This is a genomic window from Burkholderia sp. IT-111MI5, assembly GCF_949752865.1.
GTDB classification, from domain to species: Bacteria; Pseudomonadota; Gammaproteobacteria; order Burkholderiales; family Burkholderiaceae; genus Burkholderia; species Burkholderia pyrrocinia_C.
The window spans coordinates 1-222,188 of the sequence record NZ_CATKIF010000022.1 but is presented as its reverse complement, the minus strand read 5'-3'; the positions used below and the strand labels follow the sequence as shown (position 1 = coordinate 222,188).

At 67.5% G+C, this 222,188-nt stretch carries 205 protein-coding genes and 6 pseudogenes (1 of these 211 running past the window's edge); 105 read left to right on the top strand and 106 right to left on the bottom strand.

Annotation, left to right across the window (positions count from 1 at the left end):
* On the top strand, positions 1-1,239 hold the 3' portion of the coding sequence (locus tag ACM6JT_RS19340) for a thioredoxin family protein (RefSeq protein ID WP_175749620.1). The gene continues 357 nt to the left of window position 1, outside the view; the window shows 1,239 of its 1,596 coding nt (coding positions 358-1,596); its start codon lies off the left edge, out of view; it ends in the stop codon at positions 1,237-1,239.
* A 39-nt stretch (positions 1,240-1,278) separates the two neighbouring features.
* Here ACM6JT_RS19340 and ACM6JT_RS19335 read toward each other — a convergent pair whose 3' ends face one another.
* Positions 1,279-1,530 (bottom strand): DUF4148 domain-containing protein, encoded by a 252-nt coding sequence (locus ACM6JT_RS19335; RefSeq protein ID WP_105390566.1) that lies wholly within the window; start codon positions 1,528-1,530, stop codon positions 1,279-1,281.
* A 397-nt stretch (positions 1,531-1,927) separates the two neighbouring features.
* The gene (locus tag ACM6JT_RS19330; protein ID WP_034181616.1) at positions 1,928-3,331 is read right to left on the bottom strand and encodes a GntP family permease; all 1,404 of its coding nucleotides are present in this window, start codon (positions 3,329-3,331) and stop codon (positions 1,928-1,930) included.
* Positions 3,332-3,648: 317 nt separating this feature from the next.
* Here ACM6JT_RS19330 and ACM6JT_RS19325 point away from each other — a divergent pair, with 317 nt between their 5' ends.
* The 4 genes from ACM6JT_RS19325 (at position 3,649) to ACM6JT_RS19310 (ending at position 6,449) form a co-directional block, all read left to right on the top strand.
* Positions 3,649-5,127 carry a sigma-54 interaction domain-containing protein gene (locus ACM6JT_RS19325; protein WP_034181617.1) on the top strand — a complete coding sequence of 493 codons (1,479 nt, stop codon included), beginning with the start codon at positions 3,649-3,651 and terminating at the stop codon, positions 5,125-5,127.
* A 54-nt stretch (positions 5,128-5,181) separates the two neighbouring features.
* Complete coding sequence (locus tag ACM6JT_RS19320; RefSeq protein ID WP_034181618.1) at positions 5,182-5,709, top strand: BON domain-containing protein; 528 nt, start codon at positions 5,182-5,184, stop codon at positions 5,707-5,709.
* Positions 5,710-5,770: 61 nt separating this feature from the next.
* Positions 5,771-6,043 (top strand): hypothetical protein, encoded by a 273-nt coding sequence (locus ACM6JT_RS19315; protein WP_081938468.1) that lies wholly within the window; start codon positions 5,771-5,773, stop codon positions 6,041-6,043.
* A 103-nt stretch (positions 6,044-6,146) separates the two neighbouring features.
* On the top strand, positions 6,147-6,449 hold the full coding sequence (locus tag ACM6JT_RS19310; RefSeq protein WP_034181619.1) for an H-NS family nucleoid-associated regulatory protein: 303 nt from the start codon (positions 6,147-6,149) through the stop codon (positions 6,447-6,449).
* Between the two features lie 314 nt (positions 6,450-6,763).
* On the opposite strand, the gene ACM6JT_RS19305 is transcribed toward ACM6JT_RS19310, so the two are convergent.
* Positions 6,764-6,925, bottom strand: a complete 162-nt coding sequence (locus ACM6JT_RS19305) for a hypothetical protein (protein ID WP_181152217.1) — start codon at positions 6,923-6,925, stop codon at positions 6,764-6,766.
* Between the two features lie 96 nt (positions 6,926-7,021).
* Here ACM6JT_RS19305 and ACM6JT_RS19300 point away from each other — a divergent pair, with 96 nt between their 5' ends.
* Positions 7,022-9,379, top strand: coding sequence for a GNAT family N-acetyltransferase (locus ACM6JT_RS19300; protein WP_414857075.1), 2,358 nt, complete (start codon positions 7,022-7,024; stop codon positions 9,377-9,379).
* A gap of 652 nt (positions 9,380-10,031) precedes the next feature.
* Here ACM6JT_RS19300 and ACM6JT_RS19295 read toward each other — a convergent pair.
* Positions 10,032-10,583, bottom strand: coding sequence for a hypothetical protein (locus tag ACM6JT_RS19295; protein WP_034181621.1), 552 nt, complete (start codon positions 10,581-10,583; stop codon positions 10,032-10,034).
* Between the two features lie 171 nt (positions 10,584-10,754).
* Positions 10,755-11,576, bottom strand: coding sequence for an IclR family transcriptional regulator (locus ACM6JT_RS19290; RefSeq protein ID WP_105390563.1), 822 nt, complete (start codon positions 11,574-11,576; stop codon positions 10,755-10,757).
* A 664-nt stretch (positions 11,577-12,240) separates the two neighbouring features.
* On the opposite strand from ACM6JT_RS19290, the gene ACM6JT_RS19285 reads away from it, so the two are divergent.
* Positions 12,241-13,089, top strand: coding sequence for an ureidoglycolate lyase (locus ACM6JT_RS19285; protein WP_407971856.1), 849 nt, complete (start codon positions 12,241-12,243; stop codon positions 13,087-13,089).
* A 146-nt stretch (positions 13,090-13,235) separates the two neighbouring features.
* Here the strand turns inward: ACM6JT_RS19285 and ACM6JT_RS19280 are convergent, their stop codons facing one another.
* Positions 13,236-13,619, bottom strand: coding sequence for a VOC family protein (locus ACM6JT_RS19280; RefSeq protein WP_034181624.1), 384 nt, complete (start codon positions 13,617-13,619; stop codon positions 13,236-13,238).
* A 253-nt stretch (positions 13,620-13,872) separates the two neighbouring features.
* Between ACM6JT_RS19280 and ACM6JT_RS19275 the strand changes: the two genes are divergently transcribed.
* A complete protein-coding gene (locus ACM6JT_RS19275) occupies positions 13,873-14,517 on the top strand; it encodes a CGNR zinc finger domain-containing protein (RefSeq protein ID WP_131947975.1) in 645 nt (214 codons plus the stop codon).
* Between the two features lie 48 nt (positions 14,518-14,565).
* Here ACM6JT_RS19275 and prpR read toward each other — a convergent pair whose 3' ends face one another.
* A complete protein-coding gene (gene prpR, locus ACM6JT_RS19270) occupies positions 14,566-16,548 on the bottom strand; it encodes a propionate catabolism operon regulatory protein PrpR (protein ID WP_105390561.1) in 1,983 nt (660 codons plus the stop codon).
* Positions 16,549-16,718: 170 nt separating this feature from the next.
* Between prpR and prpB the strand changes: the two genes are divergently transcribed.
* The 4 genes from prpB (at position 16,719) to prpF (ending at position 23,038) form a co-directional block, all read left to right on the top strand.
* Positions 16,719-17,612 carry a methylisocitrate lyase gene (prpB, locus tag ACM6JT_RS19265; RefSeq protein ID WP_105390560.1) on the top strand — a complete coding sequence of 298 codons (894 nt, stop codon included), beginning with the start codon at positions 16,719-16,721 and terminating at the stop codon, positions 17,610-17,612.
* A gap of 205 nt (positions 17,613-17,817) precedes the next feature.
* Entirely contained in the window at positions 17,818-18,990 is a 1,173-nt protein-coding gene (prpC, locus tag ACM6JT_RS19260) for a 2-methylcitrate synthase (RefSeq protein ID WP_034181628.1), read from the top strand.
* A 65-nt stretch (positions 18,991-19,055) separates the two neighbouring features.
* On the top strand, positions 19,056-21,650 hold the full coding sequence (gene acnD, locus ACM6JT_RS19255) for a Fe/S-dependent 2-methylisocitrate dehydratase AcnD (RefSeq protein ID WP_414857074.1): 2,595 nt from the start codon (positions 19,056-19,058) through the stop codon (positions 21,648-21,650).
* Between the two features lie 194 nt (positions 21,651-21,844).
* On the top strand, positions 21,845-23,038 hold the full coding sequence (gene prpF / locus ACM6JT_RS19250) for a 2-methylaconitate cis-trans isomerase PrpF (protein WP_105390635.1): 1,194 nt from the start codon (positions 21,845-21,847) through the stop codon (positions 23,036-23,038).
* A 58-nt stretch (positions 23,039-23,096) separates the two neighbouring features.
* Here the strand turns inward: prpF and ACM6JT_RS19245 are convergent, their stop codons facing one another.
* The 7 genes from ACM6JT_RS19245 to ACM6JT_RS19215 all read right to left on the bottom strand — a co-directional run bounded on the left by ACM6JT_RS19245 (position 23,097) and on the right by ACM6JT_RS19215 (position 30,842).
* Complete coding sequence (locus ACM6JT_RS19245) at positions 23,097-24,035, bottom strand: alpha/beta hydrolase (protein WP_414857073.1); 939 nt, start codon at positions 24,033-24,035, stop codon at positions 23,097-23,099.
* 255 nt (positions 24,036-24,290) lie between these two features.
* The gene (locus ACM6JT_RS19240; RefSeq protein WP_414857072.1) at positions 24,291-25,445 is read right to left on the bottom strand and encodes an acyl-CoA dehydrogenase family protein; all 1,155 of its coding nucleotides are present in this window, start codon (positions 25,443-25,445) and stop codon (positions 24,291-24,293) included.
* Positions 25,446-25,482: 37 nt separating this feature from the next.
* Complete coding sequence (locus ACM6JT_RS19235) at positions 25,483-26,805, bottom strand: MFS transporter (protein ID WP_258284650.1); 1,323 nt, start codon at positions 26,803-26,805, stop codon at positions 25,483-25,485.
* Between the two features lie 10 nt (positions 26,806-26,815).
* Positions 26,816-27,868, bottom strand: a complete 1,053-nt coding sequence (locus ACM6JT_RS19230; RefSeq protein ID WP_414857071.1) for a porin — start codon at positions 27,866-27,868, stop codon at positions 26,816-26,818.
* A 91-nt stretch (positions 27,869-27,959) separates the two neighbouring features.
* Positions 27,960-28,760, bottom strand: a complete 801-nt coding sequence (locus ACM6JT_RS19225) for an enoyl-CoA hydratase/isomerase family protein (RefSeq protein ID WP_414857070.1) — start codon at positions 28,758-28,760, stop codon at positions 27,960-27,962.
* On the bottom strand, positions 28,757-29,977 hold the full coding sequence (locus ACM6JT_RS19220; RefSeq protein WP_034181635.1) for a CaiB/BaiF CoA transferase family protein: 1,221 nt from the start codon (positions 29,975-29,977) through the stop codon (positions 28,757-28,759). The genes ACM6JT_RS19225 and ACM6JT_RS19220 overlap by 4 nt, the downstream gene beginning before the upstream one ends.
* Positions 29,978-30,059: 82 nt before the next feature.
* Positions 30,060-30,842, bottom strand: a complete 783-nt coding sequence (locus ACM6JT_RS19215; protein ID WP_034181636.1) for a crotonase/enoyl-CoA hydratase family protein — start codon at positions 30,840-30,842, stop codon at positions 30,060-30,062.
* A gap of 135 nt (positions 30,843-30,977) precedes the next feature.
* On the opposite strand from ACM6JT_RS19215, the gene ACM6JT_RS19210 reads away from it, so the two are divergent.
* Both ACM6JT_RS19210 and ACM6JT_RS19205 read left to right on the top strand, forming a co-directional pair.
* Positions 30,978-31,742 carry an IclR family transcriptional regulator gene (locus tag ACM6JT_RS19210; RefSeq protein ID WP_414857069.1) on the top strand — a complete coding sequence of 255 codons (765 nt, stop codon included), beginning with the start codon at positions 30,978-30,980 and terminating at the stop codon, positions 31,740-31,742.
* A 210-nt stretch (positions 31,743-31,952) separates the two neighbouring features.
* Positions 31,953-33,005, top strand: a complete 1,053-nt coding sequence (locus ACM6JT_RS19205) for a CaiB/BaiF CoA transferase family protein (protein WP_034181822.1) — start codon at positions 31,953-31,955, stop codon at positions 33,003-33,005.
* A gap of 67 nt (positions 33,006-33,072) precedes the next feature.
* Here the strand turns inward: ACM6JT_RS19205 and ACM6JT_RS19200 are convergent, their stop codons facing one another.
* The gene (locus ACM6JT_RS19200; protein WP_034181638.1) at positions 33,073-33,516 is read right to left on the bottom strand and encodes a PaaI family thioesterase; all 444 of its coding nucleotides are present in this window, start codon (positions 33,514-33,516) and stop codon (positions 33,073-33,075) included.
* A 319-nt stretch (positions 33,517-33,835) separates the two neighbouring features.
* On the opposite strand from ACM6JT_RS19200, the gene ACM6JT_RS19195 reads away from it, so the two are divergent.
* Positions 33,836-35,446 carry a methyl-accepting chemotaxis protein gene (locus ACM6JT_RS19195; protein WP_414857068.1) on the top strand — a complete coding sequence of 537 codons (1,611 nt, stop codon included), beginning with the start codon at positions 33,836-33,838 and terminating at the stop codon, positions 35,444-35,446.
* Here the strand turns inward: ACM6JT_RS19195 and ACM6JT_RS19190 are convergent.
* Complete coding sequence (locus ACM6JT_RS19190; protein WP_414857067.1) at positions 35,419-36,528, bottom strand: AGE family epimerase/isomerase; 1,110 nt, start codon at positions 36,526-36,528, stop codon at positions 35,419-35,421. The two genes, ACM6JT_RS19195 and ACM6JT_RS19190, sit on opposite strands and share 28 nt — an antisense overlap.
* Before the next feature lie 112 nt (positions 36,529-36,640).
* Here ACM6JT_RS19190 and ACM6JT_RS19185 point away from each other — a divergent pair, with 112 nt between their 5' ends.
* From ACM6JT_RS19185 to ACM6JT_RS19170, 4 genes are all read left to right on the top strand, one after another.
* Entirely contained in the window at positions 36,641-37,339 is a 699-nt protein-coding gene (locus ACM6JT_RS19185) for an MgtC/SapB family protein (RefSeq protein ID WP_414857066.1), read from the top strand.
* A 92-nt stretch (positions 37,340-37,431) separates the two neighbouring features.
* Positions 37,432-38,859, top strand: a complete 1,428-nt coding sequence (locus ACM6JT_RS19180; RefSeq protein ID WP_414857065.1) for a flagellar hook-length control protein FliK — start codon at positions 37,432-37,434, stop codon at positions 38,857-38,859.
* A gap of 175 nt (positions 38,860-39,034) precedes the next feature.
* Positions 39,035-39,190 (top strand): hypothetical protein, encoded by a 156-nt coding sequence (locus ACM6JT_RS19175; RefSeq protein ID WP_165948122.1) that lies wholly within the window; start codon positions 39,035-39,037, stop codon positions 39,188-39,190.
* Between the two features lie 199 nt (positions 39,191-39,389).
* Positions 39,390-39,869, top strand: a complete 480-nt coding sequence (locus tag ACM6JT_RS19170) for a GNAT family N-acetyltransferase (protein ID WP_105390546.1) — start codon at positions 39,390-39,392, stop codon at positions 39,867-39,869.
* A gap of 197 nt (positions 39,870-40,066) precedes the next feature.
* Here the strand turns inward: ACM6JT_RS19170 and ACM6JT_RS19165 are convergent, their stop codons facing one another.
* Together ACM6JT_RS19165 and ACM6JT_RS19160 are read right to left on the bottom strand one after the other, a co-directional pair.
* The gene (locus ACM6JT_RS19165; protein ID WP_414857064.1) at positions 40,067-42,895 is read right to left on the bottom strand and encodes a heavy metal translocating P-type ATPase; all 2,829 of its coding nucleotides are present in this window, start codon (positions 42,893-42,895) and stop codon (positions 40,067-40,069) included.
* A 179-nt stretch (positions 42,896-43,074) separates the two neighbouring features.
* The gene (locus tag ACM6JT_RS19160) at positions 43,075-43,398 is read right to left on the bottom strand and encodes a type II toxin-antitoxin system HicB family antitoxin (RefSeq protein ID WP_414857063.1); all 324 of its coding nucleotides are present in this window, start codon (positions 43,396-43,398) and stop codon (positions 43,075-43,077) included.
* 517 nt (positions 43,399-43,915) lie between these two features.
* Here ACM6JT_RS19160 and ACM6JT_RS19155 point away from each other — a divergent pair.
* Complete coding sequence (locus ACM6JT_RS19155; RefSeq protein ID WP_414857062.1) at positions 43,916-45,352, top strand: DUF1254 domain-containing protein; 1,437 nt, start codon at positions 43,916-43,918, stop codon at positions 45,350-45,352.
* A 151-nt stretch (positions 45,353-45,503) separates the two neighbouring features.
* Complete coding sequence (locus ACM6JT_RS19150; RefSeq protein WP_414857061.1) at positions 45,504-49,331, top strand: DUF748 domain-containing protein; 3,828 nt, start codon at positions 45,504-45,506, stop codon at positions 49,329-49,331.
* Between the two features lie 57 nt (positions 49,332-49,388).
* Here ACM6JT_RS19150 and ACM6JT_RS19145 read toward each other — a convergent pair whose 3' ends face one another.
* Positions 49,389-49,610, bottom strand: a complete 222-nt coding sequence (locus ACM6JT_RS19145) for a hypothetical protein (protein WP_034181647.1) — start codon at positions 49,608-49,610, stop codon at positions 49,389-49,391.
* 271 nt (positions 49,611-49,881) lie between these two features.
* Between ACM6JT_RS19145 and ACM6JT_RS19140 the strand changes: the two genes are divergently transcribed.
* Complete coding sequence (locus ACM6JT_RS19140) at positions 49,882-51,558, top strand: alkaline phosphatase family protein (RefSeq protein ID WP_034181648.1); 1,677 nt, start codon at positions 49,882-49,884, stop codon at positions 51,556-51,558.
* A 216-nt stretch (positions 51,559-51,774) separates the two neighbouring features.
* Here ACM6JT_RS19140 and ACM6JT_RS19135 read toward each other — a convergent pair whose 3' ends face one another.
* Positions 51,775-52,671: a LysR family transcriptional regulator gene (locus ACM6JT_RS19135; protein ID WP_217590281.1), complete on the bottom strand. Its 897-nt coding sequence runs from the start codon at positions 52,669-52,671 to the stop codon at positions 51,775-51,777.
* Between the two features lie 162 nt (positions 52,672-52,833).
* Here ACM6JT_RS19135 and ACM6JT_RS19130 point away from each other — a divergent pair, with 162 nt between their 5' ends.
* From ACM6JT_RS19130 to ACM6JT_RS19090, 9 genes are all read left to right on the top strand, one after another.
* Positions 52,834-53,685 (top strand): ABC transporter permease, encoded by an 852-nt coding sequence (locus ACM6JT_RS19130; protein ID WP_034181650.1) that lies wholly within the window; start codon positions 52,834-52,836, stop codon positions 53,683-53,685.
* 7 nt (positions 53,686-53,692) lie between these two features.
* A complete protein-coding gene (locus ACM6JT_RS19125; RefSeq protein ID WP_414857060.1) occupies positions 53,693-54,724 on the top strand; it encodes an ABC transporter ATP-binding protein in 1,032 nt (343 codons plus the stop codon).
* Positions 54,725-54,760: 36 nt separating this feature from the next.
* Positions 54,761-55,849 (top strand): extracellular solute-binding protein, encoded by a 1,089-nt coding sequence (locus ACM6JT_RS19120; protein ID WP_414857059.1) that lies wholly within the window; start codon positions 54,761-54,763, stop codon positions 55,847-55,849.
* Between the two features lie 10 nt (positions 55,850-55,859).
* Entirely contained in the window at positions 55,860-56,690 is an 831-nt protein-coding gene (locus ACM6JT_RS19115; protein ID WP_414857058.1) for an ABC transporter permease, read from the top strand.
* Positions 56,668-57,216: a TIGR00725 family protein gene (locus ACM6JT_RS19110; protein WP_165948121.1), complete on the top strand. Its 549-nt coding sequence runs from the start codon at positions 56,668-56,670 to the stop codon at positions 57,214-57,216. The genes ACM6JT_RS19115 and ACM6JT_RS19110 overlap by 23 nt, the downstream gene beginning before the upstream one ends.
* 68 nt (positions 57,217-57,284) lie before the next feature.
* Entirely contained in the window at positions 57,285-58,484 is a 1,200-nt protein-coding gene (locus tag ACM6JT_RS19105; protein ID WP_414857057.1) for a porin, read from the top strand.
* A 169-nt stretch (positions 58,485-58,653) separates the two neighbouring features.
* Positions 58,654-58,848, top strand: coding sequence for a YqaE/Pmp3 family membrane protein (locus tag ACM6JT_RS19100; protein WP_105390536.1), 195 nt, complete (start codon positions 58,654-58,656; stop codon positions 58,846-58,848).
* Between the two features lie 154 nt (positions 58,849-59,002).
* A complete protein-coding gene (locus ACM6JT_RS19095) occupies positions 59,003-59,125 on the top strand; it encodes a hypothetical protein (protein ID WP_258170513.1) in 123 nt (40 codons plus the stop codon).
* 3 nt (positions 59,126-59,128) lie between these two features.
* Positions 59,129-59,290 (top strand): helix-turn-helix domain-containing protein, encoded by a 162-nt coding sequence (locus ACM6JT_RS19090; RefSeq protein WP_279512519.1) that lies wholly within the window; start codon positions 59,129-59,131, stop codon positions 59,288-59,290.
* A gap of 104 nt (positions 59,291-59,394) precedes the next feature.
* Here the strand turns inward: ACM6JT_RS19090 and ACM6JT_RS19085 are convergent, their stop codons facing one another.
* From ACM6JT_RS19085 to ACM6JT_RS19075, 3 genes are read right to left on the bottom strand one after another with little or no spacing between them, the layout of a single operon-like run.
* On the bottom strand, positions 59,395-59,574 hold the full coding sequence (locus tag ACM6JT_RS19085) for a hypothetical protein (protein WP_034181658.1): 180 nt from the start codon (positions 59,572-59,574) through the stop codon (positions 59,395-59,397).
* Positions 59,546-60,553 carry a cytochrome d ubiquinol oxidase subunit II gene (cydB, locus tag ACM6JT_RS19080; RefSeq protein ID WP_034181659.1) on the bottom strand — a complete coding sequence of 336 codons (1,008 nt, stop codon included), beginning with the start codon at positions 60,551-60,553 and terminating at the stop codon, positions 59,546-59,548. Before cydB ends, ACM6JT_RS19085 begins: the two co-directional genes overlap by 29 nt.
* Positions 60,554-60,582: 29 nt before the next feature.
* Positions 60,583-61,995: a cytochrome ubiquinol oxidase subunit I gene (locus tag ACM6JT_RS19075; RefSeq protein WP_414857056.1), complete on the bottom strand. Its 1,413-nt coding sequence runs from the start codon at positions 61,993-61,995 to the stop codon at positions 60,583-60,585.
* Between the two features lie 484 nt (positions 61,996-62,479).
* Between ACM6JT_RS19075 and ltaE the strand changes: the two genes are divergently transcribed.
* The gene (gene ltaE / locus ACM6JT_RS19070; protein WP_414857055.1) at positions 62,480-63,493 is read left to right on the top strand and encodes a low-specificity L-threonine aldolase; all 1,014 of its coding nucleotides are present in this window, start codon (positions 62,480-62,482) and stop codon (positions 63,491-63,493) included.
* 31 nt (positions 63,494-63,524) lie between these two features.
* Here ltaE and ACM6JT_RS19065 read toward each other — a convergent pair whose 3' ends face one another.
* The 7 genes from ACM6JT_RS19065 to ACM6JT_RS19035 all read right to left on the bottom strand — a co-directional run bounded on the left by ACM6JT_RS19065 (position 63,525) and on the right by ACM6JT_RS19035 (position 67,668).
* Positions 63,525-64,433, bottom strand: coding sequence for an HTH-type transcriptional regulator ArgP (locus ACM6JT_RS19065; protein ID WP_105390533.1), 909 nt, complete (start codon positions 64,431-64,433; stop codon positions 63,525-63,527).
* 254 nt (positions 64,434-64,687) lie between these two features.
* Positions 64,688-65,422 carry an immunity 52 family protein gene (locus ACM6JT_RS19060; RefSeq protein WP_414857202.1) on the bottom strand — a complete coding sequence of 245 codons (735 nt, stop codon included), beginning with the start codon at positions 65,420-65,422 and terminating at the stop codon, positions 64,688-64,690.
* Between the two features lie 5 nt (positions 65,423-65,427).
* The gene (locus ACM6JT_RS19055) at positions 65,428-66,006 is read right to left on the bottom strand and encodes a restriction endonuclease fold toxin 5 domain-containing protein (RefSeq protein WP_243566824.1); all 579 of its coding nucleotides are present in this window, start codon (positions 66,004-66,006) and stop codon (positions 65,428-65,430) included.
* Positions 65,891-66,370 carry a hypothetical protein gene (locus tag ACM6JT_RS19050; RefSeq protein ID WP_414857054.1) on the bottom strand — a complete coding sequence of 160 codons (480 nt, stop codon included), beginning with the start codon at positions 66,368-66,370 and terminating at the stop codon, positions 65,891-65,893. Before ACM6JT_RS19050 ends, ACM6JT_RS19055 begins: the two co-directional genes overlap by 116 nt.
* Positions 66,363-66,866: a DUF4123 domain-containing protein gene (locus tag ACM6JT_RS19045; protein ID WP_414857053.1), complete on the bottom strand. Its 504-nt coding sequence runs from the start codon at positions 66,864-66,866 to the stop codon at positions 66,363-66,365. The genes ACM6JT_RS19050 and ACM6JT_RS19045 overlap by 8 nt, the downstream gene beginning before the upstream one ends.
* A gap of 3 nt (positions 66,867-66,869) precedes the next feature.
* On the bottom strand, positions 66,870-67,286 hold the full coding sequence (locus ACM6JT_RS19040) for a PAAR domain-containing protein (protein WP_414857052.1): 417 nt from the start codon (positions 67,284-67,286) through the stop codon (positions 66,870-66,872).
* A 91-nt stretch (positions 67,287-67,377) separates the two neighbouring features.
* A complete protein-coding gene (locus ACM6JT_RS19035; protein WP_243565782.1) occupies positions 67,378-67,668 on the bottom strand; it encodes a hypothetical protein in 291 nt (96 codons plus the stop codon).
* Positions 67,669-68,081: 413 nt separating this feature from the next.
* On the opposite strand from ACM6JT_RS19035, the gene ACM6JT_RS19030 reads away from it, so the two are divergent.
* Together ACM6JT_RS19030 and ACM6JT_RS19025 are read left to right on the top strand one after the other, a co-directional pair.
* Positions 68,082-69,152, top strand: coding sequence for a rhodanese-like domain-containing protein (locus ACM6JT_RS19030; protein ID WP_105391115.1), 1,071 nt, complete (start codon positions 68,082-68,084; stop codon positions 69,150-69,152).
* Positions 69,153-69,278: 126 nt separating this feature from the next.
* The gene (locus ACM6JT_RS19025; protein WP_175749588.1) at positions 69,279-69,938 is read left to right on the top strand and encodes a glutathione S-transferase family protein; all 660 of its coding nucleotides are present in this window, start codon (positions 69,279-69,281) and stop codon (positions 69,936-69,938) included.
* A 100-nt stretch (positions 69,939-70,038) separates the two neighbouring features.
* Here ACM6JT_RS19025 and ACM6JT_RS19020 read toward each other — a convergent pair whose 3' ends face one another.
* From ACM6JT_RS19020 to ACM6JT_RS19010, 3 genes are all read right to left on the bottom strand, one after another.
* On the bottom strand, positions 70,039-70,731 hold the full coding sequence (locus ACM6JT_RS19020) for a phosphatase PAP2 family protein (protein WP_034181667.1): 693 nt from the start codon (positions 70,729-70,731) through the stop codon (positions 70,039-70,041).
* Between the two features lie 508 nt (positions 70,732-71,239).
* Positions 71,240-71,878: a 2-hydroxychromene-2-carboxylate isomerase gene (locus ACM6JT_RS19015; protein ID WP_105391099.1), complete on the bottom strand. Its 639-nt coding sequence runs from the start codon at positions 71,876-71,878 to the stop codon at positions 71,240-71,242.
* Positions 71,879-72,061: 183 nt separating this feature from the next.
* Positions 72,062-72,892, bottom strand: coding sequence for an IclR family transcriptional regulator (locus ACM6JT_RS19010; RefSeq protein WP_414857051.1), 831 nt, complete (start codon positions 72,890-72,892; stop codon positions 72,062-72,064).
* A gap of 172 nt (positions 72,893-73,064) precedes the next feature.
* On the opposite strand from ACM6JT_RS19010, the gene ACM6JT_RS19005 reads away from it, so the two are divergent.
* The 4 genes from ACM6JT_RS19005 (at position 73,065) to ACM6JT_RS18990 (ending at position 77,862) form a co-directional block, all read left to right on the top strand.
* A complete protein-coding gene (locus tag ACM6JT_RS19005; RefSeq protein WP_175749586.1) occupies positions 73,065-74,051 on the top strand; it encodes a hydroxymethylglutaryl-CoA lyase in 987 nt (328 codons plus the stop codon).
* Positions 74,048-75,340: a CaiB/BaiF CoA transferase family protein gene (locus ACM6JT_RS19000; protein ID WP_414857050.1), complete on the top strand. Its 1,293-nt coding sequence runs from the start codon at positions 74,048-74,050 to the stop codon at positions 75,338-75,340. Before ACM6JT_RS19005 ends, ACM6JT_RS19000 begins: the two co-directional genes overlap by 4 nt.
* A gap of 82 nt (positions 75,341-75,422) precedes the next feature.
* Entirely contained in the window at positions 75,423-76,730 is a 1,308-nt protein-coding gene (locus ACM6JT_RS18995; RefSeq protein WP_105391095.1) for an MFS transporter, read from the top strand.
* 1 nt (position 76,731) lies between these two features.
* Positions 76,732-77,862 carry an amidohydrolase family protein gene (locus tag ACM6JT_RS18990; RefSeq protein ID WP_414857049.1) on the top strand — a complete coding sequence of 377 codons (1,131 nt, stop codon included), beginning with the start codon at positions 76,732-76,734 and terminating at the stop codon, positions 77,860-77,862.
* 27 nt (positions 77,863-77,889) lie between these two features.
* On the opposite strand, the gene ACM6JT_RS18985 is transcribed toward ACM6JT_RS18990, so the two are convergent.
* The 5 genes and pseudogenes from ACM6JT_RS18985 to ACM6JT_RS18965 all read right to left on the bottom strand — a co-directional run bounded on the left by ACM6JT_RS18985 (position 77,890) and on the right by ACM6JT_RS18965 (position 79,778).
* Entirely contained in the window at positions 77,890-78,366 is a 477-nt protein-coding gene (locus ACM6JT_RS18985) for an SRPBCC family protein (protein WP_034181826.1), read from the bottom strand.
* A gap of 127 nt (positions 78,367-78,493) precedes the next feature.
* Positions 78,494-78,979, bottom strand: a complete 486-nt coding sequence (locus ACM6JT_RS18980) for an SRPBCC family protein (RefSeq protein ID WP_414857048.1) — start codon at positions 78,977-78,979, stop codon at positions 78,494-78,496.
* Positions 78,951-79,169: pseudogene (locus tag ACM6JT_RS18975) on the bottom strand (transcriptional regulator); the annotation flags it as partial. The gene ACM6JT_RS18980 and the pseudogene ACM6JT_RS18975, both read right to left, overlap by 29 nt.
* A gap of 18 nt (positions 79,170-79,187) precedes the next feature.
* A pseudogene (locus tag ACM6JT_RS18970) lies at positions 79,188-79,280 on the bottom strand (hypothetical protein); the annotation flags it as partial.
* Positions 79,281-79,406: 126 nt separating this feature from the next.
* Entirely contained in the window at positions 79,407-79,778 is a 372-nt protein-coding gene (locus ACM6JT_RS18965; protein WP_414857047.1) for an ArsR/SmtB family transcription factor, read from the bottom strand.
* Here ACM6JT_RS18965 and ACM6JT_RS18960 point away from each other — a divergent pair.
* From ACM6JT_RS18960 to ACM6JT_RS18950, 3 genes are all read left to right on the top strand, one after another.
* Positions 79,777-80,307, top strand: coding sequence for a GNAT family N-acetyltransferase (locus ACM6JT_RS18960; RefSeq protein WP_105391093.1), 531 nt, complete (start codon positions 79,777-79,779; stop codon positions 80,305-80,307). The genes ACM6JT_RS18965 and ACM6JT_RS18960 overlap by 2 nt on opposite strands.
* Before the next feature lie 34 nt (positions 80,308-80,341).
* Positions 80,342-81,127, top strand: a complete 786-nt coding sequence (locus tag ACM6JT_RS18955) for a YhfC family intramembrane metalloprotease (RefSeq protein WP_414857046.1) — start codon at positions 80,342-80,344, stop codon at positions 81,125-81,127.
* Positions 81,128-81,400: 273 nt separating this feature from the next.
* Positions 81,401-81,979, top strand: coding sequence for a hypothetical protein (locus ACM6JT_RS18950; protein ID WP_105391092.1), 579 nt, complete (start codon positions 81,401-81,403; stop codon positions 81,977-81,979).
* A gap of 50 nt (positions 81,980-82,029) precedes the next feature.
* Here ACM6JT_RS18950 and ACM6JT_RS18945 read toward each other — a convergent pair whose 3' ends face one another.
* Positions 82,030-82,614, bottom strand: a complete 585-nt coding sequence (locus ACM6JT_RS18945; protein WP_414857045.1) for a TetR/AcrR family transcriptional regulator — start codon at positions 82,612-82,614, stop codon at positions 82,030-82,032.
* Between the two features lie 340 nt (positions 82,615-82,954).
* On the opposite strand from ACM6JT_RS18945, the gene ACM6JT_RS18940 reads away from it, so the two are divergent.
* On the top strand, positions 82,955-83,659 hold the full coding sequence (locus tag ACM6JT_RS18940) for an SDR family oxidoreductase (protein ID WP_217590832.1): 705 nt from the start codon (positions 82,955-82,957) through the stop codon (positions 83,657-83,659).
* A 46-nt stretch (positions 83,660-83,705) separates the two neighbouring features.
* Here ACM6JT_RS18940 and fabV read toward each other — a convergent pair whose 3' ends face one another.
* Entirely contained in the window at positions 83,706-84,908 is a 1,203-nt protein-coding gene (gene fabV, locus ACM6JT_RS18935) for an enoyl-ACP reductase FabV (protein ID WP_414857044.1), read from the bottom strand.
* A gap of 160 nt (positions 84,909-85,068) precedes the next feature.
* On the opposite strand from fabV, the gene ACM6JT_RS18930 reads away from it, so the two are divergent.
* The 6 genes and pseudogenes from ACM6JT_RS18930 to ACM6JT_RS18905 all read left to right on the top strand — a co-directional run bounded on the left by ACM6JT_RS18930 (position 85,069) and on the right by ACM6JT_RS18905 (position 90,236).
* On the top strand, positions 85,069-85,602 hold the full coding sequence (locus ACM6JT_RS18930) for a GbsR/MarR family transcriptional regulator (RefSeq protein WP_414857201.1): 534 nt from the start codon (positions 85,069-85,071) through the stop codon (positions 85,600-85,602).
* An 88-nt stretch (positions 85,603-85,690) separates the two neighbouring features.
* On the top strand, positions 85,691-87,010 hold the full coding sequence (locus ACM6JT_RS18925) for an SDR family oxidoreductase (protein ID WP_414857043.1): 1,320 nt from the start codon (positions 85,691-85,693) through the stop codon (positions 87,008-87,010).
* Entirely contained in the window at positions 87,007-87,477 is a 471-nt protein-coding gene (locus ACM6JT_RS18920; RefSeq protein WP_243565768.1) for a DUF2269 family protein, read from the top strand. Before ACM6JT_RS18925 ends, ACM6JT_RS18920 begins: the two co-directional genes overlap by 4 nt.
* A gap of 81 nt (positions 87,478-87,558) precedes the next feature.
* A pseudogene (locus tag ACM6JT_RS18915) lies at positions 87,559-88,044 on the top strand (DUF393 domain-containing protein); the annotation flags it as partial.
* A complete protein-coding gene (locus ACM6JT_RS18910; RefSeq protein WP_414857042.1) occupies positions 88,041-89,540 on the top strand; it encodes a TIGR01777 family oxidoreductase in 1,500 nt (499 codons plus the stop codon). The pseudogene ACM6JT_RS18915 and the gene ACM6JT_RS18910, both read left to right, overlap by 4 nt.
* Positions 89,541-89,612: 72 nt before the next feature.
* On the top strand, positions 89,613-90,236 hold the full coding sequence (locus ACM6JT_RS18905; protein WP_034181690.1) for a glutathione S-transferase family protein: 624 nt from the start codon (positions 89,613-89,615) through the stop codon (positions 90,234-90,236).
* A gap of 93 nt (positions 90,237-90,329) precedes the next feature.
* On the opposite strand, the gene ACM6JT_RS18900 is transcribed toward ACM6JT_RS18905, so the two are convergent.
* Positions 90,330-91,730 (bottom strand): serine hydrolase domain-containing protein, encoded by a 1,401-nt coding sequence (locus ACM6JT_RS18900; protein ID WP_414857041.1) that lies wholly within the window; start codon positions 91,728-91,730, stop codon positions 90,330-90,332.
* A 191-nt stretch (positions 91,731-91,921) separates the two neighbouring features.
* Positions 91,922-93,103, bottom strand: a complete 1,182-nt coding sequence (locus ACM6JT_RS18895) for a hypothetical protein (RefSeq protein WP_414857040.1) — start codon at positions 93,101-93,103, stop codon at positions 91,922-91,924.
* 285 nt (positions 93,104-93,388) lie between these two features.
* Between ACM6JT_RS18895 and ACM6JT_RS18890 the strand changes: the two genes are divergently transcribed.
* The 5 genes from ACM6JT_RS18890 to ACM6JT_RS18870 all read left to right on the top strand — a co-directional run bounded on the left by ACM6JT_RS18890 (position 93,389) and on the right by ACM6JT_RS18870 (position 97,589).
* Positions 93,389-93,808 carry an HIT family protein gene (locus tag ACM6JT_RS18890; RefSeq protein WP_034181692.1) on the top strand — a complete coding sequence of 140 codons (420 nt, stop codon included), beginning with the start codon at positions 93,389-93,391 and terminating at the stop codon, positions 93,806-93,808.
* A 258-nt stretch (positions 93,809-94,066) separates the two neighbouring features.
* Entirely contained in the window at positions 94,067-94,231 is a 165-nt protein-coding gene (locus tag ACM6JT_RS18885) for a hypothetical protein (protein WP_162836114.1), read from the top strand.
* A 150-nt stretch (positions 94,232-94,381) separates the two neighbouring features.
* Positions 94,382-95,041: a methyltransferase family protein gene (locus tag ACM6JT_RS18880; RefSeq protein ID WP_034181693.1), complete on the top strand. Its 660-nt coding sequence runs from the start codon at positions 94,382-94,384 to the stop codon at positions 95,039-95,041.
* A gap of 378 nt (positions 95,042-95,419) precedes the next feature.
* Positions 95,420-95,875 carry a hypothetical protein gene (locus ACM6JT_RS18875; RefSeq protein ID WP_034181694.1) on the top strand — a complete coding sequence of 152 codons (456 nt, stop codon included), beginning with the start codon at positions 95,420-95,422 and terminating at the stop codon, positions 95,873-95,875.
* An 877-nt stretch (positions 95,876-96,752) separates the two neighbouring features.
* Positions 96,753-97,589, top strand: coding sequence for a bifunctional allantoicase/(S)-ureidoglycine aminohydrolase (locus ACM6JT_RS18870; RefSeq protein WP_034181695.1), 837 nt, complete (start codon positions 96,753-96,755; stop codon positions 97,587-97,589).
* A gap of 86 nt (positions 97,590-97,675) precedes the next feature.
* Here ACM6JT_RS18870 and ACM6JT_RS18865 read toward each other — a convergent pair whose 3' ends face one another.
* The gene (locus ACM6JT_RS18865) at positions 97,676-98,470 is read right to left on the bottom strand and encodes an aminoglycoside phosphotransferase family protein (protein WP_414857039.1); all 795 of its coding nucleotides are present in this window, start codon (positions 98,468-98,470) and stop codon (positions 97,676-97,678) included.
* 238 nt (positions 98,471-98,708) lie between these two features.
* Between ACM6JT_RS18865 and ACM6JT_RS18860 the strand changes: the two genes are divergently transcribed.
* A complete protein-coding gene (locus tag ACM6JT_RS18860; RefSeq protein WP_414857038.1) occupies positions 98,709-100,823 on the top strand; it encodes a penicillin-binding protein 1A in 2,115 nt (704 codons plus the stop codon).
* 8 nt (positions 100,824-100,831) lie between these two features.
* A complete protein-coding gene (locus ACM6JT_RS18855) occupies positions 100,832-101,443 on the top strand; it encodes a trimeric intracellular cation channel family protein (RefSeq protein WP_414857037.1) in 612 nt (203 codons plus the stop codon).
* Positions 101,444-101,464: 21 nt separating this feature from the next.
* Here the strand turns inward: ACM6JT_RS18855 and ACM6JT_RS18850 are convergent.
* The 10 genes and pseudogenes from ACM6JT_RS18850 to ACM6JT_RS18805 all read right to left on the bottom strand — a co-directional run bounded on the left by ACM6JT_RS18850 (position 101,465) and on the right by ACM6JT_RS18805 (position 111,053).
* Positions 101,465-101,849, bottom strand: a pseudogene (locus ACM6JT_RS18850) (VOC family protein).
* A gap of 105 nt (positions 101,850-101,954) precedes the next feature.
* Entirely contained in the window at positions 101,955-102,785 is an 831-nt protein-coding gene (locus ACM6JT_RS18845) for a heme ABC transporter ATP-binding protein (RefSeq protein WP_414857036.1), read from the bottom strand.
* A 19-nt stretch (positions 102,786-102,804) separates the two neighbouring features.
* A complete protein-coding gene (locus ACM6JT_RS18840; protein ID WP_414857035.1) occupies positions 102,805-103,893 on the bottom strand; it encodes a FecCD family ABC transporter permease in 1,089 nt (362 codons plus the stop codon).
* A gap of 15 nt (positions 103,894-103,908) precedes the next feature.
* Positions 103,909-104,841 (bottom strand): heme/hemin ABC transporter substrate-binding protein, encoded by a 933-nt coding sequence (locus ACM6JT_RS18835; RefSeq protein WP_414857034.1) that lies wholly within the window; start codon positions 104,839-104,841, stop codon positions 103,909-103,911.
* Positions 104,823-105,914, bottom strand: a complete 1,092-nt coding sequence (locus tag ACM6JT_RS18830) for a hemin-degrading factor (RefSeq protein ID WP_414857033.1) — start codon at positions 105,912-105,914, stop codon at positions 104,823-104,825. Before ACM6JT_RS18830 ends, ACM6JT_RS18835 begins: the two co-directional genes overlap by 19 nt.
* 49 nt (positions 105,915-105,963) lie before the next feature.
* Positions 105,964-108,234, bottom strand: a complete 2,271-nt coding sequence (locus ACM6JT_RS18825; RefSeq protein WP_414857032.1) for a TonB-dependent hemoglobin/transferrin/lactoferrin family receptor — start codon at positions 108,232-108,234, stop codon at positions 105,964-105,966.
* A 244-nt stretch (positions 108,235-108,478) separates the two neighbouring features.
* Positions 108,479-108,706, bottom strand: coding sequence for a hypothetical protein (locus ACM6JT_RS18820; RefSeq protein WP_034181704.1), 228 nt, complete (start codon positions 108,704-108,706; stop codon positions 108,479-108,481).
* A 210-nt stretch (positions 108,707-108,916) separates the two neighbouring features.
* The gene (locus tag ACM6JT_RS18815) at positions 108,917-109,300 is read right to left on the bottom strand and encodes a DUF6232 family protein (protein ID WP_131949150.1); all 384 of its coding nucleotides are present in this window, start codon (positions 109,298-109,300) and stop codon (positions 108,917-108,919) included.
* 124 nt (positions 109,301-109,424) lie between these two features.
* Entirely contained in the window at positions 109,425-109,685 is a 261-nt protein-coding gene (locus tag ACM6JT_RS18810; RefSeq protein ID WP_011548992.1) for a DUF2866 domain-containing protein, read from the bottom strand.
* Between the two features lie 207 nt (positions 109,686-109,892).
* On the bottom strand, positions 109,893-111,053 hold the full coding sequence (locus ACM6JT_RS18805) for a porin (RefSeq protein WP_034181707.1): 1,161 nt from the start codon (positions 111,051-111,053) through the stop codon (positions 109,893-109,895).
* 307 nt (positions 111,054-111,360) lie between these two features.
* Between ACM6JT_RS18805 and ACM6JT_RS18800 the strand changes: the two genes are divergently transcribed.
* Positions 111,361-112,167 (top strand): MetQ/NlpA family ABC transporter substrate-binding protein, encoded by an 807-nt coding sequence (locus tag ACM6JT_RS18800; RefSeq protein ID WP_034181708.1) that lies wholly within the window; start codon positions 111,361-111,363, stop codon positions 112,165-112,167.
* A gap of 143 nt (positions 112,168-112,310) precedes the next feature.
* On the opposite strand, the gene ACM6JT_RS18795 is transcribed toward ACM6JT_RS18800, so the two are convergent.
* From ACM6JT_RS18795 to ACM6JT_RS18780, 4 genes are all read right to left on the bottom strand, one after another.
* On the bottom strand, positions 112,311-113,426 hold the full coding sequence (locus tag ACM6JT_RS18795; RefSeq protein ID WP_072440205.1) for a succinylglutamate desuccinylase/aspartoacylase family protein: 1,116 nt from the start codon (positions 113,424-113,426) through the stop codon (positions 112,311-112,313).
* A gap of 197 nt (positions 113,427-113,623) precedes the next feature.
* The gene (locus ACM6JT_RS18790; RefSeq protein ID WP_111019021.1) at positions 113,624-114,406 is read right to left on the bottom strand and encodes an ABC transporter substrate-binding protein; all 783 of its coding nucleotides are present in this window, start codon (positions 114,404-114,406) and stop codon (positions 113,624-113,626) included.
* 226 nt (positions 114,407-114,632) lie between these two features.
* The gene (locus tag ACM6JT_RS18785) at positions 114,633-115,553 is read right to left on the bottom strand and encodes a LysR substrate-binding domain-containing protein (protein WP_034181711.1); all 921 of its coding nucleotides are present in this window, start codon (positions 115,551-115,553) and stop codon (positions 114,633-114,635) included.
* 139 nt (positions 115,554-115,692) lie between these two features.
* A complete protein-coding gene (locus tag ACM6JT_RS18780; protein WP_414857031.1) occupies positions 115,693-116,640 on the bottom strand; it encodes a GlxA family transcriptional regulator in 948 nt (315 codons plus the stop codon).
* Between the two features lie 108 nt (positions 116,641-116,748).
* Here ACM6JT_RS18780 and ACM6JT_RS18775 point away from each other — a divergent pair, with 108 nt between their 5' ends.
* Together ACM6JT_RS18775 and ACM6JT_RS18770 are read left to right on the top strand one after the other, a co-directional pair.
* On the top strand, positions 116,749-117,057 hold the full coding sequence (locus ACM6JT_RS18775; protein ID WP_414857030.1) for a DUF3817 domain-containing protein: 309 nt from the start codon (positions 116,749-116,751) through the stop codon (positions 117,055-117,057).
* Positions 117,054-117,455, top strand: a complete 402-nt coding sequence (locus ACM6JT_RS18770; RefSeq protein WP_034181829.1) for a CopD family protein — start codon at positions 117,054-117,056, stop codon at positions 117,453-117,455. The genes ACM6JT_RS18775 and ACM6JT_RS18770 overlap by 4 nt, the downstream gene beginning before the upstream one ends.
* A 9-nt stretch (positions 117,456-117,464) precedes the next feature.
* On the opposite strand, the gene ACM6JT_RS18765 is transcribed toward ACM6JT_RS18770, so the two are convergent.
* The 3 genes from ACM6JT_RS18765 to ACM6JT_RS18755 all read right to left on the bottom strand — a co-directional run bounded on the left by ACM6JT_RS18765 (position 117,465) and on the right by ACM6JT_RS18755 (position 120,867).
* Positions 117,465-118,058: a hypothetical protein gene (locus tag ACM6JT_RS18765; RefSeq protein ID WP_034181714.1), complete on the bottom strand. Its 594-nt coding sequence runs from the start codon at positions 118,056-118,058 to the stop codon at positions 117,465-117,467.
* A 213-nt stretch (positions 118,059-118,271) separates the two neighbouring features.
* Positions 118,272-119,660: an NCS2 family permease gene (locus tag ACM6JT_RS18760; RefSeq protein ID WP_414857029.1), complete on the bottom strand. Its 1,389-nt coding sequence runs from the start codon at positions 119,658-119,660 to the stop codon at positions 118,272-118,274.
* A 529-nt stretch (positions 119,661-120,189) separates the two neighbouring features.
* Positions 120,190-120,867 carry a TetR family transcriptional regulator gene (locus ACM6JT_RS18755; protein ID WP_131949154.1) on the bottom strand — a complete coding sequence of 226 codons (678 nt, stop codon included), beginning with the start codon at positions 120,865-120,867 and terminating at the stop codon, positions 120,190-120,192.
* A gap of 48 nt (positions 120,868-120,915) precedes the next feature.
* Between ACM6JT_RS18755 and ACM6JT_RS18750 the strand changes: the two genes are divergently transcribed.
* Positions 120,916-121,581, top strand: a complete 666-nt coding sequence (locus ACM6JT_RS18750; protein ID WP_175749559.1) for an O-methyltransferase — start codon at positions 120,916-120,918, stop codon at positions 121,579-121,581.
* A gap of 129 nt (positions 121,582-121,710) precedes the next feature.
* On the opposite strand, the gene ACM6JT_RS18745 is transcribed toward ACM6JT_RS18750, so the two are convergent.
* From ACM6JT_RS18745 to ACM6JT_RS18715, 7 genes are all read right to left on the bottom strand, one after another.
* Positions 121,711-122,229 carry a DUF3455 domain-containing protein gene (locus tag ACM6JT_RS18745; RefSeq protein WP_414857028.1) on the bottom strand — a complete coding sequence of 173 codons (519 nt, stop codon included), beginning with the start codon at positions 122,227-122,229 and terminating at the stop codon, positions 121,711-121,713.
* A gap of 171 nt (positions 122,230-122,400) precedes the next feature.
* The gene (locus ACM6JT_RS18740; protein ID WP_105391065.1) at positions 122,401-123,405 is read right to left on the bottom strand and encodes an aldo/keto reductase; all 1,005 of its coding nucleotides are present in this window, start codon (positions 123,403-123,405) and stop codon (positions 122,401-122,403) included.
* A gap of 20 nt (positions 123,406-123,425) precedes the next feature.
* On the bottom strand, positions 123,426-124,541 hold the full coding sequence (locus tag ACM6JT_RS18735; protein WP_414857027.1) for an alkene reductase: 1,116 nt from the start codon (positions 124,539-124,541) through the stop codon (positions 123,426-123,428).
* 64 nt (positions 124,542-124,605) lie between these two features.
* Positions 124,606-125,412, bottom strand: a complete 807-nt coding sequence (dkgB, locus tag ACM6JT_RS18730; RefSeq protein WP_407971899.1) for a 2,5-didehydrogluconate reductase DkgB — start codon at positions 125,410-125,412, stop codon at positions 124,606-124,608.
* Between the two features lie 150 nt (positions 125,413-125,562).
* Positions 125,563-126,531 carry an LLM class oxidoreductase gene (locus ACM6JT_RS18725; protein ID WP_414857026.1) on the bottom strand — a complete coding sequence of 323 codons (969 nt, stop codon included), beginning with the start codon at positions 126,529-126,531 and terminating at the stop codon, positions 125,563-125,565.
* 13 nt (positions 126,532-126,544) lie between these two features.
* The gene (locus ACM6JT_RS18720) at positions 126,545-126,868 is read right to left on the bottom strand and encodes a MoaF-related domain-containing protein (protein WP_414857025.1); all 324 of its coding nucleotides are present in this window, start codon (positions 126,866-126,868) and stop codon (positions 126,545-126,547) included.
* 32 nt (positions 126,869-126,900) lie between these two features.
* On the bottom strand, positions 126,901-128,103 hold the full coding sequence (locus ACM6JT_RS18715) for an MFS transporter (protein ID WP_034181723.1): 1,203 nt from the start codon (positions 128,101-128,103) through the stop codon (positions 126,901-126,903).
* A 101-nt stretch (positions 128,104-128,204) separates the two neighbouring features.
* Here ACM6JT_RS18715 and ACM6JT_RS18710 point away from each other — a divergent pair, with 101 nt between their 5' ends.
* Complete coding sequence (locus tag ACM6JT_RS18710) at positions 128,205-129,149, top strand: LysR substrate-binding domain-containing protein (RefSeq protein ID WP_414857024.1); 945 nt, start codon at positions 128,205-128,207, stop codon at positions 129,147-129,149.
* Between the two features lie 99 nt (positions 129,150-129,248).
* Here the strand turns inward: ACM6JT_RS18710 and zwf are convergent, their stop codons facing one another.
* A complete protein-coding gene (gene zwf / locus ACM6JT_RS18705; protein ID WP_034181725.1) occupies positions 129,249-130,724 on the bottom strand; it encodes a glucose-6-phosphate dehydrogenase in 1,476 nt (491 codons plus the stop codon).
* Between the two features lie 202 nt (positions 130,725-130,926).
* Between zwf and ACM6JT_RS18700 the strand changes: the two genes are divergently transcribed.
* Together ACM6JT_RS18700 and ACM6JT_RS18695 are read left to right on the top strand one after the other, a co-directional pair.
* The gene (locus ACM6JT_RS18700) at positions 130,927-131,505 is read left to right on the top strand and encodes a TetR/AcrR family transcriptional regulator (RefSeq protein WP_105391060.1); all 579 of its coding nucleotides are present in this window, start codon (positions 130,927-130,929) and stop codon (positions 131,503-131,505) included.
* Positions 131,506-131,693: 188 nt separating this feature from the next.
* Entirely contained in the window at positions 131,694-132,569 is an 876-nt protein-coding gene (locus ACM6JT_RS18695) for an SDR family NAD(P)-dependent oxidoreductase (protein ID WP_414857023.1), read from the top strand.
* Between the two features lie 36 nt (positions 132,570-132,605).
* Here the strand turns inward: ACM6JT_RS18695 and ACM6JT_RS18690 are convergent.
* From ACM6JT_RS18690 to ACM6JT_RS18675, 4 genes and pseudogenes are all read right to left on the bottom strand, one after another.
* Positions 132,606-132,722, bottom strand: a pseudogene (locus ACM6JT_RS18690) (alkylhydroperoxidase); the annotation flags it as partial.
* Between the two features lie 142 nt (positions 132,723-132,864).
* Positions 132,865-133,734 (bottom strand): NmrA/HSCARG family protein, encoded by an 870-nt coding sequence (locus ACM6JT_RS18685; RefSeq protein ID WP_034181728.1) that lies wholly within the window; start codon positions 133,732-133,734, stop codon positions 132,865-132,867.
* Between the two features lie 45 nt (positions 133,735-133,779).
* Complete coding sequence (locus ACM6JT_RS18680; RefSeq protein WP_034181729.1) at positions 133,780-133,983, bottom strand: hypothetical protein; 204 nt, start codon at positions 133,981-133,983, stop codon at positions 133,780-133,782.
* Positions 133,984-134,050: 67 nt separating this feature from the next.
* On the bottom strand, positions 134,051-134,956 hold the full coding sequence (locus tag ACM6JT_RS18675; RefSeq protein WP_414857022.1) for an alpha/beta hydrolase family protein: 906 nt from the start codon (positions 134,954-134,956) through the stop codon (positions 134,051-134,053).
* 104 nt (positions 134,957-135,060) lie between these two features.
* Here ACM6JT_RS18675 and ACM6JT_RS18670 point away from each other — a divergent pair, with 104 nt between their 5' ends.
* From ACM6JT_RS18670 to ACM6JT_RS18660, 3 genes are all read left to right on the top strand, one after another.
* Entirely contained in the window at positions 135,061-135,981 is a 921-nt protein-coding gene (locus ACM6JT_RS18670) for a LysR family transcriptional regulator (protein ID WP_081938472.1), read from the top strand.
* 314 nt (positions 135,982-136,295) lie between these two features.
* Complete coding sequence (locus ACM6JT_RS18665; protein ID WP_034181731.1) at positions 136,296-137,486, top strand: M20 aminoacylase family protein; 1,191 nt, start codon at positions 136,296-136,298, stop codon at positions 137,484-137,486.
* A gap of 54 nt (positions 137,487-137,540) precedes the next feature.
* Positions 137,541-138,863, top strand: a complete 1,323-nt coding sequence (locus ACM6JT_RS18660; protein WP_131949208.1) for an MFS transporter — start codon at positions 137,541-137,543, stop codon at positions 138,861-138,863.
* Between the two features lie 353 nt (positions 138,864-139,216).
* On the opposite strand, the gene ACM6JT_RS18655 is transcribed toward ACM6JT_RS18660, so the two are convergent.
* Positions 139,217-140,002: an IclR family transcriptional regulator gene (locus tag ACM6JT_RS18655; protein WP_034181732.1), complete on the bottom strand. Its 786-nt coding sequence runs from the start codon at positions 140,000-140,002 to the stop codon at positions 139,217-139,219.
* Positions 140,003-140,539: 537 nt separating this feature from the next.
* On the opposite strand from ACM6JT_RS18655, the gene pcaF reads away from it, so the two are divergent.
* Positions 140,540-141,742 (top strand): 3-oxoadipyl-CoA thiolase, encoded by a 1,203-nt coding sequence (gene pcaF / locus ACM6JT_RS18650; RefSeq protein ID WP_131949166.1) that lies wholly within the window; start codon positions 140,540-140,542, stop codon positions 141,740-141,742.
* A 92-nt stretch (positions 141,743-141,834) separates the two neighbouring features.
* Here pcaF and ACM6JT_RS18645 read toward each other — a convergent pair whose 3' ends face one another.
* From ACM6JT_RS18645 to ACM6JT_RS18635, 3 genes and pseudogenes are all read right to left on the bottom strand, one after another.
* A complete protein-coding gene (locus ACM6JT_RS18645; protein ID WP_243565743.1) occupies positions 141,835-142,362 on the bottom strand; it encodes a DUF523 domain-containing protein in 528 nt (175 codons plus the stop codon).
* A 74-nt stretch (positions 142,363-142,436) separates the two neighbouring features.
* Positions 142,437-142,997 carry a GNAT family N-acetyltransferase gene (locus tag ACM6JT_RS18640; RefSeq protein ID WP_131949168.1) on the bottom strand — a complete coding sequence of 187 codons (561 nt, stop codon included), beginning with the start codon at positions 142,995-142,997 and terminating at the stop codon, positions 142,437-142,439.
* Positions 142,998-143,014: 17 nt separating this feature from the next.
* Positions 143,015-143,377: pseudogene (locus ACM6JT_RS18635) on the bottom strand (class I SAM-dependent methyltransferase); the annotation flags it as partial.
* 312 nt (positions 143,378-143,689) lie between these two features.
* On the opposite strand from ACM6JT_RS18635, the gene ACM6JT_RS18630 reads away from it, so the two are divergent.
* Positions 143,690-145,234: a PAS domain-containing methyl-accepting chemotaxis protein gene (locus ACM6JT_RS18630; protein WP_175749549.1), complete on the top strand. Its 1,545-nt coding sequence runs from the start codon at positions 143,690-143,692 to the stop codon at positions 145,232-145,234.
* A 412-nt stretch (positions 145,235-145,646) separates the two neighbouring features.
* Positions 145,647-147,191 carry a PAS domain-containing methyl-accepting chemotaxis protein gene (locus tag ACM6JT_RS18625; RefSeq protein ID WP_034181737.1) on the top strand — a complete coding sequence of 515 codons (1,545 nt, stop codon included), beginning with the start codon at positions 145,647-145,649 and terminating at the stop codon, positions 147,189-147,191.
* Between the two features lie 115 nt (positions 147,192-147,306).
* On the opposite strand, the gene gabD is transcribed toward ACM6JT_RS18625, so the two are convergent.
* Positions 147,307-148,776 carry an NADP-dependent succinate-semialdehyde dehydrogenase gene (gene gabD / locus ACM6JT_RS18620; RefSeq protein ID WP_034181738.1) on the bottom strand — a complete coding sequence of 490 codons (1,470 nt, stop codon included), beginning with the start codon at positions 148,774-148,776 and terminating at the stop codon, positions 147,307-147,309.
* Between the two features lie 85 nt (positions 148,777-148,861).
* Entirely contained in the window at positions 148,862-150,145 is a 1,284-nt protein-coding gene (locus ACM6JT_RS18615; RefSeq protein ID WP_105391109.1) for a 4-aminobutyrate--2-oxoglutarate transaminase, read from the bottom strand.
* Between the two features lie 126 nt (positions 150,146-150,271).
* Between ACM6JT_RS18615 and ACM6JT_RS18610 the strand changes: the two genes are divergently transcribed.
* The gene (locus tag ACM6JT_RS18610) at positions 150,272-151,780 is read left to right on the top strand and encodes a PLP-dependent aminotransferase family protein (protein ID WP_175749548.1); all 1,509 of its coding nucleotides are present in this window, start codon (positions 150,272-150,274) and stop codon (positions 151,778-151,780) included.
* A gap of 176 nt (positions 151,781-151,956) precedes the next feature.
* On the opposite strand, the gene ACM6JT_RS18605 is transcribed toward ACM6JT_RS18610, so the two are convergent.
* A complete protein-coding gene (locus ACM6JT_RS18605; protein WP_414857021.1) occupies positions 151,957-152,793 on the bottom strand; it encodes an EamA family transporter in 837 nt (278 codons plus the stop codon).
* Between the two features lie 105 nt (positions 152,794-152,898).
* On the opposite strand from ACM6JT_RS18605, the gene selD reads away from it, so the two are divergent.
* The 3 genes from selD to ACM6JT_RS18590 all read left to right on the top strand — a co-directional run bounded on the left by selD (position 152,899) and on the right by ACM6JT_RS18590 (position 155,986).
* A complete protein-coding gene (gene selD, locus ACM6JT_RS18600) occupies positions 152,899-153,963 on the top strand; it encodes a selenide, water dikinase SelD (protein ID WP_105391049.1) in 1,065 nt (354 codons plus the stop codon).
* A 70-nt stretch (positions 153,964-154,033) separates the two neighbouring features.
* A complete protein-coding gene (locus tag ACM6JT_RS18595) occupies positions 154,034-154,624 on the top strand; it encodes a LysE family translocator (protein WP_414857020.1) in 591 nt (196 codons plus the stop codon).
* Between the two features lie 282 nt (positions 154,625-154,906).
* The gene (locus ACM6JT_RS18590; protein ID WP_034181744.1) at positions 154,907-155,986 is read left to right on the top strand and encodes a purine-nucleoside phosphorylase; all 1,080 of its coding nucleotides are present in this window, start codon (positions 154,907-154,909) and stop codon (positions 155,984-155,986) included.
* 114 nt (positions 155,987-156,100) lie between these two features.
* Here the strand turns inward: ACM6JT_RS18590 and ACM6JT_RS18585 are convergent, their stop codons facing one another.
* From ACM6JT_RS18585 to ACM6JT_RS18570, 4 genes are all read right to left on the bottom strand, one after another.
* Complete coding sequence (locus tag ACM6JT_RS18585) at positions 156,101-156,859, bottom strand: hypothetical protein (RefSeq protein ID WP_034181745.1); 759 nt, start codon at positions 156,857-156,859, stop codon at positions 156,101-156,103.
* A gap of 13 nt (positions 156,860-156,872) precedes the next feature.
* Positions 156,873-157,484 carry a M35 family metallo-endopeptidase gene (locus ACM6JT_RS18580; protein ID WP_235212503.1) on the bottom strand — a complete coding sequence of 204 codons (612 nt, stop codon included), beginning with the start codon at positions 157,482-157,484 and terminating at the stop codon, positions 156,873-156,875.
* A gap of 715 nt (positions 157,485-158,199) precedes the next feature.
* On the bottom strand, positions 158,200-158,493 hold the full coding sequence (locus ACM6JT_RS18575; protein WP_105391046.1) for a DUF4148 domain-containing protein: 294 nt from the start codon (positions 158,491-158,493) through the stop codon (positions 158,200-158,202).
* A 419-nt stretch (positions 158,494-158,912) separates the two neighbouring features.
* Positions 158,913-159,599 (bottom strand): response regulator transcription factor, encoded by a 687-nt coding sequence (locus ACM6JT_RS18570; protein WP_034181747.1) that lies wholly within the window; start codon positions 159,597-159,599, stop codon positions 158,913-158,915.
* Between the two features lie 348 nt (positions 159,600-159,947).
* Here ACM6JT_RS18570 and ACM6JT_RS18565 point away from each other — a divergent pair, with 348 nt between their 5' ends.
* On the top strand, positions 159,948-160,235 hold the full coding sequence (locus ACM6JT_RS18565) for an H-NS family nucleoid-associated regulatory protein (RefSeq protein WP_235212504.1): 288 nt from the start codon (positions 159,948-159,950) through the stop codon (positions 160,233-160,235).
* 60 nt (positions 160,236-160,295) lie between these two features.
* Here ACM6JT_RS18565 and ACM6JT_RS18560 read toward each other — a convergent pair whose 3' ends face one another.
* Together ACM6JT_RS18560 and ceoR are read right to left on the bottom strand one after the other, a co-directional pair.
* Complete coding sequence (locus ACM6JT_RS18560) at positions 160,296-160,859, bottom strand: hypothetical protein (protein WP_414857019.1); 564 nt, start codon at positions 160,857-160,859, stop codon at positions 160,296-160,298.
* Positions 160,860-161,185: 326 nt separating this feature from the next.
* Positions 161,186-162,190 (bottom strand): putative multidrug efflux transcriptional regulator CeoR, encoded by a 1,005-nt coding sequence (gene ceoR, locus ACM6JT_RS18555; RefSeq protein ID WP_131949176.1) that lies wholly within the window; start codon positions 162,188-162,190, stop codon positions 161,186-161,188.
* 457 nt (positions 162,191-162,647) lie between these two features.
* Between ceoR and ACM6JT_RS18550 the strand changes: the two genes are divergently transcribed.
* Genes ACM6JT_RS18550 through opcM form a run of 4 tightly spaced genes read left to right on the top strand, consistent with a single transcriptional unit; the run spans position 162,648 to position 169,550 of the window.
* A complete protein-coding gene (locus ACM6JT_RS18550; protein WP_034181749.1) occupies positions 162,648-163,508 on the top strand; it encodes an alpha/beta hydrolase in 861 nt (286 codons plus the stop codon).
* A 32-nt stretch (positions 163,509-163,540) separates the two neighbouring features.
* On the top strand, positions 163,541-164,758 hold the full coding sequence (gene ceoA / locus ACM6JT_RS18545; protein WP_034181750.1) for a multidrug efflux RND transporter periplasmic adaptor subunit CeoA: 1,218 nt from the start codon (positions 163,541-163,543) through the stop codon (positions 164,756-164,758).
* Positions 164,759-164,803: 45 nt separating this feature from the next.
* The gene (gene ceoB / locus ACM6JT_RS18540) at positions 164,804-168,004 is read left to right on the top strand and encodes a multidrug efflux RND transporter permease subunit CeoB (RefSeq protein WP_034181751.1); all 3,201 of its coding nucleotides are present in this window, start codon (positions 164,804-164,806) and stop codon (positions 168,002-168,004) included.
* A 10-nt stretch (positions 168,005-168,014) separates the two neighbouring features.
* Positions 168,015-169,550 carry a multidrug efflux transporter outer membrane subunit OpcM gene (opcM, locus tag ACM6JT_RS18535; RefSeq protein ID WP_034181752.1) on the top strand — a complete coding sequence of 512 codons (1,536 nt, stop codon included), beginning with the start codon at positions 168,015-168,017 and terminating at the stop codon, positions 169,548-169,550.
* Positions 169,551-169,643: 93 nt separating this feature from the next.
* Here the strand turns inward: opcM and ACM6JT_RS18530 are convergent, their stop codons facing one another.
* The 3 genes from ACM6JT_RS18530 to ACM6JT_RS18520 are packed head-to-tail and all read right to left on the bottom strand — an operon-like array spanning position 169,644 to position 172,462.
* Complete coding sequence (locus ACM6JT_RS18530; protein ID WP_414857018.1) at positions 169,644-170,639, bottom strand: NAD(P)H-quinone oxidoreductase; 996 nt, start codon at positions 170,637-170,639, stop codon at positions 169,644-169,646.
* A complete protein-coding gene (locus tag ACM6JT_RS18525; protein WP_034181754.1) occupies positions 170,636-171,013 on the bottom strand; it encodes a carboxymuconolactone decarboxylase family protein in 378 nt (125 codons plus the stop codon). Before ACM6JT_RS18525 ends, ACM6JT_RS18530 begins: the two co-directional genes overlap by 4 nt.
* A 12-nt stretch (positions 171,014-171,025) precedes the next feature.
* A complete protein-coding gene (locus ACM6JT_RS18520) occupies positions 171,026-172,462 on the bottom strand; it encodes an NAD-dependent succinate-semialdehyde dehydrogenase (RefSeq protein WP_059695390.1) in 1,437 nt (478 codons plus the stop codon).
* 378 nt (positions 172,463-172,840) lie between these two features.
* Here ACM6JT_RS18520 and ACM6JT_RS18515 point away from each other — a divergent pair, with 378 nt between their 5' ends.
* On the top strand, positions 172,841-173,776 hold the full coding sequence (locus tag ACM6JT_RS18515) for a LysR family transcriptional regulator (RefSeq protein ID WP_034181756.1): 936 nt from the start codon (positions 172,841-172,843) through the stop codon (positions 173,774-173,776).
* 153 nt (positions 173,777-173,929) lie between these two features.
* Here ACM6JT_RS18515 and ACM6JT_RS18510 read toward each other — a convergent pair whose 3' ends face one another.
* The gene (locus ACM6JT_RS18510) at positions 173,930-174,820 is read right to left on the bottom strand and encodes a LysR family transcriptional regulator (protein WP_175749541.1); all 891 of its coding nucleotides are present in this window, start codon (positions 174,818-174,820) and stop codon (positions 173,930-173,932) included.
* Between the two features lie 98 nt (positions 174,821-174,918).
* Between ACM6JT_RS18510 and ACM6JT_RS18505 the strand changes: the two genes are divergently transcribed.
* On the top strand, positions 174,919-175,359 hold the full coding sequence (locus ACM6JT_RS18505) for a PACE efflux transporter (RefSeq protein ID WP_034181836.1): 441 nt from the start codon (positions 174,919-174,921) through the stop codon (positions 175,357-175,359).
* Positions 175,360-175,536: 177 nt separating this feature from the next.
* On the opposite strand, the gene ACM6JT_RS18500 is transcribed toward ACM6JT_RS18505, so the two are convergent.
* The 5 genes from ACM6JT_RS18500 to ACM6JT_RS18480 all read right to left on the bottom strand — a co-directional run bounded on the left by ACM6JT_RS18500 (position 175,537) and on the right by ACM6JT_RS18480 (position 181,746).
* Complete coding sequence (locus tag ACM6JT_RS18500) at positions 175,537-176,388, bottom strand: alpha/beta fold hydrolase (protein WP_414857017.1); 852 nt, start codon at positions 176,386-176,388, stop codon at positions 175,537-175,539.
* Positions 176,389-176,634: 246 nt separating this feature from the next.
* Positions 176,635-176,976: a DUF3579 domain-containing protein gene (locus ACM6JT_RS18495; RefSeq protein ID WP_105391037.1), complete on the bottom strand. Its 342-nt coding sequence runs from the start codon at positions 176,974-176,976 to the stop codon at positions 176,635-176,637.
* Positions 176,977-177,001: 25 nt separating this feature from the next.
* On the bottom strand, positions 177,002-178,363 hold the full coding sequence (locus ACM6JT_RS18490) for a sigma-54-dependent transcriptional regulator (protein WP_175749538.1): 1,362 nt from the start codon (positions 178,361-178,363) through the stop codon (positions 177,002-177,004).
* Positions 178,353-180,236: a sensor histidine kinase gene (locus ACM6JT_RS18485; protein ID WP_414857016.1), complete on the bottom strand. Its 1,884-nt coding sequence runs from the start codon at positions 180,234-180,236 to the stop codon at positions 178,353-178,355. Before ACM6JT_RS18485 ends, ACM6JT_RS18490 begins: the two co-directional genes overlap by 11 nt.
* Before the next feature lie 145 nt (positions 180,237-180,381).
* Positions 180,382-181,746 carry a 2-hydroxycarboxylate transporter family protein gene (locus ACM6JT_RS18480; RefSeq protein ID WP_034181762.1) on the bottom strand — a complete coding sequence of 455 codons (1,365 nt, stop codon included), beginning with the start codon at positions 181,744-181,746 and terminating at the stop codon, positions 180,382-180,384.
* Between the two features lie 433 nt (positions 181,747-182,179).
* On the opposite strand from ACM6JT_RS18480, the gene ACM6JT_RS18475 reads away from it, so the two are divergent.
* From ACM6JT_RS18475 to ACM6JT_RS18445, 7 genes are read left to right on the top strand one after another with little or no spacing between them, the layout of a single operon-like run.
* The gene (locus ACM6JT_RS18475) at positions 182,180-183,031 is read left to right on the top strand and encodes a MetQ/NlpA family ABC transporter substrate-binding protein (protein WP_105391035.1); all 852 of its coding nucleotides are present in this window, start codon (positions 182,180-182,182) and stop codon (positions 183,029-183,031) included.
* Positions 183,032-183,042: 11 nt separating this feature from the next.
* Positions 183,043-184,455, top strand: coding sequence for an LLM class flavin-dependent oxidoreductase (locus ACM6JT_RS18470; protein ID WP_414857015.1), 1,413 nt, complete (start codon positions 183,043-183,045; stop codon positions 184,453-184,455).
* 18 nt (positions 184,456-184,473) lie between these two features.
* Positions 184,474-185,652: a methionine ABC transporter ATP-binding protein gene (locus ACM6JT_RS18465; protein ID WP_414857014.1), complete on the top strand. Its 1,179-nt coding sequence runs from the start codon at positions 184,474-184,476 to the stop codon at positions 185,650-185,652.
* Positions 185,645-186,301 (top strand): methionine ABC transporter permease, encoded by a 657-nt coding sequence (locus ACM6JT_RS18460; RefSeq protein ID WP_027781522.1) that lies wholly within the window; start codon positions 185,645-185,647, stop codon positions 186,299-186,301. Before ACM6JT_RS18465 ends, ACM6JT_RS18460 begins: the two co-directional genes overlap by 8 nt.
* Positions 186,302-186,355: 54 nt before the next feature.
* Positions 186,356-187,207 carry a hypothetical protein gene (locus tag ACM6JT_RS18455; RefSeq protein ID WP_131949186.1) on the top strand — a complete coding sequence of 284 codons (852 nt, stop codon included), beginning with the start codon at positions 186,356-186,358 and terminating at the stop codon, positions 187,205-187,207.
* Positions 187,204-188,415, top strand: a complete 1,212-nt coding sequence (locus tag ACM6JT_RS18450) for an acyl-CoA dehydrogenase family protein (RefSeq protein WP_243565725.1) — start codon at positions 187,204-187,206, stop codon at positions 188,413-188,415. The genes ACM6JT_RS18455 and ACM6JT_RS18450 overlap by 4 nt, the downstream gene beginning before the upstream one ends.
* Before the next feature lie 44 nt (positions 188,416-188,459).
* Entirely contained in the window at positions 188,460-188,651 is a 192-nt protein-coding gene (locus tag ACM6JT_RS18445; RefSeq protein ID WP_034181767.1) for a hypothetical protein, read from the top strand.
* 125 nt (positions 188,652-188,776) lie between these two features.
* Here ACM6JT_RS18445 and ACM6JT_RS18440 read toward each other — a convergent pair whose 3' ends face one another.
* Both ACM6JT_RS18440 and ACM6JT_RS18435 read right to left on the bottom strand, forming a co-directional pair.
* Positions 188,777-190,462 (bottom strand): YadA family autotransporter adhesin, encoded by a 1,686-nt coding sequence (locus ACM6JT_RS18440; RefSeq protein WP_131949188.1) that lies wholly within the window; start codon positions 190,460-190,462, stop codon positions 188,777-188,779.
* Between the two features lie 420 nt (positions 190,463-190,882).
* The gene (locus tag ACM6JT_RS18435; protein WP_131949189.1) at positions 190,883-191,728 is read right to left on the bottom strand and encodes a helix-turn-helix domain-containing protein; all 846 of its coding nucleotides are present in this window, start codon (positions 191,726-191,728) and stop codon (positions 190,883-190,885) included.
* Between the two features lie 202 nt (positions 191,729-191,930).
* On the opposite strand from ACM6JT_RS18435, the gene ACM6JT_RS18430 reads away from it, so the two are divergent.
* Positions 191,931-192,884 (top strand): DUF2167 domain-containing protein, encoded by a 954-nt coding sequence (locus ACM6JT_RS18430; protein ID WP_243566823.1) that lies wholly within the window; start codon positions 191,931-191,933, stop codon positions 192,882-192,884.
* Positions 192,881-193,606, top strand: a complete 726-nt coding sequence (locus ACM6JT_RS18425; protein WP_414857013.1) for a site-2 protease family protein — start codon at positions 192,881-192,883, stop codon at positions 193,604-193,606. Before ACM6JT_RS18430 ends, ACM6JT_RS18425 begins: the two co-directional genes overlap by 4 nt.
* 74 nt (positions 193,607-193,680) lie before the next feature.
* Here the strand turns inward: ACM6JT_RS18425 and ACM6JT_RS18420 are convergent, their stop codons facing one another.
* Entirely contained in the window at positions 193,681-195,057 is a 1,377-nt protein-coding gene (locus tag ACM6JT_RS18420; protein WP_034181771.1) for an MFS transporter, read from the bottom strand.
* Positions 195,058-195,308: 251 nt separating this feature from the next.
* On the opposite strand from ACM6JT_RS18420, the gene ACM6JT_RS18415 reads away from it, so the two are divergent.
* The gene (locus ACM6JT_RS18415; protein WP_414857012.1) at positions 195,309-196,886 is read left to right on the top strand and encodes an aldehyde dehydrogenase (NADP(+)); all 1,578 of its coding nucleotides are present in this window, start codon (positions 195,309-195,311) and stop codon (positions 196,884-196,886) included.
* A gap of 132 nt (positions 196,887-197,018) precedes the next feature.
* On the opposite strand, the gene ACM6JT_RS18410 is transcribed toward ACM6JT_RS18415, so the two are convergent.
* Positions 197,019-197,390 (bottom strand): type II toxin-antitoxin system VapC family toxin, encoded by a 372-nt coding sequence (locus ACM6JT_RS18410; RefSeq protein ID WP_175917054.1) that lies wholly within the window; start codon positions 197,388-197,390, stop codon positions 197,019-197,021.
* Positions 197,387-197,584: a type II toxin-antitoxin system VapB family antitoxin gene (locus tag ACM6JT_RS18405; protein WP_072444647.1), complete on the bottom strand. Its 198-nt coding sequence runs from the start codon at positions 197,582-197,584 to the stop codon at positions 197,387-197,389. Before ACM6JT_RS18405 ends, ACM6JT_RS18410 begins: the two co-directional genes overlap by 4 nt.
* Positions 197,585-197,846: 262 nt before the next feature.
* On the opposite strand from ACM6JT_RS18405, the gene ACM6JT_RS18400 reads away from it, so the two are divergent.
* Positions 197,847-198,398 carry a hypothetical protein gene (locus tag ACM6JT_RS18400; RefSeq protein WP_034181774.1) on the top strand — a complete coding sequence of 184 codons (552 nt, stop codon included), beginning with the start codon at positions 197,847-197,849 and terminating at the stop codon, positions 198,396-198,398.
* Between the two features lie 199 nt (positions 198,399-198,597).
* Here the strand turns inward: ACM6JT_RS18400 and kdgD are convergent, their stop codons facing one another.
* On the bottom strand, positions 198,598-199,512 hold the full coding sequence (kdgD, locus tag ACM6JT_RS18395; RefSeq protein ID WP_174421613.1) for a 5-dehydro-4-deoxyglucarate dehydratase: 915 nt from the start codon (positions 199,510-199,512) through the stop codon (positions 198,598-198,600).
* Positions 199,513-199,741: 229 nt separating this feature from the next.
* Here kdgD and garD point away from each other — a divergent pair, with 229 nt between their 5' ends.
* The 4 genes from garD to ACM6JT_RS18375 all read left to right on the top strand — a co-directional run bounded on the left by garD (position 199,742) and on the right by ACM6JT_RS18375 (position 203,072).
* Entirely contained in the window at positions 199,742-201,295 is a 1,554-nt protein-coding gene (gene garD / locus ACM6JT_RS18390; RefSeq protein ID WP_414857011.1) for a galactarate dehydratase, read from the top strand.
* Positions 201,296-201,513: 218 nt separating this feature from the next.
* Entirely contained in the window at positions 201,514-201,906 is a 393-nt protein-coding gene (locus ACM6JT_RS18385) for a nuclear transport factor 2 family protein (protein ID WP_105391026.1), read from the top strand.
* Positions 201,907-201,983: 77 nt separating this feature from the next.
* Positions 201,984-202,439, top strand: a complete 456-nt coding sequence (locus ACM6JT_RS18380; protein WP_034181777.1) for an RbsD/FucU family protein — start codon at positions 201,984-201,986, stop codon at positions 202,437-202,439.
* 195 nt (positions 202,440-202,634) lie between these two features.
* Complete coding sequence (locus tag ACM6JT_RS18375) at positions 202,635-203,072, top strand: DoxX family protein (RefSeq protein WP_034181778.1); 438 nt, start codon at positions 202,635-202,637, stop codon at positions 203,070-203,072.
* Positions 203,073-203,165: 93 nt separating this feature from the next.
* Here the strand turns inward: ACM6JT_RS18375 and ACM6JT_RS18370 are convergent, their stop codons facing one another.
* Positions 203,166-204,476 carry an MFS transporter gene (locus tag ACM6JT_RS18370; RefSeq protein ID WP_034181779.1) on the bottom strand — a complete coding sequence of 437 codons (1,311 nt, stop codon included), beginning with the start codon at positions 204,474-204,476 and terminating at the stop codon, positions 203,166-203,168.
* Between the two features lie 478 nt (positions 204,477-204,954).
* Positions 204,955-206,091 (bottom strand): branched-chain amino acid ABC transporter substrate-binding protein, encoded by a 1,137-nt coding sequence (locus ACM6JT_RS18365; RefSeq protein ID WP_081938475.1) that lies wholly within the window; start codon positions 206,089-206,091, stop codon positions 204,955-204,957.
* Positions 206,092-206,740: 649 nt separating this feature from the next.
* Between ACM6JT_RS18365 and ACM6JT_RS18360 the strand changes: the two genes are divergently transcribed.
* Positions 206,741-207,535: an AraC family transcriptional regulator gene (locus tag ACM6JT_RS18360; protein WP_034181780.1), complete on the top strand. Its 795-nt coding sequence runs from the start codon at positions 206,741-206,743 to the stop codon at positions 207,533-207,535.
* Between the two features lie 69 nt (positions 207,536-207,604).
* On the opposite strand, the gene ACM6JT_RS18355 is transcribed toward ACM6JT_RS18360, so the two are convergent.
* Together ACM6JT_RS18355 and ACM6JT_RS18350 are read right to left on the bottom strand one after the other, a co-directional pair.
* On the bottom strand, positions 207,605-207,868 hold the full coding sequence (locus tag ACM6JT_RS18355) for a hypothetical protein (protein ID WP_034181781.1): 264 nt from the start codon (positions 207,866-207,868) through the stop codon (positions 207,605-207,607).
* A gap of 288 nt (positions 207,869-208,156) precedes the next feature.
* Positions 208,157-210,049: a bifunctional sugar phosphate isomerase/epimerase/4-hydroxyphenylpyruvate dioxygenase family protein gene (locus ACM6JT_RS18350; protein ID WP_414857010.1), complete on the bottom strand. Its 1,893-nt coding sequence runs from the start codon at positions 210,047-210,049 to the stop codon at positions 208,157-208,159.
* 257 nt (positions 210,050-210,306) lie between these two features.
* On the opposite strand from ACM6JT_RS18350, the gene aroQ reads away from it, so the two are divergent.
* The 3 genes from aroQ to ACM6JT_RS18335 are packed head-to-tail and all read left to right on the top strand — an operon-like array spanning position 210,307 to position 213,005.
* A complete protein-coding gene (gene aroQ / locus ACM6JT_RS18345) occupies positions 210,307-210,762 on the top strand; it encodes a type II 3-dehydroquinate dehydratase (protein ID WP_034181783.1) in 456 nt (151 codons plus the stop codon).
* The gene (locus ACM6JT_RS18340; protein ID WP_414857009.1) at positions 210,759-211,628 is read left to right on the top strand and encodes a shikimate dehydrogenase; all 870 of its coding nucleotides are present in this window, start codon (positions 210,759-210,761) and stop codon (positions 211,626-211,628) included. Before aroQ ends, ACM6JT_RS18340 begins: the two co-directional genes overlap by 4 nt.
* A gap of 33 nt (positions 211,629-211,661) precedes the next feature.
* Positions 211,662-213,005: an MFS transporter gene (locus ACM6JT_RS18335; protein WP_175749525.1), complete on the top strand. Its 1,344-nt coding sequence runs from the start codon at positions 211,662-211,664 to the stop codon at positions 213,003-213,005.
* Between the two features lie 112 nt (positions 213,006-213,117).
* On the opposite strand, the gene ACM6JT_RS18330 is transcribed toward ACM6JT_RS18335, so the two are convergent.
* Positions 213,118-214,227: a 2-aminoethylphosphonate--pyruvate transaminase gene (locus ACM6JT_RS18330; protein ID WP_414857008.1), complete on the bottom strand. Its 1,110-nt coding sequence runs from the start codon at positions 214,225-214,227 to the stop codon at positions 213,118-213,120.
* Positions 214,228-214,580: 353 nt separating this feature from the next.
* Here ACM6JT_RS18330 and phnS point away from each other — a divergent pair, with 353 nt between their 5' ends.
* From phnS to ACM6JT_RS18295, 7 genes are read left to right on the top strand one after another with little or no spacing between them, the layout of a single operon-like run.
* Entirely contained in the window at positions 214,581-215,672 is a 1,092-nt protein-coding gene (phnS, locus tag ACM6JT_RS18325) for a 2-aminoethylphosphonate ABC transporter substrate-binding protein (protein WP_105393619.1), read from the top strand.
* Positions 215,673-215,706: 34 nt separating this feature from the next.
* Entirely contained in the window at positions 215,707-216,810 is a 1,104-nt protein-coding gene (phnT, locus tag ACM6JT_RS18320; protein ID WP_414857007.1) for a 2-aminoethylphosphonate ABC transport system ATP-binding subunit PhnT, read from the top strand.
* Positions 216,788-217,708, top strand: coding sequence for a 2-aminoethylphosphonate ABC transporter permease subunit (gene phnU / locus ACM6JT_RS18315; RefSeq protein WP_034181789.1), 921 nt, complete (start codon positions 216,788-216,790; stop codon positions 217,706-217,708). Before phnT ends, phnU begins: the two co-directional genes overlap by 23 nt.
* Positions 217,698-218,558 (top strand): 2-aminoethylphosphonate ABC transport system, membrane component PhnV, encoded by an 861-nt coding sequence (gene phnV, locus ACM6JT_RS18310; RefSeq protein ID WP_131949211.1) that lies wholly within the window; start codon positions 217,698-217,700, stop codon positions 218,556-218,558. The genes phnU and phnV overlap by 11 nt, the downstream gene beginning before the upstream one ends.
* Positions 218,555-219,862: a phosphonoacetate hydrolase gene (gene phnA, locus ACM6JT_RS18305; RefSeq protein WP_414857006.1), complete on the top strand. Its 1,308-nt coding sequence runs from the start codon at positions 218,555-218,557 to the stop codon at positions 219,860-219,862. The genes phnV and phnA overlap by 4 nt, the downstream gene beginning before the upstream one ends.
* Positions 219,859-221,313 carry a phosphonoacetaldehyde dehydrogenase gene (phnY, locus tag ACM6JT_RS18300; protein WP_414857005.1) on the top strand — a complete coding sequence of 485 codons (1,455 nt, stop codon included), beginning with the start codon at positions 219,859-219,861 and terminating at the stop codon, positions 221,311-221,313. Before phnA ends, phnY begins: the two co-directional genes overlap by 4 nt.
* A 4-nt stretch (positions 221,314-221,317) precedes the next feature.
* Positions 221,318-221,869: a phosphonate degradation HD-domain oxygenase gene (locus ACM6JT_RS18295; protein ID WP_414857004.1), complete on the top strand. Its 552-nt coding sequence runs from the start codon at positions 221,318-221,320 to the stop codon at positions 221,867-221,869.
* Positions 221,870-221,968: 99 nt separating this feature from the next.
* Here the strand turns inward: ACM6JT_RS18295 and ACM6JT_RS18290 are convergent.
* Positions 221,969-222,188: hypothetical protein (locus ACM6JT_RS18290; RefSeq protein WP_414857003.1), on the bottom strand; the 220-nt coding region annotated here is incomplete at its 5' end.

Sequence of the window (222,188 nt, the reverse complement as noted above, 5' to 3'; positions counted from 1 at the left end):
CACGGCTATCCGACGATGATCCTGTTCCGCCCCGACGGCACCGAAGTGACGCGGCTGCCGGGCGAGGCCGATCTCGACCGCTACATGCAGGCGCTGTCGCTCGGGATGACGGCCGCGCATCCGGTGCGGCAGACGCTCGCGACTGCGCTGAAGAACGGCGCGTCGCTGACGCCGGACGAATGGCGCCTGCTGGCCGACTATTCGTGGGACACCGACGGCGCACTGCCGGTGCCGGCCGATCGTGTCGCCGAGACGCTGCAGTCGCTCGCGCAACGCGCGCGGGCGGCCGGCGCGAAGGCCGAATCGGCGCGTTTCGCGCTGAAGTCGGCGGTGGTCGCCGCGTCGGACGATCCGGCGCAGGCCGGCGCGCTCGACAAGGCGGCGCTCGCCGATTCGCTGCGCGCGGTGCTGCACGATCCCGCGCTGGCGCGGGCCGATTCCGACGTGCTGGTCGCGGCGCCTGCACGCGTGGTCGCGTATCTCGGCGGCGACGACGCGCAGCGCGCGAAATTGCGCGGCGCGTACGACACGGCGCTCGCGCGCTTGTCGACCGACACCACGCTGTCGTCGATCGACAAGCTGATGGCGCTGCACGGCCGCGTGCTGCTTGCGCGCGGCGACGCGCGCAAGGGCGCGCCGCTCGCTGCGCCGGCGCTGGCCGACACCGCGCGCAAGCAGATTGCCGCGTCGGTGCAGGGCGCCGCGAATGCGTATGAACGGCAGGCACTCGTCAGCGAAGGCGCGGACACGCTGACCGACGCGGGGCTGTACGACGAGTCGGATGCATTGCTGAAGGCCGAGTTGCCGCGTTCGTCGACGCCGTATTACTTCATGTCGGGGCTGGCCGCGAATGCGAAGGCACGCGGCGACAAGGCCGCGGCGCTCGACTGGTATCGCAAGGCATACGACTCGGCGAGCGGGCCGGCGACGAAGCTGCGCTGGGGCGCGACCTATTTTGCGAATGCGGTCGAACTGGCGCCGGACGATTCGGCGCGTATCGAAGGGATTGCCGCGAGTGTGCTCGCGCAGGCCGACAAGACCCGGGACGCGTTCTATGGCGCGAACCTGCGCGCATTGACGAAGGTCGTCACGCAATTGAACCGCTGGCGCAGCGGCGGCGCGCACGATGCGTCGGTCCGGTCGGTCGTGAAGCAGTTCGACGGCGTATGCGGGAAACTGCCCGCGGGCGATCCGCAGGCAGCGGCGTGCGCGAAGCTGATCCAGCCCGTGAAGGCGTAACGACGCACGCGCACATCGTCGAGCGGGCCGGACGATAGATTACCGGCCCGACTCCGACGACGCGCCGCGATCGCTGCCGTATCCGGCGTCGTGCTCGCGGGCAATCTTCGCTTCGGCGGAAACGATGCTGGCCGGATAGAACCAGTCGCTCGACTGGAAGCCGGCCTGCTTGAGCGCCTTCACTTCGGCGTGAACCTGTGCGCGCGTCAGCGGCTGGTTCGACTGCGCTTGCGCGGCGAGCGGGGCCGATACGGCCAGGGCAAGGGCAACGGCTTGGATCAGGCGCTTCATGATCGGGACCTCCAGGATTTCGATGATTCGCCGCGCTTCGTTCGTCGAAGCGCCGGGCGACGTTGGAACCAGTGTAGGCCGGGGCGGGCGTGCGAAAAATGCGATCGCGCCCAACGCAGTGTTTTGCTGCGGGTAACAATGGGCAGGCGGTGGCGGGCGATGCCGGATGTCGACTTGACGGGAGTGACGGGCGAGGGGCGCCACGCGAGCCGCGCGGCGGTGCGGAGCCGACCGGTTCCGGTGAGCGGGGAAATGAAATCGGACCGGATGCGAACTCCGGAATCCATTCCGGTTCGCATGCGGTCCGATCGTGACAGGCCAGTCGGGCTTGCGGAGGCCTGCACGGCGATGCGGCAGGCCGGAAGGCGGCGTACGGAACGCCGCCTCATGCAGGCACTTACACGAGCCCCGTCGTGTAGTACACCGCGATCACGAAGAACACCGCGAGCGTCTTGATGACGGTGACCGCGAAGATGTCGCGATACGACTCGCGGTGCGTGAGGCCCGTGACTGCGAGCAGCGTGATGACCGCGCCGTTGTGCGGCAGCGTGTCCATGCCGCCGCTCGCCATTGCGACGACCCGGTGCAGCACGTCCATCGGAATGTTGGCTGCCTGCGCGCCCTTGATGAACAGGTCCGACATCGCGGCGAGCGCGATGCTCATGCCGCCCGACGCCGAGCCCGTGATGCCGGCGAGCGAGCTGACCGACACGGCCGCGTTGACGAGCGGGTTCGGGATGCTCTTCAGCGCATCGCCGACGACCAGGAAGCCCGGCAGTGCGGCGATCACGCCGCCGAAGCCGTATTCCGACGCGGTGTTCATCGCGGCGAGCAGTGCGCCGCCGACGGCGGCTTTCGAGCCGGCCGCGAAGCGGTCGCTGACGCGATTGAACGCGGTCAGCACGACCAGCACGATGCCGAGCAGCAGCGCCGCCTCGACCGACCAGATCGCGACGACGGTCTTGATCGACGTCGTCACCGGCGTGTGCACGCCCGGCAGCACGTCCGGCGCGACCGTGTACGACGCGGCGCCGTACCACTGCGGGATCAGCTTTGTGAACAGGAAGTTCGACACGCCGACGAGGATCAGCGGCAGGATCGCGAGCGCCGGGTGCGGCAGCGACGTCGCCTCGACGCGTTCCGGCTCGTTGACGAGCGACGTGCCGTAGCCTTCGCCCTTCGCCATCGCCGAGCGGCGGCGCCATTCCAGATAAGAGAGGCCGACGACGACGATGAACAGCGAGCCGATCGTGCCGAGTGCCGGTGCGGCCCACGCGGTCGTCTTGAAGAACGTGGTCGGGATGATGTTCTGGATCTGCGGCGTGCCGGGCAGCGAATCCATCGTGAACGAGAACGCGCCGAGCGCGATCGCGCCGGGCATCAGCCGCTTCGGAATGTTGCTCTGGCGATAGAGTTCGGCCGCGAACGGATAGACCGCGAACACCACGACGAACAGCGACACGCCGCCATAGGTGAGCAGCGCGCACACCGCGACGATCACCGCATTCGCGCGCGAGCGGCCGATGTAGCGGATCGCCGCATGGACGATCGACTCGGAGAACCCGGACAGTTCGATCACCTTGCCGAACACCGCGCCGAGCATGAACACCGGGAAATACAGTTTGACGAAGCCGACCATCTTCTCCATGAAGATGCCGGAGAAGACCGGTGCGACGGCGGCGGGTTCGGTCAGGAGCACCGCGCCGAGCGCGGCGATCGGCGCGAACAGGATCACGCTGTAGCCGCGATACGCGGCATACATCAGGAACGCCAGCGCGGCGAGGACGATCACGAAAGACAAGGGGAGTCTCCTAATGGCTTTGGTTGTTGTTCGATCGCGCGACGCGCCGCGGACCGGCTCAGGTTCGTGCAGGTTTCGTGCCATCGGCCGGATTGCGCCGCCGGACATGGGTCCGGCGGAGACCGGCGGGCCCGCGCCGGTCCATGTCTGACGATTCTACAGAAAACGTCTCCATCCGGAGACGATCTGGCCATCCGGCCAGCCCGTGAAACCGGGCAGGGCTTTCCCGGACAAGCCGTTGTGGCGTGTCTCCGGAGTGAGATAATCCGTCTCGTTTTGGAGACATCCGGTCGAAAATACATGGAGACGAAGACACGATGATGAACGACTGGGCCCGCCTGCCCGTCAACTACGGCGACGTGCTGCGGCGCGCCGCCGAGTCGCTGTTCCGGACCTTCGAGGATTCGAGTGCGGGCACGGTGGTCGTCGATCGCGACGCGCGCGTCGTGTGGATGAACGAGCGTTACGCGGCGCGCTTCGGTTTCGCCGATCCGCAGCAGGCCGTCGGCCTCGACTGCGAGGCCGTGATCCCGAACAGCCTGATGCGCGAGGTCGTGTCGACCGGGCAGCCGATCCTGCTCGACATCATGGAGACGGGCCGCGAGCCGCTCGTCGTCACGCGCCTGCCGCTGAAGAACGAGGCCGGCGAGACGGTCGGCGCGATCGGCTTCGCGCTGTTCGACCAGTTGAAGACGCTTACGCCGATCTTTTCCCGCTACGTGCAGCTTCAGCAGCAACTGATCGCGACGCAGCGCTCGCTCGCACAGGCGCGCCGCGCGAAATACACGTTCGCGAGCTTCGTCGGCACGAGTGCCGCGAGCCTCGAAACCAAGCGCCAGGCGCGGCGGGCCGCGCAGGTCGATTCGCCGGTGCTGCTGCTCGGCGAGACGGGCACCGGCAAGGAGCTGCTCGCGCACGCGATCCACGCGGCTTCGGCGCGTGCGCTCCAGCCGCTCGTGACCGTCAACGTCGCCGCGATTCCCGACACGCTGCTCGAAACCGAATTCTTCGGCGCGGCGCCCGGTGCGTACACGGGCGCCGACCGCAAGGGGCGCGTCGGCAAGTTCGAGCTGGCCGATCGCGGCACGCTGTTTCTCGACGAGATCGGCGACATGCCGCTGCCGTTGCAGGGCAAGCTGCTGCGCGTGCTGCAGGACAAGGAGTTCGAGCCGGTCGGCTCGAACCGGATCGTGCGCGCGGACGTCCGGATCATCGCCGCGACGTCGGCCGACCTGCCGGCGCTCGTGGAGGCCGGGCGTTTTCGCGCGGATCTCTACTACCGGCTCAACGTGCTGACGATCCACGCACCGCCGCTGCGCGAGCGGGCGTCCGACATCGCGGCGCTCGTGTACGCGACGCTCGAGGAACTGGCCGCGCAGCACGGACGCGCCGCGCACTGCGAGCTGACCGACGACGCGCTGCGGATGCTGTGTGCGTATCCGTGGCCGGGCAACGTGCGCGAGTTGCGCAATACGCTCGAACGCGCACTGATGCTGTCGGACCGTTCGGTGATCGATGCGCGTGCGCTCGCGCCGTTCCTCGGGCCGGTACGCATATCGGCGGACGGCGCATCGCCGGCGCAGCGTGTTGCCGCAGCGCCGGTCGAGCGGGGCGCGGGTGGCGCATCCGGTGCGCCGGTCGCTTCGTATGCCGATGCATTGGCGGCGTGGGAGCGCCAGTTCCTGATCGATGCGCTGGCGGCCTGTGACGGCAAGGTCGTGGAAGCCGCCGCGCGCATCGGGATCGGCCGCGCGACGCTGTACAAGAAGCTGGCGGCGCTGGGCATCGACCGGTAGGCCGATCGGCGGCGCCGATGCGGCGGGAGTTGAAGCATCGAACAGGAGAGCACGATGAAGCGGATCGGTATCGCAGGTTGGCTGACCCTGTTGCTGGCAACCTCCGCGCTCGCGCAGTCCGGCGACGCGGACGCGCCCGAGGCGCGACGCAACTGGTACAACGACCCGTTCGTCGCGCTGTCGCAGGACCTGGCCGAATGCCCGCTGCCGCTCGGCCCGTGGATGACCCGCGCCGAGATGACGGACGACGCGCATTACCGCGCCGAGCGCGGTACCACCTGCTGGCTCGCGCATCGCTGCACGAAACCGAATTCGTATATGTATGACGCGCCGATCGCCGATGCCGCGAAGGCGCACTTCGCAGGCTCCGATCGCCTGCACGGTACGAGCCTGTGGATCACCGTGCAGCGGCGTTTCATCTATGTCGAAGGATGCGCGGATACGGCGTTCGATCGGCAGGCGCTGCAACGCGAACTCGAGGCGCTTCCGGACGTCGAGCAGGTGTTCGTTCGCATCACCGACGATCCGCGCCGGAGCTTGCCGTACAAGGCGCGCGGGCAGCCGGGCCGCACGCCGAACTGACGACGGAAGGGCCGCGCATGGCATACTCGCGACATTCAAAAAATGGTTGACGGGAAGAATAATGAAACACATGCTTGCGTCGGTCTGTCGGTGGCCTCGGGTGGCCGGGTTGTTGGCTCTGGTTGCAGGGCTCGGCGGGTGCGGTGGCAGCGCGCCGCTGTTCACTTCGGACGGGCGCCCGACCACGCAGGTGCAATGCACCGGCAGCGGCTGGAGCAATTGCACGGACAATGCCCGGGCCATGTGCAACGGGGATTTCGAAGTGATCCAGCAATCGACTGATGACACCGTGCGAAATCTTCTCTTCGCATGCAAGAAGAAAAGCGGTTATTGATCCCGAAATGACCGGCCGAGGAGACCGCGATCGGGCGAAGCGCTTTTCTGTTTGCTTGGAGTCGTCTATTTTTCACGAATAACACTCACGGAGTCCCATCCATATGGCGACCTACAGGCAACTGACCGCGCAGCTCGAACGACTTCAGCAAAAGATCGACAAGGAACGCGAAAAGGCGATTGCCGACGCGATTGCCGATATCCGCGCGAAAATCGACGAATACGACATCACGCCGGAAGAGCTCGGTTTTCGCCCGGTAGGTACCGGCGCCGCCGCTACCTCGAAGCCGAAGCGCACGTTGCCGCCGAAATACCTGAATCCGAAGACGGGCGAAACCTGGAGTGGCCGCGGGCGCGCGCCGGCGTGGCTCGGCAAGAATCGCGCACGTTTCCTGATCAAGGACTGACTCCCGAAAATCCTCACCTTTCGTGCGTTGACCGACGGTGCGAACGGCCATGCGGCCGTCGCACCGTTTTGTTTTTGTGCCGTCGCCGTGCGATTCCCGCTGACGAATTGCAGTGCAATGCCGCACGATTAACGGATCACGTTTTGCGAATTCGCCGCGATTCGGCTGCTTATCGCGGTGAATTCCGGTAAACAACCGCGCAATTGCGCAGTGCATGCGCATTGGCATTCGCCATTTCCGCGGTGCCCGCCTGCCGCGGACTTCCATCACCTTTCGCGTGTTTGCGCGTTGTGCCGTGCAATTCCCGAAGATACTCACCATGGCTCCTGTAAATCCTCACCTTTGAGGAAGCGGCAGCGTTGCGCCATGTTGCTTGCGGCTTGCAGCGATGTCGCGTCGCGCTTGTGTTGCAGATCGATGGTGCGAGCGTTGACGTTCGTCGGGTAGTCGGCCGTTCGGCATATAGGCAGCCGCATGCGCTTCGCCTATGCTTGGGGTTCGCGTCGAGCGGCGCGCGGCCTGTCCGTGCCGCATGCCGCTCGGGCCGTCTTTCGTTACCGCAGGGAGCCGATGTGACCGTTCGCCATCTCGATGCGTTGTTCCAGCCCAAGTCCGTTGCGGTCGTCGGCGCGTCGTCGCGCGCGGGCAGTATCGGCGCGATGGTGTGGTCGCGCGTGCTCGACGGTGCGTTCGACGGGCCCGTGTGGCCCGTCAATCCGAAATATCGCGATCTGAACGGGCATACGGTCGTCTCCGACGTCGACCGGCTGCCCGCGCCGCCGTCGGTAGCCGTGATCTGCACGCCGCCCGCGACCTGGGCCGGCATCGTGCGCAAGCTCGGCGAACTCGGCACGCGCGTCGCGGTGATCGTCGGTGAGGCGCGCACGGATGCCGATCGCACCGCACTCGATCGCACGCTGAAGGCGGCGAAGCCGTTCGTGCTCCGTATCGTCGGGCCGGGCAGCCTCGGCGTGCTGTCGCCCGCGCGGCATGCGCATTTCGGCGCGCCGGCCTATACGGCGCGCTCGGGCGGCGTCGCGTGGGTGTCGCAATCGAATGCGTTGACGAACGCGGCGCTCGGCTGGGCCGATGCGCGAGGCCTCGGCTTTTCGCATGTCGTCGCGCTCGGCAGCGAGTCCGACGTCGATGCGGGCGACGTGCTCGACTATCTGGCGAGCGATCCCGGCACGCGCGCGATCCTGCTCGAACTCGATACCGTGCGCGCCGCGCGCAAGTTCATGTCGGCCGCACGTGCGGCCGCACGCAACAAGCCGGTGCTCGCGTTGCGCACCGGGCGCGCCGATCCCGGCGACGCGCTCTATACGGCGGCGTTCCAGCGCGCGGGGATGGTGCGCGTCGATGCGCTCGACGATCTGCTCGACGAGATCGAGACGCTCGGCGTCGGCCGTGTCACGGCGCGCGGCGCGGCGACGCTCGTGACGAGCGATGCGGGCGTCGCGAAACTGGCGGTCGATGCGGTCGCCGAGGTGCGCGACGTGCTGTCCGACTGGTCGCCGGCTGCAACCTCGGCCGTGTCGGCCGCGCTGCCGCATCTGGCTGCGCCCGGCAATCCGCTGACGCTGGGCGACGACGCGCGCCCCGAGCACTTCGCCGCGGCGATCAAGGCGCTCGCGCCGTTCCCGCAAACGGGCACGCTGTTCGTCGTCCATTCGACGTCCCACAGCGCGCCGGCCGATTCGGTTGCGCGCACGCTGATCGAATCGCGGCAGTATGCGCATCGCGGCATCCTCGCGTGTTTTTTCGGCGCGGTCGACGCGGCGACGCGCGATGCGCTGCACGCGAACGGCATTCCCGTACACACGACACCGCAGCGGCTCGCGCGCGCGTATGCGCGTCTCGTCGACTACAACCTCGGGCGGCAACTGCTGATGCAGACGCCCGAGGGCACGCCGCTGCAGCCGGCCGAGTGCGTTGCGTCCGCACAGGCCGACGCGCGCCGGATGGTCGAAGCCGGCCAGCATGAACTGGCCGGCGAAGCCGCGCTGCGCTGGCTGTCCCATTTCGGCCTGCAAGGCGAGCAGGCGGGCGAGCCGGCCGGTGCGAGAGTCGTCGATGTCACGGTCGACATGTACGACGATTCGAACTTCGGTCCGGTGTTTCGCTATGCCGTGCCGCCTGCGGACGGCGTGTCGGCGCCATTCGTCGTCTACGGCCTGCCGCCGCTGAACACCGTGCTCGCCCGCGCGGTGATGGAGCGCTCGCCGTATGCGCGCCGCACGCCCGTCGAGCCGACGCTCGACGCGTTGACGGCGCTGTCGCAGGTCGTCTGCGACGTGCGCGAAGTCGTCGCGATGTCCGTCACGCTGCGTGTGTTGCCCGATCGCGCGCAGGTGATCGCGCCGCGCATCACGCTGGCCACGGGGCGCAGCCGGCTTGCGATCATGCCGTATCCGCGCCACCTCGAGCAGACGCTCGAGTGGCGCGGCGAGACGGTGACGATCCGTCCGATCCGTCCGGAAGACGAGGCCGCGCATAACGAACTGCTCGGCGCGATGACGCCGGACGATCTGCGAATGCGTTTCTTCGGCGCGGTGCGCGGCTTCGATCATTCGCAGGTGGCGCGCATGACGCAGATCGACTACGACCGTGAGATGGCCCTCATCGTGTCGTACACCGATGTGTCGGGGCGCGACCATACGCTCGCGGTCGTGCGCGCGGTCGCCGATCCCGACAACGAGACGGCGGAGTTCGCGATCGCGGTGCGGCCCGATCAGAAGGGCAAGGGGCTCGGCCGGCTGCTGATGAACCGCATCATCGACTACGCACGCTCGCGCGGAACCGCATGGATGATCGGCGAGGCGCTGCGCGAGAACTCGGCGATGATCTCGCTCGCGAAGTCGTGCGGTTTTGAGGTGTCGACGACGGAGGAGCCGGGCGTCGTGGGTTTCAGGATGAAGTTGCAGCCGTAGCGTTCGTCGGCTGCGTGAAGCGCGGCGCGATCGCATGCAGTCGATGGCGCCAATCCTTCACCGTGTTGCGCCTGTTTTCATTCAGAGGTGCAAAACATTCGAGCCGGCATCTTGTACGAAACGCCCAAACGTATCGGGCTCGTTCGCTACGTCGATATCGACGCACGCATGGCGCCCGGAGGCGTTTGCTGTGTGCCGCATTATCGGCTCCGCACAGCCGTTTCACCCGATGCGTTCACGCACATTCGCAGCCGCGTTCCGGCCTCGCCAGTTCGGAATCACCGCAAAGGTGAGACTTTTCGGGAGCCGCGAGTGAGCTTTTCCGGGGAAGCGTGGTGAGCCGATACGGGGGCGTTCGGTGAGCCTTCCCGGGAACGGCCGGTGAGCACCTGCGGGAGACGCTGGTGAGCCTTTCCGGGACGCGTTGGTGAGGGTCTGCGGGAGATGTCGGTGAGGACATTCGGGAGACTTTGGTGAGGGTCTCCAGGAGCCTTGGGTGAGCTTTTTCGGGAGGTGTTGGTGAGCGTTTGCAGGACACCAGGGTGAGACTTTTCGGGAGCGTGCGGATGCACGGCACCCGCGAGCGCGGCGCCGGCCAATGCCGGCGTCACATACGGGTGCGGGCACGCATGAACCGTGCCCGCGATCAGATTCAGGCAGCGAGTTTCGACGCCGCGTCGTTCACCTGGTCGCGCGAAATCGCGAGTTCCTCGAGGTGCGGATCGGCATAGACGGCACCGGTTTCGCGCTCGAGGCGGGCGATCGTCAGCGCGCAACGCGCGGTGTCCTTCGGCATCGCGATGAAGCGCTTGACCGACTCGCCGGACGTGAATGCTTCGAACAGCGCGCCGCGCACGTCGTCCGGAAGCGTCTTGGTCCACTGGTACGGCTTGCCGTTGAACGTGATCGACGGCGGCAGCGTGCGTTCCTTCTTGGTCGCCGTGATGAGCCCGTAGGTGCGGGCCGCGTCGCCGATCTGCTCGGGCGAGAAGAGCTCGTCGGGCGTGATGTCGAACTGCTCGATGTAGTTCTCGATCGCCTGCATCGCGGCGGCACGATCGTCGCGCTTCTTCTGCGCGCGCGCGACGATATCGCGCAGCTCGTCCGCCTCCTCGGGCGTGATCGTGAAGCTTGCCTGCTTCTGCTGAAGTTCGGAGAAACGCTGGAATTCTTGATCGTTCAGAAGTTTGGCCATGACATCCATCGGACACGACGGCCGCGACAACCGGCCGCCGTAGTTTTTGAGAGGGCCGCTATTCTAGCGTAGCGCCGTGAGCGCACGATATGGCGCCGTGGATCGTGCACTGCACTGGTGTCGCGCGCGACCGGGCCGGCGCAACTGCGCCGGCCCCGTGCGCTTCGTTGAACCCGCGCGTCAGCAGGCCTCGATGCGCCCCATCGACAGGTGGGCGGCCGTGTCGCGCAGCCCTTCGACGGCGACGTCGACGGACGGCGCCGTGTGCGCATCGATCCGGCGCATGTACGGGCAGGTCAGTACCGCGATCGCATGGCCGGACGGCCCGAGGATCGGTGCGGTCAGGTCGGTCACGCCGTACGCCTGGCGGCTGTCCTGGCGCAGATAGCCGGACTGCCGGATGGACTGGCACGCATGCGCGAGTTCCTGCTCGTTCAGCGGCGCTTCGCCCCTGACCTTGCGATGCTCGGCCAGCATGTGCGCGCGCTGCTCGGCGCCCTGGAACGACAGCATTACGCGCCCCGACGCCGTATCGGCGAGCCCGACGCGCGAGCCGAGCCGGACCGACACGCCCCACGGGCCGGGCCCGTCGACCTGCGCGATCACGAGCAGGTTGCCGCGATCGTAGACCGACAGGTGGCACGACTGTTCGGTGGCATCGGCGAAGCGCTGCATCGGCGGCAATGCCTCGGCGATCAGCCGGTTCATCGGCGGATGCCGGTGCGCGAGCGCAAACAGCTTGAGGCTGAGCGTGTAGCGGTCGCCGCCGCTCGAGCGCATCACGTAGCGGCGTGCGACGAGGCGTTCGAGCATCCGGTAGATTTCGCTCGCGTTGCGGCCGAGTTCCTTCGTGATTTCGGTGCGGGTGAGTCCTTCTTTTTGCTCCGACAGGAGTTCGAGAATGTCGAGGCCTTTGTCGAGCGCGGGCGCGCGATAGCGGTCGCTTGCGGCCATCGATTCCCGTGCGTCGCAGCCGGGAAGCAGGTCGTTGGTTGTTTGCATTTTTAGTGTGAGGTTGGGGGATTACCGTCGATCGGTTGGCGACGCACGCTGGCCGGTTCTGCACGCGCATAAGTCGGCCCCGCGTATGGCGATGAAAACCATTTATACGAGCTTAGCAATAAACATACAGTGTGCAATGCAGCGTCCATTTACCGATCATTACCTGACAAGAACGGATTGGCAAACGTTTCCGATGACAGGGGCACCCCGAATAGCCAGTATTCATGTGCCGATGGCTGGCAACGGCGACATGCGCGGCGGATCGCTTTGCGTTGGCGCGTCCGATGTTGCGCCGCAGTGTCTGCAGGCGCACCAATAGTCGGTATCCGTCGCGCGTCATTTCACGGTGCGCGGCCGATGGTACAAAGGCTTGCGGGCCAGCGACGGTGCGGCCGCGCGTGAAGTCGGCCGGCATCGGCCGGCACGCGTCGCGGGTGCCGGGCCGTCGTCGCCGATGCGCAGACCGGCGGCCGCCCGTTCGATGCGCGCCGTGCTTTTCGTGCGGCGCCGCGATCGCTGCGCCCGCGCGACCCTCGCGCGTCGACGGCAGGCCGGATGCGGCGCCGACGCGCGCAATCGACGATCGACAATCAGTCCGGCGCGCGGCCGCGAATGGCCGCGTCGGCCGGTATCCTGTCCCATTCGACAACAGAGGTTGACCACGATGAAACTGCTTCGCTATGGCCCGTCCGGCCAGGAAAAGCCCGGTATTCTCGACGCGGACGGCCGGATTCGCGACCTGTCTGCGCACGCGCCGGATCTTGCCGGCGATGTGCTGTCCGACGCGGGTCTCGCGCGGCTGCGCGCGATCGATCCGGCCACGCTGCCGCTCGTGTCCGGCGAGCCGCGCATCGGCGCGTGCGTCGGGCACGTCGGCAAGTTCATCGGCATCGGCCTGAACTATGCCGATCACGCGGCCGAAGCCGGCATGCCGGTGCCGAAGGAACCGGTCGTGTTCGGCAAGTGGACGAGTTCGATCTGCGGCCCGAACGACGGCATCGACATCCCGAAGGGTTCGGTCAAGACCGACTGGGAAGTCGAGCTGGGCGTCGTGATCGGCGCGCGGTGCAAGGACGTCGACGAAGCGAGTGCGCTCGATTACGTCGCGGGCTACTGCGTCGTCAACGACGTGTCCGAGCGCGAGTGGCAGATCGAGCGCGGCGGCCAGTGGGACAAGGGCAAGGGCTTCGACACGTTCGGCCCGATCGGTCCGTGGCTCGTGACGCGCGACGAGGTGCCCGATCCGCAGCGTCTCGACCTGTGGCTCGAAGTCGACGGCCACCGTTATCAGAACGGCAACACGCGCACGATGGTGTTCACCGTCGCGCAGTTGATTGCCTATCTGTCGCGCTGCATGACGCTGCAGCCGGGCGACGTGATCACGACCGGCACGCCGCCGGGCGTCGGCATGGGCATCAAGCCGTCGCCGATCTTCCTGAAGGCCGGCCAGATGGTGCGCCTGGGGATCGAAGGGCTCGGCGAGCAGTTGCAGCACACGCGCGGCGCGCAGTAACCGCGCGAGCCGAGATCCCGTCGAGCGACCGCTGCAGGCGGTCGCCGGAAACCGGACGCCGACGTTGGCGCGTCAAAGCCCAGGGCCCGATTCCGCGCAATGCGGAATCGGGCCCTTGCCGTTTGTACGCGGTGTACGCGGGCGGGTCACACGACGTTGTCGAGTTCGCAATGCGCTTCCAGCCGATACCCGTCGGGATCGACGACGAACGCCGCGTAGTAGCCGGGGCCGTAGTGTTCGCGCTTGCCGGGCCCGCCGTTGTCCTGGCCGCCGTGCTCGAGCGCGGCGCGGTAGAACGCGTCGACCTCGACGGGCGAAGCGGCCTTGAACGACAGGTGCAGCCCCGATTCGGGATCGGCGGCGACGGGGCGGGCAGCGTGCTGCAGCCACAGCTCCGGTTCGGTCGTGCCGTACCCGATGGATCCGTCGTCGCTGTACAGCCGCTTGTAGCCGAGCGCGCCGAGCGTGCTGTCGTAGAACGCGCGGCTGCGGCCGATGTGGGCAACGCCGAAGGAAAGGTGATCGATCATCTGTGGCTCCTTGAACTGAAGGGACGTCAGTGCAGCAAACCCGCTTACAAGCACCATGCCAGCCGCTTGTAGCGGAGCGCGCCGAGCGTGCTGTCGGAGAACGCGCGGCTGCGGTCGTTGTGGATAACTCCGCAGGAAAGGCGATCGATCATCTGTGGCTCCTCGAACTGAAGGGGGGGTGTCAGTGCAGCAAACCTTTTCGTAACCACCATGCTGGTTATGTTAGAAAGCGTCCGGACGCTTGTCAACCGGCATGGTGGTTAGATACGATGGCGCCATGAGCGATACGCAACCTTCCGTCACGATGGACTGCCTGATTCCGGCGCCGCCCGAAACCCTGAGCATCGATTTCGCGAACACGCTGTACTGGCGTGGCAGCGAGGCGCCGACGGAAACCTTCGGAACGATGGACGACCTGCTGTCGTGGTGCCGCGAGCAGGCCGGCGTGCCGGCCGGCCTGGCCGACCGGTGCTGTGTGCGCGGCGTGGAGGAAGGCGAGCCGGCGATGCTCGCGCGTGCGCTCGCGTTGCGCGAGGCGTTGTACCGGCTCTTTCATGCACAGGCCGAGCGGCACGAGCCGCAGGCCGACGATCTTGCGCTGCTCGGCGGCTTCCTGGCTGAAGCGTCGCCGCGCGTCGCGCTGACGCGTGTCGACGGCGGTTATGCGTGGCGGATCGGGGATGCTGGAGCAACGCTCGCGGGGCTGCTGAGCCCGGTGCTGTGGTCGGCGATCGACCTGCTCGGCGGCGCGCGGCTTGCGAAGGTCAAGCGATGCGCGAACGACGCGTGCCAGTGGCTGTTCATCGACGACAGCAAGAACGGCAGCCGCCGCTGGTGCTCGATGTCGTCGTGCGGCAATCGCGCGAAGGCGTATCGCCACTACCACAAGGCCGACTGACGAGCCCGTTCTGGCACGCGCCTGCGAGCGCGCCGAACCCGAACCTTTTTATTTCGCCGACAACTTCCGCCACAGCGTCGTCTTGCTGATGCCGAGCATCGCGCATGCGCGGTCGCGGTCGCCGCCGCACGCGTCGAGCACCGCGCGGATCTCGTCGGCTTCCGCGCGGCGGCGGCGCGCGTGCAGCGTCTGCGCATCGTCGGTGTCGATGGCGTCGGGCGGCGCCGCGAACAGCTCGGGCGCGATCGCCTGCAGCGCGTCGGGATCGAGCGCGGCGCACGCGGCGGCCGGATCGTTTTCATCGGCTTCCTCGGCGAGTTCCACCGCGATCCGCTCGATCACGTTCTGCAGTTCGCGCACGTTGCCGGGCCACCGGTAGCGCGCCAGCGTTGCCTGCGTCGCGCCGAGCACGCGCGCGGCATCGCCGGCGTCGCGCAGGCGTTCGGCGAGGCGCGGCTCGCGCCGCGCGGCCTGCACGAGCAGCGTCGCCGCGAGCGCGGGAATGTCGGCCGCGCGCTCGCGCAGCGGCGGCAGGCCGACGTTCAGGATGTTGAGCCGGTAATAGAGATCCGCGCGGAACGTGCCGGCCTCGACGGCCGCGAGCAGCGGACGATGCGTCGCGGCGATCACGCGCACGTCGATGCGGATCGGCTCGGTCGAGCCGAGGCGGATCACCTCGCGCTCCTGCAGCACGCGCAGCAGCCGGCTCTGCAGCGACGGCGGCATTTCGCCGATCTCGTCGAGAAACAGCGTGCCGCGGTGCGCGGCCTCGAACAGGCCGGTCTTGCCGCCGCGCCGCGCGCCGGTGAACGCGCCTTCCTCATAGCCGAACAGCTCGCTCTCGAGCAGCGCTTCCGGAAACGCGCCGCAATTGACCGCGACGAACGGGTAGCTGCGCCGCGCGGACAGCGCGTGCAGGCTTTGCGCGATCATTTCCTTGCCGGTGCCGCTTTCGCCGAGTACGAGCACGGTCGCGTCGGATTTCGCGTAGCGGCGCACGAGGTCGCGCACGCGTGCCATCGGCGCCGATGCGCCGATCACGTCGTCGAGCGCATAGCGCGCCGCGAACTGCTGCGTGGTCGGCTGCGAACGCAGCGCGCGATCGAGCCGTTCGACCGCGCGCGATTCCTGGAACGTCAGCACGCTGCCCGACGTGACGCCGCGATCGACGAGCGGCCCGCGATGCACGACGTAGCGCACGCCGCGCACGGTCGCGAGCGCGTCGCCGTCCTCGCCGCGCAGCGTGCGCAGCTCGGGCCTCAGGTCGACGAGCGCGCGGCCGACGGCCGCCGCGGGTTCGACCCCGAGCGCCGACGCGAGCCGCTCGTTGATCGCCTCGACGCGGCCGCGCGCGTCGAGCGCGACCACGCCGTCGCGCAGGTGCTGCAGCAGGTTGTCGAGCCGCTGGCGGCGGAATGCCTCGGCGTGCGTCGCATACGCGACTTCGAGCGCCGTATCGACGGCCTTGCGCACCGACGCATGCGAATACAGGAACACCGCGCCCATGCCGGCACTGGCCGCGAGGTCGGTGACGAGGCCGGGGCCGACGATCGTCTCGATGCCGCGGTCGCGCAGGTCGTGCACGCAGGCTTCCGCTTCCTGCGCGGACTGATATGACGCAAACTGCACGTCGAGGCCGTACGCGGCGACGAAGCGGCGCACTTCGGGCGGCGTTTCCCCGGCGCTGACGAGCGCGATCCGCGACGCGTCGCGCCGGGCGCGCGCGAGCGCCTGCATCACGTCGAAGCCGGTCGGCGACACGACCACGACCGGCACCTGCGCACGCGTCTTCAGGAAGGCGCCGTTCGAGCCGGCCGCGACGATCACGTCGGGCCGCGCGGCGCCGGCCTCGGCGATCGCGCTGAGCGCATCCTCATACGCGCGCGTCACGATGCGCACGTCGGCGCGTTCGTCGAATTCGCCGGCGATCTCGCGAAAGAAGTCGCGCAGGCGGCTGATGCCCATCGCCCAGATGCGCGGGCGCGCCGCGCGCTCGGCCGGGTCGACGGGCTTGGTCGAGGAGAGGTCCATGACGGTCGATTATGCGCGCGGGATTTCATTTTTGAAACATGAAATTGCCGAATTGAAATCGCCGGGCGCTGCATCGCCCGCGCCGGTTGCTTAAGAATCAGTGGGTTAGCGACGTTTCGCGAGCTGGCCCGGTCCTTGCTGTTATCGGGCATTCCTTCAGGAGGCCGTTCATGAGCAACACGCATCTTCAGAGCGCCGGCGCGAAATTCCGCGCGGCAGTCGCGGCCGAGCAGCCGCTGCAGGTGGTCGGCGCGATCACCGCGTACGCGGCCAAGATGGCGCAGGCCGTCGGCTTCAAGGCCGTGTACCTGTCGGGCGGCGGCGTTGCCGCGAACTCGCTCGGGATCCCCGACCTCGGCATCAGCACGATGGAAGACGTGCTGATCGACGCGAACCGGATCACCAACGCAACCGACCTGCCGCTGCTCGTCGACATCGATACGGGCTGGGGCGGCGCATTCAACATCGCGCGCACGGTCCGCTCGTTCATCAAGGCCGGCGTTGCTGCCGTGCACATGGAAGACCAGGTCGGCCAGAAGCGCTGCGGCCATCGTCCGGGCAAGGAAGTCGTGCCGGCCGACGAAATGGTCGATCGCATCAAGGCCGCGGTCGACGCGCGCACCGATGACCAGTTCGTGATCATGGCGCGTACCGATGCGGCCGCTGCCGAAGGGATCGATTCGGCGATCGAGCGCGCGGTCGCGTACGTCGAAGCCGGCGCCGACATGATCTTTCCGGAAGCGATGAAGACGCTCGACGACTACCGCCGCTTCAAGGCGGCCGTGAAGGTGCCGATCCTCGCGAACCTGACCGAGTTCGGCTCGACGCCGCTGTTCACGCTCGACGAACTTCGCGAGGCGAACGTCGACATCGCGCTGTACTGCTGCGGCGCGTATCGCGCGATGAACAAGGCCGCGCTGAACTTCTACGAGACGCTGCGCCGCGACGGCACGCAGAAGGCGGCCGTGCCGACGATGCAGACGCGCGCCGAGCTGTACGACTTCCTCGGCTATCACGAATACGAGCGCAAGCTCGACGAACTGTTCGCGCAGGGCAAGAAGTAACGCGGCCCGCGCGCCGGGGCATGGTTCCCGGGAAGCTTTGCATGGGACCGCACCAGGCGCTGAAGCGCCGAGTCCGGTCGACAGCTTTGCATGGGACCGCACTAGGCGCTAAAGCGCCAAGTCCGGTCGACAGCTTTGCATGGGACCGGACTAAGCGCTAAAGCGCCAAGTCCGGTCGACACGATACATATTGGAGAACGGAAACATGAGCGAGACGAAAGACGCAGCAGCACCGGCCGCCGCAGGCGCATTCAAGCCGAAGAAGTCGGTGGCGCTGTCGGGCGTGACGGCCGGCAACACGGCGCTGTGCACGGTCGGCAAGACCGGCAACGACCTGCACTACCGCGGCTACGACATTCTCGATGTGGCCGAGTCGTGCGAATTCGAGGAAATCGCGCACCTGCTCGTGCACGGCACGCTGCCTAACCTGACCGAACTGGCTGCGTACAAGACCAAGCTGCGCGCACTGCGCGGCCTGCCGAGCGCGCTGAAGGCGGCGCTCGAGCAGATCCCGGCGTCCGCGCACCCGATGGACGTGATGCGCACGGGCGTGTCGGTGCTCGGCACCGTGCTGCCGGAGAAGGACGATCACAACCTGCCGGGCGCGCGCGACATCGCCGACCGCCTGATGGCGTCGCTCGGCTCGATGCTGCTGTACTGGTATCACTTCTCGCACAACGGCAAGCGCATCGAGACGGAAACCGACGACGATTCGATCGGCGGCCACTTCCTGCACCTGCTGCACGGCAAGACGCCGTCGAAGTCGTGGGTCGAGGCGATGCACACGTCGCTGATCCTGTACGCGGAGCACGAATTCAACGCGTCGACGTTCACCGGCCGCGTGATCGCGGGCACGGGCTCGGACATCTACTCGGCGATCACCGGCGCGATCGGCGCGCTGCGCGGGCCGAAGCACGGCGGCGCAAACGAAGTCGCCTATGAAATCCAGAGCCGCTACAGCTCGCCGGACGACGCCGAAGCGGACATCCGCCGCCGCGTCGAGAACAAGGAAGTCGTGATCGGCTTCGGCCACCCGGTCTACACGATCTCCGATCCGCGCAACAAGGTGATCAAGGGCGTCGCGCACAAGCTGTCGAAGGAAGCGGGCGACACGAAGCTGTACAACATCGCCGAGCGCCTCGAATCGGTGATGTGGGAAGCGAAGAAGATGTTCCCGAACCTCGACTGGTTCAGCGCGGTGTCGTATCACATGATGGGCGTGCCGACCGCGATGTTCACGCCGCTGTTCGTGATCTCGCGCACGTCCGGCTGGAGCGCGCACATCATCGAGCAGCGCATCGACAACAAGATCATCCGCCCGAGCGCGAACTACACGGGCCCGGAAGACCTGCAGTTCGTGCCGATCGAGAAGCGCTGATCGGGCGCCCGAGGGGAGGCCGGTCGGCTTCCCCCGCTCATGAATTCCCAGCTTTCCCCCACATCATGAATACCGCCAACCGCAAACCCCTGCCCGGCACGTCGCTGGACTATTTCGACGCGCGCGCCGCGGTCGAAGCGATCGCGCCCGGCGCTTACGACACGCTGCCGTACACGTCGCGCGTGCTCGCCGAAAACCTCGTGCGCCGCTGCGATCCGGCAATCCTCGCCGATTCGCTGAAGCAGATCATCGAGCGCAAGCGCGAGCGCGACTTCCCGTGGTTCCCGGCGCGCGTCGTGTGCCACGATATCCTCGGGCAGACGGCGCTCGTCGATCTCGCCGGCCTGCGCGACGCGATCGCGGACGGCGGCGGCGACCCGGCGAAGGTGAACCCGGTCGTGCCCGTGCAACTGATCGTCGACCACTCGCTCGCCGTCGAATGCGGCGGCTTCGATCCGGACGCATTCGCGAAGAACCGCGCGATCGAGGATCGCCGCAACGAGGATCGCTTCCACTTCATCGAGTGGACGAAGAAGGCGTTCGAGAACGTCGACGTGATCCCGCCGGGCAACGGCATCATGCACCAGATCAACCTCGAGAAGATGTCGCCGGTGATCCAGGCGCAGGATGGCGTCGCGTATCCGGACACCTGCGTCGGCACCGACAGCCACACGCCGCACGTCGACGCGCTCGGCGTGATCGCGATCGGCGTCGGCGGGCTCGAAGCCGAGAACGTGATGCTCGGCCGCGCGTCGTGGATGCGCCTGCCCGACATCGTCGGCGTCGAGCTGACCGGCAAGCGCCAGCCCGGCATCACCGCGACCGACATCGTGCTTGCGCTGACCGAGTTCCTGCGCAAGGAAAAGGTGGTCGGCGCGTACCTGGAATTCCGCGGTGCGGGAGCCGCGAGCCTCACGCTCGGCGATCGCGCGACGATCTCGAACATGGCGCCCGAATACGGCGCGACGGCCGCGATGTTCTTCATCGACGGCCAGACGACCGACTACCTGCGCCTCACCGGCCGCAGCGACGAGCAGGTGAAACTCGTCGAGACCTATGCGAAGGCGGCGGGCCTGTGGGCCGATACGCTGGACAACGCGCAATACGAGCGCACGCTGACGTTCGACCTGTCGAGCGTCGTGCGCAACATGGCCGGCCCGTCGAACCCGCACAAGCGGCTGCCGACGTCGGACCTCGCCGCGCGCGGGATCGCCGGCCAGTGGGAAGAGAAGGCGGGCGAGATGCCCGACGGCGCGGTGATCATCGCCGCGATCACGAGCTGCACGAACACCAGCAACCCGCGCAACGTGATTGCCGCGGCGCTGCTCGCACGCAACGCGAACGCGCGCGGCCTCGTGCGCAAGCCGTGGGTGAAGAGCTCGCTCGCGCCGGGCTCGAAGGCGGTCGAGCTGTATCTGGAAGAAGCGAACCTGCTGCCGGAACTCGAGAAGCTCGGCTTCGGCATCGTCGCGTTCGCGTGCACGACCTGCAACGGGATGTCGGGCGCGCTCGACCCGAAGATCCAGCAGGAGATCGTCGATCGCGACCTGTACGCGACGGCCGTGCTGTCCGGCAACCGCAACTTCGACGGCCGCATCCATCCGTATGCGAAGCAGGCGTTCCTCGCGTCGCCGCCGCTCGTCGTCGCGTATGCGATCGCCGGCACGATCCGCTTCGACATCGAGAAGGACGTGCTCGGCCACGACCAGGACGGCAAGCCCGTCACGCTGAAGGACATCTGGCCGACCGACGAGGAGATCGATGCGATCGTCGCGTCGAGCGTGAAGCCCGAGCAGTTCCGCAAGGTCTACGAGCCGATGTTCGCGCGCAGCGCCGATGCGGGCGAGCGCGCGGCGCCGCTGTACGACTGGCGGCCGCAGAGCACGTACATCCGCCGTCCGCCGTACTGGGAAGGCGCGCTGGCCGGCGAACGCACGCTGCAGGGCATGCGCCCGCTCGCGGTGCTCGGCGACAACATCACGACCGACCACCTGTCGCCGTCGAACGCGATCCTCGCGAACAGCGCGGCCGGCGAATACCTCGCGAAGATGGGCTTGCCCGAAGAAGACTTCAACTCGTACGCGACGCACCGGGGAGACCACCTGACCGCACAGCGCGCGACCTTCGCGAACCCGACGCTGATCAACGAGATGGCGGTGGTCGACGGCGCGGTGAAGAAGGGCTCGCTCGCGCGCGTCGAGCCGGAAGGCAAGGTCATGCGGATGTGGGAAGCGATCGAGACGTACATGAATCGCAAGCAGCCGCTGATCGTCGTCGCCGGTGCCGACTACGGCCAGGGCTCGTCGCGCGACTGGGCCGCGAAGGGCGTGCGGCTCGCGGGCGTCGAGGCGATTGCCGCCGAAGGCTTCGAGCGGATCCACCGCACCAACCTGATCGGGATGGGCGTGCTGCCGCTCGAGTTCAAGCCCGGCACGAACCGGACGACGCTCGGCATCGACGGCACCGAGACCTTCGACGTGATCGGCGAGCGCAAGCCGCGCGCCGACCTGACGCTGGTGATTCACCGCAAGAACGGCGAGCATGTCGGGGTGCCGATGACGTGCCGGCTCGATACGGCCGAGGAAGTGTCGATCTACGAAGCCGGCGGCGTGCTGCAGCGCTTCGCGCAGGACTTCCTCGAATCGTCGCAGGCGGCGTGACGGGAGGGCGGTAAAGGCGGTTTCGCGCGCCGTGGCGGCGCGCGGAACGAAGGGGCCGGTTGTCGCGGCGGCGCAGGGGCGCCGGTCGCGCGGCCGGCCCGATTCGGTTTGCTGCGCATGGCTTCGGCGTGCGAAGCATCGGGCGGGAAGCGGCGCCGACGCGCCGGTTCCGGCCGACCTGGGATAAAACGGACATGGCTCACATTCCTCAAATCAGGATTCCCGCGACCTATATCCGCGGCGGCACCAGCAAGGGCGTGTTCTTCCGGCTGCAGGACCTGCCCGATGCGGCGCAGGCGCCGGGCGCCGCGCGCGACGCGCTGCTGCTGCGCGTGATCGGCAGCCCCGATCCGTACGGCAAGCAGATCGACGGGATGGGCGGCGCGACGTCGTCCACCAGCAAGACGGTGATCGTGTCGAAGAGCACGCGCCCCGGCCACGACGTCGACTACCTGTTCGGGCAGGTCGCGATCGACAAGGCGTTCGTCGACTGGACCGGCAACTGCGGCAACCTGTCGGCGGCGGTCGGCCCGTTCGCGATCAGCGGCGGGCTCGTCGATCCCGCGCGCGTGCCGCGCGACGGCATCGCGACCGTGCGGATCTGGCAGGCGAACATCGGCAAGACGATCGTCGCGCACGTGCCGGTCACGAACGGCGCGGTGCAGGAGACGGGCGACTTCGAGCTGGACGGCGTCACGTTCCCGGCCGCCGAAGTGCAGCTCGAATTCATGGATCCGGCCGCCGAGGAAGAGGGTGCGGGCGGGTCGATGTTCCCGACCGGCAACCTCGTCGACGATCTCGCGGTGCCGGGCGTCGGCACGCTGAAGGCGACGATGATCAATGCGGGGATCCCGACGATCTTCGTCGAGGCGGAGGCGATCGGCTATACGGGCACCGAGCTGCAGGACGCGATCAACGGCGACGCGAAGGCGCTCGAGAAGTTCGAGACGATCCGCGCGCACGGCGCGCTGCGCATGGGCCTGATCGATACGCTCGACGAAATCGCGACGCGGCAGCACACGCCGAAGATCGCGTTCGTCGCGAAGCCCGCCGACTACGTCGCATCGAGCGGCAAGCGCGTGAACGCGGGCGACGTCGACTTGCTGGTGCGCGCGATGTCGATGGGCAAGCTGCATCACGCGATGATGGGCACGGCGGCGGTCGCGATCGGCACGGCCGCGGCGATCCCCGGCACGCTCGTCAATCTGGCGGCGGGCGGCGGCGAACGCAACGCGGTGCGCTTCGGGCATCCTTCGGGCACGCTGCGCGTCGGCGCGGAAGCGCAGCAGCAGGAGAATGGCGAGTGGACCGTCACGAAGGCGATCATGAGCCGCAGCGCGCGCGTGCTGATGGAAGGCTGGGTGCGGGTGCCGGGCGACGCGTTCTGATCGTTGCCGGTTGTATCGGTGGAAATGCGGGCGGCTTCGGCCGCCCGCGTCGTTTGGGCTAGCCGTGCAGGAAGCGGCGCAGCGCGTCGTGGCTGAGGCGGCGTGCTGTTTCGGAGAGTCGCGCGTCGGGCACGATGTCGAAACCGTGCACACCGCCGGGGAGCACGTGCAGTTCGGTCGGCACGCCGGCGCGGAGCAGCCGCCGCGCATAGTCGAGGTTTTCTTCGAGGAACAGGTCGAGCGAGCCGATCGACAGGAACGTCGGCGGCAGGCCGTCGAGCTTTTCCGCGCGCGCAGCGGCGGCATATGGCGACACGCCGTCGAGGCCCGGCGCGTGGCCGAGCAGCGACGTCCAGCCGAACCGGTTGTTGGCCGCGTGCCAGACGAACTCGCCGGCATGCGGATGCGGCGTACGCGTACAGGTGCGGTCGTCGAGCATCGGATAGATCAGGTGCTGGAACGCGAGCCGGTATTCGCCGCGGTCGCGCGCCAGCAGCGCCAGCGCGGCGGCGAGCCCGCCGCCCGCGCTTTCTCCCATGACGCCGATGCGTGCCGGGTCGATGCCGAGCGTTTCGGCATGGCGGAAGGTCCATGCGAGGCCCGCGTAGCAATCCTCGATCGCGCCGGGGAACACCGTTTCCGGCGCGAGACGGTAGTCGATCGAGATCAGCACGCAGCCGAGCTGTCTGACTGCCTGGCGATGAATGGCCTCCAGGTCCTTCGCCGCGCCGCGCACGTAGCCGCCGCCGTGCATGTGGACGATCGCCGGGAGCGGTCGCGCGGCGTCGTCTGGCGTGTAGATGTGGAGCGGGACGTCCGGCGCGCCCGCGGGGCCCGGGACGGTGCGGCGCTCGAGCGTGCTGCCGGCCGGGTCCGGCGGCGGCAGCGGCAACACGCGTTCGCGCGCCTGCGCGAGGTTGTCGGCGCTGAGCGTGACGGTCGGCCACACGTCGAGCAGCGGGCGGATTTCGGGATCGACGAGATGCAGGGTGTCCAAGCGGTTGCTCCGTGATTGGGTGGCGGCGATAACGGACGAACCGGCGTCGCCGCAGCGGGGCTCGGGGGCCGGCATGCCGCCGCGATCATGTCCTTCCGGCAGGCCGCAGCAGACGGGCGGTGCCGCCGGATGCATGTGATGTGCGGCACGACAGTGGGCTGACATTGCCGCCGACGCGCAAGTTCCCGCGGCGGCGCCGACCGGCGCGACATCGTCGTCGTGATGCGTCGTGCGCGGCCCGCGCGGCGCGGATGCCTACAGCACGCTGCGTGCAACGACCCAGCGGTGCACCTCGCTCGGGCCCTCGAAGATGCGCATCAGCCGCGCTTCGCTCGCCATCTGCTGCAACGGCAGTTCCTTCGTCATGCCCATCGCGCCGAGCGTCTGCATCGCGTGATCGATGACGGTCCACGCCATTTCGGTCGCGAACACCTTGACCATCGAGATCTGCGTGCGCGCATCCTGCCCGGCATCCACCCGTGCAGCCGCTTCATAGGTCATCAGGCGGCACGCGTGGATGCGGGTCAGCGCATCGGCCACCCACCACTGGACGGCCTGGCGCTCCGCGAGCAGCACGCCGAACGTCGTGCGCTGCTTCGCGTATTCGCACAGCAGCGCGACCGCGCGCTCGGCGCGGCCGATGCACCAGGCCGCCATCTCCAGCCGCCGGTTCGACAGCCGCCCCTGCATCGGCACGAAGCCTTCGCCTTCGCGGCCGAGCAGTTGCGTGGCGGGAAGGCGGCAGTTTTCCAGCACGATCTCGTAGGTGGACAGCCCGCCGATCATCGGAATCCGGCGCTCGATGATGAAGCCCGGCGTATCGCGCTCGACGATGAAGGCCGAGATGCCGCCGCGCTTGCCCTTGCTGCGGTCCGTCAGCGCCATCACGATCGTCCAGTCGGCTTCGCTCGCGTGGCTGATCCAGATCTTGCGCCCGTTCAGCACCCAGCCGTCGCCGTCGCGCTCGGCAGTCGTCGACAGCGTGCTCGGGTCCGAGCCGGCACCTGGTTCGGAGATGGCCATCGCGGAGCGTGTGACGCCGCGCGCATAAGGGTCGAGATAGCGGGCGCGCTGCGCGTCGTCGGCGGAGTCGCACAGCATCCTCAGGTTCGGTGAATCGGGCGGCAGCACGTACGGCGTCACGGTCGTGCCGATCGCTTCGTTCACGCCGACCATCGCGACTGCCGACAGGTCCGAGCCGCCGGCGTCGAGCGGTGCATCGAGCCCCCACAGGCCGAGCTGCCGCGAGCGTTCGTCGAGCCGCGCGCGCTCGTCGGCGAGCAGCACGAAGCGCTGGCCGTCCGCCTCGCGCGCCATCACGGCCGTTTCGAGCGGAATCAGCTCGTCGTTCACGAAGCGCGCGACGAGGTCCTTGATCATCCGGTGTTCGAGTTCGAGTTCGAAATTCATGTGCGGATCAATGAGTGAGTGAAGGAAACCGGCGCGGTCAGCGCGCGGCTGGAAGCGGCGCCGCCCGCGCGCGCAGCGTGCCGAGCAGCGCCACGCAGCCGGCCGCGAGCAGCGCCGCGTTGAAATAGAGTCCGCCGCGCATCGACCCGGTGACCGTGTTGAGCACGCCCATCAGGAACGGGCTCGCGAACCCGCCGATCGCGCCGGACATCGTGATCGCCGCGATCGCGACCGCCATCGAGCGCTTGGGCAGCGCGAGCCCCGGCAGCACCCAGAACGCGGGCAGCGCCGCGGCGTGCGCGGCGACCGCGATGCAGAGCGCGATCATCAGGTGCGGCGTGCCGTCGACGCTCGCCAGCCCGGCGAGTGCCGCCGCGCAGGCGAGCATCGCGACCGCGCCGTGCCCGCGCCATTCGCGCCGGCGCTCGGTGCGCCAGCCCATTCCGAGCATGCCGACGATGCCGCACAGATAGGGCAGCGCGGACAGCAGCCCGATCTGCATCGCGCCATGCAGGCCGCCGCGATGCAGGATCACGGGCATCCAGAACACGAGCGCGTAGCCGGCGGCCGCGATCGCAAAATTGGCCGCGCACAGCAGCCAGAAATCGCGGTGCGCGAGCAGCGGCCGCGCCGCGTCCGCATCCGGCGTGCCGGCTTCGGCATGCGCGTGTGCGGCGCGCAGTGCGGCCTTGTCGGCATCCGACAGCCAGCGTGCGTCGTCCGGCCGGTCGTCGAGAAACCGCAGCGCGACGATGCCGATCGCGCTGCTCGGCAGCCCTTCCACGAGGAACAGCCATTGCCAGCCGCTCAGGCCGGCTGCGCCGTCGAAGAACGTGAGGATCGCGCCCGACACGGGCCCGGCGATGAGCCCCGCGAGGTACAGCGCCGTCATGAAGAGCGCGAACGCCTTCGCGCGCTGCTTCGGCGGATACCACGCGCCGAGATAGAACAGGATGCCGGGGAAGAAGCCGGCCTCGAACACGCCCAGCAGGAACCGGCACGCATAGAACTGCGCGGGCGTCGTGACGAACATCGTCGCGGCCGAGCCGAGCCCCCACAGCACCATGATTCGTGCGATCGTCCTGCGCGCGCCGATCCGCACGAGCAACGCGTTGCTCGGAATCTCGAATGCCATGTAGCCGATGAAGAAGATGCCCGCGCCGAGCCCATAGACGGCGTCGGAGAAGTGCAGTTCGGCGGCCATCTGCGCGTGCGCGAAGCCGATGTTGATCCGGTCGATGAACGACAGCGTGTAGCAGAGGATCAGGAACGGCAGCAGCCGGCGCGAGATCCGGCGGTAGAGCGCCCGCGTCGCGCCATCTTCGACGGCGGTCGGGTGGGTGGAAAGGGTCGGGGTCATGGGCACTCCGTCAGAAGCGGTGAACGATGCCGAGCGCGAACACCTGCTCGGTGCCGCCCGGTTGCGGCTGCAGGCCGGCGACGACCGTGTTGCGTGCGTTGCCGCCGTTCTTCAGGTAGAGATAGCGCGCGTAGAGCGAAGTCCGCTTCGACAGCGGATGGTCGTACCCGACGCCGAGCGCGGTCGCGTCGTTCGCCGAGCCTTTCACGTCGCGGCGCACGACCGACACGAGCACGCGATCGAGCGCGCCGACGTTGATCGATGCGCCGACGCTCGCGGTCGAGAACGCGGGCAGGTTCGGCGCCGTGCTGACGCCATGGAGAAACGCGGCGTACAGCTTGACGCGCGCGAACGCGTAGTTGGCCGCGAACACGTAATGGCGGGTCGTCGACGGGTAGACAGCGGGCGACAGGTTGCCGGCCGACACGTCGCCCTGGAAGCCCGCGCCGAGATAGAGCCCGCCGATCCGGTACTGAAGCCCGGCGCCATAGTTGCGTCCGGCCTGCGTGGACAGCGCGTTCGGCGTCGGAAAGCCGTACGTGGCCATCACGCGCAGGCCGTTCCGGTCGGGGCCGAGATACGACGCCGCCTGGTTGAAGCGCGGAATCGGCGGCGTCGTGTTGCTCGTGATCGTGTCCGTCGACGTCGCGAGCAGCGCGAGCGGCGACATTCGCTCGTTGAGTCCGAACGGATCGCCGTCGTACACGACGTAGAACGCAGGCGTGTATTGCCGGCCGAGCCGGAGGTCGCCGTAGCGGGTGCTCTGCAGCGACACGTATGCCTGCCGGTAGAACAGCGTGCCGCCCTGGAACGATCCGTCGGCAGGCGAGAAGCCGCTTTCCAGCACGAACTTCGTCGACGTGCCGCCGCCGAGATCCTCGACGCCCGTCAGCCCGATGCGGCTGGTCGCCGATCCGCCGCCGCTCTGCCGCACGCTCGACAGGCTGCCGATGCGATCGAATTCGACGTAGCTGTCGACGATCCCGTACAGCGTGACCGACGACGCTTGCGCCGGCGACGCGCACAGCACGCAGGCGCCGACCAGGAATGCTTTCCGTTGCATGAAGGTGTCTCCGTTCCATGTCTTTTTTTTTGCGCGCCCGCGTTCTGGGAGCGGTTGCGCGCGTCGTGTCGCCCGTTGTGCCGCGTCGGGCTCAGCGGCCCTTGAATACCGGCTTGCGCTTCTCGAGAAACGCGCGGGCGCCTTCGATCCGGTCCTCGCTCGCATAGACGTCGGGGCCGACGTCCAGCCGCAGCGCCGCGGCAACCGGCAAGCCCTGGCTGCGTGTCGCGGTTTCCTTGATGCGGCGGATCGTGAGCGGCGCGTTCGCGGCGATCGTCAGCGCCAGTTCGCGCACCGTGTCGTCGAGCGCGGCGCCGGGTACGACGCGGTTCAGCAACCCGGCGCGCTGCGCTTCGTCCGCGTCGAAGCGGCGGCCCGTGAACAGCAGCTCCATCGCGACGGCGCGCGGCAGCATGCGCGGCAGCAGCACGCTCGCGAAGTTCGCGCCCATGCCGACCCGCGCTTCGGGCAGCGCGAAATACGCGTGATCGGCGGCGATCCGCAGATCGCAGGCGAGCGCGATTTCAAAGCCGCCGCCGACGGCGAAGCCGTTGATGGCCGCGATGGTCGGCTTGCGCAGCTCCAGGATCAGCTCGTGCACGTTGCGTGCGAGCCCGCGCATCGGCCGCATCCCGCGCATCTCGGGATCGCCGAGATCGATGCCCGCGCTGAAGGCGCGTTCGCCGGCACCGCGGATGACGATGACGCGAATCGCCGGGTTGTCGTCGAGCGTGACCAGTTCGTCGCACAGGCGCCGGATCGCTTCGGCGGACAATGCGTTGGCGACGTGCGGGCGATGGATCGTCAACCATGCGATGCCGTCGTCGTCGTTGCGCAGGATCGACGGGGCGTCGTCGCCCGTCAGCGAAGAAAACGTGCTCGACGTGGTCATGACGTGCTCCCGGTCGCGGTTGCGCGCGTGTCGTGGAGCACGCCCGCCTGCCGCAACGCATCCCGACGGGCCGCGTCGATGCCGAACGCATCGAGCACGGCGTCGGTGTCGGCGGCGAACGGCCGGGGCGGCCGGCGTATCGATCCGGGTGTGCGGGAGAGTTTGGCCGGGATGCCCGCGCCGGTGTACGCATCGGTATTGACGAACATCGCGTTGCGCGCCGCCTGCGGATGACCGAATGCATCGGCCACGGTGTTGACCGGCCCCGTCGCGACGCCCGCGTGCAGCAGCCGTTCGACGACGTCGTCGGCGCTCAGTTCGGCGGTCAGTTGCCCGAGCAGCGTATCGAGCGCGTCGCGATGCGCGACGCGCTGCGCGTTGGTCGCGAACCGCGGATCGCGCGCAAGTTCGGGCACGCCGAGCGCTTCGACGAGCCGCGCGAACGTGCGGTTGTTGCCGGCGCCCGTCGCCACCGGCTTGTCCTTGCACGGATAGACGCCGTACGGTGCGATCGCGCCATACACGTTGCCGGTCGCGACGGGAACGTCACCGGTTGCCATCCAGCTCGTGCTGACCGGGTGCAGCATCGACAGTGCGGTGCTGAACAGGTCGATGTCGACGTGCTGCCCGAGACCGGAGCGCGTCCGTTCGACCAGCGCGAGCAGGATGCTCGACACGGCGCTCAGGCCGGCCGCGAAATCGACGACCGGAAACGGCACCTTGAGCGGCATGCCGCCCGGTTCGCCGTTGATCGACATGAAGCCGGCCAGCCCTTGCGCGACGGCGTCGTAGCCCGGAAACCGCGCGAGCGGGCCGTCGGTGCCGTATCCGGAGATCGAACAATGCACGAGGCGCGGGAAGCGTTCGCGCAGGCAGTCCTCGTATCCGATGCCCCAGCGTTCGAGCGTGCCCTGCTTGAAGTTGTCGACCAGCACGTCGGCCGTCTCGAGCAGGCGGAACAGCACGTCGCGTCCGTCGGGATGCGACAGGTCGAGCGCGAGATTGCGCTTGTTGCGGTTGAGCCCCCAGTAGTAGCTGGAGATGCCGCCCGGCATCGCGGGCCCCCAGTCGCGCGTCTCGTCGCCTTGCGGCGGTTCGATCTTGATGACGTCCGCGCCGTGGTCCGCGAGCGTCTGCGCGCAGAACGGCCCCGCATAAACGCGGCTCAGGTCCACCACGCGCACGCCCGCGAGCGCGCCTTCGTTGTTGCTGGTCATGACGATGTTTCCTTCGATGTGGGATTCGATGGTCCGGCATGCCGGCACGCGCCGGCCGCACGGCGTTCGACGTGCCGCCGGTTCAGCCGCGCGCGGCGAACAGCGCGTTCACCGCCGCGCGATGTTCGGGTGTGGCGTGCGCGAACGCCTGGTACGAGGCCGACAGGTCGAGCAGCGTGTCGAGGCTCGCGTGCCGGCCTTCGCGCAGCAGCCGCTTGGTCAGGCGCAACGCGGTGCCCGAGTGGCGGGCGATGCGGCCGGCCAGTTCGTGCGCGTGCGCGAGGAGGTCGCCGTCGGGAACGACGCGCGACACGAGCCCGCAGCGCAGCGCCGCCTGTGCGTCCAGCGCGTCGCCCGTGAACGACATTTCCGCGGCGACGGCGGCGCCGACGATCTGCGGCAGGAACCACGCGCCGCCGTCGCCCGGCACGAGGCCGAGCGTGATGAAGCTCTCGGCGAAGCGTGCGCTGTCGGCGGCAATGCGGATGTCGCACATGCATGCGAGATCGGTGCCGGCGCCGATGGCCGGGCCGTTGACCGCCGCGATGGCCGGCACTTCGAGCTGCTGGAACGCGTGCGCCACGCGCTGTATGCCGCGGCGATAGCTCGTCCGGATCGCCGCGAGATCGTGCGGGTCCGATTCGATGAACGCGCGCATCGTCTTCACGTTGCCGCCCGACGAAAACGCCGCGCCGGCGCCGGTCAGGATCAGCACGCGGATCGATTCGTCGCGGTTCGCGTCGTCGCAGCATTCGGTCAGCGCGTCGATCGCATCGGTGTCCGAAATGGCGTTGCGGGTTTCGGGACGGTTCATCGTGACGGTCAGGATCGGTCCCTGCCGTTCGCGGATCAGAAAGGCTGCCATGGTGTCTCCGTGAGTTCTGTGCCGCGGGACTTCACGCCGCGGGTCGAAGCCTAGTATCGTCACGACGGTTGGCGGCGGGAAATTCCATTCCACATATGTGGAAGGCCCCGTCCCGGTTGCGTGCGGAGAGGCGGGATGAGCGGAAACGTGGTCAAGAGCGCGGCGCGCGTGTTCGAGGTGCTGGAACTCTTCAGCACATTGCAGCGGCCGCTGAGCGTGCGCGAGATCGCCACGCGCTGCGGCTATCCGGGGTCGAGCGCGGCGGCGCTGCTGACCAGCATGAAGGCGCTCGGCTATCTCGCGTACGACGACGCGACGCACGCCTATGCGCCCACCGCGCGGCTCGTCAATCTCGGCGAAGCGCTCGTCGATTCGGCGGCAGGCAGCCGGCGACACTGGCACGCCGTCGCGATGCGACTGGCGGCCCGCACGCACGAGGCGGTCGTGATCGCGGTGCAGAGCGATCTGTACGTGCAGTACATCGACGCGGTCGCGGGCTCCCATAGGATTCCGATCCAGTTCTATGCGCCGATCGGCACGCGCCGCGAGATCTGCATGTCGAGCCTCGGCTGGGCGCTGCTGAGCATCCAGCCGGACAGCACGATCCGCCGGCTCGTGGCGCGCAGCATCCGGCGGTTCGGGAAGTCGGGCAGGACGATCGACGAGGACATCGTGCTGGACAAGGTCGAGCAGACGCGCCGGATCGGCTATTCATATTCGGCGCATACGGTGACGCAGGGCGCCGCGATGGTCTCGATGGTGATCGCGGACGGCTGGAACGGTCTGCCGCTGGCGATGGGCGTGGCCGGGCCCGTCGAGCGGATCGACGCGCATCGCGACGCGATCGTGCGGGCGATGCGGGAAGCGCTGGCCGAGCGCGCCGACGAGGCGGCCGGCTAGCCGCGCGAGGCCGGCCCGTGCGCCGGGCCTTGCCGGCATCGGGCGAGTGCCGGTGCCTGACGGCGATCGAGGGCGAGCGATGGCGATGCGGCCGGGACATCGATCCGTGTATCGGCCCGGCCATCGTTCGTGCCGTGCCCGTTGCACGCATTCGCATAGAATCGATGCGTTTCCTTGCCCCTGTCCCGGTTGCATTTCAGCGAGGTCGCAATGCCATTGAACGCGCCGCTTGCCGGCATCCACATCGTCGAATTCGAAGGTCTCGGCCCCGGCCCGCTCGCGGGCTGGATGCTCGCCGGGATGGGCGCGCGGATCACGCTGATCGCGCGGCCATCCGGCCGCACGAGCGCGCCGGACGCGCTGCGGGGCCGCGACGGCGACCTGCTGCGCGAAGGCAAGGCGATCGTCGAGCTCGATTTGAAGGCGGCGGCCGGCCGCGACGCCGCGCTCGAACTGATCGCGCAGGCCGATGCGCTGATCGAGGGGCTGCGGCCCGGCGTGATGGAGCGGCTCGGCCTCGGGCCCGAAGATTGCGCACGCCGCAACCCGAAGCTCGTGTACGGGCGGATGACCGGCTGGGGCCAGCACGGCCCGCTCGCGGCCGCGGCCGGGCACGACCTGAACTATGTCGCGCTGACGGGGCTGCTGTCGCTATCGGCACCGAACGACGGCAGGCCGGGCCTGCCGCCGACCGTCGTCGGCGATGCGGGCGGCGCGCTCGGGCTCGCGTTCGGGATCGTCTGCGCGCTGTTCGACGTGCGCGGCGGCGGGCCGGGGCGCGTGGTCGACGGCGCGATCGTCGACATCGTGTCGATGCTCGGTTCGCTCGCGCTGTGGGCGCGTGCGAACGGGCAGCTCGACGGCGCGCAGCCGAGCCTCTTTCATGACGCGCCGTTCTACGACGTGTATCGCTGCGCGGACGGCGAATGCGTGACGATCGGCGCGCTCGAGCCGCCGTTCTATGCGCTGCTGGTCGAACGGCTCGGGCTGACCGACGTCGATCCGGCGTCGCAGTACGACCGCGCGCGCTGGCCCGCGCTGAAGGCGCGTTTCGCCGACGTGTTCGCGCAGCAGCCGTCCGCGCACTGGCGCGCGCTGCTGGAGGGCACCGACGCGTGTTTCGCGCCGGTATTGAGCGTGGCCGACGCGGCGCGGCATCCGCACAACGCGGCGCGCGGGATCTATCGGACCGACGAGAACGGCAACGTGCGGGCGCGCGTGGCGCCGCGGTTTCTGCCGCTGACGGCAGACGACGCGGGTTAGCGGCGCGGAGGCGCGCCGTTGCGCGGTATCGGATGCCGACCGCTCGGGCCGTGTTCAGGCGGTTTCATCAGGCCGTTTCTTCAGGCGTATCCGGCATCTTGCCGTCGCCGACGCGGTTGATCGTGCCTTGCGCGATCGCGACGAGCCGCTCGTGATCGCCGTCGATGACGAACACATGACACTGGCAGGTTGCCTGGTGCCGGCCCGCGTAGACGAGCTTCGCGCGGGCGACGAGCGTGCCGTTCACGGCCGGCCGCAGGTAGTTGATCTTGTATTCGGCCGTGATCACGCGCGGGCCGAGCACGAGCGCGCCGGCGAACGTCAGCGCGTTGTCGGCGAGATAGCTGATGACGCCGCCGTGCACGAAACCGTGCTGCTGCCGCAGCTCGTCGCGCACGTGCAGGCACAGCGACACCTCGTTGTCGCCGATATGCATCAGCTCCGTGCCCAGCAGCATGCTGAACGGTTGCGCACGCAATGCGCCGCGCGCGTGGTCCGTGATGTCGGTCATCGCCTTCCCTCGAAATGAGTGCCCGCTTGCGCTGAACTCTAGGAAGGGGGCTGAGGATAAGCAAGGAAATTCGTCCGCGATTCCTGCAATTGCCGGCGCGATGTGACGCGATTATTGCGTCGAATGCAGGAGATGTTCTTGTTTGCGGGCGATTCGACGGGAATGCGCGAGCGAAGCGCGTCACTGGCTCGCGTTGCTGGCCGCACCTTGCCGGCCGCACCTTGCCGGCCGCACCTGAGTACCCGCTCCTAAAGTCCGACGAAGAAATGCCGCTAATGCCGGGGCATTGCCTCATCGTCCGCTCTCCAGGAATCTCCCCATGTTCGGAAAAATCAAGCTCGCGTCGGGTCTGCTCGGCGTGTTGACCGTGTTTTGCCTCTTCCTGTTCGCGATCGAAGCGCTCGGCTTCCGGGCGCTCGCGTCGACGCGCAGCGGCGTCGACGATCTGTCGAACGTCGCGATCGCGCAGGTCAACGCGGCCAACCAGGCGACCGAGCACCTGCTCGACGCGCGCATCAACCTGTCGCGCGCCGGCACGCGGATGGTGCGCGGCGGCCCGAAGCCGGAGGACATCATCCGCCATGCCGGCGCTTCGCTTGCCGACGCGGACAAGGCGTTCGCCGCGCTGACGGCCGCGCAGCCGGTCGACGACACGAACCGCACGCGCGTCGCGGCGCTCGCGGAGCGCTATCGCGCGCTGCGCGGCGCGCTTGGCGAACTCGTGCAGTTCCTCGACGCCGACAACATCCAGGCCTTCCTCGACCAGCCGACGCAAGGCATCCAGGATGCCTACATCGCCGAACTGCATCGCTTCGCCGAATACGGCAGCGCATCGAGCCGCACGGCGCTCGACACGATCGACGGCGGCATACTCTGGTTCAAGTCGGTCGGCATCGCGCTGCTGGTGGCGATGCTCGCGGCGAGCGCGGCGATCTACGCAGCCGCGCGGCGCGCGGTCGTCGCGCCGCTGGATGAAGCGGGCCGCCATTTCGAGCGGATCGCGCAGGGCCGGCTGGACGAAGCCGTGCGGGCGGGCGGCGTATTCGAGATCGACCGGATGCTGCGCGGCCTCGCCGCGATGCAGACGAGCATCGCGGGCACCGTGCGCACGGTGCGCCACGCGTCCGATGCGATCCACCTCGGCGCGGGCGAGATCGCGGGGGGCAACGCCGACCTGTCGGCGCGCACGGGCACGCAGGCCGCATCGCTCGAGGAAACGGCCGCGAGCATGGAGGAATTGACGGCGACCGTCCGGCAGAACACCGACAGCGCACGCGCGGCCAGCGCGCTGGCCGACGCGGCGCTCGAAGCGACGAGCCACGGCGGCGGCGTGGTCGACAGCGTGATCGACCGGATGCGCGGCATCGCGCAGAGTTCGGGGCGGATCGCGGAGATCATCTCGGTGATCGACGGCATCGCATTCCAGACCAACATCCTCGCGCTGAACGCCGCGGTCGAGGCCGCGCGGGCCGGCGAACAGGGGCGCGGCTTCGCGGTCGTCGCGGGCGAAGTGCGCTCGCTCGCGCAGCGCAGCGCGCAATCGGCGAAGGAGATCAAGGTGCTGATCGAGGATTCGGTCGCGCAGATCAACGGCGGCGCGGAACTCGTCGAGCGCGCCGGCGATGCGATGCGGACGGTGTCGGCATCGATCACGCGCGTCGTGCAGACGATGTCCGAGATCACGGCCGCGTCGGTCGAGCAGAGCGTCGGGATCGAGCAGGTGAACCAGGCCGTCACGCAGATGGATCAGCTAACGCAGCAGAACGCGGCGCTGGTGGAGCAAGTCGCGGCGGCGGCCGCGTCGCTGAACGACCAGACCGCGCACCTGATGCAGGCGGTGTCGGTGTTCGAACTCGGCGATGCGCGCGGCGAACGCGCGGCGCCGTCGTTTGCCGACGCGGGTTACGAACCGGCCGGCAGCGCCGCGTAGGCGGTCGCGAGATGGTAGGGCGTCGTCGACGGCATGTCGGCGCGCGACACCTGCCCGTCCGCCGTCTTGCACTCGAACCAGCCGCGCGGATGCAGGAAGCGCGCGGCGAAGCGCTCGATCTGCCGCGCGAGCGGCGCGGACGCCGGCGTGCCGCCGTGCGTCGCGAGCGCGCGCAGGTACTCGGTCTGCGCCCAGATCCGCTGCGTGCCGTCGATGCACGCGCCTTGCGCGTCGAGCGCCGCGCAGACGCCGCCCGTCTGCGCATCGACGCCGTATTGCTCCGCGAACGTGAACGCGCGCGACAGCGCGTCGGGGAGCCCGGTCTGCGCGAGCCGTGCGCCGGCCGCATCGACCAGATAGAACCACTCGAATTGATGGCCGGGCTCGAAACGGTTGTCGGCCGCCCCGAGCGGCAGCTCGGCCACGCAGCCGGTTGTCACGTCGACGAACGTGCGCTCGACGGCCTGCGCGGTGCGTGCGAGCGCATCGTCGAACGCCGCGTCGCCGAAGGCGTCGGCGGCCGCGAGCCACGCTTCGGTCAGGTGCATCAGCGGATTCTGCAGCGCGCCGCTGCCGGATGACGAGAAATCGGCGTGGCGCGCCGCATCGAGCAGCGCGTCGCCGTGGCGCGGCGGGAAGCGGTCCTGGATCAGCGCAGCGGTTTCTTCGGCCACCGCGCGCGCGGCGGCGTCGCCCGACGCCGCATGCCATGCGGCGCACGCGAACACGATGAACGCATGCGTATAGAGATCCTTGGTGGTATCGAGCGGCGCGCCCTGTGCGTCGACGCTGTAGATCCAGCCGCCGTGGCGCGTGTCGCGGAAGCGGCTGCACAGCGCGTCGAACAGCGTGGCCGCGTGTGCTGTGTCGCCGGCCTGCGCGAACACGAACAGTTGCCGCGCGCAGGCCATTGCGCGATAACGGGTGACGGGCAGCGGCGCGTGGGTGGCCGGATCGACGGCCTCGAACGGCAGCCGCAACGTGTGGTCGAACCCGGAACCCCGCCAGATCGGCAAGACGACGTGCGCGAAATGGTGGCGCAGCTGGGCGGCCTGGGCGGAAGCGGAGTCGGAAACGGACATGACGGGGTTGAGCGCTTGGTTCGAAACGTGTCGGCGCGGCCCGGATCGGCGCGGCCGGGGCCAAGGATAAAACATTCCGCGCGGCCGGCACCAGAAAAAGGAGATAAATCGGATGCTCAGCAACCTGGAACTCGTGATGCGGCTCGTTCTCGCGGCGGCGCTCGGCAGCGTCATCGGCTTCGAGCGCGAGCGCCTGTCGTGGGCGGCCGGCCTGCGCACGCACATGCTCGTGTGCGTTGGCTCGACGCTGATCATGATCGTGTCGGCGTTCGGTTTCGCCGACGTGCTCGGCAGCAGCGAGCACATCGTGCTCGATCCGTCGCGGATCGCCGCGCAGGTCGTGTCGGGTATCGGCTTCCTCGGCGCGGGCTCGATCCTGCTGCGCGGCGAGATCGTGCGCGGGCTGACGACGGCCGCGAGCCTGTGGTCGGTCGCCGCGATCGGCCTCGCGGTGGGCGGCGGGCTCTATGTCGCGTCGATTTCGGCGACGATCATCATCCTGATCATCCTGGCCGGCATCAAGCCGCTGGAGCGGCGCTATTTCACGGTGCGCCAGCGGCGCCAGCTTGCGCTGACGGTGGTGAGCGGCGCGCTGACATTCGATTCGCTGCACGCGGCGCTCGGCCCCGACAGCGCGCGCGTGAAGCAGTTCATCGTGCAGCGCGCCGACGACACGGGCGAGCACGACGAGGTGCGCATCGCGCTCGCGCGGGTGTCGGAACTCGAATACCGGGCGATCTGCGACAAGCTGCGCGCGATGCGGGGCGTCACGCGTTTCGAAGAAGGGAACGGGTTGTCGGGCGACGAATAGGCTGAATCGGTTGCGGGGCGTGCGACAATGGCCGGCCACCGATTCCGTTCGACTTCCGGTTCCGCGCTCGCGGGCCCCGCAATCCGATCTCCATGACCGAATCCGTTTCCACGCCTCGCTCCCGTTCCCGTTCCAATCGTTCGTCGGCCCGTTCCCGCCTGCGCTCGGCGGCTGCCGCGGGCAGCGCGTCCGCGAGGGCGACGTCGCGGCCCGGCAGCGCGCCGACCGGCGATGCGTCGCGGGACGAACTGACGCTCGACCTGTTCGGCGATCCGGTGCTCGAGCCGGGCGAGCGGGTGCCGGTCACGGCGCGCGACGAAGCGGCTGCGGAAGCCGAAGCGGCGGCCGGTGTCGCGGACGATGCGGCCGCCGGGCGGCAGGCCTCGCTGGACGGGTTCAGCGCGCCGGAGGCTGCGAGTGCGGCGGGACATGCGGAAGCTGACGGCGCGGTGAAGCCGGAAGTCGCGGTGGCGGTTGACGGTGTTTCGGCGCCTGAAGGCGGCGCTACTGTGAAAGCGGACGGTGTGACTGCGGCTGATGGCGTTGCGATGAAGGTCGACGATGTGCCTGCGGCCGATGGCGTTGCAGCGAAGGCAGCCGATGTGCATGCGGCCGATGGCGTTGCAACGAAGGCGGCCGATTTGTCTGTGGCCGATGGCGCAACAGTGACGGCAACCGGACTGCAAGCGGCAGATGTCGCCGCGGCAAAGACGGCCGATCGGCAAGCGGCTGATGGCGAAGGCGCGAAAGCTGCTGTCGAAGCGGCGGCCAGCGTCGCGGCCGTCAAATCCCGCGAAGGGCGATCTTCCGGTGACGCAGTGAAGGAGCGCCGCTCGTCGTCGGGCGGCAAACGCCGGGCGGCTGCCGGCGCAAGCGACGCGACGCCGGTGCAATCCGCGCCGGTTGCGACGAGCGTCGACAAGGCGCCGGACGCGACCGGATCGAACCCGGCGCCGGACGCCGCTTCGACAGTCGAGCCGCAGACGCCGGCGCAACCGGTCGAGCCGGCGACCCCCGCGACCCCCGCGAACATCCGTGACGCTGCCCCGACCCACGCCTCGCCGTTGCCGGTCACGCAGCCTGTCGCTTCGGCCGCGTCCTTCGTGACGAAGCCGTCGTCGGAACGCACGCAGCCGGCAGCGCCGGCCTTCGATCCTGACACGCACCTGCGTCCGCTGACCGACCGGCTCGCCGCGTTGCAGGCCGACATGGACGGTTTGACGCGCGCGGCCGATCGCGAGATGCGCCGCGTCAACCGCCTGTTGCTGGCGCTGGCCGTCGTCGTGCTGGCGGGGCTCGTCGCGCTGATGCTGCAAACGCGGCAGATCGCGCACCTGAAGCAGGACGCGGCCGCCAAGCAGCAGCGGATCGATCGCCTGGCGGCCGATCTGTCGACGCAGCAGGCGACGTTGTTGACGCTCGAGGAGCACCACGAAGCGCTCCTGTCGCAGGTCGACCGGCTTCAGCGCAATGCGAACCGCGACGCGGCCGTCGCGAAGCGTGCCCGCCGCACGCGCTGATCGTTCCGACCCTATCCTGGAAGCCCGACGGGGCAAGGATCGCCGTTCCGCGCCTGCGATCGGTGGCGGCGCGCGTGCGGCAAACTGATGCGGTGTACTGGCAGAGTTCAGGGAAAACCCTTAGAATGGAGTCCGTCTAAGGGAAAACCCTAGACACAACCGTCAGGAGTCTCACATGAGCTTCATCCTTGCCCTGCTGCAAAAGATCGACGACCTGTTCGTATCGCCGCACCTGCCGCTCGACGCGGAATACTCGTACGCTGCACGTCATGTCGAAGCCGAGCGCGTGCGCCGTGCGCATCTCGTGCCGATCGTCCTGTATCGTCGCTGATTCGCTGATTCGCTGATTCGCTGATTCGCTGATTCGCTGATTCGCTGATTCGCTGATTCGCTGATTCGCTGATTCGCTGATTCGCTGATTCAGCGCGGCGCCTGCCGTACCTGCCTGCCCGCTTTCCGCCGCCGCATCGCGCGCCGGCGCGACGGTCCCGCTACACTGGAAGTCTGATTCCCTTCACGGCGACCGGGCCATGCTGCAGATGCGGCCGATGACGGCCGGCGAATTCCACGCGTACCGCACGCGAGCCATCGACGGCTACGCGCGCGATCTCGTTTCATCCGGACAAAATGCTGTCGAAGACGCGGCCGATCGTGCGCGCGCCTGTTTCGACACGCTGCTGCCGGACGGCCTGCGGACATCCGGCCAGACACTCGTCATGCTCATCGACGGCGCCACCGGCGACGCGGTGGGCGACCTCTGGTACGCGATCGTGCCCGAAGGGCCGAACCGAACGCTGTTCATCTACGATCTCGACATCGTCCCGTCCCGGCGCCGCCAGGGCTGGGCCACGCGCGCGCTCGATGCGCTCGATGCCGAGGCGCGCCGGTACGGCATCACCGAGATCGGGCTGTCGGTGTTCAATCACAACACGGCGGCCCGCGCGTTGTATCGTGCGTGCGGCTTTGCGCCGATCACGACGACATTGATCAAGCCGGTTATCCCGGGCTGAATCCGCTGGCCCGCGCTGCGTCGTCACGTGCGACCGATTCCACACACGCCGCTGACGGCCGACGCAAACCGCCCTCCCGATCCTTTCTGTTCGCCAAACGCCAAACGCCAAACGCCAAACGCCAAACGCCAAACGCCAAACGCCAAACGCCAAACGCCAAACGCCAAACGCCCATTCGGCTAGTTCACCAGCACGCCTCAGCGCGCCCGCCCTTTCCATCTCCGCAGCAGCAGTGCGTTGGTCACGACGCTGACGCTGGAAAACGCCATCGCCGCGCCCGCGATCACGGGGTTCAGCAAGCCGAGCGCCGCGAGCGGCACGCCGACCAGGTTGTAGACGAACGCCCAGAAGAGGTTCTGCTGGATCTTCCGGTACGTGCGTTTGGAGATGTCGATCGCGTCGGCGACGAGCGCCGGATCGCCGCGCATCAGCGTGATGCCGGCCGTGTGCATCGCGACGTCCGTGCCGGTCGCCATCGCGATGCCGACATCGGCCGCGGCGAGCGCGGGCGCATCGTTGATCCCGTCGCCGACCATCGCGACGATCCCGCCGTGCGTGCGCTTCAGTTCGGCGACGACGCGCGCCTTGTCGTCGGGCAGCACCTGCGCATGCACTTCGCCGATGCCGAGCGCCGCCGCGACGGCCGCCGCGCTGCCGCGGTTGTCGCCCGTCACGAGCACGCTCGCGACGCCTCGCGCCGACAGCGCCGCGATCGCGGCGCGGGCGCCCGGCTTCACGGTGTCGCCGAACGCGATCAGCGCGAGCAGCGCGCGCGGCGCATCGGTGCGCATCAGCCACGAGATCGTGTTGCCCGCGCGTTCGAGCTCGGCCGCGCGAGCGTCGAGCGCCGGCGGCACTGCCAGGCCGAGCTCGTCGCGCCAGCGCGTGCTGCCGAGCGCGAGCAACTGCCCGCCGACACGCGCTTCCACGCCGCGTCCGGCCACCGCGCGCGCATCGGCTGCGACGGCCGACGGCGCTGCAGCACCGTGCGAGGCCACGTCCGCATCGTGCGCGGCGACCACGGCGCGAGCGAGCGGATGGTCGCTCTGGCGCTGCACCGCCGCCGCGAGCGCGAGCGCTTCGTCGCGCGGCATGCCGACGGCTTCGAACGCCGTCACGGACGGCTTGCCTTCGGTCAGCGTGCCGGTCTTGTCGAACGCGATCACGGTGGCGCGCTGCGCGAGCTCGAGCGCCTGCGCGTCCTTGATCAGCACGCCGTGCCGGGCCGCGACGCCCGTGCCGGCCATGATCGCGGCGGGCGTCGCGAGGCCGAGCGCGCACGGGCACGCGATGACGAGCACCGCGACCGCGTTGAGGATCGCGGTTTCCGTCCCGGCGCCGGCGATCAGCCAGCCGACCAGCGTCAGCAGCGCGATACCGAGGATTGCCGGTACGAACACTTCGCTGACGCGATCGACGAGCCGCTGGATCGGCGCCTTCTCGGCCTGCGCGGATTCGACGAGGCGGATGATGCGTGCGAGCGTCGTCTCTGCGCCGATCGCGGTGGTTTCGACGACGAGCGCGCCTTCGCCGTTGATCGAGCCGGCCGTGACGGCGTCGCCGTCGTCCTTCGGCACGGGCAGGCTTTCGCCGGTGATCAGCGATTCGTCGATATGCGAGCGGCCCGACACGATCCGGCCGTCGACCGGCACGCGTTCGCCGGGGCGGATGCTGACGTTCGTGCCGACGCGCACCTGCGACAGCGGCACGTCGCGTTCGACACCGTGCTCGACGACGCGCGCACGGTCGGGACGCAGCGCGTTCAGTGCGCGGATCGCCTCGGTGGTCTGGCGCTTCGCGCGCGATTCGAGCCATTTGCCGAAGCGCACGAGCGTGACGATGACGGCCGACGCCTCGAAATACAGGTGGCCGGGATGCGCGGGATCGCGCAGCAGCATCCACAGGCTCAGCCCGTACGCGGCCGACGTGCCGAGCGCGACGAGCAGGTCCATGTTGCCGGCGCGCGCCTTCACCGCATGCCAGGCCGCGCGGTAGAAGCGCGCGCCGAAGCCGAACTGCACGATCGACGCGAGCGCGAGCTGGAGCCAGCCGGGCAGCATCAGGTCGATGCCGAACGGCGCGACGAGCATCGGCGCGACGAGCGGCGCGCTCAGCACGGCCGACCAGATCACGAGGTTGCGTTCGCGAACCGCTTCGCGGCGCTTGCGGGCGTCGGGATCTTGCGCGGGGCTGGCCGGTTGCGCGTCTGCGCCGGGCGTTGCATCGGCCGACGGCGCGGCGGCGAGCGATGCGCGGTAGCCGGCCGTCGTGACCGCCGCGATCAGCGTGGCGGCGTCGAGTGCGCCGGCGCCGTGCACCGACGCGCGCTCGGTTGCAAGGTTGACCGATGCGCGTGCGACGCCCGGCACGGCGGCCAGCGCCTTTTCGACGTGGCCGGCGCAGGATGCGCAGGTCATGCCGCCGATGTCGAGTTCGAGATCGGTGGAGGCGGCGGATTCTGCCGGCCGGACGGCGATGGCGGCGGCGCCGGCGACCGGCGTCGCGCCATAGCCGGCCTGTTTTACGGCTTCGACGAGCCGCGCGGCGGAAACGTCGGTCGCGGCATCGACCGTGGCGCGTTCGGTCGCCAGGTTGACCGACGCCCGCGTGACACCCGGCACCTTCGCCAGTGCCTTTTCGACGCGCGACACGCACGACGCGCAGGTCATCCCGTCTATTTCGAGTTCGATCGTGGCCGCAGCCGCAGGAAGCACAGCCGCCGAAACGGGCGGCGTTTCGTCGCGCAGCCCATGCGCCGCAGGCGCGGTCGCGACGGCTTCGACCGCCGCTTCACGCACGGCCGCGCGGTAGCCGGCCTCACCGACCGCGTCGACGAGCCGGCCGGGTTCGACCGATTCCTGCGCGGTCACCGTCGCCGTATGCGCGTCGAGATCGACCGCCGCATCGACGACGCCCGGCACGGCGGCCAGCGCGCGCTGCACGCGGCCCGTGCAGCCGCCGCAATGCATGCCGTCGACGCTCAGTTCGATGGTTTGCAGCGCTGCGGAGGCAAGTGGTTCAGTCATGTCGGATTCCCCAAAAGCGCGGTTCGTGCCGCGAATGATCCCAGTATCAACATTCCCATGATGGGAAGGTCAAGGGGGCGACGCTTTCGATGCGCACCGGTTGTTACGGCCCGGAAAAGCCAACGCCCGGTTTCCAGACGGGCAGCCGGGCGGTCATGCATTTGCGCTCGATTGCGCGATCAGGCGCAGAGCTTGGCGCTAGCGAGACGATTCAGGCTGACGCCTTGTTCGGCGGCCTGGATCACCAGCGCGCGGTGCGCCTGCGGAGGGATGCGAACTTTGAATTCACCGCTGTAGGTTCGATCGGCGATCGGCTCGGGCACCTTCTCTCCGCTCGCGGCCATGTCGCGCACGACATCGGCGACGAGCCGGCGAATGCCGGCCAGCGCGCCTTCCGGCGTTTCGTCGAGCCATGAAAGAGACGGGAACTCCGCGCAGAGGCCGACGTGCTCCCCGTCCTCCGGGGACCACGTTACGCGGTACGTAAAGTGGTCTTGGGTCATGATTTCTGTTCCTTCAGTCGATCGATCGCGTCGAGAACCTGCCGCACCTGATACGCCTTCGCTTTCCCGCGATCATTCTGGATATTCAGTCGTGGATCGCCTTGCCACGGTGTCTTGAGGTGGCATGGCTTGAACCGGATTGGCGGGCTCGCGCCTCATTTGCTCGAGGATCTTCCATTCGCTTGCCGTAACGGATGGTGTCAATAATGGCACCATCCGTCAATCCGAACCGCGGGCCTCTCTGCCCCGGGATCGTTCCAGCACGTGTCGGCGTCGCTTCGATACCTCCATTTTTTTGGCGAATCGCGCGAAATGTTTCGAATTCGTCGACAGTGCGATTACCGTTCCGCCCTCTATTCGGCATATTGGGGGATGCCCTTAGGCGCTATGATACCGGCCTGATACCAGCGCCCACCGTAGCGAGACGGTCATGCGGGCAAGCTGACGTGCCTTGTTTTCGCCGTTCGCGAGTCGAACAAGGCGTTGACTGAAAAGAACGATATTCGGCCAGTAATCGATGATTGAAAACCAACGAGAATCAGTTTCTCTGCGGCGCGCGTGCGCGTCGCTGGCCATGGCGGCGTTGCTTGCGGGATGCGCATCGCAACCCGATGCGATCCAGCGGAAAACCGGCTGGATGCGCGCGGAAGTCGCCGACTCCTATATCTATGCGTATCCGCTCGTGCTGATGGACGTCGCGAAGGAAGCGGCGACGGGCGGCGACGGCGCGCAACCGGGGCAGGCGCCGCTCAACACGCTGCGCCACGCGCAGGCGCTGCCGCCGGTCGGCGCGGTCAATCCGCCGCTGCCGGGCGTCGACACGCTCGACTCGACCGGCTGGCTCGACGTCGCCGCCGAACCCGTGATCGTCACGCTGCCCGATACGCGCGGCCGCTACTGGGACGCGCGCGCGCTCGACATGTGGACGAACGTGCTGTGGTCGTCGTCGAGCGTGCCGGCACGCGGTGCCCGCAGCGCCGCGCGATCGCAAACGATTGCCTTTGCCGCGAAGGACTGGCAGGGCACGCTGCCGAAGGGCGTGCAGCGCGTCGACGTGCCGTCGGGCAATGCGTGGCTCGAAGTGCGGCTGCAGACGAGCGGCGGGCGCGATCTCACGAACGTGAAGAAGCTGCAGCGTGCGATCCGCGTGTTGCCGCTGTCCGTTTACACGGGCGCCGCGCGCGGCGCGTCGGTCGCGGTCCATGCGGGCAGCGCGCCGTCCGAGGCGGTGGGCGGCGGCACGCCGGCCGAGCAGGTGGCCGCGCTCGACCCGAAGGCGTTCTTCGCGCGCTTCGCGCAGGCGCTGCAGGACAACCCGCCGCCGGCCGACGACGCGCACGCGCAGGAATTGCTCGGCGACATCGGCGTGTCGGCCGGCTACCCGGTGCTGTGGACGGGCGACCGCCTCGCGGCCGCGACGGCGGGTGTCACCGAGGCGCGCGCGCGGCTCGCGACGCCGCCGTCGAACCTGCTGAACGCGAACGGCTGGAGCTGGATCGGCGACACGGCCGGCAAGTACGGCCAGGATTACGCGCTGCGCGCGTACGCGGCCTACACGCAGTTCGGCGCCGCGACGCGCGACGACGAAACGCTCGCGGTCGTCCGCGTGGACAGCGACGGCCATGCGCTGAACGGCGCGAACCGCTACGTGCTGCATTTCGCGCCGGGCGCGCTGCCGCCGGCGCGCGCGTTCTGGACGCTCACGCCCTACACGACGAACGGCGCGCTGCCCGACCTCGGCGCGGCGCGCCGCTCGCTCGGCGATCGCGACCGGCTGCGCCGTAACCACGACGGCTCGATCGACATCGTCGTGTCGGCGTCGCCGGGCGGCGCGTATGCGGGCAACTGGCTGCCGGCGCCGCGCACCGATTTCGCGCTCGCGTTGCGCCTGTACGCGCCGAAGCCGCAGGCGAGCGACGGCTCGTGGATGCCGCCCGTCGTCGTCCGGAAATGAACGGATGACCGGCGCCGTTGCCCGACCCGCGGTCGCGGCGGCGGCGCCCGACCTCCGTACCGTTACCTCCTGAGCCTATACTTTCGGGATAGCGTGCGCGGCCGCCCGGTTTTCCGGTGCGGCCCGGCATCCATTCCCGAGATATTCAAGCATGGCAAGCGCAGACAAAGAAACCGTATCCTCGACCCTCCATGCCCTCGGCGGCGTTGCACGCTCGCGCCGGACCCGGCGTATCGGCATCGGCGTACTGATCTTCCTCGTTTTATTCGGACTGCTGGGGTTCTTCGCGGCGCCGCCGCTGATCCGCCATGTCGCCGAACAGCAGTTGAGCAAGCAGCTCGACCGGCCGGCCACGATCCAGCGCATCGCGCTGAACCCGTACACGCTGAATCTCGAAGCCGACGGCATCCGCCTCGGCGAGCGCGGCGGCCAGGGCGACTTCATCGACATCGGCAAGCTCGTCGTGAGGCCGTCGTGGTCGTCGCTGTTCCGCGGCGCGCCGATCGTCAACGAAATCCGCGTCGATTCGCCGCGCTTTCACATCGTCCGCTACGACGCGCAGCGCTTCAATTTCACCGACCTGATCGAGAAGTTCTCGACGCCGTCCAAACCTGAAAGCAAGCCGACGCAGTTCTCGGTGTCGAACATCCAGGTGAACGACGGCCGGATCGATTTCGACGATCGCCTGCTGAACGAAAAGCACGTCGTCGACAACTGGATGCTCGGCATTCCGTATATCGCGACGCTGGCGTCGAAGACCGACATCTTCGTCGAACCGAAGCTGCGCATGCGTTTCGACGGTAGCCCGATCGCGATCGACGGCAGGACCAAGCCGTTCGCGCAGTCGCGCGAGTCGGAGATCGCGCTGAAGTTCGACCGTCTCGACGTGCCGAAGCTGATCTCGTACGTGCCGGCGAAGCTGCCGGTGGCCGTGACGAGCGGCCTGCTGAGCAGCAACCTCACGGTCAATTTCGTGATGAGCGGCGAGAAGCCCGCGCTGCGTGTATCGGGCACCGTCGACCTGAACGACGCAAAGGTGACGGACCACGCGTCCGCACCGCTGTTCGCCGCGCGCGGCGTGCACGTCGCGGCGGCCAGCCTCGAGCCGCTGCGCAATGCGATGCACTTCGACGAGATCCGGATCGACCAGCCGGTGGTCGACCTGTCGCGCGACAAGCAGGGCGTGCTGAACGTCGAGAAGCTCGCCGCGCAACCGGGCGCCGCACCGAAGGCCGAAGCCGGCAAGCCGGCGGCGTCGGGGGCCGCGGCCGCTTCCGGAATCGCCGCCGCGGCAGCCAGCGGTGCGAAAGCTGAAACCGCCACCGCGGCAGCCAGCGGCGCGAAGGCCGAAACCGCCGCTGCCGCTGCCGCGAAGGAGCCGCCGCCGCTCGACCTGACGATCCGTCATTTCGCGATCGACGGCGGCACGGTCAACGTCGACGACCGCGTGCCGGCGACGCCGACCGCGCTGTCGCTGACGAAGCTCGCCGCGACGCTCGACGGTTTCTCGCTGCAGGGCAAGACGCCCGCGAAGTACACGCTGTCGACGTCGCTGTCGCGCGGCGGCGACGTGACGGCCGAAGGCGCCTTCAATCTCGCGGCGAAGCAGGCCGGCACGAAGCTGACGGTCGCCGCGCTCGCGCTACCGGCGCTGCAGCCGTACCTCGGCGAGGCGACGCGCGCGCGCGTGCTCGACGGCACGCTCGGCGCGACCGTCAACGCACAGGCCGACTGGGGCAAGACGCCGCTCGCCGCGCAGGTCGCCGACAGCACGGTGAGCCTGAAATCGCTGAAGATCGCGACGCCCGACGCCAAGGCGCCCGCGATCGTGCTGCCCGACGCGAGCGCGAAGATCACGAAGGTCGACGTCGCCGCGCGCACCGCGGAGATCGCGAGCGTCGACGCGAGCGGGCTCGCGCTCGACGTGCAGCGCCTGAAGGACGGCAAGATCGATCTCGCGGCGCTGGCCGAACCCGCGCAGGCATCGGTGCCGAAGCGCACGGTCGCGCGCAAGGCCGAGGCCGCCGCGCCGTCGTGGCACTACCGGATCGACGCGCTGAACGTGAAGGATTCGTCCGCGAACTTCACCGACCTGTCGACGCCGCGCCCGGTGAAGCTGGCGATCAAGCCGCTGGAACTGTCGGTGCAGAAGTTGAGCGACGACCTGACCAAGCCGCTGCCGGTGCAACTGAAGGCGACGCTGAACCGCAAGGGCTCGCTGAACGTCGCGGGCGACGTGACCGCGCAGCCGCTGAAGCTCGGCCTGAAGATCGACGGCAACCGCCTCGACGCGGCTGCGTTCGAGCCGTATTTCGGCAGCGTGCTGAACACGACGATTGCGAGCGCGCTGCTCAACGCGAAGGGCAACCTGACGTTCGCGCAGGTGAAGGACACGCCGCGCGCCACCTATCGCGGCGACGTCGCGCTCGTCGACGTGCGGATGCTCGACAAGGCGACGTCCGACCCGTTCGCGGGCTGGCGCTCGCTCGCGCTGTCGAACCTGAAGGCGAACTACGACGAGAAGGGCACCGACGTCGACGCCGCGCGCGTGACGTTCTCGAACTTCTACGGCCGCGTGCTGCTCGATGCGCAGGGGCGCCTGAACCTGAAGGACGTCGTCGCGAAGGAGTCGGGCCCCGCGCAGTCGCTGACGCGCGACGCAAGCAAGGGCGAGCCGGTGCCGCTGTCGCCGCAGGCCGCATCGGCGCCGGCCGTCGCGCAGGCAGCCTCGGCTGCACCGGCCGCGTCCGCGCCGGCGGTCGTGAAGGCCGCACAGCCGCCGCAGCACCCGGTGCGAATGCATTTCGGCGAACTGCTGCTGCAGAACGGCCGCGTCACGTACACCGACAACTTCATCAAGCCGAACTACACGGCGAACCTGATCGCGATCAAGGGCACGGTCGGCGCGTTCGGCACGGATTCGACGACGTCCGCGCCGGTCGATGTCGCCGCGAACCTGGCGGGCAACGGACCGATCTCGATCAAGGGCTCGGTGAACCCGCTGATCGAGAAACCCGCGCTCGACCTCACGGCGACCGCGCACGACATCGAGCTGACCAACCTGACGCCGTATTCGGCGAAGTACGCCGGCTATCCGATCACGAAGGGCAAGCTCAACGTCGACCTGCACTACCAGCTCGCGAACGACCAGTTGACGGCGAACAACCACATCTTCATCGACCAGCTCACGTTCGGCGACCACGTCGAAAACGACACGGCGACGAAGCTGCCGGTGAAGCTCGCGATCTCGCTGCTGAAGAACACGCGCGGCCAGATCGACGTGAACCTGCCGGTGTCGGGTTCGCTGTCGAATCCGGAGTTCAGCATCGGCGGGCTGATCTGGCACGCGGTGCTGAACCTGATCGCGAAGGCCGTCACGTCGCCGTTCACGCTGCTCGCGAATGCGTTCGGCGGCAGCGGCGAGGATCTCGGCTACGTCGAGTTCGCGCCGGGCACGTACGCGCTGACCGATGCGCAGCAGCAGAAGCTCGACACCGTCGTGAAGATGCTGACCGAGAAGCCGTCGATCCGCCTCGACCTGATCGGCCGCGTCGATCCGGCGAAGGACACGCCGGGGCTGCGCGACGCGTATGTCGACCGGCTGGTTCGCCAGCAGAAGCTGAAGGACGTGGTCGGCCAGGGCGAGAGCATCGATCCGATGTCGGTGAAGGTCGAGCCGGCCGAATATTCCAAATACCTGACGCGCGCGTACAAGGCCGCCGACTTCAAGAAGCCGCGCAACCTGGTCGGCCTGCAGAAGACGCTGCCCGATGCGGACATGAAGCAGGCGCTGGCCGATCACGCACCGGCCGACGACAACGCGCTGCGTGCGCTCGCGCAGCAGCGCGCGCAGGCCGTGCGCCAGTACCTCGAAGGAAAGATCGATTCGAGCCGCGTGTTCGTCGTCGCACCGAAGCTCGATGCGAAGGGCATCGAGGACAAGGGCGCGACGACCCGCGTCGACTTCGGGCTCCAGTAAGCCGTCGCTTCATCCGCTGCCGCCGCGTCCGCACAAGCCGGGCGCGGCGGCTTTTTTTCAGCGCGCGACGATCGCCGGTTCGCGCTTGTCCAGTTCCTTCCTCGCGGCCAGCGGCAGACGCGCGTCGTCCCACTGCGTCAGCCATTCGACTTCCTTCGCGGTAAATACCTGTCCGTAGTTGCGCAGCGCGTACTGCAGCGCGTCGACGACGTGATGGCGAATGATTTCGGGGGTGCGTGCATCGTCCAGCACGAACCGGAGAGCTTCCAGGGTCGACATAGTCGTGCTCCGGGTCAGGGAAAACCCTTTATCACACGCCAATAGTCGCGGGCCAAGCCGAAAAAAAATCCGGCCGCGCACGCCGGCGCACGGAGCGGACCTGCGTTGCGCGACGCGCAACCGCATTGCGACCGCTTCATGTCACTTGCGTTTGGTTACGTTTGACAGAGAACAGAAAGCCCCGCTTCATCCGACCGCCGCACGATCCGGCGATATTTTGCGCGCCTGATGGCAAGTCACGCAGTTCAACATCAATCGACGAGGTGGGGTGATGATTTCGTTCTTCGGTAAGCAGCGAAAGATGGCCGCGATGGTGGCGGGCGCGCTGGCGCTCGCAAGCATGGGCGCGTACGCGGCGCAGCAGGACGGCGACAGTCAGGGCGGGAACGACGGCCACGCGCGCCGCGTCGTGAAGCACGTGCTGCTGATCAGCGTCGACGGCCTGCACGAGCAGGATCTCGCGCGCTGTATCGGCGCGAACACGTGTCCGAACATCGCGGTGCTCGCCAAGAGCGGCGTGACGTACACGAATGCGTACACGCCCGGCCTGTCTGATTCGTTCCCGGGCCTCGCGGCGCTCGTGACGGGCGGCTCGCCGAAGACGGCCGGCCTGTTCTACGACGTGTCGTACGACCGCAACCTGTATGCGCCGAGCGACACGACGTGCTCGGGCAAGCAGGGCTGGAACGTCGTGTTCGACGAAACGACCGGCATCGACGCGATCAACGGCGGCCAGCTCGTGCACCTCGACGGCGGCGGCGCGTTCAACCCGCAGGCGATCCCGCATGCGCGCGTGGGCGGCCAGTGCGTGCCGGTCTATCCGCACAACTACCTGAAGACCAACACGGTGTTCGAGGCCGTGAAGGCCGGCGTGCCGAATGCGCACACCGCGTGGGCCGACAAGCACGCGTGGGGCTACGACTGGCTGAACGGCCCGTCGGGCACCGGCGTCGACGATCTGATGCGCACCGAGATCAACTCGATCGACCCGGCGACGAACACCGCGTACACGGACGTCTACTCGCACACCGCGCGCTTCGACAACCTGCACGTGCAGGCGCTGATCAACCAGATCGAAGGCCGCGATTCGACGGGCACCAAGAGCGCGCCGGTGCCGACGCTGTTCGGCGCCAACTTCCAGACGCTGAGCGTCGCGCAGAAGTCGCCGGTCGCGAAGGGCGGCGGGTATCTCGACGCGGATTTCACGCCGAACGGTCAGGTCGCGAATGCGATCACGTATGTCGACAACTCGATCGGCCATGTCGTCGCGGCGCTGAAGCAGGCCAACCTGTACACGTCGACGGCCGTGATCGTCACGGCGAAGCACGGCCAGTCGCCGACCGACCGCACGAAGCTCGTGAAGAACGGCGATACGCTGACGAAGCTGCTCGAAGCGAACAACTACCTCGACCCGAACGGCAACTTCGGCCAGAACAACACGTCGACGGGCAACCTGAACGACGGGTCGGGCCTGGTCGGCACGGGCTTCGTGCAGACCGACGACGTCGGCCTGATCTGGCTGCGCGACCGCAGCCAGCGCACGGCCGTCGTGCAGACGCTGAAGGCGAACCTCGGCTGCAACGCGCCGGGGATCTGCGCGGACGGCTCGCAGGCCTACATCCTGTACGGCGCGGCGCTCGCCGACCGCTTCGGCGATCCGGCCAACGGCCGTACGCCGGACATCATCGTCCAGCCGAATCCGGGCGTGATCTATACGTCGAGCACGAAGAAGGACGAGGAGCACGGCGGCAACGCGCCGGACGACAGCCACCTCGGCCTGCTCGTGTCGTACCCGGGCATCCATCGCGCGCGCACCGTGAACGATCTGGTCGGCACGAAGCAGGTCGCGCCGACGATCCTCGAACTGCTCGGCGCCGATCCGCGCCTGCTGCATGCGGTCGTGGCCGAGAACACGCGCGTGCTGCCGGGGCTCGGTATCGGGCGTTGAGCGTGACGGGCGGCGTGGCGCTGCGCTTCCGGCGCCGCCGTGCCGCCCGAGCCTGCCGGGATTGCCGCCTGGGCTTGCCCGGCTCCAGCCGCCTGAGCCTGTCCGGCCATGCCGCCCGGGCTTGCCCAGTCCCATGCCGTCCGAGCTTGTCCGGCTACGCCGCCCGGGCTTGCCCGGCTCCAGCCGCCCGAGCCTGTCCGGCCATGCCGGACAGGCTCATCCGTTCGCGCATTCGTCGAGCATCCATTCCCTGAAGCGCCGCAACGCAGCGCTCGTCTCCAGGCGCTCCGGCGCGTAGCACAGGTAGTGCCCTTGCGCGTCGACGTCGACGGAGGCGTCGAACGGTTCGACGAGCGCGCCGGTCGCGAGCGTGTCGACGATCAGGAAACGCGGCACGAGCGCGAGCCCGAGCCCGGCCTGCGCGGCCTGGATCAACACCGAATACTGTTCGAAGCGCGGCCCTGACAGCGCGTTCATGTGTGCCGCGCGATGGCGCTCCGCCCACATCGACCACGCGATCTCCGCCTGCTCGTGCACCAGCCGCGGCGCGGATGCCGCGTCGGCCGGCTTGCGCAGCGCATGCCGCGCCGCGAATTCACGGGAACAGACCGGCACGAACGTCCGGCCGTCCAGGTAATCGCAGCGCACGCCTTCCCATGCGCCGTCGCCATAGCGGATCGCCGCGTCGAGTCCGAACGGAAACACGTCGCCGTGGGCCAGATGGCGGCGAAAACTCAGCGTGACACCCGGCGCGACGGCCAGGAAGCGCGCGAGCCGCGGCACCAGCCACTTCGTCGTGAAGGTCGGCACGCTCGCGATCGTCAGCAGATCGCTGTTCTCGCGCGCGCTCAGCAATTCGATCGACGCGTTGCCGATCTCGCGCAGCGGGCCGATCACGCGCGCGTGATAGACCTGCCCGGCCCGCGTGAGCGTGAGATTGCGCCCCTCGCGCACGAACAGCTTGACGCCGAACAGCGCCTCGAGATTCGCGATCTGCCGGCTGACCGCGCTCGGCGTCAGGCCGAGCTCGCGGGCCGCATACGAGAAATTCAGGTACTTCACGGAACTCGCGAACGCGTGCAGCTCCGCGATGTTGGGAAACAGGTGCTTCACGGCGAACTATTCCTTGCGCGCACAGATCGATGCGGGCGTTGTACGTTTTTTTCATGACGATGCCATGTCGGATCCGCACACTGCGTCCGTCACGACAACGCATGTCGGCCCTGTCCGGCGGGCGTTGCGTGACCCATTCCGTATCCGCCAGCGAGTTTCGCCATGCATCCGCCATCCGCTCCGGCCCTTGCCGAAGCTATTCCGATTCGTCGTAACAAACGGCCGCGCGCGTTGGCGGGACGCCTGCTGCTGCAGGCATTCGTCGCGGCCTTCGCGCTGTACCTCGCGTTGCCGATCGCGCTGCTGCTGATCGGCTCGGTCGGCCAGTCGTGGACGAACACGCTGCTGCCGTCCGGCATCACGTCGCACTGGTTTGCGGATCTGGCCGCGAACCGCAGCTTTACCCGCGCATTCGGCGTGAGCCTCGTCGTTGCGCTCGCCTGCTGTGCGATCAATGCCGTGCTGGCGCTGCCGCTCGCGTATGCGCTGCATCACCGCGCACTGGCCGGCCGCGGCTTCGCGGCGCGCGTCGTGATGCTGATGCCGATCGCGGTGCCGGCGCTGACGCTCGGGTTCGGCTACATCGCGATCTTCAGCGGCGATGCGCTGCCGTGGCTCGGCACGCTGCCGCTGATGATCGCAGCGCACGCGGTGCTGACGCTTCCGTATTTGCTGCAGACGCTACTGAGCGACCTGCGCCACCTGGGGCTCGCCCATCTCGAGGCGTGTGCGGCAACGCTCGGCGCGACGCCGCTGCGCCAGTTCTTCACGATCGTGGTGCCTAACCTGCGGCACAGCCTGTTTTCCGGCCTCGTGATGGTCGCCGCGCTGTCGATCGGCGAATTCCAGATCTCGAACCTGATCGCGGGTTTCCGCTATCGCAACTATCCGATCGTGCTGCTGCAGGCGTTCTACGGCGCGTCGGGGATGGCCTGCGCGGCGACCGTCGTGCTGCTCGTCCTCGCCGTGCTCGCGACGCTCGCCTCCGTCTTCACCGTGCAACGCCTGAAGTGAAACCGTCATGAGTCTCGATTTCGAAAACGTCAGCTTTCAGTATCCGGGCGCCCGTCACGGCGTCGACGCGGTCACGTTGTCCGCGGCCCAGGGCGAACTGCTCGCCGTGATGGGCCGCAGCGGCTCCGGCAAATCGACGCTGCTGCGCCTCGCCGCCGGGCTGCTCGACGGCTACCGCGGACGCATCGCGATCGTCGGCCGCGACATGGCCGGCGTGCCGGTGTGGCAGCGCGAGATCGGGATGGTGTTCCAGCACTACGCGCTGTTTCCGAACCTGTCGGTCGTCGACAACGTCGGCTATGGCCTGAAGATGCGCGGCATGACGGCGGCACTGCGCCGCCGCCGCGCGCTCGAGATGCTCGAACGCGTCGGCCTCGCGGCGCAGGCCGACCGCAGTACGGCGCTGCTGTCCGGCGGCCAGCAGCAGCGCGTCGCGTTGGCCCGCGCACTCGTGATTGAACCGAAGCTGCTGTTGCTCGACGAGCCGCTCGCCGCGCTCGATGCCGGCATTCGCCACCAGTTGCGCGACGAAATCCGCGCGCTGCAGCGCGCGTGCGGCGCGACGACGCTGCTCGTCACGCACGACCAGGACGAGGCGCTCAGCATGGCCGATCGCGTGGCGATCGTCGACGGCGGACGCATGTTGCAGGCCGGCACCCCGCGCGACCTGTACGAGCGTCCGGCGACCGCGCAGGTCGCCCGCTTCGTCGGCCATTCGACGCTGCTGCGCGGCCGCGTGCTCGCGCACGGCGCGGTCGACGTGCGGTTCGCCACGCTGTGCGCGGATACGGGCGCGCACCGGCCGGGCGACACGGTCGACGTGCTGGTCCGGCCGGAGCACCTGCAGCCCGATCCGCCCGAATACGTCGCGAACCGCATCGACGGCCGGGTCGGCGAGGTGCGCTATTTCGGCGCGACGCAGCGCTTCGACTTCGTGCCGGCCGGTGCGACCGACGCGCTGCTCGGCGAAGGGCGCGAGCTGCCCGCGCGCTGCGTGTCGATCGAGCCGCACCACCTGCTCGTGCTGCCCGCCGCGTAAGCGCGGGCGCCCCTATTCATCCAACGGAGAATCACGATGTCTGCACGCCGCCACTTCCTTATTGCGACGCGCCGCCGCCTGCTGGCGCTCTGTGCGTTCGCGACCCTCGCGCCGGCGCTGGCCCATGCCGCGCCGCTGTATCCCGGCGAGGACGCGCTGTACGAGAAGGCCGCCGACGAAGGGCTCGTCGTGTCGTTCGACACGGGCCCGGAATGGGCGAACTGGAAATCGCTGTTCGCCGAATTCCGCAAGCGCTATCCGAAGGTCGAGATCACGTACAACGACATCGGCTCGGCGGCCACGGTCGTCGCGCTCGACAAGTCGCGGCGCCGCCCGCAGGCCGACACCGCGTATTACTTCGCGGCGTCGGCGCTCGATGCGACGGCCAAGGACGTCGTCGCGCCGTTCAAGCCGGTCAATTTCGACAAGCTGCCGCCGGTGTTCCGCGCAGCCGACGGCCGCTGGTTCGCCGTGCACTCGCTGAACATCGCGTTGCTCGTCAACCGGAAGCTCGTGAAGAACGTGCCGCAGCGCTGGTCCGACCTGCTGAAGCCCGAATATCGCAATGCGGTCGTCTATCTCGACCCGCGCTCGACCGGGCAGGGGCAGGTCGCCGTGTTCGCCGCCGCCTATGCGAACGGCGGCAGCGTCGACAACCCGAAGCCGGGCGCGGATTTCTTCGGCAAGCTGAAGCAGGCGGGCAACGTGCTGCGCGTCGAGGGGACGACGCCGTACGCGAAGTTCGTCAAGGGCGAGATTCCGATCCTGATCGGCTACGAGAACGACGGGCTCAAGGCGAAGTACACGGACGGCATGGGCGACGCGGCCGACGTCGTGATTCCGCAGGACGGCAGCGTATCGGCGCCGTACGCGATGAGTCTGGTGAAGAACGGCCCGAACCCGGCCGCCGCGCAGTTGTGGCTCAACCTCGTGATGAGCGATGTCGGCCAGGCGCTGTTCGCGCAGGGCTACGTGCGCCCGGCCGTGCCCGGCACGCCGGTCGCGCAGGAGGTTGCCGCGAAGCTGCCGAACGCGCCGCAGGTGCGTCCGCTCGATGTCGCGAAGGCCGCGACGCGCAAGGCCGAGGTCGACCAGCTCTGGTCGCAGGCCACGCTCGGCAAGTAAGGGGAACGGGATGCGGGTCTCGTCCATGCAGCGCGGCGTCCTGCGCCGCTACGGCGCGGTGCCGGCGGCCGGGCTGTTCGCGGTGTGCTTCGCGCTGCCGCTCGCCGCGCTCGTCGGCGCCGCGTTCGACGGCGGCGGTCGTGCGTTCTCCGCGGTATTCGGCGATCCGCTCGTCGCCGACGCCATCGTGCGTTCGCTGGCGCTCGCGATCGGCGCCGGCACGCTGTCCGTCGCGGTCGGCGTGCCGGTCGCGTTCGTGCTGGCCGGGCAGTCGCCGGCGCGCCGCCGCTGGTCGCTCGCGCTGCTCGGCGTGCCGCTGGCGTTCTCCGGCCTCGTGATCGCGTACGGCTTCATCCTCGTGTTCGGCCGCGCCGGTTTCGTGACGACGCTGCTGGCGTCGCTCGGCGCGGACCCGACCGTGGTCGGCGGCGCGATCTACACGATGCCGGGGCTCGCGTTCGCGTACGCGTACTACCTGATCCCGCGGGTCGCGCTGATCCTCTACCCGGCGCTCGCGAATCTCGACCGGCGGCCGCTCGAGGCGGCGCTGACGCTCGGCGCGCGGCCGTGGCGCGCGTGGTTCGACGTCGCGTGGCGCGAGCTGTGGCCGTCGATCGCGTCGGCGTGGTGCCTCGTCAGCGCGATCGCGCTCGGCACATACGGCACGGCGCTCGCGCTGGCCGGCACGCAGATCAACATCCTGCCGCTGCTGATGTACCTGAAGCTGTCCGACGGACAGACCGATTTCTCGCAGGCCGCCGTGCTGTCGATCGTGCTGACGGCGCTCTGCACCTGCGTTCTTGCATTGGGGGAAGGACTTGCACGGCAACGACATCATTGAATGGTCGAACCAGGCGCGCGACGCGCTGGAGCAACTCGCGCAACGGCAGCGCGGCGCGACCCGGCACCGGATGCCGGTCGGCGTGATCGGCCCGCGCGATGCGACGGACGCCCAGCTTGCCATCGCCGAGCGAATCGCGCACGGGCTCGCGGCGGCGGGCGTCGCGATCGTCGGCGGCGGCAAGCAGGGCGTGATGGAGGCGGCCGCGCGCGGTGCGCATGCGGCAGGCGGCTGTGCGATCGGGCTGCTGCCCGAGGACGATGCGCAGCACGCGAATCCGTATCTGACCGTCGCGCTGCCCACCGGGCTCGGCATCACGCGCAACGCGCTGATCGCTCGCGCGTCGCTGTGCCTGATCGCGGTCGGCGGCGGGCTCGGCACGTTGTCCGAGATCGCGCTCGGGCTGCAATGGGGCAAGCCGGTGTTCACGATTTGCGACGCGCCGCAGGTGGCGGGCGTCGAGAACTTCGACGAAGCGGACCTGCTCGTCGCGCGGGTCGCGCAGTGGCTGTCCGGTTCGGCGTAGGTCGGCATTCCGGGTAACCGGATGCATCGTTTCGGGTGGTATCGATTTAATAAATAGGAATCCTCTACATGAAGAAGATCACTTTTGCGCTTTGCGTTGCCGGCGGCCTCTGCACGGCGGCGCATGCGCAAGGCACCGTCACGCTCTACGGGATCGTCGACGCGGGTTTGGGGTACACGAGCAACCAGCGCGTCGCGACGAGCAAGGGGTCGCTCGGTTCGCCGGTCGCGTATCGCGGCGCGTCGAGCTACAGCTTCGCGAGCGGCACGTGGTCCGGCAGCCGCTGGGGGCTGAAGGGCAAGGAAGACCTCGGCGACGGGCTCGCGGCCGTCTTCCAGCTCGAGAGCGGCTTCAACATCGGCACCGGGCAGCTCGGCCAGGGCGGGCGGATGTTCGGTCGCCAGGCGTGGATGGGGCTGTCGAGCACGCGCTACGGTACGTTGACGATGGGCCGCCAGTACGATCCGATCGTCGATTTCGTCGGCTCGATCGGGCCGGGTTCGTTCCTGACCGGCATGGGAGCGCATCCGGGCGATCTCGACAACATCGACAACCAGTCGCGCGAGAACAATTCGGTCAAGTACGTGAGCCCGTCGTTCGGCGGCTTCACGTTCGGCGGGCTGTACGGCTTCGGCAACCAGGCGGGCAGCGCGAAGAACCAGAACACGTGGAGCGTCGGCGGCCAGTACGTGAACGGGCCGTTCGCGATCGGCGCGGCCTACCTGTATGCGACCAACGCATTCGGCGCGAACGGCGGCGCATGGACCGGCTCGTACGACGGCACGTTCGGGTCGTCGATCAACGAGGGTTTTGCGTCGTCGAAGAGCATGCAGATCGTCGCGGCCGCGTCGACCTACCAGATCGGCGCGGTGACGCTCGGCCTGTCGTACAGCAACACGCAGTATCGGGCGGGCGCGTTCTCGACGTTCCGGGGCAACGCGACCTACAACTCGGTCGGCGGCACGGCGTCGTGGCAGGTGTCGCCGGCGCTGCGCGTCGCGGCCGGCTACGACTTCACGCGCGGCAGTTCGGTCGGCGGTGAAGCCGCGCCTAAGTATCACCAGTTGAACCTGGCGTCGTACTACTACCTGTCGAAGCGGACCGCGCTCTACGGCCTCGTCGGCTACCAGAAGGCGAGCGGCAAGACGCTCGATCCGTACGGCAATGTCGTCGCCGCGACGGCGTCGGTCGGCGACGTCGGCAACGGCATCTCGTCAGCGGGCAACACGCAGACGCTCGTGCGGATCGGCATGCGGCATACGTTCTGATCGCCGCACGATCGCACTCCGGCGAATTCGATTGGCCCTCGCATGTCGCGAGGGCTTTTTTCGTCCGGCCGATCGCCCGGAGCATGCCGGGCCCGGACTTGAAATGAGGGAAGCAACCCGCCATATTGGCAGCACATGAACTTTCAACGACGCCTCCAGAGGATTCCCGATGCGCCTTCTGCTTGCCCTGCTGCTGCCGTGGTTCCAGTTTTTCACGATCGGCCGCCCGATCGCCGGTGTGATCTGCCTGATCCTGCAACTCACGATCGTCGGCTGGCTGCCGGCCGCGATCTGGTCGGTGTATGCGCTGAGCCAGTACAAGACCGATCGCAAGATCGAAGCGGCGCTGCGCGAGCGGCGGTAAGTCGGAGTTGCAATTCCGGGCGTTTCTTCCCGCCAGGTGCAACGTCAAGGATTCCTGTTTCGGTAGATATCTACATAATTTGCGCGCAGCCGTGTGCGCAATTTGTATAGATTTCTGCTGGAATGATTGTGTTCAACGGACGGGAGGCGACACGATGGACAAACGCTATAACGCAATGTCGCTTCCCGAACAGCTTGCGCTGCGGCGGCAAGCGATCGAGGACGTTCTCGCGCATCCCGACTGGTCGCTGCGCGAATCGGTGCGCCATCTGAAGTAGACAATGCGGCTGACGAGCGCCGAGATGGCGAAGCTCGCCGGCGTGTCGACGAAGACGATTCAGGATATCGAGCAGGGCCGCAGCGACGGGACGGTTCAGACGATGAACCGCATATTCGGCATGCTGGGATTGAAGCTCGGCGTCGTGCGGCGGGCGCCTCAATAACGCACTCGGAGGAAGCGGCCGCGCAGCGCGTATCCATCGGGCGATCGATGCGCGCCGCGCCCGGGCCACGCGCGTGGCGCGATCGCCCGGCCGGCGCCCTGACTTCACTTCACCGCAAACAGCGTCAGGTTCATGAAGATCTTGAACGCATAACCGAGCGTGACGGCGCCGACCACGCCGCCCGCCCACAGCACGACGAACCACATCCAGCCGCGCATCCGCGGCCGGGGCGCCTCGGGCGGGCGATCGGCGGAATCAGTGGTGGTAGTAATGCTGGTCTTCATGGCGCACCTTGCCTCGGAATACCCAATAACCCATCGTCGTGTAGGCGATGATGATCGGGAGGATAACCGCTGCGCCGACCAGCGTGAAGGTCTGGCTGGAACGCGGCGCCGCCGCTTCCCAGATCGTCATCGTCTGCGGAATCGCATACGGGAACAGCGTGACGAGCAGGCCGACGTAGCCGAGCAGCACGAGCGCCAGCGCGAGCACGAACGGCGTCATGTCGTGCCGGTCGCGCACCGCGCGACGCATCCACACTGCGCACCCGGCGACCAGGAACGGCACCGGCAGCAGGCGCCAGAATAGCCCCGTATCGAACCAGCGCTGCGCGATGGCCGGATCCTGCAGCGGCGTCCACAGGCTGACGACCGCGATGAAGCCGAGCAGCACGACGGTCAGCGGCCACACCACGCGATGCAGCCGGCGCTGCAGGTCGCCTTCGGTCTTCGCGACGAGCCAGCAGCAGCCGAGCAGCGCATAGGTCACGATCAGGCCGAGGCCCGTCAGCAGGCTGAACGGCGTGAGCCAGTCGAACGCGTCGCCCGCGAACACGCCGTCCTTCACGGTGATGCCCTGCAGGAACGCGCCGAGCGCGATCCCCTGGAACAACGTCGCGCCGGCCGAGCCGCCGATGAACGCGAGATCCCACAGCTGCTTGGTGCGTCGCGCCTTCGCGCGGATCTCGAACGACACGCCGCGGAAGATCAGGCAGACCAGCATGAAGATCAGCGGCAGGTACAGCGCCGACAGCACGGTCGAATAGACGATCGGGAACACCGCGAACAGCCCGGCGCCGCCGAGCACGAGCCAGGTCTCGTTGCCGTCCCACACGGGCGCGACCGTGTTCATCATCAGGTCGCGTTCCTTCTCGTCCGGGAAGAACGGGAAGACGATGCCGATGCCGAGGTCGAAGCCGTCGAGCACGACGTACATGAAGAGCCCCAATGCGATAATCGCGGCCCAGATTACGGTGACGTCCATAGGTTTTCTCGATTGCGGATGGGGTGGGCTCAGACGGTCTCGATCAACTCGTCGACGGCCGACATCGGGCGGCGCGCGGTGTGATCGGGGCGCGTGTCGGGCGTGTCGTCGTGCTTCGCGTCGGGCAGCGCGGGGCCGGCCTTCATCAGCTTCAGCATGTAGTACACGCCGGTGCCGAACACGAGGAAGTACACGATCACGAACGTCATCATCGACAGGCTGACCTGCTGCACCGACAGCGGCGACACGGCCTGCGCGGTGCGCATCACGCCATACACGACCCACGGCTGGCGGCCCGCTTCGGTCGTCACCCAGCCCGCGAGCAGCGACACGAAGCCGGTCGGGCCCATCACGAGCGCGAAGCGCTGGAACCACGTCGATTCATACAGGCGGCCGCGGCGGCGCAGCAGCCACGCGAGCGCGGCGAGGCCGATCATCGCGAAGCCGAGGCCGACCATGATCCGGAAGCTCCAGAACACGACGGTCGAGTTCGGACGGTCCTCAGGCGGGAATTCCTTCAGCCCGCGAATCTCGCCGTCCCAGCTGTGCGTGAGGATCAGGCTGCCGAGGTGCGGCACCTTCACCGCGTAGCGGGTCGTTTCCGCCTTCATGTCCGGAATGCCGAACAGGTTGAGCGGCGTGCCGCCCTTCTCGGTTTCCCACAGCCCTTCGATCGCGGCGATCTTCGCGGGCTGGTGCTTCAGCGTGTTGATGCCGTGCTGGTCGCCGATCAAGGCCTGCAGCGGCGCGAGTACGAGCAGCAACCACAGCGCCATCGAGAACATCTTCTTCACGCCCCTGTCGCGGCGGCCCTTCAGCAGGTGCCATGCACCCGTCGCGGCCACGACCAGCGCGGCGACGATGAACGCGGCGATCGCCATGTGGAACAGGCGGTACGGGAACGACGGGTTGAAGATGATCGCGAACCAGTCGGTCGGCACGACGCGGCCGTCGACGATCTCGAAGCCCTGCGGCGTCTGCATCCAGCTGTTCGACGCGAGGATCCAGAACGTCGAGATCAGCGTGCCGATCGCGACCATCAGCGTCGCGCCGAAGTGCGCGCGCGGGCTCACGCGGTTCCAGCCGAACAGCATGATGCCGAGGAAGCCGGCTTCGAGGAAGAACGCGGTCATCACCTCGTACATCAGCAGCGGGCCGGTGACGGCGCCGGCGAAGCTCGAGAAGCCCGACCAGTTGGTGCCGAACTGATAGCTCATCACCACGCCGGAGACGACGCCCATCCCGAACGCGACCGCGAAGATCTTCGACCAGAACAGACAGAGGGTCTTGTAGTACTGCTTGCCGGTCTTGAGCCAGCGATATTCGAGCACGGCGATGAAGCTGGCGAGGCCGATGCTCAGCGCCGGAAAGACGATGTGAAAGGAGACGGTGAACGCGAATTGCAGGCGGGCCAGATCGAGGGCCGAAAGTGCGGTGTCCATACCAGATGACCGAAGCTGACGATACCCGCCGGCGGGTGCCGGCGGACCCCGGCCGACAGGCGGCGGGGTTGGCTGGAGTATGTGCCGCGATGTTGCACCGCGAAATGCGCCAACTCGTCGCAGATGTCCAGCCTGCCGCGCGCGATTCCAGGATAAATCGTTGATTCGTATCAAGAAGGCCGTTCGCGGCGCGTGCGGCCGCGGCGTGGCGGTCTGACGCACGTGCGGCAATATGGCGCGTCGCGTCATCGGAACGGTTCGATCCGCACGCCCGTACCGTGCGGAACCCCCGGCGTGCCGCCGTGCGCGGCCGATCCGTTTCGACGCGTTAGCGTGTAACGCGGGTGACGCGCGGGAGGGGCGTGGCAGGTGGGGGCCGCGGCTCGACCGTCGGCACGCGCTGCGTGAATTGCGTACACTCTGAGTCTCGTTTCGGCAGGGCCGGGCGCATCGGTTCCGGTCCGCGTTCACTCAGGGCACGAAGATGATCGATTTACGCAGCGATACCGTGACACGTCCGAGCCAGGCAATGCTGGCCGCGATGACTGCCGCCGAAGTCGGCGACGACGTATGGGGCGACGACCCGACCGTGCTGCGCCTGCAGGCGGCTGTGGCCGAGCGGACCCGCAAGGAGGCCGGCCTGTTCTTCCCGAGCGGCACGCAGAGCAACCTGGCCGCGCTGATGTCCCATTGCGAGCGCGGCGACGAGTACATCGTCGGCCAGCTCGCGCACACCTACAAGTACGAAGGCGGCGGCGCGGCCGTGCTGGGCAGCATCCAGCCGCAACCGATCGAGAACGCGCCGGACGGCACGCTGCCGCTCGCGAAGATCGCCTCGGCGATCAAGCCGATCGACAATCACTTTGCCCGCACGCGCTTGCTCGCGCTCGAGAACACGATCGGCGGCCAGGTCTTGCCGGACGGCTATGTGCAGGAAGCCGTCGCGTTCGCGCGCAGCCGCGGGCTGTCGACGCACCTCGACGGCGCGCGCGTATGCAACGCGGCCGTCGCGTCGGGGCGCCCGATCGCCGAGTTGTGCGCGCCGTTCGATACCGTATCGATCTGCTTCTCGAAAGGGCTCGGCGCACCGGTCGGCTCGGTGCTGGTCGGCAGCCGTGCGCTGATCGAGCGCGCGCAGCGCTGGCGCAAGGTGCTCGGCGGCGGGATGCGGCAGTCGGGCATTCTCGCGGCGGCGTGCCTGTATGCGCTCGACCACAACGTCGAGCGGCTCGCGGACGATCATGCGAACGCCGCGCATCTCGCGGCAGGCCTCGCGCGCATCGAATCCGTGAAGGTGCTGTCGCACGCGACGAACATGGTGTTCGCGCAATTTCCCGAAGCCGATTGCGCGCCGCTCGAGGCGTGGCTCAAGGAGCGCGGGATTCTCACGCAGATGCTGTACGCGTCGCGCTTCGTTACCCACTGTGATGTGTCGCGCGCGGACATCGATACGTTCGTCGGCGCGGTCGGTGCGTATTTCTCGCAGCGGCGCGCGTAACCGCCGCGAGCCGGGTCGTCACCGGCTCATGTCATTTCGGCAGCGGCGCGAGCAACCGGCGCGCCGCTTCGACTACCCGCGCGGACAGCGACGCCATCGTCGGCGACTGCACGGTCCACGCGTGCCAGTACAGCGTGACGTCGGTCGGATGCGCGGGCGCAAGATCGACGAGCCCCTGCGCGTCGAGCGGCGCGGTGCCGATCAGCGGCTCCGGCACCATCGCGTAGCCGAGCCCGTGCCGCACCGCCGCGAAGTGCGAATGGGTGCCCGGCACGTAATGGCACGGGTATGCACCTTCCGGCAACCCGAACTTCTCCTTCAGGAACGACGACTGCAGCGTGTCGCGCCGCGAATACGCGACGACGGGCGCGTTGCGTGCGCTCGTGCGGTTCAGCCCGCGCGGAAACCAGCGTGCCGCGAACGCGGCGGCCGCGAGCAACCGGTAGCGCATCGTGCCGAGCGGCGTCGCGATGCAGCCGCGCATCGGCTTCGGCTCGGTCGTCACGCAGCCGACCGCCATTCCGCTTTCGAGCAGCGCGAACGTGTGGTCCTGATCCTCGACGATCAGCTCGAACAGGATCCGCTCGCCCGCGAGCACGGAAGTCAGCGCGGGCAGGAACCACGTGCCGAGGCTGTCGGAATTCAGCGCGATCGTCACGGAGATCGGCGATTCGCGCTCGGTCGCGAGCGTGCTTTGCAGGTCGGCCTGCAGCAGCGCGACGCGGCGCAGGTGCTGCAGCACGCGCTGCCCGGCCACCGTCGGGCGGCACGGCCGCGTGCGCAGCACGAGCGGCGTGCCGAGGCTCGCCTCCAGCGCGCGGACCCGCTGCGTGACGGCGGATGCGGTCACGTGCAGGCGCACGGCCGCCTGCTCGAAGCTGCCCGTGTCGGCGACGGCCAGCAGCGCGGCGGCCTGCTTCGGATCGATCGTCAGCGACATGTATCAGATGGGCAGAGACGGATTGTGATGCTCAAAACGATGAACTCCTGCTAGTCATGGCGTTGCGGCCGATCATGACGCTTGGCGATCCAGTGTGGCATGGAAATCGGTCATACCTTGGGACCAAACTGTGACCGATTCGGCATGTCGTGCCAGATGGTCGGGCGCAAGGTGCGCATACCGGAGAACCATGTCGTAGCTTGAGGCTGTCCTAACCGACGATGCCAGCGCGGACTCCCGCGCCGGCATCGTGCTTACAGATCAGCGAACGCGGGCAGAAGGTCCTGGTCGACGAGCCGAATCTCGATACGGTTTGCAATGTCGACGTGTTCGGAGTTGTCCACTGAAAAAACGGCATCTGGGACGCTCACAATGATCGTCCCGGTCTGCTTCCGACCGGCTTCGGGAACTGGAATCAATTCGCGTGCTTCCGGGACTTGCTGAGCCGTGAGGAGCTTCGGGAGATATAGCATCCAGCCAACGCCAGGCTTGTCATCAAACACCTGCCGGGGAAAATACTCTCGTGGTGAAACAGAGACGTACATCGGGTCATAAACCGAGACGATCGCGGCCACTATCTTGGCCGCCCCCTCATAGCTGTGCTCGTCCGCCGAGACTGCGCTCTGTGCCGGTAGCCCAATTTCTACCTCGCTGGGCCGCCTCTTCGCATCGATGCCTAACTTCAACCTCGCGCTGTTGGCCGCGTCCATCTGACCATTCCAGAAGCCAAATACTTTAGGAAGGTCCATCTTTTTTTCGTACCGTTGCGCCAAGACTGCCAAAACGGCTGTCGAAGGTATGCCGGGCGCTTCATACATGGGATACAGACGGGCTTCTTCCTCGGTATCCGCCTTCAGCCACCACTGCCCTAAACGTTCGTCCTCGCGTGACATGGCCTCAACCACCGGCCATAGACGGACAAGATGAGCCGCAAAATCGCCAGGCTGGGCGAAATCGGCAGGGCTACGAAATTGCGTAACTATTTCCATGTTTGTCAGGGCACCCATTCTGATTCGACGCGAAGACGGGCAAGCGGCGTTCTCATGTAGTTCCAAGTCCGCTCCGTCTGAAAATACCATTTCAACCTTGCAGGAGGATGATCGTCTACAACCGCGGCCTGAGCTCCAGCCTGCTCCTCCATGTCATCAAAGGTCTTGGTGTACGGTACATCGTCCTTCTTCAAGAACTGATCGTACTTTCCCTTCGCTTCTATCAACAAACAGCTTTCCGGTCGAAAGCCGTCGAAGTCGCGCTGCCAGACCCACTCCATGCTCCAGGCCTCTTCAACGCTATAGGGGAACCCCGTAATTCGGCCTTGATACTCTCGGGAGTTGTCACTCATGCTCCAGTTGCGGCGCTGCATGCTCCCCGCCTCAGGTGGGCACTTCTTGCAGCTCTCGCCCGTGCGCGGAATCGCCCGTACGTCCGGTTTTGCCTTGCTTTCGTCCTTTGGGGTATCACCCGACAGACTCCCAGTTCCCGCCACTGCCGCCCCGCCCAATAAGGCGACGCCAGCTCGCGCCAATACTGGTCCAAGCTCCACTGCCGCTGCTTCGATTATCGGTACTACCAATCCCGCCATTTCGAGATCCCCCGTTGTATTCCGGATGTTCGATGCGCCACTTGATGACGCGAAGGTAATCGTGAAAGCGTTCGTCGGCCGATCGGCCGGGGCGCGTTATCCATGCGCGCGTCGCAGGTTTCTCGTAAAACTTCGGTGCGTATGCCTCGATTCGAAGAAACGCCGCGATGTTCTCGTCGGACTGGATACCGAGCCGGCGAGCCTCGACGTATGCATTCCAGAGGCGCGCAGGCAGCGTGCTGTCGTCGGCTAGTTTCGGGTCCGCTATGACGAGATCCTGCCGGGTGCGTTCGACATATCCGCGCGCATCGATCTCGGCAAGGCCGGCGATCTGTTCGCTTGTCAGTTCAAGCATGCGGGTGTACTCCCCTTAGTTTTCCATTCACTTCGACGAGCCAGTTGAACGTCGGCACGAAGAACTGCATGCGCTGCGTTAATTCCATCAGCGACGCGACGTCGGCCATGATGCGGGCATCGTAGAAGCGGAGCAGGGCAGTGCGCCCGTCCGGCAAGCGTACGTCGAGGCGGTTGCGCAGCTCGTCGGCGAGCGATTCAATCGGAAATGCGCTGATTAGCCAGGACACGCCCGCGGAACTGTTGGCCATCGCAGAAAGCGTGCGGCGGGTATTGCCGGATGCGAGCTCGTAGTCGACTAGCCACGGTCCGGCATCGGCCAGCGACGAGTCGGGAGTGTTGTCGAACAAGGCGGCGGCCGACTGTGATCGTTGCGGGGATGAACCGTTGGCCGCGTTGGCGTAAAGAAGGCCGTCGACAAGCGCATACAGGTGCACTTGCATGGTCAACTGCTGTTGCCGCTTGAGGAAGAATGCTTCGATCGAATTTCCGGTCATGTGCTACCCGCGCGCGATCATCGTCGCGGCATTCTCGGCCGCAGTTTTCAGGCATTCGAGGCAGAGCGTGGGCGAGGGGGCAAGTGCCGCTGCAGTGGCTGAGACGGAAGCGACTGCGCCGCCAGTCGTCGCTTCACCTGATCCGATGTCGTCGAACGTCGCAGACGATTGCGAGGCGATCAGTGTCGCCCCGCACGCGGTCTTCATCCCCTCAATGGCGGTTTCTCGTCCATCAAAGGTGTGCGGGTATCGCCGCCCTGTGGCGGGTAGGATCGGAAAGACCCCCTTGCACTGCGGGCAAAGTACCTTGTGCCCGACACCGGCAATGGGTTTCCCGTCAATGGTTGCGGTCGCGGTGCCCTCCAGCACGCGGCCACCATGCGTCGTCGTGTCGCCGACGCAGATCATGGCTCGGGCCATATGTTCTCTCGTAGGTGTGGTTTTCGTATGAATTTACCATTTCCGGGGAGAGAGACCGGTCGTTGGCGATCTCGCAGTCAGTCAACTATTGTCAATCGAAGCGAGTGCCGTCGATCGTGCGACGAAGCTGGTCGAGTGCGAACAAGTCAGGGGGGCCGTTCTTCTTCAGTTCCAGTTCGGCGGCGCAGTCCATTTTTTCCATGAGCCGCATTGTTCGGCGCACATGGACTACTTCCAGCACAAACCGCTGCTCTAGCGTCAGCGTCCGATTTTTCTTGAAATTGGCCGAGCTCCACGCTTCGCGCAATTCAGAGCGGGCCTTTTTCGTGCTATTCGAGCCGAGATTCCGCTGATTGGGAACCTCGCGTCTCTGATGCGCCATTGGCTACCGCTGCGTTGCGTGTAGCGTCTGGAGTGGAACGGGGACGAGAACAGGCCGTAGTGTAAGGCAGCGCGCGCCGCCGTCCGGACGCGGCGAATCGTCCCGCCGCGCGTCATTCGTCGTCGGAATCGGTTGCCGCGTATGGGACGCCGGCGGCGCGTGCATTTTGATCTACGCTATATGGATGTGTGAAACGCGGCAGGTGCGATGCCGGTTGCCTGGCGTCGATGTCATCATGCCGACGCCGGTGCCGGACGACGATGCGTAGCAGACGCAGCCGCGAACTTCCGGGTCATGCGGCGCGGCAGGCATACGGACGGGGCGGCACTCGCATCCACTTGCCCGCGCGTCGACGACGCACGGCACGTGGTCCGCACAACACCAACCTGAACAGGCGACGGAGCAACTTCGCGATGATCTTCCGGCAACTTTTCGACCCGCAATCGTCGACATACACGTATCTGCTCGCCGACAGCGCGTCGCGCGAAGCGCTGCTGATCGACCCTGTATTCGAGCAGGTGCGCCGCGACGCGGCGCTGCTCGACGAGCTCGGATTGCGGCTCGTCGCGACCGTCGACACGCACGTGCATGCCGATCACGTGACGGGCGCATGGCTGCTGAAGCAGCGCACGGGCAGCGCGATCGCGATCTCGGCCGCGAGCGGCGCGCAGGGCGCCGACCGCTACCTGAACGACGGCGACCGCTGCGCATTCGGCTCGCGCTACCTGACCGTGCGCGCGACGCCCGGCCACACGAACGGCTGCATCAGCCTCGTGCTCGACGACGAATCGATGGCGTTCACCGGCGACTGCCTGCTGATCCGCGGCACGGGCCGCACCGACTTCCAGCAGGGCGACCCGCGCGCGCTGTATCGTGCGGTGCACGGCCGGCTCTTCACGTTGCCGGCCGCGTGCCTGCTGTATCCGGCGCACGACTATCGCGGGCTCACGGTGACGAGCGTCGGCGAGGAGCGGCGCTTCAATCCGCGCCTCGGCGGCGATCTCAGCGAAGACGATTTCGCCGGCTACATGCGCAACCTCGGGCTTGCGCACCCGCGCCAGATCGACGTCGCGGTGCCGGCGAACCTGCAGTGCGGCGTCGCCGCGAACGCACCCGCTGCGCAGGCATCGCCCGACTGGGCGCCGCTCGTCTATACGTTCGCCGGCTTCTGGGAAATCGATCCGCAATGGCTCGAGGATCATCTGCCGGCGGTGCAGGTCGTCGACGTGCGCGAACCGGACGAATTCACCGGCCCGCTCGGCCACCTGCCCGGCGCGATGCCGATTCCGCTCGGCGAACTGGCCGCACGCACCGGCGAGATCGCGCGCGACCGGCCGGTCGTGACCGTGTGCCGGGCCGGCGGGCGATCCGCGCAGGCGAACGTGATCCTGCAGAAAGCCGGCTTCGACACGGTCGCGAATCTCGGCGGCGGGATGCTGCGCTGGCGCGCCGAAGGGCGCGTCGTGATGGACGGCCGGTCGTAGCGCGTCGAGGCCGCGCAAAAAAAATTCCGGACCGATGTCGAAACGGCCGGTCGCCGTTCGTCGTCAAGGTATCCGAGATCATGTGGCGCCGCATGCCGCGGCGCCGATACCCTGAGAGGCCGCACGATGATGCCGACGCTTTACGCCCATCCGTTTTCGTCCTACTGCCAGAAAGTGCTGACCGCGCTGTACGAGAACGGCACGCCGTTCGAATATCGCGTGCTCGCGCACGACGATCCGAAGCCGATGCAGGAACTGACCGCGCTGTGGCCGCTGAAGCGTTTTCCGGTGCTGGTCGATGCGGGCCGCACCGTGGTCGAGGCGTCGATCATCATCGAGTATCTCGGCCTGAACCATCCGGGCCCCGTGCGCCTGCTGCCCGACGATCCGCACGCGGCGCTCGAGGTGCGGATGATGGATCGCTTCTTCGACAACTACGTATCGACGCCGCAGCAGAAGGTCGTGCACGACGCGCTGCGGCCGGAGGCCGAGCGCGATGCACGGGGTGTCGCCGATGCGCGCGCGATGCTTGAAACGTCATATGCGTGGCTGGACCAGAAGATAGCCGATCGCGAATGGGCGGCCGGCGACCGCTTCAGCCTCGCCGATTGCGGCGCGGCACCGTTCCTGTTCTACGCGGACTGGACGCACCGGATCGATCCGTCGTTCGCGAACGTGATCGCGTATCGGAAGCGTCTGCTTGCGCGGCCGTCGTTCGCGAGAGCGGTCGACGAGGCGCGGCCGTTTCGCTCGTTCTTTCCGCTCGGCGCGCCCGATCGAGATTGATTGGCGCGGCCGTCGCTCGGCGCGCAGCAGTCGCGCATGGCCGGCAGCGCGTGCCGGGGCGACGGAAAGAAAGCAGCGGCAGCATCGCGGCGCCCGCCCGTCACATCGTGTGCGTGGCCGACTGCGCGAGCGTCAGCAGTTCGTCGAACTGCGTGATCAACTCGAAGCACAGCAGGAACGCGAGCGTATAGGCCGGCGCGGGGAAGCGCCGGATCATCTCCAGCACCTGCGGCGCGAAGCGCGACCGGATCGCGTCGCGCGTCAGCAGCCACGCGATCGCGATGCCGATCGCGGCGCCCGCGATCAGGTCGGTCGGGTAGTGAAAGCCGAGATAGGCGCGCGGCACGCAGATGAACACGACGGAATACAGCAGCGCGAACACGCCGGCGCGGCGCGCGATGATGAAGATGCCGGTCGCGATCGCCATCCACAGCATCGCGTGATCGCTCGGAAACGAACTCCACGCCTGCAGCGTCGCCGCGCGCAGTTCGGCGGACGGGAAGTGCAGGTGCAGGTCGGGGTTGTAGATCGGCCGCACGCGGAACGGCAGCACCTGCGCGAGCAGCCGGCCGATCGCGAGCGCGATGAGCCCGCTCGCGACCGTCGCGATAACCAGTTCGCGTTGCCGCTCGCGGTTCGGGCCCGGCTGGAACCACAACCAGCACAGCACGGGAATGAGCACGAAGCCCTTGAACGTGTACAGGCCGGCGATTACGCGGATCGCGTGATTCATCAGCGGGCCGAACGTCACGTGGGTGAGGAAGATCTGGATCGTGGTGTCGAAATTGTTCATGTTCTGTGACCCCGGCGGGCGCGCAGCGCATGACGTGCGGCCGGCAGGATCTGGAAGCGCGCTCGTACCGGAGCGCAACGGGGGGCAAGTATGTCACCCGTTATTTCGAAGAAAATGCAAAAAAATACCGGGAATCCCCTGATAAAACGGGGCTGCGCGGTGGGGCCGGATGGCGGAGTGCCGAGCGGCGGGGCACGGTAGAATCGTCCGATGTTTGTGTGTCGATGCGCGCGATCGCCGGAAAAATAATTTGTTGAACTGGACAATTCTGCAGGCCGGTGCGGACCTTGCGCCGGAAGAACGAATGCGGGTGATGCCCTGTGCGAATCTGTCAGGCCACGCAGCACGATGCATGCGCCGGTCGAAAATAAAAAGAAAAGGCGGGCAAGCCCTGTGGGCCTGCCTTGGCTGCGCGATGCGCTCGTGCAGCCTCGCGATGATGCGCGAGGCCGTGCCGGGGCTCGTCGAAGGGCGCGAAGTGTGACCCCGGGCGGCGCGGGCTGCGTCGTCAGCCGCGCCGGATTCCTTCGGGCAGCGCGCTGATGCGGCGCACCTCGGGCGAGTCGAGCCACGCGCGGGACGTAGCGCAGTCGGCGAACATGTCGGTCGCATCCTCGCCCCAGAACAGGTCGCCGTCGAGTTCGAAAGTCGGCACGCCGAATACGCCGAGCGCGATCGCACGATCGGTGTTCGCGCGCAGCGCGTCCTTCACCGGCTGTGCTTCGACGGCCGTTACGCCCTCGGGAAAACCGACGGCTTCGCACAGAGCGGCGAAGCCTTCCGGCGTCGACACGTCATGACCGTCGCGCCAGATATGCCGGAAGATCCGCCGGATCGCATCGAGCGAACTGCCCATCGCGATCGCGAGGCGCAGCGGCTTGATCGGGTTGAACGGGTGGGCCGGCGGCATCCGGAACGGGATGCCGAGCTTGTCCGCGCGATATTGCGCGTGGCGATAGGTGAAGACGCGTTTCGCCGCAATCTCCGCCGGCGCTTTCTGGCCCCAGTGCGCGAGCAGCGCGCCGAGCACGATCGGCCGCGGCTCGAACGCCGCGGCGGGCGGCAACCGGTCGAACTGTTCCTGCTGCAGGTAGGCGAACGGCGAAACGAAATCGAAATACCAGGTGGCGGTGCGCGCGGCGTTCATGGCGGATGTCTCCTCGTGCGGGGCCGATCGAGGGTCGGGTCGTCGCGTGCCGGCCAGGCGGCGCGCGATGTGGGGTGCAGCGAGTGTCGCACGCGGTGGCGTTTTGCGTTGTTGCGCGGCGGACGAGCGATTGCCGCGAACGAGATTCGCCGCAATCGCGCGGGAGCGGCCGCGCGTCGCCGGCTACGGTTGCGCGCTGTCGCCCGGCGTCGGCACTGACGCCGACGCGAGCCGCGCGAGACTGTCGCGCACGGCGGCCGCGTCGTAGCGTGCGCCTGCGCCGCCGAGTGCGACGGTCGCCTTCTGCGCGAGCGGCAGCAGTATCGCGAGTGCCGCCGCCATCGTCGGCGCGGCGGCGAGCCGCGATTTCGGGCCCGACACGGTCAGCGCGCCGACGCATGCGCCGGCAGCATCGAACACGGGGGCGGACGCCGACGCCGTCTCGGGGTCGCGCTCGCCGTACGACGCGGCCCACAGTCGTTCGCGCACGTCGTTCCAGCGTGCGTCCTGCGTGTCGGTGAACGCCAGCAGCACCTTCCCGGACGCGCCCTGGCCAACCGGAAACTCCTCGCCGACGCGAATCGACACGCGCACTGCGCGTGCGGGCTCGACGCGGTAGAGCACCGAACGCATGTCGCCCTGGCGCACATAGAACGACGCGGTTTCCCCGAGTTCGCGGCTCAGCGTCTCGAGCAGCGGCTCGACCACCGGGCCGACCCGGAACGAGCGCTGGTACAGCGCGGCGAGCCGCAGCGGCTCGTGCCCGACCGCGTACTGGCCGTCGTCGAGCTTGCGCATGAAGCCGCCATGTTCGAGCGCGGCGAGCAGACGCAGGATCGTGCTCTTGTACAGCCCGGTGCGGCGCGACAGCTCAGCGAGCGACAGCCGGTCGTCGGTCGGCCCGAATGCACGGAGGATCGCGAACGCGCGATCGAGCACGGCGACGCCGCTGGAGGCTTCCTCGGCCGCCGAATCGGGCCCGTCGCCGGCGTGATCTGCTTGAGTCGTAGGCACTGCCTGCTTCCTTCGGATGATGGTCGGTCGACTATATCGTTCTGTCTGGCAGAACTCAAGTTCCAGAAAATCGCAATTTTGCGGGTATACCCCGCTTACAGCCCATTCGGCACGCGCCTAAAGTTCTATCAAGCAGAACAATGTTCTTTCAGATAGAACGATGAGGTATCGAATGAGCGTTTCCGAATATCCGAAGGTGCTGGTCAGCGAGGTCGGGCCGCGCGATGGCCTGCAGAGCATCAGGACCGTGATGCCGACGGCCGGCAAGCTGCGCTGGATCACCGCGCTGGCCGCGGCCGGCCTGCGCGAGATCGAGGTGGGGTCGTTCGTGCCGGCCACGCTGTTGCCGCAGATGGCCGATGTGCGCGAAGTCGTCGCGCATGCGCTGGCGATTCCCGGGCTGCACGTCGCCGCACTTGCGCCGAACCTGCGTGGCGCCGAGGGCGCATTCGACGCGGGCGTGCACAAGCTGACGCTGCCGGTATCGGTGACGGAAGCGCATTCGCTGGCGAACATCCGCAAGACGCCCGCGCAGATGATCGACGAGGTGCGCACGATCGTCGCGCTGCGCGATGCGCGGTTTCCGTCGGTGCAGATCGAGGCGGGCGTGTCGGTCGCGTTCGGCTGCACGATCGCGGGCGCCGTCAGCGACGACGAGACGATCGCGATGGCCGTCGCGATGGCCGAGTGCGGCGTCGACGAAATCGGGCTGTCCGATACGAGCGGTTATGCGAACCCGGCGCAGGTGCGCCGGCTGTTTGCGCGCCTGCGACGCGAAGTCGGCGACAAGGCGGGCGGCGCGCATTTCCACAACACGCGCGGGCAGGGGCTTGCGAACGTCGTCGCGGCGCTCGACGCGGGCGTGACGACGATCGACGCGAGCCAGGGCGGCCTCGGCGGCTGCCCGTATGCGCCGGGTGCGACCGGCAACATCGTTACCGAGGATCTCGTGTTCCTGCTCGAATCGATGGGAATCGACACGGGCGTCGACGTCGACGCGCTGCTCGCCGCGCGCGCGATCCTGCACGACGCGCTGCCGTCCGAGGCGCTGTACGGCCACGTGCCGGACGCCGGGTTGCCGAAAGGCTTCCGCTATGCGGACGGCCGCGCTCCGACGGCCGCTCAACCGGAAGGATGCCTGACGGGAGTCGCGCAATGAACGGCCGGCTACCTGCTGCGGCACTGCCATACCAAGGCGTGCGCGTGATCGAGATGACGCACATGGTGATGGGCCCGACCTGCGGCATGCTGCTCGCGGATCTCGGCGCGGAAGTCATCAAGATCGAACCGATCGCGGGCGACAGCACGCGTGCGCTGCGCGGCTCCGGCGCGGGCTTCTTCGGGATGTTCAACCGCAACAAGAAGAGTCTCGCGGTCGACGTGAAGGATCCGCGCGGGCTGGAAATCGTGCTGCGGCTCGTCGGAACGGCGGACGTCTTCAGCGAGAACTTCAAGAGCGGCACGATGGACCGGCTCGGCCTCGGTTATCCCGCGCTGTCCTCGCTGAATCTGCGCATCGTGTACGTGTCGCACAAGGGCTTCCTGCCGGGGCCGTACGAGCATCGCACCGCGCTCGACGAAGTCGTGCAGATGATGGGCGGCCTGGCCTACATGACGGGCCCCGAGGGCCGGCCGCTGCGCGCGGGCTCGAGCGTGAACGACATCATGGGCGGCATGTTCGGCGCGATCGGCGCGATGGCCGCGCTCGCGCAGCGCGAGCGTACCGGCCGCGGCCAGCAGGTGCAGAGTTCGCTGTTCGAGAACAACGTGTTCCTCGTCGCGCAGCACATGATGCAGTTCGCGGTGACGGGGCAGGCCGCGTCGCCGATGCCGAGCCGGATTTCCGCGTGGGCCGTCTACGACGTGTTCCCCGTGAAGGACGGCGAGCAGATCTTTCTCGCGGTCGTGTCGGATACGCAGTGGGCGCTGTTCTGCGATGCGTTCGGCTTTGCGGCGCTGAAGGACGATCCGCGCCTCGCGACCAACAACCTGCGCGTGCAGGCGCGCGAGTGGCTGCTGCCCGAACTGCGCTCGCGGCTCGCGCCGCATTCGGCCGCGGAGATCGGCGCGATCTTCGAATCGATCGGCCTGCCGTACGCGCCGATCACGAAGCCGCAGGACCTGTTCGACGATCCGCATCTGCTGGCGACCGGCGGCCTCGAAGCGGTGACGCTGCCGGCCGACGCGAGCTGCGCAGGCCGGCCGGTCGACACACGCACCGCGCTGCTGCCGCTGACGCTCGCGGGCGAGCGGCTGCGGCTGCGCTCGGCGCCGCCCGCGCTCGGCCAGGACACGCACGCGCTGCTCGGCGAGCTCGGTTATGCGCCGGACGACGCGCGTGCGCTGATCGAAGCGGGCGTCGTCGCAGGACAGTACGGCGCGGACGGTGCAGCGCACGGCGACGGGCCGGGCGGCGCGCCTTCGCCGAACGAAGTGGCGAGCGCATAGCGCGGCCGCGATTCATCGAACGAACAAAGGCACCCGGCCGCGCAACGCGCGGGCGCGGATTGCCGCATCCACGGAGACAACCATGACATCCGCTTCCCCGGCGCTGGCCGCCGATCGCGAGACCGACGCGTCGGTCGAGCAACGGGCCGTGCGCAAGGCCGCATGGCGTTTCATCCCGCTGCTCGCGCTGGCTTACTTCTTCAACTACCTCGATCGCACGAGCGTCGGGTTCGCGGCGCTCACGATGAACCGCGATCTCGGGCTGACCGCGACGCAGTTCGGCTGGGGCGCGGGGATCATGTTCGCGGGCTACTGCGTGTTCGAGGTGCCGAGCAATCTCGCGCTGTACCGTTTCGGCGCGCGCCGCTGGCTTGCCCGCATCATGATCACGTGGGGGTTGATGGCGGCCGCGACCGCGCTCGCGACCGGGCCGACGAGCTTCTACGCGATCCGGCTGCTGCTGGGCATCGGCGAGGCCGGGTTCTTTCCGGGCGTGATCTTCTTCCTCGCCGTGTGGTTTCCGGCGAGCTACCGCACGCGTGTGCTCGCATGGTTCACCGTGTCGACGCCGCTGTCGTCGCTGATCGGCGGCCCGTTGTCGACGTGGCTGCTGCAGCTCGACGGCGCGCTCGGGCTTGCCGGCTGGAAGTGGATGTTCATCGTCGAAGGGCTGCCTGCGTGCGCGCTCGGTTTTATCGTGCTGAAGCTGCTGTCCGATTCGCCGGCGGATGCCGCGTGGCTGTCGGACGACGAGCGTACCGCGCTGCAGCGCGCGTTCGAGCGCGAAGGCGCGGCCGCCGGACGGAAGAAGCAATTCGGCGTCGCGCTGCGCGACGTGCGCGTGTACGTGCTCGCGCTGATCTCGTTCGGCTTCACGATGGGTTCGTACGGGATCGGCATCTGGCTGCCGCAGATGCTGAAGGCGCACGGCATGTCGACGATGCAGACCGGCTGGTTGTCCGCCGTGCCGTACTTCTTCGCGACGGTCGCGCTGCTGTGGTGGGCGAAGCGTGTGGATCGTCGCGGCGGCCCTGTCGCGAACCTCGCAATCGGGCTGTTCATCGGCGCGGTGGCGCTCGGCGTGTCGACGCATTTCCTGACGCTCGGCCCCGCGCTCGTCGGCATCACGCTCGCGCTGATCGGCACGATTGCCGGCCGCACGATCTTCTACACGCTGCCTTCGCGCTTCCTGTCCGGCCAGGCCGCGGCCGGCGGGCTCGCGCTGATCAACTCGATCGGCGCGCTCGGCGGCTTCGCGGGCCCCTATCTCGTCGGCTACCTGAAGGACAGCTTCGGCACCTTCACGGCCGGCATGCTCGGCCTCGCGATTGTCCTCGCGATCACGACGCTGCTCACGTTGTCGCTGTACGCGTTCGACCGGAGCGAATGACATGGACTCGACGATTTCGATCAAGCGACGCCGGCTGCTCGGCGCGGCCGCCGCGTCGCTCGCGCTGCCCGTGTTCGCCGATACGCCCGCACCGGCCCACGATGGAGCTTCCCGCATGACGACGCAAGGCAACTATCTCGCGGTCCGTCCCGACTGGCTCGCGTCGGCGCTCGAACCCGCGCTCGAGCCCGACCTGCCGATCGTCGACGCGCATCATCATTTCTATGAACGGCCGGGCTGGATCTACATGCTCGACGACTATCTGCAGGACGCGCGCTCGGGCCACAACATCCAGGCGTCCGTCTACATGCAGGCGCAGACGCGCTATCGCGATTCCGGCCCCACCGAACTGAAGCCGGTAGGCGAGACGGCCTATGTCGCCGGCGTGACCGAGCCGCTGCAGCACGGCCGTCCGGCCGTCGCGAAAGGCATCGTCGGCCACGCGGACCTGCGGCTCGGCGAACGCGTGCGCGACGTGCTGGAAGCGCATCTCGAAGCGGGGCGCGGGCGGTTTCGCGGGGTTCGGCACCTGACCACGTGGGATGCCGATCCGACGCTCGCGAATCCGCTGTCGGCGGTGCCGCGCGGGCTGCTGCTCGATTCCGCGTACCGGGCCGGCGTCGCGCAGCTCGCGCCGCTCGGGCTATCGTATGACGCGTGGCTGTTCTTTCCGCAACTGCCCGAGCTGTTCGATCTTGCGAAGGCGAACCCCGATACGCGGATCGTCGTCAATCACTGCGGCGGCGTCGTGCGGATCGCCAGTTATGCAGACAAGCGGCCCGAGGTGTTCGAGCGCTGGCGGGCGTCGATGCGCACGCTCGCGCAACTGCCGAACGTGTACGTGAAAGTCGGCGGGCTCGGGATGCGCATCAACGGGTTCGATTTCGAGAAGGGCGCGCGGCCGCCGTCTTCCGCGCAGCTCGCCGACGCGTGGAAGCCGTGGATGCTGACCTGTATCGAAGCATTCGGCGCGGAGCGCTGCATGTTCGAGAGCAATTTCCCGGTCGACAAGGGTTCGTATTCGTACGTGAACGGCTGGAACGCGTTCAAGCGGCTGACCGCGCATGCGAGCCCGGACGAGCGCGATGCGCTGTTCCGCGGCACGGTCACGCGCGCTTACCGGCTCGGCTGACGCGCGTCACGGCATGCCCGCGCGTGCTCACCCTGCCTCGACCAGCGCCGCGAGCTTCGCCAGCGCCATGCGCCAGCCGGTCTCGTTGTCGGCGACCGGCACGCCGGGCGGTATCCCGTCGTGCACGGCGTCCACGCGCGTGCCGTCCGCTTCGTCGGACAGCGTGATCGTGATCGTCATTGCGCCGCGCAGCATCGGATCGTCGGTCTCGAACACGTCGATCTCGACGATCTGCTGGTCCGGCACGAGCGTGACGAAGCGGCCGTGGTAGGTATCGGTGCGCGCGGTGGTCTTGCCGGTGTCGGCCGACGGCGCGTCGTAGCTCAGCGACACGCGCAGCGCGCCGCCTTCGCGCGCGTCGTACGCATGCACGCGGCACGTCATGCCGTCGGGCACCTTCCATTGCTCGACCGCGTGCGGATCGAGCAGCGCGCGGTAGACGCGTCCGCGCGGTGCGTTCAGGTGCCGGCTGACCCGGGTCGAATGCGTGTGCGTATGCAACATGTCGCCTCCCGCGGAGCGCGCGCGACGGTGCACGCCGGATGCCGGCGTGTCGTCGTGCTTCCTTCAGGAATCGTAGGCGCGGGCGGGGCGGCTTGCAATGACCGCGCACTCGCCCGCATTCAGCCGTTCAGCGCAGCGTGGCCGCGAATGCGTCGAGTTGCGTGATGCAGGCGTTCCAGCCCTCGAAGAAGCCGAGCGCTTCGTGGCGCTCGCGCGTCGCGGCATCCGGATGCATCACGCGCGCCTCGTAGCGGCTGCCCGCAGCGTCGTCGGCCATCGCAATGATCGCCGTGAAGCCCAGCCACGGCACTTGCGGCCGCCAGCCGCCGGTAAGCATCGACGTGAACGCGATGCGCGCTTCTGGCACGATTTCGAGGAAGCAGCCGGGATTGTCGCTCGTGCCGCCATCGGGGCCGCGCATGAACGTATGGAAGGCGCCGCCCGGCCGCAGGTCGAACGCGCGCACCTCGGTGGTCCACGGCTTCGGGCACCACCATTGCCTGAGCAGTTCGGGGTCGGTCCACGCACGCCACAGCGCGTGGCGCGGCGCGTGCAGCGTGCGCGTGATGACGAGATCGTGGGCTTCAGCGGGTTCGACGTGGCTTGCTGACATCTTGCTCCTCCTGGTGACGGCGTTCGACGAATTCGACGAGACGATCGGATCGCGCTTCCCACAGCGCGCGCTGCGCGGCGAGCCATTCCTCGGCCTCGGTCAGCCGGCTGGCGACCAGCGCGCAGGTGCGCGAGCGGCCGGTTTTCCGGGTCTGGACGAGGCCGCTGCGCTCGAGCACGGCGACATGCTTCTTGACGTCCTCCTCCGTCTAAAGGCGGAGGATTCCCACACCTGGCGATGCACGTCCGCATCGGAGAATGTTCAATGCAGCGTTGATATCGCGATCATGCTCGACACCGCAGTTCGGCTCTGTTTGTTAAGCAGTCCGTTGAGCGACTTCACCTGGTAGCGGTAGACAAGAATCATACCGGTGATGCTAACCCGTGGAAGAAGCGGCCTGTCAACAGCACTCCTTTCTTTCCCACCATCAATGGCCGGGTTTACCGGAGCAAATCCTGACGAACGATGGCAGCGCGGTGTCGAACGGCGCTGCCAGTTCAGAGATGGTGCGCCCGCCGCCGCCGAGTGCGCTGACTATCGCCCAGCGTGTCGGATCGGCCAGTGCTTGGAATACGTCGTCGATACCGGGTTGAAAGTTTGCCATGCGGCGAAGCAAAGGCGATGCAGCGGGAATTTTCGTCGCGTACGATGATGGGGCGGTAACATGCGCCGACCGGGCGCCGCGTTGCCGAAAGCCTGCCGCCGTCGCGTGAGCCGCGACGATCGGCCGGTGTTCCTTTTGATCCAGGCATACGCCGCGCTCACGCGGTGCGGCACGCCTGACCACCGGAGATGGCATGACCGAACCTGCTACCGTCCGCCGCGTCGGCGCGAGCGATGCGAGGGCCTGCGTCGATGCGCTGGCCGACGTGCTGATCGATTGCGTCGAGGGCGGCGCGTCCGTCAGCTTCATGTTGCCGATCGAGCGGCCGACCGCCGTCGCATTCTGGACGCGCGTGGCCGACGGCGTGGAGAACGGTGAACGCATCCTGCTCGTCGCCGAGGACGCCGAAGGCCGGATCGTCGGCACCGTGCAGGTCGTGACCGCGCAGCCCGAGAACCAGCCGCATCGCGCGGATATCGCGAAGATGCTGGTGTCGCGGCACGCGCGCCGGCGGGGCGTCGCCGCGCGGCTGATGGCGGCGGCCGACGCGGCCGCGCGCGACGCCGGCAAGACCGTGCTCGTGCTCGACACCGTGACGGGCGGCGACGCCGAGCGGCTGTACGAGCGGGCCGGCTGGCTGCGCGTCGGCGTCGTGCCGAACTATGCGCTGATGCCCGACGGCGCGCTCTGCGCGACGACGTTTTTCCACAAGCAGCTCGCGTAGCGGTGCGCGTTGGCGCCGCTCATCGGCATCCGCCATGCATCCCGTCGCACCGGCTCTCCTGTTCGTCGCGCTCGCGGCCGGTGTCGTCGCGTTGCTTGCGCCTGTGTTGTTCGCGGTCGCGTGGCGACGTCGCACGCAGGTACCGTTGCGCGTGTTTTTCTACGGCATGCTGACCTTCTTCGTGTTCCAGCCGGTGCTGCGCATGTCGTGGCAGGTTCCGCTGTACCGCTGGCTCGCTCACGACCCGCGCTGGCATGTGCCGATGCTGGTGTTCGCGGCGCTGACTGCCGGGCTTTTCGAGGAATTCGGGCGCTGGGTCGCGTTCCGGTATCTGCTGCCGAAGCGGCGCGACGCACAGACGGCCGTGATGCTCGGGCTCGGGCACGGCGGGCTGGAGGCGATGCTGCTGGTCGGCGTCGGGTTTCTCGCGCTCGGCACGGGCTACCTGCTCGCGCACGCGGGCGTCGTCGTGCCTGAGGGCGTGCAGTCGCTGATCGGGTCGCAGTTCGCGGGCATGACGCTCGCGTCGCCGTTTCTCGCGCTGCTCGAACGCACGAGTGCGCTGGCCGCGCATGTCGGGCTGTCGCTGATCGTGCTGCAGGCATTCGTACGCGGCGCGAAGCGCTGGCTCGCGTATGCGATCGCGATCCATTTCATGTTCGACCTCGTCGCCGTGCTGCTGACGCGGTACTGGCATGTCGATACCGTGCTGGTCGAGGCGCTCCTGTTCGCGTGCAGCGCCGCGATCCTGTGGCGGGCCATTCGCTGGAGCCGGTGGGAGAAAGGCGCCAGCGACGCGCGCACCGGCCACGCCGCGTGACGCGCGTCGCCCGTTTCGGCCGTGCGGCGTGGTTCGGTCGCCGGATCGTGGGCCCGTCCCCGGTTCGCCGCCGGCTGGCGAGGCTCAAGGTCATGCCAGCCGTGACGATGGCGATGCCGGCGAGCGCCGGGGCGTGTCCCCGGTCGCGCTGAGAGTCGAGAGCCGGGCGGCGCCTGAAGCCGGTCAGAAAGAAAAGCAGGGCCGGCAACCATGCCGGTCCGATATATTCACGCAGGTAGAACTCCAACAAAACGCCACGGAACCGCCGCCTCGATGAAACGCTCGCATGTCGCTTTCGCCCTCACGGGCCTGCTCGTCGCACTGCCGATTGCCGCGTACGCGCTCGTCAAGCCGTTGCGCATCGTCGCGCCCGCGCTGATCCCCGGCGTGTCCTGCCCACGCGCCGACATCTGCACGGACGATGCAGCGAAGCTCGGCGACGCACAGCAGCTCTATCGCGACGGCTATGCGCGCGCGGCGGCGGCCGTCGGCGGGTTCCGCGCCGCGCCGCGCGTCGTGTTCTGTTCGACGCGCGCGTGCGCCGACGCATTCGGCCTCGGCCAGCGCGCGGCGCTGACGCTCGGCAATTTCGGCGTGGCCGTGGCGCCGCGCGGCTGGCAGACCTACTTTCTCGCGCACGAGCTGATCCATCACCGCCAGGCCGAAGTGCTCGGCAACCTGGCCGTCGCGACCAAGCCGCGCTGGCTGATCGAAGGGATGGCGTATTCGCTCAGCGAAGATCCGCGCCATCCGCTGACGGAGCCGTTCGAATCGTGGCGCACGCGTTTCGATGCGTGGCATGCGGCGCTGGGCGGGCAGCCGCTGTGGGATGCCGCGCGGGCGGTCGAATAGCGCAGGAACGCAGGAACGCACGAACGCACGAACGCACGAAGCGCGCTTCGTTACACCGGCGCAACCCGACCGCCGCGTCCGTCGATGAGCGCATCCCGTCCCGCGTCGAGAATCTCGTCGGCCAGCGCGGGATCGGTGCCGGCGATCGCGCGCGACAGCACGAGCGCGCCGACCATCTGGCTGAAGACCGCGAGCGCGTCGCGACGCGTCTGCTCCGGCGTTGCGCCTTCGGTCGCCACCATCCGTTCCAGCCGGTCGAGATACACGGCGAGGCCGTGCGCGTAGCACGCGCGCGCCGCCTCGGTCAGTCGCGGCGCATCGCCCGCGAAGCCGGACAGCGGGCACCCGGCCTCGACATTGTCGCGATGCGCCGCCGACAGATACGACGCCACCTGCGCGGCGAGACTGCCGGCGTTCGGCGAATCCGCGCGGTCCTGCATCGCCTTTTCCATCACCTCGGCGACCAGCGCATCCTTCGACTTGAAGTGGTTGTAGAAGCCGCCCTGCGTGAAGCCGGCTTCCTTCATCAGCTCCGTCAGTCCCACGGCGTCGACGCCGCGTACGCGGAACAGCCGCTCGGCGGCCGCGACGATCGCGCTCCGGTTCTCGGCAGCCTGCTGTCTTGACACGCCCATCGATCCCTCCCCGATTCTGCTGATCGCGTCGATTGAAAAACACAATGGCGATCACAATTGACATGCCCGGGTGGCGCGAACACAATGCACCGCAAAGACAATGGTGATCGACATTGATATCGAGTGTAGCCGACTTGGCGGGCAGTGCGAAGCCACGGCCGGAACGCGGATGGAAGTTGGTCGAGGTCTTTGGCGCCGCAGGGTGACGGGCAGCGGACGGCTCGCCGTCTGCCTCCGGCGGCGCAGCGATTCGGTACGCAATGGCAGCCTCGTTTTCCACCGGATCTCACGCGCGCGACGAGCCGGCGCGCAGGCGATTCATCATGTGAAAGGAACGATCATGAAGATCGAAGGTGCAGTCGTTTTCGTGACAGGTGCAAACCGCGGGCTCGGGCTCGAGTTTGCGAAGCAGGCGCTCGCGAGAGGCGCGCGGAAGGTCTATGCGGCGGCGCGTGATCCGGCCACCGTGACGCTGCCGGGCGTCGTGCCCGTGAAGCTCGACGTGACCGATCCGGCGGCCGTCGCCGCGGCGGCCGACGCGGCGCGCGACGTCACGCTGCTGATCAACAACGCAGGCATTGCGCGGCTCGGCAGCCTGACGGACGACGGCGCGCCCGACGCGCTGCGCGATCACTTCGAAACCAACGTGTTCGGGATGCTGGCGATGTCGCGGGCGTTTGCTGAAACCCTCGCCAGCCATGGCGGCGGCGCGATCCTGAACATCCTGTCGGTCGCGAGTTGGGTGAACCGGCCGATCCTGTCGGGCTACGGCGTGTCGAAATCGGCCGCGTGGGCGCTGACCAACGGGCTGCGCCATTCGCTGCGCGAACAGCACACGCAGGTCGTCGGGCTGCATGCCGGCTTCATCGACACCGACCTGACGCGCGGCCTCGACGTGCCGAAGGCCACGCCGGACGACGTCGTGCGCCAGGCCTACGACGCGATCGAAGCGGGTGCGGAGGAAGTGTCGACCGACGAGTTCACGCGGCAGGTGAAGGCCACGCTGTCGTCGGGCGTCTATCTGGAAGAACCGGCGCCGCGTTGATGCCGCCGGGAAGTTCGACCCGCCGCCCGCGCGGCGGGTCCGGCCGTCAGACCGTCGTGTCGATGATGCCCGGGATCTTCACGTCCGGGTTCACGTCCGCGTCGTAGTCGACGCCGGCGATCTCGAAGCCGAACAGCCGCAGGAAGTCGGTCTTGTAGCCGGCGAAGTCGGTCAGCTCGTACAGGTTCTCGTTCGTCACCCGGTCCCACAGCGCGACGACCTTCGCCTGCACCTGCGGATCGAGTTCCTTGTAGTCCGCGCGCAGGCGGCCTTCTTCGTCGATATGCGGCGTCGTGCCGTACAGGCTGTCCTTGAGGAGCCCGTACACCTGCTCGATGCAGCCTTCGTGCGTGCCGGTTTCCTTCATCACCTTGAACAGCAGCGACAGGTACAGCGGCATCATCGGGATCGCCGAGCTGGCCTGCGTGACGACGGCCTTCAGCACCGACACGCGTGCGTCGCCGCCGTGCGCGGCCAGCTTGTCGCGGATCGACAGCACCTTCTTGTCGAGATCCTTCTTTGCTTCGCCGATCGAGCCGTTCCAGTAGATGTCGTGCGTGATCTGTTCGCCGAGATACGTGAACGCGGTCGTCTTCGCGCCGTCGGCCAGCACGCCGGCTTCATCCAGCGCGTCGATCCACATCTGCCAGTCCTCGCCGCCCATCACGGCGACGGTGCCGTCGATCTCTTCCTGCGTGGCGGCCTCGAGCACGGTGTCCTGGATCACTTCCTTGTCGGTGTTGATCCCGCGGAACGACACCGACTTGCCGATCGGCTTGAGCGTCGAGCTGATCGTTTCGCCCGTCTTCGGGTGCGTGCGGCGCGGCGCCGCGAGGCTGTAGACGACGAGATCGACCTTGCCCAGATCCTGCTTGATGGTGTCGATCGTGACCTGCTTGACCTTGTCCGAGAATGCGTCGCCGTTGATGCTGCGCGCATAGAGCCCCTTTTCGGCGGCGAATTTCTCGAACGCGGCGCTGTTGTACCAGCCGGCCGTGCCGGGCTTCGATTCGCTGCCGGCGCGCTCGAAGAACACGCCGAGCGTGTCCGCGCCCGAGCCGAATGCGGCCGAGATCCGGGCGGCGAGGCCGTAGCCGGTCGACGCGCCGATCACGAGCACCTTCTTCGGGCCGTTGGCGATCGGGCCGTGCGAAGTCACGTAGTCGATCTGTTCCTTGACGTTGGCTTCGCAGCCGACGGGATGAGTCGTCACGCAGATGAAGCCACGCACGCGCGGTTTGATGATCATGGAAACCTCTTGTCAGAAAGGCGGAAACGGCCTGAAATCGGAAAAATCCCGCGCATTGTAAAGGAAGCGGCCGATCGCGGGCGCACGCGGCCGGAAGGTGCCGGATCATCCGGTTATTTCTCTCTTGACAGAAATAACTGAAATGAATAAATTTCCGGACATGGAACTCACACCGATTGCCGAACGATTCATTCTCCACTGGGGCGAAATGGGCTCGCGGTGGGGCGTCAACCGAACCGTCTCGCAGATTCACGCGCTGCTCTACCTGGCCGGCCGGCCGGTCGCGGCCGACGAGATCGCCGAGACGCTCAACGTCGCGCGCTCCAACGTCAGCACGAGCCTGAAGGAGCTTCAGGCGTGGCGGCTCGCGAAGGTCGTGCACGTGCTGGGCGACCGCCGCGACCATTTCGAGACGTCGACCGACATCTGGGAACTGTTCAAGCTGATCGTCGAAGGGCGGCGGCAGCGCGAGATCGAGCCGACGCTCACGGTGCTGCGCGATTGCCTGACGAGCTCGGAGATCGCCAACGAGAGCCGCGAGACCGAACAGCGCATCCGCGACACGCTGCAGTTCGTCGAGACGCTGACGACCTGGTCGGACGAGATGCTGCGGCTCAAGCCCGATACGCTGATGAAGGCGCTCGGCATCGGCGCGAAGATCAGCCAGACGGTCAGGCGCAAGTCGCCGAAGTAAGCGGTAGCGGAAGTGCGGGCAGGCAGCCCGCTTTTTTCGGGGTTGTTATTTCTGTCTATACAGAAATAACTGTAAAGAGAGGATGGAAATGAACGCAGTCTTGCCGTCTACCTGCCAGAGCGACCGCACCGGGGAACGCAGCATGACCGTCCTCGTTTGCGGCGCGAACGGCTTCATCGGGCGGGCACTGTGCGCGCAACTCGAAGCCGGCGGCCATTGCGTGCTGCGCGGCGTGCGCGATGCGGCCGGCCCGCGCGACGTCGGGATCGACTTCGCGAAGGACGTCGATCCCGACGCGTGGCTGGCGCGGCTGGAGGGCGTTGACGTGGTGATCAATGCGGTCGGCATCCTCGCCGATCGACGCGGCGCGACGCTCGACGCCGTGCATTGCGCCGCGCCGTGCGCGCTTTTCACCGCGTGCTGCCGTGCGCGCGTGCGGCGCGTGATCCAGATCTCGGCGCTCGGTGTCGAGCGCGGCGATACGCGGTACTTCGCGAGCAAGCACGCAGCCGACCGCTTCCTGCAGACGCTGCCGATCGACTCCCGGATCGTGCGTCCCGCGCTGGTCTACGGCGCGGCCGGTACGTCGGCGCGGTTTTTCCGGATGCTCGCGAGCCTGCCCGTGCATGTATTGCCGGCGGGCGGCCATCAGCGGCTGCGCCCCGTGCATGTCGACGATCTCGCCGAACTCGTCGCGCGGCTGGTGGCGCAGTCGTTTGATTCGCCGGCGGCCGGCAACCAGGTGATCGACGTGGTCGGCAACGACGAAGTCGAATACCGCGAGATGCTGGCCCGCTACCGCGCCGCGCTGGGGTTTCCGCCGGCCGCCGGCGTGACGCTGCCGGGCCCGCTGGTCGGCGCGGCGGCCGCGCTGCTCGGCATGCTGCCGGGCGCGATGTTGACGCGCGACACGTGGACGATGCTGCGCGGCGGAAACACCGGCGATCCGGCGGCCGCGACTGCCGTGCTCGGCCGGCTGCCGCGCGGCATCGGCGGTTTCATCGGCGCGGACGCGGCCGCGCTGCGGAACGACGCGCTCGCGATGTGGCGGCGCCCGTTGCTGCTGGGTGCACTCGCGATCGTGTGGATCTGGACGGCCATCGCAAGCGCGTTCATTCATCCGCTGCACGCGAGCCTCGCGTTGCTTGCGCATGCGCACCTGACGGGGCTGCCTGCGCTGGTCGCGCTCTATGCGGCAAGCGCGCTGGATTTCGCGTTCGGCATCGCGACCGTCGCCGCGCCGTCGCGCCGCCTGTGGGTTGCACAAGCCGTGCTGATCGTCGCGTATTCGGCCGTCATCGCGGTCACGATGCCGGGCCTGCTGGCCGAACCGTTCGGCCCCGTGCTCAAGAACGTGCCGATTCTCGCGATCCTGTTGATCCTGTTTTCAGAAGAAGAACACGCATGAATACCTATCTCGTCGTCAAGGCGCTGCATATCCTGTCCTCGGTGCTGCTGGTCGGCACGGGGTTCGGCACCGCGTTTTATCTGTTCTTCGCGAACCGCACGCGCTCGGTGCCCGCGATCGCGGCCGTGTCGCGGCTCGTGGTGCGCGCGGACTGGTGGTTCACGACACCGGCCGTGATCTTCCAGCCGGCGTCCGGGCTGTGGCTCGCGCATACGGCCGGCTGGCCATGGCATACGCCGTGGCTCGTCGCGTCGATCGTGCTGTATGCGATCGCCGGCGCGTGCTGGCTGCCGGTCGTGTGGCTGCAAGTCGAACTCGCCGCGATGGCGAAGCTCGCTTACGTGAACGGCGACGCCGCGTTGCCGGAGCGCTACTGGCGCTATGCGAAGCGCTGGGAGCTGCTCGGCTATCCGGCGTTCTTCGCGATGTTGTCCGTCTACTTCCTGATGGTGCTCAAGCCGGCGTAAGTGCGTCGTGTCTGAAAACAGTGGACCGATCGATTCATGATGTTTTCGGTAAAGGAAGGAGTACAGATCATGAGCATCAGGGAAGGGGGGCCGACCATCGGCGACGTTGCAGGACGCGTCGCACCTCGGCCTGCGTCCGACAACGCGCGCCGCATCGTCGTGCGCTGGATGTATGCCGCGGCGATCGTCCACCTGCTCGTCGGCATGGCCGTTCCATGGCTTGCCGGTGCACCGTTCGTCGATGCGTATCACCGCGGCATCGAGCTGCATTTCTGGGCCGGTGCGGCACCGGAACCGGCGCGTGCGCAGCAGATATGGTGGATGTCGCTGATCGGCGCGACGGTGCAGTGCGCGTCGGTCTGGATGCTCGCGCTCGTCCACCTCGGCAACCGGTTGCGCAGGCGGGAAACGTGGGGATGGCTGCTGGCCGGCGTGTTGATCTGGGCGCCGCAGGACATGCTGTTTTCATTGCAGGCCCGTGTATGGGGCCACGTGGCGATCGACGCGGCCGCACTCGTCGCGATGATTCCGCCGCTTGTCTGGCTGTTGACGAGGGATACCGCATGAACACCTTGCCTGCCTTCGACTGGGCGCTGAACCTGCTGATCGTGCAGGGCGCGATGGGCGCATTCGATACGCTTTATCACCACGAACTCACGCAGGACCTGCCGCACAGCCCGCGCGCACGGCTCGAGCTGGCGATTCATGCGGTGCGTTCCGTGCTCTACGGCCTCGTGTTCGCATCGATCGCGAACGTCGCGTTTCACGGCGCCTGGGTCGCGGCGATCGCGGCGGTGGTGCTCGTCGAAGTGGTGCTGACGTTGTGGGATTTCGTCGTCGAGGACCAAAGTCGCAAGCTGTCGGCGACCGAGCGCGTGCTGCACACGCTGCTGGCCGTCAACGGCGGCGCGCTGTTCGGGATGCTCGCGATGCAACTGGCCGTCTGGGCGCACGAAGCGACCGCGCTGCACGCGCTCGATCTCGGCTGGCGCGGCTGGCTGCTCAGCCTGTTCGCCGTCGGCGTGACGGTATCGGGTATCCGTGACGGGATTGCCGCGTGCCGGATCGCGCGACACGCTCCGGTCGCCAATCCGTTCGCGGGACAGCCGCCCGGCAACGTGCTCGTCACCGGCGGGACCGGCTTTATCGGCGAAACCCTCGTGAACCAACTGCTCGATGCGGGGCATACGGTCACGTTGCTGGCGCGCGATCCGCTGCGCGCGGCCTACCAGTTCCAGGGCCGCGTGCGCAGCGTGACGTCCGTCGAACAGTTGCAGCCGCACGAGCGCTTCGACACGGTCGTCAATCTCGCGGGGGCGCCGGTGTTGGGCGCACGCTGGAGCAAGCGTAGGCGGGCGCTGCTGCTCGCCAGCCGCGTCGGCGTCACGCAGTCGCTGATGCGCTGGGTCGAGACCGCCGAGGTCAAGCCGCGTACGTGGATCCAGGCATCCGCGATCGGCTACTACGGCGTGCGTCCGGCCGACGAACGGCTCGATGAGCGCAGCAGCGCCGGCACTGGCTTCATGTCCGAGCTGTGCCGGCAATGGGAGCTGTCCGCGCAGCCGCTCGAGCACCATGGGGTGCGCGCGGTGGTGCTGCGGCTGGGCGTCGTGTTCGGCCCCGGCGGCGCGTTGCGCCCGATGCTGCTGCCGCATTACTTCGGGATTGGCGGGCGCTTCGGCGACGGCGCGCAGGTCATGAGCTGGATTCACCGGGACGACGTACTGCGGATCGTCGCGCGCGCGATGTCGAACGCGGGCATGCACGGCGTCTACAACGCGGTGGCGCCCGGGGCATTGACCCAGCGCGAGTTCGTGCAGGTCGTGACGAAGGTGCTGCGCCGCCCCGCATGGCTGCACGTGCCGGCCGCGCCGCTGCGCTGCGCGATGGGCGAGATGGCCGAGCTGCTGCTGGACGGGCAGCGGGTGATGCCGGCGCGGCTGCATCAGGACGGCTTCATGTTCCGGTTCCCGACGGCGGAGCACGCGCTGCGCGACCTGACGAACCGGCCGCACGCCGATTTCGCGGGCCCGGCCTGTTGTTTTCCGCAACGTCGTGTATAAATTCGACGTGACCGCGTTCGGGACGTGTCGTGCGTCCCGAACGCTCCGCATCCGACCTCACAAGGAGACTGCATGCTGCACATCCTCGGCAAGATCCCGTCCATCAACGTCCGCAAGGTGCTGTGGCTGTGCACCGAGCTGAACCTGCCGTTCGAACAGGAAGACTGGGGTGCGGGCTTTCGCACGACCAACGATCCGGACTATCTCGCACTGAATCCGAACGCGCTCGTGCCCGTCATCAAGGACGACGATTTCGTGCTCTGGGAATCGAACACGATCATCCGCTACCTCGCGAACCGCTATGGCGGCGACGCGCTCTATCCGGCCGAGCCGCAGGCGCGCGCGCGGGTCGATCAATGGATCGACTGGCAGGGCGCGGACCTGAACCGTTCGTGGGTGGGCGCGTTCCTCGGCCTCGTGCGGAAATCGCCCGATCATCAGGACCCGGACGCCATCGCGCAGTCGATCGCGGGCTGGACGAAGCACATGCGCGTGCTGAACGCGCAGCTCGAATCGACCGGCGCGTTCGTGGCCGGCGGCACCTTCACGCTCGCGGACATTCCGATCGGCCTGTCGGTGAACCGCTGGTTCGGCACGCCGTTCGAGCATCCGGATTTCCCGGCGGTGTCGCGCTATATCGAGCGTCTCGCGACGCGCGAAGGCTTCAAGACCTACGCCGGCAGCGCGAATCCGTGACGCGTCGCAGGTAGCGCGCGCGGCGCGGCGGCGTTGCAATCGCCGCCGCGTCATCGCCGGCGTGCATGGGCCAGCGGGCTCGCAGGCCTGTCGTCACGCGCGGGGCGCCGGCACCGCGTCGAGCACGCGCGCGAGAAACGCGTCGTGATTCCATGCGGATTCCGGCCGCGACAGCCCGAGCCGCACGACCACCAGCTGACGGCTCGGCACCACGCTGACGAACTGGCCTTCATGGCCGACCGCATGAAACGCGTCGGCCGGCATCGCGCTCGCATGCGGATCGCGATCGTTGAACGGCTCCGGCACCTTGACCCACAGATGCGCGCCGAATTCCCGGCGCGGCGACTGCGTCGTCGCGCGCGTCAGGTAGCGCACCCAGCCCGCCGGCAGCAGCCGCTGCCCGTTCCACTCGCCGTCCTGCAGCAGAAGCTGACCGAAGCGCGCCCAGTCGCGCGCGCTCGCATACATGTACGACGAGCTGCCGAGCGTGCCGGACGCATCGGGCTCGAACACCGCGCTGCGCATCCCGAGCGGCGCGAACAGCGCGCGGCGCGGAAACGCGAGGTAGTCATCGTCGCTGCCGCCCATCGCTTCGCGCATCACGCGCGCGACGATCGCGCTCGTGCCGCTCGAGTAGTACCACTGCGTGCCGGGTGTCGCGGCGAGCGGCTTCGCCGATGCGAACCGCGCGGTATCGGGCTGCGTGAACAGCATCACGGCGACGTCGGACAGCGGGTCGTCGTAGTCCTCGTTGAATTGCAGGCCGCTCGTCATCCGCAGCAGTTCGTCGAGCGTGATGGCCGCGCGCGGGTCGCCGCTGGCGCGCCATTCGGGCAGCAGCGCCGACGCGTCGGGCGACAGCTTGTGCTGCGCGACGAGCATGCCGACCAGCGCGGCCGTCACGGTCTTCGTCATCGACCAGCCGGGCAGCGGCGTGTCGGCCGTGAAGCCGGGCGCATAACGTTCGGCGATCACCTGGCCGCGCCACATCACGACGACCGCGCGCGTGCGCCGCGGCCGTGCCGGATCGGGTTCGTCGAATGCGCGGTCGAGCGCGGTCTGCAGCTTGTGCGCGTCGATGCCGGCGGGCGGCGCGGCGGGTGCAGGCTGCGCGGGCGGCGGGTCGGGGAGAACGGGCAACGCGGCGGGCAATGTGGCAGACGACGGCCCGAGCGCGAGCGTGCAGCCGAGCCCGGGCCGGAAGTCGGCTTCGCGCCCGGCGAAGCCGGCGAAGGTCGCCACCGCACGATGATGGTCGGGATCGAGCGACGGACGCACCAGTTTCAGCAGCGGATGCACGCCGGCCATGATGTCGACGTCGATCACGGACGCGGCCGGGCGGCCCGACACGAACACGCCGGAACACAGCGCCTTCGCCGCATAGCCGGTGGCGATCGGCGCGAGCCGCGACAGCATGTATCCGGCATAGCCGACTGCGGCCAGCAGCACGAGGGCCGCGCCCCGTCGGATCAACGTCTTGATGGGTGTCGTCATGCGCGAGCGTCCTCGGTTGTCTGCAGGCGGGCGATGAACCGGCAGTGTCGCAGGTTCGGGCAAGCGGTGGCAATCGCGGGTGCTTGCGACGCCGGGTGGCGTCGGTCGGGCGGAGGTTGCCCGGCGTGTGTGAATCGTATGTGTCGATCGCGCATATGGACGGGCCGCATGCGGCCCGTCCACGTGGTGCGTCATTGCGCGTTGTTGTTGTCGTTGTCCAAACGCAGTGTCCAGACCGTCGCGGTATTCGTGTTGTCGTCGACGACCGCGAATTGCGGCTGGCCTTTGCTGCCTCGCCCGAATGCAAGGCCGAATGCCGCGCCCGGCACGATATCGACCTGCATCTGCGCGACGAAGCGCCCGTCCACCGTGAATTCGACGATCTCGCTCGGTTGCAGCGGGTCCGGATTGACCGCGTCGCCGTTCGCGGTCACGAGATGGCCGTTCGGCGCGAGCGCCAGCGCGAGCGGGCCGTGCAGGTGCTTCGTGTCGAAGTAGATCATTCGTCCGACGCCGCCGTTGCGGTTCGTCGACGCGGCGTTCTGGATCGCGAACACCGCGTTGTCGCCGGTGGATGCGACATACAGGACGTCGATGTTCGGGTCGTACGCAAGGCCGGTCGGGCCGACGACGAGCGCATTCGGATCGGTCCGGTTCACGTAGCCCGACGCGATGATGCGCGAACCCGGCAGCATCGTGACGCCGTCGTTGCCGATCGCCAGTTCGATCCGTGCGACCGTGCCGTTCAGTACGTTCGACACGAACGCGGTCACGCGCTGGCCGCGATCGATCACGGTCATGTCCCACGGCCCGTCGAGCAGCGTGGCGCTGACCAGTTGCGTGACGAGATTGCCCGCCGGATTGATGACGAGCAGCGAGCCCGGCGCGGCCACGGTCTTGCCGTCCGGTGTCGGCACGTTGCCGACCAGCACGAAGCCGCTGCGCAGCACCGCGAGCGCGGTCGTCAGGCCGAGATTGCGGCCCTGGAAGAACGTCGCCGGCGTATTGCCGGGCGACAGCTTCACGATCGTCGTGCCGGTGCCTTGCAGGTTCGACGCCGCGTTGAAGTTCGACACGACGACGTCACCCGGTTTCAGCGTGCTCCAGGTCGGCACGCCGCGTGGCACGAACGCGATGCCGTACGGATTGAGATCGCCGTTGGCGGGCACGGTCGATGCGGTGACCGACGAAGGCGGCAGGATGATGTCGTTGCCGCCGGCCCACGCGAACGTCGACGACAAGGCGGCCAGCCCGGCGGCGCAAGCCGCACGGCATAACGTGCGCGCCAGCGCGTGCGAGGCGCGCGCGTATGCCGGCGGGTGCGCGGCGAAGACGGGCGGGGCGGGGGAACGACAGGAGGGGAGAGGGTCCATGGCATGACTCCGGTTGATGAACGCGAGCAGTCATCCCGGCTGCCGGCCAGCGCAGCCGACGGGTGTCCGGCACGGGTTCGCGATCTTGCCGCGCGAACCCGCGCTCGAAATAAACGGATGGCGACGGCTGCTTATTCCATCCGGCTGTGCACGTTGCATGCGCGCCGGCAGCCATTGTTCGCTGCAATGGCGACACGGCCTGACAAGTTGAAATCCTGCGCGCCGAAGGCCGATAATCGTCCGGCATCGAACGCTCACCCACTTCAACCGTTATCGGAAAACGCCATGTCCTACGACAACAACAACCCGTTCGCCAGGATCCTGCGCGGCGAACTGCCGTGCGTGAAGGTCGCGGAAGACGACGCGACCCTCGCGATCATGGATCTGATGCCGCAGGCCGACGGCCACGTGCTCGTGATCCCGAAGGAGCCGGCCGCGCAGATCTTCGAGCTGTCCGGCGACGCGGCCGCGGCCGGCATCCGCATGACGCAGCGCGTCGCGGCAGCCGTGCGCGCGGCGCTCGAGCCGGACGGCGTGTTCATCGGCCAGTTCAACGGCGCGGCGGCGGGCCAGACGGTCCCGCACGTGCACTTCCACGTGATCCCGCGCTGGGAAGGCGCCGAGTTGCGGATGCACGCACGCGACATCGCCGACGCGGCGACGCTCGAATCGATCGCGCAGCGCATTCGCGCGCGTTTCGTGTAACGGATCGACGGCACGCGGCGCGGCACGGCGGCTGAGAATCGGCCGGCCGCCGCGCTGCCATCGCCTGTTTCGGCGGTCACGCGAAGTAACACGTGTAACCGCCGGCGAAACTCGGCTCGGCAAGCCCGACGCTAGACTCCGCGCATTACTTCATCGAGCGACAGGAAGAGCGGATCGCCTCTTCGTGCCGGCCGCCGCCCCTCGCGGCGGCATGGTCTTCGCAAGGTGTCATTCGTCTTTCGCGCCGGGAATCGAGCCATGTCCAGACTTCTCATCACGCTTGCCCTGATCGGCGGCCTGTCCGGCTGCTACGTCGCGCCGCCGTACGGTTACGCGCCCGCGCCTGCCTACTACGGTTACGCGCCGGCGTATTACGCGCCGCCCGTCAGCGTCGGGATCGGCGGCAACTTCCGCATCCGCTGATCGGGTACCCGGCGCGGGCCTTGCCCGCACCGGTTCGCTGCGCTTCGCCGGAAGATTCGCGCGGATTCGCGCGCCGCATGACGACGGCACGCTGCGCATCGTGCGCGCGGTTCCTATACTTCACAGGAAAGAGCATCCTGTGAGGCAGCCATGTCCGTCACACGCAAGGCCGTTGTCCTGTCGGGCGTAGCCACGCTCGTCTATCTCGGGCTCGCCGTGCTCGGTTTCGGCGGGTTCGCCGCCTTTTTCTCGCATCCGCCGCTGATCGTCATCGTCGTCGCGACACTCGCGATGGCCGTCGTCGTGATGTTCACCGAAGGCAACCTGAGCGCCGGCGAGCGCGAGAACCGCGACAACCGCTGGGTGCTTGCGGCATTCGCGGTGAGCGGCTTCCTGCTCGCGTATCTGCCCGCGCTGACCGACCGGCTCGACGTCTGGACCTTCGGCGGCGATGCGGTGCGATGGTTCGGCGTCGCGCTGTACATCGCGGGCGGTGCGCTGCGCATCTGGCCCGTGTTCGTGCTCGGCAAGCGCTTCAGCGGGCTCGTCGCGATCCAGCCGGGCCATACGCTCATGACCGACGGCATCTATCGCCGCATCCGCAATCCGAGCTATCTCGGCCTGCTCGTCAATTCGGTCGGCTGGGCGCTCGCGTTCCGCTCGGGCGTCGGCGTGCTGCTGGTCGCGCTGATGACGGTGCCGCTCGTCGCGCGCATCCGCTCCGAGGAAGCGCTGCTGCGTTCGCAATTCGGCGCCGAATACGACGCGTATTGCGCGCGGACCTGGCGGCTGCTGCCCGGCGTGTACTGACCCCTCATCCCATCCCCTGACCATCGTTTCGGCGCGCGCTCACGACACGTGCCCGATGTGTTGCCACGTGTGTCTCGAACGTGCGACGTTGCACGTGGCCAGCCTGCCGTTCCACAGGGCCGGACCCTCGCGGAAGTCAATGCCGGCAAGGGTTTCAGGTGATTTCGGGAAGAGCGTTCGACGTCCGTTATTCGTAAACAACTTGTTACCAGAATGTCCACGGCAGGGGTGTGGGACCGATGCTATTCTTCGCCGCAAGCTCAATGAAATGAATTGGTCCGGGGTTCGGCACAATGCCTGAACCGACATCGATCGATTCAGATCGTCGTACCGAGCGGACCTTCGATAACCAGATTGCGAACAAGGAAGAATACGGGAATGTGGAAGAAAATCGCCCCCGCTCTCGTCGTCGCCGCGCTGACCGGCACGACTGCACTGCCGGCACTGGCCGGTGACTTGAACAACGCGCTTGGCGGCGCGCTCGGCGGGGTTGCCGGCGCAGCGGTCGGCGGCGCGGTCGGCGGCAGCACCGGCTCGGTAATCGGCGGCGCCATCGGCGGCGGCGCGGGTGGCGCGGTGACGTCGAACCGTCGCGAGCGCACCGGCGCGATCATCGGCGGCGCACTCGGCGGCGGCGCAGGTACCGCGGCAGGCAACGCGATGGGCGGCCGCACCGGCGGCCTGCTGGGCGCGGCGGTCGGCGGCGGCGCGGGCGCGGCGCTCGGCGGCAACATGTCGCGCAGCTCGTACGAACGCGATTACGGCGATCGCGGTTATCGCGGCGATCGCGGCTATCGTCGCCACAAGCATCATCACCACCGCGACTGGGACTGATCGCCGCTGGCGCGGCACGGTGCGCGATCTGCGCACCTTCGCGCCGACGGCGTCGGCACCCGACGCGAGAATCGGCCCGGCGGCCTGCCGGGCCGCAATCGCCGGCTAGCCCGGCGACCCTTTCCGGCTCCATCAGCCGCTGCCATACGCCCGATCGACGGGCCGGCAATTTCTCTCCTCGCCGTATTCCCCGCTTCCCGACTACATAGCCTGCCGCGCCTGAATGCGCCGGCACAAGATCGGCGAACGCCATTACGCAGATTCCGTTCGACACGTTTGCCGGTTCCAGCCTGACGATGGCTCGCGACCGGGGCGGAGTGCTTCGCGGCCACGCGTGCATTGACCATCCTCGATCTGCGTAACCAGATGTATCGCGGCCCGCGCGTGCAACCAGTGTTGCCGCGATCGGATGCGTCGCATCCCCAACGTCCGGGCGATCGCTCGCGTCACCCCCGACCGTCAGGATTTCCCTGATACGCAGACCGCCGCGCCACGCCGCTTCACCGCGCATCGCACGCACCGGCGGGTAGTGGGAAATCGAATGGATAGCATCGCAACATTTAATTGGTCGATCGCGCTCGGCTTCGCTATCGTCAGCGATGCCCGCGTACGGAATCGAACCGAGCCATCCGCCGCGTCTCGCCTCGCCGCATGATCGCGAGCGCCGCGGCCCGGCCGCCGGACCCACCGGCATCGGTCGCCGCGTCCGATCAACCGGACGGATCCGTCGCGAAGCCTGGCCGACCGAACGAAGGCGCGTGCGCTTTCAAGCCACCCCGGCAACGATGTCCCGCCGCCGCAAGCGCGCCCCACGCGCATGCGTGCCGCCCGACGCCGTTTGCGCCCGGGGCCGGACCAACCCATTGCCTGGATGCATATGTCTAAGACAACGTATTACGCGCCGCACGGCGGCCACCCGCCGCAGACCGATCTGCTGACCGATCGCGCGATGTTCACCGAGGCGTACGCGGTGATCCCGAAGGGGGTGATGCGCGACATCGTCACGAGCTGGCTGCCGTTCTGGACGAACACGCGCCTGTGGGTGATCGCCCGCCCGCTGTCGGGTTTCGCCGAAACCTTCTCGCAGTACATCGTCGAAGTGAACCCGGGCGGCGGCAGCGACAAGCCGGAGCAGGACAAGAACGCCGAAGCCGTGCTGTTCGTCGTCGAAGGCGAGGCCGAGCTGACGCTGCAGGGCTCGAAGCACGTGCTGAAGCCGGGCGGCTACGCGTTCATTCCGCCGGGCGCGGACTGGACGCTGCACAACGTCAGCGATGCCGCGGTGCGCTTCCACTGGGTCCGCAAGCATTACCAGGCCGTCGACGGCATCCCGCTCCCCGAAGCCTTCGTGACCAACGAGCAGGACGTCGAACCGATCCCGATGCCGGGCACCAACGGCGCGTGGGTGACGACGCGCTTCGTCGACATGAGCGACATGCGCCACGACATGCACGTGAACATCGTGACGTTCGAGCCGGGCGGCGTGATTCCGTTTGCTGAAACGCATGTGATGGAGCATGGCCTGTACGTGCTCGAAGGCAAGGCCGTCTATCGCCTGAACCAGGACTGGGTCGAGGTGGAAGCGGGCGACTTCATGTGGCTGCGCGCGTTCTGCCCGCAGGCATGCTATTCGGGCGGCCCCGGCCGCTTCCGCTACCTGCTGTACAAGGATGTGAACCGTCACATGAACCTGACGCTGAATCCCGCGCGCTAAGCGCCGCGCCAGTAGTCGAATACGAAAGCCCGCCGGTGCATGCCGGCGGGCTTTTTTCATGGACGGTGCGGCCGGCGTCGTGCGCGCTACAGGCCGAGCGCGGTCGCGGCCAGCGCCGCGACCTGCAGCCGTGTATCGGGCGGCATGCCGTCTTCCATCAGCCATACGGCCGACAGGCCCGCCCACGCGAGAATCCACTGCAGCAGCCGGCGGCGGTCGAGCTGCGCGGCGTCGGCCACGCATGCGACGCGTTGCTCGAAGCGCACCGGGTCGACCGCGATATCGCGCGCGGGATTGCAGAACAGGTTCGCGTAGTCGAACGCGCGATCGCCGCGCAGCCCCTTCGGGTCGATCGCGAGCCAGCCGCGTGCGCCGAAATGCAGGATGTTGCCGTGATGGATGTCGCCGTGCAGGACGACTTCGTCGACGGGCTGCGCTGACAGCAGCGCGCGCGCCGTTGCGGCCGATCGGCGCAGCACGTCGTTGGCCGCGGCATCCGACAGCAGTGCATGGAACCAGTCGTGCAGCGGCACGACCGCCGGCGGCTCCGGCGCACGATGCGCATGCAGCCGCGCGACGACGTCGCACGCGATGCGCATCGCGTCGTCGTCATGACCCGAAGCCGAAAAGCCGGCCAGCGACGGCGCCGGCTGCGCGCGTTCGAGCAGGATCGCGTCGCTGTCGTGCTGCCACACCTGCGCGGTGCCTTGCCCGTTCCACCAGGTCATCAGCGCATTGCCGCGACGCTCTTCGTCGCACGTGGCGACCTTCAGCATCGCGGGCCGCGCGTGCCAGAGAACGGGCAGCAGGCCGCTGCTCGCGGTCAGGATCGGGCCGCCGTCGGGAACGAGGCCCCACAGGCCGAGGTATCGATCGAACATCACACGATGGTACAGGCGAACCGGATCGCATGCCGCACGGTTGGTCCGACGGTGCGCCGCAGGCCGGCAAGCGTTGCGCGAACGGCTGCGGCGCGCTTTCCTAAATAAAATTCAGCCTGCCAAACTTTGGCTAAAGAATGTTCCGGTTTCGCGCCATCCCTTCGACAATGCGCGCCTTCTGCGATCGGCAGGCGCCTGTCGCGCACCGGCCGTCGCGGCATCGAAGAAGGAGCCCGACATGACCGAACACCCCGCTTCCCCTCCGCCGCAATCCGCGCCGCCGCGCCGCCGCGTGTGGCGCACGCTCGCGGGCGCGCTGCTCGGCCTGACGCTCGCGTGCGCGGGCATCGGCGCATGGACCATCCAGCGCATCTGGACGCAGTTGCCGTCCGTCGAGCATCTGGCCGTCTATCGTCCCGCGCTGCCGCTGCGGATTTTCTCGCGCGACGGCGATTTGCTGGCCGAATACGGCATCGAGCGGCGCGAGTTCGTGCCGCTCGAACGTATCCCGCCGCTGATGCGGCAGGCGCTGCTCGCGGCAGAGGACGCGAAGTTCTACCAGCACGGCGCGGTCGATGTCGGCGGCCTTGCGCGCGCGACGTTCGCGAACGTCGTGACGGGGCAGCCTGGGCAGGGCGGCAGCACGATCACGATGCAGGTCGCGCGCAACTTCTACCTGACGCGCGACAAGGTGCTGAGCCGCAAGCTCGCCGAGATCCTGATGGCGGCCAAGCTCGAACGCGAGTACAGCAAGGACAAGCTGCTCGAGCTGTACATGAACGAGATCTACCTGGGCGAGCGCGCGTACGGTTTCGCGGCGGCCGCGAACGTGTATTTCGGCAAGCCGCTCGACGCGCTGAGCGCGGGCGAGGCGGCCGTGCTCGCGGGGCTGCCGAAGGCGCCGTCCGCGTTCAACCCGGTCGTCAATCCGGCGCGCGCAACGGCGCGGCGCAACTATGTGCTCGGCCGGATGCACGCGCTCGGCCAGCTCGACGACGCGACGTACCGCGCGGCCGTCGACGCGCCGATCGCGCTCGCGACCACGCCGCCGCCCGGGATCGTCGCCGCGCCGTACGTTGCCGAGCGCGCGCGCCGCATGATGGTCGAGCGCTTTCACGACGATGCCTATACGCTGGGCCTCGACGTGACGACGACGGTGTCGATGCGCGACCAGCGCGCGGCCGAAGCATCGCTCGAGCGCACGCTGAGCCGGCAGCCACGCGCGAAGCGCGATGTGCGCAACGGGCTCGAAGGCGCGCTCGTATCGCTCGATGCGGCCACCGGCGACATGCTCGCGCTCGTCGGCGGCGCGGATTTCAATCGCAACGTGTTCGACCATGCGCTGCAGGCATATCGCCAGCCTGGCTCGAGCTTCAAGCCGTTCGTCTATTCGGCGGCGCTGGAGAAGGGCTACTTTCCCGGCGTGCTCGTCGACGATACGCAGCGCACGCTTACCCATGAGGAAACCGGCGCGCGACCGTGGCGTCCGCGCAATTTCGGCAATCGCTACGAGGGCTTCATCCCGGTGCGGCGCGGGCTCGTGCGCTCGAAGAACCTGGTCGCGGTCAGCCTGATGCAGGCCACCGACGCGCGTTACGTACAGCAGCACGCGGTGCACTTCGGCTTCGACGCGCAGCGCAATCCGGCGTCGCTGCCGCTCGCGCTCGGCGCGGGCGCCGTGACGCCGCTCGAACTCGCGAGCGCGTACGGCGTGTTCGCGAACGGCGGGACGCGGATGGAGCCGCGCCTGATCCTGTCGGTGAAGCAGCGTCACGGCGGTGCGATGTACGAGGCGACCGCGCCCGCAGGCGAGCGTGTCGTGTCGGCGCGCAACGCGTTCGTGATGGACAGCATGCTGCGCGACGTCGTGCGGGCCGGCACCGCGCGCGGCGCGCTGGCGCTGCGCCGCGACGACGCGGCCGGCAAGACGGGCACGTCGAACGGATCGAAGGACGTGTGGTTTGCCGGCTACTCGTCGGGCATCGTCGCGGTCGCGTGGCTCGGCTACGACACGCCGCGCCCGATGGGGCGTGCGACCGGCGCGACGCTGGCGCTGCCGGTCTGGCTCGACTACATGAAGACGGCCGTCGACGGGCGTACGCCGGTCGACGCTTCGCCGCCGCAGGACGTCGCGCTCGTCGATGGCGACTTCGTCTACGCCGAATACACGCGCGGCACGTGCACGGCCGACGTGCCGTCGTATATCCGCAGCCGCTTCGCCTGCGGCGGCGCGGCGGTGCAGGACGCGTCGGACGCGCCTGCCGACAACGGCAAGCCCGACGAGCCGATGCCCGCCGCGGTCGATGCGGCCGAGCGCGAACGCGTGCTCGACCTGTTCCGGACCGACGACTGACGCGCGCGATGCATACGCTCTATCTGATTGCGATCGTCGCGGAAGCGATGTCGGGGGCGCTGATGGGCATGCGGCGCGGAATGGACCGCTTCGGGCTCGCACTTGTCGGCGCGGTGACGGCGCTCGGCGGCGGCACCGTGCGCGACGTGCTGCTCGGCCACTATCCGCTCGGCTGGATCGCGCACCCCGAATACCTCGTGATCACGCTCGTCGCGGCGACCGTCGCATCGTGGGCCGCACGGCATGTCGCGCGGATGAAGGCGCTGTTCGTTACCGTCGACGCGATCGGCCTCGCGGCGTTCACGATCATCGGCTGCGACATCGGCGCGTCGACCGGCACGGCGCCAATCATCGTCGTGCTGGCCGGCGCGATCACGGGCGTGTGCGGCGGGATGCTGCGCGACCTGCTGTGCAACGAGATGCCGCTGATCCTGCGCGAGGAGCTGTACGCGAGCGTCGCGTTCGTCACGGGCACGCTGTATGTCGGGATCCAGCATCTCGGCATCGATGCGGGCTTCGCGACGGTGATCGCGCTGGCGGCCGGATTCTCGATGCGAATGCTCGCGGTGCGGCTCGGGTGGAAGATGCGGACCTTCGGTGCGGCGGATGTCGAGCATTGAGCACGGTCCGCACGCCGAAGTTCAGTCCGGCTGCATCACCTGAAAGACGTTGCCCTCCGGATCGAGGCCGTCATACATCGCGGTACGCGAAGCCGTCGTAGCGCTTGAGATCGCGCACGGTCACGCCATCGCGGGCGAGCCGGTCGCGGTGCGCGTCGATATCGGCATCGATCGAGAAGACGAGCTTCATGGTGCTTGCATCGGCATTCGCATGCACGGACGAGGCTGCCTGGCGAAACGCCGGGCCCGCCAGATGCAGCGCCAGTTCGATTGCACCCGCGTCGAGCACGACCCATTCACCGGCGATTTCCTCGATGACGGGAAGGTCGAAATGCCGCTGGTAGAACGTCTTCAGCAATGCGACGTCGCGGACGTACAGGATGATGCGGGTCATCGGAAGCGGCATGTGGGTCTCCTCGAAGGCGATGCACGAATGATGTCGATTGAAAGTCGCTGTTGAAGGCAGCGCAGGACATCGAGCGACACGACGGCCGTGCAGTAAGCGTCTGCGCTACGCAGGCACCATCACCGGCGGCGTACCGTCGCCGGTTTCCACCATCTTCACCGCGAATCCGTAGCACTGCGCGATATGCGCGGGCGTCATCACGTCGCGCGGCGCGCCGTGCGCGACGATCGTGCCGTCGGCGAGCATCGCGATCGTATCCGCGTGTCGCGCGGCGAGGTTCGGGTCGTGCACGATCGCGAGCACGCCGAGCCGCCATTCGCGTGCGACCGCGCGCACGGTATCGAGCAAGCGGTGCTGATGCGCGAGATCGAGCGCGGCGGTCGGCTCGTCGAGCAGCAGGTAGCGCGGGCCGTTTGCCGCACCGTCGTCGTCCGGCCACAGCTGCGCGAGCACGCGCGCGAACTGCACGCGTGCGAGTTCGCCGCCCGACAGCGTCGTGACATCGCGACCGACGAGCGCTTCGGCACCCGCGCGTTCGAGCGCGCGCCACGCGATGTCGCGATCGCGGTGCGCGATCACGTGCCGCGCACCGCTGCGCCGCGCATGCGGATAGCGGCCGAGCAGCACGATTTCGTCGACGCTGAACGGGAAGGCCGGCTGCGCGGCCTGCGGCAGCACCGCGCGCAGGCAAGCGAGCCTTGGCGCGTCGATGCGAGCGAGCGCTTCGCCGTTCAGCGTGACGTTGCCCGTCACGCGCACGCCGTTCGGTGCGACGCTGCCGGTCAGTTCGCCGGCGAAGGTCTTCAGCAGCGTGCTCTTGCCCGCGCCGTTGCGACCGAGCAGCGCGGTCACGCGACCGGGCTCGATCGACAGCGACAGGTCGCGAAGGATGGCGTTGTGTCGGCGGGCGACGTCGAGATGGTGGGCGGTCAGCATGGTCGTCGTGATGGGATAGTTACCCGCCGAGCGCGCCGCGGCTTTTCCACAGCAGCGCGAGGAAGAACGGCGCGCCGAGCAGCGCGGTCAGCACGCCGAGCGGGATTTCGGCGGGCGCGGCGACCGTGCGCGCGGCGAGATCGGCGGCGAGCGTCAGCAGCGCGCCGAGCAGCGCGGCGCCGGGCAGCACGACGCGCTGGTCGGGGCCGCACGCGAGTCGCACGCAATGCGGCGCGACGAGCCCGATGAAGCCGATGATGCCCGCGCACGACACGAGCGCGCCGACCGCGAGCGCGACCGCGACGAGCACGCGCCGCTTCAGCCGCTGCACGGGCACGCCGAGATGCAGCGCCTCGGTTTCGCCAAGCTGCAGTGCGTTCAATGCATTGCGTTCCCGTGCGAGCAGCGCGCAGCCGATCGCGACGCACGGCGCGACGGCCGCCAGCGCGGACCATTGCGCGCCGCCGAGGCTGCCGAGGCTCCAGAAGGTCAGCGAGCGCAGCTGCGCGTCGTCGGCGACGAATGTCAGCAGCCCGATCGCTGCGCCGACCAGCGCATTGATCGCGATGCCGGCGAGCAGCAGCAGCGGCAGTGCGAGCCGGCCGCGCGATGCGGCGAGCCGGTAGACGAGCGCCGCGACCGCGAGCGCGCCTGCGAAGGCCGCGACGGGCAAGGCGGCGGCGCTCACGTGCGCGGCAAAGAGGGCGGGGCCGAGCACGATCGTCGTCGTCGCGCCGAGTGCGGCGCCGCTCGACACGCCGACGAGCCCCGGATCCGCGAGCGGATTGCGGAACAGCGCCTGCATCGCGGCGCCGGTCGCGCCGAAGCCGCCGCCGACCAGCAACGCGAGCGCGACGCGCGGCGCGCGGATGTCGAACAGCACCGCGCGTGCCTGCCGCGCGGCCGCATCGCCGGTCAGCGCGGCCCATGCCTCCGCGAGCGGAATACGGTACGCGCCGACGCACAGCGCGACGACGGACATTGCGCACACGAGGCACGCGAGGGCGGCCAGCGCAAATGGCGCGAAGCGGCGCGACGTGCCGATGCGCGCGGCACCGGAGCGCGACGCGGGCGACGGTGCAGGGAAAGTCGAAGCGTGAGCGGGCATCGGGGCGGTCCGGAATCAGGCGAGCGCATCCGACAGGCGTCGGTGCAGGGTCGTGACGGCGAGCGGCAGGCGCGGGCCGAACCCGAGCAGGAACAGTGCATCGAGCGACACGACGCGCTGCGTGCGGCCGGCCGGCGTCGCGCCGAAGCCGGGCGTGGCGAGCAGCGCGGCGCGGCCGCCGACGGCCGCGAGCCCTTCGTCGGAGATCAGCACGACGTCGGGTGCGGCGGCCGCGAGTGCCTCGGTCGTCAGCGGCTTGTAGTGATCGAAGCCCTGCATCGCGTTGCGCGCGCCCGCATAGCGGATCATCGCGTCGGCGGCCGTGCGCTGGCCGGCGACGAGCGCCTGGTTGCCGGTATGGTTCAGCACGAACAGCACGCGCGGCGGCTGAGTGCCGCCGGGGGCGCGTACGGCGACCGCGTCGCGCGCGGCCTGCCAGTCGCGATCGAAGCGCTGCAGCAGCACGGCGCCCGCATCGCGCACGTCGAGCGCCTGCGAGACGCCGGTGATTTTCGCGCGCACCGACTCGGCGTCGTGGCGTTCGTCGAACGTCGTCACCGCGACGCCTGCGCTTTTCACCTGAGCGATCGCGGTGGGCGGGCCGGCTTCCGCCGACGCGAGCACGAGATCGGGCCGCAGCGACAGCAGCCCCTCGGCCGACAGCGCGCGCTGATAGCCGACTTTCGGCAGGCGCTTCGCGGCGTCGGGATACGTGCAGGTCGTGTCGGCGCCGACGAGCCGGTAGCGCGGCGTCTCGGCGCCGCCGAGCGCGAACGCGGTTTCCGCGAGCGCGCCGCCGATCACGACCACGCGTTTCGGCGCGACCTGCGCAGCTTGTGCGAGCACGCTGCCCGGCAGCGCGCCCGCGAGCGCGCCGGCCGCCGCGCTCGCCAGCACCGCGCGGCGCCGCGGATCGAACGATCGCGCGCTCACCGCGCATCCCCGCATGCAGCCGGCGGCAGCGTCGCGACGAGCGTGCGCCAGTCGTCGCGTTCGACCTTGCCGGGCTTGCGCTCGCCGAACAGCAGCGCGACGTGGTCGCCTTGGCGGTCGAACAGTTCGAGCGACGTGACGATGCCGTCGCTCGTCGGCTTCTTCACGACCCATGCGGCGGCGATCAGGTCCTCGCGCACGTGCAGGTTGAAGCCCGGATCGAGTACGTTGATCCATGCGCCGACCTCGCGCACGTTCGCGACGGGGCCTGTATGGATCTGGATCATCCCTGCATTGCCGACGAACACCATGATCGGCTGGCCGCTTTGCGCGGCCCGTTCGAGCACGTGGCGCAGCGCATGCGCGGTTTCGACCGGATATGCGTATTGCGGATCGGCGAGGCGCAGTGCCTGCATGCGGCTCACGCCGAAGCGCTGCGTGATGCCGAAGAACTGGTGCGTATCGGTCATCGCGTCCCACGCGGCGCGAAAGCCCGCGACGTCGATCTCGGTGTCGGCGCGCTCGGGCGTCTTCGGCGCGGCGGGCGCGACGTCGAGGCCCGGCTCCTGCGACGGTGCGCGCCAGCGTTCGACGAATGCGTCGTACGCGGCGTGGTCGCTGTGCGCGCGCAGGTAGACCTTGTGGATCGCGCGGCCCTGCGCGTCGAAGAACTGCAGGCTCTTCAGCGGGCCGTGAGCGGTCTCGTCGCGCACCGCGAACGCCGACACCCAGTGGCGATAGAAGATCCGCAGGTCGATGTCGCCGAGCGCGAGGCCGACAGGGCCGTCATGGCTCATCTGCGCATATTCGCCGTCCTTTTCGTGGACGGCCGTGTCGTTGCGCGTGAGCGCCATCACGCGGCCGAGGCGCGGCATTTCCTCGAACATCGCCGGAAAGCGCGCGTCGAGCCGCACGACGTGCTCGCCGACGAACGCGGCGAGCGCCTCGCCTTCGCTGACGCCGAGCGCCTGCGCGACGTCGCGGTTGCGCAGCTGGCGCTCGGTCTTGAGCTTGATGAACGCGTCGCGCAGTGCGGCGGCCGCGCGGGCCGGGCCGGCCGGTTGACCGGGAAGGGCGGATTGCATCATGTCGGACTCCTTCAAGTAACGGTTGGGGTGGCAGCGCGGGCGTCGCGCATCAGAAATCCACTTTCATGCTGACGGCGACCGTGCGTCCGGGCGACGTATACGCATCGAGCACCTGCGAATCGGCCGCGATGCCGCGCACGTCCGACCAGTTCCAGTACTTGCGGTCGAACAGGTTGCGGATGCCGATCGTCGCGCTCACGTGCTTGTTGAAGCGGTAGCCGCCGCGCAGGTCGACGACGAATGACGACGGCGGCGTGAAGCACGCCTTGTTCGAACAGTCGGATTTGTCGATGTCCTTGTCGCGCTTGGCGGCCTGGAACAGCAGGTCGGTCTGCACGAACCAGCGCTCGCCCGGCTCGTAGCGCACGCCGAACACGGCCGAGAACGGGTTGACCGTGTTGAGCGGCTGGCTCGCTGCGCCGTCGTTCTGCGTCGAGCCCTTCGTGAACGCCATCGCCGTCTTCAGCGTGATGCCGTTCGGCATCGCCCATTCGGCGCGGCCTTCGAGGCCGTGGATGCGCGCGTCGGCGAAGTTCACGTACTGGAATACGGACGGGTCGGTAGGCCGGTTGCTGCCGGCGATCGTCGTGCGCGAGATGAAGTTGCGGTAGCGGCCCGTGAACGCGGCCGCGCTGTAGCGCACGACACCGTAGCCGGTGCCGGCCTTGCCGCGCAGGCCCGCTTCGAACGTGTCGCTCGTCTCGGGCTTCAGGTTCGGGTTGCCGATCGACGTGTAGCCGTACACCGGGTTCGAGAAGCTGCTGTTGACCTGGTCGGGCGTCGGCGCGCGGAAGCCGTGCGCGTACTGCACGTACGGAATGACGGCAGGCGTGATCTCGTAGAGCACGGCGACGCGCGGCGACAGTTCGTTCGCGCTCGTCGACACGGCCTTGCCGGTGAACAGCGGATCGTTTCCGGTCGGGCTCAGCCGGTATGTGTCGAAGCGCAGGCCCGGCGTGACGAGCAGGCGGCCGTAGCCGATCTGGTCCTGCACGAACGCGCCGAACAGCGTGTAGTCGGTGTCGGGGAATGCCTTGTTCGGGAATGCTTCGCCGACGCCCGGCACGGTGCCGTCGCGCAGGTTCGTCACGCGCGACAGGCTGCCGTCGACGCCGTACAGCAGCTTGTGCGCGAGCGGGCCGGTCGCGAAGCCGCTTTCGGCAAACGCGGAGCCGCCGAACGTGCGTTCCTTGTACTGGTTGTCGCGCGAACGCGATTTCAGCGGCGCGCCGCGCGTCTCGAACGCGTACTGGTCCTGCTTCGCGTCCTGGTAGTAGAACTGCACGTGCGCGGTCTGGAACCAGCGGAACGCGTCGTCGCGGAAATCGTAGTCGACGCTGAAGCGGTTGCGCTCGAGCCGGTCGTTCGTCGTGAGGCCGAGCGTATTCGGCGGATTGATCGCGGACAGCACGTCGGTGCTCACGCGCCGCTGCACGGTTTCGGCCGTGAACTTGATCGTGTCGCGCGCGGTGGGCGTCAGCACGAGCTTGCCGAGCAGCGATTCGGAATAGACGTCCTGCGGGTTCGACGTCGTGCGCAGCGTGCTCGCCGAGTTGTTGCTGCCGCGCGTGTCGACCTCGTGGCCGCGCCGGCCATCGGCGATGATCATCCCTTGCACGCGGTCGTTGCCGCCCGCGGCCGACACGGTCGCGCCGATGCTGCGGTCGGCCGAGTCGTAGCTCGGCCGGAAAGAGAAGTAATAGGGCTTGTGGTAGATCGACAGCAGGTCGCGCGGATCCTTCGTGATGAAGTTCACCGCGCCGGTCAGGCCGTCGCTGCCGTAGAGCGCCGAGGCCGGGCCGCGCAGGATCTCGATGCGCTTGAGCGTGTCGAGATCGGCGTAGTCGCCGCGCCCCGCTTCGAGCGGCCCGAACGAGAACGCGTTCGGCAGGCGGATGCCGTCTTCCATCAGCAGCACGCGATTGCCTTCGAGGCCGCGGATGTTGATGCTCGAATCGCCGTCGCGGCCGCCGCCGAGCGCGGCGCTGCCGGGCCGATACGCGGTGCGGCGCACCGTGATGCCCGGCTCGTAGCGCAGCGCGTCCTTGATGTTGGTGGCCTGCTGTTCCTCGAGATCGTCGTCGGTGATCACCGACACGGACGCCGCCGTGCGGTTCGCGGCGGTGGCGGTGCGGGTGGCCGTGACGGTGACGGGGTCGAGCAGCGCCGCATCGCCGCGCGCGGACGCGGCGACGAGGACGGCAGGAGGCGGGGTGGCGCCTTGCGGCGACGAATCGGCGTGAGCCGGGGCGGCGGACAGGCCGAACGCGCCGAACAGCGCGGCGCAGATCGGCCGCCGCGCCAGCGGATAGCAATGCACAGGTGGTCTCCCATTGACGAAAACAAGCCCGAAGGCTGGCTGGGTGACGCGTTCACCTGGCTGGCCCGTCCGCGCGCGGGATGCGGCGAACGGCGAATTGAAAGATACTGATAACTTTACCAGTGTAAATGAGAATCATTATCAATACAAGAAAGGAAAGCGGCCCGTGCGGGTGAGCGCTTGCCTGCGCGGCTCGAGCCAGCCGCGGCGGGAAATTCGGGAGAAACGCGCAGGCGCGCGAGCGCTAGGCCAGCGCTTCGATGCGGATCAGCAGGTTGCGCGCATGCGCGATGAACGCATCGTGCGTTGCGCGATCGCTGTGGCTTTCGAGGCCCGCCTGTTCGGCGAACGCGATCTGTTCGGTGTAGAGGTCGACGAGCGCACGGCGTTCGTCAAGGGGAAGCGCGCGGATCATCGACACGAGCAGCAGTTCCTGCGCGCGAAGCATGCCGGACAGCAATTGGACGTTCATGCCGACCTCCTCGGACGATGCGGCGGCGGGCCGCTCTTTCCATACTAGGCGGTCGGCGTACGCAGCGCAGGCGCGGAGCTCACGGTGATGACGCGGAAAGCCGATTCGATGAAGACACGTCGGCCTGACGCAGCGATGCGCCGCGCGAGCCGAAACGTGCCGCGCGCATCCGCGAACCGCGAACCGAAGCGTGCAGCGATGCGAACGGTATCAGCCGGCAGCCGTCGCGGCTTGCGCATCGCGCACGACCTGCGCGACGCGTTCGACGAACTCGGCGTCGACGCTCGACAGCGCTTCGCGCTTGCCGTCGGGCATCTCGACCATCAGGCGATACGTGATGTCCTGCGTGGCCCATGCGAGATAACCGACGACGGCGAGCATCACGCCGACGACGAGCGCGGCGCTCGATGCGCCGATGCCGCCTGCGATGGCGACGGCCGCGCCGATCAGCGAGATCAGCGCCGGAACGACGCGGTTTTTCGGAATCTTGACGACGTCGACATGGCGGATGTCACGCAGTGCGAATACCTGCCCGGCGGCCGACAGGCCGTTGCGCGTGATCATGACGCCGCGTTCGTTGAATGCGTTTTCCATCGTGTGTTGCGTGGACGAAAACGCGCAGCGTAGCAGGTTTCGTTGCCGCGTCAAACGAGACCGACTGCCGCACGATGCGTGCGGGGCGGCCGAAACACGGGAAGCGGGTGGAACAGGGAGTCGTTCAGAACTGCAGCCGGCCGTCGCCGTAAAGCCGGCCCGGCACGTGCGATGCGACGACCTCGGCGATCTCTTCGTCGGTCGATTCGGCCGGCACGATCTGGCGCCGCGCGGGCGCGTCGAGATGCATCGTCCATTCGACGAGCCGGTACGGGCGGCCCCACGGGCGCTGCATTTCTACCGATACGCGGCAGCTCTGGACCGGCAGCGAGTGTTGGCACGTCAGAATCGCGTGCAGATGGCTGAAAACGGTATCTTCGATCATCATGGCCTCCGATCCTGTCTTGTGGGCAATCGATGGCGGCGCCGTCGGCATTTAAAAAAAAAGCCGCCGATGCTCAGGCGGCCAACAGGGGGGGGTGAGAGCATCCTCTCAGCCCAGAATTAAGCGAAACTTAAAAGCAGATAAAAAAGCGCCCCGCGTGGAGCGGGGCGCTTCTTGCCGTCGTGATCCGCGAGTTAAGCGGATGCTTTAGAACTTGTGACGGATACCGACGCGAGCGGCGAGCTGGTTCGACGAGCCGTTGCCCGACGTGTTGAAGTAGCTCGTGCTCGAACCGATCTGCGCCTGCACGTTGTTGCCCGACGCCTTCTGGTAGACGACGAGGCCGTACACGTCCGTACGCTTGCTGAGCGCGTAGTCGAGCGCCAGGTTGCCCTGGTTCCAGTGCGCCGAGCTGCCGCTCTGCGTTGCGTTCGTGTACGTGTAGCCGGCGGCTGCCGACAGGGCCGGCGTGATCGCGTACTTCAGGCCTGCTTCGTATGCGTTGTAGAACGTGCCCGATGCGCCGCTCGCGAGCGGGGTGAACTGCGTGCGCGTCCACAGCAGCCATGCGGTCGCCGGGCCGAAGATGTAGCGGCCGCCGACGCCATACGTGCGCAGGTCGCGGATGTTGCCCGTGCTGATGTTCGCGATCGTCGTCGAGAACGCCGGCGTCGACTGGCTCGGGAAGCGGATGTCCGTGTATGCGGCGCCGAGGGCGAACGGGCCGTTCGCGTAGTTCAGGCCGAAGCTGTATGCGCGCGACGAGCCTGCCGTCGTCGTCGTGCCCGACGTCGTGGCCGGTGCGCCGGCGAAGTCGGTCGAGTTCGAGAAGCCGTACAACGCGCCGAACGTGAAGCCGGCGTAGTTCGCGCTCTGGAACTTCACCGAGTTGTTGATGCGGCTGGACGTGAGCTGGTCGACGTCGTTCACGTGGTACGCGTAGTTACCCGCGACCGTGTTGCCGCCCGTCGAGTAGTTCGAGCCGAGCACGTCGGTCGAGAACGAGTACTGGCGGCCGAACGTGACCGTGCCGTATTGCGACTGGCTCAGGCCGACGTAAGCCTGGCGACCGAAGATCGCGCCGCCCTGGCCGATCGTGCCGTTGCCGCTGTTGAAGCCGTTTTCGAGCACGAAGATCGCCTTCAGGCCGCCACCGAGGTCTTCGGTGCCGCGCAGGCCCCAACGGCTGCCCTGGGCAACGCCGTCGTCGTACTTGAACAGCTTGCCCGAGCCGCCGTTGGCGGTCTTGCTGTGGTTCACGTAGCTGATACCGGCATCGATGACGCCGTACAGGGTCACGCTGCTTTGCGCGTGTGCCGTGCCGGCCGTTGCTGCGAGGGCGGCGATGGTCAACAGTTTCTTGTTCAAAGGATTCTCCGAGCGAATAAATGGCGTGTCCAGTTGCGGTTCCGGCGCTCTCTGTGGGCGCTTTCACGGACCGGCGGCAACTTTATCGGCGGGCCACGTAATGAATATGACAGCGACTGTCATATGAAGAATGTGTGGCGCCGATGCGACATTGGATTCTGCCCGGTTGTATAGCGGGGAGTTATACCGATTTCGGCTGAGATTCGATCCGGATCGGGAATATGCACATGAAATAAGCTTGGTTGGCGGTGTTCGGGCCCCGTGCCACGATCCGTGCTCCAACAACGACACGGGACAAGAGGACACCATGCGACGTTCGATCCTGACCGGCCTCGGCGCACTCGCCGCGGCGCTGGCATTCGCGGCGCCCGGCGCACACGCCGACCCGCAAACGCTGAAGATCGGCACGATGAGCGGCCCCGACGCACAGATCTGGACCGAAGTAACGAAAGTGGCCGCGCGCGAAGGGCTTGCGATCAAGGTCATCGAATTCAACGACTACGTGCAGCCGAACGCGGCGCTCGATTCGGGCGACCTCGACGCGAACGGCTTCCAGCACCAGCCGTTCCTCGACAGCCAGATCAAGCAGCGCGGCTACCGGATCGTCAACGTCGGGCTCACCTACACGGCGCCGATGGGCTTCTATTCGAAGAAGATCAAGTCGCTGAAGGACTTGCCGGTGGGCGCGAAGGTCGGGATCCAGAACGATCCGTCGAACGGCAACCGCGCGCTGCTGCTGCTGCAGAAATACGGGGTGATCAAGCTGAAGCCGGGCGCCGGCACGAACGGCGTGAACGCGACGCCGCTCGACGTGGCCGAGAATCCGAAGAAGATCAGGATCGTCGAGCTCGATGCCGCGCAGTTGCCGCGCGCGCTGCCCGATGTCGATGCCGCGTCGATCAACACCGACTACGCGGTGAAGGCGGGGCTCACGCCGGTGAAGGATGCGATCGCGATCGAGGATCTGCGCGGGCCGTACGCGAACCTGATCGCGGTGCGCGCGCAGGACAAGGACAAGCCGTGGGTGAAGAAGCTCGTCGCGGCCTATGAATCGGACGACGTGCGCAAGTTCATCGACCAGAAGTTCGGCGGCGCGATCGTGCCGGCATTCTGAACGTTCACGCGTGCCGCCGCCCGGCCGGATCGCCGGGCCTGTCGGAAAGCAAATCGCCCGCGCAAGCGGGCGATTTCATTGATGCGTGTCGATGCACGTTGATGCATGCCGATGCGCGCCGTTACCCGGCGTGCGGGCCGATCTCAGGCCGACAGCAGCGAACCCGTGCGGATCGCGGTCGCGCCGGCAATCCGCGCGACTTCCATGCCGGCCGTCGCGAAGCGCACGATCTGGCGCGCATACAGCACGCCCGACACGCTGCTCTTCAGCGTGACGACGCGATCGGTCAGCGGATCGACGATATCGGCCACTTCCTGGCCGGCCTCGATCATCGCGCCGACCGGCGTGCGGAACACGATCACGCCGGACACCGGCGCGACGAGCGGATCGGTGCCCGCGAGCGGCGTGGCCGGATGCGCGAGCGGCGGCAGCGGCGCCGGCGTGCCGTCGACGATGCCGCGCTCGGTCAGGTATTCGACGATCGCCTGAGAATCCTTTTCGGCGAACTCGTACGACACGTCGCGTTCGCTGCGCAGTTCCACCGTGACGGAAATCGCGCCGTTCGGGATCGGGAAGCGGTCGCCGAAGCGGTTGCGCAGATCCGACCAGCAGAAGCTGTGGATCTCGTCGAACGGGTTGCCGACCGAATTCAGCGCGAGCAGCGATGCCTGCGCGTCGAGGTAGCGCGACAGCGGCTCGACGTCCGGCCACAGATCGGGATTCGTATAGAGGTGCATCACCGCATCGCTGTCGCAGTGCAGGTCGAGCACGATATCGGCGTCGAACGACAGCTTCTGCAGCGCGAGGCGCTGCGAGTCGAGCTCGGTGCGCGGCTTCTGCTCGTCGAGCGCTTCGCGCATCGCGGCGCGCACGGCGACGAGGTTGCGCTGCGCGTCGTTCGTGAGCCGGCTTTCGACGCGCGGCAGCACGAGCGCCGCGAGATCGTAGAAATTGCGGTTGAAGTTCTGCATCGAGCCGAGCTCGAAGCGGCCGAGGTGATCGCCGAACACGTGTTGGGACAGGCCGATCGGGTTCGGCACGGGCACGATGACGACTTCGCCGCGCAGCTTGCCGGCCGTCTCGAGCGCGGCGATCTTGCGGCGCAGCAGCGCGGCGACCAGCATGCCGGGCAGTTCGTCCGCGTGCAGCGACGACTGGATGTAGACCTTCTTGCCGCCGCGCGGGCCGTAGTGGAAGCTCGTGATCTGGCGTTCGGTGCCGACGGCGGGGGAAATCAGCGGATGGGTCTGCGTTTGCATGATGAGGGGAGTGCGGCGCAGCCGCGAATGATCCGGTGTGCGTGGAAGATCGATTGTACGTTGCCTGCGTCGCCGCCATCAAACCGGTGCCGGAGCACGCTGATTTTCCTTGAGAATCATGGGGTTGGTGCGGGAAAAAAACGGGCTCCTCGCGGAGCCCGTTTGCGTCGAAGCGAATTGCTCGCTTGCTTGCCGTATTACTTGCCGTAGACGTCGAAGTCGAAGTACTTCTTCGCGATCTTGTCGTACGTGCCGTCCTTGCGCATGCCGGCGATCGCGCTGTCGATCTTTGCCTTCAGGTCGGTGTCTTCCTTGCGCAGGCCGATGCCGGCGCCGTTGCCGAGCGTCTTCGGATCGTCGATATCCTTGCCGGCGAAATCGAAGCCCGCGCCGCGCGGCGTCTTCAGGAAGCCGATCTCGGCCTGCACCGCGTCCTGCAGCGCGCCGTCCAGACGGCCCGCGATCAGGTCGGCATAGACCTGGTCCTGGTTCTGGTAGGGGACGACCTTCACGCCCTTCGCCGCCCAGTAGGTCTTTGCGTAGGTTTCCTGGATCGTGCCCTGTTCGACGCCGATCGACTTGCCCTTCAGCGATTCGGCCGTCGGCAGCAGGCCGGCGCCCTTCTTCGCGACGAGGCGCGTCGGCGTGTTGAACAGCTTCGACGAGAAGCCGATCTGTTCCTGACGCGCCGGCGTCATCGACATCGACGACAGCACGCCGTCGAACTTGCGCGCCTTCAGTGCCGGGATCATCCCGTCGAAGTCGTTTTCGATCCACACGCACTTCGCGTTCATGCGGCGGCAGATTTCGTTGCCGAGGTCGACGTCGAAGCCGACCACCTTGCCGTCGGGGCCTTTCGATTCGAAAGGCGGGTAGCTCGCGTCGACGCCGAACCGCACGGTCGTCCAGTCCTTCGCGTACGCGCTGCCGGCCGATACGGCAAGCAGGGCCACGGTCACAGCCGCAAGAATCTTTTTCACTCGGTGACTCCTCGTTTTGTTCGATGGGTGCGCGGTTGTGCCGCGCCGTAAGCCTTCGGTCCGGCACGGCTTCGCGCCGGACTGTCCGTTTCGCCCGCCCGATGCGGGCGCGCGACGTGCGGAGATTATCAAGACAAAATACCGGCAGGGCGCCTAGGACAAGCCCCGATACCGGGCCCGGCGGCAGCGCGCGGACGCGCGCGACCGTTTCAGACACAGGAACGATTCAGCCGAGCGTTTCGTTGACCGCCCGCTGCAGGCACGTGACGAATTGCGAAACGGCGGGCGTGGGCAGCATGTCGCGCCGCGCGATGATCGACAGGTCGAAGCGCGGCATGCTTTCGTCGAGTTCGGCCGTGCGGACGCCGAGCGGCGCGACCATCGCGGCGAGCGGGCGCGTGAAGCAGCCGATCACGTCCGAGCGCGCGACGAGCCCGAGCGTCACCGCGAACGACATCGGCGATCTCAGCAGGCGTTTCGGCAGCGGCAGCCCGCGCGCCTCGAACATCCCGACCATCACGCTGTGCGGAAACTGCTCGGCGCCGACGGTGACGATCCACTCGGCGTCGAGCAATTCCTCTAAACGGCGCGCATGCGCGAGCGGGTGGCCTTCGCGCATCACGACGGTGAATTCGGTCGACAGCAGCGGCGATTGCGTGAAATCGCGGTCGAGCGCGGGCACATGGTGCATCGCGGCGATATCGAGCGTGCCGTTGCGCAACTGCGCGAGCGCGTCGGGCACCGTCACTTCCTCGAGATGCAGGCTGACGTTCGGCATCGACCGGCGGAACGCCGTCACCGCGTGCGGCAGCGCCGTCAGCGCGATCGACGGCATCGTGCCGACCGCGACGCGCCCCGACATCTCGCCTTTCACCTGCTCGACGGCCTCGACCGTGCGGCGGATGTCGCCGAGCAACTGCTCGGCGCGCGGCAGCAGCGCATGGCCGCAGGCGGTCAGCTCGACGCCGCGCACGCTGCGCGCGAGCAGCTCCGCGTTGAGCGCCGTTTCGAGTTCGCGGATCGTGTGCGTGATCGCGGGCTGCGTGACGCCGAGCTCGCGCGCGGCGGCGCGCAGGCTCTTGAGATGCGCGGCGGAGACGAACGCCTGGAGCTGTGCGATGTTCAGGGGATTGCGGATGCGGGTCATCGGTCGGGTCCGGTTGGCGCGAAAGGGGCTTTGGCGGGCGAGGTGGCGGGGGCGGCGGCCTCCGGTAGCGCTCCTGACGATTGTGCGCGCGGGTTCACGTCGCCGGGGCGAAGCGTCGGGTGCCGATGCGCAGCGAGCGTCATGCGCCGGACCGCGCGCGGAACGCGTGACGATACCGCTGCGGCGACGTGCCGACGATGCGCGCGAACCGCTCGCGAAACGCGGTGACGGAACCGAACCCGGCCTCCGTTGCCACATGTTCGATCGACAGCTCCGTGACTTCCAGCAATTGCTGCGCATGCCTGACGCGTGCGGTCTGCAGCCATTGCCGCGGCGACGTGCCCGTCTGCTCCTGAAAGCGCCGCGTCAGCGTGCGCACGCTCGTCGACGCCTTGCGGGCTATCGCGTCGAGCGTGAGCGGCTTGTGCAGGTTGGCCTGCAGCCAGTCCATCAGGCTCTGCAGCCCGTCGGTGCCGGCCGGCCATTCCGGCGCGATGAACTGCGCCTGCCCGCCTTCGCGGACGCGCGGCGCCACCGCGTAGCGTGCGGCGTCGACGGCAACCGCCGCGCCGTAGTCGGCCTGGATCATGTGCAGGCACAGATCGAGGCCGGCCGCTGCGCCGGCCGACGTCAGGATCTGCCCGTTGTCGATGAACAGCACGTTCGGGTCGACCGTCACGTTCGGGTAGCGGCGCGCGAGTTCGCCGGCCGCCAGCCAGTGCGTCGTCGCGCGCAGGCCGTCGAGCAGCCCGGCTTCCGCGAGCACGAACGCGCCGCTGCAGATCGACGCAATCCGGCAACCGCGCGCGGCCGCCGCGCGCAGGGCCGCGATCACGCGGCGCGACGTAGGCGCAAGCGGCACGGACGTGCCGGGGACGACGATCGTGTCGGCGTCGGCGAGCGCATCGAGACGAAACGCGGGCCGCAGTTCGAACAGGTCGCCGGCGACGCGCGCATGCTCGCTGCACACGCGCACGCGGTACGCATGCTCGACGCCGGGCGAACGCACGCGCGCGAACGTGTCGCATGCGACGCCCAGATCGAACGGGACGACATCGGGCAAAGCGAGGACGGCGACCGTATGCATGGCGTTCGAGGTTGTGGCCAGAATCCGTTTAAAGATGGCATTCTAGCCAATGGATCGGGCCCGTACCACACGCCATAATTGCGGCTGACCAACCTTGGGGGCCCATCGATGAAACAAGACGATCGCAATGCGTTGCGCAACCTGCAATACCTGTCGCTGCTGGAGGCGACCACGCTCGTCGTGCTGGTGTGCATTGCGGTGCCGCTCAAGCATCTGGCCGGTTATCCGGTGGCGGTGTCGATCATGGGGCCGATTCACGGCATCGCGTTCGCGATATACGTGTGGGCGGTTGTCGGCACCGCGTCGAGCGGGCTGTGGAGCAAGGGCGACGTCGCGCGGCTCGTGCTGTCGGCCGTCGTGCCGTTCGCGGGGCTGGCGAGCGCCGGTTGGATCGCGCGCAGGAGGCACGCGCAATGATCTACCTGCTGCTCAAGGCCGCGCACGTCGTCGCCGTCGTCACGTTCGTCGGCGGGCTGCTGATGCTGTCCGTCGGCGTCCGTATCGCCAACCTCGCCGTGCATCGCGCGGTGCGGCGCTGGGATCGTTCGGTGACGGTGCCCGCGCTCGCACTCGTCTGGATCACGGGGATTGCGATCGCGCTGAGCGGACACTGGTTCGGCGCTGCGTGGCTGTCGGTGAAGCTCGCGGTCGTCGTCGCGCTGTCGGCGCTGCACGGGATGCTGGCCGGCACGTTGCGGCGCATGGAGCGCGACGATCTCGTCGTCGTGCCCGCGCAATGGCTCGGTCAGGCAGCGGGCGCTGTCGTGGTCGCGACGGGGATCGTCGTCGGCCTGGTCGTGATCAAGCCGTTTTGATGCGTTGGCTTATGCCAGCGCCGTTTCGACCGTCGCCAGCATGCGGCGCCGGATCCACCCGCTCCCCAGCCGGATCGCGAGCCAGTACGGCGTAAACAGCCGCCGCGTCCGTGCGATCGGGCAGTGGATGAAGGTTTCGGTACGCAGGATGTACGCACCCGATGCCAGCCCGACGACTTCGAACCGGAGCACCAGCTTCGCGTCGCGCGGGTCGTCGTGGCGGACGAAGGCCGTTGCATCGGCGATGGCGCGCACGTCGGTCGTCGGGCGCCAGAAGCGTCCGACGAGACCGAGCGACAGCGACGTGTCGTCCCGGTGAAGCAGCGTGAACGTGTGGAAACCGAAACGCGCGCGTTCGCCTCGGGCCGGCCCGTTGCGAAGCGTGTCGACGATGGCCGTCGGGAATTCGCGCACCGTCATCAGTGCATCGATGACCGGATCGGCGCGCATGTCGAGCGACGCGACCGCGTCGATGATGCGGGCCGGCGACGCATGGATCGGCCGCGATTCGTGCACTTCGTGGAAGCCGAACGACGGGATGAACGGCGGCTTGCGCGCCGAGGTCCGGGTGCTCGATTCGGAGACGATGCCGAGCGCGTTCATGGCGGCTCCTGAAGGCAAAGCTCGATCGTAGCACCGGGCGCGAATTCGCGCCGCGCCGCTTCGGCGATGCGCATCGCACCGCGCCGCATCGACAAAAAAAGCCTGGAAACTCGCGTTCCCAGGCCTGGAGACCATCAACGATGATGGTGGAGGAGACGTTGTCGCCCCGATGCGCGCCGTCCTTCTGCCGGCGACGTCGCGCATGATCCGCGGTCAGATTGCCCAGCCGCCGAGATAGAACGTGACGAGTACGGCCGCGATCAGCACGGTGCCGACGTTGAGCTTGCGGAATTCGCCGCTCGCGATGCGGCCGATCACCAGCGTCGAGAAGCCGAGCATGATGCCCGTCACGATGTTCGCGGTCAGCACGATGAACACCGCGCACACGAGGCCCGACATCGCGTCGACCATGTCGTCCATGTGCAGCTTGCTCACGCTGCCGAGCATCAGCAGGCCGACGTACATCAGCGCGGGTGCGGTGGCGTACGACGGCACGAGGCCCGCGAGCGGCGAGAAGAACATCACGACGAGGAACAGCAGGCCGACCACGGCTGCCGCGAGGCCCGTCTTCGCGCCGGCGGCCACGCCGACGCTCGATTCGATGTAGGCCGCCGCCGGCGCGCCGCCGAGGAAGCCGGAGAAGATCGAGCTGATCGAATCGGCGGTCAGCGCGCGGCCGCCGTTGATGATGCGGCCGTTCTCGTCGAGCTGGCCGGCCTGCCCGGCGACCGCGCGGATCGTGCCGGTCGCGTCGAACACGGCGGTCATCACCAGCGCCAGCACGCTCGGCAGCACGGCCATCGACAGCGCGCCCTTGATGTCCATCGCGCCGATCAGCGACGCATGGCCCGGTGCGCTCAGCGACGGCAGCGCGAAGATGCCGTGGTATTTCACGGCCGGGTCGAACACGAGGCCGAACGCCGAGATCGCGATCACGACGAGCAGGATGCCACCCGGCACGCGACGCTTTTCGAGGCCGAAGATCGCGGCGAGGCCGACGACCGACATGATGACCGGGAATGCGGTGATCTGGCCGAGCGAGACCGGCAGGCCGGCGCCCGGATTCTTGATCACGAGGCCGACGTCGTTCGACGCGATCAGCAGCAGGAACAGGCCGATGCCGATGCCGGTGCCGTGCGCGACGCCCGCGGGCAGATTGCGCAGGATCCACGAGCGCACGCCGGTGACCGAGATGCCCGTGAACACGAGGCCCATCAGGAACACGGCGCCGAGCGCGACCGTCGGATGCAGCCCCTTGCCGAGCACGAGGCCGAACGCGGTGAACGCGGTCAGCGAGATCGCGCAGCCGATCGCGATCGGCAGCTTCGCCCACAGGCCCATCAGCAGCGAGCCGAACGCGGTGGTGAGGCAGACCGCGACGAATACGGCGCTCGTGTCGAAGCCGGCCTTGCCGAACATGCCGGGCACGACGAACACGGAATAGACCATCGCGAGGAACGTGGTCACGCCGGCAATGATTTCGCGGCGCTGCGTGCTGCCGCGCGACGAAATGCCGAAGTACCGGTCGATGACTCCCGTGGTGCCAAAGTCAATTTCTTCCGCGCCGACGCCGACCGTCGGCTGCACCGGGGTATCACTCATGAGCTTGCTCCTTTATCAGCATGCTGAAACGGCCCGTAGCGAACCGTCGTCAGGGTGTCTCGAATCTGGTTGGAATTGTCGGCAACGTCGTGGGGACGAATGACGCGCGATCCGTGTCGTTACGCGCGAATCGAAACGATCGCGAGCGTGTCGCGTCGTACGATGCGCGGTGTGGTCGACCCCGTCACGTGTGCTTTGCCGTAGCGAAGGTTAGGCGAACGGCTCATCACGTCCCATTGGGGGAAGAGCATGCAGCGCATGTCGCAGCGCTTATATCGGCGTGAAACGGGGCTTCGTCGTGCCGGAACGCGTGTATACGCCTAGTTCGAATCCGTTAAGGCGACTATTTGAATGCGGGGTCGGCGGGCTGGGTCGAAGCGGGAGGTGCCTCGAATATTGCAAATATCTTTCATTGCGGCCGCGAAGGCCGGTGGAAATGGGGGTGCGTGACGCGATTCGCGGGCGCGCGCAAACTGTATCCGGACGATACGGCTGCCGTGAGCATGTGCTTCTTGCGTCCTTCCATGCGTCAGCTGTGCGCGAGCTGCTCGAGATACGCGCAGAACATGTCGGACATCGCGACCGAATAGGCTTCGATTTCTGCCGGCGTGCGCTCGGTTTCGGAGAACGCTTTGCCGCCCGTCGTGAGCGTCGTCTTGATCAGCTCGCAGGCGAGCGCATGGGTGGTGTCGGACACGTCGGGCAGCGCTTCGCGCATGAACGCGCTGAAGATCCGGTTGCCCTCGGCCTTCACTTCCTGCGCCTCGGGCGCGTCGCGATAGAGCGGCGCGGCGTCGTCGAGTGCGATGCGCATGCTCGCCTCGTCGCATTCCGAACGGATGAACGCGTGGACGGCAGTGCGCAGCCGCTCGGGCGGCGTCTTCTGCGTGTCTTGCAGTATGCCGCACAGCATCTCGGTCGTTTGCCGCCATTCGTCGTGCTGGAGCCGGAACAGCACGGCCGCCTTGTTCGGGAAGTACTGATACAGCGAACCGACGCTCACGCCGGCGCGCTCGGCGACGCGCGCCATCGTGAAGCGCTGCGCGCCTTCGCTGGCCAAAACCTGAACAGCGGCCTGGAGGACGTCCTCGACGAGGCGGGTCGAGCGCGCCTGCTGGGGCTGTTTGCGCGTGGCGATCCGGGTGTTTCGGCGGTCGGTCATGAGCGGTTTGCCAATGCGAATAGTAAAACCTGAATAGTTCGTCATATTCTAATCGGGTGCAACGACGCACTCAACCCGATACCGGAGATTCGCATGACCACCCTGATTCTCGACCCGCTTGCCTCGCTGCTGGAGCGCCTGTTCGGCGAGGCCGACGCGTCGTCGCCCGCGACGAGCCCGGACTTTGCCGACCTGTCGCACGACGAGCACGCGCGGCTGATGCGCAGCAAGACCGACTACGCCGATTTTTATGCGCGCCTGAAGGATTACCCGCTCGCCGTATCGCGCGAGACGGGCACGCTGCTGTACATGCTCGCGCGCAGCCGCGGCGCGCGGGCGATCGTCGAATTCGGCACGTCGTTCGGCATTTCGACGCTGCATCTCGCGGCCGCGCTGCGCGACAACGGCGGCGGCCGGCTGATCACGAGCGAGTTCGAGCCGTCGAAGGTCGTGCGCGCGCGGGCGAACCTGACGGCCGCCGGGCTTGCCGATCTCGTGGAGATTCGCGAAGGCGATGCGCTGCGCACGCTGGCCGCCGAGCTTCCGGATACGGTCGACCTGCTGCTGCTCGACGGCGCGAAGGCGCTGTATCCCGAGATACTCGCGCTGGTCGAACCGCGGCTCGGGACGGGTGCGTTCGTCGTCGCCGACAACGCGGAATACAGCCCCGACTACCTCGCTTATGTGCGCGCACCGGAAAACGGCTATCTGTCGGTGCCGTTCGGCGGCGATGTCGAGCTGTCGATGCGGATACGCTGAGCACGTTGCAGCCGTAACGATGGCACGGACGATTTCATGCTTCCATTCATCAAAGATAGGAAAACTGATTAAATGGATGCGTGACGGCGGGTGGCAGGATGGCGCCCGGCGCTTCAGGCGCCGTACGCATCACTTCAGGAACACATAGCGCGCAAAGTACGGGAAGCGGCCGATCGCATGTTCGGTCGCGCACGTTGCGGCCGGCGGCGTGCCGCCCGCGGTATCGAGCCGCTGCACGAAGCGCACGCCGGCCAGCGTGCCGGTTGCAGCCGGCGTTGCGGCGAGCAGCAGTTGCGGAATGCTGTTCGGGCGTGCGCTCGGCGCTTCCGCGAGTTTCTTGCCGGTAATGCGGCTGCCGTCGAGCGCTTCCCACGACGGCCCCGCGCCGTGTCGGACGACGAGCGTGCCGCCGGCGTCGAACAGCATCGCCTCCGGGCGCTGGAATGTCCACGCGAGCCGGTGTTCATTGTCGTATTCGCATGCGTAGATCTGCACGCCGGTCGCGGTGGTCGACAGTACCGGCGTCGCAGGCTCGGGCGGCGCGAGACCGGCCGCATCTTCGGCGTAAGCCGGCAACGTGATAGCCGCGACGGAAAGGCAGGCCGCGAGGGCCAGCAGCATGTCGCGTTTCGGGGAGCGGCTTGGCATGGCGGGGCGTCCTTTCAGCTCGGGTGACGGTCGTGCGGAGTCGATCCCGTAAACGCTAGACGCGGATGGCGCAGGCTGCAATTCGGAAATGGCAATCGCGGCGATAGTCGCCGCGATTGCGACCGAATGGCTATGCGCGGCCGCTCGTCGCGGCGGTTGTGCGGAAGCGACTCAGGCCGCGCCGGCCGGCGTCGGCGCGTGTTCGGCGATCAGGTGCTCGGCCTTCAGCTCGTCCCACAGTTCGGACGGAATCGGCGTCGCGGCAAGCCGCAGGTTCTCGTCGATGCGATCGGGCCGGCTGGCGCCGGGGATCACGGCCGCGACGGCCGGATGTGCGAGCGAGAACTGCAGCGCCACCGCGCGGACGTCCACACCGAAGCGTTCGACGATCTGCCGGATGCGCGCAACGCGATCGAGCATGTCCTGCGTCGCCGGCTGATACTCGAAATGGGTGCCGCCGGCGAGCACGCCGGAATTGTACGGACCGCCGACGATGATGCCGAGCCCGCGCGCGGCGCTTTCCGGCATCAGCCGTTCGAGCGCGCCCGCATGGTCGAGCAGCGTGTAGCGGCCGGCGAGCAGGAAGCCGTCGGGATCCGAGCGTTCGAGTGCGAGCTCGCACGGCTCGACGCGGTTCACGCCGAGGCCCCAGCCCTTGATGACCTTCTCGTCGCGCAGCCGCGTGAGCGCCTTCGCCGCGCCCGACATCGCGACGTCGAACACGTCGAGCCAGCGCTCGCCGTGGAAGTCGATGGCCGGATCGTGGATCCACACGGTGTCGAGCCGGTCGGTGCGCAGCCGCTCGAGGCTCGCTTCGATCGAGCGCAGCGTGCCATCCTCGGTGTAGTCGTAGACGATCTTGTTCGGCAGGCCATGGCGGAACAGTCCGCCCTTCTCGCCGAGATCGCGCTGCGACGCGTCCTCGTGTTCGTCGAGGACCAGCCGGCCGACCTTCGTGCCGAGCGAATATTCGTCGCGCGGACGGCCTGCGAGCGCTTCGCCGAGGCGCAGCTCGGCGAGGCCCGCGCCATACAGCGGCGCGGCGTCGAAGTAGCGGATACCGCTTTCCCAGGCCGCGTCGACCGTGGCCAGTGCTTCTTCGTTCGGGATGTCGCGATACATGTTGCCCAGCGGCGCCGTGCCGAAACCCAGGCGGGAAGGGAGCGTGATTCTCATGTCGGATTCCTGTGGATCGTTCACGCGGCGGCTTGCGCGAGCGTCGGATAGTCCGTCAGGCCCTGTGCGCCGCCGCCGAACAGCGTGTTGCGGTCGTGCGGCGTGAGCGCGGCGCCGGTGCGCAGGCGCTCGGGCAGGTCGGGGTTCGCGACGAACGGGCGGCCGAATGCGACGAGGTCGGCCCAGCCGGCGGCGATCGCTTCGCGCGCACGCTCGGCGGTGTATGCACCGGCGTAGATCAGCACGCCCGGGTACGCGGCGCGCAGTTGCCGCTTGAATTCGACCGGCATCAGCGGTGCGTCGTCCCAGTCGGCTTCCGCGATGTGCAGGTAGCCGACGCCGAGTTCGCCGAGCAGCTTCGCGGCGGCGAGGTAGGTCGTTTCCGGATCGTCGTCGACGCAGCCGTTCAGCGTGGTCAGCGGCGCCAGGCGGATGCCGACGCGCGACGCGTCGCCGGTGCCTTCGATCAGCGCCTGCGCGACTTCGCGCAGGAAGCGCAGCCGGTTTTCCAGCGAGCCGCCGTACGCGTCGGTGCGCGTGTTCGCGTTCGAATCGATGAACTGGTTCACGAGATAGCCGTTCGCGCCGTGCAGCTCGACGCCGTCGAAGCCGGCTTCGATCGCGTGGCGCGCGGCGGCGCGGTACTGGCCGATGATCTCGCTGATCTCGTCGACCGTCAGCGCGCGCGGCTCGGACGCCTGCACGAAGCCCGGCGTGCTGCCGTCTTCACCGGCGATGAACACGTTCACGCCCTTCGCCTGGATCGGCGACGACGACACGGGTTGCCGGCCGCCGAGCAGGCTCGTGTGGCTGAGCCGGCCGACGTGCCACAGCTGCGCGAAGATGCGGCCGTGCGCGGCATGCACGGCGTCCGTCACCTTGCGCCAGCCGGCGACCTGCGACGGCGTGTGGATGCCGGGCGTCCACGCGTAGCCCTTGCCGAGCGGCGCGATATAGGTGCCTTCGCTGACGATCAGGCCCGCACTCGCGCGCTGCGCGTAATACGCGGCCATCAGTTCGTTGGCTTCGTCGCCGGGCTGGCTTGCGCGCGAACGCGTCATCGGCGGCATCACGATGCGGTTCGGCAGCGTCAGCGTGCCGAGTCGCAGCGGTTGGAAAAGCGGGTCCTGGGTCATGATGAATTCCTGTCGGTGCCGCGGCCGGATGGCCGCGGACGGGTCGATCGAGAGTGCGGCGCGCTTAGTCCCACTTCGGCGCGAGGCCGGCCGGGTCGACTTCGCGGCCGTTGCGGTCGAGCGCGGCGATTTGCGCCATGTCTTCGTCGGTCAGGCGCAGCGTCTGTGCGAGCAGGTTGCTTGCGAGGTTCTCGCGCTTCGTCGACGACGGAATCACCGAGTAGCCGAGCTGCAGCGCCCACGCGAGTGCGACCTGTGCGGGCGTCGCGTGATGACGTTGCGCGATCGCGCCGATCACCGGGTCGCCGAGCACCTTGCCGTACGCGAGCGTCATGTACGACGTCACGTGGATGCCTTCGCCGTTCAGGAACTCGACGAGCTTGCGGTTCTGCAGGTACGGGCTCAGTTCGATCTGGTTCGTCGCGATCGCATCCTTGCCGACGGCCGCGATCGCTTCCTTCGTCAGTGCGATGTTGAAGTTCGAGATGCCGATCCGGCGCGTGAGGCCCTTTTCCTTCGCATCGGCGAGCGCGGTCATGAACGTGTCGAGCGCGACGCCGTTGTCCGGGGCCGGCCAGTGGATCAGCGTCAGGTCGACGTGGTCGGTGCGCAGCTTGCGCAGGCTCTCTTCGAGGCTCGGCACGAGCTTGTTCGGCGCGTAGTTGTCGACCCAGATCTTGGTGGTCAGGAACAGGTCCTCGCGGCGCACGCCCGATGCGGCGATCGCTTCGCCGACCTCGGCTTCGTTGCCGTAGATCTGCGCGGTGTCGATCGCGCGGTAGCCGACCTCGAGGCCGTTGCGGACCGAGTCGATGACGACCTGGCCTTGCAGGCGGAAGGTGCCGAGGCCGAATGCGGGAATCTTGCTCATCGTGTGCTCCAGGGAGAGGGGAACGGTTGCGGTATGCGAGTCATTCTGGCGTTTGAGACTGATGAGATAAACGCCTTTAGAGGTCAAAAATATTTGATTTGAATTCAAATATCGGTTGAGAGCCGGGCCCGCTGCGGGCCGATGCCGGCCTTATGCGACGCGTGTTTGCGCGCTCGCGCTCGCGCTCGTGTTCGCATTCGCATGGAACGCCGGCAGCACCTCCGCTGCGATCTCGGCCATCGTCTCGTCGAGCGGACGGCGGTTGCGGCGGAAATGCAGGCCGATGTGCCGCACGCCGGCGTCGCGCATCGCCGCGAGTTCTTCGGTCAGTGCGATGCGTCCCGCGCAGGCGCCGAAGCGGTGCCGCTGCAGCGGTTCGTGCGGGTCTTCCGCGAGGTCGAGGTGGATGAAGCTCACATACGGCTTGTCGCCTGCCACGGCGCGCCAGTTCGCGGCGCGCTGCGCGTGGTCGGCCGGCGTGCCCGGATACGCGAGGCAGCCGTCCATGTGCTCGCCGATCCATGCGGGCGTCTGCTGTGCGAGACCCGCGACGAGCAGCGGCACCGGCGAACGGGCGGCCGGCAGCACGTCGAGGCCGGGCGGCAGATGCCCGCGCGCGCCGTCGCGCAGCAGTGCGATCTGGTCGCGGAAATTCGCGCCGCGCGATGCGAAGTCGCGGCCGAACAGCGGATATTCGACCGGCCGGTCGCCGCTCGCGACGCCGAGCAGCAGGCGGCCGCCACTCAGTTCCTGGATCGTCGCGGCCGATTTCAGCGTCAGCAGCGGTTCGCGCAGCGGCAGCACGACGGCCGCCGTGCCGAGCAGGATGTCGCGCGTGATGCCGGCGAGGTAGCCGAGATACGAGAACGTCTCGAACACCTGCGCGGCGTCGCCGAACGACGGGTCGTACACCGGCACGTCGCGCACCCAGAGCGCGCGGAAGCCGAGCGTGTCGGCCAGTTGCGCGAGCTCCGCGTGGATGGCGAGGTCCGGCACGCCGGGGCGGCGGCCGTCGTGTTGGCGCTTCGCGTCGCCGGCCGGCGACCAGTCGTTGTCGAGCGGCAGTTCGATGCCGACGCTGAAGCCGCCGTCGGCGAGTTTGTCGAGTGAAGTGGACATGGTCGGGCTCCGTTCAGACCGCGCGCAGGCTGCCTTCGAGCCGGTAGAAATCGAGCGACGACGCGGTGAAGAACGAGCGCGACGTGCCGGCGGCGAAATCGTCGATGTGCACGACCGTCGCGCGGTCGGCTTCCTGCCACGAGATCGCGTAGGTTTCGCCGGCGATGTGCTGCCACGTGCAGGCGACTTCGCCCTTCGCGCCGGCGTATGCGCCTTCGGTGATCTCGTAGCGCATGCGGCGGCCGTCATCGTCATACGCGTTGAGCGCGGCGAGGCCGTCGTAACGGACTTCGAAGGTCTTGCCGGCGAACGGCGGACGCTGGGTCGATGCGTTCATGCTGATCAGCTCCTGCAAAAAGGGTGTGACGTTCAATGGGCGAGTTCGACGGGTTCGGCCGTGCGTGCCGGCAGCCCTTGGTGGCGGTCGAGACGGCCGCTCAGCGCGGTGAGCGCGAACGCGCCGAGCGTGACGACCGCGGCGATCCACGGCGTGTGGCCGAGGCCGACGTTCGCGACGATCAGGCCGCCGAGCGACGAGCCGCCGGCGACGCCGAGATTGAACGCGGCGATGTTGAAGCCCGATGCGACGTCGGTGGCGTCCGGCGCGAAGTGGCGCGCCTGCTTGACGACGTACACCTGCAGCCCCGGCACGTTGCCGAACGCGACCGCGCCCCACGCGAGCATCGTCAGCACCGCGAGCCATTTGACGTGGATCGTGAAGGTCAGCGCGAGCAGCACGATCGCGAGCAGCAGGAAGATCCGCTTGAGCGCCTTCACGGGGCCGACGGCGTCCGCGAGCTTGCCGCCCCAGACGTTGCCGAACGCGACCGACACGCCGTAGCCGACGAGCACGAGGCTGACCTGCGACGGCGTGAAGCCGGCGATCTGTTCGAGCAGCGGCGCCATGTACGTGAACGCGATCAGCGAGCCGCCGTAGCCGACGGCCGTCATCGCAAAGACGAGCAGCAGGCGCGGCTGCGTGAGCACGCGCAGCTGGCGGGCGAGCGGCGCCGGCGGCGTTTGCGGCAGGGCGCGCGGCACGAACGCGACCGCGCCAAGGAACGCGACGAGGCCGAACAGCGCGACGATCAGGAACGTCGCGCGCCAGCCGAAGTGCTGGCCGATGAAGGTGCCGAGCGGAATGCCGGCGACGAACGCGACGGTCATCCCGCTGAACATCGTCGCGATCGCGCTGGCCGCCTTGTCCTTCGGCACCAGCGTGGTCGCGATGATCGAGCCGACCGAGAAGAACACGCCGTGCGCGAGGCCGGTGAGGATGCGCGCAACGATCAGCGATTCGTAGCCGGGCGCCTGCCATGCGACGAGGTTGCCGACGGTGAACAGCGCCATCAGCGCGGCGAGCAGCGTCTTGCGCGGCACGCGGCCGGTGAGCGCGGTCAGGAGCGGCGCGCCGATGGCGACGCTCAGCGCGTACAGGCTGACGAGCAGCCCGGCCGACGGCAGGCTGACGCCGAGGTCGGCGCCGATCGTCGGGATCAGCCCGACGATCACGAATTCGGTGGTGCCGATGGCAAACGCGCTGATGGTCAGCGCTAGCAGGGCGAGTGGCATGATGGGATCCTGGTTCCAGTAAGGATGGATCGCAGTGTGCCGCCTTTACTTTTGCTGAAAAACTGGTCTATAAACCAAATTGTTTTGATTTCAGATCAACAATGAAAGTCACGCTCGACGAACTCCAGGCCTTTGCCGCCGTGGTCGACACCGGTTCGATCACCGCTGCCGCCCAGCAGCTCGACCTCACGGTTTCGGCGGCGAGCCGCACGCTCGCGCGGCTCGAGGAGAAGCTGAAGACCACGCTGCTGCGCCGGACTACGCGCCGGCTCGAACTGACCGAGGAAGGGCGCGCATTCCTGCAGGACGCGCGCGCGATCATCGAATCGGTCGAGAACGCGGAAGAGCAGATGCTCGCGCGCCGCGAGATGCCGTCGGGGCGCCTGCGCGTCGACGCCGCGACGCCGTTCATGCTGCACGTGATCGTGCCGCTCGTGCGCGGCTATCGCGAACGCTTCCCGAAAGTCGAGCTGGAGCTGAACAGCAACGAAGGAATCATCGACCTGCTGGAGCGGCGCACCGATGTCGCGATCCGGATCGGCCGGTTGAAGGATTCGACGCTGCACAGCCGGCGCATCGGCAACAGCCGGCTGCGCATCCTCGCGAGCCCCGCGTATGTCGAAGCGCACGGCCAGCCGCGCAAGGTCGAGGATCTCGGCAAGCACACGCTGCTCGGCTTCACGCAGCCCGAATCGCTGAACGTGTGGCCGATCCTCGGCGCCGACGGCGAGCCGTGCCGCATCGAGCCGGGCATCTGGTCGTCGAGCGGCGAGACGCTGCGGCAGCTCGCGCTGGACGGCGCGGGAATCGTCTGCCTGTCGGATTTCATGACCGGGCAGGATCGCGAAGCGGGGCGGCTCGTGCAGGTGCTCACGCGCCAGACGCTCGACGTCGAGCAGCCGATCCATGCGGTGTACTACCGCAATACCGCGATTTCGTCGCGGATCGCGTCGTTCGTCGATTACATGATCGAGGTGCTGGGCGGCGGCAGCAGCGGCAGCGATGCGCCGGCCCGGCGCAAGGCCGCGTGGCTGGAGCCGCGCTAGCGGCGGCGGGCGGCTTGCGGGGGAAGAAGGGAAAGACGGGGCGGGCATACGCCCCGATTGGCCAGGCGTGCCGCGCGGCGGCACGCCGTCGTGCTGCGGTTACGCCTCTTCGGACCAGGACATGCCGTCGCGCGCGAGCAGCGCCGACGAGGCCGCGGGCCCGAACGTGCCCGACGTGTACAGGCGCGGCCGGTCGCCGAGCTGTTTCCAGCCGTCGAGGATCGGCTCCACCCACGACCATGCGGCTTCGAGCTCGTCGCGGCGCATGAAGTGCGTGAGGCGGCCGCGGATCACGTCGATCAGCAGCCGTTCGTACGCTTCCGCGCGCCGTTCCGGAATCGCCTGCTGCAGGTCGAGGTTCAGGCTCACGGGCACCATGTTCATGCCGCTGCCCGGTTCCTTCGCGAGCATCTGCAACTGGATCGACTCTTCCGGCTGAAGCTGGATCACGAGGCGGTTGCCGTAATGGCGCGGGCCGGTCGGGATGATCGAGAACGGCATGTCCGCGAACTCGATCACGATTTCCGACTGGCGGCGCTGCAGCCGCTTGCCCGTGCGCAGGAAGAACGGCACGTTCGCCCAGCGCCAGTTGTTGATGTGCGCGCGCAGCGCGACGAAGGTTTCCGCGCGGCTGTCCGCCGGCACGTTGTCTTCCTCGAGATAGCCCTTGACCGGCTGGCCGTCGACCGCGCCGGCCGTGTACTGGCCGCGCACCGTTTCGCGCGCGACGTCCGACAACGTCATCGGCCGCAGCGAGCGCAGCACCTTCAGCTTTTCGTCGCGCACCGCGTCCGGGTCGAGCGACACGGGCGGCTCCATTGCGACGATGCACAGCAGCTGCAGCAGGTGGTTCTGCACCATGTCGCGCAACGCGCCGGTATGGTCGTAGAAGCCCGCGCGGCTGCCGACGCCGACCGTTTCCGCGACCGTGATCTGCACGCTGCGGATGTTTGGCGCCTGCCACAGCGGCCCGAAGATCGGGTTGCCGAAGCGCAGCACCATCAGGTTCTGCACGGTTTCCTTGCCGAGATAATGGTCGATCCGATAGATCTGCGATTCCTCGAAGTGCTTGCCGACCGCATCGTTGATCGCCTTCGCGGATGCGAGATCGTGGCCCAGCGGCTTTTCGAGGACGACGCGCGAGCGCGCGTCGACGAGGTGCGCGGCCGACAGGTTGTCGCAGATCGTCGTGAACAGCTCCGGCGACGTCGACAGGTAGAACACGCGGATCGCGTCGCCGCGCGCCGCTTCGGCGAGCCGCAGGTAGTCGTCCGGCGCGTTCACGTCGATCAGCACGTACTTGAACAGGTCGAGGAAACGGCTCCATGCATCGGCGTTGAACGCCTTCTCGTCGATGAACGGTCGCGACTGCTCGTCCATGAACTTGCGATAGCCGTCGATGCCCCAGTCGCGGCGGCCGACGGCGATGATGCGCGTCTCGGGCGGAAGGTTGCAGTGCAGGTGCGCCATGTACAGCGCGGGCAACAGCTTGCGGGCGGCCAGGTCGCCGCCGCCGCCGAAGATGATCATGTCGACGGGCCGGTCGGCCGCGGTCTGGGTAGGCTGATTCGTCATGAGTGGTTCGCGGTTTGAAACGGGGAACGTGAAACGAACGTCGAAGGCATCGGGCGCCGATGTGCCGGCACCGGTACGGCAAAACGATAATAGTGCACGGTTTTGATGGATTGCGTGTGCGTTCCCCCAAGATGTAACAGGGCTTGCGTTCCGTCGGGCGGCCTGATTATGATTGAGCGCTCACTCATTAAAGGAATCGAACGTGGCCCGACCGCGCAGTCCCGACAAGCACGAAGCCATCCTCGCCGCCGCCGCCCGCGCGCTTGCCGAGGACGGCGCGACCGCGACGACCGCGCGCATTGCGCGGCTCGCCGGCGTGGCGGAAGGCACGGTGTTCACGTACTTCGAGACCAAGGATGCGTTGCTGAACGCGCTGTACCTGAGCCTGAAGGCCGACATGCGCGAAGCGATGATGGTCGGGTTTCCGGAAGGCGCGCCGGCCGAGCAGGCCGTGCGGCATGCGTGGAACGGCTATGTATCGTGGGGTGTCGCGAATCCGGACGGGCGGCGCGCGCTGCAGCAGCTCGGCGTGAGCGGGCGTATCGACGACGCGCATCGCGCGGCCGGCGCCGAAGGCTTCGGCACGATCCGCTCGCTGCTGCGGGAGCAGATCGTCGCGTCGCGCGGGCTGACGGCCGACGAAGCGCACGCGTTCTGCGCGGCGCTGTTTACGTCGATCGCGGAAACGGCGATGGAGTCGGTTGCGCGCGATCCGGCGCGGGCCGATGCGTATCGCGAAGCCGGGTTTCGTGCGTTGTGGGCCGTGCTGCACGCGGTGTGAGCGTGAGACGAACGATGTGACGGAAGAGTTGGCCGTCGCGACGGCACAGGCGGTGCGTGCGCCGCACGACGGAAGGCGGGACGGTTTCAGGCAGGGCGACGCATCGCACGAATCATCGATGCATCGCCCATATTAATGAGTGAGTAATCATTCATTTTCATGGTTTCATCTTTTCGAGGAGTGGAAAAATGTCGAAAGTCTGGCTGGTAACAGGGGCCGCGCGCGGCCTCGGGCGAGCGATTTCGGAAGCCGTGCTGGCGGCGGGCGACCGGCTGGTGGCCGGCGCGCGCGATCCCGCGCGGCTGGCCGATCTGGCCGAGCGTCATGGCGACCGGCTGCTGCCGGTGGCGCTCGACGTCACCGACGAAGCGGCGGCCGCGCGGGCCGTCGCGGCGGCACGCGAAGCGTTCGGCCGCATCGACGTGCTGGTGAACAACGCGGGCTACGGCCATACGGCGCCGTTCGAGCAGATGGGCGCCGACGACTTCCGCGACCAGATCGAAACGAACCTGTTCGGCGTGATCAACCTGACGCGCGCGGTGCTGCCGACGATGCGCGCGCAGCGCGCGGGGCACATCTTCCAGGTGTCGTCGGTCGGCGGGCGCACGTCGACGGCCGGTTTGTCCGCGTACCAGGCGGCGAAGTGGGCGGTCGGCGGGTTCAGCGACGTGCTGTCGAAGGAAGTCGCGCCGTTCGGCGTGCGCGTGTGCACGCTCGAGCCGGGCGGGATGCGTACCGAATGGGCCGCGCAGGCGAAGCGCAGTGTCGACGGTCTGCTGCCCGACTACCAGCCGTCGGTCGGGAAGATTCTCGAATTGCTCGGCGCGTATGGCGGCCATGAGGTCGGCGATCCGGTGCGGATCGCGAAGCTGATCGTCGAGCTGTCGCGTCGCGATGACGTGCCGATGCGCCTGCTGCTCGGCGGCGATGCGCTGTTCGTGTGCGAGCAGGCGGAAACGCAGCGCGCGGAAGAGGCGGCGCGGTGGCGCGACGCGACGCTGTCGACGCAGTTTCCGGATGCGCAACTGCCGGAGGGGCTGGAGGCGTTGAAGGCCGGCAAGTGAGCGAGCGTCGTTCGTGTGGCCGCCGCCGGCGTGCGCTCAATGGCCCAGCGCGTGCAACTGCGCGTTGGGCCGCATGTTCGTCACGTTCGCGAGGCGATTCGACATGCCGACGAATGCGGAGATCGACGCCATGTTCCCGATGTCGTCTTCAGTGACGGCCGTTCCATGCAGTCAACGGCCTGACTCCTGCCTATAGCGGCGAATCTGGCGATCCTCATTCGAGGACCCAGGTGTTCGCCTGCGCGGGTTCGACGATCACGACGATCCTGCAAGATGAGCGACGGGTTGCTGAGTTCTAGATTGGCTTGGTGTTCGACGATGTATCGCGTTGTCCAACGAGCCACTTGTCAAAAGTACGCACATCCGGCTGGCGCGCCAGCAGCGCCGGGATATCGGCGCGGTAGCCGGCCACCCCGAACCACTCGAACATTCTGCGAACGTCAGAGGGCAATGGACGTAACAGCAACCTGGGCAGCGGGAACGGCAGCCCGGCCGACCAGCCGTGCTGCCTGAAGGCCGTGACGATCTGCGCACGAGTCAACTCCGCGCCGGCGATTTCTTCGGACTTGCCGAGAAACTTGCCTGGTTGGGCGAAGGCCTGCGCAACCCAATTACCAATGTCGACCGTTGCGATCATCTGGAGCGGCTTCGTCGCGGGCACATAGCTGCGCAACAGTGCCAACAGCGCGGCTCGTAGCACGGGCTTACTGAAGTTGTCCATGAAGAACACGGGACGGACGATGCTGGCTGGCAGGCCAATGCTGCGAATGTGCTCCTCGACCAGCCACTTGCTTTCAAAATGCGCGACGCCCGAGCGCCGATCGGCGCCTCCCACCGACGCATAGATGAAGTGCTCGACCCCTGCCGCGAGCGCGGCATCCGCCACGGCTATACCCCGGCGAGTCTCGACCTCCGCACCTTGCTCCGAGCCTTGAACTGAAAAAACGCCATGGGCGCCGACAAAGGCGGTCCGCAAAGAGGCGGGGTCGTCCATGTCGGCCGCGGCGATCTCGATGCCGTCCGCGGCCAATTGCAGCGCCACGTCGGAGTCAGGATTTCTGGAAAGCGCGCGAATGTGCCACTGGCCATCCGCTCTCAGCGAGCGGACCACGGCACCGCCTTGTTGCCCCGTGGCACCGAGCACGACGATGGTTCCGAAAGTCATGGTAGGGGAATCGATTGTTTAAGGAGTATCCATCCCACGCTGACGTCAGATCGACCGTAGCGCATTGCTCTGTTTGCCCTCGGCACGAAGTTGATGTCCGATGCGGCGGATCTCGGCCTCGCCCAGTCGTAGCGCCTCGATGCTGGTGTGCACGGAGTAGTGGCCGAGCACGGGTGCGTGAGGGTGCTGCGTGGCCGAGCCGAGCACGAACCGTGTGTCGCCCTCGGCGACCAGCTCGATGACATACACACGCCAAAGTCCTCGAAGGGCATGTCGGCATGCCTCGACGACGTCGCGCGCTCAGGATGAAACGGGTTCAACGCATATGCTTGTCGAACCATTCGATCATTTGTTCCGGACGTTCGGACAAGTAGTTGTAGCCGTCCCAGCGTCGGGTGCTGCCTTCGATCCAGAACAGCTTCTTGTCGGCGACGGGGATGTTGTCGAAGATCGACTGCACGTCGGCCGGCTTGGTCAGCGCGTCGTCGCGCACCTGGAGGAGGAAGGCTGGCGCCTGCCAGTGCTTGGCGTATTCCAGCGGCGACACCTGATCGATCTTGAAGCTGGTGATCAGTTGTACTTCACGGTCAACGACGTCGAACTGGTCCGCGAGCCCCATGTGCCCAAGGTTGCGCTCGACCATGGCGCGCATCGAGATCGGTTGCAGGGCAACCAGGGCCTGTACGTCGGCAAAGAGCTCCGGGTGTCGGGTTCTCGCGACGAATGTGGCGTTAGCGCCCATGCAGCGACTGAGCAGACCCTGCTTCATGTTGCGGGTGTCCGGGCGGGACTTGACGTACTTCAGCGAACCAGCCACGTCGCGGGATTCAAACAGCCCCCAGGTGAAGATGTCGCCATTGGCGCCGCCGCTGTGGCCGTGGTTGCGCGCGTCGTAGGTCAGCACGTTGTAGCCGGCCTCATGCAGGTGCTGGTACTCCCGCATGTAATTGACCTCGATGTCATTGCCGGGGACGAATTGCCACCGGGGAAGGTGCGAAGGGAAGCCGTAGCGATTCATGGGCATCGGGTGGTTGGCGATGACCAGCTTGTCCGAGCCCGGGCGGGGAATCCACCATGCCTCCAGCGGGGTGCCGTCCAGCGACGGGAACGTGACGTCCTCGTATGCCATCCCGTACTCATCCGGCGTGTGCAGGATCGGTGCCCGAACCGGGCTGCTGAGACCTCTGGCCAAACCTTGAATCATTTCCGAAACATCCGGCATGACAGTTTCTCCTTCTCTTTCCGTTTAGCGGTGTCTTTCCACTCCGCCAAGATACGGTGCGGCCATTTGTTGCACAAGCTATGGATTTTTGACATCATCGTTCCATGAATGGAACAATTGACCTCAACCAGCTCGTGGTCTTCGTTCGGGTTATCCAGGCGGGAAGCCTGAGCGAAGCGGCGCGACGCATGGACCTGCCGAAGTCCACGGTGAGCCGAAAGATCTCCGACCTTGAGGAGCGGGTCGGCGAGCGACTCATCCAGCGGACGACGCGCAAGCTGAGCCTCACCGAGGCCGGCCGCGTTCTATTCGAACGTGTCGGCCCCGCCATGAGCGACATCGAGGAGGCCGAAAGCGCAGTGGCGGGAATGCGTGGGACGCCGCGCGGCGTGCTGCGGATCGCGGTTCCCATGTCGTCCAGCACGCTGGGACCGATCGTCGCCGAGTACCTCGTTCGTCATCCGGAGGTGGCAGTCGAGATGGTGTGCTCCGATCGTCTCGTCGATCTCGTGGAGGAGCGCTTCGATGTGGCCATTCGAGCGGGTGCGCTCGTCGATTCGACGCTCGTCGCGCGCAACCTCGGAACGGCGAAGTCCATGCTCGTTGTGGCGCCCGAATACAGCAAACGTCATGGCGTTCCGAAAACACCTGCCGAACTGACGAGCCACGCATGTGTCGCGTTCGGCGGCGGAGCGACGCCGCACGTCTGGACTCTGGAATCGAGAGGCAAACGTGTCGAGGTCCGTATCCGGCCGAGACTGACGGTCAACGACATGGAGATCGCCCGCGAGTCCGCCCTTGCGGGCGTGGGGATCGCATGCCTGCCTGAGCTCTTCTGTGCCGACGACGTCCGCAGCAAGCGCTTGCTGCACCTGCTCGCCGATTGGTCCTTCGCACAAATCCCCGTGCATGCGCTCTACCCGACGAGACGTCATCTTTCGCCAAAGGTGGTCGCCTTCGTCGACCTGCTCGCCGCGCGGATTCGGTTAGATGATGATGCGCGGCTTTCACGGCCACGCTCGTAATCACGTCACCCGTGAAGAGATGTCGCAGGAAGGCGGGCACGCTGCCGGAAGGCGTGTGGATACGCCATGTACCACGGACGTACTGGGCCTGCGTCGGAAAACGATATCCGCATCTGATCGAAAGTTGTCTTCGTATCCAATCGGGAGCTACACAAGCCCACGCAATACTCCGCACTAACCCTGATAAAAAATTCTTATCGCGGTGAAAAATTCCGCATCTTATTGAACCGATATCGGCTCGATATAGTGGCTCGCTTTCCCGCACGCACCGTCCGCGTGCGGCTGACACGCTGACAATCAGCAGGAGCCGCTTGATGACCACCGACGTCCGATTCACCGAAATCGAGGATCTGATGCCCGCCGCCGGCGGGCTGCGCGAGATCCGTCACCACATCCATCACCATCCCGAACTCGCGTACGAGGAGCACGACACGGCCGCGCTCGTCGCGGACAAGCTCGAGCAATGGGGCTGGCAGGTGACGCGCGGGGTCGGCAAGACAGGCGTCGTCGGCACGCTGCGCGTGGGCGACGGCGCGCGCAGCATCGGCATTCGCGCGGACATGGACGCGCTGCCGATCGTCGAGGCGACCGGCCTGCCGTATGCGAGCGGCACGCACGGCAAGATGCACGCGTGCGGCCACGACGGCCACACGACGATGCTGCTCGGCGCCGCGCAGCATCTCGCGAAGACGCGCAACTTCTCGGGCACCGTGCACCTGTATTTCCAGCCGGCGGAAGAGCACGGCGTCGACAGCGGCGCGAAGAAGATGATCGACGACGGCCTGTTCGAGCGCTTCCCGTGCGACGCCGTGTTCGGCATGCACAACCATCCCGGCGCGGCGCCCGGCGTCTTCCTCACGCGGCGCGGCCCGTTCATGTCGGCGGGCGACAAGGCGATCATCACGATCGAAGGCGTCGGCGGCCACGCGGCGCGGCCGCACCTGACGGTCGATCCGGTCGTCGTCGCGGCGAGCATCGTGATGGCGCTGCAGACGATCGTCGCGCGCAACGTCGACCCCGCACAGCCGGCAGTCGTCACGGTCGGCTCGATGCACGCGGGCACCGCGAACAACGTGATCCCGAACGGCGCGCGCCTCGAACTCAGCGTGCGCTCGTTCAGCCCCGACGTGCGCGCGCTGCTCAAGCGCCGCATCGTCGAACTGGCCGAAACGCAGGCCGCGAGCTACGGCGCGAGCGCGAACGTCGAGTACATCGAAGGCTACCCGGTCGTCGTCAATACGGATGCCGAAACGGATTTCGCCGCGCAGGTCGCGCGCGAACTGGTCGGCGACGCGCACGTGGTCGAGCAGACCGACCTGCTGATGGGCAGCGAGGATTTCGCGTTCATGCTGCAGCAGCGGCCGGGCTCGTTCGTGCGGCTCGGCAACGGCGAAGGCGAGGACGGCTGCATGGTGCACAACCCGAAATACGACTTCAACGATCGCAACCTGCCGATCGGCGCGGCGTTCTGGACGCGTCTCGTGGAGCGTTACCTGGGGCGGTGATCGCGGTGGCGCGCGGCCGGCGCTTCCGGCCGTATTGAGAAGGAGACCGGAATGATGCAGAAAGACCATCTCGCACTGCAACCCGCACCGGCGGTGGCCGTTGAAGCAGGCGCACCCGCGGTGACGCAGCGCGGCGCGATCACGGCGGCCGTGATCGGCAACTGGCTGGAATTCTTCGATTTCACCGTGTACGGCTTTTTCGCGGTGCTGATCGGCAAGCTGTTCTTCCCGTCGAGCGATCCGACCACGTCGCTGCTGCTGTCGGTCGCGACGTTCGCCGCCGGCTTCTTCACGCGGCCGCTGGGCAGCGTCGTGCTCGGCGTCTACGCGGACCGCAAGGGGCGCAAGGCCGCGCTGAACCTGACGATCATGCTGATGGCGCTCGGCACGGGCCTGATCGCGATCGCGCCGACGTATGCACAGGCCGGCATGGCCGCGCCGCTGCTCGTCGTGTTCGCGCGGCTGATGCAGGGCTTCTCGCAGGGCGGCGAATTCGGCGCGGCGACCACGACGCTGCTCGAACAGGGCGGCACGTCGCGCCGCGCGTTTCGTGCCAGCTGGCAGCTCGCGACGCAGGGCGGCGCCGCGCTGATGGGCTCGGGCTTCGCGGCGCTGCTGTCGAACACGATGACGAAGGATGCGCTCGAAAGCTGGGGCTGGCGGCTGCCGTTCCTCGTCGGCGTGCTGATCGCGCCGGTCGGCATGTATCTGCGCCGCCGGCTCGCGGACGACGCGCCCGGCGACAGCCATCACGCGATCGAGCGCGGCGTGCTGCACGAGCTGTTCTCGAAGCACACGCGCACGGTGCTGCTGCTGATGCTCACCGTGATGGGCGGCACGGTGTCGACCTACATCCTGACCTTCTACATGCCGACCTACGCGATCCATACGCTCGGCCTGCCGATGAAGCTGTCGATGTTCGTCGGCGTCGCATCGGGCTGCGTGATGCTGGTCACGTGCCCGCTGTTCGGCTGGCTGTCGGACCGGATCGGCAGCCGGCGCGTGCCGATCTTCGTCGGCCGCGGCGTGCTGGTCGTACTGCTGTTCCCGGCGTTCTGGCTGATGAACCATCATCCGACGCTGTCGGTGATCCTGCCGCTGACCGCACTGATGCTGCTGTTCTATTCGCTCGGCTCGGCGTCGGAGATGGCGCTGATGTGCGAGTCGCTGCCGCGCCATGTGCGCGCGACGGGCATCTCGATCGCGTATGCGCTCGCGGTGACGATCTTCGGCGGCACCGCGCAGTTCATCGCGACCTGGCTCGTGAAGACGACCGGCAGCAAGCTCGCGCCGGCCGGCTACGTGGCCGCGTGCGTGGTGCTGTCGCTGATCGCGGTCGCGATGCTGCGCGAGACGGCTCGGGAGTCGATGGACTGACGCGCGGCGCGACGGGCAACTGGCGGCGGGCGGCGGGCGGCGGGCGGCGGGCGGCGGGCGGCGGGCGGCGGGCACGCTGTCCGATGGGCTCCGTGCAATTTCGTTCTCGTCAAATTGACCGGGCTTCCGCGCGTCACTAAATTGTGCAGCGCGGGGTTCGCTCCGTGTTCCGTGAGAAGAACGTTGCAAGAGGGTCAGAGAATTGAGCGGGCGGCCGAGGCTGCCCGTCTTTTTTTGCGAGTCGTGGTGTCGCCGATACGGCAATCGAGCCGGATGCCTTGTTGCCGCAGTTTGCCGGGAAGCCCCGCGTCGAAACGGTTCGTCGGCGCGCTACGTGTGGGTCGACCCGTCGCTCACCCCCGCCGCGCAACCAGCTCCGACACCGTCTGCGCGGCCTGCTGCAGCGGCCCGAGAAACTCCTTCACCATTTGCTTCGCGGTATGCCGCTGCGCGTTGCCGCTGATGTTCATCGCCGCGATGATTTGCCCGCGCCGGTTGCGGATCGGCGCGGAGATCGACATCAGGCCCACTTCGAGTTCCTGGTCGACCACGGCCCAGCCTTGCTGGCGCACCTGTGCGATCGTCGCCTTCAGTTCGCCGAGGTCCGTGATCGTGCGTGGCGTGTGCGCGCGGATGTTGCTCTGCGCGAGCGTTTCGTCGAGCGCCGCGTCGTCGAGCGCGGACAGCAGCACGCGGCCCATCGACGTGCAGTACGCGGGCAGCCGGCTGCCGATCGACAGGTTGATCGTCATGATCTTGTGCGTCGGCACGCGCAGCACGTAGACGATCTCGGTGCGGTCGAGCACGGCAGCCGAGCAGCTTTCGTGGATCTGCGCGGACAGCTGTTCCATCACGGGATCGGCGAGATTCCAGAACGGCATGGACGTCAGGTACGCGAAGCCGAGCTCGAGGATCTTCGGCGTGAGCCGGAACAGCCGGCCGTCGGCGTCGACGTAGCCGAGCGTCTGCAGCGTGAGCAGGATCCGGCGCGCGCCCGCGCGCGTCAGGCCGGTAGCCGACGCGACCTCGGTGAGCGTCTGCTCCGGACGCGCCGCGTCGAACGCGCGGATCACCGCGAGGCCGCGCGCGAACGACTGCACATAGGAGTCGCCGGGTTTCTGAGTGTCTTCGGTTGTCATGGGCGGTTGGAATATCGTGCAGCCGAGAAGATAGCGCATGGGGCCTGACACGCCAACCGCATGGCGGACCGGGCGCTTGACAGGTCGTCCCCGCACTCCCTATGATGCGTTGAACGTTCGATACACGATCTTATGTTCGTATATAGAACATTTAAGCGCATCCCGGCGGGTTATGCAAGGGGCGCGCCCCGTTCATTTCCCAGCCTTGCATGTGGCCGGAGCCGGCGCTGGCGCGCCAACTCTGATCGACCGCCGTGGGGCTGGAGTAAGCGCTGAAGCGCTTACTCGAGTCAACCACGCCATGGGATCGGACTAAGCGCTAAAGCGCCAACTCTGATCGACCGCCGTGGGGCTGGAGTAAGCGCTGAAGCGCCAACTCCAGCCATCCACGCCATGGGATCAGAGTAAGCGCTGAAGCGCCAACTCTGATCGACCGCCGTGGGGCTGGAGTAAGCGCTAAAGCGCCAACTCCAGCCAACCACGCCATGGGATCAGAGTAAGCGCTGAAGCGCTAACTCTGATCGACAGGAGACATTGATGACCGAAGCTTTTCTGTGTGATGCGATCCGTACCCCTATCGGCCGTTACGGCGGCGCGCTGTCCGGCGTGCGCGCCGACGACCTGGGAGCGGTTCCGCTCAAGGCGCTCGTCGAGCGCAACCGCGACGTCGACTGGACGGCGATCGACGACGTGATCTACGGCTGCGCGAACCAGGCCGGCGAAGACAACCGCAACGTCGCGCGCATGTCGCTGCTGCTCGCGGGCCTGCCGCAGGGCGTGCCGGGTTCGACGATCAACCGGCTTTGCGGCTCCGGGATGGATGCGGTCGGCGTGGCTGCCCGTGCGATCAAGTCGGGCGAGGCCGCGCTGATGGTCGCGGGCGGCGTCGAGAGCATGACGCGCGCACCGTTCGTGATGGGCAAGGCCGCGAGCGCGTTCGCACGCCAGGCCGACATCTACGATACGACGATCGGCTGGCGCTTCGTCAATCCGCTGATGAAACAGCTTCACGGCGTCGATTCGATGCCGGAGACGGCCGAGAACGTCGCGGTCGACTACAACATCAGCCGCGCCGATCAGGACCTGTTCGCGCTGCGTAGCCAGCAGAAGGCCGCGCGTGCGCAGCAGGACGGCACGCTTGCCGAGGAAATCGTTGCCGTCACGATTCCGCAGAAGAAGGGCGATCCGGTGGTCGTGTCGCGCGACGAACATCCGCGCGAGACGTCGCTCGAAACCCTCGCGAAGCTGAAGGGCGTCGTGCGCCCGGACGGCTCGGTGACGGCCGGCAACGCGTCGGGCGTCAACGACGGCGCCGCTGCGCTGCTGCTCGCGAACGAGGAAACCGCGAAGCGCTTCGGTCTCACGCCGCGCGCACGCGTGCTGGGCATCGCGACGGCCGGCGTCGCGCCGCGCGTGATGGGCATCGGCCCCGCGCCGGCCACGCAGAAGCTGCTCGCGCGGCTCGGCATGACGATCGACCAGTTCGACGTGATCGAGCTGAACGAGGCGTTCGCGTCGCAGGGTCTCGCGGTGCTGCGCATGCTCGGCGTCGCCGACGACGATCCGCGCGTGAACCCGAACGGCGGCGCGATCGCGCTGGGCCATCCGCTCGGCGCATCGGGCGCGCGTCTCGTGACGACCGCGATGTACCAGCTTCATCGCACGAACGGCCGTTTTGCGCTGTGCACGATGTGCATCGGCGTCGGCCAGGGCATCGCGATCGCGATCGAACGCGTCTGACCCGCGTGACGCGGCGAAGCGGCCGGACATGCGCCGCTTCGCCGTTCCCCGAACGATGCGCGGCACGGCAATCGTCGTGCCGCGCATCGTCGTTAACCGGCCTGCGATATCTGCCTGAGGCGTGCGTCGAGCGCGTCGATCTCGGTGTCCGCGAACACCTCGATGCCGTGCTGGCGAAGCAACGCCGCCGTGACGCCGGCCCCCGCATGCCGCCGGTTCGCGAAACTCCCGTCATGAATGAAGGTGCTGCCGCACGACGGACTGCCGTCGGCCAGGATCGCGAAGCGGCAATCGTGCGCGCGTGCGAGCGCCAGCGCGGTTTGCGCGCCGGAGACGAATGGCGCCGTCACGTCGGTTCCGTTCACGTCGACGATGCGTGCCGCGCCCGACAGCACCCGCTGCCCCGATGCGCCGTCCGCGATTTCGGCGGGCGGGCGCGGCACGCTGAAGCCGCCCGCCAGCTCGGGGCAGACGGGCACGAGACGCCCTTCGCGCTGCCACCGTGCGAGCGCCTCGTGCGCGGCGGTTTTGGCCGAGCCGTTGTAACGCACCGGATGACCGATCACGCACATGCTGACGAGGATTTTCGGCATGGCCTGCGGCTGCGGTTCGTTCTGCAATTTCGCTCTCCGTGTCGGCCGATGGCGGCTGTGGCAAAGCGGGAAATTCTACGCGTCACCCGCATGCCGGGGCGTCAGGCCGTCGGCCCTTCCAGATGAATGTCTTCCGGCTCGAGCGCGTACAGCGCCGGGTCGGGCGACGCGCTGACCGTGAAGCCGAGCCGCAGGTAGAAGTCGATCGTGCGCTGCGACGGCGTCGCCGACACATACAGGCGTTCGGCGCCCATCGCGCGCGCCTGCGCGTGGGCCGCGCGGTAGAGCTGCTCGCCGAGCCCGCAGCCGCGCCAGTCGCGGCTCACATGCAGGAACTTCAGTTGCAGCATGTCGCGACACGGGCCGACCGGCCGGCTGTCGACGACGACCGCCGCGACCAGCCGCGCGCCGTCGAACATGCCGCGGAACCAGCCGCCGCGATCGTGGCAGTCGAGCAGGATCGGCGTGTAGTGATCGGCTTCGCCGGCGGGCCAGCCGGCGACATCGTAGAACTCGGGAACGAGATGCAGCGCGCCGTCGCGCAGCACATACAGGTGGTCGATGATCTCGCGCCGGTCGATGGTCCACACGAGCGGCACCTCGTCGCGTGCGAGCGTGCGTGCGCAAAGCGCGTCGCGTTCGGCGATGGTACGGCGCGTCATGCGGCCGCCCGGTGCACGGCGATCCCGCGCGCCCGTGCGTTCTGGCCCGGCAGCCAGCAGATCGCACCGTACGACGTGGACACGCGCTCGAAGCGCTCGCCGCGCGCAGCGGCGACGGGCATCCGGTCGAGCACGTCGGCGCGCTCGAACCGCGCGGGCTGGCCTGCGTCGGCCGGCAGTTGCCGCGCGAAGCCGATCGCGTCGTCGGCGATGTCGACGCCCGTCGCGTCCGCGCCGTCTCCGAGCAGTTCGCGTTCTTCCGGAAACAGCGTCGAGCCGCCATGGCGGAAAGAGTCGGCCTGATCGCCTTTATGGCTGTTATGCGCGACCGTCGCCGTATTCCATGGCAGCCGATTCAGTTCGTGCAATGCCTTTTTCATCGAATTCGAATATTGGGTGAATTGAGCAGAATAGACCGAATTATTTCGCCATTCGCAACGGATGCCGGTATTGGCACGCCGTGCGGCGAGTTGTGACATGCGGACCGGCGTGCGCGGCGATTATCGCCGGATTATTTGATCGAAATCATGATGCAGGCCGAATTGCATATTTTGTGTGAGGAAAGGGTAAGGTTTCCCGCCGGATTGCCGACAGTAAAAACGAAGACCGTCGTAAAGCGATAAACCGTTTTTCGGCTACTGAGCGCGATTTCAGCGCGACGCGGACGACAGATCCGCCTTTCGGAGCCTTGCATGCGCAACAACCAGCCCGTTACCCAACAAGAATTCGATTTTCCCGACGACGTCACGCTGATGTCGACGACCGATGCCGACGGCACCATCACGTACGCGAACACGACGTTCGCGCAGGTGAGCGGCTTCTCGAACGAGGAACTCGTCGGCCAGCCGCACAACGTGGTGCGTCACCCGGACATGCCGAAGGAGGCATTTGCCGACATGTGGGCGACGCTCCGGCGCGGCGAGCCGTGGACCGCGCTCGTGAAGAACCGCCGCAACAACGGCGACCATTACTGGGTGCGCGCGAACGCGATCCCGGTGATGCGCAACGGCGAGCCGCAAGGCTACATGTCGGTGCGCACGAGGGCGCCGCGCGACGAGACCGAGTCCGCCGATGCGTTGTATCGCGCGTTTCGTGAAGGCAAGGCCGGCCGGCGCCGGTTCCACAAGGGGCTGGTCATCCGCACCGGGCTGCTGCGCATTGCGTCGCTGTCGCAGACGATGTCGGTGCGTGCGCGCGTTCATTCGGCGCTGTGCGTGCTGGCGCCGGCCGTCATCGGCGCGGGCTGGGCATGCGGGCTGGCCGGTGCCGGGCTCGCGGCGTTTGCCGGCGTGACAGTCGGCGTGGCGGCGGCGGCGGGGCTGTGGCTCGACGCACAGATCGTGCGGCCGCTGCAGCAGCTGCACGACCAGGCGCTGAACGTCGCGACCGGCGAGAGCCGGCGCGGCGTGCGGATGAACCGCGTCGACGAGATCGGCATGACGCTGCGCACGCTCAACCAGCTCGGGCTGATGTTCCGCTGGCTCGTCGACGACGTCAGCGAACAGGTGCACAACGTACAGCGTGCGAGCAACGAGATCGCGCAGGGCAACAACGACCTGAGCGCGCGCACCGAGCAGGCGGCGTCGAGCGTGCAGGAAACGGCCGCGTCGATGGCCGAGATGACGGCGACCGTCGACAGCAACGCGGAAACCGCGCTGCAGGCCAACCGGCTCGCGGTGTCGGCGAGCGATGCGGCCGGGCGCGGCGGGCAGGCGGTGAGCGAGGTCGTCGCGACGATGAACGACATCACCGATAGCTCGCGCAAGATCGCGGACATCATCGGAGTAATTGACGGGATCGCGTTCCAGACCAACATCCTCGCGCTGAATGCGGCAGTCGAGGCCGCGCGTGCGGGCGAACAGGGGCGCGGCTTTGCGGTGGTCGCGGGCGAAGTGCGGGCGCTCGCGCAGCGCAGCGCGAACGCGGCGAAGGAGATCAAGACGCTGATCGGCGCGAGCGTCGAGCGGGTCGAGTCGGGGGCGCGGATCGTCGACGGCGCGGGCAAGACGATGGAGGACATCGTCGCTCAGGTGAAGCGCGTGTCGGACCTGATCGCGGAGATCAGCTCGTCGACGGCCGAGCAAAGCACGGGGGTTGCGCAGGTCGATCAGGCGGTCGTGCACCTGGACAACATCACGCAGCAGAACGCAGCGCTCGTCGAGCAAAGCACGGCGGCGTCGGAGAGCCTGAAACAGCAGGCGACGCGGCTGGTCGATGCGGTGAACGTGTTCAGGTGATCGTCGGGGGCGCGCGCGATGTGCGTGCCCGATCAATGAATGGCGGCCATCGCCTGCCATGCGCGTTCAGGTTTTCCGATTCAATCGAAATACGCCAAGCGAGAAATATTCGTATTTCATATTTTGCGTTTATGCATTGAATCGAGCCGAAGGGATTACCCGCAATGATCAGACGAATACCCGTCAAACCGTTGCCTGGCCTGGAGTTTAATTTCATCAATAAACAAATTATTTGGTGAAACAAGTTGATGCACATTTAATGCATATTTTTGCGAATTCGGCATAATGTTTTTGCCGAATTTGCCGAAAGTGCAGGAGCATGACCCACGCGCTTGCGGATCGACCGCAATGCGCGGGGTCGCGAATCAATCGACAAGCGGGCGCAAGATCCGCTACCCGGAGCTCCACAACCATGCGCAATAACCAGCCCGTCACGCAACGCGAATTCGATTTCCCCGACGATGCGACGCTGATGTCGACAACCGATGCCGACAGCCATATCACGTACGCGAACGCGGCATTCATCCAGGTCAGCGGATTTTCTCCCGACGAGATCGAAGGTCAGCCGCACAACGTGGTGCGCCACCCGGACATGCCGAAGGAGGCATTCGCCGACATGTGGGCGACGCTCAAGGGCGGCGAGCCGTGGACCGCGCTCGTGAAGAACCGCCGCAAGAACGGCGATCATTACTGGGTGCGCGCGAACGCGGTGCCGGTGATGCGCAACGGGCAGCCGAAGGGCTATATGTCGGTGCGCACGAAAGCGTCGCGCGACGAGATCGCCGCTGCCGAGGCGCTGTACAAGGAATTCCGCGAAGGGCACGCGGGCAACCGGCATTTTCACAAGGGGCTGATCGTCCGCAAGGGCATTGCGGGTTTCACGTCGCTGTTCCAGACGATGTCGGTGCGCGCGCGGCTCCATGCGTCGCTGTGCGTACTCGCGCCGGTGATGGTGGCCGGCGGCTGGGCATGCGGGCTGGCCGGCGGCCCGCTTGCGGCGTTCGCGGCGGTAACGGCAGGCGCCGCCGTTGCCGCGGGCCTGTGGCTCGATGCGCAGATCGCGCGGCCGCTCATGCAGTTGCGCGACGAGGCGTTGCGCGTCGCGACCGGCGAGAGCCGCAGCGGCGTGCGGATGAACCGCGTCGACGAGATCGGGATGACGCTGCGCACGATCAACCAGCTCGGATTGATGTTCCGCTGGCTCGTCGACGACGTCAGCGAACAGGTGCACAACGTGCAGCGCGCGAGCAACGAGATCGCGCAGGGCAACAACGACCTGAGCGCGCGTACCGAGCAGGCATCGACGAGCGTGCAGCAGACGGCCGCGTCGATGGCCGAGATGACGGCGACCGTGTCGAGCAACGCGGAGACGGCGCTGCAGGCGAATCAGTTGTCGGTATCGGCCAGTGAAGCGGCCGGGCGCGGCGGGCAGGCGGTAAGCGAGGTCGTCGCGACGATGAACGACATCACCGACAGCTCGCGCAAGATCGCGGACATCATCGGCGTGATCGACGGGATCGCATTCCAGACCAACATCCTTGCGCTGAATGCGGCGGTCGAGGCCGCGCGTGCGGGGGATCAGGGGCGCGGCTTCGCGGTGGTCGCAGGCGAAGTGCGGGCGCTCGCGCAGCGCAGCGCGAACGCGGCGAAGGAGATCAAGACGCTGATCGGCGCGAGCGTCGAGCGGGTCGAGTCGGGTGCGCGGATCGTCGACGGCGCGGGCAAGACGATGGAGGACATCGTCACGCAGGTGAAGCGCGTGTCGGACCTGATCGCGGAGATCAGCTCGTCGACGGCCGAGCAAAGCACGGGTGTCGCGCAGGTCGATCAGGCGGTCGTGCACCTGGACAACATCACGCAGCAGAACGCGGCGCTCGTCGAGCAGAGCACGGCGGCGTCGGAAAGCCTGAAACAGCAGGCGCAGCGGCTCGTGGATGCGGTGAACGTGTTCCGCTGATCGCGGGGAGGAGAGGCGACGCGGGCGCGGCGGAGAGGGGCACCGGCCCGCGTCGGACCGCCCGGTTCCGGCCGGGCGGTCAGCGCCTGTCACCGAAGCGACAGGCGCTGAACCGTCACACCGCGAGGCAGAGGTACTTGATCACGACGTAGTCGTCGATGCCGTAGTGCGAGCCTTCGCGGCCGAGGCCCGACTGCTTGACGCCGCCGAACGGCGCGACTTCGTTCGAGATCAGGCCCGTGTTCACGCCGACCATCCCGTATTCGAGCGCTTCGGCGACCTTCCACACGCGGCCGATGTCGCGGCTGTAGAAGTAAGCGGCCAGACCGAACTCGGTGTCGTTCGCGAGGCGGATCACCTCGTCGTCGCTGCCGAACTTGAACAGCGGCGCGAGCGGCCCGAACGTCTCTTCCTTCGCGACCTTCATCGCCGGCGTGACACCCGTCAGCACGGTCGGCTCGAAGAAGCCGTGGCCGAGCGCGTGGCGCTTGCCGCCCGTCACGACGGTCGCGCCCTTCGCGAGTGCGTCCTCGATGTGCGCCTCGACCTTCAGCACGGCCGCTTCGTTGATCAGCGGGCCTTGCGTGACGCCCGGCTCGGTGCCGCGACCGACCTTCAGCTGGCCGACCGCCGCCGCGAGCTTCTGCGCGAACTGGTCGTACACGGCTTCATGCACGTAGAAGCGGTTCGTGCACACGCAGGTCTGGCCGCTGTTGCGGTACTTCGATGCGATCGCGCCCTGCACGGCCGCATCGAGATCGGCGTCGTCGAACACGATGAACGGCGCGTTGCCGCCGAGCTCCAGCGATACCTTCTTGACCGTCGCCGCGCATTGCGCCATCAGCAGGCGGCCGACCGGCGTCGAGCCGGTGAACGACAGCTTGCGCACGATCGGGTTCGACGTCAGTTCGCCGCCGATCGCCTTCGGGTCGCCCGTGACGACGCTGAACACGCCGGCCGGCACGCCCGCGCGCTCGGCCAGCACGGCCATTGCGAGCGCGGAGAACGGCGTTGCCTCGGCCGGTTTCACGACGATCGGGCAGCCTGCCGCGAGCGCCGGGCCGACCTTGCGCGTGATCATCGCCGCCGGGAAGTTCCACGGCGTGATCGCCGCGCATACGCCGATCGCTTCCTTCGTCACGACGATGCGCTTGTCGCTCGCCGGCGTCGGGATCGTGTCGCCGTACACGCGCTTGCCTTCCTCGGCGAACCATTCGAGGAACGACGCCGCGTAGCCGATCTCGCCCTTCGCCTCGGCCAGCGACTTGCCCTGCTCGGTCGTCAGGATCAGCGCGAGGTCGTCGGCGTTTTCCATCATCAGGTCGTGCCACTTGCGCAGGATGACCGCGCGTTCCTTCGCGGTCTTCTTGCGCCACGCCGGCCATGCGGCGTTCGCGGCGTCGATCGCGTGACGCGTCTCGGCCGTGCCCATCGCCGGCACGGTGCCGAGCAGGCCGCCCGTCGCCGGATTGCGGACTTCGAACGTCTCGCCGTTCGATGCGTTTTGCCATTCGCCGTTGACGTACGCCTGCTGGCGGAACAGCGACGGATCTTTCAGTGCCAGGGTTTCCTGAACCGTGCTCATGTGTATGTAGCCTGCGTTGAAGATGAAGGACGAAACGGCCGCCGCCGTCCTGACGACGGCGGCGGCACATTCGGTTGACGGGAACTCAGGCCGGCACGCCGACCGTTTCCTTCAGCACTTCCTCGAGGATCACGAGCGCTTCGTCGAACACGGCCTGCGGGATCGTCAGCGGGAACAGGAAGCGCACGACGTTCGAGTACACGCCGCACACGAGCAGCAGCAGGCCGCGCTCGAGCGCACGCGCCTGCACGCGCTTCGTGAATTCCGCGTCCGGCTCGCCCGAGCCCGGCTTCAGGAACTCGACCGCGACCATCGCGCCCGGGCCGCGCACGTCGGCGATCTGCGGCACGTCGGCCTGCAGCGCGTTCAGCTTCGCCTTCAGCACGTCGCCGAGTTGCGTGGCGCGCTCGCACAGCTTCTCTTCGTCGATGATCTCGAGCACCGCGTGCGCCGACGCGACCGCCAGCGGGTTGCCCGCATACGTGCCGCCGAGGCCGCCGGGCGCTGCCGCGTCCATCACGTCCGCACGGCCGACGACGCCCGACAGCGGCATGCCGCCCGCGAGGCTCTTCGCCATCGTGATCAGGTCGGCCAGCACGTCGTAGTGCTGCATCGCGAACAGCTTGCCGGTACGCGCGAAGCCGGTCTGGACTTCGTCGGCGATCAGCAGGATGCCGTGTTCGTTACAGATCTTGCGCAGCGCGCGCACGAATTCGGCCGGCGCCGGGTTGAAGCCGCCTTCGCCCTGGACCGGTTCGAAGATGATCGCGGCGACGCGCTTCGGATCGATGTCGGCCTTGAACAGCATCTCGATCGCCTTGATCGAGTCGGCCGTCGTCACGCCGTGCAGCGCGGTCGGGTACGGGGCGTGGAAAACGTCGCCCGGGAACGGGCCGAAGTTCAGCTTGTACGGCGCGACCTTGCCGGTCAGCGCCATGCCCATCATCGTGCGGCCGTGGAAGCCGCCCGAGAACGCGATGACGCCCGGGCGGCCGGTCGCTGCGCGCGCGATCTTGATCGCGTTCTCGACGGCTTCGGCGCCGGTCGTGAAGAACGCGGTCTTCTTCGGGAAGTCGCCCGGCGCGCGTGCGTTGATCTTCTCGGCCAGCTCGACGTACGACGCGTACGGGACGATCTGGTAGGCGGTGTGCGTGAAGCTGTTCAGCTGATCCGAGATCGCCTTGACGATCTTCGGGTGGCGGTGGCCCGTGTTCAGCACCGCGATGCCGGCGGCGAAATCGATGAAGCGGCGGCCTTCGACATCCCACAGTTCCGCGTTCTCGGCACGGGCTGCGTAGAAATCGCACATCACGCCGACGCCGCGCGGGGTAGCGGCGTTCTTGCGGGCCTGCAGGTCGGCATTCTTCACGGTCATCTCCTTGATGTTCTTTCCGGTGAGTAGAAAATCGGGCGCGTTGACAGCCCATGGAGGCGACTATAATCACATTTGGCTCTGGCAATCAGAGCCATTTCAATAAATATTCAGGAGCCAATCATGCGCGCGAGCGTGTTGTCGGACTGGCTGGCGCAGCGCCTCGTGCGCGGCGGCGAACAGCCGATCTACCGGCAGCTTCACCGGTTGCTGCAACAGGCGATCCTGTCGCGCGAACTGCCGGCCGGCACGCGCGTGCCGTCGTCGCGGTTGCTGGCCGCCGAGCTCGGGATCGCGCGCAACACGGTCACGCAGGTTTACGAACAGCTTGCGCTCGAAGGCTATGTGAACTCGGCGACGGGCCGCGGCACCTTCGTCGCCGACAGCGCGCCGGACGAGATCGTCGGGGCGCCGCCCGACGCGGCGGCCGGCCCGGCCGTCGTGGTGCCGTCCGCGCGGCGGCTGTCCGCACGCGGCACGCGGCTGGTCGAAGGGGCCGGCGTGTCGAAGCGCCAGGGCGGCGCGTTCATGCCGGGCGTGCCCGATGTGTCGCGATTTCCGGCGCGCGTGTGGACGCGGCTGCACAACAAGTATTGGCGGCGCCTGCGCCCCGACCTGCTGACCTATGCGCCGGGCGGCGGGCTCGCGCTGCTGCGCGAGGCGCTGGCCGACTACCTGCGCACGTCGCGCTCGGTGCGCTGCACGCCCGAGCAGATCGTGATCACGACCGGCATCCACCAGTCGATCGACCTCGCGGTGCGGCTCCTGACCGACCCGGGCGACGCGATCTGGACCGAGGACCCGTGCTACTGGGGCGTGCGCAGCGTGCTGAACGTGTCGGGGCTGACCACACGGCCGATCCCGGTCGACGACGAAGGCATCGCGCCGTCGGCCGCCGATCTCGCCGAACCGCCGAAGCTGATGCTCGTCACGCCGTCACACCAGTATCCGCTCGGGATGGTGATGAGCCTCGCGCGGCGGCGGATGCTGCTCGAATACGCGCGCCAGCACGGCTGCTGGATCATCGAGGACGACTACGACAGCGAATTCCGCTACGGCAGCCGGCCGCTCGCGTCGCTGCAGGGCCTCGATACGGCCGGGCAGGTGATCTACGTCGGCAGTTTTGGCAAGACGCTGTTCCCCGGGCTGCGGGTCGGCTACCTGGTCGCGCCGGAACCGCTCGCGGAAAGCTTCGCGACCGCGAGCGCCGAGCTGTATCGCGAAGGGCAGTTGCTGCAGCAGGCCGTGCTCGCCGAATTCATCGCGGAAGGGCATTTCGTGTCGCATATCCGCAAGATGCGCACGCTGTACGGGCAGCGCCGCGAGGTGCTGCTCGATGCGGTTGCGCGCCGCTACGGCGACACGCTGCAGGCGCTCGGCAGCGACGCGGGGCTGCATCTCGTCACGCAATTGCCGGAAGGTGTCGACGATCGCGCGGTCGCGCAGGCCGCGCTCGAGCGCAATATCGTCGTGCGGCCGCTGTCCGGCTATTACGCGGATCGCGGGCGCGCGGCGTCGGGGCTGCTGCTCGGCTATGCATGCGTGCCGGAGGACGAGATCGCGCCGGCATTCGCGACGCTCGCCGAGGCGATCGACGAGCGGGCGTTCGGCGGGGTGGCGGTGGCTGCTTGATGGTTGATGGTTGATGGTTGATGGTCGATGGTGTCGATGGTGTCGCTGCGTCGCGGAGCAGTGCGAGTCGATCGCCACCTTCTCCCCGCGGCGCGGATAGAAAGGCACGGGCGGGCGGCGAGATGTGCGGGCCGCATCCCGGGCGTCGGCGCGACGAAGGTCGTCGGCCCGTGCGCCTACAACCGGATCAGCGCCGCACCCGCCACGACCAGTGCACACGCGGCGAGCCGCTGCGCGCCGGGCCGCTCGCGCATCACGAACCAGCCGATCGCGACCGCGAAGATCGAACTCGTTTCGCGCAGCGCCGACACGGTCGCGACCGGCAGGTGCCGGTACGCGAGGATCACGATCGCATACGCGGCGAGCGAGATCGTGCCGGCGATCGCACCCTGCTTGAGCGCGGTGCGCGAGCCGAGCACCGCGCGCGGGCCGCCGCGCACTGCGCAGACGAGCACGAGCTGCGGCACGCTCCACAGCAGGTACACCCACGCGATGTAGCCGAGCGCGCTGCCGGACACGCGCGAGCCGATCCCGTCGCAGATCGAATACGCGGCGATGAACACGCCCGTGAGCAGCGCATACGGCACGCCTTCCCCGGAGAACCTGAAGCCGCGGCGCAGCGCGAGCGACATGATGCCGAACGACACGAGCGCGATGCCGGCGAAGCCGAACGGCGTCGGCCGCTCGTGCAGCACCGCGAACGCGAGCACCGATACGAGCAGCGGCGACATCCCGCGCGCAATCGGATAGATCTGCCCGAACTCGCCGCTGCGGTAGGCGCGCGCGAGCGTGAAGCAGTACGCGACCTCGAGCGCGGCAGATGCGGCGACATACGGCCAGGCGGCGGGCACCGGCGCGGGCAGCAGCACGGCGCCGGCGATGCCGAACGCGAGATACGGCAGCGACATCGTGCCGAGCTGGACGAGCCGGTCTTCGCTGACGTGCAGGAACGCGTTCCAGATGGCGTGCAGCAGCGCGGAGCACAGTACGAGGCCGATGAACAGGTGATCCATGAATGAAGGGGCGGACGAAGGCGGGCGCCGACAATTATGTGGGTATCGGGCGCGCTCGCGCGGAATTGTCGATAATGGAGCGTTGTTATTCACCGGATGCCGACAATGACCGAAGCCACCCAAGCCCAGCCTGCCGTTCCGCGCCTCACGAGCCTGTCGCACGGGGGCGGCTGCGGCTGCAAGATCGCGCCGGGCGTGCTGTCCGAACTGCTGAAGCGTGCGACACCGCCCGCGCTGTTCCCGGACCTGCTGGTCGGCACCGAGACGTCCGACGATGCGGCCGTCTACCGTCTCAACGACGAGCAGGCGATCGTCGCGACCACCGACTTCTTCATGCCGATCGTCGACGATCCGTTCGACTTCGGCCGCATCGCGGCGACCAACGCGCTGTCCGACGTCTACGCGATGGGCGGCAAGCCGATCCTCGCGCTCGCGCTGGTCGGGATGCCGATCAACGTGCTGCCGCACGAGACGATCGCGGCCGTGCTGCGCGGCGGCGAATCGGTGTGCGCGGACGCCGGCATTCCGGTTGCGGGCGGCCATTCGATCGATTCGGTCGAACCGATCTACGGGCTCGCGGCGATCGGCGTCGTGCATCCGTCGCGCGTGAAGCGCAACGCGGCCGCGCGCGCGGGCGACGTGCTCGTGCTCGGCAAGCCGCTCGGGGTCGGCGTGCTGTCGGCCGCGCTGAAGAAGAACCAGCTCGACGCCGCGGGCTACGCGCAGATGGTCGCGACGACCACCAAGCTGAACCGGCCGGGTGCCGAGCTTGCCGCGCTGCCGGGCGTGCACGCGCTGACCGACGTCACGGGCTTCGGGTTGCTCGGCCATACGCTCGAACTGGCGCGCGGCGCGCATCTCACCGCGCGCGTGCACTACGCATCGCTGCCGTGGCTCACGGGTGTCGAGGCGTTCGTCGCCGACGGCGTGTTCACCGGCGCATCGGGCCGCAACTGGGCCGCGTACGGCACCGACGTGCGGCTCGCCGACGGCCTGCCGGCCGTTGCACAGGCGCTGCTGACCGATCCGCAGACGTCGGGCGGCCTGCTCGTCGCGTGCGCGCCGGAAGCGGTCGACGAAGTCCTCGCGTGCTTCCGCGCCGACGGCTTCGACCGCGCGGCCGTGATCGGCGAGATGGTGGACGGGGCGGCGCGGGTCGAGGTGGCTTGATCACCGCTCTTCCTGCGGATATTTTGCTGCCGCTGGAATCGATGCCTTTCGTTGACGGCGTCGAGGATCGATGAGCGACTTCCTGTTCGGGCTGACGATCGCGCTGTCGGTCGGGCCCGTCGCGCTGATGATCGCGAACTACGGGATGCGCGCCGGCACCGCGAGCGGCGTGCGCGCGGCGGTGGGCGTGGCCGCTGCCGACGGCTGCTATGCGGTCGTCGCGTTTACGATCGGCGCGATGCTCGCGAGCACGCTTGCGTCGCACCTGCCGCTGTTCCGTGTCGTCGGTGCGCTCGTGTTGCTCGCGATGGGCGCGCGGATGCTGTGGCAGGCGCTGACGGATCGGCGCCGCACGCTCGACGGCGATGCGCCGCCGCCGGGCAATCGCCCGTTCACGTCGATGTTCTTCGTCACGCTCGCGAATCCGCTGACCATCCTGCTTTTCTATGGCTATGCAACGGCTGCCGCCGGTGCGCATCGGCACTGGCTTTTCGGTGCCGCATGCGTGTTTGCCGGCAGCCTCGCGGGGCAGCTCGTGTTCGCATTCGGCGGCAGTGCGATCGGGCGCGTCGTGAAGTCGCCGGGGTGGCTTGCGGCGAGCCATGTGGTTGCCGCGCTGGTCGTGCTCGGTTATGGCGTCGCGGGGCTCGTGCGCGTGTAGCGGTTCGGGAGCCGGCCGAAGGCGACGTCGACGGGGTGATCCGCAGAGGTAGGTCGGCAGGTTTTCGTTCCTGCCAACCGGATAGCATTCCTGATGGTTGTCGTGCACGGCGATGGTGCGAAACCGACGACGCACCTCGCATTGCGCAACACGCGCACCGTCGCACGAAACACGGCCAGCCGTTTCGTAGCCGGGTTCCGCATCGCGCGGGCCCGTTCTATACTCCTTCGCGCAGTCTCCGAGAGCCGTTCTCACCCAACATCATCGAAACAAGGGACGCCGATGCTGACTCGCTCCATTCTTTCCGCCGCCGCATTCTCGCTCGCGGCCTGTGCGACCGCGCCGTCGATCGCGCAGGACAACCAGGGCAACAACGCGGGCAACACTGCATTTGCCGAGACCGGTGCACAGGGCCGCCCGGTCAAGGTCATGATCATCACGATGTTCGGTCCGGAGGGCCAGGCCTGGCTCGACCGGATCGGCCCGTGGCGCGACATCGCCGTGCCGGGCCTGTCGCCCGACTATCCGGCCGTCCACTGCAACAAGCAGGACGTGTGCGTGGTGACGACCGGCATGGGCTATGCGAACGCGTCGGCGACGATCATGGCGCTCACGTTCTCGCAGCGCTTCGATCTGCGCCGCACGTATTTCCTGATCTCCGGCATCGCGGGCGTCGACCCCGCGCAAGGCACGGTCGGGTCCGCCGCGTGGTCGAAGTACCTCGTCGATTTCAGCCTGCAGTGGGAACTCGATGCGCGCGAGATTCCGTCCGGCTGGAACACGGGCTTTCTCGGCATCAACACGAAGAGCCCGAACGACAAGCCGCCGCTCGACTACCGCACCGAAGTGTTCCAGCTCAATCCGCAACTGACCGACGCCGCGTACGCGCTGTCGCGCAACGTCGTGCTCGCCGACAGCGCGCAGGCGCAGGCCGCGCGCGCGAAGTTCACGTATGCGCCGGCGAACCGGCCGCCGACGGTGATCCAGTGCGACACGTCATCGGGCAACACGTGGTTCTCGGGCACGCTGATCGGCGAGCGCGCGCGCCAGTGGACGAAGATCCTGACCGACGGCAAGGGCACTTACTGCATGACCGCTCAGGAAGACAACGCGACGTACGAAGCGCTCAAGCGCGCGGCGAGCGTGAAGCGGGTCGACCTGTCGCGCGTCGCGGTGCTGCGCACGGGGTCCGATTTCGATCGGCCGTATGCGGGGCAGACGAGCGCCGACAACCTGCTGAACTACGCGGACCAGGGCGGTTTCGCGCCGGCGACCGAAAACCTGTACCGCGCGGGCAATCCGCTCGTGCAGGACATCGTGACGCACTGGGGCGAATGGCGCGACGGCGTGCCGCGCAGGTAAGTAGGTGTAGCGACGCGCTGGAGTCGCTCGATCATTCACGCGTAGCCGGGCTCCGGGCGAGTCAATATCGCCTGGAGCGGCCGGATTGGGGCGCGCGGGACCGGCTGCCGAGGATCACGGCCCGGGTTGCGTGAGCTTGAGTTCGATGCGCGTATATTCGGGCCCCAATAACTGCATGGTCGCAGTCTCACCGTGCTCGTCCGTCATGCCGATGTATTGCGTTGCACTGGTGCTGATCCGGTAGCAGATGTGCATCAACGGCTTCTGGTCTTGATTTCGTAAAAGCAAGGTCTGGTTGCGTGTGTGTGCGGTCCAGCGTTCCGTTGTCACAAAACGCGCCGATGTGGGCTCCCGGCTGTCGCCGCACGAGAAGCGGGTCGAGTCGGGCTGGGGCCCTGGTGTCTCGGGTGTCAGTGCATAACTGGCGACACCGGGCGTACTTGCCGAATTGCAGAGACTCTGACACCCTGCGGGCGGGCATTTCGGAACGAACTGGACCCACAACTGCTTCCTGTCATCGGGATCGAGCTTGCCGTTCCTGCGCGATACGATTCGCTCACCGACGTAAATGTCGTTGGGCGACATACCGAGTTGTACGAGAAACGATTTCATCTGCGCACCGCGTTGCCGCGCGAGTCGATTGGGGCGGTTTTCCCAATCGTAGGCCGTCGCGTCGATCGAGGCCGCCGCCCCTTCGCGCGTCCATTCCCTGGCGGTCAGGTAGTGTCTGACGACGGCGAGTCGGTCGCTGTTGGCGATCTCGGTCGAATTCAGCGGCAGTTCCATGCTGTCGGTCAACAGGATCTTGCACGCATTGGCCTGTATCGGGAGTGACAGGAGGGCACCGAGTATGACAAGGAGGGCATGTCGCATGAGTTGCTCCGATTCAACGCGCCAGAATGAACCAGGCGATGTTGTCTGCGTTGCGGATCGCCATGCCCGGGTAGCGTTTCGCGAACTGTGCGCAGGCCGAGCGACCGTATGCCGCTGGATGGTCGCCCGCATCGAAAGTGTCTGCAAAATGGGCGCATTCGTGAACGATGGTCAGTTGCTGCGAGGAGAGGTTTCCGGCTGATCGCTCGGGTAGCGAGCAAAACGGGAGATTGATGGCGATGGTATGAGTCGCGGTGTCGGGGCGACAAACATGCGCGACCTCGGCGTCGAGATGTTTCATGTTCGGCAGACATCCTGTTGCGCGGTCGGCATCGGAACCGATGCGGACGAAATTTCCTGGACCGAGACTAGCCATCACCCTGGCAAGGGCGTCGAGCCCCGACGTTAGTCTGCGTCTTGTATCGATATTTGCCGAGCCGAACCACTCGATGACTCGCGCTTCCGTGGCCGGATTCCATCGCATCAGTTCCATGCGCCGTCGCAGTGTGATCTCGACTGCTTCGTCCCGCAATTCAAGTATCCGTTTCCTGAACGCTGAATCGGTCATGTTCGGACAGATTGGCGGTCCGTCGAGTGATATACCGAGCTTTGACGACGCTGTCATAGGCACTCTCCATATGGATATCATTTGGAGTGCTGATGCTAAGTGCCTGAAGTAGACCGATGATGCACCAGATTTGGGTTGACGGAACGAATGAGTATTGGGAAGTGTGAATTGAAGGCAGGAAAGACGGCAGTTTCTTCCGGCGAACAGGTGTTCTTTCGCTGACTCAACCGGCCTGGTGATCTGGATTGAGCCGCGTGGACATCCGATATGCGGCCGAAAGACCATCGAGTATGACGGCGAGCGCGACCCGACAGACTAATCAGCCCGTGTCAATCGATGTGTCGGGCATTGATGCGACTTGGTCGTTGGATTTACCTTGGATAACGTCACCAATTGTGTCGCTACAGTGGTTGCTGTGACCGCGGCACAAATGCGCCGCAGTGGTCGACGCGCCATCCCCGGCGACCGAAAACCTGTACCGCGCGGGCAATCCGCTCGTGCAGGACATCGTGACGCACTGGGGCGAATGGCGCGACGGCGTGCCGCGCAGGTAACGGGCGGACGTGGCCGGACGACGACTCAGCCGGCGGTCAATGCGAGTGCGGGGCCGAACGGAACGGCGTCCAGATCGGCGTGGTGTCGTCCCAGTGATCGAGCGGCGAAGGAAGTTGGTCGTTCATCATGTGCTCCTGCAACTAACTGACTCGGCGAGTCGTCGATGGGTGGTTCGCGACGCCGCGCACGGGGCGACCCGCTGCGCGGCGTTGCGCGTTTACCGGCCTCCGCCGGCGAGCTGGTTGCTTTCCGGCATCGAGCGATACGGGCCTTGTGCGAGTTCGAGCCCTTGCGGATACGAAGTCGCCTTGCGCAGGTACGCGAGCGTGCCGTCGCGGCGCGCCTGTTCGACTTCCGCGCTCACTTCGGCGCGCGTGCGCGGACCGTTGTGCTGCGTGTACCACGACGTGTTGCCGTAGTCGCCGGCGTGCGGCGTGCCCGAATCGGCGAAGGCCGGTGCGGACACGGCGAGTGCGAGGGTGACGGCGGAGAGAAGGGTGCGGCGGTTCATGACGTAACTCCTGTATCGAGATAGGCCGGCGCTTCAGTGCCCGGCTCGGATCCCGTGTTTGCATTGCGTCGGAGTCGGCGCCTGCTCCAGGGATCGGTTCGATGCGCAACGGTGTGCGCGACAGGGTTTACTCTAGGGGCCGGCAGCAGCGCGATAAATGGCGCTGCCGCGAATTGAATTGTCGTCAGGTTGGAACAATCGTTATCCGCACGGACCGTGAGGATATCGTCGCGAGCCTTGTGCCGCGGGGCTGCAGGCCGCTGGCCATGCGGGGCGGCGCGCCATGTGCGCGGCGCGGTCTTCCGCGCTGGCGCACTGATCCTTTGCGCGTGGCGGAACAATGGCGGCGCGGAGCATGCGGTGCGCGGCGGGAACCGGTCGTCGGGCCGGCCCGACGCATCGCAGCGCGCATGCGGGAGTCAGATCGCTTCGAGACGATAGCCGAGCGTGTAGACCGCGCTGAGCCGCACGCCGTTCGACGGCTGGAGCGCCAGCTTTATTCGCAATCGATAGATGTGCGTGTCGAGGCTGCGGGATACGCGGGTCATGTCGCGGCCCCACAGCGAAAGGATCAGCGCATCGCGCGGCATGATGCGCCCGATGTTACGAAACAGCAGCACGGCGAGATCGAATTCGCGCGGCGTCAGCTTGATCTGCGTGCCATTGAGCCGTACCGTCCGTGCCTTCGTATCGATCCGGTAGCCGCCGATATCGAGGGTGTCCAGCGGCGCACCGCCGCTGTGATACGCGCGCCGCAGCAACGCGTTGGTGCGCGCCAGCAGTTCGAAATGGCTGATCGGCTTGACCATGTAATCGTCGGCGCCGGCATTGATCGCGGAGAGAATCTCGTCCTCTCGCGCGCGATGCGTCAGAAACAGGATCGGCAGGCGCCCGCCGATGCGTTCCCGCGTCCATTTCAGCACCTCGAACCCCGACAGGCCCGGCACTTGCCAGTCGAGAATCAGCAGGTCGACCACCGCGTTCTCCAGATGGCGGATTGCCTGGAAGCCGTTGCCGACCGCATGCACGTGGTGTCCCGATTTCTCCAGTATTTCGGTGATCGCTTCGACGTATGCGCTGTCGTCCTCGAGATATAGAACATTCATGTTTTGCACTCCTTTGTAAGCGAGCAGGTCGATCGTGCTGCGTCGAGCGTGGGTGGAAGGGTTCTTATGTCCCGTGTGAGGCCGAGTGGCGACCGGCGAATTTCCGCGCATGTTCGCATCGTTACGTCAGAAAATTGTCAACAATTTTGAACGCATAAGGCGGCTGCTATAGCGTCGAAATCGCTTTCATTGGCGCATGTGAGATCAATTAATAACCACTATTGTTGACAAAAGTTGTCAATGCGAAACGGTGGCGCGATTACGCTTCGATGTAGCGGCACCGCCTCGGTGGAGTTCCGGCGAAGGGGCGAGTTTGGGGAACATCGCATGCTGATATACAAGTCATTCATGGAAAAGAAGGCCTTGCTCGAAGAGCAACTGCAACGCGAGCGTCTCGCCATATCGGAGGTCGTGCTGCTCGAAGTCCGGCGCTGTATCGAGGAATTCGGGTTCACCCACAACGAGGTGTTTCCGGCCGGTGCGACCGGCCTCAGGAAGCGCCGGGCAAAGTATTTCGACCCGCGGACCGGGCGGACGTGGTCCGGCGTGGGCCGTGAGCCGGCATGGTTGCGTGGTCAGGATCGCAACCGGTTCCTGATCGATGCGATATCGCCCATTAAGTCTGAGGATTCCTGATCATCGGATTTTTTGAAGATGCGTCATGTCGGTCTCGGGGAGCTTCGACGCGGCGGCCTGTCATCGGCGTCGCGGCGTGTTCGGAGGATCGATCGCGCAATCACCCCGGGATGACGAAGCGAAGCGGATGGAACCAGTTCCATCTGAAATATTACATTTCGATTGTGACAGTTCTAGTGACGAACATCGGTGTCCCAATTTTTTCCCGGCCGGACTGAAGGGCGAGATCAGGAGCGAATTCGTATGAGCGATCGAGCAGCGCAACAGCACGGCGAGGCGTTGGCGCCCGAGCGCGTGTTTGTCGGCATCAGCGTGACGTACGAGACGGTTGAGGTCGGCGTCTCGTCGCTGAGGGTGATCCTCGGCTACCGGAACGAGACGTTCGGCATCGAGTCGATGACCGATGCAATCGCCGGATTGGCTCCTGCGCGCGTCGTGCTGGAGTCGTCCGGCGGCGCCGAAGTCGAGGCGGCTTGCGCGCTGCAGGCCGCGCGACTGGCGGTGGCCGTTGCCTATCCGCATCAGGCCCGCGATTTTCTCGCGGGCGCGGTCGAGATTCCGCTCGACCGAAAAGGGGCGCGCGCCCGTTTGCTGACGGAACTGGCCTGCAAGTTCGATCAGCATCCGTCGTGCGCCCAACTCGTCGAGCCGCTGTCCGACCCGCAACTACTGTACGTGCAGGCACTGGTGCAGCGCCGCCGGCAACTCGCGCGCGCGCTGATCGCGGAGTATCAGCTGCTCGCGTGCTCCCAGGCGAACGTGCGCAGCAGCATCGAGCAGACGATCGCGTTCATGGAAAACCAGATCGGCGTGATTGATCGCTTTTGCGCGCGGCACGTGAGCGCGCAGCGCGCGCAAAGCGGCCCGGCCGCGGCGCACCCGGCATGGGGGCCGCGGAATTCATGCGTGCGTGGAGAGCGAAGTGAAAAAAGGGCCCGGGTACGCCGGACCTACGCGACCCACTCGTTGATGACCGGCGTATCGAGCGCCGGTGCGCGTTCGGCTTCCTCGAACGTGCGCTTGCTGCACGTCGCGTCGAGGCTGCCCTTGCCGCTCAGCAGCGGGCAGCGGTCGAACACTTCGGCGATCCAGTCGACGAACACGCGCACCTTCGGCGACAGATGGCGGCTGTGCGGATACACGACCGAGATCGGCATCGGCAGCGGCTTGATGCCGGGCAGCACTTCCTTGAGCCGGCCTTCGCGCAGGTGCGGCAGCACCATGAAGAGCGGCGGCTGGATCAGCCCGAAGCCTTCGATCCCGCAGGTCACGTACGCATCCGCGTCGTTCACCGACACGATGCTTTCCATCTTGATCTCGGTTTCCTTGCCGTCGATCAGGAACGACCAGTCGATCGTGCGGCCGGTGCGGCTCGAGAAATAGTTGACGGCCTTGTGCTGGCTCAGGTCCTCGATTGTCTTCGGCTCGCCGAAGTGCTCGAGATACGAGGGCGCGGCGACCGTCACGCCTTCGAACAGGCCGACCCGGCGCGCGACGAGCGACGAATCCTGCAGCGCGCCGACGCGGATCACGCAGTCGACGCCTTCCTGCAGCAGGTCGACCGGGCGGTCGGACAAGCCGAGCTGCAGGTCGATGTCCGGATAGCGCGTGTGGAATTCGCACAGCGACGGAATCACGAGCAGCCGCCCGATCGAACCCGGCATGTCGATACGCAACTTTCCGTGCGGCTTCCGGTTGTTGGCCTGGAAGCTCGCTTCGGTTTCCTCGACGTCCGCGAGGATCCGCACGCATCTTTCGTAGTACGCGGCGCCGTCCGGCGTCAGCGACAGCCGGCGCGTGGTCCGGTGCATCAGCCGCACGCCGAGGAACGCTTCGAGATTCTGGATGATCGTCGTGACGGACGCCCGCGGCAAGCCGAGCGTTTCTGCCGCCTTGGTGAAGCTGCTTGTATCGACGACGCGAGTAAACACCTGCATGGCCTGAAGCCGGTCCATCACAACCTCCGCAATCTAGGGTCTGCTTGTATATGGAACGCGCATGCGTTGCCACGAGAACGGCCGCTCGCGAGGCGCGCGACGCCGCGAATACTGACGTATCGCCAAGGAGCGCAACGCGGCGAGCGGCCGTTCTCGTGGCAACCCCAAATTAAAAAATTCATGTCACGGGAATGCCCGAAATCGCCCGTATGGCGGCGTCGCTCGTCGCTTGTTTGGCTCGGCCAAACGGCGCTCCTCACTCCTTGCCCTACGAGCGATTTCGGGCATTCGCATGTGCGTTCCATATGCAAGCGGACCCTTTTGCCGCCGGAACAAAGAGGCTGCGCTACCTCGTGGGTGAACGCAGCCTCGGATTGTTCGGGGTCGTTGAATTGTGTTGCCGGATTATAGGCATTTATCCCAATGTCTGCCGGACCCAGAATTCGTTCCATCTCGAAATGGATGCTGCATCGTCATGGACGCTTCTGAATTCAGCAAATTCCTGAAAGCCGCAATGCCCGCTCAAGCCTTGGCGGGCGCGGCGCTGACGGTCGCCGAAGTGGAAATTCCCGGCTACGCGCAGGACATCGTGCTGCGCCTCTACCGCCGCCCGGACAAGACCGGGTTGCCGGTAGTGCTTTATTTCCACGGCGGCGGTTTCGTCCGCGGTTCGCTCGAAGACGCTGATTTCGCCGCGCGTTTTTTAGCAGAACGCTTACCAGCTCTCGTAGTGTCGGTCGATTATTCGCTCGCACCGGCCTTTCCTTTTCCGGCCGCGCCGGAGGATGCGTATCGCGCGGCCGTGTGGGCCGCGACGCGCGCCCGCGCGTTCGGCGGCAATCCGAAGAAGATCGGTGTCGCGGGCCACGACGCGGGCGGGCAGCTCGCGAACTGTCTGGCATTCATCGCACGCGACCGCGGCGAAGTGTCGATCGCCGCGCAGGCGCTGTTCGGGCCGATGCTCGACCCGAGCATGACGCGCATCGGCGACGCCGAGCGTCTCGCGTCGGACATCACCGCGCGCGAATGCGCGGCCTGTTATCGCGCGTATCTGCCGCAGGCCGCGCAGCGCATGCACCCGTACGCGGCGCCGATCGAATCGGTGCGCCTCGCGGGGTTGCCGCCGACGCTCGTCGTCACCGCGCAGAACGACGTGCTGCACGTCGAAGCGGAGAAATATGCGGGCTGCCTGATTTCGTCGGGCGTGCTCACGCAGGTGATCCGCTATCCGGACATCACGCACGCCGCGCTCGCGACGCACGAAGCCGCATTCGAGGAAGCCGTGCGCTTCTTCCAGTGCCGCTTCCAGGCGCGCCAGCCGAACCGTTCCGAATAACCAGAACCAATCCACGTTTATTGGAGATCCACATGGCCATCCTACGCACCTCCCGTTCCCGAATCGCGACAGCGGCGATCGTGACGCTCGCCGTCGTCGGCCTCGGAACGTTCGGCGCAATGCGCGTGAACGCGAACGCGCCCGAAAAAGCGGCCGCGCCGCTGCCCGAAGTCGATGTCGCGACCGTCGTGCCGCAGACCGTGACCGACTGGCAAGGTTATTCGGGCCGCCTCGAAGCGATCGAGAAGGTCGACGTACGCCCGCAGGTGTCGGGCACGATCGTCGCGGTGAATTTCAAGGACGGCGCGCTCGTGAAGAAGGGCGACGTGCTGTTCGTGATCGACCCGCGCCCGTACCAGGCCGAAGTCGACCGCGCGGCTGCGCAGCTCGCGGCTGCCCAGGCCCGCAACGGCTATGCGCAGACCGACTGGCAGCGCGCGCAGCGGCTGATCGGCGACAACGCGATCGCGAAGCGCGATTACGACGAGAAGCAGAACGCGGCCCGCGAGGCGACGGCGAACGTGAAGGCGGCCGATGCCGCGCTGGAAACGGCGCGCATCAACCTCGGCTATACGCGGATCACCGCGCCGGTGTCGGGCCGCGTGTCGCGCGCGGAGATCACGGTCGGCAACGTCGTGTCGGCCGGTGCGGCGGCCGCGCCGCTGACGACGCTCGTGTCGGTGTCGCCGATCTATGCGTCGTTCGATGCGGACGAGCAGACCTACCTGCAATACATCAACGGCGCGCGCGACGGCCGCAAGGTGCCGGTCGAGCTCGGCCTCGCGAACGAAACCGGCTACTCGCGCAGCGGCGTGATCGATTCGGTCGACAACCGGCTCGACACGTCGTCGGGCACGATCCGCGTGCGTGCGCGCTTCGACAACGCCGACGGCGCGCTCGTCCCGGGCCTCTACGCACGCGTGAAGGTGGGCGGCAGCGCGCCGCACCAGGCGCTGCTCGTCGACGACGCGGCGATCAACACCGACCAGGACAAGAAGTTCGTGTTCGTCGTCGACCAGCAGGGCCGCGTGTCGTACCGCGAAGTGCAGCAGGGGATGCAGCACGGCAACCGGCGCGTGATCGTGAGCGGGCTTTCCGCGGGCGACCGCGTGATCGTGAACGGCACGCAGCGCGTACGGCCCGGCGAGCAGGTGAAGCCGCACATGGTCCCGATGACGGGCGGCGATGCGCCGTCCGCGCCGCTCGCGAGCACCGCGAAGCCGGCCGCACCGGCGAAGGCGGATTCGTAAGCGGCCCGCCGCTTCGCATCCGCGTTCAACCAGACAGAGCCAGAAATGAACATATCCAAATTCTTTATCGACCGGCCGATCTTTGCAGGAGTCCTATCGGTGATCATCCTGCTCGGCGGGGTGATCGCGATGTTCCTGCTGCCGATTTCGGAATATCCGGAAGTCGTGCCGCCTTCGGTGATCGTGAAGGCGCAGTACCCGGGAGCGAACCCGAAAGTGATCGCCGAGACGGTCGCGTCGCCGCTCGAGGAGCAGATCAACGGCGTCGAGGACATGCTCTACATGCAGTCGCAGGCGAACAGCGACGGCAACATGACGATCACCGTCACGTTCAAGCTCGGCACCGATCCGGACAAGGCCACGCAGCTCGTGCAGAACCGCGTGAACCAGGCGCTGCCGCGCTTGCCGGAAGACGTGCAGCGGCTCGGCATCACCACGGTGAAGAGCTCGCCGACGCTGACGATGGTCGTGCACCTGATCTCGCCGGACAACCGCTACGACATGACCTACCTGCGCAACTACGCGCTGATCAACGTGAAGGATCGCCTGTCGCGGATCCAGGGCGTCGGCCAGGTGCAGCTGTGGGGTTCGGGCGACTATGCGATGCGCGTGTGGCTCGATCCGCAGAAGGTCGCGCAGCGCGGGCTGTCCGCCGAGGACGTCGTGCAGGCGATCCGCGAGCAGAACGTGCAGGTCGCGGCCGGCGTGATCGGCGCGTCGCCGTCGCTGCCCGGCACGCCGCTGCAGCTGTCGGTGAACGCGCGCGGCCGTCTGCAGACGGAAGACGAGTTCGGCGACATCGTCGTGAAGACGACGCCGGACGGCGGCGTCACGCGCCTGCGCGACATCGCGCGGATCGAGCTCGATGCGTCCGAATACGGGCTGCGCTCGCTGCTCGACAACAAGCCGGCCGTCGCGATGGCGATCAACCAGTCGCCGGGCGCGAACTCGCTGCAGATCTCGGACGAAGTGCGCAAGACGATGGCCGAGCTGAAGCAGGACATGCCGGCGGGCGTCGACTACAAGATCGTCTATGACCCGACGCAGTTCGTGCGTTCGTCGATCAAGGCCGTCGTGCACACGCTGCTCGAAGCGATCGCGCTGGTCGTGATCGTCGTGATCGTGTTCCTGCAGACCTGGCGTGCGTCGCTGATTCCGCTGATCGCGGTGCCGGTGTCGATCATCGGCACGTTCTCGCTGCTGCTCGCGTTCGGGTATTCGATCAACGCGTTGTCATTGTTCGGGATGGTGCTCGCGATCGGGATCGTGGTCGACGATGCGATCGTCGTCGTCGAGAACGTCGAACGCAACATTGAAAGCGGGATGAACGCGCGGCAGGCGACCTACAAGGCGATGCAGGAAGTGAGCGGGCCGATCATCGCGATTGCGCTGACGCTGGTCGCCGTGTTCGTGCCGCTCGCGTTCATGTCGGGCCTGACCGGCCAGTTCTACAAGCAGTTCGCGATGACGATCGCGATCTCGACGGTGATCTCGGCGTTCAACTCGCTGACGCTGTCGCCGGCGCTGTCCGCGATCCTGCTGAAGGGCCATGGCGATAAGGAAGACTGGCTCACGCGCGTGATGAACCGCGTGCTCGGCGGCTTCTTCCGCGGCTTCAACAAGGTGTTCCATCGCGGCGCGGAGAACTACGGCCGCGGCGTGCGCGGCGTGCTGTCGCGCAAGACGCTGATGCTGGGCGTGTACCTCGTGCTGGTGGGCGCGACCGTGCTGGTGTCGAAGGTCGTGCCGGGCGGCTTCGTGCCCGCGCAGGACAAGGAATACCTGATCGCGTTCGCGCAGTTGCCGAACGGTGCATCGCTCGACCGCACCGAGAAGGTGATCCGCGACATGGGCTCGATCGCGCTGAAGCAGCCGGGTGTCGAGAGTGCGGTGGCGTTCCCGGGGCTGTCGGTGAACGGCTTCACGAACAGCTCGAGCGCGGGCATCGTGTTCGTCACGCTGAAGCCGTTCTCCGAACGGCACGGCAAGGCGCTGTCGGCCGGTGCGATCGCCGGCGCGCTGAACCAGCAGTACGGTGCGATCAAGGACTCGTTCGTTGCGGTGTTCCCGCCGCCGCCGGTGCTCGGCCTCGGCACGCTCGGCGGTTTCAAGATGCAGATCGAGGATCGCGGCGCGGTCGGCTATGCGCGGCTCGCGGATGCGACCAACGATTTCATCAAGCGCGCGCAGCAAGCGCCCGAGCTTGGCCCGCTGTTTACGAGCTACCAGATCAACGTGCCGCAGCTCAACGTCGATCTCGACCGCGTGAAGGCGAAGCAGCTCGGCGTGCCGGTCACCGACGTGTTCAACACGATGCAGGTGTATCTCGGCTCGCTGTACGTGAACGACTTCAACCGCTTCGGGCGCGTGTACCAGGTGCGCGTGCAGGCCGATGCGCCGTTCCGCCAGCGCGCGGACGACATCCTGCAGTTGAAGACGCGCAACGACAAGGGCGAGATGGTGCCGCTGTCGTCGCTCGTCACGGTGACGCCGACGTTCGGCCCTGAAATGGTGGTGCGCTACAACGGCTACACGGCGGCCGACATCAACGGCGGCCCGGCGCCGGGCTTCTCGTCGGGTCAGGCGCAGGCCGCGGTCGAGCGGATCGCGCACGAGACGCTGCCGCGCGGCGTGCGGTTCGAGTGGACCGACCTCACGTACCAGCAGATCCTCGCGGGCGATTCGGCGATGTATGTGTTCCCGATCAGCGTGCTGCTCGTGTTCCTGGTGCTCGCTGCGCTGTATGAAAGCCTGACGCTGCCGCTCGCGGTGATCCTGATCGTGCCGATGAGCATTCTGTCGGCGCTGACGGGCGTGTGGCTCACGCAGGGCGACAACAACATCTTCACGCAGATCGGCTTGATGGTGCTGGTGGGGCTGTCGGCGAAGAACGCGATCCTGATCGTCGAATTCGCGCGCGAACTCGAACACGACGGCCGAACGCCGCTCGAGGCCGCGATCGAGGCGAGCCGGCTGCGGCTGCGCCCGATCCTGATGACGTCGATCGCGTTCATCATGGGCGTCGTGCCGCTCGTCACGTCGACGGGTGCGGGTTCGGAGATGCGCCATGCGATGGGTGTCGCGGTGTTCTTCGGGATGCTCGGCGTGACGCTGTTCGGGCTGATGCTGACGCCGGTGTTCTACGTCGTGCTGCGTACGCTCGCGGGCGGCAAGATCCACGTCGCCGGCAAGGACTCGGCCGGGTATGGCGTGCCGGCCCAGGGCGTACCGGCTTCGGATGCTTGAGGATAAGAAGATGGACAACATGCACAACACGAATGGCCTGATGCGCTTCGCGAAGGTGGCGGCCGCGAGCACCCTGCTCGCGACGCTGCTCGCCGCGTGTGCGGTGGGCCCCGACTACAAGCGCCCGGATGTGTCGACGCCCGCCGCGTTCAAGGAAGCGCCGACGCTCGCCGCGGGCGAACAGGCCGGCACGTGGAAGACGGCCGAGCCGTCGGACGGCGCGCACCGCGGCGAGTGGTGGACGGTGTTCGGCGACCCGGTGCTCGATTCGCTCGAGACGCAGGCGCTCGCCGCGAACCAGAACCTGAAGGCGGCGGCCGCGCGTGTCGAGGAAGCGCGCGCGGCGACGCGTTCGGCGCGCTCGCAATGGTTCCCGCAGGTCGGCGCCGGCTTCGGGCCGACGCGCGAAGGGCTGTCGTCGGCGTCGCAGTTGCAGCCGCAAGGCACGGGCCCGACCAACGCGACGCTGTGGCGCGCGCAGGGCACGGTGTCCTACGAGGCCGACCTGTTCGGCCGCGTCGGCCGCAACGTCGAGGCGTCGCGTGCCGACCAGGCGCAGAGCGAAGCGCTGTTCCGTTCGGTGCAGCTCGCGCTGCAGGCGGACGTCGCGCAGAACTACTTCGAACTGCGCCAGCTCGACTCGGACCAGGACCTGTACCGCCGCACGGTGGAGCTGCGCGATCAGGCGCTGAAGCTCGTGCAGCGCCGCTTCAACGAAGGCGATATCAGCGAGCTCGACGTGTCGCGCGCGAAGAACGAGCTTGCCAGCGCGCAGGCCGATGCGGTCGGTGTCGCGCGCCGGCGCGCGGCTTCCGAGCACGCGCTCGCGATCCTGCTCGGCAAGGCGCCCGCGGATTTCGCGTTCAAGGAAACGCCGATCGTGCCGGTCGGCGTGAAGATTCCGGCGGGCCTGCCGTCCGCGCTGCTCGAACGCCGTCCGGACGTGTCGGCGGCCGAGCGCGCGATGGCGGCCGCGAACGCGCGGATCGGCCTCGCGAAGTCGGCGTACTTCCCGAAGCTCGATATCACGGGCGCGTTCGGCTATGAGGCGTCGACGCTCGGCAACCTGTTCCTGTGGTCGAGCCGCACGTTCCTGCTCGGGCCGTTCGCCGGCACCGCGCTGACGCTGCCGCTGTTCGACGGCGGGCGCCGTGCGGCCGGCGTGCAGCAGGCACGTGCGCAGTACGACGAGCAGGTCGCGAACTACCGGCAGCAGGTGCTCGTCGCGTTCCGCGAGGTCGAGGACAATCTCGCCGACCTGCGCCTGCTCGACGACCAGATCCGCGCGCAGGATGCGGCCGTCAACGCGTCGCGCCGCGCGGCGACGCTGTCGCGCACGCAGTATCAGGAAGGCCAGGTCGCGTATCTCGACGTGATCGACAGCGAGCGGTCGGTGCTGCAGTCGCAGTTGCAGTCGAACCAGTTGACCGGTGCGCAGGCCGTGTCGACCGTGAACCTGATCCGTGCGTTGGGCGGCGGGTGGGGGCCCGCGCCGACGGCGGTCGGCGATGCGGCGTCCGTCAAGGCGGAAGTCGCCGCGCGTTGAGCGCGAACGGCGGGCGAATCGTCGCTCGCCGGCAGTGAAGCGAAGAACCCCGGCATGCAGGCTCTGGTCTGCATGCCGGGGTTTTTTATGGCGTCAGGCGTTTTCGCTCATCGACAGGATGATCTTGCCTACGTTCACGGCGGACTCCATCCGTCGATGAGCCGCCGCGGCATTGGCGAGAGGAAACACGCTGTCGACGACCGGTTCGAGGCCCGCGCCTCCCGCAAAGCGGTCCAGCCAATGTTCGCGAAATCGCCGAACCATCGCGTGTTTCTCGCGCGGGTCGCGCGACTTCATCACCGTGCCGATGATTTGCAGATGACGGTTCAGGATCTGATCGAGCGCAACGCTCACGTCACCGCCGCCGCCGAGTATGCCGACCTGCACCAGCCGGCCGCCGTTTGCCAATGACGCGACATTCCGCGAAAAATACGGCGCGCCCACGAAGTCGATGACGACGTCGACACCGCGTTTGCCTGTCCTGCTTGCGACGACTTCCGAAAAATCCTGCGCCTTGTAGTCGATCGCATGGTCCACGCCGAGTTGAACGATCCGTTCCAGTTTCGAGGCTTCGGCGGTCGCGAATATCGTCGCGCCGGTTGCGTAGGCGAGCTGGACCGCCGCGGAACCCACCCCGCCCGCCGCTGCGTGAATCAGCACCGAATCGCCGCGTTGCAAGCGGCCCAGATGCAACAACGCTTCGTGCGCAGTGACGAAAACTTCCGGTATGGCAGCCGCGTGCACGTAGTCGATCGTTGCCGGTATGGGCATCGCCATTCTCCAGTCGATGCGCGCCAGTTCCGCATAGGCCCCGCCGCCCACGACGCCCATTACACGATCACCCACCTCGTAGCCCTGCACGGCGCTTCCCGTCTCGATCACCTCGCCGGCGATTTCGAGCCCCATGAGGGTGGAGTCGCCGAAATTGGGCCGGCCGTATCCGCCTCGCCGATGTGTCAGATCCGCGCGATTCACGCCCGCGGCATGAACGCGTAACAGTAGATCGTCGGGGCGAACCTCGGGTGCCGGGACTTCGGCCAATTGGAGAACCTCGGCCTCGCCGAATTCCTTGAATGTGATGGCTTTCATTTCACACCTTCCTGTGCCGGAGCTGAATGACCGGCGAGATCGTCGGACCGAGGTTGTGCGCCCAGCGTTGCCTGCGCCACGGCGGAAGCGGAAATCGCTGCGGGAAACCCGGCGTAGAACGCGAGGTGAGTAATTGCCGCGGAGAGCTCTTCGCGGGTTACGCCGTTCGTCAACGCGCGCCGCAGATGCGCCGGCAACTCGTCGAGATGGCCCCCCGCGATCAGGGCGGCGACGGTCACGAGGCTGCGATCGCGCGGCGCGAGCGACGGATCGCTCCAGATGCGCGGATAGAGCGTGTCGTCGACGAATGCCGAGAGCGTCGGCGTGAAGGCCCGCGCGGCCTCGCGTGGACTGTCGAAATGCGTATGAGACATGGCGATACTCCTTCAAGCCTGGCTGATGAACTTGTGCGTGAGGTAGTACTCGATGCCCTCGGTGCCGCCTTCCGAGCCGTGGCCGCTTTCCTTCATGCCGCCAAACGGCAGTTCGGTCGACACGATGCGGTACTGGTTGATGCCGATCATCCCGGCTTCGAGACCGTCCGCGACATCAATGGCCGTGCGCGCGCTGCGCGTGAACGCATAGGCGGAGAGCCCGTACGGCAACCGGTTCGCTTCGGCGAGCCCGTCGGCGAGGGCATCGAAGCGCATCAGCACCGCGATCGGGCCGAACGGTTCTTCATGCATCACGCGCGCGTCCTTCGGTACGTCGGCGAGGACCGTGGGTTCGAAGAAATATCCTTCGCCCTCGATGCGCTTTCCGCCGGCGAGGACCCTTGCGCCACGTTCCACCGCATCGGCGATGAGTTCTTCCATCTTGGCAAGCTGGCGCGGATTGGCCAGCGGCCCGACCTGCGTGCCGGCATCCATGCCATTCCCGACCTTGAGGGCCTGGGTGGCGCGCACGAAGTGCCCGACGAACGCGTCGTAGACTTCGCGCTGGATCAGGAAGCGCGTCGACGAGATGCAGACCTGGCCCGTACCGCGAAAGCGGTTCGCCGCACCGTCGACCGCGGCCTTCTCGACATCCGCGTCGTTGAATACGAGGACGGGCCCGTGGCCGCCCAGCTCCAGCGTGATGGGTTTGACGCCTTCGGCGGCACGCGCCGACAGCAGGCGGCCGATCGGTACCGAGCCCGTGAACGTCACCTTCCGGATGACCGGGGAAGCGATCAGATGCTTCGACACCTGGTCGGGCACGCCGAATACGACTTGAAGCACGCCCTTCGGCAAACCGGCGTCGTCCAGTGCACGTGCCAGCGCGAGCGCCGTTGCGGGGCTTTCCTCGCCGGGTTTGATGATGACGCTGCATCCGGCGGCGAGTGCGGCGGAGAGCTTGCGCGCCGGGGTGATCGCGGGAAAATTCCATGGCGTGAATGCGGCGACGGGCCCGATTGCCTGTTTTTTCACGAGCTGTTGCACGCCCGGGCGGTTGGATGGCACCACGCGGCCGTCGATACGGCGAGCCTCTTCGGCGAACCATTCGAAATAGTCGGCGGCACGCAGGACTTCGTCGCGGCTTTCTGCCAGTGGTTTGCCTTCCTCGAGCGTCATGACGGTAGCGATGTGCTCGGCGCGCTCGCGCATCAGTTCCGCCGCACGCTTCAGAATGCGCGCGCGTTCGGCAGGCACGGTGTTGCGCCAGACGTCAAAAGCCGGTGCGGTGGCCTGCAGGGCGCGATCCAGATCGGCTGCCGTCGCCAGCGGGACGCGCCCGATCTCGATTTGCGTGGCGGGGTTGATCACCGGCGCCGTTTCGCGTTCGCTCGCACCGATCCATTCGCCGTTGATGAAAAGATGAAGCGCGTCGTAACTGATGTCCATGGTAGTAGCCTTTATGGTTAGGATTGCGATTAAATATGTGTTCGCCACGAGCCGGACAGGGGAACCTGCGCCACGCCGTGTCTGGATGATTCGCCGTGGCGGGCCGAGCTCGGGTTTGATACTTCCGCGTTCTGATTGCCTGACTTCGGGACCCAGTCTAGGCGTGAAGCGGGCGGCAACTTAGAGGGGCCGGAAAGAATGAATCTTGTCTCGGGAGAGAAAATCCCCCTGCCAGCATGAAAGCGCATTGAAAGGATGCGCGAAAACGACAGGGGATTGCGCGCTGACTGCACGAAGCAGGCGCGGGCCCTATGATCAACAGGCTCGCGCGGGCCGAAACGCAGCGATTCGGCGATCAATTCAAAACCAAGGTGCGTAATGGACAAGGTTCACACCATGTCGGTGTTTGCGAAGGTGGTCGAGATGGGCAGTTTCACGGCTGTCGCAAACCACCTCGATACGACGGTCGGCAACATTTCCCGAGCGGTCTCGGTACTCGAGGACAATCTCAACACGCGGTTGCTGCAGCGCTCGACGCGACGGCTCGTCGTCACCGATGCGGGGCGACGTTTTTACGAGCGCAGCGTTGCGATCCTCTCGGACATCGAACGGGCAGAAGCGGAAGCGCGCGATGCGCTGCTGGAGCCGCGCGGCGTATTGCGCGTGCATGCGGTGCCGGGATTAGGCCGTCAACTCGTTTCGCAAGCCGTGCTTGCCTATCGGAACGCATACCCGGAGGTATCGGTCGATCTCATGCTGTCGCAGCGGATGCCGAACCTGCTCGAAGAGCAACTCGACGTGGCGATCGTGATTGCGCGCACGCTGCCGGACTCGGCGTATGTGAGCCAGAAGATCGGCGTCAGCCATTGCATTCTGGCGGCGTCGCCCGATTATCTGGCACATCGTCCGGCTCCCGCGTGCGTGGAAGACCTCGTCGACCACACATGTGTGCTCCTGAGCACGGTCGATTACGCGCCCGACGAATGGCGTCTGCAAGGCAGGGTCGGCGAGGCGGTGTATCGTCCGGCGGGATCGCACTTCAGCGTCAACGACATGGATGCGATGTCCACGGTACTGCGCGAGGGCGCGGGGATCGGGCTGATCGCCGCCTTCTCGGCAATCGACGATTTGCGTAAGGGATCGCTCGTTCGCGTGCTGCCTGAATTCCACACCGCTCAGCGCAACGTCTATGCGGTGTATTCGTCCCGTCAGTTCGTCGACGCGAAGATCAAACGGTTCATCGATGTCCTTAAGTTGCGGGTAGGCGACCGGTTGGAGGCGTATGCGGAGGAGCTCGCCATCACGGTCGTATGACCCGCCTCACGGTCGGCATGATCGGACAAGTCGAGCGATGACCGGGAACGCGTTTCTGGCGCCGAACGCGCGCGAGGGTGGCCCATTGATTGCAACTAACGGTCAAGTCGTCCGGCGTTGACGGACGGTGTGGCGACGCCATCGCCGCACCGCTTAATGCGGACTGTCTTCAGACCGCAGTGCCCGCAAGAGTTCCCCGGCGGCCTTGCCGAGCCCCGTATGTTTCGGCCGCCGCAAATACACAGGCAGCGGCAGCCCGTTGCGAATGTTCGCGAACACGAGCGGTGCGAGTTCACCGTCCGCCACATACCGGTCGATGATCGATTCCGGCAAGTTCGCCCAGCCATGACCGGCCTTCACGAGCGCGATCGCGGTCGCCATGTCGGTCACCTTCCACGTGCGGTTGCCGATAAGCGGCCGCACGTCGGTGAGCGGCCGCTCCGGATCGGCGATCACGATCTGCCGAAACCCCGACAAGCGCTCGATCGCCTCCGGATGCGCGGCTTCGGCAATCGCCGGATGGCCGGGCGCGGCGACCGCGATCAGCGTCTCGGTCCACAGCGCGTGAATCTGTTCCTGCGGATGAAGATCGAGCCCGCCGTACGCGACGCAAAGATCGACGGCCCCGCGATGCAGCGCGTCGACGATCGCATCCTGCGGTGCGGTGACGACGCTGACCGCGAGCGCCGGATATTTCGCGGCGACGGCGGCCAGCGCGCGCGCAATCGGCGCACCGTCGATTTCGGCCGCGAGCCCGAGTCGCAGCGTGTCCTCGACACCCTCCGACAAGTGCTGCGCATGCGCACGCAGCGCATGCAGCCGTTCGGCGATCGCGCGCGCGTCGGGCAGCAGCGCGGCCATCGCGGCGGTCGGCGTCGGCTCGCGCGTGCCGCGATCGAACAGCACGAGATCGAGTTCGGCCTCGAGGTTCGCGATCGCCATGCTGACCGCCGACGGCGTGCGGCCGAGCGCGCGCGCGGCCGCCGAGAACGAGCCTTTGTCGATGACGGTCAGCAGCATGTCGATGTGGTCGCTGGTCAGCACGTGCGGCCTCCTGTCAGAAAAATTGAAAGGACCTGACTTTGGCGGACAGGGTACTCGCTGCTAGTCTCGCCACCTTGTTCGATTCGAAGGGGATGGTCATGCAAGGCTGGAAGCGACGCATAGTCTACGTCGTGATGTTCGAGGTGCTCGGCATCCTGATCGCGTCGACGGTGCTCGGCGTGCTGAGCGGCGCGAGCGCCGAAACGAGCGGCCTGCTGGGCGTGATGATCTCGACGACGGGCGTCACCGTCAATTTCCTGTACAACCTCGCGTTCGAGGCGTGGGAGCGGCGTCGCGCGGCGACGACGCGCACCGTGGGGCGGCGCGTGCTGCACGCGGTCGGGTTCCAGGTTGCGCTCGTGACGTTCCTGATTCCGCTGATCGCGTGGTGGCTCGATGTGTCGCTGGTGCAGGCGTTCCTGTTCGACGCGGTGCTGATCGTGTTCTTCCCGATCTTCACGTTCGTGTACAACTGGTCGTTCGACAGCGTGTTCGGGCTGCCGGATGCGGTGACGCGGAAGGCCGACGCGGCTGCGTGATGCAATGCGCCGCGCCGGTGTCCGGCACGCGGGCGTGGATCGTTCAGAGGTGTCTGGATCCGCGCAGCGGATGCGCCGGTGACGTGCGGCGGGCGACAGGAAAGCGATGCGGGGCGGGCCCGCACCGTTTCCGGATGAAACTGGGAAAACCGGGCGGAACGAACGCCGCCCGTGAACTTACGCGGCGATGAACTCGTGCACGTAGCGGTTGAACACGGCGGGGCTCGCTGCATTCATCCCGTGCGACGCGCCGGCGACGGTCTGCCGTTGCGCATCGCTGATCCACTGCGACAGCGTGTCGACGTTGTGGCGGAACATCTTCGGGCTGCGCTGGCCGTCGATCAGCAGCGTGCGGCATGCAATATCGCCGGCCGTGTGCTGCGAATACGCGGGCAGCGGGTCGCGCAGTTGCTTCGGCAGCGTGCTCGCGTTGTCGATCGCCATCGTGCGGAAGCGCGACGTGCTCTTCTTCCACGCGCCGGGCAGGCTCACCGAATCGACGAACATCTCGAGACCCGACTCGACGTCGCCTTGCCCGATCAGGTTCACGGCCTTCGTGCGCAGCGCGATCGCGGCGGCCGGCAGCGCGGCTTCGCGCACGCCCGGCTGTTGCAGCGGGCCGCCCGGATCGGCGAGCGTCAGCGTGTCGACGAGTTGCGGATGCTGGCGCGCGACGTTGAACGCGACGCTGCCGCCACGCGAATGGCCGACCAGGTGCACGGGGCCGAGATCGAGTGCGTCGATGAATTCGGCGAGCTCGTCGACGTGGTTCTGCCAGCTGAACTCGTCCTGGATGCCCGCTTCGACGGCCGGCCAGTAGTGGCTGAGGCTCGGCGCGATGCAGCGGTAGTGGGCCGACAGCGATGCAAGCTGCGGATCCCAGTAGCGGTAGTCGCACAGCGAGCCGTGCACGAACACCATCGGCGCGCCGCTGCCCCGCTCGACATACGGCAGGCTGATGCCTGACGAAAGCGTCGCAAATTGCAGGTCGGGGTTCGCGAGCACGGACGGCTCGATTCGCATGTTCATGACTGAAAGACTCAAAGGTGCGTCAACACGACGCAACTATGCATCACGGCGACCTGCAAGGAAAACGCATAATTTTCATCGTGACGATCAATTTTATTGATGGCTCGGCTGAAAACCCTTGTCGGGGCGTGGTCATGCGTCGAAGCCTTCAATCATCTGACGATTGATTTCGGCGGAGAAAGGGCGTGCGGTGGCCTGCGCGCACGCGCAAACGCACCGGAAAGAGGGGAGGCAGGGGGCTGCGCGTCAGCGCATCGTCAACGCGGGTGCAGTCTGAAGCTCGACGGGAAGGTCATTATCGGCCGCGAACTGCATCGCGAAGTCGAACGCGTCCGCGCACACGCCGCGCAATTCGTCCGACACGAACAGGCATTTGACGCCGCCGTCGACGACCGGCATCGCGAGCCGCGACAGCGCGCACGGATAGCCGGGCCGCCGTTCGCCGACGAACAGCGTGATGACGCCGGCTAGGCGTTCGGGCCAGTCGCTGGGGCGGAAGGTCTTCTGCGCGCGCGTGACGCCACGGATCAGGTGGCCGTGGGTTTGGCCAATGAGGCGGCCGTGTTCGGTGACTTCGATGCGATCCATGCTGTGGTGCGTGTCCTTGTCCGCGTCATTCGCCGCCGTCGGCCGCCGCGTCGCCGCGCGCGGGAATCCGCAGGTTGCGCAGCTTGTGATAGAGCGTCTTCTTCGGCATGCCGAGCGCGACGCTCGCATCCGCAACGTTGCCGTGGTGACGCTGCAGCATGTCCTCGATCAGCATCCGCTCGAAATACGCGAGCTGTTCCGCGAGCGTGCCGCCCACGGCTGGCGCGCCGCCCGACGACAGCAGGCTGTCGCCGGTCAGCCCGAGCACGAAGCGGTCGGCCACGTTCTGCAGTTCGCGCACGTTGCCGGGCCACGCGTGCGTCATCAGTTCGGACACCTGTGCAGCCGTGACGACCGGCGCCGGCTGCCCGAAGCGCCGCGCGGCCGCGAGCACGAAATGCTCGAACAGCAGCGGCACGTCCTCGCGCCGCTCGCGCAGCGGCGGCAGCTCGATCTGCGCGACGTTGAGGCGATACAGCAGATCCGCGCGAAAGCGCCCGTCGGCCGCGAGTTCGGCGAGATCGGCCTTCGATGCGGCAACCACGCGGCAATCGACCGGAATCAGCTCGTTCGCGCCGAGCCGCTCGACCACGCGCTCCTGCAGCACGCGCAGCATCTTGATCTGCAGCGAAATCGGCATCGTCTCGATCTCGTCGAGGAACAGCGTGCCGCCGTGCGCCCACTCGATCTTGCCGATGCGCTTCTTGATCGCACCGGTGAACGCGCCGGCCTCGTGGCCGAACAGTTCGCTCTCGAAGATCTGCTCGGGCAGGCCGCCGCAGTTCAGCGCGACGAAATGCGCATCGCGCCGGCCGCCGAAGTCGTGCAGGCTGCGCGCGATCAGTTCCTTGCCGGTGCCGGTTTCGCCGGTGATCAGCACCGACACCGACGTATCGGCGAGGCGCAGGATTTTCTTGCGCACGTCGGCCATCGCAGGCGACTTGCCGAGCACGTACGCCTCGATGCCCTGCCAGTTGTTGAGCGCCGCGCGCAGCCCCTGCACCTCGAGCGTCAGGCGGCGCTTCTCGACCGCGCGCGCGACGCGGCCGGCGATTACATCCGACGAGAACGGCTTCTCGATGAAGTCGTACGCGCCGACCTGCATCGCGCCGACGGCCGTCGAGATATCCGCGTGGCCGCTGATCAGCACGACCGGGATCTGCGCATCGACGGCCATCACGCGGTCGAGCAGCTGCAGCCCGTCGATGCCCGGCATCCGCACGTCCGACACGATCACCACCGGCGCGCCGGGCGCGACGTGCGCGAGCGCGTCGGCGGCCGACGCGAACGCGTCGACCGGGAACCCGGCGAGCGCGACGGCCTGCTCGACGCCGATCCGGACGTTTTCATCGTCCTCGACGACCAGCACCCGAATCTCATCTTCCATGCTCTGTCCTTTGCAGCGTCGCCGCCGCGAATTCGATACTGAACTGCGCGCCGCCTTCGTCGCGGTTCGTCGCGGCGATCTTCGCGCCGAACGCCTCGACGATGCGCGACGTGATCGCGAGGCCGAGCCCGAGGCCCTGGCCGCGCGGCTTGGTCGTGACGAACGGCTCGAACAGGTGCGGCAGCACGTCGGGCGCGATGCCGGCGCCGCTGTCGGCGATCGTGAAGCGCACGCGGCCGGCTTCGTCCGCCTCGGCCGCCTCGATGACGATGCGGCGCACGGGCGCATCGTGCACCGCGTCGAGCGCGTTGCCGAGCAGGTTCACGATCACCTGCTGCAACTGGCTCGATTCGGCCGACACCGCCGTGCCGGGTGCGATGTTCACGTCGAGCCGCACGCCTTCGGCGCGGATCCGCGCGTCGTAGATGAGCCGCGCATGCGCAACGGCCTCGTTCAGCGACACCGCGACGCGCTCGACGTCGGGCTTGCGCGCGAAGGTCTTCAGCTCGCCGGTGAGCACCGCCATGCTGTCGACGAGCTTGCCGATCCGTTCGAGATTGGCATCCGCCTGCGCCGGTTGGCCGCGCGCGAAGAACGTGCGCGCGTTGTCGCACAGCGTGCGGATCGCGACGAGCGGCTGGTTCAGCTCGTGCGTGAGGCCGGCGGCCATCTGCCCGAGCACCGCGAGCTTGCCCGCGTGCACGACTTCCTGCTGCGAATCGCGCAGCCGCTGCTCGGTGCGCTCGCGCTCGTCGATCTCGCGCTGCATCCGCTCGTTCGCGGCCGTCAGCGCGGCCGTGCGCTGTGCGACGGTCAGTTCGAGCCGGTCGTTCGCGCGGCGCAGCGCATCCTGTGCGCTCAGCCGCGCGACGATCGCCCGGCGGCGCTGGATCGCGTAGCCGGCCAGCAGCGCGGCGATCAGGAACGCGCCCGTGACGAACACGAACGCCGTCTGCTGCTGGCGCCGCGCGCCCGCGATGTCGAGCAGCACCATCAGCGAATCGCCGGCCTGCGGCGCGGGCCGCGACATCACCAGATAGCGCGTGCTGCGGCCGGCGCGGCGCGGATCGGGGAACGCGCCGAGCCACGCGGCCGCGCTGCGGTCGCCGATGCGGCGGTACGGCAGCGCGTCGACGGTACGGCCCGCGTATTGACGCGACGCCTGGATGTCGTGCTGCTGCTGCGCGGTGATCGGGCGCAGCGCGGTGAATTTCCATGCGGGTTCGGTCGAGATCACGACCACGCCGTTGCTGTCGACGACCATCGCGGCGACGCCCGGCGCGCGCCATGCCGATTCGAGCGAATCGACGCTGATCTTCACGGCGGCCACGCCGATCGGCACGCCGCCGTCGCGCACCGCGCTGGCGAAGTAGACGCCCGGCACGCCCGTGTTGGTGCCGATGCCGAAGAAGCGGCCGCTGCCGCGCGCGAGTGCATCCTTGAAGTACGGCCGGTACGACACGTTGGTGCCGACGAAGCTGATCGTCTCGTTCCAGTTGCTGGCGGCGATCACTTCGCCCTGCAGGTCGATCACGTCAACGGCGCCGCTGCCCGCATCGCGGTTCACGGCTTCGAGGTACGTGTTCACCTTGTGCACGAGGTCGGGCGCGTCGTGTGGCGCGGCCTTCAGCATCGCACGCACGCCGTCCTGCCGCGCGACCAGGCCGGGCAGGATCTCGAAGCGGCCGAGCTCGCTTTTCAGGCTCGACGCATACAGGTCGAGCCGGTGCGCGCCGGTTTCCTCGAGCGCGTCGATCGCGCGTTCCCATGCGAAATCGACGGCCGCAGCGGCCACGCCGACATACAGCACGGCGGCCGACGCCCAGCCCCACCACGGGATCCCCTTGAAGCTTTTCTGCACGTTCGCCCTCATCGAAACCCGCAACCGGCCGTCCGCAACCGGTCGTCCGCAACCGGCCGTCCGCAACCGGCCGTCCGCAACGACGCGCGCCGCGCGCCGGCAAGGCCGGCGGCGGCGCGTGCAAAGCAGCCGGCGCGACGAGGCGCGCTGCGGTGCGTCACCCGAAGTGCGCGACCAGGATCAGCGTGACCGTGACGACGATCGCGCCGCCGATGCGCGTCGCGATCTGCGCGAACGGCATCAACTGCATCCGGTTCGCGGCGGTCAGGATCGCGACGTCGCCGGTGCCGCCTTGCCCGCTATGGCACGCGTTCACGATTGCGGTGTCGATAGGGTACATCTTCATCAGGCGGCCGACCACGAAACCGGTGCCCATCAGCGTCGCGACGGTCGACACGATGGTCACGACGTTGACGATCGTGAACGCGGCGGTCAGCTTGTCCCACGGCGTCATCGCGACGCCGATCGCGAACAGCAGCGGATACGTGACGGCGGTCGAGAAGAACTTGTAGACGACGAACGCGCCTTCCTGCAGCGGCGGCGACACCGCGCGCGCGAGCTTCACGAGCACCGCGAGGAACAGCATCGCGACCGGTGCGGGCAGGCCGAACAGCTTGTGCGCCATCAGGCCGACGAGGTACAGCGTGATCGCCGTGATGCCGGCGCCCGCGATGTGCGTGACGTCGACGTGGCCGCGGATTTCTTCGTTTTCCGGCGTCATGTCGCCGCTTTCGCCGACCTGCAGGCGGCCGTTGCCGGTCAGGTGCGGCAGGCGCTTGCCGAGCATGTCGAGCGCGCCCGACAGGATGATCGCGGTCAGGCTGCCGAGCATCACCGGCGGCAGCACCATCGCGAACATCTCGCCTTGCGGCAGGTGCATCAGTTCCGAATAGCCGATCGACAGCGGAATCGCGCCTTCGCCGACGCCGCCGGCCATGATCGGCACGACGATGTACAGCAGCGTGTGGCGCGCGCCGAGGCCGAGCGCGGTGCCCACCGCCGTGCCGACGATCGCCGCGGCGACCGAGCCGACGGCGAGCGGGACGAAGATCTTCGCGAAGCCCTGGATCAGCACGCGGCGATCCATGCTCAGGATGCTGCCGACGATGATCGACGCGATGAACAGGTACAGGAAGTTGGTCGACTTCGTGAATTCGACGGTCAGGTTCAGCACCGGCTTCGGCAGCAGGTGGTAGTACGTGAGCGCCGACGGCACGAAGGTCGCGAAGATCGCGGCCGCGCCGATGTTGCGCAGCAGCGGCAGGCGCTTGCCGAGTTCGGCGCACGTGAAGCCGAAGAACGCGAGCACGGCGATCGCCATCGAGATTTCGCCGGGCACCTTGCCCGTCACCGCGAAGCCGACGATCAGCCCGAACAGGATCACGTAGACCGGCAGCGGGATGATGCCGATGCGGATTTCCATCAGCTTCCACCAGCCTTCCGGCCAGAAGCGTGCGCGCGTGGCGGGACCGGCTTCGGCAATCGGCTCGGGATGGGACGGGGTATGGATAGAGGTCTGCAAGACGTGTCTCCTGATGTTGGAATGCCTGCTTTGCTTCGCGGCATCGTGTGCCGACTATTACGCAACCTCCGTGCCAAGGTATCGGCCTGTCGGCATGTTTGCAGATCATTGATTCATAAGGGATTTGTATCGTCTGCGGAAAGAATGATGCGAAGGCCGTTCCGAGATTTCGGAATTCGCGCGGCGGGCAGGCCGAGATTTCGGCCGGATGGCCGGCCAGGCACCCGGCCGCGCCCGATCTCGCGCCCGATCTCGCGCCATATCGCCGCGCGCGATTTTCTTCGCACAATCGCTTCGTAGACCGCCCCTCCGCCGCTCTCTATCATCGGCTGATCCTTTTCCGATGCGACGACGACTGTCCGGAGAACGCCCGCGCGTTCGCCGCGGCGTCGCTCATCCGTCGATACCGTCTTTGGACAGGAGAGTGGTTTCCATGCTGCATGCCGTTTTTTCCGCCCGCTTTTCCTCCGGCCGCTTCGCGCGGCCGGCCCGCCTGCTGGCGGCCGCGCTGCTCGCCGGGTTGTTCGGCGTCGGGCTGCTGAACGGCGCGCGCGCCGACACCGCGCCGCTGAAGGTCGGCATCTCGACCAGCCCGCAGATCGAAGCGCTGAAGATCGCCGCGAAGGAGGCGAAGGCGCAGGGGCTCGACGTGAAGATCGTCGAGTTCACCGACTGGAATACGCCGAACGCGGCGCTCGCGAACAAGGACATCGACGTCAACTACTTCCAGCACATCCCGTTTCTCGAGAACGCGAACAAACAGGGCGGCTACAACTTCGTGTCGATCGCGCCCGGCACGATCATGAAGATCGGCCTCTATTCGAAGAAGGTGAAAAGCTTTGCCGAGTTGAAGGACGGCGCGCGCGTCGCGATCGCGAACGATCCGGTGAACGGCGGGCGCGGGCTGTTGCTGCTGCAGCGCGCGGGGCTGATCACGCTGAAGCCGGGCGCCGACTATCGCGCGACGACGCACGACATCGTGTCCAACCCGAAGCACCTGAAGATCATCCCGCTCGAAGCGTCGCAGCTCGCGCGTTCGCTCGACGACGTCGATCTCGCGCAGGGCTACCCGAGCTTCATCAAGCTCGCCGGCACGACCGACCCGAACAGCGCGCTGCTGTTCGACGGCACCGAGAACAAGATCTTCGCGATCCAGTGGGTCGTGCGGCCCGACAGCGTGAACGACCCGCGCATCCGCAAGTTCATCTCGATCTACCAGCACTCGCCGGCCGTGCGCAAGGCGCTCGACAACGCGTTCGGCTCGCTGTACGCGATCGCGTGGTGACGGAGGCGAACATGACGACGGCGAACCGGAAGAAGATCCTGCTCAACGCATTCAACATGAACTGCGTCGGGCACATCAATCACGGGTTGTGGACGCATCCGCGCGACCGCTCCGCGCACTACACCGATCTCGACTACTGGGCCGATCTCGCGAAGACGCTCGAGCGCGGCAAGTTCGACGGGATCTTTCTCGCGGACATCGTCGGCGTGTACGACGTGTTCGGCGGCGGCCCCGACGCCGCGCTGCGCGAATCGGTGCAGGTGCCCGTCAACGATCCGCTGCTGCTCGTGCCCGCGATGGCGCAGGTCACGCGCCATCTCGGCTTCGGCGTGACCGCGAACCTGACCTACGAGCCGCCTTACCTGTTCGCGCGCCGCATGTCGACGCTCGATCACCTGACGAAGGGGCGCGTCGGCTGGAACATCGTCACCGGTTATCTCGACAGCGCCGCGCGCGGGATGGGCCTCCCGCAGCAGATCGGCCACGACGACCGCTACGAGCGCGCGGACGACTACATGGACGTCGTCTACAAGCTGTGGGAACAGAGCTGGGACGACGATGCGGTGATCCGCGATGCACAGGCACGCGTGTTCGCGCAGCCGGGCAAGGTGCGGCGCGTGAAGCACGACGGGCCGTTCTATTCGGTCGACGCGATCCACCTGAGCGAGCCGTCGCTGCAGCGCACGCCGGTGCTGTACCAGGCCGGTTCGTCCGCGCGCGGCGTCGAGTTCGCGGGCCGGCACGCGGAATGCGTGTTCGTGAACGGGCAGAGCAAGGCCGCCGCGCGCGCGGCCGCACTCGACATCCGCGCGGCCGCCGCGCGGCAGGGGCGCGATCCGGCGTCGATCCGGATCTTCGCGGGCGTGAGCGTCGTGACGGCCGAAACCGAGCGGCTCGCGCGCGAGAAATTCGACGAATACCGGCGCTACGCGAGCCCCGAAGCCGGCCTCGCGCATTTCGCGAGCTCGACCGGCATCGACTTCGCGAAGTACGGCCTCGACGAACCGATCTCGTACGTGAAGACCGATTCGATCCAGTCGGCCGTCGACGCGATCTCGCGCAAGAGCACGACCGGCACGTGGACCGTGCGCCGGATGCTCGAACAGATGTCGCTCGGCGGACGTTATGCGCCGATCATCGGTTCGCCGTCGCAGGTTGCGGACGAGCTGCAGTCGTGGATCGACGAGACCGGCATCGACGGCTTCAACCTGACGCGCACCGTGATGCCCGAGTCATTCGAGGATTTCGTCGACTGGGTCGTGCCCGAGCTGCAGAACCGCGGCGTCTACAAGGAAGACTACGATCCCGCGCCGACGCTGCGCGAGAAACTGTTCGGCGCGGGTGCGCGCCTGCCTGCGTGGCATACCGGCGCGCAGCATCGGCCGGCCGCCGCGGCCGAACCCGCGCAACCCGCGCATGCCTGAACGTGACGGAGCGAAGCGATGACGCAATTGTTCGATACGCTGGGTTTCATCGACGCATCGGCCGCGCGCGCCGGCGCTGCTTCGACGACGCATGACGTGGCGGCCGCTCAGGCTGGCGGCGTTGCCGTGTCGCTGGAGCAGGTCGGCAAGGTGTTCGCGACGCCGCGCGGCCAGGCCGCCGCGCTGCGCGACGTGACGCTCGACGTGCGGCGCGGCGAGGTGTTCGGGATCATCGGCCGCAGCGGCGCGGGGAAGTCGACGCTGCTGCGGCTCCTGAACGGCCTCGAACGGCCGAGCTCGGGCCGCGTGCGCGTGCAGGGCGTCGACGTCGGCGCGCTCGACGAGGACGGCCTCGTCGCACTGCGCCGCCGCACCGGCATGGTGTTCCAGCATTTCAACCTGCTGTCCGCGAAGACGGTATTCGAGAACGTCGCGCTGCCGCTGAAGATCGCCGGCGTGCCGAAGGCCGAGCGCGTGCGCAAGGTCGACGCGCTGCTCGAACTCGTCGGGCTGACCGCGAAACGCGACGCGTATCCGGCGAGCCTGTCGGGCGGGCAGAAGCAGCGGGTCGGCATTGCGCGCGCGCTCGTGCACGATCCTGAGGTGCTGTTGTGCGACGAGGCGACGTCGGCGCTCGACCCCGAGACGACGCAGTCGATCCTCGCGCTGCTCGCCGACATCAACCGCCGCCTCGGGCTGACGATCGTGCTGATCACGCACGAGATGGAAGTGATCCGCGCGGTGTGCGACACGGTCGCGGTGATCGAACAGGGCGAAGTCGTCGAAACGGGCCCGGTATGGCGCGTGTTCGGCGATCCGCGCCACGGCGCGACGCGCGCGCTGCTCAGCACGCTGGTGCACGACCTGCCGGCCGAGCTGGCCGCGCGCGTGCAGCCGCTGCCCGAGCAGGCCGCGTTGCCGGACGGCGCGCAGGTCGTGCTCGACGTTCGTTATACGGGCGAGAGCGGCGGCGAGCCGGACGTCGGCGCGCTCGCGGCGGCGCTCGGCGGCTCCGTGCGTTTCCTGCACGGCGGGATCGAGCGGATTCAGGGGCATGCGCAGGGGCGGCTCGTGATCGCGGCCGCGCCGGGCGCGGATGACGCCGGCCAGTCGTCGGCACGCGGCGGCGCGGTTGCCGCGCTGCTCGAGCGTGCACGCCGCCATGCGAATCACGCGGAGGTGCTCGGCTATGTTTGAACTCTGGTGGCCCGAACTGCTCGACGCGATCCGCGACACGCTGTCGATGGTCGCCGCATCGGCCGCGATCGCGGCGCTGATCGGCATCCCGCTCGCGGTGATCCTCGTGACGACCGCGCCCGGCGGCATCTACGCGCGGCGCGGCGTGAACGCGGTGCTCGGCGCGCTCGTCAACGTGTTCCGCTCGACGCCGTTCATCATCCTGCTCGTCGCGCTGCTGCCGTTCACGCGCGTGCTGATCGGCACGACGATCGGCGTATGGGCGGCCGTCGTGCCGCTGTCGATCGCCGCGATCCCGTTCTTCGCGCGGATCGCCGAGGTGAGCCTGCGCGAAGTCGATCGCGGGCTGATCGAGGCCGCGCTCGCGATGGGCGCGAAGCGCCGCCACATCGTGTGGCACGTGCTGCTGCCCGAGGCGCTGCCCGGCATGCTCGGCGGCTTCACGATCACCGTCGTCGCGCTGATCGGCTCGACCGCGATGGCGGGCGCCGTCGGCGCGGGCGGGCTCGGCGATCTCGCGATCCGCTACGGCTATCAGCGCTTCGACACCACTGTGATGGCGACCGTGATCGTGATCCTGATCGCACTCGTTTCGGCCGTGCAAATCACGGGCGACCGCCTGGTCCGACGCGTGACCCGGCGTACCTGAGCAGTGCCACAAGCACCCGCTCGTTTCATTCATGACCCTGAGAGAACGATATCCATGACCTTGCCCATCGGCGCGCCGCGCGAATGGAACGGAGAATTCGAGGAAGCGCTGTTTCTCGACGTGGCGCGACGCCATCGTCCCGGCTTCCCGACCAAGCTGGCCACGCCGCCGCGCGAGCCGTCCAACGCGGACGAACTGGCCGCCGTCGCCGACTACTACACGAAGATGGCGTCGCACGACCTGTTCATCGTGCAGGTCGTCGCGAAGGCGATCGACACGCTGTTCCGCGACGATCCGCATTTCCAGCTGATCCTGTCGCGCCAGCTCGGCGACGACGGCGCACATGCGGTGATCGGCCGCGAGCGCGTGAGCGAACTGACGGGGCGCGATCCGCTGCCGGAAGTCGACCGGCTCGTCGCCGCGCACTGGGCGCGCATCGGCGATATCGCGGTGCGCGACGTGGCGGGTTTTCTCGCGTTCGAATGGCATTACGAGCTGCACATCCTCGCGAAGCTGTGGATCCAGCGCAAGACCGGCCGCATCGGCGACGGCGCGATGCGCGAGCACGGCGAGAACCGGATCCGGCCGGACGAGGAGTGGCATCGCGTGCAGATCGTGCAGTGGTGGTTCGACAAGCTCGCCGCGCTGCCGGCGGCGGAACGCGACGCGCTGATCGATCGCGTGATCGAGGCCGACGAGGAAACGCAGGCTCGGCTCGACGGTTATCTGCACGACGAGTACGCGCATACCGCGCATGTGTTCGGCGCGGATATCGCTGAATACCGCGCGATCTACGACGACTGGCGGCGCGAGATCCTGTCGCGGTTGACCGGCAGGCGCGAACTCGGGAAACTCGTGCCGTTGTCGGACGCCGTCTCGACCCAGGAACAGGAAGCCGTCGCATGAACGATCCACGCGGCCCGGCGACGCTCGCCGCGGCAACGGATGTGTCAGCAATCGATCGGGACGCACTTGCACGCGTTATCGACGCACTGCGTGCAACCGCCGCCGCACGTGACCGCGCGGGCGGTCACGCGGCGCAGGAGAAACAGTGGCTCGCCGACGCGGGCCTGCTGACGCTCGCGGTGCCGCGCGCGTTCGGCGGGCAGGAAGCCGCGTGGCCCGCGATCTACGACGCGATCCGACAGATCGCGCGAGTCGACAGTGCGCTCGCGCATCTCGTCGGGTTCCAGTGCCTGCAGGTGGTGAGCGTCGACGTATGGGGCAGCGCCGCGCAGCGCGAACGTTATCTGCGCGGCACGGTCGAGCAGCGCTGGTGGTGGGGCAATGCGGTCAATCCGCTCGACACGCGCCTCGTTGCGACCGCGACGCCGGACGGCGGCTACCGGCTCGACGGCGTGAAGGGCTTCTGTTCGGGCACGCGCGGTTCGCAGCGGATGACGGTGTCCGCGCACGATCCGGAAACCGGCCGCACCGTGTTCGGCGTGGTGCCGACCGATCGCCCGGGGATCGCGGTCAACGACGACTGGGACCCGATCGGCCAGCGCCAGACCGACAGCGGCAGCGTGCGCTTCGACGGCGTAACGCTCGCGCCGGACGAGGTGCTGCACCGTTCCGAGACGCCGCCGACGCCGCGCGCGACGCTGCGCACGCTCGTGTCGCAGCTCGTGCTGACGAATCTGTTCGTCGGGCTTGCGGAAGGCGCGCTGACGGAAGCGCGCGACTATGTGCTGAAGCATGGCCGGCCGTGGATTCACTCGGACGCCGCGCAGGCGAGTGACGATCCGTACACGCTGCAGCGCTTCGGCGACATGCGCGTGCGGGCCGTTGCCGCGGCGGCGCTGGCCGATCGCGCGGCCGGCGCGTTGCAGCACGCGTGGGCGCGGCACGATGCGCTGACGTCGGACGAGCGAGCGGAGGTGGCGCTCGCGGTATCGGACGCGAAGATCGTCGCGCAGCGCGCGGCGCTTGACAACGGCGAGGCGCTGTTCGACGCATGCGGCGCGCGTGCGACGGCTGCGTCGCTCGGCCTCGACCGCTTCTGGCGGAATGCGCGCACACATACGCTGCACGATCCGCTCGACTATCGGCTGCGCGATGTCGGCCGGTTCGCGCTGAAGGGAGAATTGCCGCCGGCGTCGCTGTATACGTGATACGTGACGACGGGGCCGCGGCGGTGGCGCTTCGCGGTGGCTCCATGCCGACCGACAAGCGCCGGTGCCTGCCGCCCATGCCGGCACATCGTTTGTTCCACGTGCTGGACGTCTTCGACGGATGCGCGGTCACGGGCTGGCCCGTGGTTGTGCATGGGCAGATAGCCGTGCGCGACGGCGAGCTGAACAGGCAGCCGGCAGGGCAGACCGCGACGTTTCCGGATACGGCGGCGTAGCCGGCTGCGGCGACCGGGAAACCGGCGTGCCGCGTGAGACCGTGGCGCCATCGACGCGGTCGCGCCGATGGCTTGCCTTGCGGCGTCAAGCAACCGTCTCTTGATGCTTCACGGGCCGAGCACGCTTACCAGCGGTAGCCGACGCCCGCACCCGCACCGAACGAGCCGTGGCCGGAAACTGCCGTCGTCACCGAACCCTTGACCAGCCATTTCGCCGTCGCGACGGAAAGACCGACCGCCATCGCGCTTTGACCGCCATACGTGCCGCCGCCGAGCGCGACCACCTTTTCACCTGGCAGTACGGCCTGCGGCATGTTCGCCATCGCGATCGCGCTTGCCGTGCCCGCATTCGCGTCTTTGCGGTACTTCGACATTTCTTCGCGAACCGAATTGATTGCGCCGTTCAACTGACGCACGTTGACGCCGTCCGTCGGCGCCGTGCCGTCGGCCATGTTGGTGAGCTGACGCTCGGCGCCCGGCGCGCCGATCGATACCGTGTTGTCCCGATCGGCGACCGAATTCGCACCCAACGCGACCGAATTGCTGGCGGTCGCGCGGCTGTTCGTGCCGATCGCGGTAGAGTCCTTGCCGGAGACATTCGACCCTGCGCCGATCGCGGTTCCGTTCGGCGCGGTGACGGTGGAATTGACGCCGATGCCCGTACCGTTATTGCCCGAGACATTGGAGCCGTCGCCGATCGCGGTCCCGTTCGGCACGCTGACCCGCGTATTTTTGCCGATTGCGGTGTCTGTATCGTCCGTCACCGTGCCGCTCGGGACGCTCGACGAAATTTTGCCGACGGTCGTCGTGAGCGTTGCCAGATCCGCCGTCAACGTGGAAACCTGGTTTGCGATCGAGAAGAGCTGCGAGCCGTTGACTGCATCCGTGCTGGTCGCGCTGATCGCGCCGGCCGCGACGTTCACGATCTGACGCTCGGCGCCCGCGCTGCCGACGCTGACCACGCCCACCGGCGTGCCGGCGAAGCCGCCGTAGCTGACGCCGTTGAGCGTCACGCTGTTGACGGTGGTGAAAGCGCGCGTAGATGCGTTCGAACCCAGTGCGACGGAATTCGCATCGGCGGCGTTCGCGCCTTCGCCGATCGCGACCGCATTCACTGCGGATGCCGTCGCACGCGCAATGGCGATGCTCCCGACAGCGGAGGCCGAACTGTCGACGCCGAGCGCTACCGCATCGTTCGCGCCGGCGTTTGCCTGAAAGCCGAGTGACGTACCGCCGGCCGCAAGGCTGCCCTTGCCCACGGCCGTGGAGAATGTCGTGGTGGCGCTGGCGCTTTGCCCGACCGCCGTCGACTGGTCGACGGCGAACGCGCCCTGGCCGAAGGCGGATGCCGTCGCGCCGTTCGCGATGGCTCCGTTGCCGACTGCCGTCGCCTGGGTTCCGACCGCGCTTGAGGCCGCGCCCATCGCCGTTGCCTGGTCGCCGGTTGCCACGGCATTTCCGCCGACGGCCGTCGCAAACGTACCGGTCGCGGCCGCCATGCGGCCGATCGCGACGGTTTCGCTATAGGCTCCGGTCGACGAGCCCGAATTCGCGACTGCCGCAGTGCCGATCGCCACGTTGTCGCAGCCCGTTGCAGCGGCCGGATACGTGCCGCTTCCCGAGATGGCGATGTTGCCGACGCAGCCGGCCGACGTTTCGGTCGACGTCCCGTTCTGCACATAGTCGGCGCGTGCGGGTGCGGAAGCCGCGAATGCGACAACCGCTGCGCTCACGGCGATGGCCAGTGCTGCTTTCGACTGCGCCGGCGCGCGCAGTTCCGGATTCCCCAACCCTCGATGCATTTTGCTCATGTTTTTTCCTAGGCTCGATATAAAAATTGTGTTGTGGCTTGCTTGTCGTTCTCACGATTTCCCGATCGCAGTGCATTCGCGATTTTTTTACCGAAGCCCTTGTTCGAATACAGTCAGATTGAAAAGATGTCCTAAACAAATTTGACATTCGACGGAGTGAGTCCAGGGGGAAATGGCACGGGTGCCGCGACATTTGATGTTTCCCGGAACGCGGACGCGTCCCGGATCTGCAGCATTGAGATGCGACGACGCATTTTGATCGGACTCACCCGCGCCCATGTTTGCCATGGCGCCCGATCTCTATGCTTTGGGGAAAGTTCGTCGTCTTGATGGTTGCGCCGACCGCCGGCATACCGGTCCTGGGCGCGGAAGCGGGCGTTCGGGCGTCGGCTTCCGTCAATCTCCGCTGCGCGCTTGCTACTACGCTGCCAACGCGTCCGCCAGCTTCCGCATCGCGTCCACCGTTTCCGGATTCGCCGGAAAGAACGCCTCGATCGCGAGTTCCGACAGCGTCACGTCGACCGGCGTGCCGAACACCGTCGTCGTACTGAAGAACGTCAGCTCGCCGCCCGCGGTGCGCAGCCGCAGCGGCACGGCAATATCCGCGAAGTCGGTGCGCGCGTGCGTGTCGTCGCGCTGGCCGGCCGGCACCGGATACGCGGCGAGCTCGTCGCGCAGCGCATGCAGAGTGCGGTCGCCGCTCGCATCGATCTGCCGCTGCAGCCGATGCAGGATGTGCGCGCGCCATTCATGCCAGTTGACGATCTGCGACGCGAGGCCGTCCGGATGCAGGCTCAGCCGCAGCACGTTGACGGGCGGCTGCAGCAGCGACGGATCGGCCTGCGCGACCAGCGCGCCGAGCATCCGGTTCGCGGCGAGCAGCGTCCAGTGGCGGTCGACCGCGAGCGCCGGGTACGGCTCGTGGCCGCGCAGCACGGCTTCCACCGCATGGCGCGCGGCATCCAGTTGCGGATCCGAGAACGGCCGCTCGCGAAAGAGCGGCGCAAAGCCGGCCGCAACCAGTAGCGCATTGCGTTCGCGCAGCGGCACGTCGAGCCGCTCCGCGAGATGCAGCACCATCTCGCGGCTCGGCTGTGCGCGGCCCGATTCGACGAAGCTCAGGTGGCGCGCGGAGACTTCCGCGTCGAGCGCGAGCGCCATCTGGCTCAGGCGCCGGCGCTGGCGCCACGTGCGCAGCAGCGGGCCGATGCCGGACGCGCGGCCGGCGGACGGGGAGGGCGAATGGAGGGCGGCGGTCGGGTTCATGCAGCAGATGATAGGCAATCCCGCGCACGTTGGGCATTACCTGCGACGTAAGCATCGCGCCGTTCCCCCCGGGCGCCCCCGGCGCTGCGTTACCATAGCCTCCGTGCCACCTGAGAGGCGATTCCGGACCCGCGACGACAACGCATGGGCCGGTTCCGCGCACGTTTACAACAAGGCATTCCAGGGGAATCCAACAATGAAAATGAAAACGCTTGCCGTCCGGCTCGCCTGCGTGGCGACGCTCGCACTCGCCGCGACCAGCGGCCATGCGCAGACCGAAGCTGCGCAGGTGGAAATGAGGGCCGCCGCCGCGGCCGCCAACGAGGCCGTCGTCAAAGGGCCGGCCGACATCGACGTGAAGCACGAAGCCGTGCTGAAGCTGAAGGCCGGCGAGTCGTTCGTGCCGGCCGCCGAAGCCGGCCGCTACCTGCGGTCGATGGGCAACTCGGTCGACGAATCGAAGCTGGTCGGCCTCGTGCTGCCCGACGATCCCGACGCCGACTGGATTTCGGTCGTGTCGTTCGAGCCGAGCGGCTACATCCGCGACGACGACGCGAAGGACTGGAAGCCCGACGAACTGCTGAAGAACCTGCAGGCCGGCACCGAGGAAAACAACCCGGCACGCAAGGAACGCGGCCTGCCCGAAACCGAGGTGGTCGGCTGGGCAAAAGCGCCCGCGTACGACGCGGCCACGCACCGGCTCGTGTGGTCCGCGATCATCCGCGACAAGGGTGCGGCCCCGAATGCCGCGAACGACGGCGTGAACTACCGGACGCTCGTGCTCGGCCGCGACGGCTACCTGTCGCTGACGATGGCGTCGACGCTGGCCGATCTGCCGAAGTACAAGGCATCGGCCGACGGCCTGCTGTCGAACATCAGCTTCAACGACGGCAAACGCTATGCCGATTTCAACAAGTCGACCGACCATGTCGCCGAATACGGCCTCGCGGCGCTGATCGTCGGCGTCGGCGCGAAGAAGCTCGGCCTGCTCGCGCTGATCGGCGCGTTCGCGGTGAAGTTCTTCAAGATCGGCGCGGTTGCGCTGCTGGCCGGCGGCGCGGCGCTGAAGCGCTTCTTCGGGCGCAAGCCGAAGCCGGCCGCGGTGCCGGCCGTCGCCGATGCTTCCGACGTATCCGGCGCGGAGCGCAAGGAATGACGAAGCTGTTGCTGCTGATCTTCGGCGGCCTCAAGCTCGGCAAGGTGCTCGTTTCGGCGGGCACCATGCTGGCGTCGATCGCGGTCTACGCGCTGTTCTACGGCTGGCGGTTCGCGGCCGGTTTCGTCGCGCTGCTGCTGGTGCACGAGGCCGGCCACTACCTGGCCGCGCAGCGGCGCGGGCTCGACGTCGGGCTGCCGACGTTCATCCCGTTCGTCGGCGCATGGATCCAGCTGAAGGAGATGCCGCACGACGCGGAAACCGAAGCGTACGTCGGGCTCGCCGGGCCGTTCGTCGGCACGCTCGGCGCGCTGGCCTGCTACGCGGCTGCACGCCACTACGACAGCAACCTGCTGCTCGCGCTGTCGTACACGGGCTTCTTCCTGAACCTGTTCAACATGATTCCGCTGTCGCCGTTCGACGGCGGGCGGATCACCGCGGTGCTGTCGCCGCGCATCTGGTTCGCGGGCGTGCCGGTGCTGATCGCGCTGTTCGTGTATCGCCCGAGCCCGCTGCTGATCGTGATGGCGATCCTCGCGCTGCCGCAGCTGAAGCGCGCGTGGCGCTACGATCCCGACGCGCCGGAGAACCGCATGTACTACGCGACGTCGATCGAGACGAAGACGACGTACGCGCTCTGCTACGTCGGCCTGCTCGCGTTCCTCGCGCTGATGACGTCCGGCGTGCACGACATGCTGCATGTCGTGCATCCCGCGACCTGATGCAAGAACGGCGGCCGCTGTTACGCGGCCGCCGTCGTCTTCCATCCATTTCCGCCGAAATTTTCCGCCGAAGCTCACGCGTCGCGATGGCGCAGCTCGACCCGCTTGATGTCCTTCACGATCACGAGATAGCTGAACACGGTGACGAGCGCGTTCAGCCCGACGAACACGAGCGCGCCGTTGAACGAGCCGCTCGCGCCGACGAGATAGCCGATCGCGATCGGCGCGACGATGCCGGCCGTGTTGCCGAACATGTTGAACAGGCTGCCCGACAGGCCGATCGCTTCCTTCGGCGCGGTATCCGCGACCACGGCCCAGCCGAGCGAGCCGATCCCCTTGCCGAAGAACGACACGGCCATCAGCACGATCACGAGCGCTTCGCTGTCGACGTAATTGCAGCCGATGATGACCATCGACAGCAGCATCCCGCCGACGATCGGGATCTTGCGCGCGAGCGTCAGCGACACGCCGCGGCGGATCAGCGCGTCCGACAGCATTCCGCCGAGCACGCCGCCGAGAAACCCGCAGATCGCGGGCAGCGACGTCATGAAACCGGCCTTCAGCAGCGACATGCCGCGCGCCTGCACGAGGTAGATCGGGAACCACGTGAGGAAGAAGTACGTGAGCACGTTCACGCAGTACTGGCCGAGATACACGCCGATCAGCATCCGGTTCGACAGAAGCTGGCGCACGTAATACCAGCCGGCGACGCGGCTGCCTTCGGACGCCGGACCGGTGCCGCGCGACTTCGATCGCACGAGGCCGCCGCCCTGCTCGATATGGTCGAGCTCCGCGCGGTTCACGGCCGGATGGTCGGCCGGATCCTTCATCACACGCAGCCACAGGAACGCAAGCGCGATGCCAGCGAGGCCGAGCCACAGGTACACGTGGTGCCAGCCGTACGCATGCGTGAGCCACGCCATCAGCGGCGAGAACACCACGGCCGCGAAATACTGCGCGGCGTTGAAGATCGCCGACGCGGTGCCGCGCTCGGCGGTCGGAAACCAGCTCGCGACGACCTTCGCATTGGCGGGGAACGCGGGCGCTTCGGCGATGCCGACCGCGAAGCGCATCGCGAACAGCGCGGCGACGGCGAACGCGGCGCTGCCGCCGAGGCCGATCGTGCTCTGCAGCAGCGTGAACGCCGACCACAGGAAGATGCTCGCCGCATACACGCGCCGCGCGCCGAAGCGGTCGAGCAGCCAGCCGCTCGGCAGTTGCGCGAGCACGTACGCCCAGCTGAACGCCGAGAAGATGTAGCCCATCGTCACCGGATCGATGCCGAACGCCTTGCGGATCGGCGTACCGGTGATCGAGAGCGTCGCGCGATCCGCGTAGTTGAGCGTCGTGACGACGAACAGCATCGCCAGGATCCAGTAGCGCACGGCAGTCCGGCGCGCGGTGCGCGCGAGGTCGACCGGGAGATCGCGAGGGGTGGTCTGATTGGGCATGTTAATGTAGTACGTCGTCGTATGACATGGGCGGAAGTTTATGGGCAATGCCCGGATGCAGAAACCTCGGGTTTTCCCTTTGACGAGTGATGCCAGATAGTGAGAATGCCGTGACAAGGTTGACTGGAAGAGGATTTCAGGTGCGCCATGGGACGGCTGGAAGTCGGCGCGAACGATGAATTGACGTCGGCAGACATCGTATCTGTTGAGCTACAATGGACAATCTATTCCCGAACCACGGAGCACACCCCATGCAACTGACAGGAGAGATGCTGATCGGCGCCGAAGCGGTGGCCGGCTCGGCCGGACCCTTGCACGCGTTCGACCCGACGAAGGGCGCACAAATCGATGCGCCGGCGTTCGGCGTCGCGACGCAGGCCGACGTCGACCGCGCGTGCGAACTCGCGCGCGACGCGTTCGATGCGTACCGCGCGCAGCCGCTCGCGGCCCGCGCGGCGTTTCTCGACGCGATCGCGGATGAAATCGTCGCGCTCGGCGACGCGCTGATCGAGCGCGCGCACGCCGAAACGGGCCTGCCCGTCGCGCGGCTGCAGGGCGAGCGCGGCCGCACCGTCGGCCAGCTCCGGCTGTTCGCGCGCGTCGTGCGCGACGGGCGCTTCCTCGCCGCGTCGATCGATCCCGCGCAGCCCGCGCGCACGCCGCTGCCGCGCGCGGACCTGCGGCTGCAGAAGGTCGGGCTCGGGCCCGTCGCCGTGTTCGGCGCGAGCAACTTCCCGCTCGCGTTCTCGGTGGCCGGCGGCGATACCGCGTCGGCGCTCGCGGCCGGCTGCCCGGTGATCGTGAAGGCGCACGAAGCGCACCTCGGCACGTCCGAGCTGGTCGGCCGCGCGATCCGCGCCGCCGTTGCGAAATGCGGGATGCCGGCCGGCGTGTTCTCGCTGCTGATCGGCCCCGGCCGCGTGACCGGCGCGGCGCTCGTCAGCCATCCGGCGATCCAGGCCGTCGGGTTCACCGGTTCGCGGCAGGGCGGCATGGCGCTCGTGCAGCTCGCGAACGCGCGCCCGCAGCCGATTCCCGTCTACGCGGAAATGAGCAGCATCAACCCCGTCGTGCTGTTCCCGGCCGCGCTCGCCGCGCGCGGCGACGCGATCGCGACGGGCTTCGTCGATTCGCTGACGCTCGGCGTCGGCCAGTTCTGTACGAACCCCGGCCTCGTGCTCGCGATCGACGGCCCCGATCTCGACCGCTTCGAAGCCGTCGCCGCGCAGGCGCTCGCGAAGAAGCCGGCCGGCGTGATGCTCACGCGCGGCATCGCCGATGCGTATCGCAGCGGCCGCGGCAAGCTGGCCGAGCTGCCGGGCGTGCGCGAAATCGGCGCGGGCGAGGCCGCGCAGACCGAATGCCAGGCGGGCGGCGCGCTGTACGAAGTCGGCGCGCAGGCGTTCCTGGCCGAGCCGGCGTTCAGCCACGAGGTGTTCGGGCCGGCGTCGCTGATCGTGCGCTGCCGCGATCTCGACGAAGTCGCGTGCGTGCTCGACGCGCTCGAAGGCCAGCTCACGGCCACGCTGCAGATGGACGCCGACGACAAGCCGCTCGCGCGCCGGCTGCTGCCGATCCTCGAACGCAAGGCCGGGCGCCTGCTCGTCAACGGTTACCCGACCGGCGTTGAGGTGTGCGATGCGATGGTGCACGGCGGGCCGTTCCCCGCGACGTCGAACCCCGCCGTCACGTCGGTCGGCGCGACGGCGATCGAGCGCTTCCTGCGGCCCGTGTGCTACCAGGACTTCCCGGACGATCTGCTGCCCGAAGGGTTGCAGGAAAGCAATCCGCTCGCGATTCCGCGCCTGCGGGACGGGAAGGCGGAGTGACGGGCCGGATCGATTGAGGGTGCGGTTCCCGGCGGCCGGTGCGCCGGGGCGAGAAACAAAAAGGCGGAAGTGGCCGGTGGGCCGCTTCCGCCTTTTTTGCATTTCGGGCGTTTGTGCCGCCGGTCCCGTCGGTCAGTGGGCGGGATGAGCGGCGAGCTGCAGGCGGTCGGCTGCGGCCAGCAGGCGCCGGTCGCGTGTCCACAGCTTGCTGCCGCTGGTCAGTCTGACTGAAGCGAGCAGGTGCGCGTCGACGTAACCGATGCCGAGTCCGTGAAGCGGCACGACGTCGATCATGCGTTGAACTTCGTCGTCGGTTGCCGAGGTGGCAGCGGGGAGGTCGCGCAGCGCGTCCAGCACGGTCTGGCGATCGCGCAGGCTGCCGAGCGAAAGCTCGCCGACGACGAACGGATGGATCAATACCCGCTCGGCTTCGAGCAGCGTAGTGAGCGCTGCATCGCCGGCTCGCAGGTGATCGATCCAGACGGACGTGTCGACAAGAATCATGCTGGCTCCGACGGGCGGCGCGGCACGGGTTCGAGATCGGGTTCGGTGCCGCCGAGACGAGCCAGCCGTCGAGCGCTTTCGCGGGCAATCAGCGCGCGCAGTGCTTCTCTTACCAGCGCCGACTTTTCGGTGACGCCGGTCAACTGCTGCGCTTTGGCGAGCAGGGCGTCGTCCAGGGATAAGGTGGTGCGCATGATCGGCTTCCGAAAAAATGATGCATCAATTATGTCATCAATTGATGTCGAATGTGATGCCTTGCGCTGACGGAGGAGTTGACCGGGCGTCGTGCCGGTGCGGCACGGGGGCAGGCGGGCGGCGGCACCGGGTGCGCCAGACTGTCGTCGATCTTGCCGTCTTACGCGTCGCCGGAATTTCTCCTACAGTAGCGAAGCCCCGGACCACCTGGTCCGCGGGCGAGCCTGAGAGACCGACAAAAGACAACGAGGGAACCCTCCGATGAACATCAACAAGCGTGGCGATCACCTGTTCGCGGCCGGATTGTGGAAAGCGATCGGCGACGTCGCGAAATCCGTGCGCACCCAGATCGGCCAATACAGCGAAGGGCGCGTGCTCGCGAACGCGTTGCTGGAATTCCAGCGGGACCTGGGCGGCAGCGAATTCGACCTGACGATCAACCAGGGGCGGCTCGTCACGGGCGCCGACGCGCATTCGCTCATGTTCGGGCAGGCCGTCCGACGTTTCCGGCAGGACATGGAAGCGCTCGTGTTCGCGCTCCAGTACCGGCGCAGCATCGACGAACGCGACCAGGGCCTGCGCGCCGAAGCGTTGACGCAGGCGAACAGCCAGCTCGCGACCGCGAAGCAGTCGGCGACGATCACGGTCGGCCGGTTCTTCGACGCGGTCGTCGATCGCGACGTGCTCGGGCAGATCCTCGACGGCGAATCGAAGGCGCGTGCGCGTACGGGCGCGCAGGACCAGATCGAAGCAACGCGGGTCAAGCTGGGGAACGTGCGCTACCGGATCGTCGGGATCATCGCGCAGATGTGACGGCGACGGCCGACCCGCGAAGCATGGCGGCGTTGGACGGAGCGGCGGGGCCAGCACGCATCGCGGCGGATGCGTGCACGATTACCGATACAAACGGCCGCGGCAGGGGTCAAACCGGCCGCGACACAAAAACGTTGCGCACTGCGTAACGGCGAGCCGGCCGCGGCGCCGATGCAGGCGCCGCGCCGGCCACACCCGCTTACTGCGGGCCCATCTTCTTGATCAGCACGTCGAGCTCCGCCGCTTCTTCGTCGGTAAGGTCGACGAGCGGCGCACGCACGGGGCCCGCGTCGTGGCCGACGAGCTTCGCGCCCGCCTTCACGATGCTGACCGCATAACCCGCGCGGCGATTGCGGATCTTCAGGTACGGCAGGAAGAAATCGTCGATCAGGCGGCCGACCGTCGCATGGTCGTCCTTCGCGATCGCTTCGTAGAATTCCATCGCCGTCTTCGGGATGAAGTTGAACACGGCCGACGAGTACACCGGCACGCCGAGCGCCTTGTACGCGGCCGCATAGACTTCGGCCGTCGGCAGGCCGCCGAGGTACGCGAACCGGTCGCCGAGGCGGCGGCGGATCGTGACCATGCTTTCGATTTCGCCGACGCCGTCCTTGAAGCCGATCAGGTTCGGGCAACGGTCGGCGAGGCGCTCGAGCATGTCGGCGTTCAGCTTCGAATTCGCGCGGTTGTACACCACGACGCCGATCTTCAGCGCGCGGCACACCTGCTCGACGTGGTCGGCGATCCCTTCCTGGCTCGCTTCGGTCAGGTAATGCGGCATCAGCAGCACGCCGCTCGCGCCGAGGCGCTCGGCTTCCTGCGCATATTCGATCGCGACGCGCGTCGCGCCGCCCGCGCCGGCGAGGATCGGCACCTTGCCCTTGCAGGTTTCCGTCGCGACGCGGATCACGTCCGAATATTCGCGCTGCGTGAGCGAGAAGAATTCACCGGTGCCGCCGGCCGCGAACAGCGCGCTCGCGCCATACGGCGCCAGCCATTCGAGGCGCTCGGCATAGGTGGTCGGGCGGAAGTTGCCGTCGGCGTCGAAGTCGGTCAACGGAAACGACAGCAGGCCGTGGGAAATGATTTGTTTGAGTTCTTGCGGTGAAGTCATGGTTGGGTCGTCCGTCTAGCGCGAGTGCTGGGTTCGTCGGGAACGGCATACGGGCCACATTGGCGATGTCGTTGTATGTCATCGTACAACACGGGGAAAGGTGGCGCAAGCGGTTTGCTGGTCGGTCGATAGTAGGGTCTTTCCGGATAAGGGTTTACGCAGAATCCCCGATTGGGTTGAATGTCGTATGATGACTAACGATATGACCGGTCGCTTCCAGGAAATTCCGATGACTGCTTCCCCTCTCTACATCCGCGTGCATCCGGACGACAACGTCGCGATCGTCGTCAACGACGGCGGCCTGCGCGAAGGCGCGACGTTCGCCGACGGGCTGACGCTGCGCGAAGGCGTGCCGCAGGGGCACAAGGTCGCGTTGGCCGACCTCGCGGCTGGCGACCCGATCGTCCGCTACAACGTGGTGATCGGCTATGCGCTGACCGACCTGCGGCGCGGCAGCTGGGTCAACGAGCGCACGATGCGCATGCCCGAGCCGCCGGGGCTCGACGACCTGCCGCTCGCGACGCGTGCCGCGCCGCCGCTGGCGCCGCTCGAAGGCTATACGTTCGAGGGCTTTCGCAATGCCGACGGCTCGGTCGGCACGCGCAACATCCTCGCGATCACGACGACCGTGCAGTGCGTGTCGGGCGTCGTCGAGCATGCGGTGAAGCGGATCAAGGCCGAGCTGCTGCCGCGCTATCCGAACGTCGACGACGTGGTCGGGCTCGAGCATACGTACGGCTGCGGCGTCGCGATCGATGCGCCCGACGCCGACATCCCGATCCGCACGCTGCGCAACATCAGCCTGAACCCGAATTTCGGCGGCGAGGTGATGACCGTGAGTCTCGGCTGCGAGAAGCTGCAGCCCGAGCGCCTGCTGCCGCCCGGCGCGATTCCGGTGGCCGCCGACGGCGCGACCGACAACGGCGGTGTCGTGTGCCTGCAGGACGCCGCGCACGTCGGCTTCAACTCGATGATCGACTCGATCATGACGATGGCCGAATCGCATCTCGAGCGGCTGAACCGCCGCCGCCGCGAGACGTGCCCCGCGTCGGATCTCGTCGTCGGCGTGCAGTGCGGCGGCAGCGACGCGTTCTCGGGGCTGACCGCGAACCCGGCCGTCGGCTTCGCGGCCGACCTGCTCGTGCGCGCGGGCGCGACGATCATGTTCTCCGAGGTGACGGAAGTGCGCGACGGCGTCGCGCAGCTCACGTCGCGCGCGGCGAACGAGGATATTGCACGCGAGATCATCCGCGAGATGGACTGGTACGACCGCTACCTGCAGCGCGGCCGCGTCGACCGCAGCGCGAACACGACGCCCGGCAACAAGAAGGGCGGCCTGTCGAACATCGTCGAGAAGGCGATGGGTTCGATCGTGAAGTCGGGCAGCGCGCCGATCGCCGGCGTCGTGCGCCCGGGCGATCGCGCGCGGCAGAAGGGGCTGCTGTACGCTGCGACGCCCGCGAGCGACTTCATCTGCGGCACGCTGCAGCTCGCGGCGGGGATGAACCTGCACGTGTTCACGACCGGCCGCGGCACACCGTACGGTCTCGCGCAGGTGCCGGTGATCAAGGTCGCGACGCGCAGCGATCTCGCGCGCCGCTGGCACGACCTGATGGATCTCGACGCCGGGCAGATCGCGACCGGCGCGGCCACGATCGAGGACGTGGGCTGGGAACTGTTCCGGCTGATGCTCGACGTCGCGAGCGGCAAGCGCCGCACGTGGGCCGAGCAATGGAAGCTCGCGAATGCGCTGACGCTGTTCAATCCGGCGCCGGTGACCTGACGCGCGCGGTGGTGACGACAGACGATGCGGGCGCCTTCTGGCGCCCGTTTTCGCTGTGGCGGCGGGTTCGCGATGCGGCGCATGCGTGTCGCACGCGGCCGGCACGAATTCCTTACCTCGCACGTAATCGACCGCCCACGCGAGGCCGGCGACGATAGCTGCACGCGGACACGAAACGTTCGCGACATCGTCCCCTCATCGACACAAGGAGCCTCGCAATGAACACCGCCCAATCCGCCCAGTCTGCTCAAGCCGACCTGATCGACCGCTACTTCGACGCATGGAACGAACCCGACGTCGCGCGCCGCCGCGCGCTGATCGATGCAACCTACGCGAGCGATGCGACCTATCGCGATCCGCTGATGGCCGGCGACGGCCACGCGGGCATCGACACGATGATCGCGGCCGTGCAGGAGCGCTTTCCCGCATACCGCTTCCGCCGCACGACCGACGTCGACGCGTTCGGCCAGCATCTGCGGTTCTCGTGGGCGCTCGTGTCGCCCGACGGCGCGGCGATCGTGAAGGGCTCGGACTTCGGCACCGTCGACGCGTCGGGCCGTCTCGCCTCGGTCACGGGTTTCATCGACGAAATGCCCGTCGCGGCGTCGTGAAGCGAGCGATACCTGCCCGGCGGCGACAGGGATCGGGTAACTTATGCGTTCATTCCCGATCCTGGAGACAAGCCGACATGCTGAAGAATCTCGACCCGCTGCTGCACGCCGACATCCTGCACACGCTGCGCGCGATGGGCCACGGTGACGAAATCGCGATCTGCGACGCGAATTTCCCGGCGGAATCCGTCGCGGAGCACACGGTGGTCGGCCGCGCGCTGCGGATCGACGGCGCCGATTCGGCGCGCGTCGCGCGTGCGGTGCTGTCCGTGCTGCCGCTCGACACGTACGTCGACACGCCCGCATGGCGGATGGAAGTCGTCGGCGACGCGGCTGCAGTGCCGCCCGTGCAGCGCGAGGTGCAGGCCGAGATCGACCGCGCGGAAGGGCGCGCGGTGCCGCTCACGGGCGTCGAGCGTTTCGCGTTCTACGAGCGCGCGCAGCAGGCGTATGCGGTGATCGTCACCGGCGAACTGCGCGGTTACGGCTGCTTCATCTTCAAGAAAGGCGTGCTGTTGAGCGACGCGGGCTAAACGCTTTTTTCGTGCCGCCGCAAGCGGGCCGCGCGACCGCTGCCGTGTAAAGATTTGCTACAACCTTTTTCTTGGACACGGCCGAAAGACCCTCTATGCTGGCCCATTTGCCGCAGGCCCAGCAGGGCCGCGCGGCCCCCGAGCTTCACGGGCGCGCCCCGTGCGGCCGGCCGAACTGCATACGAGGAGAGAGGCATGACGCGTTCCGTCGATTCCGGCGTCATTTTTTTCGCACGCCTGGCGCTGGCGGCGTTGTTCCTGTGGGGCGGCGTGATGAAGCTGCTCGGCTACGGCGATTTCGTCGGTTACCTGCATGGGTTGAACGTGCCGTATCCGCAGGTCGTCGCGCCGATCGTCGTCGCGATCGAGGGGCTCGGCGGCCTGCTGCTGATCGTCGGCTACAAGGTGAAGCCGCTCGCGCTGCTGATGGCGTTCTATACAGTCGCGACCGCGATGGTCGGGCACAATTTCTGGGACGCGACGGACGCCGCGGTCCAGCACGACATGGTGATCCATTTCTGGAAGAACATTTCGATCGCCGGCGGTTTCCTGCTGCTGTTCGTCACCGGCGCCGGCGGCGCGAGCATCGACGGCCTGCGCCGGCCGAGTTCGTCGTACGGCGGCCTGCGCTGACCTCGCGCGCGTCGTTGCGCTGAAGCAAAACAAAAGGGCCGAATCCCGCAGGATTCGGCCCTTTGCGCATGGAACGGGCGCGTGCGCCAGCGTTCAGTGCGCGTCCTTCACGTCCTTCGCATCCTTCGAGAACTGCACGGCGATCGCGCCGAGCACGCAGATCGCCGCGACGTACACCACCGGCGCGAGCGGATTCGACTTCATCATCAGCGACACGATCACCGGCGTGAGGCCGCCGAAGATTGCATACGCGACGTTGTACGAGAACGAGATGCCCGAGAAGCGCACGACGGCCGGGAAGCTCTTGACCATCACGAACGGCACCGCGCCGATCGTGCCGACCATGAAGCCCGCGATCCCGTAGTAGAGCGGCAGCGTCGACGCGTCGGCCGCGACCTGCACGAACAGCAGGTAGTAGCACGCGGCCAGCCCGATGCCGCCGATGCCGAGCACGCGCTTCGCGCCGATCCAGCCCGCGAGCGAACCCGCGGTGATGCAGCCGGCCGTCAGGCACAGCGTCGCGACGCTGTTCGCGAACAGCGTCGTCGCGGGCGTCAGGTGGAACTGCTTTTGCAGCAGCGCGGGCGTCATCAGGATCACGACGACGATCGCGGCCGACAGCATCCACGTGAGCAGCATCGACACGATCACCGCGCGGCCGTGGTCGCGCAGCACGGCCTTCAGCGGAATCTCGGCCGCGAGCGCCTTCTTCGCCTTCATTTCGGCGAACACCGGCGTTTCATGCAGCCAGCGGCGCAGGTACACGGAGAACAGCCCGAACACGCCGCCGAGCAGGAACGGGATGCGCCATGCGAACGCACCGACTTCGGCGCTCGAGTAACGGCTGTTGATGCCGGCCGCGACCAGCGAGCCGAGCAGGATGCCGGCCGTGAGGCCCGCGGTCAGCGTGCCGCACGCATAACCGATATGGCGCGACGGCACATGCTCGGACACGAACACCCACGCGCCCGGCACTTCGCCGCCGACTGCCGCGCCCTGCAGCACGCGGAACAGCAGCAGCAACACCGGCGCGAGGATGCCGATCGAGTCGTAGGTCGGCAGCAGGCCCATCAGCAGCGTCGGCACGGACATCATCAGCACGCTCAGCGTGAACATCCGCTTGCGGCCGAACAGGTCGCCGAAGTGCGCCATGATCACGCCGCCGAGCGGGCGCGCGAGATAGCCGGCCGCGAAGATGCCGAACGTCTGCAACTGGCGCAGCCAGTCGGGAATGTCGTGCGGGAAGAACAGTTGTCCTATCGCCGGTGCGAAGAACACGAAGATGATGAAGTCGTAGAACTCGAGGGCGCCGCCGAGTGCGGCGAGGCCAAGGGTCTTGTAGTCGCTGCGCGTGAGCGCGCGTTCGGCGGCGCGAGGCACGCCGCTCAATTCGGAAGCTTGCATGGTCAGGACGATCGGTTTTCGAATGTAGTTGTCGGTGCTGCGTCTCCAGGGCCCGCTATCGGCATGGACTGACAAGGCGCGGCTTGCGTCGTCGAAGCGTGCCGGGTGCCGGATAGGGCACGAAACACGCATCGCCGCACCGGGATGGGGCGCGGCGCAGACGAAGCGTCAAAGCGGGTGGGGGGATTCTACAGGAGCGCGAAATGCGCGAGCGCGGGCGCGCGCCGAGGAGGGCTTCGAACGTCCGGCCGAAGCGTGCGCGGCGCGGGCGGCCGGTGAGCCGCTTCCCGCGCCGCACGGGGCAGGGTCTAGTGCAGTGTTCGGCGCTAATCGGCACTTATGAGCCGCGCCTTCGCGCCCGTGGCGGCGTTGCAAATCCTCGCGATGCCACTGGGCATCGCTGCGGTTTGCGCCTTGCCACGAACGCGAATCCGCAGGCCCATAAGCACCGCTTAGCACCGAACACTACACTAGCGTATCAGTTGCCGGCGATCGTATCGACCGGCTTGAACGCGCCGTGCTCGACCTTGTAGATCGTGACCGGCGCATCCTTCAGGTCGCCCTTCGTGTCGTACGCGATGCTGGGGGCCGACACGCCCTTGACCGACACCTTGCCGAGATACGGCGTGTACACCTTCGGGTCGGTCGAGTTCGCGTCCTTCATTGCGGTGAGCAGCGCGATCGTGCCGTCATACGAGTACGGCGAGTACGTGATCACGTCTTCGTTGAAGCGCGCCTTGTAGCGTGCCGCGTAGCCGGCGAAGCCCGGCATCTTTTCCTTCGGCAGCCCGCCCATGTAGACGATCGCGCCTTCGGCCGCTTCGCCGCCGACCTTCAGGAACGTCGGCGAGCGCGACATCTCGCCCGTCACGAACGCCGCCTTCATCCCGAGCTGGCGCATCTTGCGGATCATCGGCGACGATTGCGCGTCGCCGCCGCCGTAGAAGACCGCGTCGGGATTGACGCCCTTCAGGTTGGTCAGGATCGCCGAGAAATCGAGCGCCTTGTCGTTCGTGAAGTCGCGCTTGACGATCGTGCCGCCCGCCGCCTCCACGGCCTTCGCGAATTCGTCGGCGATGCCCTGGCCGTAGGCCGTGCGGTCGTCGATGATCGCGATGCGCTTGAAGCGCAGCGTCTTCACTGCGTACGTGCCGACGATGCGGCCCGCCTGCGCGTCGCTCGTCAGCAGCCGGTAGGTCGTCTTGTAGCCGCGCGCCGTGTATTGCGGCGACGTCGCCATCGAGATCTGCGGCAGTCCGGCGCGATCGTACAGGTCGGACGCCGGAATGCTGGTGCCCGAGTTGAAGTGGCCGATGATCCCGCGGACGTTGTCGTCGATCAGCCGCTGCGCGACGGTCGTGCCCGTGCGCGGGTCGGCCTGGTCGTCCTGCGAGTCGAGCTGGAACGTGACGGGCTTGCCGCCGATCGTCGGACGCGTCGCGTTGAAGTCGGCGATCGCGAGCTGCACGCCCTTCTGCATGTCCGTGCCGTAGTTCGATTGCGGGCCGGTCAGCGGTGCGGCGAAACCGATCTTGACGACGTCGGCGGCGATGGCGTGCGTGCCCGACAGTGCGCAGGCGGCAGCCAGCGCGACGTGCGATACCTTCAGCTTCACTTTCACTTCCCCTTGATGGCGTGGTTGGGCCGCCGCCGGCTAGCGGGCCGGCGCCGGTAAACCGGGCGAGACGGTTCGGTCGGCCGGCCGATGCGCAGGCCGTACCTGCTCGCTGCGTGCAGCGCTGGCTGTGCCGGAATCGGCGTGCGCTGCGGGTGATGCGGCAGGGCCGTGCGCGCCGATTGCTGCAGCGGCGCGGGGTCGTCTCGTGACCGTGAAGCGAAGTCTAGATAGCGAAAATGCGCGCGTCTTGCGCGTTCGGTGCGCGGCCGGCGACGATATCGGCATATCGTCGATAACCCTGATATATGCCGAAATCGTCATGTCGAATGCGCAATCGCGCCAAGACGCTGCCCGTCCGCATTTTTAGGATGGTGGATCCGGGCGCGCAGTGCCGGTGCGCCAATGCGGCAGGTCGGCATCGGCGCATGCGTGACTGCATGCGGCGGCGCAAGCGGATTCGCGGCCGGCCGCCGTACCCGCGGCGCGGTAGTTGCGCGCGCAACGTCTGTCGCTTGCCGATGCCGGCCGATCGGCGGCGCGATGCGACGGCTGCCGCCAGCTTGCCCGCCCCCGCGATCGGCGCGACGCGATTGAAGGGGCGCTCCTATAATCGACGCCATCTGCCACTCGCTTCGCGGATGCCGGGATGACGACCTTGCTTGCCGTACCGCCCATGAGCCTGTCCGACACGTTGCGCTACCAGCCCGACAACGCCGATTTCGGCGCGATGCTCGCGCACTTCCGCCTGCTCGAACCGGTGTTCGATGCGTTGCCGGACGTCGCGTTCTTCGTGAAGGATGCGAGCGGCCGCTACGCGCTCGTCAACCGCACGCTGGCGATGCGCTGCGGCTACAAGGACAAGCGCGACCTGCTCGGCAAGACGACCGACGAAGTGTTTCCGCGCCGCTTCGGCCGCAGCTATTTCGAGCAGGACATGGCGACGATCAACGCCGGCCAGCAACTGATGGACCAGCTCGAGCTGCACCTGTATCCGGGGCGCCAGCCGGGCTGGTGCCTGACTTGCAAGGAGCCGCTGCGCGACGCCGCGGGCAAGGTGGTCGGCCTCGCGGGCATCTCGCGCGACCTGAAGGCGCACGAGGGGTCGCATCCGGCCTACAGCAAGCTTGCCGACGTGGTCCAGCACATCCAGGATCACTACGTGCAGCCGCTGAACCTGAAGCATCTCGCGCAGATGGCCGGGATGTCGGTCGCGCAGCTCGAACGCTATTTCCACAAGGTGTTCCACCTGACGCCGCGCCAGGTGCTGCTGAAGACGCGGCTCGATGCGGCCACCGCGCTGCTCGTCACGCACGACAAGGTGACCGACGTCGCGGCGCTATGCGGCTATACGGATCACAGCGCGTTCACGCGCCAGTTCAAGGCGACGGTCGGCGTGACGCCGACGGAATACCGGTTGATGCTGCAGGAGCGGGCGGGGTGACGCGAGACGCCGGAAGGGCCGGCGCGTCGCAGGGATCGAGGCAATACGGGGAAGCGGGGAAACGGCAGCTCAGCGGTAGCCGAGCCCTTTCAGGACGGCCGTGCCGTCTTCGGTCAGCCGGAAGCTCGGTGCGGTATCGGGATCGAGCTTGACCATCTCGACGAGACCGGCTTCCTGCAGCGCAGGCAATTCGGCTTTGGCGTTCGCGCCGATCGGCGCATGCAGCAGCACGAGCAGCGTCGCGATTTCGTGATGACTGAGCAGGCGGCGCAGCATCGTCTTCTTTGCAGGGGGCGCGGCCTGGCGGCCCGCGGGTGCTTCTACGGCGCTCATCGCTTTCCTCCTTTTCGAGATAACCATCGGGTACTGGTTGCGGATGGTGCCGTCGAAGACTTAAGCGATTCTTAAAACGGTGGTGTGCGACGGGATGCTGCGTTGCGGTACGGGTTACCGTATGTAACGTCATACGGAGCGCGGCTCCCGGCCGGGTCGCGGTCAGCCGCGCGGGCTGGTGCTCGGCCGCTCGATTCGCCACGATGGTGCACGCGGGATGCGTGCCCTTTGAGGCGGACGCGGGCCGCGACGTGATCCGGCCCCAGACTCCCGATTCGCGTCCTTCCGTTATTTCCTGCGCTGCGCCTGCGCGGCGAGCCGCACGGCCGCGTTCGTCGCGCCGTAGCCGTCGTATCCGCCGCGCCGCTCGACGATCTCGAGCGAGAAGCGGTTGTCGACCAGTTCCGTATACGCGTGCAGGAATTCGCCGCCGTGCTCGTCGCGGTCGTACAGCAGGTGGTGCGCGCTCAGCGTGTCGATCAGTTCGTCCGGCAGCGCGTAGCGCGCGGCGAGATCGTCGTAGTAGTTCGGCGGAATGCGCAGGAACGGCACGCCGTCGGCTGCGAACGCGGCGATTGTCTTCACGATGTCGTCGGTGCGGAACGCGACGTGGTTCAGCCCGGTGCCGTGGTAACGATCGAGCGATTCGGCGACGGCCGTATGACGGTCGACCGACGCGTTCAGCGCGATCCGCACCGAGCCGTCGGCGCTGCGCACCGCGCGGCTGCGCATCAGCCCGTACGGATCGGGCACGAGCCAGCTGCGCTCGGCCTCGAAGCCGAACGCCGTCTTGAAGAACAGGATCCATGTGTCGAGCGCGTCGGCCGGCAGCGCGAGGCACACATGGTCGATGCCCGTCAGCGGGCCGACTTCGGTCGGGCCGTCGATGTCGGTCAGCACGAAGTCCGATTCATACAGCGTCGGCGCATTCGGCGCTTCGTCGACGAAATACTCGAGGCTGCCGTCCGGCGCCTGCACGCCCGGCAGCACGCGCTCGTTCGGCCCGACGCGGCCGGAGAACGGTGCGTAGCCGAAGCCGGCCGCGCGTTCGAACGCCACTTTCGCGTCGTCGACGCGGAACGCCGACGCGCACAGCGACAGCCCGTGCTGCTGGAAGAACGCATCGGCGAACGAGTCGCGCTCTGCGTTCAGCACGATCGACGCTGCGCCGTGCTGGAACAGCGTCACATCCTTCGAGCGATGCCGGCCGGCGAGCCGGAAGCGCATCCTGCCGAGCCATTCGCCGACGGTCGCTGCCGCCTGCGCGTCGACCGCGAATTCGATGAACTGGAACCCGACGTGCGCGGGCGGCGCCGGCGGCGCGAAGAGCGGCTGGCTGGCCGCCGGCACACGGCCATCCTGCGCAAGCCGCGCGCGTGTCAGTTCTTCCAGATAGAGCAGCGAGCGATGGCCGTCGGCGGCCGTGATCGCGGTCGGCGCCGCGCGGAAGCCGTCGTTGAAGATCTCGAGCGACAGCGGCCCGGTGTAGCCCGATTCGATCACGCGCGCGGTGAAGCGCGCGAGGTCGAAGTCGCCCTGGCCGGGGAACGAGCGGAAGTGGCGGCTCCATTCGAGCACGTCCATCGCGAGTTTCGGCGCATCGGCGATCTGCACGAACGCGATCCGGTCGCCGGGAATCCCGGCGATCGCATCCGGCGAATCGTCGAGCGACAGCGTGTGGAAGCTGTCGAGCGCGAGGCCGAGATGCGGGCTGTTCACCGCATTCACGAGTTTCCACGCATGGCCGTACCGGTTCACGACGCGGCCCCACGCAAGCGCTTCGTACGCGGCGACCACGCCGGCCTCCCGCGCGGCTTCGGCGAGCGCGCCGAGCTGGTCGACGAGCAGCCCGTCGTCCGCGATCGTGTCGACCGACACGTTGCTGCAGACGAGGATGCGATCGGTGCCGAGCGCGTGCATCACGTCGAACTTGCGCTTGATGCGATCGAGGTTGCGTGCGAGCTGTGCCGCGCTCACGCCCTCGAAGTCGCGAAACGGCTGGAACAGCACGATGTCGAGGCCGAGATCGGCAGCCATGCGCCGGACGTCGGCCGGCGATCCGTCGAAGTAGACGAGGTCGTTTTCGAAGATTTCGACACCGTCGAAGCCTGCGGCCTGGACGGCGGCGAGCTTCTCGGCGAGCGTGCCGGACAGTGACACGGTGGCGATCGAGCGCTGCATGGGCGAATCCTGCGGGTGAGCGGGGCATGGCGTCGATCGAACCGGCCCTGAATGAACCAGTCGTTGAGTTCCGGGCGCGCGCCATATCCCGAATTTACTGGGTAAGTGACATGAATTATACAAACTAACTAGGTGGTACAAATTAGCGAAAACCCGAAAAGACATTGCGCTTGCGCAAGCGCACACTAGCGCCGAATCTTGACGTCAGGGGGCGAAGTCGGCTAGCGATTCGCCCCCGTTTTAGGAGCAGAATCACCATGAGCAAGCACAAGGTGCTGGTGCTGAACGGCCCGAACCTGAATCTGCTGGGGACACGCGAGCCCCATATCTACGGCGCGGAAACGCTCGCCGACGTCGAGCAGCGCTGCCGCGCGGCGGCCGACGGGCTCGGGCTGGAGATCGACTTCCGCCAGTCGAACGCCGAGCACCAGTTGATCGACTGGCTGCATGCGGCGCGTCACGACACGCACGGCATCGTGATCAACCCGGCCGCCTATACGCATACGTCGGTGGCATTGGCCGATGCGCTGTCCGCGATCGCGAAGCCGGTGATCGAAGTGCATATCTCGAACGTGCATCGCCGCGAGGCGTTCCGCCACCATTCCTATGTGTCGGCGGTCGCCGAAGCCGTGATCTGCGGCTGCGGCACCGAAGGCTACGTGTTCGCGCTGCAGCGTCTGTCGACGCTGTTTGCGCAGGGAGCCGCGCGATGAGCCGCCCGTCGTTTCTGATCGGCCTGATCGGCCAGGGCATCGGCGGTTCGCTGTCGCCCGCGATGCATGAGGAAGAAGGCTTCCGCCAGGGATTCGGCTACGTGTACCGGCGCATCGATCTGGACGTGCTCGGCGTGACCGCCGACGCGCTGCCGGAACTGCTCGATGCCGCGCAGCGGATGGGCTACAACGGCCTCAACATCACGCACCCGTGCAAGCAGCGCGTGATTGAACACCTCGATGAGCTGTCGGACGATGCCCGCGCACTCGGCGCGGTCAACACCGTGCTATTCAAGGACGGCAAGCGGATCGGCCACAACACCGACTGGTCGGGTTTCGCGAAGTCGTTCCGCCGCGGGCTGCCCGACGCGTCGCTCGAACGTGCCGTGCAGCTCGGCGCGGGCGGCGCGGGCGCGGCCGTCGCGCATGCGGCGCTGCAGATGGGTGCCGCCGAACTGACGATTTTCGATGTCGACGGCACGCGCGCCGCCACGCTCGCGGGCGAGCTGCAGCAGCGCTTCCCGGCCGCGCGGGTTGTGCCGGGCGGCGTTCCGTCCGGCGACGATCTCGCGGCCGCGATGCGCGCCGCGACGGGCCTGATCCACGCGACGCCGACCGGCATGACCAAGCACCCGGGCCTGCCGCTGCCGGCCGAGCTGCTCCACGTGGGCATGTGGGTGGCCGACATCGTGTATTTCCCGCTCGAAACCGAGTTGATCCGCGCCGCGCGCGCGGCCGGCTGCGCCACGCTGCCAGGTGGCGGGATGGCCGTCTACCAGGCCGTCGACGCGTTCGAGCTCTTCACCGGACGCACGCCCGACCCCGAGCGAATGTTCGATCACTTTCAGTCGCTCGTCGCGCGCTGACCCCCTTATAGAAAGAGAGACCAGGAGACGACCATGCAGCACACCACCCATACGAGTGCCGCGCCGGCGCAGGCGGCCGGCACGGTCCGGCGCACCTCGGCGCGCTACAAGATTCTCGCGCTGCTCGCAATCGGCACGATGATCAACTACCTCGACCGCACCGTGCTGGGGGTGGCTGCGCCGCAGCTCACCAAGGAGCTCGGCATCAACGCGGCCGTGATGGGCATCATGTTCTCCGCATTCTCGTGGACGTACGTCGCGATGCAGGTGCCCGGCGGCCTGTTCCTCGACCGCTTCGGCAGCAAGATCACCTATTACTGGTCGATGACGCTGTGGTCGCTGTGCACGTTCCTGCAGGGCTTCGTGCCGGGCATCGCGACGCTGCTCGCATGCCGGCTCGGCCTCGGCGTGACGGAAGCGCCGTGTTTCCCGACCAACAGCCGCGTCGTCGCGACGTGGTTCCCGCAGAACGAGCGCGCGATGGCGACGGGCACCTATACCGTCGGCGAGTACATCGGCCTCGCGTTCTTCAGCCCCGTGCTGTTCGCGCTGATGGGCGCGTTCGGCTGGCGCTCGCTGTTCTGGGTCGTCGGTGCGGTCGGCATTGCCTTCGGTCTCGTCTGGTGGAAGTTCTACCACGAGCCGCGCAACCATCCGGGCGCGAATGCGGCGGAACTGGCCTATATCGAGGCCGGCGGCGGCCTCGTGCACGCCGCGCGCAAGGCCGGCGACAAGGACGGCAAGGCCGCGCAGACGAAGTTCAGCTGGTCGATGGCCGGCAAATTGCTGAAGAAGCGCCAGCTCGCGGGCATCTGCCTCGGCCAGTTCGCCGGCAACTCGACGCTCGTGTTCTTCCTGACCTGGTTCCCGACCTATCTCGCGACAGAGCGCCACATGGGCTGGCTGAAGATCGGCTTCTTCGCGATCATGCCGTTCATCGCCGCGTCGGTCGGCGTGATGTTCGGCGGGATCTTCTCCGACTGGCTGCTGCGCCGCGGCAAGTCCGCGAACCTCGCGCGCAAGCTGCCGATCATCGCCGGCCTGCTGCTCGCGTCGACGATCATTCTCGCGAACTACGTGCAAAGCAACGAAGCCGTGATCGCGATCATGTCGGTCGCGTTCTTCGCGCAGGGGATGGCCGCGCTCGGCTGGACGCTCGTGTCCGACATCGCGCCGGACGGCCTGCTCGGCGTGACCGGCGGCATCTTCAACTTCGCGGCGAATCTGGCCGGCATCATCACGCCGCTCGTCGTCGGCTTCATCGTTGCGTCGACCGGCTCGTTCGTCGGCGCGCTCGTGTTCATCGGCGTGATCGCGCTGGTCGGCGCGCTGTCGTACATCTTCGTCGTCGGCGACATCAAGCGGATCGAGCTGTAAGCGCCAACTCCACGCACATCTCGTGTGTTCGCCCGGCGGCCGGTTGGCCGCCGGGCTTTTTTGTTGGTGCGCCGGCTGATGCGCCGGCTTGTGTCCCGGCGCGCGTGCCGCGTTATGCGCGCTGCACGGCGATCCCGAGCGATTCGACCGCCTGCGCGATCGCCGCGACCGCGCGCTGGATATCGTCGGCATCGATCGCGCCGATGCAGCCGACGCGGAACGTCTCGAGCTGCGTGAGCTTGCCCGGATACAGGATGAAGCCCGCGTCGCGCACCGCGTCGTAGAAGCGGCGGAAATCGTAGGCCGGATGGTCGGGCGCGTGGAACGTGACGATCACGGGCGCCTGCACGCTCGCGTCGAGAAACGGCACGAAGCCGAGCGCGCGCATCGATTCGACCAGCGTCCGGCAGTTCTCCGCATAGCGCGCGCCGCGCGCCGGCTGGCCGCCTTCGGCGAGGTACTGGTCGAGCGCGGCGCGCAGCGCGGCGATCACGTGCGTCGGCGGCGTGAAGCGCCACTGGCCGGTTTTGCGCAGGTATGAATATTGATCGTGGAGATCGAGCGCGAGCGACCGCGAGTTGCCTTCGCTCGCGTCGAGCGTGTCGCGCTGCACAATCGCGAAACCCATCCCCGGCACGCCTTCGAGGCATTTGCCGCTCGCCGAGATCAGTGCATCGATGCCGCTGTCCGCCAGCGCGATCGGCAGCGCGCCGAACGAACTCATCGCATCGACGATCAGCCGCTTGCCGTGGCGCCGGCACGCGGCCGCGATTGCGTCCAGCGGATTCAGGATGCCGGCGCTCGTCTCCAGGTGCACGAGCGCGACGTGCGTGATGCGCGGCTCGCGTGCGAACGCGGCCTCGACCGCGGCCGCGTCGACGGCCGCGTCCTCGCCGAACGGCAACGCGATCGCGTCGATGCCGAGCCGGCCGAGGATCTTCAGGATGCGCGCGCAATACGCGCCGTTGTCGGGCACGAGCACGACGCCGTCGCGCGGCACCAGCGTGCCGAGCGCGGCCTCGACCGAGAACGTGCCGCTGCCCTGCATCGGCACGCACACGTAGTCGTCGTCGCCGCGCGCGATCGCGACGAGGTCCGTGCAGACGCTGGCCGTCAGCTGGTTGAAAGCAGTGTCCCACGACCCCCAGTCATGTTGCATTGCGTGGCGGGTTGTGGCGGACGTGGTGAGCGGGCCGGGCGTGAGAAGGATCGGATCTGGCATGGTTTTTCTCCAGCAAAGGGCGAACGAAACGCCGGGCGGCATTTCCGGATGACTTGCATGATATTGGCAAAATGTGTCATTTTTTGGAAATTGTGGCACTCGTCACGGGTTTGTCATTGAACGCTGTGATCCTTCGGTTGCCGCGCGAAACCAACCGCAGCGCGGCGGCGAGGCGGGCCGCTTATTGGCCTGCCCGGAGATAACAGGCCTTGCATGGGATCGGAGTAAGCGCTGAAGCGCCGACGCCGGCCGACCGCTTTGCATGGGGCCAGAGTAAGCGCTGAAGCGCTAACTCTGGCCGACAGCGCCGGACATGCCCCGGCCGTTTGGTGTTCCGCCTACGGAGAAGTGAGATGACACTGCAGAATTCCTCGCGCGCCGCTGCCGGCGCGCTCCGCAAGCTCGCGCTGGCCGCCTGCGCCGCCGGTCTGCTGCAAGGTGCCGCGCTGCCGGCGCATGCGGCGAACGCGGTCGTGCTGTATACGGCGGACGGTCTCGAGAACCTCTATCGCGATGTGCTGCCGGCCTTCGAGAAGAAGGAAGGCGTCAAGGTCAACATCGTGACGGCGGGCAGCGGCGAGGTCGTCAACCGCGCGAACATCGAGAAGAATTCCCCGAAGGCCGACGTGATCGTCACGCTGCCGCCGTTCATTCAGCAGGCCGGCCAGATGGGCCTGCTGCAGGCGTACCAGAGCGTGAACTACAAGAACGTGCCGGCGATCGCGAAGGCCGAGGACGGCACGTGGGCGACCTTCGTGAACAACTACTTCTCGTTCGCGATCAACCCCGACGTCGTGAAGAACCAGCCGAAGACGTTCGCCGACCTGCTGTCGCCGAGCTATGCCGGCAAGGTCGCGTACTCGAACCCGGCCACGGCCGGCGACGGGATGGCCGTGCTGATCCTGACGACCTCGCTGATGGGCGAGGACAAGGCGTTCGACTACCTCGCGAAGCTGTCGCAGAGCGTGAAGTTCCACACGAAGGGCACGGGCTACCTGAACGTGCTGCTGTCGCGTAACGAGATCAGCGTCGCGAACGGCGATCTGCAGATGGACCTGGATGATGCCGAACACGGCGCGCTGTCCGTCAAGCCGATCTTCCTGGCCGCGAAGGACGGCGACCAGCCGACCACGTTCCAGCTCCCGTACGGCATTGGCCTGATCAAGAGCGGCCCGAACCAGGACGCCGGCAAGAAGCTGATCGACTACCTGATGTCGACGGAAGTGCAGTCGAAGGTGCCGGACATGTATGGCATTCCGGGCCGCACGGACGTGCCGCTGGCAGGCAAGAACGGCGAAGCGGTCAAGAAGGCGATCGCGGGCGTGAAGCTGATCCCGGTCGACTGGGCCCAGGTGATGGCGAAGAAGCCGGTGTGGATCGAGCGCTGGAAGAAGGACGTGATCGGCAGCTCGGGCAAGCAGCTCGACGTCGTCAAGCCGAAGTGATCGGCGCACGCCGCCTGTATCAGCGAGCAAGAGGATGAACCCGGTGGAAACCACCCTGACCCATCCCGGCGCATTCGGCGCCGCCGAACCGCACGCGACGCTGCGGTCCGGCGCGCCGGGCGGCGTACAGATCCAGCACCTGAACGTGCGCTACGGCGCACGTACGGTGCTGGAAGATCTGTCGCTGTCGATCGGCGCCGGCGAATTTCTGACCGTGCTCGGCAAGAGCGGCTGCGGCAAGACCACGCTGCTGCGCTTCATCGCCGGGTTCGTGAAGGCCGACGGCCTGACCGGCACGCTGACCGTTGCCGGACGCGACCTGACCTATGCGCCGCCGCACAAGCGCAATCTCGGTCTGCTGTTCCAGAATTACGCGCTGTTCCCGCACCTGTCGGTGTTCGAGAACGTCGCATTCGGGCTGCGCGCGCGCGGGATGGCGTCGTCGGAAGTGACGCGACGCGTCGCCGACGCGCTGAAGCTCGTGCAGCTCGGCGATGCGGGCCACCACCTGCCCGCGCAGCTTTCGGGCGGAATGCAGCAGCGCGTCGCGCTGGCCCGCGCGCTCGTGATCGAGCCGGACGTGCTGCTGCTCGACGAGCCGCTGTCGGCGCTCGACGCCAACCTGCGCGCGTCGGTGCGCAGCGAACTGAAGGCGCTGCACGAGCGCCTGCCGAACCTGACCGTCGTCTGCGTGACGCACGACCGCGACGACGCGCTCGTGCTGTCCGACCGCGCGCTGTTGCTGCGCGACGGCCGCGTCGCGCAGCTCGGCACGCCGCAGCAGCTGTACGACGCGCCGCGGGACGGCTACGTCGCGCGCTATCTCGGCCCGGCGAACCTGCTGCCGCCGCACGTGATTTTCCCGCTCGGCGATCCGCGTCACGAAGTGCGCGACAAGGTCGCGTGCGTGCGCCCCGAGCGCCTGACCGTGATGCCGCTCGCGGCGGGCGGCCTGCACGGGACGGTGTCGTCCGTCGAATGGCAGGGCGCGGACCTGTCGATCGCGGTCGTGATCGACGCGGCGCCCGACGAACCCGTGCGCGTCACGATGCAACGCGGCCGCGGCGCGGCTCCCGAGCGCGGTGCGCGCGTTTCCCTGCATTGCGAGGCAGACGATGTCGTCCTTATCGAGCCCTGAAGCGGGCCTGTCGCCGCACGTGCTCGCGTCGGCCGCCGCGCACGCTGCCGTCGCGCGGCGCCGCAAGCGCATGGGCGACCTGCACCTGGCCGCGCTCGCGGTCGTCGTGCTGGGCCCGCTCGTCGTCTATCCGCTGGTGCGGCTCGTACTGCTGAGCGTATCGGGTGATCACGGGCTGAGTTTTGCCGCATACCGGACCTTCTTCGGCAACCCCGACACGCGCAACGTGCTGTTGACGACGCTCGGCGTGCTGTTCGCGAGCGCCGGCACCGCATCGGTGTTCGGCGTGCTGCTGGCCGCGCTGCTGTTCTTCAAGCCGTTTCCGGGCGCATCGCTCGTCACGCGCTTCCTGGAACTGTACGTCGCGTTTCCGTCGTTCCTCGTCGCGTTCACGCTGATCTTCCTGTACGGCTCGCAAGGGTCGATCGGCATCGCGCTGCAGCACCTGTTCCATCTCGAGAATCCCCCGCTCGATTTCCTGTTCGGCATCGGCGGCGTGATTCTCGCGCAGACCGTATTCTATACGCCGTTCGTCGTGCGGCCGACGCTCGCGTCGTTCGCGACGCTCGACCTGCGGCTGATCGAAGCCGCGCGCAGCCTCGGCGCGCCCGGCTGGATGCTCGCGCGCCGCGTCGTGCTGCCGATCGCATGGCCGGGCATCGCCGCCGGCACCGTGCTGTGTTTCCTGCTGACGCTGAACGAATTCGGGATTCTGCTCGTGCTCGGCAGCGCGCGGCTCGTGACGCTGCCGGTCGCGATCTACAGCAGCGCGACCGTCGATCTCGACCTGCCGACCGCGTCGGCCGGCGCGGTCGTGATGCTCGCGCTGTCGCTGGCGCTGTATACGGTTTATCGCCGGGTGAACCGGCGTGCGACGGGAGGGAATGATGTCCGCTGAATTCCGTATCGGGCAGGCCGTGCCGCGCCACCGGATCGGCTGGAGCGACGCGCTGCTCAAGCATGCGTCGCGCGCCGCGCTTGCGCTGGCCGCGTTCGCATGCTTCTGGCTGTTCGTGCTGCCCGTCATCGTCGTCGCGCTGTCGAGCGTGTCGACGCGATGGTCGGGCACGATCTTGCCGGCCGGCTACAGCCTGCGCTGGTTCGAGCGGCTCGGCTCGCCGGAATACGACGCGCTGCTGACGAGCCTCGAAATCGGCTTCGGTGTGTCGGCGATCGGCACGATCCTCGGGCTGTGGCTTGCGCTTGCGCTCGAAGGGCGCGACCGGCGCGGCCTCGGCGCGGTCGTCGACGCGCTCGTGATGGTGCCGAACGGCGTGCCGAGCGTCGTGCTCGGGCTCGCGGTGCTGATCGCGTATCACCAGAAGCCGGTCGACCTGTCGAGTTCGGCGGCGATCGTCGTGCTCGTGCAGCTCGCGCTGATTCTGCCGTTCTGCTATCGCTGCGCGGCCGCCGCGCTGCGTCCGGAGCTGACCGTGCTGCGCGAAGCCGCGGCGAGCCTCGGTGCGCCACCAGCGATGGTGCTGCGCCGCGTGCTGCTGCCGCAACTCGTGCCGGCGCTGCGCGCGAGCCTCGCGCTCGGCTTCGCGCTGTCGCTCGGCGAGCTCGGCGCCACACTGACGGTTTATCCGCCCGGCTTCGCGACCGTGCCGATCGTCGTGATCGGCCAGGTCGAGCGTGGTTATTACCTTCCGGCATCGGCGCTGTCGCTGCTGATGCTCGGCGCGTCGCTCGCGGCGCTGCTGCTGATCGCCGCGCGTGTGCCGCGCGGCACGCGGGCGGCATCATGAACGCCGCGTTCGCATTGCGCCGTCCCGATGAAGCGTCGGCGGCCGGCGTATCGCCGGATCTCGCGGGACGCTCGGTCGACGTCAACGGCCGGTGCTACCGGCTGCCGGTCGAGCCGACCGTCGTCGTCTGTGTCGACGGCTGCGAGTACGACTATCTCGAACGTGCGGTGGAAGCGGGCGTCGCGCCGTTCATTGACCGGATGATCGCGGAAGGCACGGCGTGGCGTGCCGATTGTGTCGTGCCGACCTTCACCAACCCGAACAACCTGTCGATCGTCTGCGGCGTGCCGCCGTCGGTCCACGGGATCTGCGGCAACTATTTCTGGGACGCGACCGCCGACGGCGGGCGCGGCGCCGAAGTGATGATGAACGACCCGGCCTATCTGCGGGCCGGCACGCTGCTCGCGTCGGCGTCCGACGCCGGCGCGCGGGTGGCCGTCGTGACGGCGAAGGACAAGCTGCGCCGGTTGCTCGGCTGGCAGCTGAACGGCATCTGCTTTTCCGCCGAGAAGGCCGCGCAGGCGAATCTCGCGGAAAACGGCATCGCCGACGTGCTCGACTGGGTCGGCCTTCCGTCGCCGGATGTCTACAGCGCGGCGCTGTCCGAGTTCGTGTTCGCGGCCGGCGTGCGGCTCGCGCAGACGCGGCAGGTCGACCTGATGTACCTGTCGACCACCGACTACGTGCAGCACAAGTGCGAGCCGGGCAGCGCCGGCGCGAACGCGTTCTACGCGATGATGGACGGTTACCTCGCGCAGCTCGACGCGCTTGGCTGGGCGATCGCGCTCACGGCCGACCACGGGATGAACGCGAAGCACGATCCCGCGACCGGCCGCCCGAACGTGGTCTATCTGCAGGATACGTTCGACGGCTGGTACGGTGCGCAGGCCGCGCGCGTGATCCTGCCGATCACTGATCCGTATGTCGTGCACCACGGCGCGCTCGGTTCGTTTGCAACCATCTACCTGACGCCAGGCGTCGACCGGGCCGAGGCGATGTGGCGCGTCGGCGGCCTCGACGGTGTCGAGCTCGTGCTCGACAACGCGGAAGCCGCCGCACGCTTCGAGCTGCCGGCCGACCGGATCGGCGATCTCGTCGTGATCGGCCGCCGCGACATGACGCTCGGTACGCGCGAGCGCGAACACGACTTGTCGGGCCTCACGGTGCCGCTGCGTTCGCATGGCGGCGTGTCGGAGCAGGAAGTCCCGCTGCTGTTCAATCGCCGTATCGAGCGGGACGATCCCGCGCGTCGCCCGCGCAACTTCGACGTGTTCGATTTCGTGCTGAACCGGATCGCGACATGATGGCCCACCCCCGGCAAGACCATCCCGAGTTTCGCGCCGAGGCGCTGCGCTGGTGCGGCACGTGCGCGACACGCGAGCGCACCTTCGATATCGACGATCCTTATACGGGCGCGCGGGTCGGTACCGCGCCGCTCGCCAGCGTCGACGACGTGCGCGCAGCGTTCGATTACGCGATGGCCTACCGGCCGAAGCTCACGCGCTACGAGCGTTCGCAGATCCTCGAACGCGCGGCCGCGCTGCTGCGCGAGCGCACCGAGGAAGCGTCCGACCTGATCACGCTCGAATCCGGGCTGTCGAAACAGGATTCCCGCTACGAGATCGGCCGCGTTGCCGACGTGCTGAAGTTCGCGGCGGTCGAGGCGCTGCGTGACGACGCACAAAGTTTCTCGTGCGACCTGACGCCCCACGGCAAGGCGCGGCGCGTGTTCTCGCAGCGGCAGCCGCTCGACGGCGTGATCGTCGCGATCACGCCGTTCAATCATCCGATGAACCAGGTTGCGCACAAGATCGCGCCGGCGATCGCGACCAACAACCGCGTGATCGTGAAGCCGTCGGAGAAGGTGCCGCTGTCGGCGTTCTATCTGGCCGATCTGCTGTATGAGGCCGGACTGCCGGGGCCGATGCTGCAGGTGCTGACCGGCGATCCGCGCGAGATCGCGGACGAACTCGTTACGCATCCGCATGCATCGCTGATCACCTTCACCGGCGGCGTTGCGATCGGCAAGGCGATTGTCGCGCGGGCCGGCTACCGGCGCATCGTGCTGGAGCTGGGCGGCAACGACCCGCTGATCGTTCTCGAAGACGCCGATCTCGAACGTGCGGCATCGCTGGCGGTGCTCGGTTCGTACCGGAATTCGGGCCAGCGCTGCACGGCCGTCAAGCGGATGCTGGTGCAGCGCTCGATCGCGCCCGCGTTCACCGAGCTGCTCGTCGAGAAGACGCGCGCGTGGAAGTACGGCGATCCGTTCGATCCGGCGAACGAAATGGGCACGGTGATCGACGAGGCGGCGGCGCGGCTGTTCGAGGCGCGGGTCGACGAGGCGGTTGCGCAGGGTGCGCGCCTGCTGACCGGCAACGTGCGGCGCGGCGCGCTGTATGCGCCGACCGTGCTCGACAACGTCGATCCGTCGATGACGATCGTGCGCGAGGAGACCTTCGGTCCCGTATCGCCCGTCATCACGTTCGACACGATCGACGACGCGATCCGGATCAGCAACGGAACCGCGTTCGGGCTGTCGTCGGGCGTCTGTACGGACAGCACGGCGGCTGTCGTGCGGTTCGTGAACGAGCTGAACGTCGGCACCGTGAATGTATGGGAAGTGCCCGGATACCGGATCGAGTTGTCGCCGTTCGGCGGGATCAAGGATTCGGGGCTCGGTTACAAGGAAGGTGTTCAGGAGGCGATGAAGAGCTTCACGAACCTGAAGACGTTTTCGCTGCCTTGGGAGTGAGCGAATGGCATTGACGGTGGAAGAGATCCACGGGCTGTATCGCGAGCACGGCCATGTGGCCTATAGCGGAGAGCCCGTCACGCAGCTCGAGCATGCGTTGCAGAGCGGATTGCTGGCGGAAGAAGCGGGGGCTGACGAAGCGCTGGTTGCGGCGGCGTTCCTGCACGATCTCGGGCATCTGCTGAATCGCCAGGGCGAGACGCCGAGCGCGCGCGGGATCGACGATCTGCATCAGTATTACGTGCTGCCGTTTCTGCGACCGCTGTTTTCCGACGCGGTGCTGGAACCGATCCGGCTGCACGTCGATGCGAAGCGCTGCCTGTGCCGCACGGACGCCGGCTACTTCGAGAGCCTGTCGCCGGACTCGGTGCGCAGCCTCGCGCTGCAGGGCGGCATCTTCAGCGAAGAGGAGACGGGGGCGTTCCTGCGGCGTCCGTTTGCGGAGGACGCGCTGCGCCTGCGCCGCTGGGACGATACGGCGAAGGAAGCAGGGAAGGTGACGCCGGATCTCGATCACTATATGGAGATCGTCGCACGGCAGGTGCGCGAGGCCTGACCGTTTCGTTGCTTCTATATATGACGCCGCACGCGGCAGCGTGCGGGGTCATATATTTTTTGCGAAACCCCTTGCGCGATCGACGCGGGGTGCATAGAATCACGCCTCTTTCGCGCTAACGGAAACGCGGCGCGGAAGAGGGGAAGCGAAGTCGGTGGTGTGCAGCAGGTTGGGTGCACGGCTGGCGCAGGAAGATGAACCCCGCAGTCGCAACGAAGCAGTTAAAAAGTTGTTGACGAGCTGCGAAACACGGTTCATAATCTCACTTCTCTGCTGCTGAAAACGCAGCGCTGCTGAGAAACACGAAGTTCCTCGCAGA

What these genes read in the sequence shown, in the direction of transcription:
- ACM6JT_RS18780 (WP_414857031.1), bottom strand. Translation starts at nt 116,640, where the DNA reads ATGCATACGGTCGCCGTCCTCGCTTTGCCCGATGTCGTCCCGTTCGAT.
- ceoA (WP_034181750.1), top strand. Translation starts at nt 163,541, where the DNA reads ATGGCCATCCTACGCACCTCCCGTTCCCGAATCGCGACAGCGGCGATC.
- ACM6JT_RS19150 (WP_414857061.1), top strand. Translation starts at nt 45,504, where the DNA reads ATGGCAAGCGCAGACAAAGAAACCGTATCCTCGACCCTCCATGCCCTC.
- acnD (WP_414857074.1), top strand. Translation starts at nt 19,056, where the DNA reads ATGAATACCGCCAACCGCAAACCCCTGCCCGGCACGTCGCTGGACTAT.
- ceoB (WP_034181751.1), top strand. Translation starts at nt 164,804, where the DNA reads ATGAACATATCCAAATTCTTTATCGACCGGCCGATCTTTGCAGGAGTC.
- ACM6JT_RS18870 (WP_034181695.1), top strand. Translation starts at nt 96,753, where the DNA reads ATGTCTAAGACAACGTATTACGCGCCGCACGGCGGCCACCCGCCGCAG.
- ACM6JT_RS18885 (WP_162836114.1), top strand. Translation starts at nt 94,067, where the DNA reads ATGTCCAGACTTCTCATCACGCTTGCCCTGATCGGCGGCCTGTCCGGC.
- ACM6JT_RS18945 (WP_414857045.1), bottom strand. Translation starts at nt 82,614, where the DNA reads ATGGGCGTGTCAAGACAGCAGGCTGCCGAGAACCGGAGCGCGATCGTC.
- ACM6JT_RS19060 (WP_414857202.1), bottom strand. Translation starts at nt 65,422, where the DNA reads ATGGAAATAGTTACGCAATTTCGTAGCCCTGCCGATTTCGCCCAGCCT.
- ACM6JT_RS18925 (WP_414857043.1), top strand. Translation starts at nt 85,691, where the DNA reads ATGAACGCAGTCTTGCCGTCTACCTGCCAGAGCGACCGCACCGGGGAA.
- ACM6JT_RS18810 (WP_011548992.1), bottom strand. Translation starts at nt 109,685, where the DNA reads ATGATCGAAGATACCGTTTTCAGCCATCTGCACGCGATTCTGACGTGC.
- prpB (WP_105390560.1), top strand. Translation starts at nt 16,719, where the DNA reads ATGAGCAACACGCATCTTCAGAGCGCCGGCGCGAAATTCCGCGCGGCA.
- ACM6JT_RS18950 (WP_105391092.1), top strand. Translation starts at nt 81,401, where the DNA reads ATGAAACGCTCGCATGTCGCTTTCGCCCTCACGGGCCTGCTCGTCGCA.
- ACM6JT_RS18740 (WP_105391065.1), bottom strand. Translation starts at nt 123,405, where the DNA reads ATGAGAATCACGCTCCCTTCCCGCCTGGGTTTCGGCACGGCGCCGCTG.
- ACM6JT_RS19000 (WP_414857050.1), top strand. Translation starts at nt 74,048, where the DNA reads ATGAACGGCCGGCTACCTGCTGCGGCACTGCCATACCAAGGCGTGCGC.
- ACM6JT_RS18445 (WP_034181767.1), top strand. Translation starts at nt 188,460, where the DNA reads ATGCCGACCGACAAGCGCCGGTGCCTGCCGCCCATGCCGGCACATCGT.
- ACM6JT_RS19180 (WP_414857065.1), top strand. Translation starts at nt 37,432, where the DNA reads ATGACCGAATCCGTTTCCACGCCTCGCTCCCGTTCCCGTTCCAATCGT.
- ACM6JT_RS18860 (WP_414857038.1), top strand. Translation starts at nt 98,709, where the DNA reads ATGACCGAACACCCCGCTTCCCCTCCGCCGCAATCCGCGCCGCCGCGC.
- ACM6JT_RS18820 (WP_034181704.1), bottom strand. Translation starts at nt 108,706, where the DNA reads ATGAACGTCCAATTGCTGTCCGGCATGCTTCGCGCGCAGGAACTGCTG.
- ACM6JT_RS19280 (WP_034181624.1), bottom strand. Translation starts at nt 13,619, where the DNA reads ATGATCGATCACCTTTCCTTCGGCGTTGCCCACATCGGCCGCAGCCGC.
- ACM6JT_RS18295 (WP_414857004.1), top strand. Translation starts at nt 221,318, where the DNA reads ATGGCATTGACGGTGGAAGAGATCCACGGGCTGTATCGCGAGCACGGC.
- ACM6JT_RS18675 (WP_414857022.1), bottom strand. Translation starts at nt 134,956, where the DNA reads ATGCCGGATGTTTCGGAAATGATTCAAGGTTTGGCCAGAGGTCTCAGC.
- ACM6JT_RS18930 (WP_414857201.1), top strand. Translation starts at nt 85,069, where the DNA reads ATGGAACTCACACCGATTGCCGAACGATTCATTCTCCACTGGGGCGAA.
- ACM6JT_RS19295 (WP_034181621.1), bottom strand. Translation starts at nt 10,583, where the DNA reads ATGGATGTCATGGCCAAACTTCTGAACGATCAAGAATTCCAGCGTTTC.
- ACM6JT_RS18435 (WP_131949189.1), bottom strand. Translation starts at nt 191,728, where the DNA reads ATGAACCCGACCGCCGCCCTCCATTCGCCCTCCCCGTCCGCCGGCCGC.
- ACM6JT_RS18880 (WP_034181693.1), top strand. Translation starts at nt 94,382, where the DNA reads ATGTCCGTCACACGCAAGGCCGTTGTCCTGTCGGGCGTAGCCACGCTC.
- kdgD (WP_174421613.1), bottom strand. Translation starts at nt 199,512, where the DNA reads ATGACTTCACCGCAAGAACTCAAACAAATCATTTCCCACGGCCTGCTG.
- ACM6JT_RS18800 (WP_034181708.1), top strand. Translation starts at nt 111,361, where the DNA reads ATGCGACGTTCGATCCTGACCGGCCTCGGCGCACTCGCCGCGGCGCTG.
- ACM6JT_RS19125 (WP_414857060.1), top strand. Translation starts at nt 53,693, where the DNA reads ATGAGTCTCGATTTCGAAAACGTCAGCTTTCAGTATCCGGGCGCCCGT.
- zwf (WP_034181725.1), bottom strand. Translation starts at nt 130,724, where the DNA reads ATGACGAATCAGCCTACCCAGACCGCGGCCGACCGGCCCGTCGACATG.
- ACM6JT_RS18750 (WP_175749559.1), top strand. Translation starts at nt 120,916, where the DNA reads ATGACCACCCTGATTCTCGACCCGCTTGCCTCGCTGCTGGAGCGCCTG.
- ACM6JT_RS19015 (WP_105391099.1), bottom strand. Translation starts at nt 71,878, where the DNA reads ATGAACGCCGCGCGCACCGCCACCTGGTATTTCGATTTCGTTTCGCCG.
- ACM6JT_RS18640 (WP_131949168.1), bottom strand. Translation starts at nt 142,997, where the DNA reads ATGACGCGCCGTACCATCGCCGAACGCGACGCGCTTTGCGCACGCACG.
- ACM6JT_RS18575 (WP_105391046.1), bottom strand. Translation starts at nt 158,493, where the DNA reads ATGAACCGCCGCACCCTTCTCTCCGCCGTCACCCTCGCACTCGCCGTG.
- ACM6JT_RS18385 (WP_105391026.1), top strand. Translation starts at nt 201,514, where the DNA reads ATGAACACCGCCCAATCCGCCCAGTCTGCTCAAGCCGACCTGATCGAC.
- ACM6JT_RS18735 (WP_414857027.1), bottom strand. Translation starts at nt 124,541, where the DNA reads ATGACCCAGGACCCGCTTTTCCAACCGCTGCGACTCGGCACGCTGACG.
- ACM6JT_RS18505 (WP_034181836.1), top strand. Translation starts at nt 174,919, where the DNA reads ATGCAAGGCTGGAAGCGACGCATAGTCTACGTCGTGATGTTCGAGGTG.
- ACM6JT_RS19200 (WP_034181638.1), bottom strand. Translation starts at nt 33,516, where the DNA reads ATGACCGACATCACGGACCACGCGCGCGGCGCATTGCGTGCGCAACCG.
- prpR (WP_105390561.1), bottom strand. Translation starts at nt 16,548, where the DNA reads ATGGACCTCTCCTCGACCAAGCCCGTCGACCCGGCCGAGCGCGCGGCG.
- ACM6JT_RS18590 (WP_034181744.1), top strand. Translation starts at nt 154,907, where the DNA reads ATGCTGACTCGCTCCATTCTTTCCGCCGCCGCATTCTCGCTCGCGGCC.
- ACM6JT_RS18920 (WP_243565768.1), top strand. Translation starts at nt 87,007, where the DNA reads ATGAATACCTATCTCGTCGTCAAGGCGCTGCATATCCTGTCCTCGGTG.
- ACM6JT_RS19155 (WP_414857062.1), top strand. Translation starts at nt 43,916, where the DNA reads ATGATTGAAAACCAACGAGAATCAGTTTCTCTGCGGCGCGCGTGCGCG.
- opcM (WP_034181752.1), top strand. Translation starts at nt 168,015, where the DNA reads ATGGACAACATGCACAACACGAATGGCCTGATGCGCTTCGCGAAGGTG.
- ACM6JT_RS18490 (WP_175749538.1), bottom strand. Translation starts at nt 178,363, where the DNA reads ATGGAAGATGAGATTCGGGTGCTGGTCGTCGAGGACGATGAAAACGTC.
- ACM6JT_RS18425 (WP_414857013.1), top strand. Translation starts at nt 192,881, where the DNA reads ATGACGAAGCTGTTGCTGCTGATCTTCGGCGGCCTCAAGCTCGGCAAG.
- aroQ (WP_034181783.1), top strand. Translation starts at nt 210,307, where the DNA reads ATGAGCAAGCACAAGGTGCTGGTGCTGAACGGCCCGAACCTGAATCTG.
- ACM6JT_RS18605 (WP_414857021.1), bottom strand. Translation starts at nt 152,793, where the DNA reads ATGGATCACCTGTTCATCGGCCTCGTACTGTGCTCCGCGCTGCTGCAC.
- ACM6JT_RS19325 (WP_034181617.1), top strand. Translation starts at nt 3,649, where the DNA reads ATGATGAACGACTGGGCCCGCCTGCCCGTCAACTACGGCGACGTGCTG.
- gabD (WP_034181738.1), bottom strand. Translation starts at nt 148,776, where the DNA reads ATGAGCACGGTTCAGGAAACCCTGGCACTGAAAGATCCGTCGCTGTTC.
- ACM6JT_RS19165 (WP_414857064.1), bottom strand. Translation starts at nt 42,895, where the DNA reads ATGACTGAACCACTTGCCTCCGCAGCGCTGCAAACCATCGAACTGAGC.
- ACM6JT_RS18710 (WP_414857024.1), top strand. Translation starts at nt 128,205, where the DNA reads ATGAAAGTCACGCTCGACGAACTCCAGGCCTTTGCCGCCGTGGTCGAC.
- ACM6JT_RS19065 (WP_105390533.1), bottom strand. Translation starts at nt 64,433, where the DNA reads ATGTCGCTGACGATCGATCCGAAGCAGGCCGCCGCGCTGCTGGCCGTC.
- ACM6JT_RS18770 (WP_034181829.1), top strand. Translation starts at nt 117,054, where the DNA reads ATGATCTACCTGCTGCTCAAGGCCGCGCACGTCGTCGCCGTCGTCACG.
- ACM6JT_RS19075 (WP_414857056.1), bottom strand. Translation starts at nt 61,995, where the DNA reads ATGGACACCGCACTTTCGGCCCTCGATCTGGCCCGCCTGCAATTCGCG.
- ACM6JT_RS18890 (WP_034181692.1), top strand. Translation starts at nt 93,389, where the DNA reads ATGTCCTACGACAACAACAACCCGTTCGCCAGGATCCTGCGCGGCGAA.
- ACM6JT_RS18460 (WP_027781522.1), top strand. Translation starts at nt 185,645, where the DNA reads ATGTTTGAACTCTGGTGGCCCGAACTGCTCGACGCGATCCGCGACACG.
- ACM6JT_RS19145 (WP_034181647.1), bottom strand. Translation starts at nt 49,610, where the DNA reads ATGTCGACCCTGGAAGCTCTCCGGTTCGTGCTGGACGATGCACGCACC.
- ACM6JT_RS18795 (WP_072440205.1), bottom strand. Translation starts at nt 113,426, where the DNA reads ATGCAAACGCAGACCCATCCGCTGATTTCCCCCGCCGTCGGCACCGAA.
- selD (WP_105391049.1), top strand. Translation starts at nt 152,899, where the DNA reads ATGACCGAAGCCACCCAAGCCCAGCCTGCCGTTCCGCGCCTCACGAGC.
- ACM6JT_RS19090 (WP_279512519.1), top strand. Translation starts at nt 59,129, where the DNA reads ATGCGGCTGACGAGCGCCGAGATGGCGAAGCTCGCCGGCGTGTCGACG.
- ACM6JT_RS18550 (WP_034181749.1), top strand. Translation starts at nt 162,648, where the DNA reads ATGGACGCTTCTGAATTCAGCAAATTCCTGAAAGCCGCAATGCCCGCT.
- ACM6JT_RS18725 (WP_414857026.1), bottom strand. Translation starts at nt 126,531, where the DNA reads ATGTCCACTTCACTCGACAAACTCGCCGACGGCGGCTTCAGCGTCGGC.
- ACM6JT_RS19095 (WP_258170513.1), top strand. Translation starts at nt 59,003, where the DNA reads ATGGACAAACGCTATAACGCAATGTCGCTTCCCGAACAGCTTGCGCTG.
- ACM6JT_RS18520 (WP_059695390.1), bottom strand. Translation starts at nt 172,462, where the DNA reads ATGGACATCAGTTACGACGCGCTTCATCTTTTCATCAACGGCGAATGG.
- prpC (WP_034181628.1), top strand. Translation starts at nt 17,818, where the DNA reads ATGAGCGAGACGAAAGACGCAGCAGCACCGGCCGCCGCAGGCGCATTC.
- phnT (WP_414857007.1), top strand. Translation starts at nt 215,707, where the DNA reads ATGAACCCGGTGGAAACCACCCTGACCCATCCCGGCGCATTCGGCGCC.
- cydB (WP_034181659.1), bottom strand. Translation starts at nt 60,553, where the DNA reads ATGGACGTCACCGTAATCTGGGCCGCGATTATCGCATTGGGGCTCTTC.
- ACM6JT_RS18335 (WP_175749525.1), top strand. Translation starts at nt 211,662, where the DNA reads ATGCAGCACACCACCCATACGAGTGCCGCGCCGGCGCAGGCGGCCGGC.
- phnS (WP_105393619.1), top strand. Translation starts at nt 214,581, where the DNA reads ATGACACTGCAGAATTCCTCGCGCGCCGCTGCCGGCGCGCTCCGCAAG.
- ACM6JT_RS18830 (WP_414857033.1), bottom strand. Translation starts at nt 105,914, where the DNA reads ATGATGCAATCCGCCCTTCCCGGTCAACCGGCCGGCCCGGCCCGCGCG.
- ACM6JT_RS18340 (WP_414857009.1), top strand. Translation starts at nt 210,759, where the DNA reads ATGAGCCGCCCGTCGTTTCTGATCGGCCTGATCGGCCAGGGCATCGGC.
- ACM6JT_RS18495 (WP_105391037.1), bottom strand. Translation starts at nt 176,976, where the DNA reads ATGGATCGCATCGAAGTCACCGAACACGGCCGCCTCATTGGCCAAACC.
- ACM6JT_RS18570 (WP_034181747.1), bottom strand. Translation starts at nt 159,599, where the DNA reads ATGAATGTTCTATATCTCGAGGACGACAGCGCATACGTCGAAGCGATC.
- ACM6JT_RS19275 (WP_131947975.1), top strand. Translation starts at nt 13,873, where the DNA reads ATGGTGGTTAGATACGATGGCGCCATGAGCGATACGCAACCTTCCGTC.
- ACM6JT_RS19170 (WP_105390546.1), top strand. Translation starts at nt 39,390, where the DNA reads ATGCTGCAGATGCGGCCGATGACGGCCGGCGAATTCCACGCGTACCGC.
- ACM6JT_RS19030 (WP_105391115.1), top strand. Translation starts at nt 68,082, where the DNA reads ATGATCTTCCGGCAACTTTTCGACCCGCAATCGTCGACATACACGTAT.
- ACM6JT_RS18990 (WP_414857049.1), top strand. Translation starts at nt 76,732, where the DNA reads ATGGACTCGACGATTTCGATCAAGCGACGCCGGCTGCTCGGCGCGGCC.
- ACM6JT_RS18330 (WP_414857008.1), bottom strand. Translation starts at nt 214,227, where the DNA reads ATGCCAGATCCGATCCTTCTCACGCCCGGCCCGCTCACCACGTCCGCC.
- ACM6JT_RS18560 (WP_414857019.1), bottom strand. Translation starts at nt 160,859, where the DNA reads ATGCTGATCGAACTTGCAGGCCAGTTCCGTCAGCAAACGGGCGCGCGC.
- ACM6JT_RS19225 (WP_414857070.1), bottom strand. Translation starts at nt 28,760, where the DNA reads ATGACCACGTCGAGCACGTTTTCTTCGCTGACGGGCGACGACGCCCCG.
- ACM6JT_RS18840 (WP_414857035.1), bottom strand. Translation starts at nt 103,893, where the DNA reads ATGCCCGCTCACGCTTCGACTTTCCCTGCACCGTCGCCCGCGTCGCGC.
- ACM6JT_RS18905 (WP_034181690.1), top strand. Translation starts at nt 89,613, where the DNA reads ATGCTGCACATCCTCGGCAAGATCCCGTCCATCAACGTCCGCAAGGTG.
- ACM6JT_RS19050 (WP_414857054.1), bottom strand. Translation starts at nt 66,370, where the DNA reads ATGCTTGAACTGACAAGCGAACAGATCGCCGGCCTTGCCGAGATCGAT.
- ACM6JT_RS18695 (WP_414857023.1), top strand. Translation starts at nt 131,694, where the DNA reads ATGTCGAAAGTCTGGCTGGTAACAGGGGCCGCGCGCGGCCTCGGGCGA.
- ACM6JT_RS19240 (WP_414857072.1), bottom strand. Translation starts at nt 25,445, where the DNA reads ATGAATTTCGAACTCGAACTCGAACACCGGATGATCAAGGACCTCGTC.
- ACM6JT_RS18955 (WP_414857046.1), top strand. Translation starts at nt 80,342, where the DNA reads ATGCATCCCGTCGCACCGGCTCTCCTGTTCGTCGCGCTCGCGGCCGGT.
- ACM6JT_RS19115 (WP_414857058.1), top strand. Translation starts at nt 55,860, where the DNA reads ATGCGGGTCTCGTCCATGCAGCGCGGCGTCCTGCGCCGCTACGGCGCG.
- phnU (WP_034181789.1), top strand. Translation starts at nt 216,788, where the DNA reads ATGTCGTCCTTATCGAGCCCTGAAGCGGGCCTGTCGCCGCACGTGCTC.
- ACM6JT_RS19140 (WP_034181648.1), top strand. Translation starts at nt 49,882, where the DNA reads ATGATTTCGTTCTTCGGTAAGCAGCGAAAGATGGCCGCGATGGTGGCG.
- ACM6JT_RS19310 (WP_034181619.1), top strand. Translation starts at nt 6,147, where the DNA reads ATGGCGACCTACAGGCAACTGACCGCGCAGCTCGAACGACTTCAGCAA.
- ACM6JT_RS19290 (WP_105390563.1), bottom strand. Translation starts at nt 11,576, where the DNA reads ATGCAAACAACCAACGACCTGCTTCCCGGCTGCGACGCACGGGAATCG.
- ACM6JT_RS19175 (WP_165948122.1), top strand. Translation starts at nt 39,035, where the DNA reads ATGAGCTTCATCCTTGCCCTGCTGCAAAAGATCGACGACCTGTTCGTA.
- garD (WP_414857011.1), top strand. Translation starts at nt 199,742, where the DNA reads ATGACTGCTTCCCCTCTCTACATCCGCGTGCATCCGGACGACAACGTC.
- ACM6JT_RS18720 (WP_414857025.1), bottom strand. Translation starts at nt 126,868, where the DNA reads ATGAACGCATCGACCCAGCGTCCGCCGTTCGCCGGCAAGACCTTCGAA.
- ACM6JT_RS18350 (WP_414857010.1), bottom strand. Translation starts at nt 210,049, where the DNA reads ATGCAGCGCTCGATCGCCACCGTGTCACTGTCCGGCACGCTCGCCGAG.
- ACM6JT_RS18665 (WP_034181731.1), top strand. Translation starts at nt 136,296, where the DNA reads ATGACCACCGACGTCCGATTCACCGAAATCGAGGATCTGATGCCCGCC.
- phnV (WP_131949211.1), top strand. Translation starts at nt 217,698, where the DNA reads ATGTCCGCTGAATTCCGTATCGGGCAGGCCGTGCCGCGCCACCGGATC.
- ACM6JT_RS19100 (WP_105390536.1), top strand. Translation starts at nt 58,654, where the DNA reads ATGCGCCTTCTGCTTGCCCTGCTGCTGCCGTGGTTCCAGTTTTTCACG.
- ACM6JT_RS18965 (WP_414857047.1), bottom strand. Translation starts at nt 79,778, where the DNA reads ATGCCATCTCCGGTGGTCAGGCGTGCCGCACCGCGTGAGCGCGGCGTA.
- ACM6JT_RS18995 (WP_105391095.1), top strand. Translation starts at nt 75,423, where the DNA reads ATGACATCCGCTTCCCCGGCGCTGGCCGCCGATCGCGAGACCGACGCG.
- ACM6JT_RS19040 (WP_414857052.1), bottom strand. Translation starts at nt 67,286, where the DNA reads ATGGCCCGAGCCATGATCTGCGTCGGCGACACGACGACGCATGGTGGC.
- ACM6JT_RS18785 (WP_034181711.1), bottom strand. Translation starts at nt 115,553, where the DNA reads ATGACCCGCATCCGCAATCCCCTGAACATCGCACAGCTCCAGGCGTTC.
- ACM6JT_RS18960 (WP_105391093.1), top strand. Translation starts at nt 79,777, where the DNA reads ATGACCGAACCTGCTACCGTCCGCCGCGTCGGCGCGAGCGATGCGAGG.
- ACM6JT_RS18940 (WP_217590832.1), top strand. Translation starts at nt 82,955, where the DNA reads ATGAAGATCGAAGGTGCAGTCGTTTTCGTGACAGGTGCAAACCGCGGG.
- ACM6JT_RS18900 (WP_414857041.1), bottom strand. Translation starts at nt 91,730, where the DNA reads ATGACGACACCCATCAAGACGTTGATCCGACGGGGCGCGGCCCTCGTG.
- dkgB (WP_407971899.1), bottom strand. Translation starts at nt 125,412, where the DNA reads ATGAGCAAGATTCCCGCATTCGGCCTCGGCACCTTCCGCCTGCAAGGC.
- ACM6JT_RS19320 (WP_034181618.1), top strand. Translation starts at nt 5,182, where the DNA reads ATGAAGCGGATCGGTATCGCAGGTTGGCTGACCCTGTTGCTGGCAACC.
- ACM6JT_RS18430 (WP_243566823.1), top strand. Translation starts at nt 191,931, where the DNA reads ATGAAAACGCTTGCCGTCCGGCTCGCCTGCGTGGCGACGCTCGCACTC.
- ACM6JT_RS18760 (WP_414857029.1), bottom strand. Translation starts at nt 119,660, where the DNA reads ATGAGTGATACCCCGGTGCAGCCGACGGTCGGCGTCGGCGCGGAAGAA.
- ACM6JT_RS18525 (WP_034181754.1), bottom strand. Translation starts at nt 171,013, where the DNA reads ATGTCTCATACGCATTTCGACAGTCCACGCGAGGCCGCGCGGGCCTTC.
- ACM6JT_RS18895 (WP_414857040.1), bottom strand. Translation starts at nt 93,103, where the DNA reads ATGGACCCTCTCCCCTCCTGTCGTTCCCCCGCCCCGCCCGTCTTCGCC.
- ACM6JT_RS18405 (WP_072444647.1), bottom strand. Translation starts at nt 197,584, where the DNA reads ATGCGCACCACCTTATCCCTGGACGACGCCCTGCTCGCCAAAGCGCAG.
- ACM6JT_RS18500 (WP_414857017.1), bottom strand. Translation starts at nt 176,388, where the DNA reads ATGAACATGCGAATCGAGCCGTCCGTGCTCGCGAACCCCGACCTGCAA.
- prpF (WP_105390635.1), top strand. Translation starts at nt 21,845, where the DNA reads ATGGCTCACATTCCTCAAATCAGGATTCCCGCGACCTATATCCGCGGC.
- ACM6JT_RS18450 (WP_243565725.1), top strand. Translation starts at nt 187,204, where the DNA reads ATGAACGATCCACGCGGCCCGGCGACGCTCGCCGCGGCAACGGATGTG.
- ACM6JT_RS18625 (WP_034181737.1), top strand. Translation starts at nt 145,647, where the DNA reads ATGCGCAATAACCAGCCCGTCACGCAACGCGAATTCGATTTCCCCGAC.
- ACM6JT_RS18630 (WP_175749549.1), top strand. Translation starts at nt 143,690, where the DNA reads ATGCGCAACAACCAGCCCGTTACCCAACAAGAATTCGATTTTCCCGAC.
- pcaF (WP_131949166.1), top strand. Translation starts at nt 140,540, where the DNA reads ATGACCGAAGCTTTTCTGTGTGATGCGATCCGTACCCCTATCGGCCGT.
- ltaE (WP_414857055.1), top strand. Translation starts at nt 62,480, where the DNA reads ATGATCGATTTACGCAGCGATACCGTGACACGTCCGAGCCAGGCAATG.
- ACM6JT_RS18980 (WP_414857048.1), bottom strand. Translation starts at nt 78,979, where the DNA reads ATGTCAGCAAGCCACGTCGAACCCGCTGAAGCCCACGATCTCGTCATC.
- phnA (WP_414857006.1), top strand. Translation starts at nt 218,555, where the DNA reads ATGAACGCCGCGTTCGCATTGCGCCGTCCCGATGAAGCGTCGGCGGCC.
- ACM6JT_RS18375 (WP_034181778.1), top strand. Translation starts at nt 202,635, where the DNA reads ATGACGCGTTCCGTCGATTCCGGCGTCATTTTTTTCGCACGCCTGGCG.
- ACM6JT_RS19220 (WP_034181635.1), bottom strand. Translation starts at nt 29,977, where the DNA reads ATGACCAGCAACAACGAAGGCGCGCTCGCGGGCGTGCGCGTGGTGGAC.
- ACM6JT_RS18755 (WP_131949154.1), bottom strand. Translation starts at nt 120,867, where the DNA reads ATGACGAACTATTCAGGTTTTACTATTCGCATTGGCAAACCGCTCATG.
- ACM6JT_RS19130 (WP_034181650.1), top strand. Translation starts at nt 52,834, where the DNA reads ATGCATCCGCCATCCGCTCCGGCCCTTGCCGAAGCTATTCCGATTCGT.
- ACM6JT_RS19085 (WP_034181658.1), bottom strand. Translation starts at nt 59,574, where the DNA reads ATGAAGACCAGCATTACTACCACCACTGATTCCGCCGATCGCCCGCCC.
- ACM6JT_RS19120 (WP_414857059.1), top strand. Translation starts at nt 54,761, where the DNA reads ATGTCTGCACGCCGCCACTTCCTTATTGCGACGCGCCGCCGCCTGCTG.
- ACM6JT_RS18775 (WP_414857030.1), top strand. Translation starts at nt 116,749, where the DNA reads ATGAAACAAGACGATCGCAATGCGTTGCGCAACCTGCAATACCTGTCG.
- ACM6JT_RS19335 (WP_105390566.1), bottom strand. Translation starts at nt 1,530, where the DNA reads ATGAAGCGCCTGATCCAAGCCGTTGCCCTTGCCCTGGCCGTATCGGCC.
- ACM6JT_RS19035 (WP_243565782.1), bottom strand. Translation starts at nt 67,668, where the DNA reads ATGGCGCATCAGAGACGCGAGGTTCCCAATCAGCGGAATCTCGGCTCG.
- ACM6JT_RS19105 (WP_414857057.1), top strand. Translation starts at nt 57,285, where the DNA reads ATGAAGAAGATCACTTTTGCGCTTTGCGTTGCCGGCGGCCTCTGCACG.
- ACM6JT_RS18835 (WP_414857034.1), bottom strand. Translation starts at nt 104,841, where the DNA reads ATGCGGGGATGCGCGGTGAGCGCGCGATCGTTCGATCCGCGGCGCCGC.
- ACM6JT_RS18410 (WP_175917054.1), bottom strand. Translation starts at nt 197,390, where the DNA reads ATGATTCTTGTCGACACGTCCGTCTGGATCGATCACCTGCGAGCCGGC.
- ACM6JT_RS19190 (WP_414857067.1), bottom strand. Translation starts at nt 36,528, where the DNA reads ATGTCCGTTTCCGACTCCGCTTCCGCCCAGGCCGCCCAGCTGCGCCAC.
- ACM6JT_RS18855 (WP_414857037.1), top strand. Translation starts at nt 100,832, where the DNA reads ATGCATACGCTCTATCTGATTGCGATCGTCGCGGAAGCGATGTCGGGG.
- ACM6JT_RS18475 (WP_105391035.1), top strand. Translation starts at nt 182,180, where the DNA reads ATGCTGCATGCCGTTTTTTCCGCCCGCTTTTCCTCCGGCCGCTTCGCG.
- ACM6JT_RS19285 (WP_407971856.1), top strand. Translation starts at nt 12,241, where the DNA reads ATGAAACTGCTTCGCTATGGCCCGTCCGGCCAGGAAAAGCCCGGTATT.
- ACM6JT_RS19020 (WP_034181667.1), bottom strand. Translation starts at nt 70,731, where the DNA reads ATGAACAATTTCGACACCACGATCCAGATCTTCCTCACCCACGTGACG.
- ACM6JT_RS18765 (WP_034181714.1), bottom strand. Translation starts at nt 118,058, where the DNA reads ATGAACGCGCTCGGCATCGTCTCCGAATCGAGCACCCGGACCTCGGCG.
- ACM6JT_RS18875 (WP_034181694.1), top strand. Translation starts at nt 95,420, where the DNA reads ATGTGGAAGAAAATCGCCCCCGCTCTCGTCGTCGCCGCGCTGACCGGC.
- ACM6JT_RS19205 (WP_034181822.1), top strand. Translation starts at nt 31,953, where the DNA reads ATGCCATTGAACGCGCCGCTTGCCGGCATCCACATCGTCGAATTCGAA.
- phnY (WP_414857005.1), top strand. Translation starts at nt 219,859, where the DNA reads ATGATGGCCCACCCCCGGCAAGACCATCCCGAGTTTCGCGCCGAGGCG.
- fabV (WP_414857044.1), bottom strand. Translation starts at nt 84,908, where the DNA reads ATGATCATCAAACCGCGCGTGCGTGGCTTCATCTGCGTGACGACTCAT.
- ACM6JT_RS18660 (WP_131949208.1), top strand. Translation starts at nt 137,541, where the DNA reads ATGCAGAAAGACCATCTCGCACTGCAACCCGCACCGGCGGTGGCCGTT.
- ACM6JT_RS18370 (WP_034181779.1), bottom strand. Translation starts at nt 204,476, where the DNA reads ATGCAAGCTTCCGAATTGAGCGGCGTGCCTCGCGCCGCCGAACGCGCG.
- ACM6JT_RS18400 (WP_034181774.1), top strand. Translation starts at nt 197,847, where the DNA reads ATGAACATCAACAAGCGTGGCGATCACCTGTTCGCGGCCGGATTGTGG.
- ACM6JT_RS19160 (WP_414857063.1), bottom strand. Translation starts at nt 43,398, where the DNA reads ATGACCCAAGACCACTTTACGTACCGCGTAACGTGGTCCCCGGAGGAC.
- ACM6JT_RS18360 (WP_034181780.1), top strand. Translation starts at nt 206,741, where the DNA reads ATGACGACCTTGCTTGCCGTACCGCCCATGAGCCTGTCCGACACGTTG.
- ACM6JT_RS18440 (WP_131949188.1), bottom strand. Translation starts at nt 190,462, where the DNA reads ATGAGCAAAATGCATCGAGGGTTGGGGAATCCGGAACTGCGCGCGCCG.
- ACM6JT_RS19045 (WP_414857053.1), bottom strand. Translation starts at nt 66,866, where the DNA reads ATGACCGGAAATTCGATCGAAGCATTCTTCCTCAAGCGGCAACAGCAG.
- ACM6JT_RS18470 (WP_414857015.1), top strand. Translation starts at nt 183,043, where the DNA reads ATGACGACGGCGAACCGGAAGAAGATCCTGCTCAACGCATTCAACATG.
- ACM6JT_RS18845 (WP_414857036.1), bottom strand. Translation starts at nt 102,785, where the DNA reads ATGCTGACCGCCCACCATCTCGACGTCGCCCGCCGACACAACGCCATC.
- ACM6JT_RS19215 (WP_034181636.1), bottom strand. Translation starts at nt 30,842, where the DNA reads ATGGCAGCCTTTCTGATCCGCGAACGGCAGGGACCGATCCTGACCGTC.
- ACM6JT_RS18815 (WP_131949150.1), bottom strand. Translation starts at nt 109,300, where the DNA reads ATGGAAAACGCATTCAACGAACGCGGCGTCATGATCACGCGCAACGGC.
- ACM6JT_RS19210 (WP_414857069.1), top strand. Translation starts at nt 30,978, where the DNA reads ATGAGCGGAAACGTGGTCAAGAGCGCGGCGCGCGTGTTCGAGGTGCTG.
- ACM6JT_RS19025 (WP_175749588.1), top strand. Translation starts at nt 69,279, where the DNA reads ATGATGCCGACGCTTTACGCCCATCCGTTTTCGTCCTACTGCCAGAAA.
- ACM6JT_RS19185 (WP_414857066.1), top strand. Translation starts at nt 36,641, where the DNA reads ATGCTCAGCAACCTGGAACTCGTGATGCGGCTCGTTCTCGCGGCGGCG.
- ACM6JT_RS18745 (WP_414857028.1), bottom strand. Translation starts at nt 122,229, where the DNA reads ATGCCAAGCCGCTCCCCGAAACGCGACATGCTGCTGGCCCTCGCGGCC.
- ACM6JT_RS18595 (WP_414857020.1), top strand. Translation starts at nt 154,034, where the DNA reads ATGAGCGACTTCCTGTTCGGGCTGACGATCGCGCTGTCGGTCGGGCCC.
- ACM6JT_RS18515 (WP_034181756.1), top strand. Translation starts at nt 172,841, where the DNA reads ATGGACAAGGTTCACACCATGTCGGTGTTTGCGAAGGTGGTCGAGATG.
- ACM6JT_RS18465 (WP_414857014.1), top strand. Translation starts at nt 184,474, where the DNA reads ATGACGCAATTGTTCGATACGCTGGGTTTCATCGACGCATCGGCCGCG.
- ACM6JT_RS18685 (WP_034181728.1), bottom strand. Translation starts at nt 133,734, where the DNA reads ATGACTTTCGGAACCATCGTCGTGCTCGGTGCCACGGGGCAACAAGGC.
- ACM6JT_RS18380 (WP_034181777.1), top strand. Translation starts at nt 201,984, where the DNA reads ATGCTGAAGAATCTCGACCCGCTGCTGCACGCCGACATCCTGCACACG.
- ACM6JT_RS19195 (WP_414857068.1), top strand. Translation starts at nt 33,836, where the DNA reads ATGTTCGGAAAAATCAAGCTCGCGTCGGGTCTGCTCGGCGTGTTGACC.
- ACM6JT_RS19005 (WP_175749586.1), top strand. Translation starts at nt 73,065, where the DNA reads ATGAGCGTTTCCGAATATCCGAAGGTGCTGGTCAGCGAGGTCGGGCCG.
- ACM6JT_RS19230 (WP_414857071.1), bottom strand. Translation starts at nt 27,868, where the DNA reads ATGCAACGGAAAGCATTCCTGGTCGGCGCCTGCGTGCTGTGCGCGTCG.
- ACM6JT_RS18610 (WP_175749548.1), top strand. Translation starts at nt 150,272, where the DNA reads ATGCGCGCGAGCGTGTTGTCGGACTGGCTGGCGCAGCGCCTCGTGCGC.
- ACM6JT_RS18530 (WP_414857018.1), bottom strand. Translation starts at nt 170,639, where the DNA reads ATGAAAGCCATCACATTCAAGGAATTCGGCGAGGCCGAGGTTCTCCAA.
- ACM6JT_RS19315 (WP_081938468.1), top strand. Translation starts at nt 5,771, where the DNA reads ATGAAACACATGCTTGCGTCGGTCTGTCGGTGGCCTCGGGTGGCCGGG.
- ACM6JT_RS18415 (WP_414857012.1), top strand. Translation starts at nt 195,309, where the DNA reads ATGCAACTGACAGGAGAGATGCTGATCGGCGCCGAAGCGGTGGCCGGC.
- ACM6JT_RS18455 (WP_131949186.1), top strand. Translation starts at nt 186,356, where the DNA reads ATGACCTTGCCCATCGGCGCGCCGCGCGAATGGAACGGAGAATTCGAG.
- ACM6JT_RS18565 (WP_235212504.1), top strand. Translation starts at nt 159,948, where the DNA reads ATGGAAAAGAAGGCCTTGCTCGAAGAGCAACTGCAACGCGAGCGTCTC.
- ACM6JT_RS18580 (WP_235212503.1), bottom strand. Translation starts at nt 157,484, where the DNA reads ATGACAGCGTCGTCAAAGCTCGGTATATCACTCGACGGACCGCCAATC.
- ACM6JT_RS18985 (WP_034181826.1), bottom strand. Translation starts at nt 78,366, where the DNA reads ATGTTGCATACGCACACGCATTCGACCCGGGTCAGCCGGCACCTGAAC.
- ceoR (WP_131949176.1), bottom strand. Translation starts at nt 162,190, where the DNA reads ATGGACCGGCTTCAGGCCATGCAGGTGTTTACTCGCGTCGTCGATACA.
- ACM6JT_RS18585 (WP_034181745.1), bottom strand. Translation starts at nt 156,859, where the DNA reads ATGCGACATGCCCTCCTTGTCATACTCGGTGCCCTCCTGTCACTCCCG.
- ACM6JT_RS18670 (WP_081938472.1), top strand. Translation starts at nt 135,061, where the DNA reads ATGAATGGAACAATTGACCTCAACCAGCTCGTGGTCTTCGTTCGGGTT.
- ACM6JT_RS18485 (WP_414857016.1), bottom strand. Translation starts at nt 180,236, where the DNA reads ATGAGGGCGAACGTGCAGAAAAGCTTCAAGGGGATCCCGTGGTGGGGC.
- ACM6JT_RS18655 (WP_034181732.1), bottom strand. Translation starts at nt 140,002, where the DNA reads ATGACAACCGAAGACACTCAGAAACCCGGCGACTCCTATGTGCAGTCG.
- ACM6JT_RS18910 (WP_414857042.1), top strand. Translation starts at nt 88,041, where the DNA reads ATGAACACCTTGCCTGCCTTCGACTGGGCGCTGAACCTGCTGATCGTG.
- ACM6JT_RS18420 (WP_034181771.1), bottom strand. Translation starts at nt 195,057, where the DNA reads ATGCCCAATCAGACCACCCCTCGCGATCTCCCGGTCGACCTCGCGCGC.
- ACM6JT_RS19235 (WP_258284650.1), bottom strand. Translation starts at nt 26,805, where the DNA reads ATGACCCCGACCCTTTCCACCCACCCGACCGCCGTCGAAGATGGCGCG.
- ACM6JT_RS18355 (WP_034181781.1), bottom strand. Translation starts at nt 207,868, where the DNA reads ATGAGCGCCGTAGAAGCACCCGCGGGCCGCCAGGCCGCGCCCCCTGCA.
- ACM6JT_RS18715 (WP_034181723.1), bottom strand. Translation starts at nt 128,103, where the DNA reads ATGCCACTCGCCCTGCTAGCGCTGACCATCAGCGCGTTTGCCATCGGC.
- ACM6JT_RS19305 (WP_181152217.1), bottom strand. Translation starts at nt 6,925, where the DNA reads ATGCGGCTGCCTATATGCCGAACGGCCGACTACCCGACGAACGTCAAC.
- ACM6JT_RS18865 (WP_414857039.1), bottom strand. Translation starts at nt 98,470, where the DNA reads ATGTTCGATCGATACCTCGGCCTGTGGGGCCTCGTTCCCGACGGCGGC.